This window comes from Micromonospora sp. NPDC051141 (genome assembly GCF_044455765.1).
Lineage (GTDB): Bacteria > Actinomycetota > Actinomycetes > Mycobacteriales > Micromonosporaceae > Micromonospora.
Genome location: NZ_JBITFD010000001.1, coordinates 1 through 169,249 on the forward strand (window position 1 = coordinate 1; position 169,249 = coordinate 169,249).

The window sequence follows — 169,249 nt, forward strand, 5'->3', positions numbered from 1 at the left end:
GAGAACTGGTGCGGATAGTTGCTGAACCGACCCTTGGCGTTGGGGATCTTCACCTGGTCGAGCATCTCGATCGCACGCTTCTTGGCATCCGAACGGCTCAGGCCACGCCGGATACGGAACTGCTCAGCGATCTGGAAACCAACGGTGAAAACCGGGTTGAGAGCCGAAAGCGAGTCCTGGAAGATCATGGCGATGCCCTCGCCACGGATCCGTCGCCGCTGCTCGGCGGACTGCTTGAGCATGTCCTTGCCGTGGAAGCGGACCTCGCCGCCGGTGACGAACCCGGGCGGGGTGTCCAGGATGCCCATGACCGTCTGCGCGGTGACGCTCTTCCCGGAGCCGGACTCGCCGAGCACGGCGAGGGTCTCCCCCGCGTCGACGTGGTACGTCACACCGTTGATGACCTTGGCGACGCCGTCCCGGGTGCGGAACTCGACCCGCAGGTCGTCGACCTCGAGCAGGCGGCCCGAGGGGCGGCCGGATCCGTCGGCGCCGGCCGCGGACTGCTCGGACACGAGAATGTCGGACAACTCAGTTCCCCTAACGGAGCTTCGGGTCGAGGGCCTCGCGGACCGCCTCACCGAGCATCACGAAGCTCAGCACGGCGGTGACGAGGAACGCGGAGGGGAAGAACAGCAGGAACGGCGAGACCCGGATGTAGTTCTGCGCCTCGCTGATCATGATGCCCCAGGAGACCACCGGGCTCTTCAGGCCGATACCCAGGAAGGAGAGCGTGGCCTCCGCGCCGATGAACGAACCCACCATGATCGTGCCGTAGACCAGCAGCGGCGCCAGACAGTTGGGCAGCAGGTGCTTCAGAATGATCCGACCGGTGCCGGCACCCAGCGCGCGGGCCGCGACGATGTAGTCCGCCTCCTTGGTGGCGAGCACCGAGGAGCGCATCAGCCGCATCACCACGGGCCAGCTCAGCACGCTCAGGGACAGGATGACCAGCCCCATGATCGTCCACTCGCCGTTGTCGGTGCCCGAGCCGTTGAACGTGGTCAGGATGACGATCGAGCCGAGCACGAACGGCAGGCCGAAGAAGATGTCCGCGACCCGGGACAGCACCGCGTCCACCCAGCCGCCGCGGTAGCCGGCGATGATGCCCATCGCGCCGCCGAACAGCAGCGTGAGGATGGTGGACACCAGGGCCACCACGATCGACGCGCGGGCGCCGTAGATGACCCGGGAGTAGACGTCGCGGCCCTGCACGTCGTAGCCGAACCAGGCCGACGACGACGGCTCGACCCGGCTGCGCTCCAGCGCGCCGTTGACCGCGTCGCCGGAGGTGAACAGCGACGGGAACGCGGCCATCACGATGAAGAGCAGGATGAACGCCGCGGAGATCCAGAACAGCGGCTTGCGACGGAGGTCGAGCCAGGCGTCGCCGAGCAGGCCACGCGGCTTCTGCTGCTTGGCGCTCTCCGGCAGGCCGGCGTTGGTGGGTGCGCCGGACCCGGCCTCGGTGGGCATGGTCGCGGGCGGCGTCGACACGATCGACGCGGTACTCGGGTCACTCATGCCCGCACCTCGCTGCGCTCGGCGCGGGCGTGGTTGCCCGCGCAGACTGCTGGGACGATTCGTTCGCTGCGGCGCTCGTCACTCATAGCGGATCCTCGGGTCGAGGGCGGCGTAGAGCAGGTCCACCAGCAGGTTCATCACGAGGTAGACGACCACCAGCACCACCACGATGCCGACAACGGTAGCGCTCTCCTTGGTGACGATCGAGCGGAGCACCTGCCGGCCGATGCCGTTGATGCCGAAGATGCCCTCGGTCACGATCGCGCCACCCATCAGCGCGCCGAGGTCGGTGCCGAGCAGCGTGACCACCGGGATGAGCGAGTTGCGGAGCAGGTGCACGCCGACCACCCGGCGCATCGGGAGGCCCTTGGCGATCGCGGTGCGGACGTAGTCGGCCCGCCGGTTCTCGGCGATGCTCGTACGCGCCACCCGGGCGATGTACGCCATCGAGGCGCTGCCGAGCACGAAACCGGGCACGATCAACTCGCTGAACCGCATCTCGTTGGAGACGGTCGGGTTGATGATGCCCCACTTGACGCCGAGCACCCACTGCAGCACGAAGCCGATGACGAAGACCGGCAGGGCGATCAGGAACAGGGTGGAGACCAGGACCAGGTTGTCCAGGAAGCCGTTGCGTCGCAGACCGGTCAGGATGCCCGCGCCAAGACCGATCACGGCCTCGATGGCGAGGGCGACCACCGCCAGCTTCAGGGTGTTCGGGTACGACGTGGCGATGATGTCGCTGATCTCGCGACCGCCGAACGTGACACCGAAGTCCCCCTGGAACAGGTTCTTCATGTAGCTGGCGTACTGCACCCAGATCGAGTCGTCGAGATGGTACTTCTCGGTCATCATGGCCCGGTAGTTCGGCGGGCAACCGCGGTCCCCGCACTTGCCGGCGAAGGGGTCACCGGGCACCGACCAGACGAGCCAGTAGATCAGGAACGTCGTGCCGATGAACACCGGCACGAGTTGCAGCAGCCGTCTCAAGAGATAACGGCCCATGGGGTGGTCCTCCAGACAGGGAGCGCCGGGCACCCGACGCGGTGACGACAACGTGCGAGGGGTTTGTTGTACACCCCCTCGCGGAACGGCCCCGGGCCGGGCTCACCGGTAGGCGAGCCCGACCCGGGGTCAGACCGTTCGGATCAGAGTTCGACCGAGGTGATGTCGAGCTCGCCGACGTTGGTCAGCTCCAGCTTCTTGATCTTCTCCGAGTGGCCGGACTGCTCGCCGCTGAAGTAGATCGGGATCGTCGGGACGTCCTGGTCGATCAGCTTGACGGCCTCGGCGAACTTCTTGTGGGCCTCCTCGATGCTGGGGGCCGCGGAGGCCTCCTTGGCGAGGGCGTCCACCTGCGGGTTGCTGTACTTGCCGTCGTTCGAGGAACCACCGGTCACGTAGAGCGGGTTGATCCAGTTCTCGACGTCCGGGTAGTCCTGCTGCCAGCCGGCGCGGTACATGCCGGTCATCTTGTAGTTGTTGATGTTGGCACGGAAGACCGCGAAGGTCGGCACGCCGACGGCGACCGCGTCGATGCCCAGGTTGGTCTTGATCTGCTGGGCGACGGCCTCCATCCACTCCTTGTGGCTGGCGTCCGCGTTGTACGACAGGGTCAGCTTGCCCTGGAAGCCACCGGCCTCCTGGAGGAGCTGCTTGGCCTGGGCCACGTCGAACTTGCAGGCGGTGCAGTTGCCCGGCTCGGCGCCCGGGGTCAGCGGGTTGGCCCAGCTGTCGGCCGGCTTGCGGTTACCGAAGAAGATCTTGTCGGTGATCGCCTGCCGGTCGATGGACAGCGAGATCGCCTTGCGCAGCTTCGGGTTGGTGAAGCGCTTGTCGTAGATCGGGAAGGCGATGATGCCGGTCGACGGAACCGTCGTCTGGATCGCCCGCTCGCCCAGGTCGGTCTTCCACTTGTCGCCGGCCAGCGACGAGACCGGAACCTGCTGCTGGAAGTCCAGGTTGTTGGCGAGCAGGTCGTTGTAGGCCGCCGTGTCGTCCTGGTAGATCTTGACGGTGACGTCCTTGATCTTCATCTTGTCGCGCAGGCTGTAGTCGTCGAAACGAGTCAGCTTGATCTCGACGTCGTCCTGCCAGGAGACGAGCTTGACCGGGCCGTTACCGATCGGCTTCTTGCCGAACTCCGCCGGGGTGGTGGCGAAGAACGCGTCCGGCAGCGGCATGAAGGCGCTGTAGCCGAGCTTCACCGGGAACACGGCGGTCGGCGCGGAGAGCGTGACCTCGAAGTTCCAGTCGTCGACGACCTTCAGGCCGGACATCTCCTTGGCCTTCGGCTCCGGAGCCTTCTTCGGGCCGTCCGGGCCGTCCGGGTCCTCGGTGTAGACGTCGCCGAAGCCCTGGATGTCGGAGAAGAAGGAGGCGTTCTGCGCGCCGTTCGGCCCGTACGCCGCCCAGTTCCAGGCCTTGACGAAGCTCTCGGCCTTGACGGTGGTGCCGTCGTGGAACTTGGTGTTCTGCTTGATCTTGATCTTGAAGACCTTCGAGTCGCTCGTGTCGATCGACTCGGCGAGCAGGTTCTGCGGCGCCCCACCGTTGTTGGGGTACTCGACCAGGCCGCTCCACACCCAGTCGATGATCTTGCCGCCACCGGTCTCGGTGGTGTTCGAGGGAACCAGCGGGTTCTCCGGCTGGGTGCCGTCGATGACGATGGCGCCGTCCTTGCTCGCGCCGGTGTCGCCACCGTCGTTGTTCCCGCTGGAGCAGCCGGACGCGACGAGCGCGAATGCCGCGCCCACCGCGAGCGCGCCGCTCGCCCGCTTCGAGACTCTCATTGCGAGGGGCCTCCTCTTTCTAACCTGGTTCCGTCGTGGGTTTCACGCACGTGTGGGGGGTGACACCGCCGACGACCCGAACCACAGGCCGCCGGTTTACCGCAGAGGAAATCGGGACACCCCTGGGGTACCGATCCGCCGGGCGCCACACCCTTCGACGAGGACATCACGCAGGAGCGACAACCACGGGGCGGCGCGGTGGCGGCGTTCCGTGGTCGGCAGGCCCGACGAGATGCCTCACACCGGGGGGTGAGGTGCTGCCACTGTGACACCCACCGGCCCTTTCCGTGAAGGTGCCGTTATCAAGCCGTTAGTTGCCCGCCACGTCGCCGATACTTGAGAAAAGATCACAAATGACGCGGATCACACGTCTCTGACCAGGCACGACATGCCCACCTCGATCGATACCACCCCGTACCGCCGGTGTGGGGGCCGTCTGCGGCCCGCCACGGAACGCCCGAACGAGCGCCGGGTACGCGCAGTTTTTACCCGTACGGCTGAGGTCCTCGTCGACTGTGCGGGCACCTCCGCCGACCGGGCGGACGAGGATGCCGGCGATCAGACCAGCCGGCGGTCGGCGGCCCAGCGGGACAGCTCGTACCGGTTCGACATCTGGAGCTTGCGCAACACGTTGGAGACGTGCGTCTCCACCGTCTTGATCGAGATGAACAGCTCCTTGGCGATCTCCTTGTACGCGTACCCCCGGGCGAGCAGCCGCAGCACCTCGCGCTCCCGGTTGGTGAGCTGATCCAGCTCGGGATCGGCGACCGGCGCGTCCGGCCGGGAGGCGAACGCGTCCAGCACGAACCCGGCCAGCCGCGGACTGAACACCGCGTCGCCGTCGGCCACCCGGCGGATCGCGTCGGTCAGCTCCTCGGGCGAGATGGTCTTCGTGACGTACCCCCGGGCGCCCGCCCGGATCAGCCCGATCACGTCCTCGGCCGCGTCGGACACGCTCAGCGCCAGGAACCTCACCTGCGGGTGGGTACGCCGCATCGCCTCCAGCACGGCGCGGCCACCCCCGTCCGGCATGTGCACGTCCAGCAGCACCACGTCCGGCTGGGTGACCGCGATCCGGGTCACCGCCTCCGCCACCGAACTGGCCTCGCCCACGACCTCGACCCGGGTGCCCAGCTCGGCGCGGACGCCGGCCCGGAACATGGCGTGGTCGTCGACGAGGAACACCCGCAGCGGCCCTCGCGGCGCCGCACCCTCGACCGGTTCCTGCTCGGACATGGTCATCTGTCCCTTTCCGCCGTGGAGCCGGCGCCGGAGCCGGAGCCGCTGATCGGCAGGATCAGCCGGACCTCCGTCCCCTCCCCCGGCTCGGACCGGATCTCCGCCCGGCCGCCGTGCCGCTGCATCCGGCCGATGATCGAACCCCGGACGCCGTGCCGGTGATTCTCCACCGTATCCGGGTCGAAGCCCTTGCCCCGGTCCCGCACGAACGCGCTGACCTGCTCCGGCTCCACCTCGGCGTAGAGCGACACGGTCTGCACCCCGGCGTGCCGGGCCGCGTTGACGAGCGCCTCCCGGGTGGCCGCGACGAGCGCGCCGACCCGCTCGTCGGTCTCCCGGTCGCCGACCACCACCGCCTCGACCGTGATCGCGAACGTGTCCTCCACCTCGGCGGCGGCCTGCTCCAGCGCCGCCGCGAAGCGTTCGGTCGGCGAGGCGGCCGGCTTGTAGAGCCAGTTGCGCAGCGAGCGCTCCTGCCCCCGGGCCAGCCGCTGCACGGTCTTGACGTCGGCGGCGTTGCGCTGGATCAGGGCGAGCGTGTGCAGCACCTGGTCGTGCACCATGGCGGCGAGTTCGGCGCGCTCCTGCTCGCGGATCCGCCCCTCCCGCTCCGACCGGAGCTGGTTCCAGGTGCGCCACAGCACCGGGCCGGTCACCACGCCCACGCCGGCCAGCCCGACCAGCGCGAAGATGACGCCGTTGAGCACCGCGTCGAAGTTCTGCGCCGGGGAGTAGACGGCGGCCACGCCGATGATGCCGACCGCGACGAGCACGCCGCCGCCGATGAAGCGGAGCACGAAGGCCCGCCGGTCGCTCTCCTCCACCACCGCGCCCAGCCACGGCACCGCCGAGTCGCCCCACTGCCGGCGGCGTTCCGGGCCGGACTGGTGCCAGATGACCCCGGCGCCGACCGCGATGATCGCTACCAGCCAGCCGGCGGTGCCGGCCGCCCCGACCGAGTCGAACGCGACCACCTGGAGCAGCAGCACGCCCAACCCGATCACCACGAACGGCAGCAACTGGGCGAGGTCGCGGCGGGGCGGCACGGCGGTGTCGCCGGGCCGGGGCGGGACCACCGCCCAGAACGCGGCGTAGAGCAGCAGCCCGAGCCCGCTGAGCCCGAGCAGCACCATGAACGCCACCCGGACCCGGAGCACCGGGATGCCCAGGTGCTCGGCGATGCCGGCGGCCACCCCGGCGGCCAACCGGTGCTCGGTGGCCCGGTAGAGGCGCGGGGGATGCGGCGTGACGGTGCTGCTGATCTTCGGACTCCCGGTTCGGCGCGAGGTGCCGGCGGCGGCCGACGACCCGATCGTCACACGATCGGAACGCCCCGGACCACGGGGACGCCCCGGACATTCCCCGCCGGGGGATCTCAGGGTGGGGTCAGGGTCGGTTCCGGAGGTCGTCCGGGCGGCCGGGGCAGCACTATCGGAGGCATGACCGAGGACGCTGCCCGTCCGCCCCGCCCCTGGGCGGCAGCACAGGACGATCCACCGCCGCCCCCGCCGGGGCCGGCCCCCACCGCCGACGACACGCCCCCACCGCCCGGCGGCGGCGCGCCGTTCGCCGATCCACCCCCCGGCGGGTACGCCCCACCGCCCGGCGCCGCCGGCTTCACCACCCGGTACGGGCTGGTCCGCCCTCGGGAGGGCCGCTACCTGGCCGGGGTGTGCGCCGCCATCGGCCGGGCCACCAACACCGACCCGGTGCTGTGGCGCGTCCTGCTGGCCGTGCTCGGCTTCTTCGGCGGCATCGGCATCCTGGTCTACGTCGCCGCGTGGCTGATCATCCCCGGGGAGGGCGACTCCGCCTCACCCGTGGAGTCGATGCTCGGCCGGGGCCGCTCCAGCATGTCCCCGGTCACCGTCATCGTGCTCGGCATCGTGGTCGCGGTCGGCTTCGCGTACGTCGTCACCGACGGCTTCCGGGCCATCCTGCTCGGCGCCGTGATCCTGATCGGCGGCGCGCTGATGCTCAACCGCGACCAGCGCGGGCCCGTGCCCCGGGCCGGCGCGTACCCCGGTCCGGTGCCGCCGCCCGGCGGGCCGTTCCCCACGCCACCGGCTGCCTCCTGGGCCGGGCCGCCCGCCGGATCCGGGCCGCCGCCACCGGTCCCGCCGTGGCCGGCCGGACCGGCCGGGTACCCGCCGCCGGCCGGAGCCGGCACCGCGTCCCGGACCGACGAACCGGTCGAGGTCACGCCGGGTTGGCCGGCCGGCCCGCCCGGAGCCGGCTCCCCACCGGCCCCCCGGCCAGCGGTGGGCGACCCGGTCACCGCCTCCACCCGGACCGAGCCGGGCCACCCCGCCGCACCGCACGCGGACGCCGAGCCCGGCTACCCGCCCGTCCCCGCCGAGCCCGGCTACCCGGCTGCCCCGTTCCCCGGCTACCCGGCCACGCCGCCCGGCCACGCCCGACCCGGCTACCCGCCCGCACCGGCCCCCGGCGCCGGGATCGGTTACCCGACCGCGCCGCTGCCCGCCCCGGGTTGGCCCGCCGCGGCCGGCACCCGACCGGTCCGGTCCGAGCCGGAGACCGCCGCGCTGCCCACGGTGACGCCGCCGGCCGGCGACACCGGTGCCGGGCCGGGCCCCGGCGCGGTCCCGAGCTGGCCCGCCGCGCCGACCACCGGCGCACCGCTCGGCGGGCCGGCCACCGTGCCCCCGCCCGCCCCGGTGGGCGCGCCGCTGCCGCCGGGCGGCTACCGTCCGCCGTTCGCCCCGCACGGCCCGTACGCCGGGTCGCCGCCCGCCCCGGCGCCGGCCCGCCCGCCCCGCCCGCCGAAGCGGCCGAAGGAACGCTCCCCGCTCGGCGCGATCACGTTCTCGCTGATCTTCCTGGCGCTGGGCCTGGTGGCGATGCTCGACCTGCTCGGCGTGTTCCCGGTCAGCGCGGCCGGCTACTTCGCCGCGGCGCTGGCCACCATCGGCCTGGGGCTGCTCGTGGGCACCTGGTTCGGCCGCGCCCGCTGGCTGATCGCTCTCGGTCTGGTGACGGCGGCGGCGCTCGGCGTCGCCACCGTCGCCGAGTCCTACGACCGGGTGCGCGGCATCGACGGCAACGTCACCTGGGCCCCGACCGACCGCCGCGACCTGGCCGACCGGTACGAGAACAACCTCGGTGACGCGGTGCTCGACCTGCGGGCCATCGACTTCGACAAGCAGGACATCCAGGTGACCGTGGACGTGAACCTCGGCAACGCGACGGTGGTCGTGCCGGCGAACGTGGACGTGACCACGGTGGCCGACGTGAACGCCGGTGACGCCACCGTCTTCGGCCGGCACACCGGCGGGCTCAGCGGTCGCCGCTGGGAGAGCACCGACGCCGGCGCGGACGGCCCCGGCGGGGGCAAGCTGCGTCTCTACGTCCACGTGAACGCCGGCAATCTGGAGGTGACCCGGTGAAGGCCCACCGTACGGACATCGTGTCGTTCGCCTTCGGACTTGTCTTCCTCGGGCTCGCCCTCTGGTGGCTGCTGGCCCGGATCCTCGGGCTGGACGTGCCCCCGGTGGGCTGGTTCCTGGCCGGCGGGCTGGTCGTGATCGGGTTGCTCGGCCTGGTCGGCGCGCTGCGCTCGGTCCGCGGCCCGGACCGGCCGGCGGCACCGGCTCAGCTCGACCAGCTCGACCAGCCCGACCGGCCCGACCGGCACGGGCAGCCGGGCGGGGCGGAGACGACGGTGGCCGCGCCGTACCGGGACGGCACCCCGGCCGGCGTCGGCCCGGCGACCGAGCGGGCCGACGAGTGGGCCACCGACGCGGTGACCGAGGCGCCGGCGTCGGCGCGGGAGGACCTGCCGGCCGAGCACGGGCCGGGCCGGTCAGCGGCCGGACCGGCGACCGGGGAACCGGCCACCGCCGAGCCGGAGGACCGGTCCGGGCCGGCCACCCGCGAGCTGCCCGCGGTCGACCCGGGAGCCGTCGCGCCACCGGCCGGACGGCGTACCCCCGGGGAGCCGCCGGCCTGACCGCGCCGGTGCGGCGGCCCGCGGGCGCGGCCTATGCTGGGTCGAGGGAGAACCCGCCGTCCGGGCCGGGCCGCCCCGACCACGCCCGGCGCTCCCGTTCCGCCCCGGCCGGTCGCGTCGCCGTAGCGGTCCCCGTCCGTCCCTACCGCGTCAGGAGCTCGTCCGACATGACCCAGTCCCCCGCCGTGCGCGTCACCGGTCCGTCCGGTGCGGTCCGCCTCGGCGAGCGCGCCGCCCGCACGCTGGTCAGCGAGTTCGCCCGGCGTAACGACCCGAAGACCGGGCTGCTGGTCGGCGCGACCCCGGAGTCCGCGGTGCTGGCCGCGGCGATCGAGGCGCTGCTCCCGGGCGACCGGCTGGTCGTGGTGCCGGCGGAGGGCGCCGCGGCGGCGGCGCTCCGCGAGCACGTGACGGCCCAGGGCCGCTGGGTCGCCGACCGGGTACGCGTGGTCGACACGCTCACCGAGGCGGAGGCCGCCGCGGTGGTGTTCGTCGCCGAGCCGTTCACCGGCACCGCCGAGGAGGCCCGTGCCGCGGTGGACGGCCTGTCCAAGTACCTGGCCGACGGCGCGGTGCTCAGCGTCGCCGCGCCGCTGTTCCGCACCGAGGGCGCCGGCCCCGAGCTGGAGCGGCAGGGCGTGCTGCACGGCGTCCGCACCGACGTGGTGCTGCGCAACTCCCCGCCGGTCCGCGTGCACCACCTGCGCCTCACCCCGGCGCCGGCCGCGCTGGCGGCCTCGCTGTCGCCGGCGTACCGGCCGTCGAGCGTGCCGGTGACCCGGCAGATGCACATCGACTCCAACGGGGTGGCCGCCGCCGGCATCACGCTCGGCCTGGCCGCCCTGGCCCGGGCCGCCCGGCCGAAGTCCAAGCTCTGGCTGGTGCCGGCGTTGGCGGCGGCGCCGGTGGCCGCGTTCTTCCGGGACCCGCAGCGGGACGTCCCGGAGGACCCGTCGGCCGTGGTCGCCTCCGCGGACGGCCAGGTCCTGTCCGTGCAGCGGCTCACCGACGAGCGCTTCGGCGACGGCGAGTGGCTGCGGGTCGCGGTCTTCCTGTCGGTGCTGGACGTGCACGTCAACCGGGCGCCGGTGGCCGGCAAGGTGGTCGACTACTTCGTCGCCGACGGTGGTTTCGTCAACGCCATGAAGCCGGACGCCGAGCACAACGTGGCGGCGTACACGGTGTTGGACACCGACCACGGCACGGTGGTCGTGGCGCAGCGCACCGGCCTGATCGCGCGCCGTATCGTGCAGCGGGCACCGGTCGGCTCGCTGCTGGCGAAGGGCGAGCGCTTCGGGCTGATCCGGTTCGGCTCGCGCACCGACGTCTACCTGCCGGTCGACGCCGCGGACCCGCTGGTCGGCCCCGGCGACAAGGTGATCGGCGGGTCGACGGTCATCGCCCGCTGGCGCTGACCCGCCCGCGACGTACGAAAAGGGGCGCGCTCTCGCGAGCGGCACCCCTTTTCGGCGTTACGTGACGCGTGTCAGGCGTCGCGGCGCTGGTGCAGCCAGAGCAGCGGGCCGCTGGCCAGGTAGCCCACCACCACGAGGGCGAAGGTGAGCCGGATGTCGACGAGCGCGCCGACCACCGGGGCCACCCAGAGCCACGGCGGCAGCTTCAGCAGCCGGGCGAGCTTGGCGTAGGGGAAGCTGGACACCATCGCGAAGGCGAGCAGCGCCACGCCGGCGACCATGACCAGCCCGGGGACCGGCACCCCGATCGCCACGGTCAGGGCGAGCACCATCGCCGCCATCGTGGTCGGCACGCCGCAGAAGAACCGGCCGTCCTTCGGCGAGACGTTGAACCGGGCGAGCCGGATGGCCGCGCACGCCGCGACCAGGGCACAGGCGACCGCGGCGGCGGCCGGCGGCACCGAGCCGGCCAGCGAGGCGTAGACCACCACCGGCGCGGCGAGGCCGAACGAGCACATGTCGGCAAGCGAGTCCATCTGCGCGCCGAACGGGCTGGCCACGCCGAGCTTGCGGGCCAGGGCGCCGTCGAGGCCGTCGAACGCGACGCACGCGATCAGGCAGACCGCGGCGAGCCGCACCTCGCCCTGCATGGCCAGGAAGATGGCCAGCATGCCGAGCATGAGACTGCTCAGGGTGCACGCGTTGACAAGCGCGAACTTGGCCCGCCGGGCGGCGGTGCGCTCGCCGGGCAGCAGCGGGATCGACATGGCCGGGGACTCGTCGACCGGCGCGACCGGGGCGAGCGCCGGGCTGATCGGGCGTACCGCTTCGACGTCGGCGTCGAACCGGCCGTAGCGCAGGCGCTGGCGGTCGGCGTAGCGGCGGTCGCGGGTGACCAGGTCGGTCCCGGGGCCGGTCAGGCCGTCCCGGCGGCCCACCCGGACCAACAGCACCTGGCGGGCGAACGTGCTGCTGCGGCGCAACCGGCCCGCCCAGCGACGCCCTGCGGGGCGCGGACTGTCAGTAGTACGACGCCGGCGCCATGGGGCTCTCGGCACGTTTCCTCCATCACCGGATCGGCTGGCCGCCCACGTCGGGGCGGGTGTCCGGCTGTCTCGTGCCGGACCTTTCGGGCCCGGCAGCCCATTTGCGGAGTACACCATTGCACAGGGGACGGGGGCTTGGCGATAGCTGCCGGCGGTACTTATATCTGCCTCAACCGCACTAACCGCTCAGTTATTCCCATCTCGGGCCGCAACGCCCATTTCTCTCCGTCATCCCTCTTCCTGACTGTACCGGAGGTGGCCGAGGGCGGCTCGGTGAGCGGTTCAGCTCACTCCGCGCCGGGTGGCCCGGACCGCCACCTCGGTCATCGACAGACCGGCCACCTGCGCTCGGGTGAACCAGGCGGCCCGGGCGGTGGAACCGCCGGCCAGTTCGGTCACCACCGCCTCGGTCGGCGCGTCCACCCGGACCCGGTAGATCACCCGGATGCCGTGCCAGTCCAGCGGGCGGCCCTCCGGACCGAGCGCGGCGGGCGTGTGCAGGTTGTCCACCGCCAGCAACTCGACCACGCGGCCCAGTTGACCGGCCTCCTCGACCAGCTCGCGGAGCAGCCCGGCGGCCGGCTGCTCGCCGTGGTCGGTGCCGCCACCGGGCAGGTGCCACTTGCCGGCGCCCGGATAGCCGGGGGCGATCATGGTGAGCAGCACCCGGTCGTCCGGGTCGGTGACCAGCCCGTACGCGGCGAACCGCTGCCGGCGGTCGGTGGCCGGCGCGGCCGGCAGCGCCCGGGGCAGGTCGGCCGGCAGCGGCGACACGGGCAGGCCGAGCAGTTCGGCGGTGAACGGCATCAGCAGCCGGTCGGCAGCTTCGTCCGGGGTGAACCAGCCCAGCTCGTCGCTGCCGCCGGCCGGCTCGGGCCGCGGCCGGCCGCCCCGGGCCTCGACCTCGAAGACCAGCCGGTCGGTGTGCACCGTCACCGCGTCGGCTCGGGAGAGGGCCACGTCGGCGACCGCGGCGCGGACCGGGCCGACCGCCACGGTCAGCCCGGTCTCCGCGGCGAACCCGCGCACCACGGCGTCGGCCGGGTGCTCGGCGTGCTCGACCGCGCCGCCGGGCAACCGCCACACCCCCGGGTACGGCCCCTCGGCCGCCCCCCGCACCAGCAGCACCTGCCCCGTCCCGTCCCGGAGAACCCCGTACGCCGCCACCCGCCGCCACCGCTCCACCGCGCACCCCTCCCCGACCCGTTCCAGCGTCGATCATGAGGTTAGCGACCCCGGGACGGACATTTCGTCCCGACAACCTCATGATCGCCGACGCGGCAGGGCGGTGTGGGTGGGGTGGGTCAGATGAGGTGGGCGGCCTGGACGGCTTCGGCGGTGACCTCGGTGAGGCGGTCGGTGGGAAGGGCGCCGAGTTCCTCGCGCCGGAACCAGCGGGCCTCGCACGTGGAACCGCCGACGTCCGCCACGGTGGGCGGGGCGGGCTGGTCCACGACGACCCGGTAGAACGCGCGGACGCCGTGCCAGTCGATCGGGTAGCCCTCCGGGCCGAGCGAGGCGGCGTCCCGGTGGCTGGCCACCCCGAGCAGCTCGACCAGGCGACCGGTCTGCCCGGTCTCCTCGACCAGCTCCCGGATCAGCGCCGCGGCGGGCTGCTCGCCGTAGTCGGTGCCGCCGCCGGGCAGGTGCCAGCAGCCGGCGCCCGGATAGCCGTCGGAGACGCGGGTCAGCAGCACCCGCTCCTCCGGGTCGGTCACCACCGCGTACGCGGCGAAGCGCTGCGCCCGGTGCAGCCCGTCCGGGCCGGGGACGGCGTAGAACGAGGGGAACTCGGGGACCTCCTCCGGCACCACGTCGTGCGAGGAGGTGGGCAGCCCCAGGGCACGCGCGGTGAACGACCGCAGCGGCAGCCCGCGAGCCTCGTCGAGGCTGAACCAGCGGGCCAGGTCGGTGGGGCGGTCGATCCGCTCGGTGAGCGTCCCGCCCCGCACCGACACGGTGTAGAGCAGGCGGTCGGTGTGGATCGTGATGTGCCGCTCGGGCAACGCCCGCATGTCGGCCAGCACGTCCTGGAGGCCGGCGACGGCGACGGAGAGCCCGGTCTCGGCCGCGGTCTCCCGGACGACTGTGTGCTTGGGGTCCTCACCGTGGTCGACCGCCCCTCCGGGGAGCGACCAGGTGCCGGGGGTGCCGGAGCGCTCCGATGCGCGGACCAGCAACACTCGGCCGTTCGAATCAGCACAAACTGCGTATGCCGCGATCCTGCGCAGCGGCTCCAGCGAGGTGGTCACGGGAGCAAATTCTCCCCGGCGGCCGTTACCTCCATCGAAAAGAGTCAGATTCCTGACTCTCCGCTGGCGCCTCAGGGACAGGTCAGGGTAGGTGTCCGGGCGGTCACCGAGGTCGCCCGCCGTCCGCCGCGCGACCGTGGACACATGACCTCCACGAACCCCTTCCAGCCCCCGTACAAGCAGCTCCGCCGGCCGGTGAGCGACCGCATGATCGCCGGTGTGGCCAGCGGCCTCGGTCGCTACTTCGCCGTCGACCCCACGCTGGTCCGGGTGGCCTTCGCGGTCACCACCGTGCTCACCGGCGGGTTGGCCGCGCTCGCGTACCCGATCATGTGGTTCCTGATGCCGGAGGAGCCGGCCGGCGCGCCCGCCTGGCCGCACCCGCCGGGCACCGCGCCCGGCTGGCCGCCGGTCCCGCCGGCCGGGCCGGGGCCGCAGGCCGGGCCGCCGCCCGCCACCTGACCCGGCGTCACTCCCACTCGATGGTGCCCGGCGGCTTGCTGGTCACGTCCAGCACCACGCGGTTGACCTCGGCGACCTCGTTGGTGATGCGGGTGGAGATCCGGGCCACCACCTCGTAGGGCAGCCGGGACCAGTCGGCGGTCATCGCGTCCTCGCTGGAGACCGGGCGCAGCACCACCGGATGCCCGTAGGTGCGCCCGTCGCCCTGCACGCCGACGCTGCGCACGTCGGCCAGCAGCACCACCGGGAACTGCCAGACGCCCCGGTCCAGGCCGGCGGCGGTCAGCTCCTGCCGGGCGATCAGGTCGGCCTTGCGGAGCACGGCGAGGCGCTCCTCGTCGACCGCGCCGATGATCCGGATGGCCAGGCCCGGGCCGGGGAACGGGTGCCGCCAGACCATCGCCTCGGGCAGGCCCAGCTCCAGGCCGATCGTGCGGACCTCGTCCTTGAACAGCGTGCGCAGCGGCTCGACCAGGGAGAACTTCAGGTCCTCGGGCAGGCCGCCGACGTTGTGGTGGCTCTTGATGTTGGCGGTGCCGGTGCCGCCGCCGGACTCCACCACGTCCGGGTAGAGCGTGCCCTGCACGAGGAACTCGACGTCGCCGTGGGCGGCGATCTCCCGGGCGGCGGCCTCGAAGACCCGGATGAACTCGCGGCCGATGATCTTCCGCTTCTGTTCCGGATCGGTCACCCCGGCGAGCGCGCCGAGGAACCGCTCCCGCGCGTCGACCACCTTGAGTCTGATCCCGGTCGCCGCCACGTAGTCCTTCTCCACCTGCTCGGCCTCGCCGGCCCGCAGCAGCCCGTGGTCGACGAAGACGCAGGTGAGCTGGTCGCCCACGGCCCGGTGCACGAGCGCCGCCGCGACCGCCGAGTCGACGCCGCCGGACAGGCCGCAGATGACCTCCTTGTCACCGACCTGCTCGCGGATCCGGGCGACCTGCTCGTCGATGATGTTCTCCGGCGTCCAGGTCGGGGCCACGCCGGCGATGTCGTACAGGAAGCGGGTCAGCATCTCCTGCCCGTGCGCGGTGTGCCCCACCTCGGGGTGGAACTGCACGCCGGCCCGGCGGCCGGCCAGATCCTCGAACGCGGCCACCGGGGCGCCCGCCGACTCGGCGGTCACCGTGAAGCCGGCCGGCGCCTCGGTCACGCAGTCGCCGTGGCTCATCCACACCGGCAGGTCGGCCGGCAGGTCGCGGAGCAGCACACCGGGCTCGGTCAGGCGCGGGCGCAGCGGGGTGCCGCCGTACTCCCGGTTGCCGGTGCGCGAGACCGTGCCCCCGAGCGCCTGGGCCATCGCCTGGAAGCCGTAGCAGATGCCGAAGACCGGCACGTCGGTGTCGAACATCCCGGCGTCGATCTGCGGGGCGCCCGGGGCGTAGACGCTGGACGGGCCGCCGGACAGGATGATCGCGGCCGGGTTCTTCGCCAGCATCTCGGACACCGGCATGGAATGCGGGACGATCTCCGAGTAGACCTTCGCCTCGCGGACGCGGCGCGCGATGAGCTGGGCGTACTGGGCTCCGAAGTCCACCACGAGGACGGGGCGAGGCGTGCTCATGTGCGCAAAGCCTACCGACAGTCACCGGAAGCGCGGACGCGCCCCGGCGGTGTGGCGGCTCGAACGTGTTGACAAGGGGCCCCGCCTCTACCGAAGGCGTCAAGCGGGGGCCCCTCCTTTCACCGCAACGCGGCGGGGGCGTGCGGGGGGACGGCGGGGGTGCGCGGAGGGACGGGGGGTATGCGGGTGTACGGGGAGCCGGGTGCGGGGCGCGGGTCCGGGTCGCCCTTGTTGGGCCAGAACGACATCGCCCGCTCCGCCTGCGCCGTGATCGTCAGCGACGGATTGACGCCCAGGTTCGCCGAGACCGCCGCGCCGTCCACCACGTGCAGCCCCGGGTGGCCGTACACCCGGTGCCAGGGGTCGACGACCCCGTCGGCCGGGGTGGCGCCGATCACCGCGCCGCCGAGGATGTGCGCGGTCATCGGGATGTTGAACGGCTCGGTCACCGCGCCGCCCGGGGTGCCGTCGATCTCCTCGGCGAGCAGCCGGACCGCCTCGTTGCCGGCCGGGATCCAGGTCGGGTTGGCCGCGCCGTGACCCGGCCCGCTGACCAGCCGGCGGCCCCGCCAGCGGGTGGTCAGCGAGTTGTCGACCGACTGCATGACCAGCGCGATCACGGTGCGCTCGGACCAGCCGCGGACGGACAGCATCCGGACCGCCAGCCCCGGCTGCCGGACGATGCTGCCCAGCCACCGCCGGACCCGGTGCGGCCCGCCGTCGACCAGCAACGACTGGAGCAGCCCCATCGCGTTGGAGCCCTTGCCGTAGCGGACCGGCTCGATGTGGGTCTGCGGATCGGGGTGGAACGAACTGGTGATCGCCACCCCCGCCGAGAAGTCCAGACCGCGCCGCCGGGCCGCCCCCGAACCCACCGAGGCGCCGAGGATCGCCTCCGAGTTGGTCCGGGTCAGCTCGCCGAGGCGGGGCGAGAGCGCCGGCAGCGCGCCGGTCGCCTTCATCTCGTGCAGCAGCCGCTGGGTGCCGAGCGCGCCGGCCGCGAAGACCACCTGGTCGGCGTGGATCACCGCGCGGCGCTTGCGCAGCCAGGCCCCGGTGCGCACGGTGTGCACCGCGTAACCGCCGGCCGGGTCGGGGCGAACCGCGGTCACCGTGGTCATCGGGTGGACCTGCACGCCGAGCCGCTCGGCCAGCCAGAGGTAGTTCTTGACGAGCGTGTTCTTCGCCCCGTGCCGGCAGCCGGTCATGCACGAGCCGCAGTGGCTGCACCCGGTGCGCTCCGGTCCCACCCCACCGAAGTACGGGTCGGGCACCCGCTGGCCCGGACGGCCGATGTGCACGCCGACCGGCGTCGGGTGGAACGTGTGCGCCACGCCCATCCGCTCGGCCACCGCCCGCATGGCCCGGTCCGCGCCGGTGTCGATCGGGTACGTGGTCACGCCGAGCATCCGCTTCGCCTGGTCGTAGTGGCGGGCCAACTCGTCACGCCAGTCGGTGATGTCCCGCCACTGCGGGTCGGCGTAGAACGCGTCCAGCGGCTCGTAGAGCGTGTTCGCGTAGACCAGCGAGCCGCCGCCCACCCCGGCGCCGGAGAGCACCAGCACGCCGCCGCCGGCCTTCCGGTCGGCGGAGCGGAGCAGCGTGATCCGTTGCAGCCCGAAGCAGCCGAGTCGCGGCGCCCACAGGAACCGGCGCGCCTGCCAGGACGTCTTCGGGAACTCCTCGTCGGCGAAGCGGCGGCCGGCCTCCAGGACGCCCACCGAGTAGCCCTTCTCGGCCAGCCGCAGCGCGGTGACGCTGCCGCCGAAACCCGAACCGATGACGACCACGTCGTAGCGCATGCACGCATCATTACCGACGGGTAGCTATGGCGCCAGCACGCGTTTTTCGCAGATCATGCAGAGCGCTTCCGGCCGCCGGTGCAACCGTCGGCGCTCCCGGACGCGTCGAACACACGGGGAGAGGAAACAACCGTGACGAGACGACGCCTGCTGGGCCTGTGCGCCCTGGTGGCGGCACTGCTGGTCGCCGGCGGGGCGGTGGCGGCCACCCGGCTGACCGGGCGCCACACGCCGACCCCGGCCGCCGCGCCGACCACCTCGCCGCCAGCACCGCCCACACCGGCGCCGACCACCGGCAGCCCGACCCCGCCGCCCGGCGCCGACCTGACCGGCCCGCTCAACCTGATGCTCGTCGGCGTGGACACCCGGGTCAGCATCCCCGGCTGGGAGCCGCACGCCGACGCCGTGCTGGTGCTGCACGTGCCCGCCGGGCTGGACCGGGCGTACCTGTTCTCGCTCCCCCGGGACCTGGTGGTCGACATCCCCGCCTACCCGAAGGCCCGCTACCCCGGCGGGAAGACCAAGCTCACCCACGCGATGAGCTACGGCAGCCGGGTGCCCGGCGACAAGGCCCACCCCAGCACCGCCCAGGGGTACGACCTGCTGCGCGCCACGGTCGCCCGCTACACCGGGCTGCGCATCGACGCCGGCGCGGTGATCACGTTCGGCGGCTTCGACAAGCTGGTGGACACGCTCGGTGGCGTCGACCTCTACGTCGACCAGAAGGTCGCCTCCCGGCACCGCCGACCGGACGGCACGATGCGCCCGCTGGGCGGCGGCGGATACACCGGGCCGCAGATGGTCTACCAGAAGGGCGACCGACACCTGGTCGGCTGGCAGGCGCTCGACTACGCGCGGCAGCGCTACACCGCGGGCGGCGACTACACCCGGCAGCGGCACCAGCAGCAACTGCTCCGCGCGCTCGCCGGCAAGCTCCTCGACCAAGGCACCGCCCGCGACCCGCAGCGGGTCGAGCAGGTCGTCGCCGCGCTCGGCAAGACCCTGGTGTACGTCGGCGGCGGCCGGAAACTGGTCGACTTCGCGTACGCGCTGGGCGGGATGCCGACGGACCGGATCACGCTGGTCGGGCTCCCCGGCACCGGGGTGGGCAGCGGCGGCGCGTACCGCGGCGAGCAGCTCCAGCCGCTGGGCCGCGACTTCCTCACCGCGTTGCGCGGTGGCCGGGCCGACGCGTTCCTGGCCGCCCACCCGTCGTTGCGCGTCCGGACCTGACGCGCCTCACCTGGATTTCGGCAGCGGCGGGCGCTCGGTGCCGAACAGCCACGCGTCGAAGAGCTTGTCGAGCTGCTTCCCGGCCACCCGCTCCGCCAGCGCCACGAAGTCCGCGGTGGTGGCGTTGCCGTTCTTCCGCTCGGCCGCCCAGGTCCGCAGGATGCTGAAGAACCTGGTGTCGCCCACCGCGAGCCGCAGCGCGTGCACGGTCATCGCACCGCGGTCGTAGACCGAGCCGCCGAACAGGTTCTCCACCCCCGGCCGGCCCGGCGGCGTGCGCCACACCTGGGCGGAGGCGCCCGCGTACTTCTGCTCGAACGTGCGCTGCACGGTCGAGGACCCGCTGTGCTCGGCCCAGAGCCACTCGGCGTACGTGGCCAGGCCCTCGTTGAGCCAGATGTCCTGCCAGCGCTGGATGGAGACGCTGTCGCCGTACCACTGGTGGGCCAGTTCGTGCGCCACGACCTCGGTGTTGTCGCCCTGCCGGAAGAAGCCGGCCGAGTAGACCGGCCGGCTCTGCGTCTCCAGCGCGTACCGGATCCGGGAGTCGGCGACCACCACACCCCCGTACGCGTCGAACGGGTACGGCCCGAACAGGCTCTCCAGGTAGTCGGCGACCTCGACGGTACGGGCGATCGAGCGGTCCGGCGCGCCCTCGGGCAACTGCGTGGTGACCGCGCTGAAGACCGGCCGGCCCTTGTGCTCGGCGGTGGTGACCCGGAACTTCCCGATCGCCACGGTGGTCAGGTAACTGGCCATCGGCGAGTTCTCCGACCAGCGCCAGGTGGTCCAGTCGCCGGCCGTCGACCTGCCCTTCGGCACGCCGTTGCCGACCGCCGTCAGCCCCTTCGGCACGGTGATCTCGACGTCGTAGGTGGCCTTGTCCGACGGGTGGTCGTTGACCGGGAACCAGGTGCTCGCCGACTCCGGCTGGCCGAGCGCGACCGCCCCGTCGGCGGTGTGCAGCCAACCACCCTCGCCGAGCGCCTCGGTACGCAGCGGCGTCGGCTTGCCGTCGTACCGGATCTCGGTGACGAAGCCGTTGCCGGTGGTGAGCCCGGTGGCGGGCGTGACGACCAGCTCGTCGTCGGTGCGGGCGTGCCGGGCGGCGGCGCCGTCCACGGTGACCGAGCGGACGGTCAGCCCGGCCAGGTCCAGGTTGAACGCGGACAGGTCGGCGGTCGCGGTGGCCCGCACCGTGGTGGTGCCGGTGAGCTTGTCCGTCTCCGGGTCGTAGCGCACCTTGATGGTGTAGTTCGCGACGTCGTAGCCGCCGTTGCCGTAACTCGGGAAGTAGCTGTCACCGACGCCGGCCGCGCCGGGGGCGAAGCTCCGGGCGGCCGTGGGACCGGGCGTGGTCGTCGCGGCGCCCCGGTCCGGTTCGGCCGGTCCGCAGCCGGCCAGCAGCAGCGTCCCGCAGGCCAGCAGCCCGAAACCTCGTCGTCCGCGGCGCCGCGTCATCGTTCCGATCCCTTTCGAATACCTGCTCAGCGGTCCAGGACCAGCCCGACCTTCTGGAACTCCTTGAGGTCGCGGTAGCCGCACTTCGCCATCGCGCGGCGCAGGCCGCCGAAGAGGTTGAGCTGCCCGTCCGGCTCGTCGGCCGGGCCGAACAGCAGCCGCTCCATCGAGCCGATCGGCTCGCCGGCCACCTCGAACGCGCCCCGGGGCAGCGACGGGTGACTGGCCGCGGAGTGCCACCAGGCGCCGCCGGCCGGGGCCTCCTCGCAGAGCGAGAGCGGCTCGCCGAGCATCACCGCGTCCGCGCCGCAGCCGAGCGCCTTGGCGATGTCGCCGGAGGTCTGCATGTCGCCGTCGGCGATCAGGTGGACGTACCGGCCGCCGGTCTCGTCCAGGTAGTCCCGGCGGGCCGCGGCGGCGTCGGCGATCGCGGTGGCCATCGGCACCCGGATGCCGAGCACCGACTCGGTGGTCGACCAGTCGTCGCCGCCGATGCCCACGATCACGCCGGCCGCGCCGGTACGCATCAGGTGCAGCGCGGTCTTGTAGTCGGTGCAGCCACCGACGATGACCGGCAGGTCGAGGTCGGCGATGAACTCCTTGAGGTTCAGCGGCTCGTCGGTGGTGGAGACGTGCTCGGCGGAGACCAGAGTGCCCTGGATGACCAGGATGTCCACGCCGGCGTCCAGGATCACCGGGGCCAGCGCCAGGGTGTGCTGCGGCGAAACCCGGACGGCCACCGTGCCGCCGCCCTCGCGCAGCTCGCGGACCCGCTCGGCGATCAGGTCGGGGCGGATCGGCTCGGCGTAGACCTCCTGGAGCCGCTTGGTGGCCCGGGCGTCCTCGCCGAGGCCGGCCAGCTCCTCCAGGATCTTGGCCGGGTTCTCGTAGCGGGTCCAGAGGCCCTCGACGTTGAGCACACCGAGACCGCCGAGCTGGCCGAGGCGCACCGCGGAGGCGGGGCTCATGGTCGCGTCCGAGGGGTGCGCGACGCAGGGGATGCCGAACGGGTAGGCGTCGAGCTGCCACGCGGTGGAGACGTCGTCGACGTCCCGGGTGCGGCGGCTCGGCACGATGGCGATGTCGTCCAGGTGGTAACCGCGCTGCGCGGTCTTGCCCAGCCCGATCTCGACCACGTCACGCATGGGGACTCCAGGTGTGTTCGGGGGTGGAGGGAGAGGTCAGCGGGAGTGGTAGTTGGGTGCCTCGACGGTCATCTGAATGTCGTGCGGGTGGCTCTCCTTCAGCCCCGCCGCGGTGATCCGGATGAGCTGGCCACGTCGGTGCAGCTCCGGGATGCTCTCGGCGCCCACGTAGCCCATCGCGGCGCGCAGGCCGCCGGTGAGCTGGTGGGCGACCTGGGCGAGCGGGCCCCGGTACGGCACCTGGCCCTCGACGCCCTCGGGGACCAGCTTGTCCTCGGCCATCACGTCCTGCTGGAAGTAGCGGTCCTTGGAGTACGACTTGCCCTGACCGCGCGACTGCATCGCGCCGAGCGAGCCCATCCCCCGGTACGCCTTGTACTGCTTGCCGTTGATGAAGATCAGCTCACCGGGGCTCTCCTCGCAGCCGGCCAGCAGGCTGCCGAGCATCACCGTGTCGGCGCCGGCCACCAGCGCCTTGGCGATGTCGCCGGAATACTGGATGCCGCCGTCGCCGATCACCGGCACGCCGGCCGGCCGGGCGGCCCGGGCCGCCTCCATGATCGCGGTGACCTGCGGCACGCCCACCCCGGCCACGATCCGGGTGGTGCAGATGGCGCCCGGCCCCACGCCCACCTTGACGCCGTCGGCGCCGGCCTCGACGAGCGCCTTCGCGCCCGCGTACGTGGCGATGTTGCCGCCCACGATGTCGATCGTCACGTCCCGCTTGAGCCGGGCGACCATCTCCAGCACGGCCCGCTGGTGACCGTGCGCGGTGTCCACGATGACCACGTCGACGCCGGCGTCGACGAGCGCGCGGGCCCGCTTATAGCCGTCCTCGCCCACGCCGACCGCGGCGGCGACCCGGAGCCGGCCCGCCTCGTCCTTGGTGGCGTTCGGGTACTGCTCGCTCTTGGTGAAGTCCTTGACTGTGATCAGGCCACGCAGCGCGCCGGTGCCGTCCACGATCGGCAGCTTCTCCACCTTGTGGCGGCGCAGCAGGTCGAGCGCGTCGTCCTTGCTCACGCCGACCGGCGCGGTGATCAGCGGGGTGCGGGTCATGATGTCGCGGACCGGCGTGGCCGGGTCGGAGACGAAGCGCATGTCGCGGTTGGTCACGATGCCGACGAGTTGGCCCTGCCCGTCGACCACCGGCACGCCGGAGATGCGGTAGCGGCCGCAGAGCGCGTCGACGTCGCGGAGCGTGTCGTCCGGGCTGGCGGTCACCGGGTTGGTGATCATGCCGGACTCGGAGCGCTTGACCAGGTCGACCTGGAGCGCCTGGTCCTCGACGGAGAGGTTGCGGTGCAGCACGCCGATGCCGCCCTGCCGGGCCATGGCGATCGCCATCCGGCCCTCGGTGACGGTGTCCATCGCGCTGGAGAGCAGCGGCACGGTCAGTTCGATGTTGCGGGTGAGCCGGGTGCGGGTGTTCACCCGGCTGGGCACCACGTCCGACTCGCCGGGCTGGAGGAGCACGTCGTCGAAGGTCAGCCCGAGCGGCACCACCCGGGCGGAACCGGCCGGCAACTCGGGCAGGTGACCGCCCAACTCGCCGCCGTCGGGGCCGGCCGGGTTCTCGGTGCTGGGCGAATTCTCCACGATTGCTCCCCTGAGCTGGTCGAACGGGCTGCAGCGAGGCGGCGCGCGCGGACGCCGGCGCGCACCGGTGTGACGGCGCGTCGCCTCATCGTACCCATTGGCCCGGTCCGCCCCGGGCAGCGGCGGGCCCGGGGTAGGCCGGGCCACAGCGGGGCGGGGGGCGGGCTTTCCGGCGGCGCGGGGTCTACGGTGAGGGGGTGCACGACGAGCCCATCGACCCGTTCAACGGCGACCCGGCCGATCCGGCTGCCGGCCTGCACGACTCCGGCGAGGAGGACGCGCTCGACCCGCTGACCGAGGTCGAGCGCCAGGACGTGCTGGAGGACCTGGCCGATCTGGAGATCTACCAGGCCCTGCTCCAGCCGATCGGGGTGCGCGGCCTGGTGATCGAGTGCGAGGACTGCCGCGAGCCGCACTACTTCGACTGGGACCTGCTCCGGGGCAACCTGCGCCACCTGCTGAACTCGGGGCGGCCCCGGGTGCACGAGCCGGCCTACGATCCCGACCCCGACCACTACGTGAGCTGGGACTACGCCCGGGGCTACGCGGACGGCGTGCACGACACGCTCACCGAGGGCACGGACGACGCCGCGTCGGAGTGAACCCGGCCGGGCTCAGGCGACCAGGCCGGCCCGGAAACCGGCGGCCACGGCGTGCGCCCGGTCCCGCGCGCCGAGCTTGCGGAACAGCCGCCGGGCGTGCGTCTTGACGGTGTCCTCGGAGACGAACAGTTCCCGCCCGATCTCCGCGTTGCTCTTGCCCTCCGCCATGCCGAGCAGCACCTGAAGCTCGCGCTCGGTGAGCCCGATCGCGCTGCGCGGGGTCCGCGCCGGGCGCTGGCCGGGGCCCGGCGGGAGCGTCTCCGCCCCCTCCGCCGCCGGGTCGTTGGCGTCCTCCCCACGCTGGACCGGCACCATTGTGGGCAGGCCCGCGGGGTCCGTCGCCGGCCAGCCCGGGCCCCCCGGGGTACGCCCCGGCGCCGCCGGCCGGGTCGGTCCGCCGACCGCCGCCGCGTCCCGGGCGGTGTCGGCCACCCGGTGCCGGTTCGCCCGTCCCGGGGCGGAGAGCAGCAGCAGCGCCTTCGCCACCGCGCTGGTCAGGTCGTGGTCGGCGTTCTGGATCAGGCCCCGCGCCCCGGCACTGATGGTGGCCGCCGCCGACTCCGACTCCTCGGCGCCGAGCAGCAGCACCGCGGCCTGGGGGGCGCGGGCGAGCACCCGCCGCACGAACCCGGCGCTGTCCGGCCGGGTCAGGGCGGTGTCGGCCAGCACGACGTCGACCGGACGCTCGGCGAGCCGCAACATCACCTCGGGATCGGAGACAGCCGTCCGGACGGCGCCGGCCAGCCCGAGCCGCGCTGCCGCGGAGGTCAGATGCTGGGCTGCCAGTGGGGTCCGAACGCAGATCAGAACGCTACGCACTGTGGTCTCCTCTCCGACTCAGAGCAGACCACGTGCGGGTCGGGTCGGGAGGGGGTTCCGAGCAATCATCCGAACTTTTCCGACAGATGGGGCATATGCCATCGACTGTCCGAGGTTTTCGATCACAGATGTGTGAGCCGGGGACAGCTCGGGTACCGACTGGTTCATCCGGAACCGGCATCCCGCGCGGACCGCCGCCCGGTAGCTGGCCACAACATTCTCCGCGGTGCCGCGCGGGAGGAGGGGTGCTGATGTCGAACGTACGTAGGCTGCCTGGACCCATCGTCGACCTCTGGGACTGGCAGCGGCTCGGCGCGTGCCGGGGCCGTGACAGCGCCCAGTTCTTCCACCCGGACGGCGAGCGCGGCTCGTCCCGCCTGCGCCGCGAGACCGGCGCGAAGACGGTTTGCCGCGCCTGCCCGGTGCGCGCCGAGTGCGCCGCGCACGCCCTCGCCGTCCGCGAGCCGTACGGCGTCTGGGGCGGCTTCAGCGAGTCCGAGCGGCTGCGGCTGCTCGCCCTCGGCTGGGAGGACCTGGCCGACCGCCGGCAGGCCCGGGTCGACATCGCCCGCCTCGAGGCCCGCCTCGGCCGCCCGCACAAGACCGCCGTTCCGGACCAGCGCAAGGTCGCCTGACCCCTCGCACTCCCGCCGCCGCGCCCCGCACCTCGGGGCGCGGCGGCGTTTCGTTCGCGCCGACGCGTGCCGGACCGTCACCGCTCCCCGGCACCGCCCGCCCGCCTCGCGGAACCGCCCGCCCCTCTCGCGGAACCGGTCGCCTCGCGGAACCGGTCGCCCCGCGGAACCCGTCGCCCCGCCTGCCCGTCGCCCCGCCGCCCCGTCGCCCGTCGCCTCGCCGCCCGTCGCCCCACTGCCCCGTCGCCTCGTCGCCCGTCGCCTCGCCGCCGGGCGCCCCGCCGCCGGGCGGTAGCCGCCGGTCGTGCCACGACGGCCGACAGCGCTGTCCGACGCCTGCAAACTTGAGCGCATCGACGACTCACGCGGGAACGGCCGCCGCCGCACTGGTAGCCGACGCGCTCGCCGGGCCCTCGTCGCGTTCGCCGGTGCGGCGGACGGTAAGGGTTGGCCGGTCAAGGCTGGGTAACGGTCCACCGCCGGCCGGCGGCTGTCGACCGCTGACCCGTTCGCGCCATCAAGTTGGTAGGCGGCCATGACGACGGTCTTCACCCCGGGTTGTTCCGGCCGCCCCGCCGGTCCACCCCACCGGTCCACCCCACCGGTCCGCCATGCCGGTCCGCCTGCCGGTCCGCCATGCCGTGGCACCAGGTGACCAGCAGCCGGCGCGTCAGCCGACGGTCACCGTGACGGTGTGCCAGCCGGTCGCACCGTCCGGGGCCACCGGGCTGCGCTGCTCCGGCTGCGTCTCGCCGGCCGCGTCGGTGGCGCGCACCTGGAGGCGGTGCTCGCCCGGGGTGGCGTCCCAGCGCCACGACCACTGGACCCAGGTGTCCGACGACACGGCCGGGGCCAGCGTCGCCTCCCGCCAGGGGCCGTCGTCGACGCGTACCTCGACGCGGCGGACGCCCAGGTGCTGCGCCCACGCCACCCCGGCGACCGTCACCGGGCCGGCGGCCGGACGGCTGCGGGCACGGGGCGTGTCGATCCGGGACTGCGTCTTGATCGGGCCCTGGGCGGACCAGCCGCGCGGTACCCAGTACGCGTCGAAGTCGGCGAAGCTGGTCAGCTCCAGCTCGGTCAGCCACTTGCACGCCGAGACGTACCCGTAGAGGCCGGGCACCACCATCCGGACCGGGAAGCCGTGCTCGATCGGCAGCGGCTCGCCGTTCATCCCGACCGCGAGCAGCGCGTCCCGACCGTCGCGCAACACCGACGTGGGGGTGCCGCAGGTCCAGCCGTCGACCGCGCGCCCGACCACCTGGTCCGCACCCTCCTCCGGGTCCGCCTCGTCCAGCAGTTCCTTGAGCGGCACGCCGAGCCAGCGGGCGTTGCCGATCAGATCGCCGCCCACCTCGTTGGAGACGCAGGCCAGCGTCACGTAGCGCTCCACCATCGGCCGGGCCAGCAGGTCGTCGAAGCTCAGCTCGATCGGGTTGCGGACCCGGCCGTGGATGCGCAGCTTCCAGGTGACCGGGTCCACCTGCGGGACCACGAGGGCGGTGTCGATCCGGTAGAACTCCCGGTTCGGCGTGACGTAGGGGGCGAGCCGGGGCAGGGACAGGTCCGCGCCGGCCGGCACCGGCGGGGCGGGCGCGGCCGGGGCGGGCAACGTCACCGCCTGCCGGGCCGCCGAGACGCCGCGCCGGCCGGCCAGCCAGTGGCCGCCCAGCCCGGCCACCGCCGCCGCACCGGTCAGCAGGCCGGCGCCGCGCAGGAACCGGCGCCGCGACTCCAGGTCCCCGCGCTCCAGCGGCTCCCAGCCGCCCGGGTCCTCCTCCTCGCGGGCGAACGCCGCAGCCGCCGGAGGTGGCGGAGGCGGCAGCGGTGTCCCGGTGCCGGGTGGCCGTTCCCCGTCGGCCAGACCGGCCCCGGCGCGATCCGGCCGCCCGCGCCGCACCCGGCCGGCCTCGGCGCGGTCCGGTCGCAGCGGGCCGGCCACGAAGGCCCAGAGCGTGAGCGCGCCGAGCACGCCGCCGACCAGGGCGGGCAGCGCGTCGAACGCGTCCGCGCCGGCCCGGGTCAGCGCGGCGACGACACCGAGCACGGCGAACGCGGCGATGCCGGCCAGGCCGACCACCAGCCGTCGGGCCGCCGCCAGGCCGAGCAACGCCGCGAAACCCGCCAGCAGCAGCGCCGTCCCGATCAGCAGGGCGATCTTGTCGTACGTGCCGAAGACGTCGATGGCGAACTGCTTGAGCGGCTCGGGCATCAGGTCGACCACGAGACCGCCGACAGCGATCAGCGGGGCGGACCGGGGACCGGTCAGGACGGCCACCGGCTCGGCGACGCCGAGCGCCACCACGGCGGCGACGACACCGGACACTGCCGCGTGGCGGCGGGAGATCGTGCTCACCCGGCCCAGTCTGGTCGACCGGTCGGGCCGGCCGCCAATTCCGTCAGCGTTCCGTAAGCGATACGGCCGCGCCGGCCACGGCCCGAACAGGCGTCAGGGCACACCGCCGAGCCGGCGGTGTGCCCTGACGTCGGGCGTACTCCTCGGGTCAGAAACCCGGGCCGTGCTGGTGGCCGTGGCCATGGCCGTGGCCGTGCCCACCGGCGGCGGCCGGCTCCGCCTCGGCCGGCTTCTCCACGACCAGACCCTCGGTCGTGAGCAGCAGGCCGGCGATCGACGCGGCGTTGGAGACCGCGTTCCGGGTCACCTTCACCGGGTCGAGGATGCCGGACTTGGCCAGGTCGACGTACTCGCCGGTGGCGGCGTCGAGGCCGTTGCCCCACTCCTGACCGACGACCTTCTGCACCACCACGTAACCGTCGTGGCCGGCGTTCTGGGCGATCCAGCGCAGCGGCTCGACGAGCGCCTTGCGCACGATCGAGACGCCGACCTTCTCGTCACCGGTGAAGCCCAGGTCGTCGTCGAGCACCGGCAGGATCTGGGCCAGCGCGGCGCCGCCGCCCGGGACCGTACCCTCCTCGACCGCGGCCTTGGTCGCGGCGATGGCGTCCTCGATGCGGTGCTTGCGCTCCTTCATCTCGACCTCGGTGGCCGCGCCGACCTTGATCACCGCGATGCCGCCGGAGAGCTTCGCCAGCCGCTCGGCCAGCTTCTCCCGGTCCCACTCGGAGTCCGAGGCCTCGATCTCCTTGCGGATCTGGGCGACCCGGTCGGCGACCTCGGCGGACTGGCCGCCGCCGTCGACGACGGTGGTGTTCTCCTTGTCGACCACGACACGCCGGGCGGTGCCGAGCACCTCCAGGCCGACCTGGTCGAGCTTGTAGCCCAGCTCCGGGGCGACCAGCTCGGCGCCGGTCAGGATCGCCATGTCCTGGAGCATCGCCTTGCGACGGTCACCGAAGCCGGGGGCCTTCACCGCGCAGACCTTGACGGTCTTGCGGATGGCGTTGACCACCAGCGTGGACAGCGCCTGACCCTCGACGTCCTCGGCGATGATGAGCAGCGGCTTGCTGTTCTGGAGGACCTTCTCCAGCAGCGGCAGCAGCTCCTCGATGGCCGAGATCTTCTGCGTGGTGATCAGGATGTACGGGTCCTCCAGGACCGCCTCCTGCCCCTCCACGTCGGTGACGAAGTTCGGCGAGATGAAGCCCTTGTCGAACTGGAGACCCTCGGTCACCTCCAGCTCGGTGGTGAGCGCGGAACCCTCCTCGACGGTGATCACACCGTCGCGGCCGACCCGCTCCATCGCCTCGGCGATCAGCTCGCCGATCGTGGCGTCCTGCGCGGAGATGGTCGCGACGTGGGCGATCGACTCCTTGCTGGCGACCTCGACGGCCTTGCCGAGCAGCGCCTCGGAGACCTTGGCGGCCGCCGCGTCGATGCCCCGCTTCAGGCCGGTCGGGTTGGTGCCGGCGGCCACGTTGCGCAGGCCCTCCCGGACCATGGCCTGGGCCAGCACGGTGGCGGTGGTGGTCCCGTCGCCGGCGACGTCGTTGGTCTTGGTCGCCACCTCCTTGACCAGCTGCGCACCGAGGTTCTCGTACGGGTTGGTGAGCTCGATCTCCTTGGCGATGGTCACGCCGTCGTTGGTGATCGTGGGCGCACCGAACTTCTTGTCCAGGACGACGTTGCGCCCGCGCGGGCCGAGGGTGACCTTGACCGCGTTCGCGAGGGCGTTGACACCGTGCTCGAGCAGGTGCCGGGCGTCATCCGAGAAGCTCAGGATCTTTGCCATCAGTATCCCTTCGAAGCGACGTTGCCCCGGCCCGGCGAGCCGGACCGGGGCAACGACACTGATCGGTTGCTTACTTCTCGATGACCGCGAGGACGTCGCGGGCGGAGAGCACCAGGTACTCCTCGCCGGCGTACTTGACCTCGGTGCCGCCGTACTTCGAGTAGAGGACGGTGTCGCCGACCTTCACGTCGACCGGCACGCGGTTGCCCTTGTCGTCGATCCGGCCCGGGCCGACAGCGAGGACGGTGCCCTCCTGCGGCTTCTCCTTGGCGGTGTCGGGGATCACGATGCCCGAGGCGGTGGTGGTCTCGGCCTCGTTCGCCTGCACCACGATGCGGTCCTCGAGCGGCTTGATCGCAACCTTGGTCGCGGTAGTCACGGGCATACCCTCCTGGGGTACTTGGTGTCGTTACCGGTCGGCGTGCCGACCAGCGTCAATCTGCCACATGCCACCGGGCGGGGCCGTCGTCGCGGGTGCCGGTCCGCCTGGCGTTCAACCACCGGACACCAGGGCCCGGAGGTTGGCACCCTCGGGGTGAGAGTGCTAATCGCAGGTTATTCCTCGGCTAGCACTCCGTCAAGGAGAGTGCCAGCGCGTCGCCCGTCGTGTCGCCTCCGGAGCGGGTCGGGAGAATGAGCGGATGGATCTCGACCAGCTCACCGCGCTGCGTACCCCCGAGGGGTCGGCCGCGCTCGCCGCGGCGGAGCGGGTGGCCGGCGGCGACCCGCTGGCGGCGGCCGCCGCGCTGCGCTCGGCCGGGATCCCGGGCGGGCTCGCGGCGGCGGCGCTGACCCAGGCGGAGCTGCGCCGCCGGGCGGTCGGCAAGTTCGGCGCGGCGGCGGCCCGGATGTTCCTCACCCGCCCCGGGCTGGAGCAGGCCACCCGCCGGGCGGTCGCCGACCGGCGGGCCGCCCGGCTGCGCGCCGCGGGCGTGACCACGCTCGCCGACCTCGGGTGCGGGCTGGGCGCCGACGCGCTCGCCGCGGCCCGCGCCGGCATCCGGGTGTACGCGGTGGAGGCCGACCCGGTCACCGCCGCCATGGCCGCCGCGAACGCCGAGGCCGCCGGGCTGGCCGGACTGGTCACGGTGGAGTGCGGCGACGCCACCGCGTTCGACGTGACCCGGGTCGACGGGGCGTTCTGCGACCCGGCGCGGCGGCAGGCCGGCACCGGGCGGCGCATCTTCGACCCGAACGCCTACTCGCCGCCGTGGGACTTCGTCACCGGGCTGGCCGCACGCGTGCCGCGCACCGTGGTCAAGGTGGCGCCCGGCCTGGACCACGCGCTGATCCCGGCCGGCGCCGAGGCGGAGTGGGTGAGCGTCGACGGCGACCTGGTGGAGGCCGCCCTCTGGTGCGGCCCGCTGGCCGGCGTCCCCCGCCGCGCCACCCTGCTCCGGGAGAAGGAAGGGCCCCCTCCTCACGCCTCCGGTAGAGACGGGGCCCCCTCTCACCACCTCACCGGCACCGGCGCGGACGAGGCGACCGTGGGCGCGGTGCGGCGGTTCCTGTACGACCCCGACCCGGCGGTGGTACGCGCGCACCTGGTCGCGGAACTGGCCGCCGACCTGGACGCCACGCTCGCCGACCCGTCGATCGCCTACCTGTACGCGGACACGGCACACCCCACCCCGTTCGCCCGCTGCCTGGAGATCACCGACGTGCTGCCGTTCTCGCTGAAGCGGCTGCGCGCCCTGCTGCGGGAGCGCCGGGTCGGCCGGGTGGAGATCCTGAAGCGGGGCTCGGCGCTGGAGCCGGAGAAGCTGCGCCGTGACCTGCGCCTGGCCGGCGAAGAGGCGGCCAGCCTGGTGCTGACCCGGGTGGCCGGCGCGCCCACCGTGCTGATCGGCCGCCCGCCCGCCGGCTGAGCGGCCCGTTCCGGCTCGCCGACCGGCGGCGGTCGGGTTAGCTTGACGGTCATGGCGGGACGGGGCACTCCGGCGATCGTGTTGCTGACCAGGCGGAAGATCGCGCACACCACCCACCCGTACGCCGTGTCGCCGGACGCGCCGAACTACGGCGCGCTGGTCGCCGACGCCCTCGGGGTGCCACCGGAGCGGGTGTTCAAGTCGCTGGTCACCGACGTCGACGGCCTGCTGGCCGTGGCGGTGGTGCCGGTGACCGGGGAACTGGACCTGAAGGCCCTCGCCGTGGCGGTCGGCGGCAAGCGGGCCGCGCTGGCCGACCGGGCGGTGGCCGAGCGGGCGACCGGTTACGTGCGGGGCGGGATCAGCCCGCTGGGGCAGCGCCGGGCGCTGCCGACCGTGGTCGACGCGTCCGCGCTGGCACACCCCACGGTGTACGTCTCGGCCGGTCGCCGCGGCCTCCAGGTGCAGCTCGCGCCGGGCGACCTGGTGGCGCTGACCGGCGCCGTGACCGCGCCGATCGCGGCCGACTGAACCGGACGGTGGGAGCGTTTCCGCAGCCGGTGTCCGTGGGGTGACAACCGCGTTGCTGAATTGTTACCGCCGCCAACAAACTTCTGACCTCGGCACTCTTGCGGAGCGCGGGAAGCGCGGAATACGTTGCCGGACACAACAAAACACCGTCAACAACTCCCCCACCCCCGAAAGGACCCGTGCACATGCGCAAGGGCTTCCTCACCTTCGCGGCCGTCGGTCTCCTCGCGGCCGGCAGCATGGCCGCCTGTGGAGACAGCGGCGATTCCTCCGACAAGGCCGGCGGTTCGAACGACAAGAAGCCGAAGATCGGCGTGATCCTGCCGGACAGCAAGTCCTCCGCCCGCTGGGAGGGCGCGGACCGCAAGTTCCTCAAGGCGGCGTTCGACGCGGCGGGCGTCGAGTCCGACATCCAGAACGCGCAGAACGACAAGACCGCGTTCCAGACCATCGCCGACCAGATGATCACCAACGGCGTGAACGTGCTGATGATCGTCAACCTGGACTCCGGCACCGGCAAGGCCGTGCTCGACAAGGCCAAGTCGCAGGGCGTCGCCACGATCGACTACGACCGGCTGACCCTGGGCGGCTCCGCCCAGTACTACGTCAGCTTCGACAACGAGGCCGTCGGCAAGCTCCAGGGCGAGGGCCTGAGCAAGTGCCTGACCGACAAGGGCGCCAAGAACCCGTCGATCGCGTACCTCAACGGCTCGCCGACCGACAACAACGCCACCCTGTTCAAGAACGGGTACGACTCGGTGCTCAAGCCGAAGTTCGACTCGAAGGAGTACACCAAGGTCGCCGACGACTCGGTGCCGGCCTGGGACAACGCGCAGGCCGCCACGATCTTCGAGCAGCAGCTGACCAAGGCCGGCGGCAAGATCGACGGCGTGCTCGCCGCCAACGACGGTCTCGGCAACGCGGCCATCTCGGTGCTGAAGAAGAACAAGCTCAACGGCAAGGTCCCGGTGACCGGTCAGGACGCCACCAAGGAGGGTCTGCAGAACATCCTCGCCGGTGACCAGTGCATGACCGTCTACAAGGCGGTCAAGAAGGAGGCGGACGCCGCCTCCGAGCTGGCCATCGCGCTCGCCAAGGGCGAGACGAAGGACACCGGCCAGACCGTCAAGGACCCGGAGGGCAACCGGGACGTGCCGGCCGTGCTGCTGGAGCCGAAGGCCATCTACAAGGACAGCGTCAAGGACGTCGTGGCCGACGGCTACATCACCAAGGACGAGCTCTGCACCGGTGCGTTCGCCAAGCTCTGCACCGACGCCGGCGTGAGCTGACCCACCCCGCCTCAGGCGGCGCCGCCCGGCACGGGACCACTCCCGCGCCGGGCGGCGTCCACGCCGGACGGGATCCGAGACCTCCCTCCGCCCAAAGGAGACCCCCGTGTCCGCAACCCCCCTGCTGGAGCTACGCGGGATCGACAAGAGCTTCGGTCCCGTCCAGGTGCTGCGTGACGTCGCCTTCGCCGCGCACCCCGGCGAGGTGACCGCGCTGGTCGGCGACAACGGCGCCGGCAAGTCGACCCTGGTCAAGTGCATCAGCGGCATCTACCCCACCGACGCCGGCGAGTTCCTCTTCGACGGCCGACCGGTGAGCATCAGCAGCCCCCGGGACGCCGCCGCGCTCGGGATCGAGGTCGTCTACCAGGACCTGGCGCTCTGCGACAACCTCGACATCGTGCAGAACATGTTCCTCGGCCGGGAGAAGCGCAGCGGCATCGTGCTCGACGAGCCGACCATGGAGCAGATGGCCGCCGAGACGCTCGCCGGCCTCAGCGTCCGCACCGTGAAGTCGCTGCGCCAGCACGTGTCCAGCCTCTCCGGCGGCCAGCGGCAGACGGTGGCCATCGCCAAGGCGGTGCTCTGGAACAGCAGGCTGGTCATCCTGGACGAGCCGACCGCCGCGCTCGGCGTCGCGCAGACCGCCCAGGTGCTGGAGCTGGTCCGCCGGCTGGCCGACAACGGCCTGGCCGTGGTGCTCATCTCGCACAACATGAACGACGTCTTCGCCGTCTCCGACCGGATCGCGGCGCTCTACCTCGGCCAGATGGTCGCCCAGGTGAAGACCACCGACATCACCCACTCGCAGGTGGTCGAGCTGATCACCGCCGGCCGCTCCGGCGGCCTCGGCCTCGCCGGCGAACCGGGCAGCAACGGCACCGGCGCCGCGCCCGCCGACACCACCCCAGGAGCCGTCCGATGACCGCCACCGTCGTGAAGAAGGAAGGCCCGGCCGGCGTCGCCCCGGCGCCGACCGTGGGCAGCCACGTGAACAACTACTGGCGCCGGGTACGCGGCGGCGACATCGGCGCGCTGCCCGCCGTGGTCATGCTGGTCGTGCTTGCGGTGGGCTTCTCGATCGCCCGCCCGTCGTTCTTCACGGCCGGCAACCTCGCCAACCTGTTCACCCAGGGCGCCGCGGTCACGCTGATCGCGATGGGTCTGGTCTTCGTGCTGCTGCTCGGCGAGATCGACCTCTCCGCCGGGTTCGCCAGCGGCGTCTGCGCGGCGATCCTGGCCAACACCGTCACCGTGCTCGGCTACCCCTGGTACGTGGCGGTGCTGGCTGCCGTCGTCACCGGCGTGGTGATCGGTGTCGTGCTCGGCCTGCTGGTCGCGAAGGTCGGCATCCCGTCCTTCGTGGTGACGCTCGCCGGCTTCCTGGCGTTCCAGGGCGTCGTGCTGACGCTGATGGACGAGGGCGCGAACATCGCGGTCCGCGACGACGTGCTGGTGGCGATCGCCAACCGCAACATCTCCCCGGTGCTGGGCTGGGCGCTGGCCGCGCTGGCCATCGCCGGGTACGCGGCCGTGCAGCTCCTGCGGCACCGCAACCGGTCCGCCCGGGGCCTGCTCACCGACCCGATCGCGGTGGTGGCCGCGCGGATCGGCGGGCTCGCCGTGGTGCTCGGCGTCGCGGTCTACGTGCTGAACCTGGAGCGCAGCCGCAACGTGCTGGTGGTCTCGCTCAAGGGCGTGCCGATCGTGGTGCCGATCATCGCGCTGCTGCTGGTCATCTGGACGTTCGTGCTCCAGCGCACCAGCTACGGCCGGCACATCTACGCGGTCGGCGGCAATGCCGAGGCGGCCCGCCGGGCCGGCATCAACGTGGACAAGATCCGCATCTCGGTCTTCGTCATCTGCTCCGGGATGGCCGCCATCGGCGGCATCGTGGCGGCCAGCCGGGCCAACTCGGTCGACCCCAACACCGGTGGCAGTAACGTGCTGCTGTACGCCGTCGGCGCGGCGGTGATCGGCGGCACCAGCCTCTTCGGCGGCAAGGGCCGGGTCCTCGACGCCGTGCTCGGCGGCGCGGTGGTCGCGGTGATCGACAACGGTATGGGACTGATGGGATACAGCTCGGGCGTCAAGTTCGTGGTCACCGGCGTGGTGCTGCTCGCCGCGGCGACCATCGACGCGCTGTCGAGGCGGCGGGCCGCCGCCACCGGCACGCGCTGACCCGGGTACGGACACACCATGGCAGTGGCAATGCGCGCGGGTCCCAGTCAGGACGAGATCCGACGGCAGAACCTGGGCGCATTGCTCCGCTACGTGCACGTGCACGGGGCCACCACGCGCGCGGAGCTGACCACCGCGCTCGGGCTCAACCGCAGCACCATCGGCGCGCTGACCGCCGACCTGGCCGGCGCCGGTCTGGTCAGCGAGGGGACGCCGAAGGAAACCGGCCGGGCCGGACGACCGTCACTCGTCGTCCGGCCCGAGTCGGGACGGGTCTACGCGTACGCGTACAGCGTCGAGGTGGACCGGCTGCGGGCCGCGCGGGTCGGCCTCGGCGGTGAGGTGCTCGACCGCCGGGAGCTGGACCGGCCGCGCAACCTGGTCGCCGGCGAGGCCGCCCCGCTGCTGGCCGGCGCCGTCAAGGAGATGCACCAGGCGGTGCCGGCCGGCTCGTTCTGCGTCGGCGCCGGCGTGGCGGTCTGCGGCATGGTGCGCCGCGACGACGGCCTGGTACGGCTCAGCCCCACCACCGGCTGGGTGGACGAGCCGATCGGCGCGGCGCTCGCCGCCGAGCTGGGCATCGACGTGCCCATCACGGTGGGCAACGTGGCCGACGTGGCCGCGTTCGCCGAGCACGCCCGCGGCGCGGCCACCGGCTGCGACAACGTCCTCTACCTGTACGGCGACGTCGGCGTGGGCGCCGGCATCATCGCCGGTGGCCGGCGGCTGACCGGGCACGGCGGCTACGGCGGCGAGGTCGGCCACATGGTGGTGGTCCGCGACGGGGCGCGCTGCGACTGCGGCCGGTACGGCTGCTGGGAGACCGAGATCGGCGAGCACGGGCTGCTGCGGGCCGCCGGCCGGGCCGAGGCGCGCGGCCGGGACGCGCTGCTGAGCGTGTTCGACGCGGCCGACCGCGGGGACGCCCGCGCGCAGAGCGCGGTACGGCAGGCCGGCGACTGGCTCGGCTTCGGCGTGGCCAACCTGGTCAACATCTTCAACCCGGAGATGGTCATCTTCGGCGGCACCATGCGTGACCTCTACCTGGCCGCCGCCGCCCAGGTGCGCAGCCGGCTCAACCGCAACGGGTTGCCCGCCTGCCTGGAGCACGTGCGGCTGCGTACCCCGGAACTCGGCGACGACGCGGCCCTGGTCGGCGCCGCCGAGCTGGCCTTCGAACGCCTCCTGGCCGACCCGCTGAACTGATCGGCCCGGTGATCCGTACCAACGTGCGGACGGGCGGCCGGTGGGCTCGGCCGTCCCGCGACCCCGCGTACCGGTCCGGACCGAGGAGGCACCGCAACCATGGCATCGCTGGAATCCGCACGTCGCCGGCTGGCGCACCGGGTGACCCTGCTGCTCGTCGCGATCGGCGCGGGGATCGGCGTTCTTCCCGGCGCGGCGCTGGCCGCCCCCAACCCCGGGGTGCAGATGAACGCCGCGGACATGACGCTGCTCAACGGCGTCCGACTGGCCGGGCTCTGGGAGATGCCGGCCGGCACGATGGCCGCCGAGAAGGGCCAGTCCCCCCGGGTACGGGAGGTCGGCGCGGAGATCGCCCGCCAGCACGGCGTCCTGGACCAACTGGTGGTCGAGGCGGCGAACAAGCTGGGGGCGGTGCTGCCGACGGACCCGACGACCCAGCAGAAGGGTTGGCTGACCGAGATGCAGAACGCCAGCGGCGCGCAGTTCGACCAGATCTTCGTCACCCGGCTCCGGGTCGCCCACGGCAACATCTTCCCGGTGATCGGCGCGGTGCGGGCGAGCACCAAGGACCCGGTCGTGCGCAAGCTCGCCGAGGACGCCAACACGTTCGTCAACGACCACATGACCATGCTGGAGAGCACCGGGCTGGTCCGCTGGCAGCAGTTGCCGCCGCCCGCGATGCCGGCCGCGCAGAGCGACTCGCTGGTCGCCGCCGCCCAGGCCAACGCGTCCAGCGGCGGCGGGCTCCAGGTGGGCACCGGGATCGTGTGGGCGGTCTTCCTGCTCGCGCTGGGCACCGGCGGATACACGACCTGGCGGCTGATGCGTCGGGCCTGACGGTCCGTTAGGCGGGGCCCCTTCCTATCCGCCAGGCGTCAGGAAGGGGCCCCGCCTTGCACCTCAGCCGTGCCAGGAGCGCCAGAGGGCGGCGTAGGAGCCGTTCGCGGCGACCAGTTCGTCGTGCGAGCCCAGCTCGGTGATCCGCCCGTCGGACACCACCGCCACCCGGTCCGCGTCGTGCGCGGAGAACAGCCGGTGCGCGATGGCGATCACGGTCCGTCCGTGCAGCACCGCGGCCAGCGACCGCTCCAGCGCGCGGGCGGCCCGCGGGTCGATCAGCGAGGTGGCCTCGTCCAGCACCAGCGTGTGCGGGTCGGCGAGCACCAGCCGGGCCAGCGCGAGCTGCTGCGACTGGGCCGGGGTGAGCGGATGCCCGCCGGCCCCCACTGTCGTCTCCAGCCCCGCCGGCAGCGCCTCCGCCCAGTCCAGCGCGTCGACCGCGGCCAGCGCGGCGCGCACCGCCGCCCGGTCGGCGGCCGGCCGGACCATCGCCACGTTGTCGGCGAGCGTGCCGATGAACACGTGGTGCTCCTGGCTGACCAGCGCGACATGGGTGCGCAGCTCGTCCAGGGGCAGTTCGGCGAGGGGTCGACCGTCGACGGTCACCGCACCGGCCGACGGGGTGTGCACGCCGGCCAGCAGCCGACCCAGCGTGGACTTGCCCGCCCCGGACGGGCCCACCATGGCCAGCCGCTCCCCCGGTCGGGGCACCAGCGTCACGCCGTGCAGCACGTCGTGGCCGGCGCGGTACGCGTACCGGACCTCGTGCGCGGCGAGCCGCCCCTCGGTGGTCGGCCGGCGCGGCGCGGCGGGCGTCGGGGAGCGCTCGTCCGGCTCGGTGGCCACGCCGAGCAGCCGGGCCAGCGAGGCGCCGCCCACCTGGAACTCGTCCAGCCAGCCGAGCAGCCGTTCGATCGGGTCGGTGAGCTGCTGGGCGTAGAGCGTGGCGGCGGTGACCTGGCCCAGGCTGGCCCAGCCCTTCAGGTGGAACCAGCCGCCGATCAGCAGCGTGGCCACCATCGGCACCAGGTAGCCGAACTCGGCCACCGGCCAGAACACGGTGCGTAGGTACAACGTGTACCGCTCGGCCGCGTACGAGCGGCGGATGTCGGCGTCGCCGCGGGCCCGGCGGCGGGCCGCCTGGCGCAACGCCTCGGTGGTCCGCGCCCCCTCGACCGTCTCGCTGATCCCGTCGGTGATGTCCGAGTAGGCGGCGTTCTCCCGCAGGTAGCCGGCCGGCGCGCGGCGCAGGTACCACCGGGTGCCGGCCCAGAGCACCGGCACCGCGAGCAGGCTGGGCAGCGCCAGCAGCGGCCCGGTCAGCACCAGCGCGCCGAGGATCAGCAGCACGGTCAGGGCCGCGATCAGCGTCTCCGGCCCGGCGAACCGGACCGTCCGCGACAGTGCCGACACGTCGCGGGAGGTGCGGGTGAGCAGGTCACCGGTGCCGGCCCGCTCCACAGTGGCCAGCGGCAGCGCCAGCACCCGGTCGACGAACTCCTCACGCAGCTCGGCGAGGACCCGCTCGCCGAGTCGGGCCGAGGCCAGGTGCGCGAACCGGACCAGCACCGACTGCACCACCACGAACGCGGCGATGGCGGCCACCACCCGGTCCACGGTGGTGGCGGCCACGCCCCGGGAGATGCCCTCGACCAGGTCGCCGAGCAGGCGCGGGGTGACCAGCCCGGCCGCCGCGGCGAGCGCGTGCAGGCCGAGCACGGTGGCCAGGCCACGCGGGTGCCGGCGGACCAGCTCCCGCACGTACCGGCGGACCCGCGCGGCGTCGGCGACGGGCAGCGCGTTGCTCATCGGTCCTCCTCCCGGCTCACCGTGGCCGCGTACCGGGGCTCGGCGGCGAGCAGTTCCTCGTGCCGGCCTTCGGCGACGACCTTGCCGTCCTCCACGAAGACCACGTGCTCGGCGCGGCCGAGCACCAGCGGGCTGGTGGTGCAGACCAGCGTGGTGCGGCCGGACCGGGCCGCGGCCAGCCGGTCGGCGACGCGCGCCTCGGTGTGCGCGTCCACCGCGCTGGTGGGCTCGACCAGGATCAGCGTCTCCGGGTCGGCGACCAGCGCGCGGGCCAGCCGCAGGCGCTGCCGCTGCCCGCCGGAGAACTCCCGGCCCCGCTCGGCGACCGCGCCGTCCAGGCCGCCGGGCAGCGCCTCGACGATGTCCGTCGCGCCGGCCGCGGCCAGCGCCGCCTCGACCGTGGCGCGGTCCGCCCGGTCGTGCGGGTCCAGCTCCGTGCGGAGCACGCCGCTGAACAGCTGCGCGTCGTTGTCGGCCACCAGGATCCGCTCCCGCACCGTCGCCAGTGCCACGTCCCGCAGCGGTACGCCGTGCAGCGTCACGTCTCCGTCGGCGTACCGGCCGAGACGGTCGGCGATCTCGGCCGCGTCCTGCGGTTCGGCGGCGGCCAGCGCGGTGAGCCGGCCCGGCCGCAGCACCAGCCCGGAGCGCGCGTCCACCAGCTCGCCCGGCCCGGATGGCACCGGCACCGGCTGGGCCGGGTCGGTGAACTCCGGCGCGAGCCGCAGCAGCCGGACCACCCGGCGGGCCGCGACGTGCCCCCGGGTGAGCTTGTCGGCCGCCTCGGTGAGGTTGCGCAGCGGGCTGACCAGGAACGCGGTGTAGCCGTAGAAGGACACCAACTCACCGGCGCTGATCTCGCCGCGCAACGCGAACCGGGCGCCGAGCCAGGTCACCAGCACCACGAACACCCCGGGCAGCAGGATCTGGGCGGCCTGGAGCAGCGACTCCACCCGGGCCACCCGCAGGCCGTCCGCGCGCAACGCCTGCGACCGGTCCCGGTAGCGGGCGGCCAGCACCGGCTCCCCGCCCACGCCGCGCAGCACCCGCAGGCCGGAGACGATGTCCGCGGCGCGGGCGGTGAGCCGGCCGGTCGACTCCCGGTACGCCGCCTGCTGCCGGTGCAGCGGCCGGATCAGCAGCGCGACGAGCGCCATCAGCAGCGGCACGCCGAGCACCACCACCAGCCCGAGCGGCAGCGACGCGGTGAGCAGGATGGTGGCGACGGTGACGATGCCGACCACCGACCCGACGCCCCGGGCGGTGATGTCGATCGCGCTGCCGATGTGCTCGATGTCGGACGTGCCGATGCTCACCACCTCGCCGGCGGCGACCCGGCGCGGCAGCGCGGCGCCGAGCCGGTTGGTGGCGTCCACGGTGACCTGCACCGTGCGGTACGCGGCGCCGAGCCAGTTGTGCACCGCGCAGCGGTGCCGCAGGATGCCGGCGCCGGCCTGGACCAGCCCCAGCCCGAGCAGGGCGAGGCTCCAGCGCACCAGCGCGTCCGGGTCGCGCTGGGCGAGCCCGGCCTCCACGGCCCGGCCGATCGCGGCCGGCACCAGCGCCTGGGCCAACATCCAGATCACGCCGAGCGTCAGGCCGCCGCCGAAGTACACGGGATGTCGCCCGGCGAGCCACACCAGGTAACGGGTGGCGGACCGCGCGTCGGGGGTGCCGGGGTCGCCGGCTGGTGAGAAGCGCATGACCCACCGACGCTAGGTGGCGGCCCGTCCCGGACGCCAACCAGTTTCCGGCCGCCGTGACGACCGTCGCCTAGCGGTCGACCTCGGTGAAGTCCCAGCTGTGCGGTGGCCGGGCGACCAGGCGCGTGGGCGGTTCGGGCAACTCCCGGGGGTTGCTGCGCCACTTCGAGATGACCACCAGCCGGTGGTCGGTGGAGGAGAAGACCTCGCTGCCGACGTGCATCGGGTCGTGCTCGAACTCGGGCAGCGCGGTCTCGCACACCCAGGTGATCAGCTCGGCGAAGCCGTACGACTCGGCCTTCGCCTCCCACATCCGGACGATCATGTCGGTTTCCTCCCCGGTCAGACGCTGACCACGGTCAGCGGCATGGCCGAGTCGGCCGGCAGGTCCAGCCGGCTCGGGGCGACGCCGGCGGCGACCAGGTGCGACCCGAGCGCCGCCACCATCGCGCCGTTGTCCGTGCAGAGCTTCGGCCGGGGCGTACGCACCCGGACGCCGTGCTTGGCGGCCCGCTGCTCGGCCATCGCCCGCAGCCGGGAGTTGGCCGCCACCCCGCCGCCGATCACCAGCGTGTCGATCCCGCTGCTGCGGCAGGCGTCCAGCGCCTTGCCGACCAGCACGTCGCAGACCGCCTCCTGGAAGGACGCCGCCACGTCGGCCACCGGCACCGGCTCGCCGGCCCGCTGTCGCGCCTCCACCCAGCGGGCCACCGCCGTCTTCAGGCCGGAGAAGGAGAAGTCGAACCGGTGTCCGACCAGGTCCTTCGCGGCGGTCAGCCCGCGCGGGAAGGCGATCGACGCCGGGTCGCCGGCCCGCGCCTCCCGGTCGATGTACGGGCCACCGGGGAACGGCAGCCCGAGCAGCCGGGCCACCTTGTCGAACGCCTCCCCGGCCGCGTCGTCGATGGTGGCGCCGAGCGGCACCACGCCCCGGGCCAGGTCGTCGACGCGCAGCAGCGAGGAGTGCCCGCCGGAAACCAGCAACGCGATCGCCGGCTCGGGCAGCGGGCCGTGCTCCAGCGTGTCCACGGCCACGTGCGCGGCCAGGTGGTTCACCCCGTACACCGGCTTCTCCGCGGCCACCGCGTACCCCTTGGCGGCGGCGACGCCGACGAGCAGCGCGCCGGCCAGACCCGGACCGGAGGTGACCGCGATGGCGTCGATGTCGGCGATGGTGACGCCGGCTTCGCGCAACGCCCGGTCCATGGTGGGCACGATCGCCTCCAGGTGGGCCCGGCTGGCCACCTCGGGCACCACCCCGCCGAACCGGGCGTGCTCCTCGACGCTGGAGGCCAGCGCGTCGGCGAGCAGCGTGTGCCCGCGCACGATGCCCACGCCGGTCTCGTCGCAGGACGTCTCGATGCCGAGGATCAGGGGTTCGTCAGCCATCCGCGTTCAGTCCTCGTGGCGCTGCATGACCAGCGCGTCGGTGTTGCTCGGTTGGTAGTAGCCGCGTCGCACGCCGATCGGCTCGAAGCCGTACGTGGCGTAGAGCCGCTGCGCGGGAGCGTTGTCGGCGGCGACCTCCAGCAGCGTGCTGCGGATGCCGCGCCGGGCCGCCTCGGCGAGCAGCGCCTCCAGCAGCAGCCGGCCCACGCCCCGGCGCTGGGCGTCCCGGCGGACCGCGATGTTCTGCACCCACGCCTCGTCGGGCGGGGCCACGGCCAACCCGGCGTAGCCGGCCACCGTGCCGTCGTCGTCAATGGCGACCAGGTAGAAGTGACCGTTGGCGAGTTCGTTCCAGAACATGCCCGGGGACCACTGCTCGGCGCCGAACAGGTCCGCCTCGATGGGCAGCACCTCGTCGACGTGCCACCAGCGGAACCGGCTCAGCCTCATCGCAGGACCGGCTTGTGGCCGGTGGCCGCCACCGCGTCCGGGCGACGCAGGTAGAGCGGGGTGAGCGCCTCGCCGGGGGCACCCGCGCGGATCCGCCCGGCGGCGAGCCGGGCCAGCGCCAGCGGGTCCGGGTAGCGCGGCTCGGCCCGCACCGGCAGGCCGAGCACGTCGGCGTACCGCTGGGCGCCGTCGCCGACCGCGACGGTGACCGCCAGGTCGCGGGCCCGCTCGGCGACGAGCGTCGGGGCGGCCACGTCCGGGCCGGCGACGCGCCGTCCGGCGCCGTCGTAGACGGCCCAGTAGACCTCGCGCCGCCGCGCGTCGCTCGCCGCCAGCACCAGCTCGCCCGCGGCGGGGTGACTCGCGGCGGGGTGGCCTGCGGCGGTCGGCTGGCCGAGGCCGTCCAGCGAGCAGACGCCGTACGTGGGGACGCCGAGCACCTGGCCCATGGTGGCGGCGGTGACCAGCCCCACCCGCAGCCCGGTGAACGGGCCGGGGCCGAGCCCGGCGACGATCGCGCCCAGGTCGGCCGGGCGCGCGCCCACGTCGGCGAGCGCCGCGTCGACCTGCGGCGCGAGCAACTCGCCGTGGGCCCGGGCGTCGACCGTGCACCGGGACGCGCGCAGCACGACGCCGTCCGCCGAGACCTCGGCCAGCGCCGCGGTCACCGCGGGCGTCGAGGAGTCCACCACGAGTACGAGCACGGTAAGCCAGCCTAGCCCGTCCCCCGACCTGGGCCGCCCGCCGCATGCCGTCACGGACGGTAGCGTCCGGAGGGGACACCATGCGATGCAGCGATATACCCAGGAGTCATAAATATGACCCAGCGGTATATCGCTCCGTCGGAACATGCGACCCTGTCGGGATGACGGAGAGTCACCTGGCCCATCAGATCGCCCGCACGCTGCGGCACGAACGCGACCGGGCCGGGCTCACCCAGCAGGCACTGGCCGCCCGAGCCGGGCTGAGCCAGGCCGCCATCGCCCGGATCGAACGAGGCGACCGGCTACCCGGCCTGACCACCGTGGAGCGTCTCCTCGCCGCACTCGACCGCCAGCTACGGATCGAGGCCGAGCCGCTCGACAGCCACCTGGACGCGGCGCTCGACGAGCTGGCCGGCACCGACCCGGCCGAGCGGCTCGATCGCCTCGGGCTGGACCGCCTGGTCGACGCGCTCGGCGACCTGCCCCACGTGCTGGCCGGCAGCACGGCAGCCGTGGTGCAGGGCGCGCCGATACCGGTGGAGGCGGTCGAGATCGCCGTGCGGTGGCGGGACTCCCCCTCGTTCACCGCGTTCCTGTCCCGGGCGCTCGCGCAGCGGTGGAACGCCCGCTGGGAGGAGTGGGGCGGCGTGCGCCACGAGCCCGAGGAGCCGGGCGAGCACCGCTGGCGGACCCGCCACGGCGAGCTGCGGGCCCGGATGGTGGAGGAACTGCCCGAGCCGATCGAGGTGCGGCTGGGTGGGCGCACCTACCCGGTCGAACCGCTGGTCCAGGTGGAGGTGGCCGACCGGCGCGCGGCCGAGCTGCTGCGCCGGCACCGGCAACGCCTGGCGGCCGGCGCAGCAGGAACGGCCGGCACAGCAGGAACGGCCGGCACAGCAGGAACGGCCGGCACAGCAGGAACGGCCGGCACAGCAGGAACGGCCGGCACAGCAGGCCGCGCCGGTGGGTCAGCCGGCTGAGCGCTCCCAGTCGACGGTGGGCAGACCGGCGTCGGCGAGCGCCTTGTTGGCCGCGCTGAACGGACGGCTGCCCAGGAAGCCGCGCGGGTTCATCGGGCTCGGGTGCCCGGCCTCCAGCACCACGTGCCGCGGATTCGTGACCAGCGCCGCCTTCTTGCGCGCGTAGCCGCCCCACAGCAGGAAGACCACCCGCTGGTCGAGCGCGTCGAGCGCCCGGATGGTGGCGTCGGTGAACTCCTCCCAGCCCCGGTTGGCGTGCGAGCCGGGGGTGGCCTGGCGGACCGTGAGCACCGAGTTGAGCAGCAGCACACCCTGGGCGGCCCAGCCGTCGAGGTTGCCGCTGCGCGGCTTCGGCACGCCCAGGTCCTCGCCCAGCTCCTTGAAGACGTTGCGCAGCGACGGCGGCACCGCCACGCCCTCCCGCACGCTGAAGCTCAGCCCGTGCGCCTGCCCCGCCTTGTGGTAGGGGTCCTGCCCGAGGATGAGCAACCGGGTCTCCGCCGGCCCGCACAACCGGTAGGCGGAGAACAGGTCCGCCAGCGGGGGAAAGACCGTGGCTGTCGCGTACTCCCGGGCGACGAAGGCGGCCAACGCCGCGGTGCGGGCCGGATCGAGGTGCGGGGTGAGCGCCTCCCGCCACGGCTCGGGCAGGAGCGCCAACAGGTCGAGGGCGGGAACGTCGTCGGGCATCGGCAACCTTTCGCAGTCGTCCCCGGGACTCTAGGCAGCGGGTACGACAGCGCTCAGTCGAGGGTCGCCAGCCGGGCCGCCCAGTCGCCGCCCACCGGTTCCAGCGTGACCACCCGGGTGTCGTCGTCCCGCCGGTCGATGCGGACCCGCAGGTGCGCGTCGACCAACTGCTCGACCATCCCCTCGCCCCACTCCACCACGGTCACCGCCTCGTCCACCGAGGCGTCCAGGTCGAGGTCGTCGATCTCGGCGCGCGGATCGGCGGACTCCCCCAACCGGTACGCGTCGGCGTGCACCAGCGTCACCCGGCCGCCCCGCGCCGGGTCCGGCCGGTGCACGCGGGCGATGACGAAGGTGGGCGACGTGATGTCGCCGCGTACGCCCAGGCCGGCGCCGACGCCCTGGGTCAGCGCGGTCTTGCCGGCCCCCAGCGGGCCGCTGAGCAACAGCAGGTCGCCGGCGCGCAGCACCCCGGCCAGCCGCCGCCCGAACCCGTGGGTGTCGTCGAGGGTCCGCAGCTCCACCACCACGGTCACCCGGTCACCGACGCCAGGAACCGCTCCAGCGCCGCGTTGACCTCGTCGGCGTGCTCCAGCATCACCACGTGCCCGCTGTCGTGGATCTTCACGAACTCGGCGTCCGGCAGCCGCCGGACGATCTCCTCCGAGTGCGTCACCGGCGTGATCATGTCCTTGTCCCCCACGATCACCAGCACCGGCGTGCCGGCCAGCGCGGCGAGCGCCGGGAACCGCGAGTGCGTGGCCAGCGTCCGCAGGTAACGGGTGACCGTGTCGGCCGAGGTGCGGGAGTTCATCATCTCCACGTACGACACCAGGGCGGGGCTGGGCTTCGGGGTGCCGAACCCGTACCTGCGGGTGAGCAGCCAGGCCACGTTCGAGGTCGACTTGCGGGCCCTGTCGATCACCGTGCCGCCGTACCGGGTGGCGTTGCTCATCATGTAGAGCACCGGCGCGCCCACGCGACCGAGCAGCGCCGGCGCCACCAGCTTCGTCTCCGCCGCCAGGCCCCCGGAGGTGGCCATCAGCACGGTGCCGACCACCCGGTCGCCGAACAGCTCCGGATACAGCTCGGCCAACGCCATGATCGTCATGCCGCCCATCGAGTGCCCGATCAGCACCAGCGGCCCCTCCGGGACCACCTCGTCGAGCACCCGGCGCAACGTGCGGCCCAGCGCGGTCAGGTCGTACTCACCGGTCTCCAGCCGCCCGGACCGGCCGTGCCCCGGCTGGTCGTACGCGACCACCCGGTAGTCGCCCCGCTCGGCGAGCAGCTTGCGCTGGAAGTGGAACGTGCCCATGTCCAGGCAGAAGCCGTGCACCAGCACCACTGTCGGGTGCCCGGCGACCGGCCGGGTCGGCTCGACCACCTCCACGTGGATGTCGGTGCCGTCCGGCATCTCCAGCCGGTACGCCTCGTCGTGGCGCTGCCGCCCGAAGACCTCGTGGGCGTACCGGTCGGTGGGGTCGTTCTTCAGTCGGCGGACCAGCACCCGCTCGCTGACCACGCCCGCCGCGAGCCCGGCGGCGGCCACCCCGACGGCGGCGCCGACCAGCCCGGCGACCTTCCCCGCGGCGCCGCGCGGACGCGGCACCCGCAGCCGCTGGCTCATGGCTTCTCGCCGTCGTAGACGCGGGGCACCCGCACCCCGCCGAACCGGGTGACGATCTCGTAGTTGATGGTGCCGACCGCGTCGGCCCAGTCGTCGGCGGTGGGCTCGCCGGCCGCGCCGCTGCCGAACAGCGTCACCACGTCGCCGGCAGCCACCTCGTCGTCACCGCAGTCCACCACGAACTGGTCCATGCACACCCGACCCGAGATGGTCCGCCGCTCGCCGCCGAGCAGCACCGGACCGGTGTTCGAGGCGTGCCGGGGCACCCCGTCGGCGTAGCCGAGCGGCACCACGGCCAGGTTGCTCTCCGCCTCGGTGAGGTAGGTGTGGCCGTAGGAGACGCCGGTGCCGGCCGGCACCCGCTTGGTCAGCATCACCCGGGCCCGGGCGGTCATCGCCGGGCGCAGGCCGAACTGCTCGCCCGCGATCGGCGACAGACCGTAGACCGCGATGCCGGGACGGACCAGGTCGAAGTGGGTGTCCGGCCGGGTGAGCGTGGCCGCCGAGTTGGCCAGGTGCCGGTACCGGGGTCGCAGGCCGGCCCGCGTGACCATCTCCAGCCCTTCCCGGAAGACGGCGAGCTGGCGATCAGTGGTGGGGTGGCCGGGCGAGTCCGCGTACACGAAGTGGCTCCACACGCCGACCACCTCGACCAGGCCGTCGGCCTGGGCCTTCGCGGCGGCCTCCAGCAACGCCGGCCAGTCGGCGACGGTGGCCCCACCCCGGGACAGCCCGGTGTCGATCTTCAGGTGCAGCCGGGCCGGGCGGTCCGCCCGCCGGCTCGCCTCGATCATCTCGTCGAGCTGACTCAGGCTGGCGCAGCCCAGGTCGACCCCGACGGTGATCCCGTCGTGCAGCGGCAGGCCCGGATCGAGCAGCCAGGCCAGCACCGGCGCGGTGATCCCCTCCTGGCGCAGCCGGAGCGCCTCGTCCAGGGTGCAGACGCCGAGCTGGTCCGCCCCGGCGTCGAGCGCCGCGCGGGCCGCCGGCACCATGCCGTGCCCGTACCCGTCGGCCTTGACCACCGCCATCAGCTCGGCGCTGGTGCCGGCCTTGAGCCGGGCCACGTTCTCCCGGATCGCGTCGAGATCGACGCGCACCTCCGACTGCCACATGCCCCCAGCCTACTTCCGCCGGTGATCATCGTGGTCGGGAGCCGCGCGGCCGGCGCCTCCGCCCGGTCGGCGCCGGCACCCGGATCAGGCCAGGCGGGCGAGGACCGGGCGCAGCGCGGCGGCCACGTCGGGCGCGGTCACCGGGCCGCCGCGGGCCGCCTCCCGGCCGGCCAGCCCGTGCAGGTACGCCGCGGCGGCAGCCGCCCGTTCCGGGGCCAGACCAGCCGCGAGCAGCGAGCCGAGCAGCCCGGCCAGCACGTCGCCGGTGCCGCCGGTGGCCAGCGCCGGGGTGCCGGTCGGGTTCACGTACGCCCGGCCGTCGGGCGTGCCGACGATCGTCCGGTCCCCCTTGAGCAGCACCACCGCGTTCATCCAGGCGGCCAGCCGCAGCGCCGCGGCGACCCGGTCCGCACCGGGCATCTCGCCACAGAGCCGGGCGTACTCCCGGTCGTGCGGGGTCACCACGATCGGGGCGTCCCGCCCGCGCAGCCGATCGGCGAGCTTGCCGTCGACAAGCAGCGTCAGCGCGTCGGCGTCCAGCACCACCGGCACCGACGTGGCCAGCACCGCGCGCAACTCGGCGGCGGACGCGTCACCGGTGCCGAGCCCGGAGCCGCAGACCCAGGCCTGCACCCGGCCGGCGTCGGCGACCCGGTCGGTGGCGATCACGGACGGGTGCTGGTGCACCACCTCGGCCCGGGCGCCACCGGCGTAGCGGACCAGGCCGGTGGGACCGGCCAGCGCGCCGCCGACCGAGAGCACCGCCGCACCCGGGTAGGTGGCGGAACCGGTCGCCACCCCGACCACCCCGCGGGAGTACTTCTCCGAGGCGGCGCCCAGCGCCGGCCACCAGGCGGCCACGTCGGACCACTCGGTCACCCCCAACGCCGGGGTGCCGCGCAGCCACGGGGTGAGCCCGATGTCGACCAGGTCGACCTGCCCGGCCAGCGCGGCGGCCGGGCCGACCACCAGAGCCGGCTTGAGCGCGCCGAACGCCACCGTCACGTCGGCGCGGACCGCGCGCGGCCGGCCGGCGTCGGTCAGCGGGACGTGGCCGGTGTCGACCGCGACGCCGCTCGGCACGTCCACCGCGACCACGGTGGCCCGCGTGCCGTCCCGCCCCCGGTGCCCGGTCAGGCTCGCGGCGAGCTGGTCGGCGGTCTCCCGCAGCCCACCGGCGCCACCGATGCCCACGATGCCGTCGAGCACCAGGTCGACCCCGGCGGGCGGCCGGTCGACCACCTGCCCACCGGCGGCACGCAGCGCGGCCAGGCCGTCGGCATGGGCGCGCTCCGGGGTGAGCAGCAGGGCGGCGACCGCCGCACCCCGGCGGGCCAGCCGCGCCCCCGCGAAGAGCGCGTCGCCGCCGTTGTCCCCGGAACCGACGAGCAGCAGCACCCGGGCGCCGTAGACGCCGCCCCGGTCGGCCAGCAGCAGCGCGCAACGGCGGGCCAGCCCGGCCGCCGCCCGCTGCATCAGCGCGCCGGAGGGGAGGGTCGCCATCAGCCCCGCCTCCGCCGCGCGCACATCCGCGACCCGCCACACCGGTCTCATGCTGTCCCGCCCCGTTCGTTCCCGTCGGCTGCGATCACGGCCTCACCCTACCGGCGGCGCGCGGGCCGGACGGGGCCCCGGGACGGGCCCTGTGGACAACCGGGGCCGTTGTCCACAGGGTCGACGCGGACGGCTCCCACCGGCCTAACGTCCCCGCTGTCCGGGTCCGGCCGATGGGCTCGGCGGGGGTGGGGAGGTCGTCGTGGTCGAGGAGCCGTTCAGCGTCGATCCGGGGTTGCTGCGCGCGGTGGCCCGGGAGCTGACCGACGACGCGCACCGGCTGGCGTACGGGCCGGGTGGGGCGTCGGGGCCGGTGGCGCCGCCACCTGACGGCTGGCAGGCCGACGCGGCGCTCGACGAGCTGGATGCCGCGCTGCGCCGCTGGTCCGGCGCGCTCGCGGCCCGGGTGGCCACCACCGCCGAGGCGCTGCGCGGCGGCGCGGACGGCTACGAGGCGGTGGACGACCGGGCGGCCCGCCGCCTCACGCGGAGCGCCGCCGGCCTCCCCTTCCGCCCGGTTCCGGCGGGCGCCGCTCCGGACGGCGCCCGGTGACCGGCGGCGAGACGCCGCGCCGCCCGCGCCCGACCGACGCCACCCGGGGTCCGGGGCCGGTCGGCCCCCGCCCGCGCCCGACCGACGCCACCCGGGGCCCTCGCCCGGCCGGCCCTCGCCCGCGCCCGGCGGGAGCCACCCCGGACCCGGGGCCGGCCGGCGCCCGCCCGCGCCCGGCGGGACCCATCCGCAGCCCGGGGGCGGTCGGTTACGCGCAGCTCTGGCGCGCCGATCCCGACGCGTGGCTCGCCACCGGGGCGGCCTGGCGTGGGCTCGCCGGCCCGGTGCGTCACCGGGCCGCCGGACTGGCCGCCCGAGCCGGCGCGCTCCGGCCCGGCTGGTCCGGCGCGGCCTCGACGGCCGCGCAACGGCGCCTCGGTGAGCTGCGCGCCTCGTTGACCGAGGTGCTGCCCGCGCTGGTCGAGGTCGACCAGACGCTCGCCGAGTTCGCCAGCCGGGTGGGCGCGGCGAAGGCCCGCCTCGACGCCGAGGTGGTCCGCGCCGAGAGCGGCAGCCTGCGGGTGGACCGCTCCGGCACGGTCCGGCCGGATCCCGCCCGGCCCGTCGTGCGGACCGGCCCCGCCGTGGTCCGGGCACAGGCCGGGATCCGGGACGCGCTCGCGCTGGCCGGCGCGGCGGACCGGGAGGCGGCCGACCGGCTGGCGGCGGTCGCCACCGCGGCGACGACCGGCTGGGTCAGCGTGCCGCCCGCCTGGCGCCCGGGGCCCGGCGCCGGCCCGGCCGAGGTAAGCCGCTGGTGGGCCGGCCTGAGCCCGGCCGAGCGGCGGTGGCTGGTCGGGCACGAGCCGGGCCGGGTCGGCCACCTCGACGGCGTGCCGGTGACCGCCCGCGACCAGGCCAACCGGCTGCTGCTGGCCGACCGGCGGGAGGAGTTGCTCGCACGCCGCCTCGCGCTGCGGCGACCGCTGCCGGCCGGCCCGGCGGAGGTGGCCCGGCGGGCCCGGCTGGCCGGGGTCGAGGCGGCGCTGCGCGGCTTGGACGGGCTGGCCGAGCGGCTGGCCACGTCGGGGGCGCCGCGGGCGTACCTGCTGGGGCTCGACCCCGCCGGGGACGGTCGGGCGGTGGTGGCGCTCGGCAACCCGGACCGGGCCGGCGCGGTGCTGACCTACGTCCCCGGGATGACCGCCGACCTCGCGGACGCCCCGGCCGAGTTGGGCCGGGCCGCCCGGGTGCTCGAGCGGTGCGCGGCGATCGGGCCGGGCGAGGAGGCCGCGGCGGTCCTCTGGCTGGACTACGACGCGCCGGACTTCCTCCCCGAGGCGTCCGGCACCCGGCCGGCGGAGGCCGCCGGCCCGGCGCTGCACCGGTTCCAGGAAGGGCTGCGGGCCACCCACGACGGGCCGCCGGCCCGGCAGACCGTGCTCGGGCACAGCTACGGCTCGCTTGTCGTCGGCACCGCCGCCCGCGACCACGGGCTGGGCGCCGACGCGCTGGTCTTCGTCGGCTCACCCGGCGTCGGCGTCGACCACGCGGCCGAGCTGCGGATGCCGGCCGGCCAGGTCTGGGCGTCGACCGCGCCCGACGACGTGATCCGCCTGGCCCACCCGCCGGACGAGCTGGCCCGTCGCGCCGTGCTGGCCGGTACGCCGCTCGGCCCGGTGCTGGCCGCACACGACCGGCACAGCGAGCGGCTCTGGTTCGGCGCCGATCCGAGCGCGCCGGGCTTCGGCGGCCGGCGCTTCCCGAGCGGGCGGCACGGCCACACCGGCTACTGGGACGCCGACAATCCGGCCCTGGACGGAATGGCCCGGATCGTGCTGGGCCGATGAGCGGACGCCGTGTCACGGGCGGGCCAATCGGGGCGGCGGGCGGCAGCCGGGCGGCAGACGGCAGGCGGCGGGTGCGGGTCCCGGGCGGAAGACGCCACGGCCCCTCCGGTGTGGGCGGAGGGGCCGTGGCGGGGGCGGGTCGGCTACTCGACCGTGACCGACTTGGCCAGGTTCCGCGGCTGGTCGACGTCGTGCCCGCGGGCGGCGGCGATCTCCGCGGCGAGCACCTGAAGCGGCACCGTGGTCACCAGCGGCGCCAGCAGCGTCGGCGTACGCGGCACGTAGATCAGGTGGTCGGCGTACCGGACCACCGCCTGGTCGCCCTCCTCCGCGATCACGATGGTGCGGGCGCCCCGGGCCCGCACCTCCTGGATGTTGGAGACGACCTTGTCGTGCAGCATGCCCCGGCCGACCGGCGACGGCACGATGCAGATCACCGGCGTGCCCTTGTCGATCAGCGCGATCGGGCCGTGCTTCAGCTCACCGGCGGCGAAGCCCTCGGCGTGCATGTACGCCAGCTCCTTGAGCTTCAGCGCGCCCTCCAGCGCCACCGGGTAGCCCACGTGCCGGCCGATGAACAGCACGGTCGGCTCGGACTTCAACTCACGGGCCAGCTCGCGTACCGGCTCGATCCGGTCGAGCAGCTCGCGCAGCTTGCCCGGCATCTCCTGGAGCTGGGCCACCACCGCGCCCACCTCGTCGGCGAACTTGATGCCCCGCACCTGCGCCAGGTGCAGGCCGATCAGGTAGCAGGCCACGACCTGGGTGAGGAACGCCTTGGTGGAGGCGACCGCGATCTCCGGGCCGCCGTGGGTGTAGAGCACCGCGTCCGACTCGCGCGGGATGGTCGAGCCGTTGGTGTTGCAGATGGCCAGCACCCGGGCCTTCTGCTCCTTGGCGTGACGCAGCGCCATCAGCGTGTCCATGGTCTCGCCGGACTGCGAGATCACCACGATCAGCGTGGACCGGTCCAGCACCGGGTCGCGGTAGCGGAACTCACTGGCCAGCTCCACCTCGCAGGGGATCCGGGTCCAGTGCTCGATGGCGTACTTGGCGACCAGACCGGCGTGGTACGCGGTGCCGCAGGCGACGATGAAGATCTTGTCGACGTCGCGCAGGTCCTGCTCGCTGAGGCGGACCTCGTCGAGGGCGATCTCGCCGCTTTCGGTGAGCCGGCCGAGCAGCGTGTCGGCGATGGCCTGCGGCTGCTCCTCGATCTCCTTGAGCATGAACCAGTCGTAGCCACCCTTCTCGGCGGCCGACGAGTCCCAGTCGATGTGGAAGTCCTTGCCGGCCGCTGGCTGGCCGGCGAAGTCGGTGATCTCGATGCTCTCCGGCGTGATCAGGACGATCTGGTCCTGGCCCAGCTCGACCGCGTCCCGGGTGTGCTCGATGAACGCGGCCACGTCGCTGGCCAGGTAGTTCTCGCCGTCGCCGCGACCCACCACCAGGGGCGAGTTGCGCCGGGCGCCGACCACCGCGCCGGGAATGGCGGCATCCACGGCGAGCAGCGTGAACGCGCCTTCGAGGCGCTCGCAGACCACCCGCATGGCGGCGGCGAGCAACTGCGGGGTGTCGGTCTCACCGGCCGCGCGCAGGTCGGCCAACGCGCGGGCGATCAGGTGCGCCGCGCACTCGGTGTCGGTGTCGCTGGCGAACTCGACGCCCTCGTCCTCCAGCTCGGTGCGCAGCTTCGCGAAGTTCTCGATGATCCCGTTGTGGATCACCGCGACCCGCCCGTCCGGGGAGACGTGCGGGTGGGCGTTGCGGTCGGTCGGCCCGCCGTGCGTGGCCCACCGGGTGTGGCCGATGCCGGTGGTGCCGTCGCCGATGCCGATCGGGCTGGCGGCGCAGTCCTCGGGGTTGTCGGCGGCCCGCTCGGAGAGCACCTTCTCCAGGTTGGCCAGCTTGCCGGCCTTCTTCTCGGTCAGCAGCTCGTCGTCGCAGACGACGGCGACGCCGGCCGAGTCGTAGCCGCGGTATTCCAGCCGCCGCAGTCCGTCGAGCACGATGCCGAGCGCCGGGCGCGCACCGGCGTAACCCACGATTCCACACATGGTCCGCAGCCTAGCCGAGTTTCACTCATCGCGCGTGCGCGGAAGGCGGCTCAACGATCACTGAACTTGAGCGAATCGGTCAGCGGAGGCCACCAACCGGACAAACCGCCACGGTACGTGAGTGATCCACTCCCCGACGTACCACGATCTCGCGTGCGGGTCGGGGCGGGCCGCGTGGATGGCCGCCGCGCCCTACATTGAGGGGCCCGGGCGGCAGCCCGGTCCACCCCTCCGCGGTCGTCCGCGCCGTACCCCTGTGAGCTGAGCCGATGTCCGAGACGACCCCCAGTCCCGAGCCGACCCCCGGCCCGGTCGACCCGACCGCGACGCCGGGCGCCGGGGAGCCCGCCTCCTGGACGCCACCGGACGCGCTCGCCGCTCCGCAGCCCTGGGCCCCTCCCTCGCCGTGGTCGCCGCCGGCGTGGGACCCGAACCCGTGGACGCCGCCCGCCGCCGCGCCGCCCCACCCCGGCAGCGGGCACGGCTCACCGCCCGACGGCCCGGCCGCCGCACCACCGGACGGTCCCGCTCCGGGCCACCCGGGCGGTCCCCACCACCCGGGCGACCCGAACGGTCCACACCATCCGGGCGGTCCACACCACCCGGGCGAGCCGTGGGCGCCGGACCAGCCGTCGACCGCGTACCCGCCGGGGCCCTACCCACCGGCCGCCTACCCGCCCGGGTCGTACCCGGCGGTGGGCTACCCGCCGGCCGCGTACCCGCCCGGGCCCTACCCGCCGCCGTACGCGTACCCCGGCGGGGCGCCGCGCCGGTCGAACGCGGGCTGGGCGATCGGGCTGGTGATCACCCTGGTCGTCGCGCTGGTGCTGGCCGTCTGCGGCTGCGTCGGCCTGGGCGTGCTCGGCGGTCTCACCGACGGGAGGAGCGACGCCGGCGAGCCCTACGAGCGGCCGTTCATCGACGGGCCGACGGAGCCCGGCGGGTTCACCGACGAGCCGACCCCGGCGCCGGCCGTCCCGGTCACCACGCCCTCCGGCGGGCCGGGCCGGTTCACCGTCGTCTACGAGGTGACCGGGACCGACCAGGTGTACGTGCAGTTCTACGACGCGGACGCCAACTTCCTCCAGCTCGACGACGTGGACGCGCCCTGGCGGCTGCGGTTCACCGCGAACGACCGCGAGCGGGTGCAGGTGATCGCGACCCCGGCCGAGTCCGGCGAGGTGAGCTGCCGGATCAGCATCAACGGCAAGGTCGTCTCGCGGAACTCGGGAGAATACGGCGCGACCTGCTTCGGGTGGTGAGGGTCCGGCGGCGGGCCGTAGGCTGGCCGCCGTGACGACGACCGATCCGCTGGTGGCCCGGATGCGGCCGTTCGGCACCACCATCTTCGCCGAGATGTCGGCGCTGGCCGTGCGCACCGGCGCGGTCAACCTGGGGCAGGGCTTCCCGGACACGGACGGCCCGCCGGAGATGCTCGCCGCCGCCGCCGAGGCGCTGCGCACCGGCCACAACCAGTATCCGCCGGGGCCGGGGATCCCCGCGTTGCGCGCGGCCGTCGCGGCGCACCAACGCCGGTTCTGGAACCTGGCGTACGACCCGGACGGCGAGATCGTGGTGACGGCCGGCGCGACCGAGGCGGTCGCGGCGAGCATCCTCGCGCTCTGCGAGGCCGGTGACGAGGTGGTCTGCTTCGAGCCGTACTACGACTCGTACGCCGCCTCGATCGCGCTGGCCGGGGCGGTCCGCCGCCCGGTGACGCTGCGACCCGGCGCGGACGGCCGGTACGCCTTCGACCCGGCCGAGCTGCGTGCCGCATTCGGGCCGCGGACCCGGTTGGTGCTGCTGAACTCGCCGCACAACCCGACCGGGAAGGTCTTCACCGCCGACGAGCTGGCCCTGGTCGCCGAGCTGTGCCGGGAGCACGGCACGTACGCGGTCACCGACGAGGTCTACGAGCATCTCGTCTTCACCGACGCCGCCGCGGCGCACCTGCCGCTGGCCACGCTGCCGGGCATGCGGGAGCGGACGCTGCGGGTCTCCTCGGCCGGCAAGACGTTCTCCTGCACCGGCTGGAAGGTGGGCTGGGTGAGCGGGCCGGCGTCGCTGGTCGCCGCCGTGCTGCGGGTGAAGCAGTTCCTCACGTTCGTCAACGCCGGCCCGTTGCAGCCCGCCGTGGCGGTGGCGCTCGGCCTGTCGGACGCGTACTTCACCGGCTTTCGGGACGACCTGCAACGCCGCCGGGACCAACTGGTCGCCGGGCTGACCGACGCCGGGTTCGGCGTGCTCGCGCCGGAGGGGACGTACTTCGTCACCGCCGATGTCACCGCGCTCGGCGGCCGGGACGGGGTGGAGTTCTGCCGGGCCCTGCCGGAGCGGTGCGGCGTGGTGGCGGTGCCGACGCAGGTGTTCTACGACGACACGGCGGCGGGTCGCCGGCTGGTCCGGTTCGCGTTCTGCAAGCGGCCGGAGGTGCTGGCCGAGGCGGTGACCCGCCTGCGTCGGCTCCGGGAGCACTGATGAGCGACGGGTACGCCGAGCGGCTGCGCCGGCTCGCCGCCCAGCGCGGCTGCGACACGATGCTCTCCGGCGTACGTCCGGAGTCGGTGCGGGAGCAGGTGGCCGCGCTCGCCGCGACGGCCGGTGACGACCTGCCCGACGTCTACGGCGAGGGCGGCCCGGTCGCGGAGCTGGAGCAGCGGGTAGCGGAGCGGCTCGGCGTGGCGGCGGTGGCGTTCTTCCCCACCGGCACGATGGCCCAGCAGGTGGTCATGCGCCACGGCGCGGAGCTGACCGGCCGGGCCGCTGTCGGCCTGCACCCGCTCAGCCATCCGCTGCGGCACGAGCGCGACGCGTACGCGCTGCTCGCCGGCGTGCGGGCGGTGCACACCACGTCCGCGCCGCGCAATCCCACGGCCGATGAGGTGGCCGCGCTCGACGAGCCGATCGGCACGCTCTTCCTGGAGCTGCCGCTGCGCGACGCCGGGTTCGTGCTGCCCACCTGGGACGAGCTGGTCGCGGTCGTGGCGGCGGCCCGGGCGCGGGGCGCGCGGGTGCACGTCGACGGCGCCCGGATCTGGGAGTCGACGGTGCACCTGGGCCACTCGGCGGCCGAGATCGCGGCGCTCGCCGACAGCACGTACGTGTCGTTCTACAAGTCCCTCGGCGGTCACTCCGGCGCGGCGCTGGCCGGTGACGCGGAGCTGGTCGGGTACGCGCGCGCCTGGCGGCACCGGTACGGCGGCACGCTGTTCCAGCAGTGGCCGGCGGCGCTCGCCGCGCTCGTCGGGCTCCAGCGGGAGCTGCCCCGGCTGGGCGGGTACGTGCGGCACGCGACGGTGGTGGCGGAGGCGCTGGCCGCGTTGCCGGGCGCCCGGGTGCATCCGACGCCGCCGCACACCCACCAGTTCCGGTTCTGGCTGCCGTATCCGGCGGCGGCGCTGGACGCGGCCAACCTGGCGCTGGCCGAGCAGGAGCGGGCGTGGTTCGTCGGTGGCTGGCGGGACACCGAGGTGCCCGGGATGGCGCTGGCCGAGGTGACGGTCGCCGGGCCGGCGCTGGAGCTGGACGCCGACGGCGTACGCGAGCTGGCCGCCCGCTTCCTGCGCCGCCTGCCCACCCGCTGACCCCGCCACCCCGGCCCGGAGCTAGCCGGCGGCCCGCGCCGGTCCGGCGCCCTCGCCGGGTTCGCCCAGTCCTCGGCCGGCGGACCCGGCGGCCGGGTGCGCGGCGGCGAGGCCGGTGAGCGTGGCGCCGCCGTCGGCGAGCAGCGCCGCCTCGGCGTCGTCGACGAAGGCCAGGTCCGCCTCGACGTGCCGACCGGCGGCCGAGAGCAGCAGCCGGACCACCGGGTCGTCGGCCTGCCGGCGCAGCCCGTCGAGGTTGCGCAGCTCCCGCATGAGATGGCCGCGCTGGTTGGCCAGCACCGACCCCGCGGTACCCGGGCCGGCCCGGTCAGGCGACTACGCGGACGCCCGGTCAGGCGACCGGGCTGGCGGTGCGGACGTGCTCGGCGATGCGCTCGGCGACCGCGCGCGCGGTGTCCTCGGTGGCCGCCTCGACCATCACCCGCACCAGCGGCTCGGTGCCGGACGGGCGCAGCAGCACCCGGCCGGTCTCACCCAGCTCGGCCTCGGCCCGCTCGACCTCGGCGCGGACGGCCGGCGCGGCGGCGCCCACGGTCCGGTCGCCCACCGGCACGTTGATCAGCACCTGGGGCAGCTTGGTGACCACGGCGGCCAGCTCGGCCAGGGAGGTGCCGGTGGCCGCCATCCGGGCCATCAGGTGCAGGCCGGTGAGCACGCCGTCGCCGGTGGTGGCGAACGCGGGCAGCACGATGTGGCCGCTCTGCTCGCCGCCCAGCGCCAGGCCGGAGGCGCGCAGCTCCTCCAGCACGTACCGGTCACCGACCTTGGTCTCGACCAGCCGGATGCCGTGCGCGGACATGGCCAGCCGCAGGCCGAGGTTGCTCATCACGGTGGCGACCAGGGTGTCCTGGGTCAGCTCGCCGGCGTCCCGCATGGCCAGCGCGAGGATCGCCATCACCTGGTCGCCGTCCACCTCCGCGCCGTCGGCGCTGACCGCGACGCACCGGTCGGCGTCGCCGTCGTGGGCGAGGCCGAGGTGCGCGCCGTGCTCGACCACCGCGGCGCGCAGCGCGTCGAGGTGGTTGGAGCCGCACCCGTCGTTGATGTTGAGGCCGTCCGGCTCGGCATGGATGGCGATGACCTCGGCGCCGGCCTCCTGGTAGGCCACCGGGGCCACGTCGGCCGCCGCGCCGTTGGCGCAGTCCACCACGACCTTGATCCCGTCGAGCCGGTGCGGCACGGTGCCGACCAGGTGCTGGACGTAGTGGTCGGCCCCGTCGAGCAGGTCGTTCACCCGGCCCACCCCGGCGCCGACCGGCCGGTCCCAGGCGGTGGTGGCGTTCGCCTCGACGGCCGCCTCGATCCGCATCTCGATCTCGTCGGGCAGCTTGTGCCCGCCGGCGGCGAAGAGCTTGATGCCGTTGTCCGGCATCGGGTTGTGCGAGGCGGAGAGCATCACGCCCAGGTCGGCCTTGATCTCGGCGGTGAGGAACGCCACCGCCGGGGTGGGCAGCACACCCACCCGCACCACGTTGGCGCCGGCGCTGGTCAGGCCGGCGACCACCGCCGCCTCCAGCATCTCGCCGCTGGCCCGGGTGTCCCGGCCCACCACCGCGAGCGGCGGATGACTCCGGTCGGTCTCGGCCAGTGTGTGCGCCGCGGCCACCGCGACCGCGAGCGCCAACTCCGGGGTGAGATCCGCGTTCGCCCGCCCGCGTACGCCGTCCGTGCCGAACAACCGGCCCATACCCGCCAACCTCCGTGGAACTGCCGTTGAGGAGAGAAACGCGGAACGGCCGGGCCGCCCCCGCAGAAGGGAGGCGGACCCGGCCGTCCGTCAGAAGTACAAGACGCTGGTGGTGATCAGCGCTTCGAGTACTGGGGAGCCTTACGGGCCTTCTTGAGGCCGTACTTCTTGCTCTCCTTGACCCGGGCGTCACGGGTCAGGAAGCCGGCCTTCTTCAGGGCCGGACGGTCGTCGGGCTCGCTGACGATCAGCGCCCGGGCGATGGCGAGCCGCAGCGCGCCGGCCTGGCCGGTGGTGCCGCCGCCCCGCAGGTTGGCGATCACGTCGAACGCCTCGGGCTTCTCGGCGGTGACCAGCGGGTCCTTGATGAGCTGCTGGTGCACCTTGCTCGGGAAGTAGGCCTCAAGGTCGCGGCCGTTGCAGGTGATCTTGCCGCTGCCCGGGACGATCCGGACCCGGACGATGGCTTCCTTGCGACGGCCCACGGTCTGGATCGGGCGGTCACCGCGGGGCGCGCGCGCGACGGGCGCCGGCGCCTCGGTGGCCTCGGGGGCGACCTCGGTCTCGGTGATGTCGGTCATGCTGCTTCCTTCGCCCGCGCTCACTGCGCGATCTGCTTGATCTCGAACGGCGTCGGCTGCTGCGCGCCGTGCGGGTGCTCGGCACCGGCGTAGACCTTCAGCTTCTTGAGAATCTGACGGCCCAGCTTGTTGTGCGGGAGCATGCCCTTCACGGCCAGCTCGACGGCCCGGTCGGGCCGCTTGGTGAGCAACTCGTCGTAGCCGACCCGCTTCAGGCCACCCGGGTAACCGGAGTGACGGTAAGCGACCTTGGTCTGGCGCTTGTTGCCGGTCAGCGCGACCTTGCCCGCGTTCACGATGACGACGAAGTCGCCCGTGTCGACGTGCGGCGCGAAAGTCGGCTTGTGCTTGCCACGCAGCAGCGTGGCGGCGTGGGTCGCCAGGCGGCCCAGCACGACATCAGAGGCGTCGATGACGTGCCACTGACGCTCGATCTCACCCGGCTTCGGGCTGTACGTACGCACAGGTCTACCTTGTCTCGTCGTCGGTCTGGGGTCGCGCGCCGAGGTAACCGGGGCTTCCCAGTCGAACCAGCGCGCACGAACGACCAAGCGTACCTGATGCGGCACGCCTAAGAATGTCGTACAACAGCAGGCAACGATACCCGGCCGTCCGGTGGCAGGTCAAAACGGGGTCGCCCCGCGCTCGACCTGCGCCTTCGCGTGGCGCCTGTCACACGCCGGCCAGCCTGCCCGGGCCCGGTCGCAGGTACACCGCCCAGGTCACCAGGAAGCACAACGCGTACCAGCCGACGAACGCCAGGTAGGCGGCGTCGGCGGTGCCGGAGGTCAGGAACGACTGCCGGAACGCCACGTTCACCAGCACCCCGCCGGACGCGCCCACCGCGCCGGCGATGCCGATCAGCGCGCCGGCCAGACGCCGCGCCCGTCGCTGCGCCGCCTCCCGGTCCCCGGTCAGCTCGGCCTCGGTCACGGCCCGGGCCCGGAAGATCGCCGGGATCATCTTGTACGTCGAGCCGTTGCCGATGCCGGAGAACACGAAGAGCGCCAGGAACCCGGCCAGGTAGAGCGGGAAGGACCGGTCCCGGGCGGCGTACAGCACCAGCCCGGCGCCGCCGGCCATCGCGACGAAGTTCCAGAACGTGACGCGCGCCCCACCGAGCCGGTCGGCGAGCTGGCCGCCGACCGGCCGGACCAGCGAGCCGACCAGCGGCCCGAGGAAGGTCAGCCAGGCGGCGTCGACCGGGGTCGGGAACCGGTCGGCGAACTGGAGCTGGAGCACCTGGCCGAAGGCGAAGCCGAAGCCGATGAACGAGCCGAACGTGCCGACGTAGAGCAGCGACATCACCCAGGTGTGCGGGTCGCGGGCCGCCGCGCGTAGCGCGCCCGGCTCGTTGCGCGCCCCCGGGACGTTGTCCAACCACCGTGCCGCGGCCAGCGCGGCGAGCACGATCAGCGGCAGGTAGACGGCCGGCACGAGCCAGGGGTACGCGGCCCCCGCGGTGGCCAGCACCGCCAGCCCGACGAGCTGCACCGCCGGTACGCCGAGGTTGCCGCCGCCGGCGTTGAGCCCGAGCGCCCGCCCCTTGAGCCGGTCCGGAAAGAACAGGTTGATGTTCGCCATCGAGGAGGCGAAGTTGCCGCCGCCCACGCCGGACAGGCAGGCCAGCACCATCAGCGTGGCGTACGACACGCCGGGCCGGATCAGCACCGCCATCGGCACCGCCGGCACCAGCAGCAGCAACACGCTGACGATGGTCCAGTTCCGGCCGCCGAACCGGGCCACCGCCAGCGTGTACGGCAGCCGCAGCACCGCGCCCAACGCGGCCGGCACGGCAGTGAGCAGGAACTTTCCGGCCGGGTCGATGCCGTAGCCGGGGCCGAGGAAGAGCACGGTCACCGACCAGAGGCTCCAGACCGAGAAGCCGACGTGCTCGGCGAAGATCGACACCCACAGGTTGCGTCGGGCGATCCGGGCGCCGCCCGCGGCCCAGAACGCCGGATCCTCCGGACGCCAGTCGGTGATCGGTCCCGGGCGGCCGGTGGCGGCCGGCGCCGGGGGCGCGGTCGGGGTCGGGGCTGAAGCGAGCGTGCTCACGGCGACTCCTCCTCGTCGGTGACGAGGAGGACGCTAGGAACGGGCGGTTTCCCCGGGGTACCCCGCACGCGTCGGGCCGGAAACGGAGACCGCACGTCCGCCGGACCACGGCGGTGAGGTCGTCACAGCTCCTGGAGGATCCGCAGCGCCCGGCCGACCCGCTGCATGGTCTCGGCGTCCGCCACGTCCACGCACTCGGTGAACCACTTCTTCATCGGCGAGGAGAGCCGGTCGGGCATCACCACGAAGCCGCCCGTGCGCACCGCGAGCGGCGAGTCGCGCAGCAGCGACTCCTCGACCACCTCGGCCACGATCACGATCGGCACGTCGGTGGCGTTGTAGACGTCGGAGCTGATGACCAGGCCGTACCGTTCCCGGGCGCCGGAGATGCGCCAGACCTCGCCCCTACGCAGCACGCGGACGCCCGCCGCCGAACAGGGCGTCGTCGACCATCGCGGCCTCCTGGGCGTCGGCCAGGGCGGCGGATTCCAGGTCCAGGCCGGCCCGGGTGACCGCGGCGGCGTGCGCGGTGAAGACCTCGCGCAGCGCCTTCTCCCGGGCGGCCCGGTCCATCCAGGCGGAGAGGGAGAGCCCTTCCCGCTTGGCGAACCGCCGCGCCTCCTCGATGGTCTCGTCGGAGAACGACAGTGTCACCTTGGCGGTCATGCCAAGCAGACTACCCAATGGTATGACCGTCAGTCATCCCATGGGCGTCGATCGATAAATCGGACGCCACCCAAGCGAAACAACCGAAACGGCTTGCAGATATTGCACTTAGCGACGACGATGGTCCGAACGGTTCGGACAACTACCCAGGGAGGCATCATGAGCCTCAGCGCCGCGACGACCGCCTCGGTCATGCCGACCGAGGGAGCGGACCGCCAGCAAGCAGCCGCCGTGGCGGCACTTCTCACGCGGCATCCGCACGCCGCCGGAGGGAATCCGACCCGTCTGCTCTTCCCTGACGGAGAGCAGGTCGAGGTGCCCACCCAGTTGGTCGACGTGCTTCGTCAGATCTCGGCGATCCTCGCCCGCGGCGACGGCCTGGTCATCAACGCCCTCTCCCGCGAGCTGACCACGACCGAAGCGGCAAAGCTGCTCGGCATGTCTCGCCCCACACTGATCCGCCTCCTGGATGACGGCGCCATCGCTTGCCATCGCGTCGGCAGCCATCGACGCCTCTTCCTCAGCGATGTTCTCGCCTTTCGTGGACGACAGATGGAGGAGCGACGGAAGTCGTACGAAGCCCTTATGTGGGAGTCCGACGCGCTGGGCTTCAACGACGACGAGTAGTTCCCGGCCTGAGCAGAGAGTGCTGGGTAATCTGTCCAATGTGATCCCAGCGCCACCCCTGGTGTTCCTGGACGCCAACATCCTCTTCTCCAGGACGCTTCGTGACTGGATCAGCCTGCTGGCGCTCGAAGGCGACTGCACCGTGTTCGATGTCCGATACAGCGAGGACATCCTGGCGGAATGGATGTACCGCCTGCGCCGGAAGCGACCCGAACACTCCGAGCAGGCGATCGGGGGGCAGCGACGCAGGTTCGTTGAGGCGTTTCCGTACGGTTTGGTCACGGGCTACGCGCCGAACGACGTACGTTGTCCCCCGGACCCCGACGACCGGCACGTGCTGGCCGCCGCGATCCATGGCGGCGTCGACATCCTGGTCACGGAGGATCGGCTCGCGTTTCCCCCGGAATGCGTACCTGGGCATCTGTCGGTCCTCACCGCTGACGAGTTTCTCAACTGGGTGGCCGACCGCTCGATGAGCCTGGTGCAGCGCGCTCTGAGCCGCCAGCTCGACTACTACCGACGCAGCCTGGTGGCCGAGGACCGGACCGTCGTCGAGCTGATCGCCTACCTGCGGAAAGCCGGCGCGCCCCGGTTCGCCGAACGACTCGAGGGCCGGTTTCCCGACTCGGCGGCCCCCTGACCCGCGGCCCCGTCACCGCGGGCGGTGGCCGCCGAAGACGGCGAAGCGCCACTCCTTGAAGAAACAGTCCACGTCCGCCAGCCCGGCCTCGTCGAGCCAGCGACACTGGTCGGCCACGGTGGCCGGCCGGTCGTAGCGCATCCGTTCCCGGGAGGCGGCGATCTCGTCGGCGTCGGAGCCCAACTCGGTGATCCGCGCCGTCCACACCTCGTCGTAGCGCCGGTCCAGCGCCGGGGTGGGGCCGGCCACCTGCTCGGCGTTGACGAACACGCCGCCGGGCGCGAGCGCGTCCGCCGCCCGGCGGTAGAGCGCGCGCTTGCCGTCGTCGTCGAGGTGGTGGATGGCCAGCGCGGAGACCACCGCGTCGTAGCGGCCGGCGGGCAGCGGGTCGGCCAGGTCGGCGTGGACCGTGCGGTGCGGCACCCCGCGGGCGGTCAGGTGGCCGGTGGCGACCGCGAGCATGGCGGGCGCGCCGTCCACAAGCGTCAGCCGGACGCCGGGGACCGCCGCGGACAGCAGCAGGGAGAGCAGGCCGGTGCCCGCGCCCAGGTCCAGCACCTCGGGGGTACGCCCGGCGGCCAGCGCGGCCCGCAGCGGCGGCGCGGCCACCTCGATCGCGGTGCCGTAGAACGCGTCGAAGCAGGGCACCAGCCGTCGTCGGGCCTCGTCGTAGCGGCCGGCCACGGCGTCGAAAGCCTCCGTCACACGCACATCTGCCTCCCATTTTGTGGGACAAGTTTCTCACATTCTAGACCAGTCGATCCGTGCCGTCAGCCCTGTGCGGTGTGAGGCGCTCTTGACAGGACCGAAACAGAAGGGACCCGGGCCGGAAACCGCCCGGCGGCACGCTTTTCCGACATGACAGACGGTGCACGCGTGGCGACGCGATCGGGGGTGCTCCCCCGGGAGGCGGCCACGCACTGCCCGTACTGCGCGTTGCAGTGCGGCATGGTGCTGCGCGGCGCCGGCGACGGCGTCGAGGTCGGCGCACGGGACTTCCCCACCAACCGGGGCGGGCTGTGCCAGAAGGGCTGGACCGCCGCCGAACTGCTCGACCACCCGGAGCGGCTCACCACGCCGCTGCTGCGCGACCGGCCCGGCGGCGAGCTGCGCCCGGCGGGCTGGGACGAGGCGCTCGACCGGGTCGCCGCCGGCCTGCACACGGTCCGCGACCGGTACGGCCCGGTCGCGGTCGCGGTCTTCGGCGGCGGCGGGCTGACCAACGAGAAGGCGTACGCGCTGGGCCGGTTCGCCCGGGTGACGCTGCGCACCCGGCACATCGACTACAACGGCCGCTGGTGCATGTCGTCGGCCGCCGCGGCCGGCAACCGCGCCTTCGGCGTCGACCGGGGTCTGCCGTTCCCGCTCGCCGATTTGGGCCGGGCGGACACGCTGCTGCTGGTCGGCGCGAACCCGGCCGAGACCATGCCGCCGCTGATGCGGCACGTCGCCGACCAGCGGGCGCGCGGCGGCCGGCTGATCGTGATCGACCCCCGGGCCACCGCCACCGCCCGCCAGGCCGACCTGCACCTGCAACCGCTGCCCGGCACCGACCTGGCGGTGGCCAACGCGCTGCTGCACATCGCGCTCACCGAGGGCCTCGTCGACCGGGCGTACGTCGCGTCGCGTACCACCGGGTTCGACGAGGTCCGGCGCACCGTCGCCGGCTGCTGGCCGGCGGAGGCGGAGCGCCTCTCCGGCGTGCCGGTGGCCGACCTGGAGGCCACCGCCCGCGCGCTGGCCGGCGCGGACCGCGCGATCATTCTCACCGCCCGGGGGGCCGAGCAGCACGCCAAGGGCGTCGACACGGTCACCGCCTTCATCAACCTGGCGCTCGCGCTCGGCCTGCCCGGCCGACCCGGCTCCGGCTACGGCTGCCTGACCGGGCAGGGCAACGGGCAGGGCGGACGCGAGCACGGGCAGAAGGCCGACCAGCTCCCCGGCTACCGGCGGATCGACGACCCGGCGGCCCGGGAGCACGTGGCCGGCGTGTGGGGCGTCGACCCGGCGACGCTGCCCGGCCCGGGGGTGCCCGCCTACCAACTGCTCGACTCGCTCGGCACCCCGTCCGGGCCGAGGGCGCTGCTGGTGTTCGGCTCCAACCCGGTCGTCTCCGCGCCGCGCGCCACCCGGATCGAGTCCCGGCTGCGCGACCTCGACCTGCTCGTGGTCGCCGACCTGCTCCGCTCGGAGACGGCCGAGCTGGCCGATGTGGTGCTGCCGGTGACCCAGTGGGCCGAGGAGGACGGCACGATGACCAACCTGGAGGGACGGGTGCTGCGCCGGCGCGCGTTCCGCCCGCCACCCGCCGGCGTCCGCACCGACCTGGAGATCCTCGCCGCGCTGGCCGCCCGCCTGACCGACGGCGCACCGCTGCCGACCGACCCGCGGACGGTGTTCGAGGAGCTGCGGCGCGCCTCGGCCGGCGGTCCGGCCGACTACGCCGGGATCACCTGGGAGCGGATCGACGCCGACGAGGGCGTGTTCTGGCCCTGCCCGGACGCGGACGGCCCGGACCGGCCCCGCCTCTTCGCCGACCGGTTCCCCACCCCGGACGGCCGGGCCCGGTTCCACCCGGTGACCCACCGCCCGGCCGCCGAGCCGGTCTGCGCCGACTATCCGCTGCACTTCACCACCGGGCGGGTGCTGGCGCAGTACCAGTCCGGCACGCAGACCCGTCGGGTCGCCGCGCTGCGCCGGGCCGCACCGGGCGGCTTCGTCGAGCTGCACCCCGACCTGGCCGCCCGACTCGACGTGAGCGACGGGACGCCGGTGCGGGTGGTCTCCCGCCGGGGCGAGCTGCGCGCGCCGGCCCGGCTCAGCCCGGCGATCCGGCCGGACACCGTCTTCGCCCCGTTCCACTGGCCCGGCGCGGCCCGCGCCAACTCGGTCACCAACGACGCGCTCGACCCGGTCTCCGGGATGCCCGAGTTCAAGATCTGCGCGGTCCGGGTGGAGCGGGCATGACCGGGCGCATCGTCGTCGTCGGGTACGGCATGGCCGGGGCCCGGCTCGCCGCCGAGCTGCACGCGCGGGGCGGGGACCGGCGGATCACCGTGCTCGGGGCGGAGCCGCACCGGGCGTACAACCGGATCATGCTCTCCACCCTGCTCGCCGGGAAGATCGGCGAGCCGGACGTGGAGCTGGTCGAGGCGCTCGGCCCACGGGTGGACGTACGGACCGGCTCGTCGGTCTCCGCCGTCGACCGGGCGGCCCGGGAGGTCCGCACCGCCGACGGCGGCCGGTACGGCTACGACCATCTGGTGCTGGCCACCGGCAGCCGGGCCGTGGTGCCGCCGCTGCCCGGGCTCGACCCGCTGCCGGCGCGGGTGGTCCCGTTCCGCACGCTCGCCGACTGCCGGCGGATCCTCGCCGTCGCCCGGGACGCGCGTCGCGCCCTGGTGCTCGGCGGCGGGCTGCTCGGGCTGGAGGCGGCCCGGGGCCTCGCCGCCCGGGGCCTCGACGTGACGGTGGTCCACCCGCACGGGCACCTGATGGAACGGCAGCTCGACCCGGCCGCCGGGGCGGTCCTCGCGGGCACCCTGACCGGGCTGGGCGTCCGGGCCCGGCTCGGCGTGTCGGCGACCCGGGTGACCGTCGACGCCGCCGGCGTCCGGCTCCACCTGGCCGACGGTGAGCCGCTCGCGGCCGACCTGCTGGTGCTCTGCTGCGGCGTACGCCCGGACACCGCGCTGGCCCGGGCGGCCGGGCTCGCCGTCGACCGGGGCGTGGTGGTGGACGACCGGATGCGGACCAGCGACCCGCGCATCTCGGCGGTGGGCGACTGCGCCCAGCACGACGGGACGCTGACCGGGCTGGTGGCGCCGGCCTGGACGCAGGCGCGGGTGGTGGCCGACGTGCTGACCGGGGACGACGCGGCGGCCCGCTACCGGCCCCGACCGACGGTGACCCGGCTGAAGGCGGCCGGGATCGACCTGGCCGCGATGGGCGACCCGGACGGGACCGGCGACCCGGACGGGAGCGGCCCGGTCGAGGAGCTGACGTTCGCCGACCCGGCCCGCGGCACGTACGCCCGGCTGCGGATCCGCGACGAGCGGCTGACCGGCGCGATCCTGCTCGGCGACAACCCGGCGGTCGGCACCGTGGTGCAGCTCTTCGACCGGGGCGCGCCGGTGCCGGCGGACCGGCGCGCGCTGCTGCTCGGCCGCGCGGTCGGCGCACCGGCCGAGCCGGCCGCGTCCCCGGCGCTGATGCCGGACGCGGCAGTCGTGTGCCGGTGCAACGACGTGACCAGGGGCGCGCTGGTGGCGGGCTGGCGGGCCGGCGCCCGGAGCGTCGCGGCGCTGTCCGCGGCGACCAGGGCCGCCACCGGTTGTGGCGGCTGCCGGGACGCGGTGACCGGCATCGCCGCCTGGCTCGCCGAGGCGGACCCGCCGACAACCGACGAGGTACGCGAGACGGATGCGGATCGGGAGGCGGTGCAGGTGTCATGAGCGAGCGAAGCGGGCGGATCAGCAGGCTGGTGGTGGTCGGCAACGGGATGGCCGGGCAGCGCTTCGTGGAGGCGCTGCGGGCCCGCGACCGGGACGGGCGGTGGCGGGTCACCGTGCTGGCCGAGGAGCGGCGTCCGGCGTACGACCGGGTGCGGCTCTCGGCCGTCTTCGACGGCGTGGACGCGGACGAGTTACGGCTGCACACCCCGGACGACGGCGTCGAGCTGCGGCTGGGCGAGCCGGCCACCGGCGTGGACCGGGCGCGACGGGTGGTGACCACGGCGACCGGCGAGCACCCGTACGACGCGTTGGTGCTGGCCACCGGCTCGTACGCGTTCGTCCCGCCGGTCGACGGCACCGATCTGCCGGGCGTCTTCGTCTACCGGACGCTCGACGACCTGGCCGCGATCCGGGCGCACGCCGAGGGCCGGCGGACCGGCGCGGTGATCGGCGGCGGCCTGCTCGGCCTGGAGGCGGCCAACGCGCTGCGCCTGCTGGGGCTCGCCACCAGCGTGGTCGAGTTCGCGCCCCGGCTGATGCCGGTGCAGGTGGACGACGCCGGCGGGGCGATGCTCCGGCGCTACGTGGAGGAGCTGGGCGTCACCCCGTACCTCGGGGTGGCCACCACGGCGTTGCGCCCCGGCCCGGACGGCACGGTGGCCGCGCTGGACCTCGCGGACGGCCGCACGGTCGACGCGGAACTGGTGGTGGTCGCGGCCGGCATCCGGCCCCGGGACGAGCTGGCCCGCTCCGCCGGGCTGCCGCTGGGCCCGCGCGGCGGGGTGCTGGTGGACGCGGCGTGCCGGACCGCCGACGAGCGGATCTGGGCGGTCGGCGAGTGCGCGGCGGTGGAGGGCGTCTGCCACGGCCTGGTCGCGCCCGGGTACGCGACCGCCGAGGTGGTCGCCGACCGGCTGCTCGGTGGCGCGGCCACGTTCCCCGGGGCGGACACCGCGACCAAGTTGAAGCTGCTCGGCGTGGACGTGGCCTCGTTCGGCGACGCGCACGGCGTCACCGCCGGCTGCCTCGACGTGACGTACACCGACCCGGCCACCCGCTCGTACGCGAAGCTGGTCCTCTCCGACGACGCGCGGACGCTGCTCGGCGGCGTGCTGGTCGGGGACGCGAGCGCCTACCCGACGCTGCGGGCGAGCGTCGGCGGGCCGCTGCCCGGTCCCCCGCTGGCGCTGCTCGCCCCGGCCGGCGGCCCGGGGGCCGGGGCCGGCGCGCTGCCGGCCGCCGCGCAGGTCTGCTCCTGCAACGCGGTGACCCGGGCCGACCTGGACGCGGCGATCGCCGGCGGGGCGACCGACGTACCGACGCTGAAGGCGTGCACCCGGGCCGGCACGAGCTGCGGCTCCTGCGTGCCGATGCTGAAGCAGTTGCTGGACGCCGCCGGGGTGCGGCAGTCCACCGCGCTCTGCGAGCACTTCGACCTGAGCCGGCAGGAGCTGTTCGACCTGGTCCGGGTCCGGGGCATCGGCACGTTCTCCCGGTTGGTCGCCGAGCACGGGCGCGGACGCGGCTGCGACATCTGCAAGCCGGTGGTGGCCTCGATCCTGGCCTCGCTCGGCACCGGGCACGTGCTCGACGGCGAGGCGGCGTCCCTCCAGGACACCAACGACCACTTCCTGGCCAACCTGCAACGCGACGGCAGCTACTCGGTGGTGCCCCGGATCCCCGGCGGCGAGATCACCCCGGAGAAGCTGATCGCGATCGGCGAGGTGGCGCGCGACTTCCAGCTCTACACCAAGATCACCGGCGGGCAGCGGATCGACCTGTTCGGCGCACGGGTCGACCAGCTCCCGCAGATCTGGCGCCGGCTGGTCGACGCCGGTTTCGAGTCCGGGCACGCGTACGGCAAGGCGCTGCGCACGGTGAAGTCCTGCGTCGGGGACACCTGGTGCCGGTACGGCGTGCAGGACTCGGTCGGGCTGGCCATCGCGTTGGAGCTGCGCTACCGGGGCCTGCGCGCCCCGCACAAGCTGAAGTCGGCGGTCTCCGGCTGCGCCCGGGAGTGCGCCGAGGCGCGCGGCAAGGACTTCGGCATCATCGCCACCGAGACCGGCTGGAACCTGTACGTCGGCGGCAACGGCGGCTTCCGGCCCCGGCACGCCGACCTGTTCGCCACCGACCTGAGCACCGCGGAGCTGGTCACGCTCATCGACCGGTTCCTCATGTACTACGTGCGCACCGCGGATCGCCTACAGCGGACGGCCGCCTGGATCGAGGCCATGGACGGCGGCCTGGACCACCTCCGGTCGGTGCTGGTGGACGACGCGCTGGGGCTCTGCGCCGACCTCGACGCGGCGATGGCCCGGCACGTCGACGGGTACTCCGACGAGTGGCGGGACGTGCTGGAGGACCCGGAACGGCTGCGCCGCTTCACCTCGTTCGTCAACGCGCCGGACGTGCCGGACCCGTCCATCACCTTCGCGGTGGAGCGGGGCCAGCCGGTGCCGGCACGCGGCGCGCCACCGGGCGGGGAGGGCCGGCGGCAGCCCGTCGTGCTGGGCCTGCCGGAGGTACGCCGATGAGCCCGACCGTGACGGTGCGCTGGACGCCGGTCTGCCCGCTGGACCGGCTCGACCTCGACCGGGGCGTCGCGGCGCTCGTGGACGGGGTGCAGGTCGCGCTCTTCCGTACCGCCGGCGGGCTGTTCGCGGTGGACAACCTGGACCCGGTCGGTGGCGCGTACGTGATGTCCCGGGGCCTGGTGGGCAGCCGGGGCGGGGTGCCGACGCTCGCCTCCCCCCTGCACAAGCAGGTGTACGACCTCACCACCGGGCACTGCCTGGACCTGCCCGGGGTGACGCTGCGGCGGCACCGGGTGCGCTGCCGGGACGGCCTGGTCGAGGTGCGGCTGCGGCAGGAGGAGTGAATGCGGGACGAACTGGCGGGCTTCACCATCGGGGTCACCGCGGACCGGCGGCGCGACGAGCTGGCCGCGTTGTTCCAGCGGCGCGGCGCCCGGGTGGTGCTCGCCCCGGCGCTGCGGATCGTGCCGCTGGCCGACGACACCGACCTGCGCGAGGCGACCCGGGCCTGCCTGGCACACCCGCCGGACGTGCTGATGGCCAACACCGGCATCGGGATGCGGGGCTGGCTGGAGGCGGCCGAGGGCTGGGGGCTGGCCGAGCCGCTGCGCGACACGCTCACCCGGGCGTACGTGGTGTCCCGCGGGCCCAAGGCGACCGGGGCGATCCGCGCGGCCGGGCTGCGTGAGCACTGGTCGCCCGCCTCGGAGTCCTGCGACGAGGTGGTCGAGCACCTGGTCCGACGCGGCGTGGCCGGCCAGGTGGTGGCGCTGCAACTGCACGGCGACCGGCAGCCGGAGTGCACCGAGGCGCTGGTCGCGGCCGGGGCCACGGTGATCGAGGTGCCGGTCTACCGGTGGGCGCCGCCGGCCGACCCGGCGCCGCTGCACCGGCTCATCGACCTGGTCGCCGGCCGGCTGGTCGACGCCGTCACGTTCACCTCCGCCCCGGCGGCCGAGGCGCTGCTGCGGGCCGCCGGGGACCGGACCGAGACGGTGCTGGCGGCGCTGCGCGGCGACGTGCTGGCCGGGTGCGTGGGCACCGTCACCGCCGAACCGCTGGTACGGCGCGGGGTGCCGGTCAGCGCGCCGAGCCGGGCCCGGCTCGGCGCGCTGGTCCGGACCATCGTCGAGGAACTGCCCCGCCGGACGGTCTCCGTGAAGGCGGCGGGGCACGTGCTCACGTTGCGCGGTCACGCCGCGGTGGTGGACGGGGAGCTGCGTCAGTTGGCGCCGGCTCCGATGGCCGTGCTGCGGGCGCTGGCCGCGTCGCCCGGCAAGGTGCTCTCCCGCACCGCGCTGCTGCGCACGCTGCCCCGGGGCGCCGACGAACATGCCGTCGAGATGGCGGTGGCCCGGCTGCGGGTGGGGCTGCGGGCGCCCCGGGTGGTGCAGACCGTGGTGAAGCGCGGCTACCGGCTCCGGGTGGACTGAGCCGGCTCAGCTCCGGCAGGCGTCGCGTGCGGCGAGGTGCCGACATGCGACGTGCCGGGTCAGCCCACCGAGGCCGGGTACCCGTGCTCGGCCTGGAGTCGGAGCATGGCGTGCTCGACCACGGTCACCAGCACCTGCTTGACCGAGTCCCGCCGCCGCGCGTCGCACAGGACCATCGGGACGTCCGGGGAGATGGCGAGCGCCTCCCGGATCTCCTCCATCTCGTAGTGCGGCGCGTCGTCGAACCGGTTGAGCGCCACCACGTACGGCAGCTTGCGGTTCTCGAAGTAGTCAAGCGGCGCGAACGCGTCGGTGATCCGGCGCGTGTCCACCAGCACCGCCGCGCCCACCGCGCCCCGGATGATCTCGTCCCACATGAACCAGAAGCGGGTCTGGCCCGGCGTGCCGAAGAGATAGAGGATCAGGTCCTCGGCCATGGTGATCCGGCCGAAGTCCATGGCGACCGTGGTGGTCTCCTTGCCCGGCACCTTCGACGGGTCGTCGATGCCCACGCCGGCCGCGGTCATCAACGCCTCGGTGGTCAGCGGCTGGATCTCGGAGATCGCCCCGACCAGGGTGGTCTTGCCCACCCCGAAGCCACCCGCGATCACGATCTTCGCGGAGATGATCTCCCGGCCGCGGCTCGCCCCGTCGGGGTCATAGTTCGCGAAGTCCACTTAGCACCCTTCCAAGCAGGTTCATCCGCGCCGCGAAGCCCGTCGCGGGAGCGGCGCTGTGTAGCGTCAGCAGGCCCTCGGCCACCATGTCGGCGACCAGCACCCGGGTGACGCCCAGCGGCATCCGGGTGTAAGCGGCGATTTCCGCCAGCGACTGTGCCCGGCCTTCACAGACCGAGGAGATGCGGTATTTGTCGTGCCCGGCGAACCGCGCCTCGGCGGACTGGGTGGCCGTGCTCGACAGGACCGCCTCGAGCGCGATGTTCTGCAACGGCTCGGTGCGGCCGCGGGTGACCGCGTACGGTCGCACCAACGCGCCACGCGGATCACGTCGCGGTTCCATCTCGCGATCACCTCCCCTCGTACGGAGCCGGACCGGCTCCGGATCACCAGGTCAACAGAGCGTCAGGAACGGACGGCGTCCCGCGGCAGCGGCACCAGCGCCTGGCCGACCCGCTCCACCAGCAACGCCATCTCGTAGCCGACCTGCCCGACGTCACAGCTACGGGCGGCCAGCACGGCCATCGACGAGCCGTCGCTGATGGACATCAGGAAGAGGTAGCCACTGTCCATCTCGATCACGGTCTGCAACACGCCGCCGGCGCTGAACATCCGCGCCGCGCCCTCGGTGAGGCTGACCACGCCGGAGGTGATCGCGGCGAGCTGGTCGGCGCGGTCCTGGGGCAGATCCCGGGAGGAGGCGAGGAGCAACCCGTCCGCGGACACCGCCACCACGTGCGCGATACCCGCCACACTGTCGGCGAAGTTGGTGAGCAACCAACCCATGTCCTGCATGGCCGCCGGCCTGTTCATCGGTTCGTCTCCTTGGTCGAGGTGCTGTTCAGGTCGGTGCCGGCCGTGCGGCCCCGCTGGACGCCACGGTGGTAGGCGGAGAGCAGACCCCGTACCTCGTCCGGCGTGCGTCGGCTGCGGTCCCGGCCGCTCTTCGGTTCGATCCCGCCCGGCACGAGCTGTGCCTGCGGCACCCGCTTGGGCAGGCCGGACCGGGTCGTGCCGCCGGTCGTGGGCTCCGCGGCCTGACTGGCCCGGGACCAGCCGTCGTCGGCCGCCGTCCGCCACGCCTCCGGGTCGATCGGCGGAGCCGGCGCGGGCTCCGGCGCGGGCGCGGGCGGGTTCACCGCCGCCGGCGCCGCCGCGGCGGGCGGTGTGGGCGGGGCCGCCGGCGGGCTGTACGCGGGCGGTGTGCTCAGCCCCGACGCCTGGGCTCCCGGGGTTCGGGTGGGCAGCGGCGGCCGGGTCGCCGCGGCGGGCTGCGCCGGGGCAGGCTGCGCCGCAGCGGGTGGCGGCTCGTCGAACCGGGGACGGGTGAAGATCGTGGTCTCGTCCTCTCCGTGCGAGCGGAACCAGACCGCCTCCATCTCCCGGAATATCGGCGCCTCGGCCGGCCGGTCCGGCCGGGCCACCACCGGCGCGGCCGGGGTGGCCTCCACCGCCGGCCCGGCGGCGAACGGCTGGAAGGCCGACGGCGCGGGATTGTTCGTCGTCGCCGTCTCGCCGTTCGGCGTTCGCTTGGGCAGCGGTTCGAGAGCCGGGTACGCGACCGTCGGGCCTCCCGCCGACCAGCCCGTCTCCGGGGCCGGCGCGGCTGCGGGCGCGGCGGCGACCGGGGCGGCGGGCACCGGAGGCAGCGTGCCGGGCATGCCGCCGAACTGCACGGCCGGCGCGGTGTCCCGCGCCTCGGCGGGCGCCTGCCAGCGCGCGGGCGGCGGGGTGACCGTGCTGCGCCACTGGTCGGCCAGGGTGGCGGTGCCGCCCCGGCCGGCGCCGGCCAGCGCGTCGGCGGCGCCGACCTGGCTGAGCGGCGACTGCTCGACGGCGAGCGGCTGGCGCGGCCGGGTCAACGGGGCCTGGCCCCGGTTGGCCGGCAGCACCACCGTCGCGTTCGGCAGCGTGACCTGGGCGACCGTGCCGCCCTCGACGTTGCGGCGCAGTTCGACCCGGATCCCGTGGCGGGAGGCGAGCCGGCTGACCACGGCCAGACCCATCAGCCGGAACGCGGCCACGTCGACGGTCGGCGGCGCGGCCAGTCGCCGGTTGAGCGAGTCGAGCTGGTCGTCGGTGAGGCCGAGGCCCCGGTCCTCCACCTGGATCAGCACGTAGTCACGGATCCGCCGGCCGTCGGCCACCACCACGGTGTTCGGCGGCGAGAACCGGGTGGCGTTGTCGAGCAGCTCCGCGACCAGACGGACCACGTCGTTGACGGCTTGCGCGGCCACCGAGATGTCGATGTCCACGGTGCCGAACTCGATCCGGTTGTAGAGCTCCACCTCGGACTGGGCGGCGCGCAGCACGTCGACCAGGAGCGCGTCGTCGCGGCGCGGCACGGCCGAGTCGGCGCCGGCCAGGACCAGCAGGTTCTCGTCGTTGCGGCGCATCCGGGTGGCCAGGTGGTCCAGCTCGAAGAGCTGGGCGAGCCGCTTCGGGTCCTCCTCGCCACGCTCGATCGCGTCCAGCTCGCCGATCATCCGGTCGACCAGGCTCTGCGAGCGGCGGGCCAGGTTGAGGAACATCGCCGAGACGCTGGTCCGCAGCGCGGCCTGCTCCGCCGCCACCCGGACCGCCTCCCGGTGGACCACGTTGAAGGCCACCGCCACCTGGCCGACCTCGTCGCGGTTGGTCAGCTTGATCGGGTCCCGCACCTGCTGGACGATCTCGTCGACGCCACCGTCACCGATGGCGTTGACGTTCTGGAGCCGGCTCACCGCGTCCGGCAGGTCGTGGTTGGCCACGGAGAGCGCGCCCTCACGGAGCCGGCGCAGCGAGTCGTTGAGCGAGCGGGCGAGCACCACGGCGAGCGTCACGGCGACGGCCAGCGTCAGCAGCACGAGCAGGCTCTCCACGAACGCCTGCCGGATCACGTCGGTGCGGACCGCGTCGGCGTCGGCGAGCAGGTCGTCGAGGAGCTGGATCTCCGCCCACCGCATCAGGTCGTCGACCGCGCCGATGGCGGCGGACGCCTCGTCGCGGGTGACCAGCGCGGGCTTGCCGATGGACCGGGACAGGTCGGCCGCGACCCGGTCGGCGAGCTGGACGGCGTCACCGGAGACGGTGCGGTCCACCAGGCCCCGCTGCGCCGGAGCGGCGGCCCGGGAGAACGAGAGCAGGGCCTCCTGCTGGCCGGTCAGCGTGGCCACGAACGAGGAGAACTGCTCCTCGTCGATCCGGTCGCCGACCGCGAGCGCGGTGAACACGACCGCCTGTTCCTCCGCGACCTCTGCCTTGGCGTGGGCGAACGCGGCCACCGCGCGCCGGGCGTCGGCGAGGCTCTCCGCGCCGGGCTGCTGGGCCAGCGTGTCGCCGTACGCGACGAGGTCGTCGAGGACGATGCCGTAGCGCAGGCTCGCCTCGGCCACCGGCATCTGGAGGCGGTCGAGCACCTCCTGGCGGGTGCCGTTCAGCGTCTCCAGGTGGTCGTCGATCACCTTCAGCCGGTCCCGGACCGCGGCCGGCACGTCGCCGAGCGTGCCGCGCTCCTCCCGGTAGGCCGCGATGCGCTCGTCGGTGCGCCGGACCCGCAGGTTGTAGTCGTCCGGCTTCTGGTTCGTGTCGGCCAGGAAGGCGGCTGCCGCCATCCGCTCCTTGTGCAGCTCCTGGGTGAGCGCCGAGACGTCGACCGAGACCGCGGTCAGCGCCCGGACCTGGTCCGCCTCGTACGCGCCCTGACCCACCGAAATAAGTCGGATAGTTGCCAGTGCGATGACAGCCGCCACCGGAACGACCAGGATGAGGGCGAGCTTGGAGCGGATCCGCGCGTCACGCAGCCGAGGTAGACGCCGCCGCCGATTCCGCTGTTCGGCGCTGGGGCTCCCGGGCAGGGTCGTAGGTCCGGTGCTCACGACATCGCCTCCGTCGTTTCTTCCACGCGTGACCCGCTGACCCGTGCCTGGTGCAGCGGCCAGCGCCACGCGCGGCACGGCCGAGATTTCATCAGACGAGATCCTTTTTGGGAAGCCGCGGTGAGGTAGGAAACGGTCGGTGTGGACTCAACCCGCGATCCGGTCACCTAATACCTTCTTTTCTCCAACCCCCTGAACAGGGGATGTCACTCCAGAGTGGCCAAGCGCATCTGCGCAGTAATTGTCAGTTAACGTTTCGTGTCCCCAACATGTGGGATGACCGTCCCGAAACGGCATCCGGCATCCCCGCTTGACCACAGGGCCCGGCATTGGCAAGGTTTTGCAAGCTTCGCGCACACCGTACGGCACACCAATCCCGTTCCTCCACTGAGGACGGACAAGCGGCGGTGATCGGGCGCCGGCCCGCGCCGCACCCTGGAGGACTGAGTTGAGCCCCATCCGCTCCGCGAGCATCGCGGTGCTCGCATCGGCCGTGCTGGCCACCACGCTCACCGGCTGCGGGATCGGCGGGGAACCGCAGGACACCAGCCCCATCGTGATCGCCGCCGACCTCGAACTCTCCGGCGCCTCCGCGCCGATCGGCAAGGTCTACCAACGGGCGCTGGAACTGAAGAGGGACCAGCTGAACGCCTCCGGCGTGCTGGGCGGCCGGAAGATCGAACTGCGAGTCAAGGACAACCGCTCCGACGCGGCCGAATCCTTGCGCAACATCAATGATTTCAGCGGCGACGCTCAGGTGAGCGCCGTCATCATGGGCGGCTGCAACGAATGCGCCGTCGGCGCGGCGCGCACGATCAACGACAAGCGCATTCCGACCATCGCGCTCGCTTCCGCCGGCGCGGTCACGGAACCGGTCGACCAGCGCCGGTACGTCTTCAAGCTCGCCCCGAACGCGGTGGACAGCGCGGCGGCCCTCACCACCGAACTGACCCGGCGCACCATCCGCAAGGTGGCGGTGCTGCACAGCGCCGACGGGTACGGCCAGGAAGGGGTCGCCGCGCTGCGCCGCGAGTTCGGCAAGACGTCGGTGAAGCTGGTCGCCGCCGAGGCGGTGCGGACCACCGACACCGAGGTGAGCGCGCAGATCGACGACCTGGTCGAGAAGAAGCCGCAGGCCCTGATCCTCTGGACGCCCCCGGAGCAGGCGACGCTGGCCGCCACCACCGCCCGGCAGCGCAACTTCCGCGGGTCGCTCTTCTTCGACGCCTCGGCCGCCGGCGAGCTGTTCCTCGGCCCGTCGGCCCGCTCCACCGAGCTGGCCACGCTGATCTTCACCCAGACGATGGTGATCGACGACGTCATCGCCACCACCCCGGCCAAGGCCGCCCGACGGCAGTGGTTCCAGGACTACACCGCCCGGTTCGGCGGCTACAACGGGTTCTCCTCGTTCGCCGCCGACGCGGTCCAGCTCATCGCGGACGCCGAGCAGCGCGCCGGCGGCGAACGGGGGAAGGTGGACCGGGACGCGCTGCGTGACGTGCTGGAGACCTCGCAGCTCGACGGCCTGTCCGGCCCGATCCGGATGACGCCGGACAACCACTCCGGGTTGATGCCGCAGGCGCTGACGACGCTGGTGGCGCGTGGGGGTCGGTGGCGGCTCGCCGGGTAGTGGTCAGCGTGGGGTGTGGCCCCACCGCAACCGGCTCCGGGCGGTCAGGCTTGATCCCTGCGCCGGTTGCGGTGGGGCCACACCTGTCGTGGTCGAGTGCCGACCGTGGGTTGCGGTCGATCTGTCGGAGTCCTCGGTCGACGTGACGTTCTCGGTCGACGGTCAGCGGGCGGAGGTGGTGGCGCGCACCCACGGGAGGGCGAACCGCTCGATCGCGCTCAGGGCCGCGTAGAGCACGATGCTCATCAGCGCCACCAGCATGATGGCCGCCCACGCGGTCGCCGTGTCGCCCACGCCGTTGTACTGGAGGATCTGGTAACCGAGGCCGGGACGGTCCGAGTAGAACTCCCCGATCACCGCGCCGATCGCGGCCAGCGGCATGGCCACCTTGAGGCCGACGAAGATCTGCGGCAACGCGGCCGGCAGGCGGACCTTGCGGAACGACTGCCACCAGGAGGCGTTCAGCGACCGGCCCAGCTCCGCCAGGTCGGCCGGGGTGGTGGTCAGGCCGGTGGCGGTGGAGAGCACGATCGGGAAGAAGCAGAGCAGGAACACCATGGTCAGGATGGGTTTCTGACCGAAGCCCACGGCCACCACGAGCAGCGGACCGAAGGCGATCTTCGGGACCGCGTTCACCGCCACCAGCAGCGGCGCGAACATCCGCTCCACCCGGCGGGACGCGGCCAGCGCCATCCCGATCAGCACGCCGACGACCGACGAGAGCAGGAAGCCCGAGAGCGTCATCCAGGTGGTGATCCCCAGGGCGGGCAGCAGCACGTCGGTGGTGGCGGCGAGCGAACGGGCCACCGCCTGCGGCGGCGGCAGCGCGACCGGGTGCACCAGGTGCAGCACGGAGGTGACCAGCCACCAGGCGGCCACCGCGATGACCAGCCCGAGCACCGGCAGGCCGACCGCCGCCGGGGGTACGCCCCGACCGCGCCGGGCGCGCGCCGGCTCCGCCGGCGCTCCCGGCCGGGCCTCGGTCAACTGCGTCAACGTGTCCTCCTTGTCCGGCCGGTCGGCACGACCGGCACGCGAAGGGGGTGCGCCCACCGGGTGTCCCGGCGGGTCGCACCCCCGTTGGTCCGAGCGACCGGTCAGGCCTTCGGCGCGAGGTCGAAGTTGATGATCTGGTCGGGGGTGAGGTTCTGCTTCAGCGCGCCCGCGCCCTGGAGCAGCGCGATGCTCTTGGCCACCCGGCCGCTGTCCAGCGTGCCGATCGCGGTGCCGGAGTTGCTCGACCGGACGTACGCGGCCATCAGCCGGAGCTCGGCGGCGGACGCGGCCGGGACGGCGGCCGGCACGTTCTTCTTCAGGATCTCGCCCGCCTCGTCCGGGTGCTCCAACGCGTACTCCAGGCCCTTGAGCAGCGCGGCGGTGAACTTCTTCACCATCTCCGGCTTCTCCTTGGCGATCTTGGTGGAGGTGATCAGCGCGTTGCCGTAGAGGTCCTGCATCACGTTGCTGTACGGCAGCACGACCGGCTTCTTCTTGGTCACCACCTCGACGGTGGGCTGACCGACGACGAACTGGCCGATGCCGTCCACCGAACCGGAGCCGAGCATGCCGATCAGGCCCTGCGCCTCACCGTTGACCCAGGTCACCTTGCTGTTGTCGATGCCGGCCAGCCGCGCGTACGTGGGGAAGAGGTTGCGCACGACGGAGGTCGGGGTGTCGGCGAGCTTCTTGCCCTCCAGGTCCTTCGGGGTGGCGATGTTCTTGCCCTCGACCGTGACGATGGCCGCCATGGTGCGCTGCTGGATCGCGGCCACCGCCACGAAGTCCTTCGCCTGGCCGTTGCCGAGCTGGAGGATGCCACCGGTCAGGTCGATCGGGCCGAAGTCGGCCTGACCGCCGGTGATGGTCTGGATGACCGAGCCGGTGCCCTGGCCCGGCTTGATGTCGACGTCGAAGCCGGCCTCCTTGAAGAAGCCCTTGTCCTTCGCCACCCAGGCGTAGGAGTCACGGCCGAAGTTGCCGAACGAGGTGAGGTAGGTCACCTTCTCCAGCGCCCCGCCGGTGCCGCCGCTGCTCTCGGACTTGTCCGAGTCGCTGCTGCAGCCGCCGACGAGGGCGAGGGCGGTCGCCAGCGCCGCCGCGGCGACTGTGCGGGTCAACCTTCTCATCAGTGCACCATGTCCTTTCCGACCTGGGCATCTTCGCCGGTCGGGTCGTGGGTCCGACGGGGTCGGCAGGGGGGATTGGCCGACTGGACCGTCGCGAGGGGACTCTTCGCGCGCAACAGCGTACGAGAAGCCAGATGACGCGCAGCAACCGTCCGGGTTGCGGAACGGAAACGAACGTGCATAAGAGGGGTGCGCGGACGTCCACCCCCGACAGAGCGACCGGACGAGTCCCGCTACGCTAGCCCGATTCGCGTTCGGACGACGTGGGAAGGGAGCCGGCAGATGATCCGACTGTCCGGGGTGTCCCGCACCTTCGACGGCCGCTCAGGGCGGGTGGAGGCGCTGCGCGGCATCGACCTCGACGTCGCCGAGGGTGAGTTCCTCGCCGTCCTCGGCCGGTCCGGCTGCGGAAAGTCCACTCTGCTGCGGATGATCGCCGGCCTGCTGCCGGCCACCGCCGGGGAGATCACCGTCGCCGGCACGCCGATCACGAAGCCGCGCCAGGACGTCGCCATGCTGTTCCAGCGGCCGGCGCTGCTGCCCTGGCGCACGGTGCTCGACAACGTGCTGCTGCCGGTGGAGATCTTCGGCTGGAGCCGGGCGAAGCACCGCGACCGGGCCCGGGCGCTGCTGGAGATGGCCGGGCTGGGCGGCTTCGAGAAGCGCCTCCCGCACGAGCTGTCCGGCGGCATGCAGCAGCGGGTCTCCCTCTGCCGGTCGCTGATCGGCTCACCCCGCGTGATGCTGATGGACGAGCCGTTCTCCGCGCTCGACGCGCTCACCCGGGAGGAACTCTCCGGCGAGCTGCAACGGGTCCACATGGACACGAAGGCGACGATCGTCTTCGTCACCCACTCGATCGACGAGGCGGTGCTGCTGGCCGACCGCGTGGTCGTGCTCAGCCCGCGTCCCGGCCGGATCCGCGAGGTGGTCGAGGTGGCCGTGCCCCGGCCCCGCACCCTGGGCCGGCACGCGCACCTGGCCGACGTCGCCCGGATCAGCGCCGAGCTGCACGAACTGCTGATGGAACGGGACGCACCCGGCGTACCCATGCCGGCCGGCCCGGTGGGACCGCCGGCCACGCCGGTCGAGACGCCGCCGCGGGCCGCGGCGGCGGGAGGACGGTGAACATGCGGGTCACGGTCTTCACCGAACCCCACCGCGGCGCGGACTACGACGACCAGCTCCGGTTCGCCCGGCTGGTCGAGGAGACGGGCTTCGAGGGCTTCTTCCGGGCCGACCACTACCGGTCGATGGGGAACGAGCCGGCGCCGCCCGGCCCCACCGACGCCTGGCTGACGCTCGCCGCGCTGGCCCGGGAGACGTCCCGGATCCGGCTCGGCACGCTCGTCACCTCCGCCACCTTCCGGCTCCCCGGGCCGCTGGCCGTGATGGTCGCCCAGGTCGACCGGATGAGTGGCGGCCGGGTCGAGCTGGGCATCGGCGCCGGCTGGTACGAGCGCGAACACACCGCGTACGGCGTCCCGTTCCCGCCGGTCAACGAGCGGTTCGATCGGCTGGCCGAGCAGTTGGAGATCGTCACCGGGCTGTGGCGCACCCCGTCCGACGAGACGTACAGCTTCACCGGCGAGCACTACCGGCTGGTCGACTCGCCCGCGCTGCCCAAGCCGGTGCAGCAGCCCGGCCCGCCGGTGATCGTCGGCGGCAAGGGCCCCAAGCGCACCCCGGAGCTGGCCGCCCGGTACGCCGACGAGTTCAACATGCCGTTCAAGAGCGTCGCCGAGACGGCCGCCGCCTACGAGCGGGTCCGGGAGGCGTGCGACCGCACCGGGCGCGACGCGTCCGGGCGTGCGCCGCTGACCCTCTCCGCCGGGATCGTGGTGGCGATCGGGCGCACCGACGCCGAGGCGCAGCGACGGGCCGCGCCACTGCACGTCGCCAGCGCGCTTCCGCCGGAGGACCCGGTGGTCGGCTCCCCCGCCCAGCTCGTCGACCGGCTCGGCGAGTTCGCCGCGGTCGGCACCACCCGGGTGCACCTGCGGCTGATCGACTTCGACGACCTCGACCACGTGGAGCTGATCGCCGCCGAGGTGCTCCCCCAACTGGACGGAGCACGATGACCCACGCGCACGCCGACCTCGAACTCGGCCCGGTGGGCCAGGAGATCGTCTACGAGAACGACCGGGTCCGGGTCTGGCACATCCGGCTGGAGCCGGGCGAGCGCCAGCCGCTGCACCGCCACGACCACCCGTACCTGGTGGTGGCGATCGAGGGTGCGAAGAACGTGGTGCAGACGATCGACGGCACCACGATCGACGCCGACGAGCCCACCGGCGGGGTGGTCTATCGCGACCCCGGGGCGGTGCACATGCTGACCAACGTCGGCGACACCACCTACCTCGCCCGGCTGGTCGAGCTGAAGTAGCCACGCCGGCGGCGGTTCGCCGCGCCGCGCGGTGGCAAGGTGGCGAACCACCCCACCGGGCCGTAACGTGCCCGACATGGCCTTTCGGACGTGGGGCAGGCTGCTGCTCACGGCGCTCGGGGTGAGTGTGCTGGCCGCTGCCGGCCAGCTCGGCGTCGCGTACGGCTTCGGTGTCGTCCGCCTCGACGGCGCGTTCGTCGACGTCTCGGTCAACCGCTGGCCCGCCCAGCTCGTCTGGGTCGCCTGGTTCGCCGCCGTCGCCACCGTCGCCGGAGCCGTCCTCACCGAGCGCCTCGCCCGCCGCGAGGATTTCCCCGGTGGCACCACCGAGCTGCTCTCGATCGCCGGCGTCAGCGCGCTCGGCGCGGTCGTGGTCGCCCCGCTCTGCATGCAACCGGCCCGCGCCGCCGAGCTGGGCGGCTCCGTCGACCCGGTCTGGGCGGCCGGCATCTGCGCCGTCCTCGGTGCGGTGGTGGGCGCCGGCGCGGCGATCGCCGTGCTGCTCAAGCCGCCGTTCGGCTGGGGCGTCGCGATCTCCACCGGAATCGTCTGGCTGCTGGCGCTGCTCTCCGTCGCCCCCACGATCGTCGCCAACCGGCCGCTGGCCACCGTACGCCTCGGGGTGCTCGAACCGTCCTGGCTGGGCGCCCCGGCGGCGCAACGCCTGGCCATGCTGTTGCTGCCCACGCTGGCCCTGCTCGCGGGCGGCGCGATCGGTGTGCTGGCCCGCCGGGCCGGGCATCCGCCACTGGTCGGCGGCGCGGCCGGCGCGGCCGGGCCGGTGCTGGTGGCGTTCGCCTACCTGACCGCCGGTCCCGGCACGGCGGCCGACCGCTACCAGCTCGCGCCCTACTACGGCGCGCTGATCGCGGTCGCCGCCGGGGCGCTCGGCGCGACCGCCACCTCGGTGCTGCCCCGGCCGGGCAACGCCGACGCCGTCGACCCGACCGACATCCTCGCGCCGCTGCCGCCCAGCGCGCCCGTTCCGACGACACCGGCCACCACCGCGCCGGCACCGGCCACGGCCGGCGCGCCGGCTCCCGCGCACTGGGACTGGCCGGAGGCCGGCGGGTCGGTCACGCCGCCGTCGTCGGCCCCCCGACACGCCGGTCCGGCGTCGTCCGTCGACGACGAGCGACCGGCCCGGTCGGTCACACCGGCCGACGCCCGGCACGACGAGGATCCGGCCCGCACGTCCCCGATGCCCGGCCTGCTGCCGCCGGGCCGGCGCACCTCGGCCATCGACGTCCTCGCCGCCGGCCGCCCCGACTCGCAGCCGTCGACCGGGCCGGCTCCGGCCGGCTCCGGCCCGCCCGGAACGACCACCGCCGGAACGGGCACCGTCGGAACGACCACCGCCGGAACGGGCACCACCGGGTCGGGCACCGATGGGGCGGGCACCGATGGGGCGGGGGCCCACGAGTCCGGGACCGACGGGCGGAGGGCTGACGAGCCGGGGACCGACGGGCGGGAGGCCATGCGGCCGGTTTCCGCACCGGAGGCGACCGGCACCGACCCGACGGCCGGTACGCCGTCCGGCGCGGTCACGCCGACCACCACCGGCCCGGCGCGCACGAGGGCCACGATCCCGACGACCGATGCGCCCACCGGCTCCGCGAAGCAGAAGTCCGACGGCACCGCGGAGCAGACGGCCGACGCCGCGGCGGAGCAGAGGTCTGAGGGCACCGCGCGGCAGAAGTCCGACGGCACCGCGGAGCAGAAGTCCGACGGCACGGCGAAAAAGAAGCCCGACGGCACTGCGGAGCAGACGGCCGACGCCACCGCGGCGCAGAAGTCCGACGGCACGGCGGAGCAGACGGCCGACGTCAGGGCAGGACGGGCGGAGGCCGCGCCACGCGCCACCCGGGCACGCCGGAGCCGGGCCGCCACCCGGCCCACAGCGCTCGCGGACGATGCGACAGGCGAACCGGCCGAAGCCCCCCGGACCGGGCGCTCCGGCCGCACCCGACCGACGCGTCCCACCGGTGCGGACACCGGCCCGTCCGCGGCCACGCCACCCGCAGCCACGCCGTCCCCAGCCACGCCCGTCGGTGCCACCGAGGCCGCCGACCTGGCCGGCCCTGGTCTGGCCGCCGGTGCGGTGAGCGCCAACCGGCCCGCCGGGGCCGCCGATACGGTCGGCGCCACCGACGGAGCCGGAGCCACCGACACGGCCAGCACGGCAGCAGGCCCGATCCGGGATCGCACCGACGCGCGTGGCACCGACATGCCGGGCGGAACGCGAACCGGGGAGCCGACGGCCCCGCCGCCACCGGCCCGGCGGCCACGCAGCTTCTTCTTCGACCCCGAGCCGGCCGAGCAACCCGCGCCCGCGTCACCCCGGCCACGGTTCCCGATCTTCGAGGACGCCACCGAGCGAGCGGGGGACGTACGCCCGGCCTGGCCGATCACTCCGCCGGCCGACCGGCCGGCCCGTCCGCCCGCCACCACCACGCCGCCGGCCCCCGGCCGGGACGGCGACGACCCGACCAACCGGGCTGAACCCGCGCCCCGTCCCCGCCCCCGGGGCCTGCCCGAGCCGGGTCGGAGCACCGGGTGGGACGCGCTCGCCACCAACGCCCGCACGGCCGGCCGGCCCGCCGCGGAGGAGGCCGTGCCGGCGCGGACCGACGGCGCGAGGACCGGCATGACCGTGCCGGAGCAGACCACCGGCTCGGGCTCGGGTACCGGCTCGGGCTCGGGTACCGGCTCGGGCTCGGGTACCGGCTCGGGCTCGGGTACCGGCTCGGGCTCGGGTAGAGGCTCGGGCTCGGACTTGGGTTCCGGCTCGGGCTCGGGCACCGGCTCGGGCGCCGGTTCCGGTGCCGGGAAAGACGACCGGGAGGCGTCCCGGGGACGGCACGCCGGGGCGGACGACGCCGAGGCGGCCGGCGGGAAGTCGAAGACCCGGCGCGGACTGTTCCGGCGTAACCGGGACAAGGGCGGACCGGAGCCCGCCGACGAGACCGCCGAGCCGGGCGCAACGACCGACGACGAGTACGTCGACTGGGTCGCCGGGCTCGCCTCGGACGACAACGCCGACGACGCACGTTCCCTGCGTACCGGCCGGCACCACCGCGACTGAGCCGACCCGGGGCCGGGCCGGACCGCGCCCGGCCCCCGGTCACGCTCAGGCCAGCGGCAGGTAGACCTGCGAGCCGGCGGCGACGAACTCCTCGGACTTGCCGCGCATGCCCCGCGCCGCGTAGTCCTTCAGCTCCTGAGTGATCTTCATGGAGCAGAACTTCGGTCCGCACATCGAGCAGAAGTGCGCGGTCTTGGCCGGCTCGGCCGGCAGCGTCGCGTCGTGGTACGCCCGGGCCGTCTCCGGGTCGAGCGCCAGGTTGAACTGGTCCTCCCAGCGGAACTCGAACCGCGCCTTGGAGAGCGCGTCGTCCCACGCCTGCGCACCGGCATGCCCCTTGGCCAGGTCGGCCGCGTGCGCCGCGATCTTGTACGCGATCACGCCGGCCTTCACGTCGTCCCGGTCCGGCAGCCCGAGGTGTTCCTTCGGCGTCACGTAGCAGAGCATCGCGGTGCCGAACATGCCGATCATGGCGGCGCCGATCGCGGACGTGATGTGGTCGTACGCGGGCGCGATGTCGGTGGTCAGCGGGCCCAGCGTGTAGAACGGCGCCTCGTGGCACCACTCCTGCTGGAGGTCCACATTCTCCTTGATCTTGTGCATGGGCACGTGCCCCGGGCCCTCGATCATCACCTGGACGTCGTGCTCCCAGGCCACCGTGGTCAGCTCGCCGAGCGTACGCAACTCGGCGAACTGCGCCTCGTCGTTGGCGTCCGCGATCGACCCGGGACGCAGCCCGTCGCCGAGCGAGAACGTCACGTCGTACTTCGCCAGCAGCGCGCACAGCTCCGGGAAGTTCGTGTAGAGGAAGTTCTCCTCGTGGTGCGCCAGGCACCAGGCCGCCATGATCGAACCGCCCCGGGAGACGATGCCGGTCACCCGGTCCACGGCCAGCGGCACGTACGGCAGCAGCACGCCGGCGTGCACGGTCATGTAGTCGACGCCCTGCTCCGCCTGCTCGATCACGGTCTCTCGGAACACCTCCCAGCTCAGCTTCACCGGGTCCCCGCCGACCTTCTCCAACGCCTGGTAGATCGGCACGGTGCCGATCGGCACCGGCGCGTTGCGCACGATCGCCTCGCGGGTCTGGTGGATCCGCCTGCCGGTGGAGAGGTCCATCACGGTGTCCGCGCCCCACCGGGTCGCCCAGGTGAGCTTCTCCACCTCCTCGGCCACCGACGAGGTGACCGCCGAGGTGCCGATGTTGGCGTTCACCTTCACCAGGAACGCCTTGCCGATGATCGCCGGCTCGCACTCCGGGTGGTTGACGTTGAGCGGCAGCACGGCCCGCCCGGCGGCGATCTCGTCCCGGACGAACTCCGGCGTGACGCCCTCCCGGATCGCCACGAACTCCATCTCCGGCGTGACGGTCCCGGCCCGGGCGTACGCGAGCTGGGTCGGCCGGGTTCCCGCCAGCGGGCTGCCGGCGCCCCGCACCGGCGCGACGTCGCCCCGCTCGGCGATCCACGGCCCGCGCAGCGCGGGCAGCCCCACCTCCGGATCCGATCCCGGGCCCGAGGTGTCGTAGAGCCGCACCGGCGGGTTGTCCCCGGTCAGCGTCACCTCCGCGAACGGCACCCGGATGTCCGGCCGCGACCCTTCCACGTACACCTTGCGACGTGCCTGCATGACAGCCTCCCTGTCGCTCAAGCGGACCAGCCGAAGTGGTCCAGCGGGCCGCGTCCCGCGCCCAGCTCCCAGCCCCGCGCGCCGGTCAGCGCGCGGGTCACGTACTCCTTGGCGGCGGCCACCGCGACCGGCACCGCGTCGCCGGCTCCCAGCCGGACCGCGACGGCGGCGGCGAACGAACAGCCGGTGCCGTGGTTGTGCGGGGTGTCCACCCGGGACGCGCGCAGCAGTCGCGTCGGACCATCGCCGGCCAGCACGTCCACCGACTCGCCGGCCGCGTCGACGTCGCCGCCGGTCACCACCACGAACGCCGGCCCGCGCGCCGCCAGCGCCTCGGCCGCGGCGACCATCTCCTCGACCGTGCCGACCGGGCGTCCGGTGAGGGTTGCGGCCTCCGCGCAGTTCGGCGTCGCCACCTCGGCGTACGGCAGCAGCCGCTCGACCGCCTCCGTCACGCCGAGCCGGTGCCCGCTGGTGGCGACCAGCACCGGATCGACGACGAGCCGGGGCAGTCGCCCGTCCCGCGCCGCCCCGGCCACCGCCTCGGCGACCGCAGGCGTGCCGAGCATGCCGGTCTTCACGGCCCGGACGGAGAAGTCGCCGAGCACGCTGTCGAGCTGGTCGCGGACGGTCTGCGGGGGCAGCGGCAGGACGGCGTCCACGCCGCGCGTGTTCTGCGCGGTGACGGCCGTGAGCACGCTCGTCCCGTACGCGCCGAGCGCGGCGAACGTCTTCAGGTCCGCCTGGATGCCGGCGCCGCCGCCGGAGTCGGAGCCGGCGATGGTGAGTAGTACCTGCGGCGTCACTGCGTTCCTTCTCTGGTTGCGGTGGGGGCTGCGGCCGACCGTGCCCACTCCGGGCGGTCAGGCTTGATCCCTGCGTGGTCACGGTCGGCCGCAGCCCTCTCGTGGGGATCTCCGCCGTCGGGTGGGGGGTGCGCGACAACCGGGGTGAACGCCTCCTGGAAGGCGCTGCCCAGCGCGGTGGCGGTTTCGGCGGGATCGGAGGCGCGCATGATCGCGCCGAGCACGGCGACGCCGATGGCACCCGCGTCAACACAGGCCGTGACCTGGGCCGGGGTCTCGATGCCGCCGAGTGCGAGCACCGGCACCGGGCTGACCGCGACCAGCTCGCGCAGCCCTTCCGGGCCCAGCGGTGGGCCGTAGCCGGGCTTCGTCCGGGTCGGGTAGACCGGGGACAGCGTCGCGTAGTCCTCCGTGGTCAGTCGCGCCAGTTCGGCGGCGTCGTGGCAGGAGCGGCCGACCAGCCCGAGGCGCGGCGGCGGGTACGGGCCGGCGGCCGGCAGGTGCACGGCGTCGCCGTCGAGCGGGTCCGGTCCGGCCACGACCAGCGTGCCGCCGACGTCGGCCACGACCGCGCGCAGCGCGACGGCGAGCGCCAGGCGCTCGGCGCGCGGCAGGTCCTTCTCCCGCAGCACCACCCAGCGCACTCCCCCGGCCACGGCACTCGCCACCACGTCGGCCAGCGGTCCCCGGGCGACGCGCCGATCGGTCAGCAGCACCACACCTCCCGGACCGCGCCCGATCCTGGTACTGATCCGCCCCCGGAAGAGCGTGCGCGTACCAAGATCGCCGACAGCGGGACGGGGGGTCACAGGTCGGGCCGGCCGTCGTCGGGGGTGGACGGAAGTGCGTGGGAGCGGCGGGGGATGCGGCCGGCGCCGTACGCGAGGCGACCGGCCTCGACCGCGTGGCGCATGGCGGTGGCCATGGCCACCGGGTCGGCGGCACGGGTGACGGCGCTGGCCAGCAGCACCCCGTCGCAACCCAGCTCCATGGCGAGCGCGGCGTCGGAGGCGGTGCCGATACCGGCGTCGAGGATCACCGGCACGTCGACGGCCTGCCGGATCAGCCGGAGGTGATGCGGGTTGCCGATGCCCAGACCGGAGCCGATCGGCGACCCGGCCGGCATCACGGCGGCGCAGCCGACGTCGGCCAGCCGCCGGGCCAGCACCGGATCGTCCGAGGTGTACGGCAGCACGGTGAACCCGTCGGCGACCAACTCCTCGGCGGCGCGCAGCAGCTCCACCCCGTCGGGCAGCAGCGTGCGCTCGTCGCCGATCACCTCCAGTTTCACCCAGTCGGTGTCGAACGCCTCCCGGGCCAGGTGCGCCGTCTTCACCGCCTCCACCGCGGTCCGGCAGCCGGCCGTGTTCGGCAGCAGCCGTACCTTGCACCGCTCCAGCAGGTCGAGCAGGCCGCCCGCGCCACCCGGCGTGGTGTCGACCCGGCGCAGCGCCAGCGTCACCACCTCCGTGCCGGACGCCCGGACCGCCGCCTCCAGCACGTCCAGGCTGGCCGCGCCGCCGGTGCCGAGCACCAGCCGGGAGCCGAGCGGCACGCCGCCGATCTCCAGGGACATCCCGGTCACCCGCCCTGCGCGGCGCTGAGCACCTCGACGCGGTCGCCGTCGCGCAGCACGCTCGCCGGCCAGCCGCCGCGCGGCACCACCTCGCCGTTGACCGCGACCGCGAGGCCGCGCTGCTGACCGGTGACCGCGCGCACCACCTCGGCGAGCGTGACGCCCTCGGGCAGCGTCCGCCCCGTGCCGTTGACGATCAGTTCCACAGGCGCTCCTTCGCGAACCGTGCCGGGCTGAAGGGGGCGAGCGCCGGGTCCGGCCCGCCGCTGACGATCAGTTCGGTGACCAGGTCGGCGGTGACCGGGGTGAGCACGATGCCGTGCCGGTGGTGCCCGGTGGCGGCGAGCACGTCGGGCCGGCCGGGCAGCGCCCCGATCACCGGCGCGTTGTCCGGCGTGCCCGGGCGCCGCCCGGCGACGGCCTCCACCAGCGCGTACTCGGTCAGCTCGGGGACCAGCTCGGCGGCGGCGCGGAGCAGCCGCAGCACACCGCCGGCGGTCACCTCGACGTCCGCGCGTTCCTCCACGGTGGCGCCGACCACCACCTCGCCGTCCGCCCGGGGCACCAGGTAGACCGGCTCGCCGTCGGCGTACCCCCGGATCACGTGCCGGAAGCCCGGCGGACCGTCGCCGGGCGCGCGGAGCCGCAGCACCTGGCCCTTCACCGGGCGGACCGGCAGCCCGGTCAGCGCCGCCGCGCCGCAGCCGGCCGCGACCACGGTGACCCGCGCGTCCACCTCGGACAGCGCGCCGACCCGCGTCGGCCGGAACGTCACGCCGGCCCGCTCCGCCGCGACCCGCAGCGCGGCGACCAGGCGGCGCGGGTCGACCTGGTGGTCGCCGGGCGCGACCGCGCCGCCGCGCACCCGGGTGGCCAGCGCCGGCTCGCGGTCGCGCAGCGCCGACGGGCGCAGCGGCGTGATCGGCAACCCCAACCCCTGCTGGTACGACCACAGCCGCCCCGCCTCGGCCAGGTCGTCGGCGGTGAGCCCGACCACAAGCGTGCCCTCGGTGCGGTGGCCCAGGTCGACGCCGCTCGCCTCGGCAAGCTCGGCGGCGAACGCCGGCCACCGGGCCGCGGACTCGACCAGCAACCCGGTCAGCTCCCGCTCCCCGAAGTACGCCTCGGCGACCGGGGCGAGCATGCCGGCGGCCACCCGCGACGCACCCGACCCGGGCCGGTCGTCGTACACGCTCACCCGCAGCCCGCGCTGCGCGCACCGCCACGCGATCGCCAGCCCCACCGGCCCCGCCCCCACCACCCCCACCTCGGAAAGGAAGGGCCCCCTGTCAACGCCTCCGGTAGCGGAAGGGGCCCCGCCTAACACGTCAGCGCCCGGAGCAGCTCGGCGGTGGCGCGCGCCGGGTCGGCCGCCGAGCTGAGCGCTCCGACCACCGCCACTCCGTACGCCCCGGCCGCCCGCAACGCCGGCACCGCCGCGGCGGTCACCCCGCCGATGGCGATCACCGGCACGGTCACCGCGTCGGTGACCGCGCGTACCCCGTCCGGGCCGATCGGCGCGGGCAGCCCCGGCTTGGTGGTGGTGGCGTGGCAGGGGCCCACGCCCAGGTAGCTCGCTCCGGCGGCGACCGCGGCCCGGGCGGCGTCCGGCTCCCGGGCGGTCGCGCCGAGCACCGCGTCGACGCCGAGCACCCGGCGGGCGGCGGCCACCGGCAGGTCGTCCGCCCCGACGTGGCCACCGGCCGCGCCCACCGCGAGCGCCACGTGCAACCGGTCGTTGATTAGGCAACACGTGCCGTACGGCCGGCACGCCTCGACCACCCGGCGGGCCAGCTCGTACGCCTCCCGGTCGGTGGCGTCGTCCGTCACGCGGACCTGCACGACGAGTTCGGCGCGGCCCACCGGCATGGCGGCACGCAGCACGCCGAGCGGATCCCGCCCCGGTCGGGTGTCGGTGATGAGATGCAGTCGTCCCAGGGACGGCACGGCAACGCTCCTCCCTGCGCCGGCATTACCCGGATCAGGTTCAACGGTCGGGGGCTGTCAGCCCCCCTCTCAGCCCGGTCCACACCGGGCTCCCGTGGGTCACTTGCGGCCTACCGTACGACGCCTCCCCGCCGTACGGAAGACCGGGTGAGTTTTTTCCCAGGACCGCACCACCCGGCGGGCCGGGACGGCGGCTGACCGTCACGTCACAGCACGCTGCCAGGATGTCCGTTCCCGCGCGTATCCCGCGCTGCCTTGCGCGCCTGCCGTTCCGGGGCAGCCGTGCCGTCTCCGAAGGGCTGCTCACCTGGACGATGCTCCGCGGGCCGACGTGGGTCCGCCTGCTGCCGGACGTGTACGTGCACCGGCACGGATACCGTGTCGACGACCATCGGATGTGGTGCGAGGCGGTGGCGTTGCGCCTGCCGCCGGGTGCCGTGCTGGCGGGACGGGAGCGCCGCCTGGTTGTTCGGTGCCGAGCTGCTCAGCCGTGACGCGCCGGTGACTGTGCTACTGCCGACAGACGTCCGGCTGCGCCCGCACCCGCAGTTGACGGTCGTGCGGTCGTCACTGCCCGACGAGGACCGTACCCGGTTCGCCGGGCTGCCGGTCACCACCGCGCTGCGCACCGCGTTCGACCTCGGTCGGCTGGGCCCCCGGGTGGAGGCGCTGGTCGCCGTGGACGCGCTACTGCGTCGCCGGGTGGTGAGGCTGTCCGCGCTGCGTGACTACGCCGAAACCCGGTCCGGCTGGCCGGGTGCGCCGCTGCTGCGCGAGGTCTTGACGCTGGCTGAACCGTTGAGCGAGTCCCCGATGGAGACTCGCCTGCGGTTACTCCTCCTCGACGCCGGCATCGGCCCACTCACCGCGCAGCACGAGATACGCGCGGCCGGACGCTTCGTGGCCCGGGTGGATCTGGCCTGTCCGGTGCTGCGCCTCGCGATCGAGTACGACGGCGACCACCACCGTGAGCGGGCACACTTCCGGCGTGATGTGGCACGTCTCAACGCGCTCCGTGCGGCTGGCTGGGTCGTGCTCCGGTTCACCGCCGACGACGTGCTGCGCCGTCCCGACGCCACCGTCGCACTGGTCCGCCAGGCCCTCGCTGAACGCCGCGCCCCGACACCACCCCACTGACCCCTTCCCCCGGACACCCATGGCGTTCCACCCGCGGCCGGTGCTGGCGGCGAGTGGAGCGTCATGGGTGTCAAAAAGGTCGTGAGACACCCATGACGTTCCACCCCTGGCGAAGGCTGGCTTTGGGTAGGGGGTGGGGGCGGGGTCAGAGGAGGGCGTTGAGGGCTTCCAGGTCCTCGTCGGTGGGCTGCCAGGTGCCCACCTCGGCGTTGGCGCGTACCTGCTCCGGAGTGGTCGCGCCGGCGATCACCGAGGTCACCGCCGGCTGGGCGGCCAGCCCGCCGATGGCCACCTGGAGCATGCTGATCCCCCGCTCGGCGGCGTACGCCTCGATGGCCTCGATGGTGTCCCAGCGCGCCGCCGCCAGCCGCTCGGCGTACCGGCCGCCGCCGGCCAGCCGGCTGCCCGTCGGGGGCGCCTCGCCCCGCTTGTACTTGCCGGTGAGCAGCCCGTTGGCGAGCGGGAAGAACGGCAGCATGCCGAGGCCGAACCGCTCGCAGGCCGGGATCACCTCGTCCTCCACCCCCCGCTCCAGCAGCGAGTAGTGGTTCTGCGCGGAGATGAACCGGGTACGCCCCGCCGACGACGCGGTCCAGTCGGCGTCGGCGATCTGCCAGCCGGCGAAGTTGGAGTTGCCGAGGTAACGGACCTTGCCGGCGGTCACCAGGTCGTCCAGCGCGGCGAGCGTCTCGTCGATCGGCGTGCCCGGGTCGGGCTCGTGCATCTGGTAGAGGTCGATGTGGTCGGTGCCGAGCCGGCGCAGCGACGCCTCGACCGCGCGGGCGATGTAGCGGCGGGCGCCCCGGGCGCCGTGGTCCGGGCCGTTCGCGCCGTGCATGTCCATGCCGAACTTGGTGGCGACCACCACGTCGTCGCGGCGCCCCTTGAGCGCCTGACCGAGCAGCTCCTCGGAGCCGCCCTGCGGTTCGCCGTAGATGTCGGCGGTGTCGAAGAAGGTGATCCCGGCGTCGAGCGCGGCGTCGACCACCGCCCGGGTGCCGTCGCTGTCGAGTTTGCGGCCGAAGTTGTTGCAGCCGATGCCGACCACGGACACCACGAGCCCGGAGTCGCCCAGCCGGCGATAGGTCATCTCACTCACGAGATCCACCCTATGCCCGCCGCCGCGCACCCACCCGCCAGCGCCGGCACCGGTCACCGCGGAGGTGACCCATCCACGCCATCAGGTTGGCAGCGCCCCGCCGAGCCCGCCGATCGCAGACCCACCGGCGAGCCGCGCCGGCCAGGCCGACGGGTGAGCGCGTCGACGGCGGTGGCCACCGCCGGCCGTCAACCGAGCGCGTCGCGCGCCAGCATCCGGGCGGCATCGACCGTCGCCGCCAGTTCCTCCGGGGTACGCCCCACGGCGCCGAGCAGCGCCTGCGTCCGGGCGGTGAAGTCCGGTGGCGCGCCCGGCAGCCGTCCGGCCGAGGCGAGCATGCCCTTCTCGTTGACCAGCCATCGCCCGGCCCGGCCGTGCAGCGCCTGCGCCAGCACGCCGACCACCCGGAACAGGCACCCGGCCACGTACCCGGCGTCGCCGCCGGCCGCGCCCTTGGCCGCGCCGTCGAGCAGCAAACCGGTCTCCCAGCCGCCGGCCACGAGTGCCGCGCCGAGCGCGGGCGGGTAGTGGACGGTCTCGGCCCGCAGCGCGGTCAGCTCGCCGGTCGGGTCGCCCAGCACCCGGCCGAGCGCGACCTCCCCGGCGTACGCGGACGAGTAGAACCCGAGCGGGTGCCCGGCCTGCACCTCGACCGTGTAGCGGCCGGCGCGGCAGTCCGCCCAGACCCGGTGCACCCGGTCCAGGTCCCGGTAGATCCAGTCCACCGCCACCCCGCCGACGCGCAGCCAGCCACCGCCGTCGACCCAGGGGCCCCAGCCGCCGGGCCCGGTGAGGTCCACCGGGCTGTCGGCGACCGAGTCGGCGACCGCGCGCAGCCCGGCCACGTCCGGCGTACCCCGGTAGTAGAGGCCGACGTCCCAGTCGGAGTCGGGCCGGTGCTCGCCGCGGGCCCGGCTGCCGCCGAGCGCCACGGCGACCACGCCGTCGACCGCGCAGAGCCGGTCGACCAATTCCTGGTCGATCATCCAACGTCCCAGACCGGCTCCGGCGTCTCCACCACGTCCCCGTCGCCGCGGAACAGCACGAACCGGTCGAAGGTCCGGGTGAACCACCTGTCGTGCGTCACCGCGACCACCGTGCCGTCGAACGCGGTCAGCCCGGCCTCCAGCGCCTCGGCGGAGGCCAGGTCGAGGTTGTCGGTCGGCTCGTCGAGCAGCAGCAGCGTGGCCCCGGACAGCTCCAGCAGCAGCACCAGGAAGCGGGCCTGCTGGCCGCCGGAGAGCGTGCCGAAGCGCTGGTCGCCCTGGCCGGCCAGCTCGTAGCGGGACAGCGCCGCCATGGCCGCGTGCCGGTCCATGCCGGCCCGGTGCTCGTCGCCCCGCCACAGCACCTCGACAAGCGTCTTCGCCATCAGCTCCGGGCGGTCGTGGGTCTGCGAGAAGTGCCCCGGCCGGACCCGGGCGCCGAGCCGCACCACGCCGCCGTGCGCGACCGGCGCGAGCGCGGCGGCGCCGTCGACAGGCGTGTTACCCGGCTCGGGGTCGGTGCCGCCGCGGGCCAGCAGGCGCAGGAAGTGCGACTTGCCGGTCCCGTTCGCGCCGAGCACCGCGACCCGGTCGCCGTACCAGAGTTCCAGGTCGAACGGGTAGGTCAGGCCGTCCAGCTCCAGTTGCTCGGCGATCACCGCGCGCTTGCCGGTCCGCCCGCCGGTCAGCCGCATCCGGATGTCCTGGTCCTTCGGAGGTACGGGCGGCGGCCCGGCCTCCTCGAACTTGCGCAGCCGGGTCTGCGCGGCCTGGTAGCGGGAGGCCAGCCCGTCGTTGTACGCGGCCTTCTGCTTGTACATCAGCATCAGTTCGCGCAGCTTCTGGTGTTCCTCGTCCCAGCGCCGGCGCAGCTCGTCGAGGCGGGCGTGCCGGGCCACCCGCGCGTCATGCCAGCTCGCGAAGCCGCCGGGGTGCACCCAGGCGCTGCCGCCCTCCACGGCGACCACCCGGTCGGCGGTCTGCGCCAGCAGCTCCCGGTCGTGCGAGACGTAGAGCACCGACTTGGCGGACTCCCGCAGCCGCGCCTCCAGCCACCGCTTGCCCGGCACGTCGAGGAAGTTGTCCGGCTCGTCGAGCAGCAGCACCTCGTCCGGGCCGCGCAGCAGCAGTTCCAGCGCGAAGCGTTTCTGCTGGCCGCCGGAGAGCGTCCGGACCGGTCGGTCCCGGGCGGTGTCCCACGGCAGGTCCAGCACGATGGTGGTGACGGTGTCGAAGAGCACCTCGGCGTCGTACCCGCCGGCTTCACCCCAGGCGGCCAGCGCGTCGGCGTACGCGAGCTGGGCCTTGCCGGCGGCGGAGCTGAACTTGCCGCGGACCTCGGCCGTCCGCATGGCCGCCTCGGTCTCGACCAGCCGGCGCCCGGCGTCACGCAGCGCCGGCGGCGCGAGTGACAGGGCCAGGTCGGCGAGCGTCGACTCGTCACCGATCATGCCGATGAACTGCCGCATCACGCCCAGCCCGCCGGCGCGGGCGATCGCACCGGTGGGCACCGGCAGGTCACCGGCGACCATCCGGAGCAGCGTCGTCTTGCCGGCGCCGTTGGGGCCGACGAGCGCCACCTTGGCGCCCTCACCGACCCGGAACGACACGTCGCGGAACAGCTCCCGCCCGTCCGGGAGGATGTGCCCGACCCCTGCCACGTCCACGTATCCCACGCGGGCATCCTGCCCGAGCCGGCGGCCCGACCGACACCGGATTACCGGGTGACGCGGAGCACCCGGTAGCCCTTCTGGCTGGCGTGCCGCTGCACCTGCCAGCCCTGCTCGACCAGCCAGCGGTGCAGCGAGTCGCCGCCGAGGTGCCGGGCGACGACCAGCCAGGCCACCCCGTCCGGGGTGAGCCGGGGCAGCCAACGCAGCAGCAGGTCGTGCAGTTCGGCCTTGCCGATGTGGATCGGCGGGTTCGACCAGATCTGCGCGAACGTGACGTCCGGCGGCAGGTCGTCCGGGGCGACGGCGTGGACCCGGTCGGCCGCGTCGACGCGGGCGGCGTTGGCCGTGGTGAGCGCGCGGGCCCGTTCGTTGACGTCCACCGCCCAGACCGTGGCGGTCGGCGCGACCGTGGCCAGGACGCAGGTGATCGGGCCGAACCCGCAGCCGATGTCGAGCAGCGGGCCGGCGGCGTCGGCGGCCGGCAGATCGGCCTTGCGCAGCAGCACGGCGGTGCCGGGGTCGAGCCGGTCGGCGGAGAAGACGCCGCCGGCCGAGGTGAGCGTGTAGTCGCGCCCGGCGACGGAGAACTCGACCTCGCGGGGGCGGGCCGGGGTCGTGGGCTCAGCGGTGAAGTAGTGGTCGCCGGTCACGCGGGCATTCTCGCATCGGCAGGTGGCGGCCCGGGCGACGGTACGGCGGGCAGGGAGCGACGCCACCCCGTCGGAATTTCCCGATATTCCCCCTGAAAGGGATAATCGGCCCTACTCTATCCCACATGGTGTACCGGTACGAGTCCGATGAGGACGCCTTCCTCGAATATCCGGAGCCCGGGCCGGCCCCGGTCGGGCCCGTGGTCGCGACGCCGCCACCGGCCGGCCCGTCGCCGTCCCGCTTCCCCACGCCGTCGCTGCCACCGGCCCGGACCACCCGCCCGGTCCTCGACGACGCCCGGGCGCCCGCCCCCGCGCCACCCGCGCCGGTGCCCACACCGCCCCGGGAGCCCGCCCCGGTGCCCCAGCCCGCACCACCGGCGCCGCAGCCGGTGCCCGCCGCGACCGCAGGCCCGACCGTGCCGGTCCCGGCCAGCCCGACGTTCCGCACCACGAGCCTGCCCGACCAGGCACGGAACCGGCGGGCCGGCCGCCACGCCGGTGGCCGGTTCTGGCAGGCGCTGGTCGGCGGCGCCGCCGTGCTGCTCCTGCTCTCCCTCACCGGCCTGGCCGTCGCGGCGCTGCTCGACGAGCGCGCCGACACGCCGCCGACGAGCGAGCAGACCCCCCTGCCGACGGTGTCCGAGTCGGGCGTGCCCGGCCGGTCCGACCTGGACTCCCGGGACACCGACCAGGCGACGCTCACCGCCAAGGAACTGTTCCCGGGCAAGCAACTCGTGGTCACCGACGGCAAACCGGCGTACCGGGTGCTCAAGACGCAGGCCAGCACCGACTGCGCGGTCTCGGCCACCGGCGAGATCGCCGACCTGCTGGTCCGGCTCGGGTGCAACCAGGTCGTCCGGGGCACGCTGCGCTCCCCCGACGGCGACCACCTGCTCACCGCCGGCCTGTTCAACCTGACCGACCTGGCCAGCGCCCAGCGGGTACGGGACCGGATCCGCCCGCTGCTGGACGACCGCCAGGGACGGTTCCGGGGCCTGCCGGCGGGTGCGGGCACCGAGGCGGTGGAGAAGGCCGCCGCCCGGGTCGGCTGGCAGGTACGCGGCCACTACCTCGCCTTCTGCCTGGTCACCCGCGCGGACGGGGAACGGATCCCGACCGACGACGCGGTCGCCCGCGAGATCATGTTCGACCTGATCGAGCTGCACCTGAACCGGAACGTGCTGGAGCACCGGGCCGCGGGCGGCACGGCCGGCCAGCCCACCGACGGGCCGACCGAGGACAGCGCCGGCCAGCGCGGCACCGGCGACTGAAGCGGCACTCCCCCGGCCCGCCATCCACCCCGGTGGCGGGCCGTTCGCCGTCTCCGGGCCGCTTCGCCGCGCCGGCGTCGTCCTCCGCCCGGCTCAGCCCTCGGCGACCGGGACCCGCAACCGGCGGGTGAGGTCGGCGCGGCGGGCGTACTCCGTCGGGTCGGCCGGGTAGCCGACCTCGACCAGCGCGAGGCCGTGCGCGGGCGCCACGGTGACCTCGCTGGACCGCTCCCGGCGGGTCAGCAGCCCGGCCGGCCACTCGACCGGCCGCCGGCCGTCACCGGCGACCAGCATGGCGCCGACGAGACTGCGCACCATGTTCTGGCAGAACGCGTCGGCCCGCACGGTGGCGACCAGGATCCCGTCCGGGTCGCGCCGCCAGTCCAGCCGGGTCACCTCGCGCAGCGTGGTGGCGTTCTCCTTGCGCCGGCAGTACGCGGCGAAGTCGTGCTCGCCCACCAGACCGGCCGCGGCCTCGTTCAACGCGGCCAGGTCCAGCGGCTTCGGCCAGGCCAGCGTGTCCCGCCGGCGCAGCGGCTCGGCGCCCCACGGCGCGTCGGTGACCCGGTACTCGTAGCGCCGGAAGATGGCCGAGAACCGGGCGTCGAAGTCGGCCGGCACCTCGGTCATCGCGCGTACCCGGGCGTCCGGCGGGAGCAGCCGGGCCAGCCGGCGCAGCAGCCGCCCCTCGTGCGCCCGCCACACCTCGGTCGGCAGGTCCAGGTGGCAGACCTGCCCGGTGGCGTGCACCCCGGCGTCGGTCCGCCCGGCCACGGTGAGCCCGGTGACCGTGCCGGCGCCGAGCACCAGGTCCAGCGTCGCCATGAGCACGCCGGCCACCGTGCGCCGGGTGGGCTGCGGGGCCCATCCGGAGAAGTCGGTGCCGTCGTACGAGACGTCCAGCCGCAGCCGGGTCCGCTCGCCCACCTCGTACCTCCCGTTGACGGCGACGGGCCCGGCACCCCCCGTGGGGATGCCGGGCCCGGTCGAGCCTGAACTCAGGCCTTGTCGTTCTCGGTGGCCTCGTCGCTGTCCTCGCGGGCGGCGGCGGTGTCACCGGAGGCGGAGACCGGAGCCTCGGCGTCCTGGTCGCCGGTGCTGGCCTTGGGGGCCTCCTCGGCCGGGGCCAGGGCCTCGACCTTGTCCTGCTGGGCGGCCTTGCGGGCGGCGGTCTTCTTGTTCGCCTTCGGCTCGGCGACCTGAAGCTCCTCGACCAGCTCGATGATCGCCATCGGAGCGGCGTCACCCTTGCGCGGACCGGTCTTCACGATCCGGGTGTAGCCACCGTTGCGGTTGGCGTACCGGGGCGCGATCTGGTCGAACAGGGAGTAGACCACGTCCTTGTCCTTGACGACGCCCAGCACCCGCCGACGCGAGGCGAGGTCGCCGCGCTTGGCCTTGGTGATGAGCTGCTCGGCCAGCGGACGGAGCCGCCGGGCCTTCGTCTCGGTGGTCTGGATCTTGCCGTGCTGGAACAGCGCGGTGGCCAGGTTGGCCAGCATCAGCCGCTCGTGCGCGGGGCTGCCGCCGAGGCGGGGGCCCTTGGTGGGCGTGGGCATGCTTGGTGCTCCTCAGGTGTGGCGGCAGCGCGGACTAGAGCTGCTCGGTCTCGCGGTAGTCGTCGGTGTCGTAGTCGGCCTCGCCGAAGGCGTCCACGACGTGCGCCGGGTCGAAGTTCGGAGCCGAGTCCTTCAGCCCCAGGCCCATCCCGGCGAGCTTCATCTTGACCTCGTCGATCGACTTCTGACCGAAGTTGCGGATGTCGAGAAGGTCGGCCTCGGTACGCCCGATCAGCTCACCAACGGAGTTGATGCCCTCGCGCTTGAGGCAGTTGTAGGAACGGACGGTGAGGTCCAGCTCCTCGATCGGCAGAGCCAGGTCCGCCGCCAGCTGGGCGTCCTGCGGGGACGGCCCGATGTCGATGCCCTCGGCGGTCTCGTCCAGCTCGCGGGCGAGCCCGAACAGCTCCACCAGCGTCGAGCCGGCCGAGGCCAGCGCGGTACGCGGGCCCATCGACGGCTTGGTCTCGACGTCGATGATCAGCCGGTCGAAGTCGGTCCGCTGCTCGACCCGGGTCGCCTCGACGCGGTACGTCACCTTCAGCACCGGCGAGTAGATCGAGTCGACCGGGATCCGGCCGATCTCGGCGCCCGCCTGCTTGTTCTGCGCGGCGGTGACGTAGCCCCGGCCCCGCTCGACGGTCAGCTCCATGTCGAGCCGGCCCTTGCCGTTGAGCGTGGCGAGCTTCAGGTCCGGGTTGTGCACGGAGACACCGGCCGGGGGCTGGATGTCGCCGGCGGTCACGTCGCCCGGGCCCTGCTTGCGCAGGTACATGCTGACCGGCTCGTCGTGCTCGGAGCTGACGCACAGCTCCTTGATGTTCATGACGAGCTCGACCACGTCCTCCTTGACACCGGGGATGGTGGTGAACTCGTGCAGGACACCGTCGATCTTGATCGAGGTGACCGCCGCGCCCGGGATGGACGACAGCAGCGTACGGCGCAGCGAGTTGCCGAGCGTGTAGCCGAAGCCGGGCTCCAGCGGCTCGATGGTGAACCGGGACCGGGTCTCGTTGATCGACTCTTCGGAGAGAGACGGTCGCTGGCTGATGAGCATCTTTTCTCTTCTCTTCCGGGGCGCCCGCTATTTGACGCCCACGACACAACTGTTCCGGTGGCCCGCCCCGCAGGACGGGCCACCGCAACGAGCCCCTACTTGGAGTAGAGCTCGACGATCAGCTGCTCCTGGACCTGGGTGTCGATCACCTGACGGGCCGGGAGCGAGTGCACGAGAACCTTCATCTGGCTGGGGATGGCCTCGAGCCACGCCGGAACGGTCTTGGAGCCGGCCTCGGCCTGCGCGACGATGAACGGGGTGAGCTCCTTGCTCTTGCCCCGGACCTCGATGATGTCGTGCTCCTTGACGCGGAACGACGGGATGTCGACCTTCTTGCCGTTCACCGTGAAGTGACCGTGCTTGACCAGCTGACGGGCCATGTCCCGGGACTTGGCGTAGCCGGCCCGGTAGACCACGTTGTCCAGCCGCGACTCGAGGATCTGGAGCAGAACCTCACCGGTCTTGGCCTTCTTGCCCACGGCCTCTTCGTAGTAGCCGCGGAACTGCTTCTCCAGCACGCCGTAGACACGACGGGCCTTCTGCTTCTCACGGAGCTGGAGCAGGTACTCCGTCTCCTTCGTGCGACCGCGGCCGTGCTGCCCGGGCGGGAACGGCCGGGACTCGAACGGGCACTTCGGGCCATCGCACTTGCTGCCCTTGAGGAACAGCTTCATCTTCTCCCGCCGGCAACGGCGGCAGTCAGCACCGGTGTAACGAGCCATCTCTCTCTAACCTCTCAGACCCGGCGACGCTTCGGCGGACGGCACCCGTTGTGCGGCTGCGGCGTGACGTCGGAAATCTGCCCGACCTCGAGACCGGCGGCCTGCAGCGAACGGATGGCGGTCTCCCGGCCGGAGCCGGGGCCCTTGACGAACACGTCGACCTTGCGCATGCCGTGCTCCATGGCCCGACGCGCCGCGGCCTCGGCGGCGAGCTGCGCGGCGAACGGGGTCGACTTGCGGGAGCCCTTGAAGCCCACCTGGCCGGAGGAGGCCCAGGAGATGACCGCACCGGTCGGGTCCGTGATGGACACGATGGTGTTGTTGAAGGTGCTCTTGATGTGCGCCTGCCCGTGGGCGACGTTCTTGCGTTCCTTGCGCCGGACCTTCTTGACGGCGGCTCCGGCACGAGCCTTCGGTGGCATAAGTCTGTGCGCTCCTAGTTACTTCTTGCCGGGCTTCTTCTTGCCGGCCACGGTCCGCTTCGGGCCCTTCCGGGTCCGCGCGTTGGTCTTGGTGCGCTGACCACGCACGGGCAGACCGCGGCGGTGCCGGATGCCGGCGTAGCAGCCGATCTCGACCTTGCGGCGGATGTCAGCGGCGACCTCGCGGCGCAGGTCGCCTTCAACCTTGTAGTTGCCCTCGATGTGGTTCCGGAGCTCGACGAGCTCCTCGTCCGTGAGGTCCCGAACGCGCTTGTCCGGCGAGATGCCGGTCGCGGCGAGCGTCTCCAGGGCGCGGGTACGGCCGACCCCGAAGATGTAGGTGAGCGCGATCTCCATCCGCTTCTCGCGGGGGAGATCCACGCCGACTAGACGTGCCATGTGCGGGCGTACTCCTCATGATTTGTGGCGGAGGTGTGGACCCGTCCCACCCCGCTGCCCGAGCGGGCCCCGGCCTCCGACCGGGGGTCAACCACGAGGGGTACGCGCGTGGCGCACCGTCCGCGGCTGGGACGAGCTGGTGATGTGTGGGGCGTCAGCCCTGGCGCTGCTTGTGACGCGGGTCGCTGCAGATGACCATGACCCGGCCGTGCCGACGGATCACCCGGCACTTGTTGCAGATCCTCTTGACGCTCGGCTTGACCTTCACGGTTGCCTTACTTCCCATCTGGCCCGGAGCGCGACGGATCGCGACCCGGACGTCGAAGACGGATACGGGGACGTCCCGGCCGTCGTCAGGCTTACTTGTAGCGGTAGACGATGCGCCCGCGGGTCAGGTCGTACGGCGACAGTTCGACGACGACCCGGTCCTCCGGCAGGATACGGATGTAGTGCTGCCGCATCTTGCCGCTGATGTGAGCCAGCACCTTGTGGCCGTTCGCGAGCTCCACCCGGAACATGGCGTTCGGCAGGGGCTCGATGACCCGACCCTCGATCTCGATGGCTCCGTCTTTTTTCGGCATGTACTCCGCTGTCCTGACGTCGGTTGCTCCGGACGGCCCACAACGTCTTACACGGGTGAACTGACCAAGATCAGTGAACCCGCGCCAGCCGCGGCTCCGACTCCCACCGAAGCGCAGGGTGGGCATGGCGGAGTGGACGCTGTGCGCCGATCTGAAAGTGTACGCCCGCCCGCGCGCCGTCGCCAAACCGGCCGGCCGGCAGATCCCTCGAACGGCGGATTTCCGGCGCGGTTGTGACAAGCGGCACAGCTACCGGCGGCGGTCGCGCCGCTTCCGGCCGTGATCCGCGCCGATCAGCCCGACCGACTGCATCAGCACCAGGCCGCCCCACGGCCCCAGCACCCAGAGCGGCCAGACGCCGGCGGCATGCCCGGACGACACGGCGCCGATCAGCCAGATCGGCACCAGGATCGCGGCCACCCGCAGCCAGGGCAGCCAGAGCCCGAGCAGCCGGGATCGGGCTTCCGGCACCTCCGGTCCACCGGCCACCGGCTCGGACGCCGGGACCGGCGAGGGTGCGGGCGGCGGCGGGGTCGGCGCGGCGGGCACCAGGGCGGACCGCTCGGCCGGCGCCGGGCCCGGCAGGTCGGCCACCACCTCGTCCAGCTCGCCGTAGGTTCGGGCGCCGTACGCGCGGGCCAGCCGCTCGTCGTACTCGTGCAGGCCGAGCCGGCCCTCCTCCAGCGCCAGCCGGAGCCGCTCCGCGACGGCCTCCCGGTCGCGGTCGGCCGCCCGCATCTCCCGCTGCCCGTCCATGTCGGCAAGGATGCCACCACCCCGCCACCGCACTCCGCCCCGCCACCGCACTCCGTCCCGCGCCCTGTTTCACGGAAGGAGTTGCTATCCGGGCCCGAATACCCCCTCTTTCCGTGGAACAGGGGGACTGGAGAGGGGGTGGGTGGGTCAGTGGGCCGGGGAGTTCGCGGGCTGGCGGGAGGTGACCAGGTCGCCCAGGCGGGCCCGGCCGCCATCGGAGGCGGTGAGCACCCACACCCCGTCCGCCAACAGCGCCATCGAGTGCTCCACGTGCACCGCCATCGAGCGGTCCCGCGTCACCACCGTCCAACCGTCGGCCAGTTCGACGGTACGCGGGGAGCCCGCCGTGATCATCGGCTCGATGGCGAGCGCCAGACCGGGCACCAGCCGCGGGCCCTTGCCGGGGCGACCGTGGTTGAGCACGTGCGGGTCCTGGTGCATCTCCGTGCCGATGCCGTGGCCGCCGTAGCCGTCGACGATGCCGTACCGGCCGCCCTTGCGGACCGTGGTCTCCACCGCGTGCGAGATGTCGGTCAGCCGGCCCTTGCCGGAGGCCGCGCCCCGGGCCGCGGCGGCGATCCCGGCCCACATGGCGTCCTCGGCCACCTCGGCCATCCGCAGCAGCGCCGGGTCGACCTCCCCCACCGCCACCGTGATCGCCGCGTCGCCGTGCCAGCCGTCGAGCACCGCCCCGCAGTCGATCGAGATCAGGTCGCCCTCGCGCAGCACCTGCTCGGGCGAGGGGATGGCGTGCACCACCTGCTCGTTGACCGAGGAACAGATCGAGGCCGGGAAGCCGTGGTAGCCCTTGAACGACGGGACCGCGCCGGCCTCCCGGATGGTCGCCTCGGCGATCGCGTCGAGGTCGGCGGTCGACACACCGGGCGCGACCGCCTCCCGCATCCGGGCCAGGGCGCGGGCGACCACCAGACCGGCGGCCCGCATCAGCTCGATCTGCTCGGGGGTCTTCAGCTGGATGTCCAGCTGGGGACGGCGCATGACGGCGTTCACCTTTCGTTACACGGAACAGCGGGGCACGTCGCGCGTACCCCGCTGTTCACAGTCTATCCGCCGGGCGGCGGCGGGAGGTCAGCCGCCGTACGACCGCAGCGCGTCGATGGCGCGGACCGTGACGTCCTCCACCGGCCCGGTCGCGTCGATGCCCACCAGCTTGCCCTGGGCGCCGTAGTAGTCGACAAGCGGCGCGGTCTTCTCGGAGTATTCCCGCAGCCGCGCGGCGATCGTCTCCGGCTTGTCGTCGTCGCGCTGGAACAGCTCCGCGCCGCACCGGTCGCAGACGCCGTCCCGGGTGGTCGCGTCGAACTCGACGTGCCAGATCTTGCCGCAGCCCCGGCAGGTGCGCCGGCCGGAGAGCCGCCGGATCACCTCGTCGTCGTCGACCACCAGCTCCAGCACCAGGTCCAGCATGGTGCCCAGGTCGGCGAGGAGCTTGTCCAGCTCGGCGGCCTGCGGCGTGGTGCGCGGGAAGCCGTCGAGCAGGAAACCCTCACCGGCGTCCGGCTCGGCGAGCCGGTCCCGGACCATGTTGATGGTGACGTCGTCCGGGACCAGCTTGCCGGCGTCCATGTACCGCTTCGCCTCGACGCCCAGCGGGGTGCCCTGGGTGACGTTGGCCCGGAAGATGTCACCGGTCGAGATCTTCGGCACCGAGAGGTGCGCGGCGATGAACTCCGCCTGTGTGCCCTTGCCCGCGCCCGGCGGGCCAACCAGAACGAGTCGCATCTACCGCAGGAACCCTTCGTAGTTCCGCTGCATGAGTTGGCTCTCGATCTGCTTCACGGTCTCCAGACCGACGCCGACCATGATGAGCACAGCGGTGCCGCCGAACGGGAAGTTCTGGAACTGCTGGTTGTCCAGCCAGATGAAGAAGAAGTTCGGCAGGATCGCGATGATGCCGAGGTAGAGCGCACCCGGCAGGGTGATCCGGCTGAGGATGAAGTCGAGGTACTCGGCGGTCGGCTTGCCGGGGCGGATGCCCGGCACGAAGCCGCCGTACTTCTTCATGTTGTCCGCGACCTCGGTCGGGTTGAACGTGATCGACACGTAGAAGTACGTGAAGAAGATGATCAGCAGGAAGTAGATCGCGATGTGCTCCGGCGCGCTCGCCTTCACGATGTGGTTCTGGATCCAGGCCTGGACCTTCCCCGGGTCGTTCTGGTCGAAGAACTGGAGCGCGAGCGTCGGCAGGTAGAGCAGCGACGAGGCGAAGATGACCGGGATGACGCCGGCCTGGTTCACCTTGAGCGGGATGTAGGTGGAGGTGCCGCCGTACATCCGCCGGCCGATCATGCGCTTCGCGTACTGCACCGGGATCCGGCGCTGCGCCTGCTCGATGAACGTGACCGCGGTGATGACCAGCAGCACCAGGGCGATGACGAGGAGGAACATCCCCCAGCCCTTGGTGGTCTTGATCTTCCAGCCCTCGCTGGGGAGCCGGGCCGCGATCGAGGTGAAGATCAGCACCGACATGCCGTTGCCGACGCCCCGATCGGTGATCAGCTCGCCGAGCCACATCACCACGCCGGTGCCGGCGGTCATCGTCATCACCAGGATGGTGAGCGTCAGCCAGTCCGGGATGCCGGTGCCCTTGGGCACGATCGGGAACTGGTCGCACTGGTTGTTGAACAGCTGCCCGGAGCGGGCCAGCGCCACGAACGCGGAGGACTGGAGGATGCCCAGCCCCAGCGTCAGGTAGCGGGTGTACTGGGTGATCTTCGCCTGGCCGGCCTGGCCCTCCTTGCGGAGCTGCTCCAGGCGCGGGATCACCACCGTCAGCAGCTGCAGGATGATCGACGCGGTGATGTAGGGCATGATGCCCAGCGCGAAGACCGAGAGCTGGAGCAGCGCGCCGCCGGAGAAGAGATCCAGCAGGTTGAGCACGCCGGTGCTGCCCTGGATGGTGTCGAGGCACTTCTGCACGTTGCCGTACGAGACGCCCGGGCTGGGCAGCGTGGCGCCCAGCCGGTAGACCGCGATGATGCCTACTGTGAACAGCAGCTTCTTGCGCAGGTCAGGCGTACGGAACGCACTGAGAAAGGCGGACAGCAACTTCTTCCTCCTGCGCGACGCGGGCCGCCGGTGACGATCCCTGGCGGGGCGGGGTGGGTGCCGGGCGGAGTGCCCGGTATCCATGGCTGGCAACGGACTCTAACAGCCCGATCCCGGTCCGGGCAGATGTGCCCGGCTACATAAAACGAATCCGATGTTACCCGGCGCACACGCGACCGGTAGACCATGACGCCCGCCCAGTCGCGAACAACTGAGCGGGCGCCACGAAAATGCCCCTAGAGCTCGGTGACCGAGCCGCCGGCCGCGGTGATCTTCTCCTTGGCCGACGCGCTGAACGCGTGCGCCGACACCTGGAGGGACACACCGCCGAGGTCGCCGGTGCCGAGCACCTTGACCGGGTGGCCCTTGCGGACCGCGCCGGCCTCGACCAGCTCGACCGGGCCGACCTGGCCGCCGTTCGGGAAGAGCTCCGCCAGCCGGTCCAGGTTGACCACCTGGAACACGACCTTGAACTTGTTCTTGAAGCCCTTCATCTTCGGCAGGCGCATGTGGATGGGCATCTGCCCACCCTCGAACGCCGGCGAGATGTTCTTCCGGGCCTTCGAGCCCTTGGTACCGCGTCCAGCGGTCTTGCCCTTCGAACCCTCACCGCGACCCACCCGGGTCTTGTCGGTCTTGGCTCCCGGGGCGGGACGCAGGTGGTGCACCTTGATCGTCATTACTCGACCTCCTCGACCTTCACGAGGTGGCTGACCGTGAAGATCATGCCGCGGATCTCCGGCCGGTCCTCCTTGACCACCACGTCGTTGATCCGCTTGAGCCCGAGCGAACGCAGCGAGTCACGCTGGTTCTGCTTGCGCCCGATCTCGGACCGGACCTGGGTGACCTTCAGACGTGCCATCAGGACGCCACCCCCGCACGCGACGCCAGCATGGCGGCCGGCGCGACGTCCTCCACCGGCAGGCCACGACGCGCCGCGACCTGCTCGGGAGACTCAAGCCCCTTCAGGGCCGCCACGGTGGCGTGCACGATGTTGATCGGGTTGGACGAGCCGAGGCTCTTGGAGAGCACGTCGTGGATGCCCGCGCACTCCAGCACGGCACGCACCGGACCACCGGCGATGACACCCGTACCGGCGGAGGCCGGCTTGAGCAGCACCACACCGGCGGCGTCCTCGCCCGTGACCGGGTGCGGGATCGACTGACCGATCCGCGGCACCTTGAAGAAGTGCTTCTTGGCCTCCTCGACGCCCTTGGCGATCGCCGCGGGCACCTCCTTGGCCTTTCCGTAGCCCACGCCGACGGTGCCGTCGCCGTCGCCCACGATCACCAGGGCGGTGAAGCTGAAGCGACGACCGCCCTTCACGACCTTGGCGACGCGGTTGATCGCGACGACCCGCTCGAGGTGCGGGGTCTTCTCGACGGGCGCGTTTCCGCGACCGCCCTCACGGCGGTTGTCGCGGCGACCACCCTCGTTGCCACCGGACCCGCCGCCACGGCGCTGTTGACCTGGCATCAGCAGCCTTCCTTCTCTCTCGTGACGGGGTTTCTAGAACTCGAGCCCGGCTTCGCGGGCGGCCTTGGCAAGCGCGGCGACCCGCCCCGCGTACCGGTTGCCACCGCGGTCGAAGACGACCTTCGAGACGCCGGCGGCCTTGGCCCGCTCGGCGAGCAGCGCGCCGACCTTGCCGGCCAGGGCGCTCTTGTCGCCCTCGGCGCCGCGCAGCGAGGCGTCCATGGTCGACGCGGACGCCAGGGTGTGACCCTTGGTGTCGTCGACGACCTGGGCAACCATGTGCCGCAGGGAACGGGTGACGACGAGGCGAGGACGCTCGGCGGTTCCGTTGACGTTCTTGCGGACCCGGAAGTGCCGACGCGCACGCCCGACGGCACGCTTGGCGGCAACGCCGCGGCGGCGCTTGAGCAGCGTGGCGCTCACTTCTTACCTGCCTTTCCAGCCTTACGGCGGATGACCTCGCCCTGGTACTTCACGCCCTTGCCCTTGTAGGGCTCCGGCGGGCGGATCTTCCGGATGTTGGCGGCGACCTCGCCGACCTGCTGCTTGTCGATGCCGGCCACGTGGAACAGCGTCGGCCGCTCGACCGTGAAGGTGATGCCGTCCGGTGCCGCCACCACGACCGGGTGCGAGAACCCGAGCGCGAACTCCAGGTCCTTGCCCTTGGCGGTCACGCGGTAACCGGTGCCGGCGATCTCCAGGCTCTTGCGGTAGCCCTCGGTCACCCCGACGATCATGTTGGCCACCAGCGTACGGCTCAGGCCGTGCAGCTCCTTGGCCTTGCGCTCGTCGTTGGGCCGGTTGACGAGCAGCTCGCCGTTCTCGCTGCGCTCCGCCGTGATCGGCTCGGCCAGCACGTGGCTCAGCTCGCCCTTGGGGCCCTTGACCTTGACGGTCTGGCCGTCGATCGTGATGTCGACGCCGGATGGCACCGGGATCGACTTACGTCCAATACGCGACATTTCTACCTGTCTCCCGTTACCAGACGAAGGCGAGGACTTCCCCGCCAACGCTCCGCTTGCGGGCCTGCCGGTCGGTGAGCAGCCCCTGGGACGTCGAAATGATCGCCACACCAAGCCCGCCGAGCACCCGCGGGAGCCCTTCCGACTTGGCGTACACCCGGAGACCGGGCTTGGACACGCGCTTGATGCCGGCCAGGCTCCGCTCGCGGTTCTGGCCGTACTTCAGCTCGACGACCAGTCGCTTGCCGACGGCTCCCTCCTCGGGGTCCTCGACCGACCAGGTGGCGATGTAACCCTCGGCCTTGAGGACCTCGGCGATGTTCGCCTTGATCTTCGAGTAGGGCATCGTCACCCGGTCGTGGTACGCCTGGTTGGCGTTACGCAGACGCGTGAGCATGTCTGCGATCGGGTCGGTCATCGTCATGAAAACTCGTCAACCTTTCTCGCCGGGGTTCCCCGGGCCGGGCCCGGGGCCTACGGCGAAGAGACAGTTCAGCTGACGCGCCGGAGCGCGCCGGGCTATTACCAGGAAGCCTTGGACACGCCGGGCAGCTCACCGCGGTGGGCCATCTCCCGGATACACACCCGGCAGAGACCGAACTTGCGGTAGACCGCCTTCGGACGCCCGCACCGCTGGCAGCGGGTGTACGCGCGAACCGAGAACTTCGGCTTCGCGGCCGCCTTGAGGATCAGCGCCTTCTTGGCCATCTCAGTTCTCCTTGAACGGGAAGCCCAGGAGCTTGAGCAGCGCCCGGCCCTCGTCGTCGGTCGTGGCGGTCGTGACCACCGTGATGTCCATGCCCCGCTGGCGATCGATCTTGTCCTGGTCGATCTCGTGGAACACCGACTGCTCGGTCAGACCGAACGTGTAGTTGCCGTGCCCGTCGAGCTTGCGCCCGTCCAGACCGCGGAAGTCACGGATACGCGGCAGCGCGATGGAGAGCAGCCGGTCCAGGAACTCCCACATCCGGTCGCCCCGGAGGGTGACCTTCGCGCCGATCGGCATGCCCTCGCGGAGCTTGAACTGCGCGATGGACTTGGTGGCCCGCCGGACCAGCGGCTTCTGGCCGGTGATGGTGGCCAGGTCGCGGACGGCGCCGTCGATCAGCTTGGCGTCGCGAGCGGCCTCGCCGACACCCATGTTGACGACGATCTTGACCATCCGCGGCACCTGCATCGGGTTGCCGTAGCTGTACTGCTTCTGCAGCTCGGCCACGATCTCGTTGCGGTACCGCTCCTTGAGGCGCGGCTGGGTCTTGGTTTCGGTAGCCGTGGTCATCACAGGTCCTTACCGGTGCTACGCGCGATGCGGACCTTCTGGCCGTTGTCGTCGATCCGGTAGCCGACGCGGGTCGGCTTGCCGTCGGAGTCCACGACCATCACGTTCGAGACGTGGATCGGGGCTTCCTGGGTGACGATGCCGCCGGTCTTGGCGCCACGCTGGGTGGTGCTGATGCGAGTGTGCTTCTTGACCCGGTTCACGCCCTCGACCAGGACCTTGTCCTGCCGCGGGTAGGCCGCGATGACCTTGCCCTTGGCGCCCTTGTCCTTGCCGGCGATGACGACGACCGTGTCGCCCTTCTTGACCTTCACGGTCACAACACCTCCGGCGCGAGAGAGATGATCTTCATGAACCGCTTGTCCCGCAGCTCACGACCCACCGGGCCGAAGATACGGGTACCGCGCGGGTCCCCACCGTCCTTGATGATGACGGCGGCGTTCTCGTCGAAGCGGATGTACGACCCGTCCGGCCGCCGCCTCTCCTTGGCGGTCCGAACGACGACGGCCTTGACGACGTCGCCCTTCTTCACACCGGCACCGGGGATCGCGTCCTTGACCGTGGCCACGATGACGTCGCCGATGCTCGCGTAGCGCCGACCGGAGCCACCGAGAACCCGGATGCACAGGATCTCCCGGGCACCCGTGTTGTCGGCGACGCGCAGTCGCGACTCCTGCTGAATCACGTCTATCTCCTATGTCTGCCGGTTCTCCGGCCGCCGGGGGCGGCCGGAGCCTGGCGGAACCTGCGCCCGACCGATCCCGGCCGAGCTCGAGCCTTCGCTACTTGGCCTTCTCGAGGATTTCCACGAGCCGCCACCGCTTGGTGGCGGAGAGCGGCCGGGTCTCCATGATCAGGACCCGGTCGCCGATACCGGCCGAGTTCTGCTCGTCGTGCACCTTCAGCTTGCTGGTACGACGCATGATCTTGCCGTACAGCGCGTGCTTGACCCGGTCCTCGACCTCGACCACGACGGTCTTGTCCATCTTGTCGCTGACCACGAGGCCCTCGCGCACCTTACGGCGGGACCGCGCGGCGGCGGTGGTAGTGGTGTTCTCACTCATGATGCAGTCACCTCAGTCGGCGCGGCCGAGAGACCCAGCTCACGCTCACGCATGATCGTGTAGATCCGGGCGATCTCCCGACGGATGACCTGCAGCCGCCGGTTGTTGTCCAGCTGCCCGGTCGCGCCCTGCACGCGGAGGTTGAACAGCTCCGCCTTAGCCTCGCGCAGCTTCGTGACCAGCTCCTCGTCGGAGAGCTCACGCAGCTCGGAGGGCTTGACGCCGGCTGCCATCAGGATTCACCCACTTCGCGCGTAACAATGCGGCACTTCATCGGGAGCTTGTGGATCGCGCGACGCATCGCCTCTCGCGCGATCTGCTCGTTGGGGAAGGACATCTCGAAGAGAACCCGCCCCGGCTTGACGTTGGCGACCCACCACTCGGGAGAACCCTTACCGGAACCCATCCGGGTCTCGGCCGGCTTCTTGGTGAGGGCCTGGTCCGGGAAGATCGTGATCCAGACCTTGCCGCCACGCTTGATGTGGCGGGTCATCGCGATACGTGCCGACTCGATCTGACGGTTGGTCACGTACGCCGGCTCGAGAGCCTGGATCCCGAACTCGCCGAACACCACCCGGTTACCACCCTTGGACGCGCCACTGCGGTCCGGGTGGTGCGGCTTGCGGAAGCCCTTCGGGGGCTTGCGCGGCATCAGCATCTGTCAGCCCTCCTGCTGCTGTTCTGCCGGCTGGTTCGGAGCCGAGGCGGCGGCGGCGACAGCGCTGCTGTCGACCGGCTCGCCGGCCGGCGTCTCCGCCTGCTGCGCGATGGTGGTCGCGGCAGCACGGCCGGCCTCGGTACCGCCGGCGGTCGTACCCGACGAGCCCGACCGGCCACGACGCGGCCGGTCCGGCCGGTCGCCACGGTCACGGCGCGGGCCGCGCGACGGGGCGGCCTCGGCCGGGGCCTCGCGGCCCGGCACGGCGTCGCCCTTGTAGATCCAGACCTTCACGCCGATCCGGCCGAAGGTGGTACGGGCCTCGAAGAAGCCGTACTCGATGTTGGCCCGCAGCGTGTGCAGCGGGACACGACCCTCGCGGTAGAACTCGGTCCGGCTCATCTCGGCGCCGCCGAGACGGCCCGAGACCTGGACCCGGATGCCCTTGCAGGCCGGGTTCTTCATCGCGGACTGCATGGCCTTGCGCATGGCCCGACGGAAGCTGACCCGGCTGGACAGCTGCTCGGCGACGCCCTGGGCGACCAGCTGCGCGTCCGACTCGGGGTTCTTCACCTCGATGATGTTCAGCTGGACCTGCTTGCCGGTGAGCTTCTCCAGCTCGCCGCGGATCCGGTCGGCCTCCGCACCCTTACGGCCGATGACGATGCCCGGCCGGGCGGTGTGGATGTCCACGCGGACCCGGTCCCGGGTGCGCTCGATGTCGACCTTGGAGATGCCGGCACGCTCAAGGCCCTTGGACATCATCCGGCGGATCTTGACATCCTCGCCGATGTAGTCCTTGTAGAGCTTGTCCGCGAACCAGCGGGACTTCCAGTCGGTCGAGATGCCGAGCCGGAACCCAGTGGGGTGAACCTTCTGACCCATTACTCGGCACCCTCCGTCGTGCTCTGCGCCTGCGCCGGCTCGGCCTGCTTGGCCGGAGCGGCCTTCTTCGCCGACTTCTTCGGCGCGGCCGGCGCCACGGCCTCGACCGCCACCGTGATGTGGCACGTCCGCTTGCGGATCCGGTACGCCCGGCCCTGCGCCCGCGGCCGGAACCGCTTCATCGTCGGGCCCTCGTCGACGAACGCCTCGCTGACGAGCAGCGCGTCGGGGTCCAGCCGCTCGTTGTTCTCCGCGTTGGCGATCGCGCTCGCGAGCACCTTGTACACCTGCTCGCTCGCAGCCTGCGGCGCGAACTGCAGCACCGTGAGCGCCTCCTTCGCGGGCAGGCCGCGGACGAGGTTGACCACCCGGCGCGCCTTCATCGGCGAGATGCGCACGTGCCGCGCAACCGCCCGCGCGCCCGGAAGCACCGGAGCGTCGCCCTTTCCTGGCATCGCTGTAACCCCTTGTTCCTCTATCCGTATGCCCGCGGCGTCAGCGCCGGCGGCTCTTCCGGTCGTCCTTCTCGTGACCCTTGAACGTGCGGGTCAGCGCGAACTCGCCGAGCTTGTGCCCGACCATGGCCTCGGTCACGAAGACCGGGACGTGCTTGCGTCCGTCGTGCACGGCGATCGTGTGTCCCAGCATCTCCGGGATGATCGTCGAGCGCCGCGACCAGGTCTTGATCACGTTCTTCGAGCCCTTGTCGTTCTGCGTCTCCACCTTCTTGAGCAGGTGGTCGTCGACGAACGGGCCCTTCTTCAGGCTGCGAGGCATGTCTTATCTCCCTCAGCCGCGCTTACGCGTGGCGTAGCGGCGGCGGACGATCAGCCGGTCGCTCGGCTGGCCCTTACGACGGGTACGGCCCTCGGGCTTACCCTGCGGGTTGACCGGGTGGCGACCACCGGAGGTCTTACCCTCACCACCACCGTGCGGGTGGTCGACCGGGTTCATGGCGACACCACGGACGGTCGGGCGCTTGCCCTTCCACCGCATCCGGCCGGCCTTGCCCCAGTTGATGTTCGACTGGTCGGCGTTGCCGATCTCGCCGACGCTGGCGCGGCAGCGCACGTCGACCCGCCGGATCTCACCGGACGGCATCCGCAGGGTCGCGTACGCGCCCTCGCGGCCGAGCAGCTGGATGCCGACGCCGGCCGAGCGGGCCAGCTTGGCGCCGCCGCCCGGACGCAGCTCCACGTTGTGGATGGTGGTACCGACCGGGATGTTGCGCAGCGGCAGGTTGTTGCCCGGCTTGATGTCGGCGCCCGGGCCGGACTCGACGCGGTCGCCCTGCTTCAGGTCCTTCGGCGCGAGGATGTAGCGCTTCTCGCCGTCGGCGTAGTGCAGCAGCGCGATGCGCGCGGTGCGGTTCGGGTCGTACTCGATGTGGGCGACCTTCGCCGGCACGCCGTCCTTGTCGACCCGCTTGAAGTCGATCAGACGGTACTGGCGCTTGTGGCCGCCACCGTGGTGCCGCGTGGTGATCCGGCCGTGGGCGTTACGCCCGCCCTTCTTCGGCAGCGGAGCCAGCAGCGACTTCTCCGGCGTGGACCGGGTGATCTCGGCGAAGTCGGCGACGCTGGAGCCTCGCCGGCCCGGCGTCGTCGGCTTGTACTTACGGATAGCCATTGTCTACACCCCTCAGCTGACCGGGCCGCCGAAGGCCTCGATACGGTCACCGTCAGCCAGCTTCACGATCGCCCGCTTGGTGTCCTTGCGCTTGCCGAACCCGGTCTTGGTCCGCTTGCGCTTACCCTGGCGGTTGAGCGTGTTGACCGTCAGGACGCGGACGTTGAAGATCTGCTGGATAGCGATCTTGATCTCGGTCTTGTTCGCGTCCGGGTGCACCAGGAAGGTGTACCAGTTCCGGTTCAGCTCGCTGTAGCTCTTCTCCGAGACGACCGGCGCGACGATGACGTCACGCGGATCGGCGATCGTGCTCACTTGCCATCCTCCTCGGTGGTCTCGGCGGGCACGCCCAGGAACTCGTCCAGGGCCTCCTTGGTGAAGACCACGTCGTCGGCCACCAGCACGTCGTACGTGTTGAGCTGGCCGGCCTCGATCAGGTGCACCCGGCTGTCCCGCGTGTTGCGCAGGTTCCGCAGCGACACCCAGTTCAGCTCGTCGGTGCTGCTCAGCACGACCAGGACCCGGCGCGCGGTGGTCAGCTTGGTCAGCGTGGCCAGGGCCGCCTTGGTCGACGGCTTCTCGCCCGAGACGAACGCCTCGACGACGTGCACCTGGCCGGCGCGGGCCCGGTCGGAGAGGGCGCCACGCAGGGCGGCGGCCTTCATCTTCTTCGGGGTGCGCTGGCTGTAGTCGCGCGGCGTCGGGCCGTGGACCACGCCACCGCCGGCGAACTGCGGCGCGCGGGTCGAACCCTGACGGGCCCGACCGGTGCCCTTCTGCTTGTAAGGCTTCCGGCCACCGCCGGAGACCTCACCGCGGGTCTTGGTCTTGTGCGTGCCCTGCCGGGCCGCGGCGAGCTGAGCCACCACGACCTGGTGCATCAGCGCGACGTTCGCCTGGACGTCGAAGATGTCGGCCGGCAGCTCGACGGAGCCGCTCTTGCCGCCTTCGACGTTGAGGACGTCAACGGTGGTCACTTGGCCACACCGCCCTTCTTCACCTTCGCCTTGGCCGCGGTGCGGACCAGGACGAGCGCGCCCTTCGGGCCCGGGATGGCGCCACGGACGAGCAGGAGGTTGTTCTCGGTGTCGACCGCCTGGACGGTCAGGTTCTGGACGGTGTAGCGCACGCCACCCATCCGGCCCGCCATCCGGGTGCCCTTGAAGACGCGACCCGGGGTGGCGCAGGCGCCGATCGAGCCGGGCGAGCGGTGCTTGCGCTCGACACCGTGGCTGGCGCGCAGACCGTGGAAGCCGTGCCGCTTCATCGGGCCGGCGTAGCCCTTGCCCTTGGTCTTGCCGGTCACGTCGATCACGGCGCCGACCGGGAACGCGTCGACCGTGACCTCCTGGCCCGGCGCGTAGTCCGCGGCGTCGGCGGTGCGCAGCTCGACGATGTGCCGACGCGGCGCGACGTCCGCCTTGGCGTAGTGCCCGGCGACCGGCTTCTTGACCTTGCGCGGGTCGATGGCCCCGTAGGCGAGCTGAACGGCGGCGTAGCCGTCCTTGTCGGCGCTACGAACCTGGCTCACGACGCACGGGCCGGCCTCGACCACGGTCACGGGGACGACCTTGTTGTTGTCCCAGACCTGGGTCATGCCGAGCTTGGCGCCCAGGATCCCCTTGACTTGCCTGTCCATTTGATCGATCCCTACAGCTTGATCTCGATGTCGACGCCAGCCGGCAGGTCGAGGCGCATGAGCGAGTCGACCGTCTTCGGGGTCGGGTCGATGATGTCGATCAGACGCTTGTGCGTGCGCATCTCGAAGTGCTCGCGCGAGTCCTTGTACTTGTGCGGCGAGCGGATGACGCAGAAACGGTTGATCTCCGTGGGCAGCGGCACCGGGCCAGCGACCTGCGCCCCGGTACGCGTCACCGTCTCGACGATCTTCCGAGCCGAGGAGTCGACGACCTCGTGGTCATAGGCCTTGAGCCGGATGCGGATCTTCTGTCCCGCCATGGTGGCTTCTGTTCCTTCTCTCGATGCCGCTGTGTTGCGGGCACCTGTACCGGCTGGTACAGGCCCACTTCCGCCGACCCCCGCGGTCGGGCGTGTCGCGCCCGTGGACCAGGCTCCGCCCCGAGGCTCCGGAGCGATTCTCTGACCGCGCGGTGGGTCATGGCGCCGATCGCGGTGACCGCGACCTGGACGCCGCGCGAGGGTGGTTGACCGCCGATGGCGATCAACCACCCCACGCGAAACGATCTGACTCCCGGAGGTCCAGCCTCAACCGGACGCAGGTGACCGACCGTCGTTACGCAACCTGACTAGTATGCCGCACGACCGGCGGCGACGCTAATCGGGGTTACCCAGCTCACTTGATGATCTTGGTGACGCGACCCGCGCCGACCGTACGACCACCCTCGCGGATCGCGAACTTCAGGTTGTCCTCCATGGCGATGGGCTGGATCAGCTTCACCGACATCGAGGTGTTGTCGCCCGGCATGACCATCTCGGTGCCCTCGGGCAGCGTGACGACGCCGGTGACGTCCGTGGTCCGGAAGTAGAACTGCGGGCGGTAGTTCTGGAAGAACGGGGTGTGGCGGCCACCCTCCTCCTTGGAGAGGATGTAGACCGTCGCCTCGAACTCCGTGTGCGGGGTCGTGGTGCCCGGCTTGATGACCACCATGCCGCGCTCGACGTCCTCGCGCTTGGTGCCACGCAGCAGCAGACCGACGTTCTCGCCTGCGCGGGCGTCGTCCAGGGTCTTCCGGAACATCTCGATCGCGGTGACCTTGGTCTTGAAGCCCTTCTCGCGGATGCCGACGACCTCGACGTCCTCGTTCGGGAGCAGCACGCCACGCTCGACACGACCGGTGACGACGGTGCCACGACCGGTGATCGTGAACACGTCCTCGACGGGCATGAGGAACGGCTTCTCGGTCTCGCGCTCCGGCTGCGGGATCGCGGTGTCGACCGCGCTCATCAGCTCGAGCAGCTTCTCGGTCCAGACCGGGTCGCCCTCGAGCGCCTTCAGCGCGGAAACCTGGACGACCGGCAGGTCGTCACCCGGGTACTCCTGCGAGGAGAGCAGCTCGCGGACCTCGAGCTCGACGAGCTCCAGGAGCTCCTCGTCGTCGACCATGTCGCTCTTGTTGAGCGCCACGACGATGTACGGCACGCCGACCTGACGGGCCAGCAGCACGTGCTCGCGGGTCTGCGGCATCGGGCCGTCGGTCGCCGCCACCACCAGGATCGCGCCGTCCATCTGCGCGGCACCGGTGATCATGTTCTTGATGTAGTCGGCGTGACCGGGGCAGTCGACGTGCGCGTAGTGACGCGCCTCGGTCTGGTACTCGACGTGCGCGATCGAGATCGTGATGCCGCGGGCCTTCTCCTCCGGCGCCTTGTCGATCTCGTCGAACGGCGTGTACGGGTTCAGGTCCGGGTACTGGTCGTGCAGGACCTTCGTGATGGCCGCCGTCAGCGTCGTCTTACCGTGGTCGATGTGACCAATGGTGCCGATGTTGACGTGCGGCTTAGTCCGCTCGAACTTCGCCTTCGCCACTGGTGTCCTCCTGGTGGACTTTCTTGGTTCGTTCGCCCCGGTGCGCCGGTCGGCGCGTAGGACTCTGTCGACAGCCTTTCCGGCCTGACGGCCGGATAGCCTTTGTGGGTTCTGCGGCGATGAAGCCTACAGGCCCGGATTCACACAACCCGACCGAGGTGGCCGCGGGCGGGAGAACCCTCCCGCGACCGACCCCGGATCACCGGGTCAGCTCGGGGTGAGCGTCACTCACCCGTCGCCTTGGCGATGATCTCCTTCGCCACGCTCTGCGGCACTTCGGCGTAGGAGTCGAACTGCATGCTGTAGCTAGCCCGGCCCTGGGTCTTCGACCGCAGGTCGCCGACGTAGCCGAACATCTCCGACAACGGCACCAGAGCCCGGACGACGCGAGCGCCGCTGCGCTCCTCCATCGCCTGGATGATGCCCCGCCGGGAGTTGAGGTCGCCGATGACGTCACCCATGTTCTCCTCCGGAGTGGTGACCTCAACGGCCATCATCGGCTCGAGCAGTGCGGGGTCGGCCTTGCGGGCCGCCTCCTTCATCACCATCGAACCGGCGATCTTGAACGCCATCTCGGACGAGTCGACCTCGTGGTACTGGCCGTCCAGCAGCGTCAGCTTGAGACCCACCAGCGGGAAGCCGGCGAGAATGCCGTACTGCATGGCGTCCTGGGCACCGGCGTCCACCGACGGGATGAACTCCCGCGGGATGCGGCCACCGGTGACGGCGTTCGCGAACTCGTAGGTCGGCGAGTCGTTGCCCATGGGCAGCGGCTCGAGGCTCACGATCACGCGGGCGTACTGGCCGGAACCACCGGTCTGCTTCTTGTGGGTGTACTCGACCTTGTCCACCTTGCGGCGGATGGTCTCGCGGTACGCCACCTGCGGCTTACCGATGTTCGCCTCGACGTTGAACTCGCGGCGCATCCGGTCGACCAGGATGTCCAGGTGCAGCTCGCCCATGCCGGAGATGACCGTCTGACCGGTCTGGTCGTCCAGCTTGACGCGGAAGGTCGGGTCCTCCTCGGCCAGCCGCTGGATGGCGGTGCTGAGCTTCTCCTGGTCGGCCTTGGTCTTCGGCTCGATGGCCACCTCGATGACCGGCTCCGGGAACGTCATCGACTCGAGGATGACCGGGTTCGCCGGGTCGCACAGGGTGTCACCGGTGGTGGTCTGCTTCAGGCCCTGGACCGCGATGATGTCGCCGGCCTTGGCGGAGCCGCGCTCCTCACGCTTGTTGGCGTGCATCTGGTAGATCTTGCCGATGCGCTCCTTGCGGTCCTTGGTGGAGTTGACCACCTGGGACCCGGACTCGACCACGCCGGAGTAGACCCGGACGTAGGTGAGCTTACCGAGGTGCTTGTCGGTCTGGATCTTGAACGCCAGGCCGGAGAACGGCTCGGAGGGGGACGGCTTCCGCAGCATCGGCGTCTCGCCGTCGGTGGCCGTACCCTCGATCGCCGGAACGTCCAGCGGCGACGGCAGGAAGTCGATGACGGCGTCGAGCATGGGCTGCACGCCCTTGTTCTTGAACGCCGAACCGCAGAGCACGGGGTTGGCCTTGCCGGCGATGGTGGCCCGGCGGATGGCGGCCTTGGTCTCCTCGGCGGAGATCTCCTCGCCCTCCAGGTACTTCTCCATCACCGAGTCGTCGACGTCGGCGAGGGTCTCCATCAGCTTCTCGCGCCACTCGGCCGCGGAGTCGGCCAGCTCGGCCGGGATCTCCTCGATCGCGTAGTCCTCACCCTTCTGGGTCTCCCCGCGCCAGGTGAGGGCGCGCATGCCGATCAGGTCGACGACGCCGATGTGGTCGCCCTCGAGGCCGATCGGGATCTGGAGGACCAGCGGGGTGGCGTTGAGCCGGTCGATCATCATCTGCACGCAGCGGAAGAAGTCGGCGCCGGTCCGGTCGAGCTTGTTGACGAAGCACATGCGGGGGACGTTGTACTTGTCCGCCTGCCGCCAGACGTTCTCCGTCTGCGGCTCCACACCTGCCACGCCGTCGTACACCGCGACCGCACCGTCCAGAACCCGCAGCGACCGCTCCACCTCGACCGTGAAGTCGACGTGGCCGGGCGTGTCGATGATCTGGATCGTGTGGCCCTTCCACTCGCACTTCGTGGCGGCGGAAGTGATGGTGATACCGCGCTCCTGCTCCTGCTCCATCCAGTCCATGACGGCGGCGCCCTCGTGGACCTCACCGATCTTGTACGTGATGCCGGTGTAGAACAGGATTCGCTCGGTGGTAGTGGTCTTACCGGCATCGATGTGCGCCATGATGCCGATATTGCGTACGTTGGCGAGCGCGTCTGCGGCGGCCACTTCAATCCCTACTTATCGTCGTCTCGACACAACTGGTGGTTGGTTCCGGCGCCCACCCGGGCGCCGGAACCACAGGTGTTACCAGCGGTAGTGCGCGAAGGCCTTGTTGGACTCGGCCATCTTGTGCGTGTCCTCACGCCGCTTGACGGCGGCGCCGAGGCCGTTGCTCGCGTCGAGCAGCTCGTTCATCAGCCGCTCGATCATGGTCTTCTCACGCCGGGCCCGGGAGTAGGTCACCAGCCAGCGCAGACCGAGCGTGGTCGCGCGGGCCGGCCGGACCTCGACCGGAACCTGGTAGGTGGCGCCACCGACGCGGCGGCTGCGCACCTCGAGGGTCGGCTTCACGTTGTCCATCGCCCGCTTGAGCGTGACGACGGGGTCGGTGCCGGACTTCTCGCGGCAGCCCTCCAGGGCGGCGTACACGATGCGCTCGGCGAGCTGACGCTTGCCGCGCAGCAGGATCTTGTTCACCAGCTGGGTGACCAGCGGCGAGTTGTACACCGGGTCAGCGACCAGCGGCTTCCGCGGAGCGGGTCCCTTACGCGGCATGTCAGCTCTTCTCCTTCTTTGCGCCGTAGCGGCTGCGAGCCTGCTTGCGGTTGCGGACACCCTGGGTGTCCAGCGAGCCGCGAACGATCTTGTACCGCACGCCGGGGAGGTCCTTCACACGGCCGCCACGCACGAGCACGATCGAGTGCTCCTGGAGGTTGTGGCCGACGCCCGGGATGTAGGCGGTCACTTCGATCTGGCTGCTGAGCTTGACACGAGCGACCTTGCGCAGCGCCGAGTTCGGCTTCTTCGGGGTGGTGGTGTACACGCGGGTGCACACACCGCGCCGCTGGGGAGACCCCTTGAGCGCGGGGGTCTTGGTCTTGGTCGTCTTGGCCTGTCGGCCCTTTCGGACCAGCTGCTGAATGGTGGGCACCGGGTTTCTCCGCTCCCTTCGGCCGCTGCGAGGCGACCGCGCCGTCTGCTCTAGCCGGCCTGATGGACGGCTCTCCTACATTCCAGCCGGGGTCACCTGAGGCGGCCCCAGCACCCGCGGTCGGGCGTGTCGCCCGAGTCACGGTCCCGGTGCCGGCCGCTGACGCGTCGTACCGGAATTTGGTCTTTGGTGGTGCGACCACACGATCACCGACTGAGCGGCTCCAGCGCACGCACGCATTGCCCGGGCGAGCCCGGGCGCAAGGGGAAAGAGTACCTACCACAGCCGCGCCGGTCAAAACGGATCGACTCGGGAGGACTGCGTCGCAGCCCCGAACGGTCGGTTCCGGATCACCGGTGCGCCCCCGACAGGCACCTACGACCACAAGTGTACCGGCTCGTCCGGCGCACGGCCGGGCGTCCCCGACACCGGACGGGCGCCGAAGACCCGGACATACATCCCTCAACCGGTCAGCGACGCGCCAGCGGTCACGTGATCTGCACCACCAGGGCGATCCCGAGCCCGACCACGCTCAGCAGCAGCCCCACCGCGCCGCAGCTCAGCCCCGCCACGGCCAGGCCGCCACCGGTGAACCGGACCGCCGGCGGTGGCGCCGGCCGCCGGATCTGCCGGCGGGCGAGCAGCCAGGCCACGATCGCCCCGATCCCGGCCAGCGCGCCGAGCACCGTGAACGCGCCGGCCGCCCACGCGCCGCCGTAGTCCGGCCCGGCGATGCCGAAGCAGAGGACCAGCAGCGACACCAGGATCGAGGCGACGCCGGTGATCAGCGAGCCGATCGCCAGCCCGGAGGTGACCGGCGGCACGTCGAGGTGCACCACCCCGAACGGGGTGCCCGGCACCGCGTCGACCCGCTTCGGCGGCCGGGGCGCCTCGCGCGGGGGCGGCGGGAGCGCCGGCGCCCCCCACCCGCCGCCGTGGCCGGGCTCGTTCCCCGGGTACGCCCCGAACGCCGCTCCCGGGGCGCCGTACCCGTGCTGTCCCGGCGGGTACGCCGACCCGGGCCCGGCCGGTCCGGGCGGGTACGCCGACCCGAACGGACCGGGCTGGTGTGCCGCCCCCGGCCCGGGCGGCCCCGGATGGTGGGCCGGCGCGGACGTCGGGCCGTGCCCGCCCGGCGGATACGGTCCGGCCGGCGGCCAGGGACCGGGCGGCGCGGAGTGCAGCGGGGCCGGTTCCGGCGTCCGGGCCGAGGAGAACGGCGGGGCGGACGGGTTCGACGGCGGCGCGGAGTGCGGCGGCGGGCCCGGGCGCGACGGTGGGTTCGACGGCGGGGGGTCGGACGGCGCGGCCCACGGGCTGACCGGGTCGGGGCCCGGCGACGCGGCGGGGTCCGGCTCGGATCCGGGGCGGATCGGGTCGCCTCCCGGCGCGGCCGGTTCCGTCACGGGGTCCTCCTGTCACCTGACTCACCCGCCACGCGGCGGACACCGGCCAGGCTACCGCCGCGGGTCACCGCCGGGTGGGCCGGCGCGGACCGCTCCCCCGCCCGGTCAGTCGAAGTTCGGGGCGAAGTCGTGCCCGAACGACGCGTCGGCGTGCCGGACCACCCCGATCACCACCGCGGCCACCACCGCCACGGCGGTCAGCAGCAGACCGATCCGGGCCAGCCGTTCACCGCGGCGCAGCCAGTCGGCGCCGGTCAGGTAACCGCCCGACGCGTACGCCTCGCGGCGGGCCTGCCGGGCCAGCGTGAGCGCGATTGTCGACGGCACGACCCCGCCGACGAAGAAGCCGGTCAGCGCGCCGATCAGGCCGAGGGCGAACACCGCGCGGGCCTTCGTGGAGCGGACCGGATCCGGGTCCTGCGGATGGCGGTGCGCCTGCGGCACGTGGGGCGCCTGCCCGGGCACGGTCGTCATGCCCTCCATCATGCCTCCGCTCCGGGCGCGACCGGGCCCCGGAACGCGACGAGGCCCCCGGCGGGTGCCGGGGGCCTCGTCGTCCGTGCGGGTTAGCGGTACGACCCGAAGTCGAAGTCGTCCAGCGGCACCGCCTGGCCGCTGGCCGGCCCGAAGCCGTAGTCGGTCTCCGGGTAGCCGGTCATCGAGTAGACCTTGGCCTTCGCCTCCTCGGTCGGCTCGACCCGGACGTTGCGGTACTTGCTGATGCCGGTACCGGCCGGGATGAGCTTACCGATGATCACGTTCTCCTTGAGGCCGATCAGCGAGTCGCTGCGGGCGTGGATCGCCGCGTCCGTCAGCACCCGGGTGGTCTCCTGGAAGGAGGCCGCCGACAGCCAGGAATCCGTGGCCAGCGAGGCCTTGGTGATACCCATCAGCACCGGGCGACCGGCGGCGGGCTCGCCACCCTCGCCGACGAGCCGGCGGTTCTCCGACTCGAACAGCGCCCGGTCGACAAGCACGCCCGGCAGGAACTCGGTCGAGCCGGAGTCGATGACCGTCACCCGCTTGAGCATCTGGCGGATGATGATCTCGATGTGCTTGTCGTGGATGAGCACACCCTGCGAGCGGTAGACCTCCTGGACCTCCTGGGTCAGGTGGACCTGGACCGCGCGCGGGCCGAGGATGCGCAGCAGCTCGTGCGGGTCGATGGTGCCCTCGGTGAGCTTCTCGCCGACCTCGACGTGGTCGCCGTCGTGCGCCCGGAGCCGGACCCGCTTCGAGATCTTGTCGTAGACGATCTCGTCGCTGCCGTCGTCCGGGATGACCACGATCTTGCGGGACCGCTCGCCGTCCTCGATCCGGATGCGGCCGGGGGTGTCGGCGATGGGCGCCTTACCCTTCGGCACCCGGGCCTCGAAGATCTCCTGGACACGGGGCAGACCCTGGGTGATGTCCTCACCCGCGACACCACCGGTGTGGAAGGTACGCATCGTCAGCTGCGTACCCGGCTCACCGATCGACTGGGCGGCGATGATGCCGACCGCCTCGCCGACGTCCACGGTCTTGCCGGTCGGCAGCGAGCGGCCGTAGCACGCACCGCAGACGCCCAGCTTCGACTCGCAGGTGAGCACGCTGCGCACCCGCACCGTCTCCACGCCGGCGGCGACGATCGCGTCGACGCCGATGGAGTTGATGTCCTGGCCGCGGTGGGCCACCACGGTGCCGTCCGGCCCCTTGATGTCGTCGGCCAGCGTCCGGGCGTGCACGCTGGTCTCGGCGTGCTCGTGCACGACCAGCTTGCCGTCGACCCGCTCGCCGATCTGCATCGGGATGGCCCGGTCGGTGCCGCAGTCCTCCTCGCGGATGATGACGTCCTGCGAGACGTCCACCAGACGCCGGGTCAGGTAACCCGAGTCGGCGGTACGCAGGGCGGTGTCCGCGAGACCCTTACGGGCGCCGTGCGTGGAGATGAAGTACTCCAGCACGGACAGACCCTCCCGGTACGAGGCCTTGATCGGCCGCGGGATGATCTCACCCTTCGGGTTGGCCACCAGACCACGGATCGCCGCGATCTGCCGGAGCTGGAGCAGGTTACCGCGGGCACCCGAGTTGATCATCTTCCACAGCGGGTTCTCCTGCGGCAGCGCGGTGTCCATCTCCTTGGCGACCTCGTTGGTCGCCTTGGTCCAGATCTCGATCAGCTCGCCGCGGCGCTCCTCGGCGGTCATCAGACCACGCTGGTACTGCTTGTCGATCCGGTCGGCTTCCTTCTCGTACCGCTCCAGGATCTCCCGCTTGCGCGGCGGAGCGATGACGTCCTCCATGCCGATGGTGACGCCGGACCAGGTGGCCCAGTGGAAACCGGCCTCCTTGAGCCCGTCCAGGGTGGCCGCCAGGGCCACCTTCGGGAAGCGCTCGGCGAGGTCGTTGACGATCGCGGAGAGCTGGCCCTTGCGGATCTCGTAGTTCACGAAGCGGTAGCCCGGGGGCAGCGTCTCGTTGAACAGGACCCGGCCCAGCGTGGTCTCCACCGTCACCGGCTCGCCCTCGACCCAGCCCTCGGGCGCGGTCCACGGCTCGGCGCCGGCGCCGTTGTCGACGCCGACCACGTCGTGCAGTCGGATCTTGACCGGGGTCTGCAGGTGCAGCTCGCCGTTGTCGTACGCCATCCGCGCCTCGGCGTCCGAGCTGAACGCCCGGCCCTCGCCCGTGCCACCCGGGGTGAGGTGGGTGAGGTGGTAGAGGCCGATCACCATGTCCTGGGTGGGCATGGTGACGGGCTTGCCGTCGGCCGGCTTGAGGATGTTGTTCGACGACAGCATCAGGATCCGCGCCTCGGCCTGGGCCTCGGCGGACAGCGGCACGTGGACCGCCATCTGGTCACCGTCGAAGTCGGCGTTGAACGCGGTGCAGACCAGCGGGTGGATCTGGATGGCCTTGCCCTCGACCAGCTGCGGCTCGAAGGCCTGGATGCCCAGGCGGTGCAGGGTCGGCGCGCGGTTCAGCAGCACCGGGTGCTCGCCGATGACCTCTTCCAGCACGTCCCACACGACCGGCCGCTGCCGCTCGACCATCCGCTTGGCGGACTTGATGTTCTGCGCGTGGTTGAGGTCGACCAGCCGCTTCATCACGAACGGCTTGAACAGCTCCAGCGCCATCTGCTTGGGCAGGCCGCACTGGTGCAGCTTGAGCTTCGGGCCGACCACGATGACCGAACGGCCGGAGTAGTCGACGCGCTTGCCCAGCAGGTTCTGACGGAACCGGCCCTGCTTGCCCTTGAGCATGTCGGAGAGCGACTTCAGCGGCCGGTTACCCGGGCCGGTGACCGGGCGACCACGACGACCGTTGTCGAACAGCGCGTCGACGGCCTCCTGGAGCATCCGCTTCTCGTTGTTGACGATGATCTCGGGCGCGCCGAGGTCGATCAGTCGCTTGAGGCGGTTGTTCCGGTTGATCACCCGGCGGTAGAGGTCGTTCAGGTCGGAGGTCGCGAAACGGCCACCGTCGAGCTGCACCATCGGGCGCAGGTCCGGCGGGATGACCGGGACGCAGTCCAGCACCATGCCGAGCGGGGAGTTGCGGGTGTTCTGGAACGCCGCGACGACCTTCAGCCGCTTGAGCGCCCGGATCTTCCGCTGACCCTTGCCGGAGCGGATGGTCTCGCGCAGGTTCTCCGCCTCGGCGGTGAGGTCCATGTTCTGGACCAGCGCCTTGATGGCCTCGGCGCCCATGCTGCCGGTGAAGTACTCACCGAAGCGGTCGCGCAGCTCGCGGTAGAGCAGCTCGTCGGTGACGAGCTGCTTCGGCTCCAGCTTGCGGAAGGTGTCGAGGACCTCGTCGAGGCGGTCGATCTCGCGCTGGGCCCGGTCGCGGATCTGGCGCATCTCGCGCTCTCCGCCCTCCTTGACCTTGCGCCGGACGTCCGCCTTCGCGCCCTCGGCCTCCAGCTCGGCCAGGTCGGCCTCCAGCTTGGCGGCCCGCTTCTCGATCTCCGAGTCGCGGCTGTTCTCCGACTGCCGCTTCTCGGCCAGGATCTCGTTCTCGATGGTCGAGAGGTCACGGTGACGCGACTCGGCGTCCACGCTCGTCACGACGTACGAGGCGAAGTAGATGATCTTTTCGAGGTCCTTCGGGGCGAGGTCCAGCAGGTAGCCCAGCCGGCTCGGCACGCCCTTGAAGTACCAGATGTGGGTCACCGGAGCGGCCAGCTCGATGTGACCCATCCGCTCCCGGCGAACCTTGGAGCGGGTCACCTCGACGCCGCAGCGCTCGCAGATGATGCCCTTGAAGCGGACCCGCTTGTACTTACCGCAGTAGCACTCCCAGTCCCGCTGCGGACCGAAGATCTTCTCGCAGAAGAGCCCGTCCTTCTCCGGCTTGAGGGTGCGGTAGTTGATGGTCTCGGGCTTCTTGACCTCGCCGTGGGACCACTGACGGATGTCGTCGGCGGTGGCGAGACCGATGCGCAGCTCGTCGAAGAAGTTGACGTCGAGCACTGTGTCCCCTATGTCGTCGTCTGTACTGCTAGCTAACGGGCGGGATCGGGGGCCGGCGAGCCGGCCCCCGAATCACCGCCTCAGACCTCTTCGACCGAGCTCGGCTCGCGCCGGGACAGGTCGATGCCCAGCTCCTCCGCGGCCCGGAACACCTCGTCGTCGGTCTCGCGCATCTCCAGGGCCACACCGTCGCTGGAGAGCACCTCGACGTTGAGGCACAGCGACTGCAGCTCCTTGAGCAGCACCTTGAACGACTCCGGGATGCCCGGCTCGGGGATGTTCTCGCCCTTGACGATCGCCTCGTAGACCTTGACCCGGCCGAGGACGTCGTCGGACTTGATGGTCAGCAGCTCCTGCAGGGCGTAGGCGGCGCCGTACGCCTGCATGGCCCAGCACTCCATCTCACCGAAGCGCTGGCCACCGAACTGCGCCTTACCACCCAGCGGCTGCTGCGTGATCATCGAGTACGGGCCGGTCGACCGGGCGTGGATCTTGTCGTCGACCAGGTGGTTGAGCTTCAGGATGTAGACGTAGCCGACCGCGATCGGGTCGGGCAGCGGCTCGCCGGAACGACCGTCGAACAGCTGCGCCTTGCCGGTGTGCCCGATGAGCTGCTTGCCGTCCCGGTTGGGCAGGGTCGACGCCAGCAGGCCGGAGATCTCCTCCTCGCGGGCACCGTCGAAGACCGGGGTGGCCACGTTGGTGTCCGGCTCGGACTCGTGCGCGTTGATCGACTTGAGCTGGCGCTTCCACTCCGCGTCGTCGCCGTCCACACTCCAGCCGGTCTTGGCCACCCACCCGAGGTGGGTCTCCAGGACCTGGCCGATGTTCATCCGGGACGGCACACCGAGCGGGTTCAGCACGATGTCGACCGGGGTGCCGTCCTCCAGGAACGGCATGTCCTCGACCGGCAGGATCTTGGAGATGACGCCCTTGTTGCCGTGGCGGCCCGCGAGCTTGTCACCGTCCTGGATCTTGCGCTTCTGGGCCACGTAGACCCGCACCAGCTCGTTCACGCCCGGGGGCAGCTCGTCGCCGTCCTCGCGGGAGAAGGTACGCACACCGATGACCGTGCCGGTCTCGCCGTGCGGCACCTTCAGCGAGGTGTCCCGGACCTCGCGCGCCTTCTCACCGAAGATCGCGCGGAGCAGCCGCTCCTCCGGGGTCAGCTCGGTCTCGCCCTTCGGCGTGACCTTGCCGACCAGGATGTCGCCGGGGACGACCTCGGCGCCGATCCGGATGATGCCGCGCTCGTCGAGGTCGGCGAGCATCTCCTCGCTGACGTTCGGGATGTCGCGGGTGATCTCCTCCGGGCCGAGCTTGGTGTCCCGGGCGTCGACCTCGTGCTCCTCGATGTGGATCGAGGTGAGCACGTCCTGCTGCACGAGGCGCTGCGACAGGATGATCGCGTCCTCGTAGTTGTGACCCTCCCAGCACATGAACGCCACGAGCAGGTTGCGCCCGAGCGCCATCTCGCCCTCGTCGGTGCACGGACCGTCGGCGATGACCTGACCGGCCTCGACGCGGTCGCCCTCGAAGACGACCGGCTTCTGGTTGACGCAGGAGCCGGCGTTGGAGCGGCGGAACTTGTGCAGCAGGTACGTCCGGCGGTGGCCGTCGTCCTGGTGCACGGTGATGTAGTCCGCGCACAGGTCCTCGACCACACCGCCGACCTCGGCGACGACCACGTCACCGGCGTCCACGGCCGCGCGGTACTCCATGCCGGTGCCGACCAGCGGGGCCTCGGCCTTGACCAGTGGCACCGCCTGACGCTGCATGTTCGCGCCCATGAGCGCGCGGTTGGCGTCGTCGTGCTCCAGGAACGGGATCATCGCGGTGGCGACCGAGGTCATCTGCCGCGGCGACACGTCCATGTAGTCGACGGCGCCGGGCGCGACGTCCTCGGTCTCGCCGCCCTTACGGCGGACCAGGACGCGGTCCTCGGCGAACGTGCCGTCCGCCCGCAGCGGGGCGTTGGCCTGCGCCTTGACGAACCGGTCCTCCTCGTCCGCGGTCAGGTAGTCGATCTGGTCGGTGACCCGACCGTCGATGACCTTCCGGTACGGCGTCTCGATGAAGCCGAACGGGTTGACCCGGGCGAACGTGGAGAGCGCGCCGATCAGGCCGATGTTCGGGCCTTCCGGCGTCTCGATCGGGCACATCCGGCCGTAGTGGGACGGGTGCACGTCCCGGACCTCGAAGCCGGCCCGCTCCCGGGACAGACCACCCGGGCCGAGCGCGCTCAGCCGGCGCCGGTGGGTCAGACCCGCCAGCGGGTTGGTCTGGTCCATGAACTGGGACAGCTGCGACGTGCCGAAGAACTCCTTGATCGCCGCCACCACCGGGCGGATGTTGATCAGGGTCTGCGGCGTGATCGCCTCGACGTCCTGGGTGGTCATCCGCTCGCGGACGACCCGCTCCATCCGGGAGAGACCCACCCGGACCTGGTTCTGGATCAGCTCGCCCACGGTACGCAGGCGACGGTTGCCGAAGTGGTCGATGTCGTCGGCCTCGTAGCCCTCCTCACCGGCGTGCAGCCGGCAGAGGTACTCCACGGTGGCGACGATGTCGTCCTCGGTCAGCGTGCCGGTGTTCATCGGCACGTCGACTTCGAGCTTCTTGTTGAACTTGTAGCGCCCGACCTTGGCGACGTCGTACCGCTTCGGGTTGAAGAAGAGGTTGTCGAGCAGGGTCTGGGCGTTCTCACGGGTCGGCGGCTCGCCAGGGCGGAGCTTCCGGTAGATGTCGAGCAGCGCCTCGTCCTGGCCGGCGATGTGGTCCTTCTCGAGCGTGGTCATCATCAGCTCGGACCAGCCGAACTTCTCGCGGATGCGCTCCGCGGACCACCCGATGGCCTTGAGCAGGACGGTGACGGCCTGCCGACGCTTACGGTCGATGCGGACGCCGACCGTGTCGCGCTTGTCGATGTCGAACTCCAGCCAGGCACCCCGGCTCGGGATGACCTTGACGCTGGAGAGGTCGCGGTCGGAGGTCTTGTCCGGCTGCTTGTCGAAGTAGACGCCCGGCGAGCGGACGAGCTGGCTGACCACGACGCGCTCGGTGCCGTTGATGATGAAGGTGCCCTTCGGCGTCATCATCGGGAAGTCACCCATGAACACCGTCTGGCTCTTGATCTCGCCGGTGGTGTTGTTGGTGAACTCCGCGGTCACGAACAGTGGCGCGCAGTAGGTCAGGTCCTTCTCCTTGCACTCCTCGATCGAGGCCTTGACCTCGTCGAAGCGCGGAGCGGAGAAGGAGAGCGACATGGTGCCGGAGAAGTCCTCAATGGGACTGATCTCGTCGAGGATCTCCGCGAGACCCGAGCGTGCGTGCGGGTCGTCCGCCGACCGGCCCTGCCAAGCCTCGTTGCCGACGAGCCAGTCGAAGGACTCGTTCTGAATGGCGAGGAGGTTGGGGACCTCGAGGTGTTCGGTGATCCGGCCGAATGAAACTCGGCGGGGTGCGAAAGCGCTCGACGTACGACTGGTCTTCGCAGGGCGGGAAGCTGCCAAGATGCGTCCTTCCGAGGACCGGTGCTGCAGAACGGCTGGTACGCGTGCACTCCAATGACCCCACCAGAAATATCCGCAATCGGACATTTCCGAGCAGGGGTCAAGTCGGAAGGCAGCGCAAACTAGCAGTGTAGCCGAGAGGCTAACCGCTGTCCAGCCCACCCCGCAGGTCGTCGCGGAACAAGCCCTGGGACCTCGAAAAACCGGGTCCACCCGGGCCGCTCGGAACGCGACGCTCCTGCCGGTCCGCTCGAGAGCCGCGGCGTTGGTGCTGCCGTTGCCCTTACCCGAGTGGCGGCCGTTGCAAGCGCGGAAGGTCTTGCTGATGCCAGCGTGCCTGCCGGCCGGTGCCGCGTCAAGGGCCGGTTACCGCTCAGAGTGTCTTTCCCACCGACGGGCTACCGGCTCCACATCGCTGAGAGGCCGGTACGAGGAACCTGTACGCCCTGCTCACGGCGCTTCCAGCGGGTGACACCACGACAGCGGGCGGTGACCCGGTATCCCGGATCACCGCCCGCTGCGACACGGTGTGCCCCGGCTCACGTGAGCCGGACGCGTGTCAGGTCAGACCAGTGTCACTTGAGGGTGACCTTGGCGCCCTCGCCCTCGAGCTTGGCCTTGGCCTTCTCGGCGGTCTCCTTGTTGGCCTTCTCCAGGACGGCCTTCGGAGCGGCCTCGACCAGGTCCTTGGCCTCCTTGAGGCCCAGGCCGGTCAGCTCACGCACGACCTTGATGACCTGGATCTTCTTGCCACCGTCGGCGTCGAGGATGACGTCGAACTCGTCCTTCTCCTCCTCGGCCGGGGCGGCGGCAGCGCCACCGGCGCCACCGGCAGCGGCAACCGCGACCGGAGCGGCGGCGGTGACCTCGAAGGTCTCCTCGAACTGCTTCACGAACTCGGAGAGCTCGATCAGCGTCATCTCCTTGAACGCGTCGAGCAGCTCGTCGGTGCTGAGCTTCGCCATGTCTGGCGTCCTTTCTACAAGTGAAAACTAAGAATGTGGTGCGCCGTGCGGCCTCAGGCCGCCTCGGCGCCCTCCTGCTCGCGCTTCTTGTCCGCCAGGGCGGCCGCCGCGCGGGCGGCCTTGGAGAGCGGCGCCTGGAACAGGGCCGCGGCCTTGCTCAGGTTGCCCTTCATGGCACCGGCCAGCTTGGCCAGCAGCACCTCGCGGGACTCCAGGTCGGCGAGCTTCGTGACCTCGGCCGCGGAAATGGCCTTGCCCTCGAAGACACCGCCCTTGATGACGAGCTTCGGGTTGGCCTTCGCGAAGTCGCGAAGCCCCTTCGCCGCCTCGACGACGTCGCCCGAAACGAAAGTCAGCGCGGTAGGACCGGTGAACAGCTCGTCGAGGCCGGAGATGCCCGCATCGGTCGCGGCACGCTTGGCCAGCGTGTTCTTCGCGACCGTGTAGCTGGTCTCCTTGCCGAGCGCGCGCCGCAGCTGGGTGAGCTGCGAGACCGTGAGCCCGCGGTACTCGGTGAGCACGGTGGCTCCCGAGGTGCGGAAGCTCTCGGTCAGCTCGGCGACGGCCGTGGCCTTGTCGGCCCGGATCGGCTTGTCCGCCATGTCCCTCCTCTCTCGTTACTCGGAGCTGGCACGCCGGCGACGGGACGTCGCGACGGCGGCGGAGGCACCACGACAACGAAAAAGCCCCGGCGCGGGGCGCACGGGGCGAGGGCCGGGATCATGGAACACAGTCGGCGGACCGTGCCTGACACCGAGTTTCGCTTGCCGCCCTGCGCGGGTCGCCCGTCGTCGCGGGACCTTCGACCGTGCCGGGGCACGGTGACCAGCGGTCTTTGGGTGGAACTACCGGTCCAGGTTACGCGACGTGCGGCAGAGCGCCAAATCGCCCCGGAGTGCTCCGGGTCACCCGGCGGTCAGGCCCGGGTGCGCCGCCCCCAGGCGTAGCCGGCCAGCGCCACCGCCACCCACAGCGCCGCCCAGCCGGTGAGCAGCACCCCCGCGCCGGGCGACACCGGCGCGGTGACCGCCCGCGCGGTCGCCATCACCGGCGGAACCAGCCACGGCACCACCGAGTCGGACAACCCGCACACCACCACCCCGACCACGCCGACCGCCAGCACGGCCGCCCCGTAACCGGCGCTGCGGGTGATCGGCCGGCTGGCCAGCGCGCCGAGCGCCACCGCCGCCGGCAGCGCGAGCAGGTGCGCCCAGACGCCGAGCGCCACCCCGACGAGCGCCGGTCGGCCCGCCGGCCCGCCGGCCAGCGACACCGCGCCGAGCGGCCACGGCATCGCCAGCGCGACCAGCACCACGGCGAGCCCGGCCACGAGCGCCGCGAGCAGCCCGGCCGCCCGTTCCCGGGCCGGCCCGACCACGACCCGGGCCAACCGGCGCTGCACGTCGGGTTCGACGTCCAGCAGGATCTTGGTCTGCCAGGCGAGCACCGGGAAGATCACCACCGCGGAGACCCCGTAGACCTCCGCCGGCCGGCCCGCGCCACCGCCGCCGTAGAGGATGCCCAGGGCGAGCAGGCCGGTCAGCACCGGCGCGAGCGCCCGTCCGGTACGCACGAAGCCGGCCAGCCGCAGCCGGACCAGGGCGATCACCGGGTCACCTCCGACGTCACGCCGGAACGGCCGGCACCGGCCTGCGGCGTCCCGGACCCGGCCCCGGGCTCGACGCCCGGCGGGCCGGGGACATCCGGTGACCCGCCAACGGCCTCGACCGCCGAGGCGGCGGGAGGGGCCGGTGACCCACCACCGACCTCGGGCGACGGTGCCGGTGACCCGGCGGCGGGCGGGACGGCGGGTTCGCGTACCCGAAGGATCTGGTGGCCGTCGGCGCGCAGGCGGGCGACGGCGGCGGCGAGCCCCGCAGCCGGCACCGCCAGCTCGACCACCGCGACGGCCGAGCCCCCGGACGCCGCCTCCTCGGTCAGCGTGCCGTCGGTGACCGACCAGCGGCGGGCGCCGGGCAGCCGGACCGTCTCGCCCCGGTGGTCGCTGACCAGCACCGCGCCGCCGCCGGCCAGCACCTCACCGATCATCTCGGGGACCAGCTCGCGGGCGGCGGCGTCGAGCCCCTCCCAGGGCTCGTCGAGCACCAGCAGGCCGGGCGGGCGCAGCAACGCCTGGGCCAGGCCGACCTTCTGCGCGGTGCCCTTGGAGAGCTGCGGCAGGCGCACGTCGGAGAAGCGGGTCAGGCCCAGCCGCTCCACCCAGCGGCGCACCGCCCGGTCGGCGGCGGGGCCGGGCAGGCCGGCGACGCGGCCCATGGCGGCCAGGTAGTCCCCGACGGTGAAGGGCTGGTCGGCGGGGAAGCGTTCCGGCACCCAGCCGACGGTCGGCGGCCGGTCGACCATCCGGCCGCGGCTCGGCCGCAGCACCCCGGCGGCGAGCTGGAGCAGCGTGGACTTGCCCGCGCCGTTGCGGCCGAGCACGACCGCGACCTCGCCCGGCCCGATCGTCGCGTCGACCTGTCGCAGCACCCAGGGGCCGTGTCGGTGGTACCGGAGCCAGACGCCGTCGAGCCGCATGCGCCGAGCCTGCCACAGCGGACAGACGGACGGGGCCCCGCCACGTGGTGGTGGCGGGGCCCCGTCCGGGAGGTGCGTGCTCAGGCCTCGGCCGAGCCCTCCTGAAGGTTCTTGATCAGCTTCGGGTCGACCGGGACGCCCGGGCCCATGGTGGTGGTCAGCGTGACCTTCTTGAGGTACGTGCCCTTGGCCGCGGACGGCTTGGCCCGGAGGACCTCGTCCAGCACCGCGGCGTAGTTGTCGATCAGCTGGTTCTCCGAGAAGGAGGCCTTGCCGATGATCAGGTGCAGGTTCGAGTGCTTGTCCACCCGGAAGGTGATCTTACCGCCCTTGATGTCCGCGACCGCCTTGGTGACGTCCATGGTCACGGTGCCGGTCTTCGGGTTCGGCATGAGACCGCGCGGGCCCAGGATCCGCGCGATCCGGCCGATCTTGGCCATCTGGTCCGGCGTGGCGATCGCCGCGTCGAAGTCCAGCCAACCGCCCTGGATGCGGGCGACCAGCTCGTCGGTGCCCACCTGGTCCGCACCCGCGGCGGCGGCCTCCTCGGCCTTCGCGCCGGCGGCGAAGACGATCACGCGGGCGGTCTTACCGGTGCCGTGCGGCAGGTTGACCGTGCCGCGGACCATCTGGTCCGCCTTGCGGGGGTCGACGCCGAGGCGCATCGCGACCTCGACCGTGGCGTCGAACTTGACGTTGGTGTTCTCCTTGGCCAGCTTCACGGCCTCGGCGGGGGCGTACAGCTTCGACCGGTCGATGACCTCGGCGGCCTTGCGGTAGCTCTTGCTGCGCTGCATTTCTGGTGACTCCTGTGGTCTCTGGCGGGCGCGCGGGACTCGCGGCCCTCCCACGAACGGATCGGGTGGAGCGGGTACGACGAGATCAGTCGGCGACGGTCAGGCCCATCGACCGGGCGGTGCCGGCGATGATCTTCTCGGCCTGCTCGATGTCGTTGGCGTTGAGGTCCGCCATCTTCTTCTCGGCGATCTCGCGCAGCTGGGCGCGGGTGACCGAGCCGACCTTCTCCTTGTGCGGGACGCCCGAGCCCTTCTGCACGCCGGCGGCCTTGATCAGCAGCCGGGCGGCGGGCGGGGTCTTCAGCACGAAGGTGAAGGTGCGGTCCTCGTAGACGCTGATCTCGGCGGGGACGACGTCGCCACGCTGGGACTCGGTCTGCGCGTTGTAGGACTTGCAGAACTCCATGATGTTCACGCCGTGCTGGCCGAGCGCGGGGCCGACCGGCGGCGCCGGGGTGGCCTGGCCCGCCGGCAGCTGAAGCGTGAACGTCTTGACGAGCTTCTTCTTCGGAGGCATGTCTCTTCCTGGGGCTTGAAACTGGGATTCTCCGCCGCCCGCGGGCGCGCACGGTCAGCGCGGTGCGGACGGCCGACGTTCAAGGGTAGCGCAACCCGCTACCGGGTTCGCCGCCGAGGTCGGCGAGCGGTGGAACAGCACACCGGCGGCCGGCCCGGGAAGGCCGACCGCCGGTGCGGACGTCCGTCAGATCTTGGCGACCTGGTTGAAGTTCAGCTCGACCGGGGTCTCCCGACCGAAGATCGACACCAGCACCTTGAGCTTCTGCTGGTCGGCGTTGATCTCGCTGATCGTCGCCGGCAGCGACGCGAACGCGCCGTCGGTGACGGTGACCGAGTCGCCGACCTCGAAGTCGAGGACCTTGATCTCGGGCTTGGCCTTCTTCTGCTCGGTCTCGACCGCCGGGGCGAGCCACTTGAGCACCTCGTCGAGGCTCAGCGGCGCCGGGCGGTCGGCCCGGTCGGTGGCGCCGACGAAGCCGGTGACCCCCGGGGTGTTCCGGACGCAGGAGTAGGACTCCGCGGTCAGCTCCATCCGAACCAGGATGTAGCCCGGGAAGACCTTCGCCTGGATCTGCGACCGCTTGCCGTTCTTGACCTCGACCTCTTCCCGGGTCGGCACCTCGACCTGGTAGATGTAGTCCTCCATGTCGAGGGACGTGATCCGGGTCTCGAGGTTGGTCTTGACCTTGTTCTCGTAGCCGGCGTACGAGTGCACCACGTACCAGTCACCGGGCGCGTAGCGCAGCTTCTGGCGCAGCTCGGCGACCGGGTCGAAATCCTCGTCCGGGGCCGGCTCGGTGGTCGGGAACTCCGGCTCGCTGGCGGCCTCGACCGACTCGTTGTTGGCCGCCGTCGCCACCGCGGACTGCTCGTCCGGGGTCTCGGCGGTCTCGTCGTACTCAGGCACGCTCGCTCACTTCCGTCAGTATTACTGTGCGCAGGTCAGCTGGGGTTGCCGAAGACCCACAGCACCGCCTTGGCGAAGCCGTAGTCCAGGCCGGCCACGATCGCCAGCATCACCGCCACGAAGGTGACCACCACGGCGGTGTAGGTCAGCAGCTCCTTGCGGGTCGGCCAGATGACCTTACGCAGCTCGGCCACGACCTCGCGGAAGAACCGCGCGATGCGGGCGAACAGCCCGATCCGCTCGGTGTCCTTGCGGGTCTTCCGGCCCTCGGCCGGCTCGGCCTGGGCCCGCTTGCGGGTGGCGGTGCCGCCCCGGGAGACCGGCTCGTCCGCGTCGGCGGCATCGTCGGCCACGTCGTCGTCGGCCACGCCGTCGACGGTCGCGTCGTCGTTCAGACGCTCGTCGCCGTCGTCCTCGCCGCGCCGCTTCTTCTCGGCCACTTCGCCCTCCGTGCGGGTATGGGGTCGCACGCCGGGCGGCGTGCGCGGCGTGTTGGTCACGCCGGCCGGACCAACCGTCCCGCGACGGGCCGCGGCCGGCGGACCGGACGGGAGGGCCCCGAACGCCTCGGAACCACCCCACCGGTGCCACCACCACGGGCCGGACGCCGCCGCGAACGGCGGCACGACCCACGGGAACGGTCAGGCCTGAGGCGCAGGGGTGACAGGACTTGAACCTGCAGCCTGCGGTTTTGGAGACCGCTGCTCTGCCAATTGAGCTACACCCCTGTGCGACAACTCACCTCCACCCGGACACGTTGTGCCGAGCGGGGGTCACTTGCCCCACGGCGGACCAGTGTACGGGTAGTCGTGCGACTTTCCCAACCGGTCTGCCCCTCGCGCGTCGGGTGGCCCCTCAGCGAGGAGTACGGATCAGTGCCCGGGCCTGCGACAGCACCTTCTCGCCCCGACAGGTGGCGGTGATGTCGAGCCTGGTCAGGCCCGCCTCGGTGACCTCCTTGACCACGGCGGCGACCTCGATCTCGGTGCCCTCGTCGGTGTCCGGCACGACCACCGGCCGGGTGAAGCGGACACCGAAATCGACCACCGCGTCCGGCGCGCCGGCCCAGCCGGCGACCGCGCGACCGACCAGGGCCATGGTGAACATGCCGTGGGCGATGACCCCGGGCAGGCCCACCCCGGTGGCGGTCCGGTCGCTCCAGTGGATCGGGTTGAAGTCCCCCGAGGCGCCGGCGTAGCGGACCAGGTCCGCCCGGGTCACCCGGAACGTCTGGACGGGCAGTTCCATGCTCACGCGTCCTCCCGACGTACGACGATCTTGGACCAGACCGCGACCACCGGCTCACCGGCCACGGTGCCCACGTCGGTGCGGATGGTCAGGAACCCGTGCCCGCCCCGGCTGCTGACGTCCTCGATGACGCTGACGCACACCAGCTCGTCACCGGCCACCACCGGCCGGGTGTACGCGAAGCGCTGGTCGCCGTGGACCACCCGGCTGTAGTCGACGCCCAGCGCCGGGTCATCGACGATCTGCTGGTTGGCCGCCATGGTGATGATCACCGGGAAGGTCGGCGGCGCGACCACGTCGGGGTGGCCGAGCGTCCGGGCCGCCTCCGGGTCGTGGTGCGCCGGGTCGGTCATGCCGATGGCGGTGGCGAACTCGCGGATCTTTTCTCGGCCCACCAGGTAGGGGGCGGTCGGCGGATAGGTCCGGCCGACGAAGGACGGGTCCAGGGACATGCCGCGAACCTACACGGAACACACGAACGCCGACCCGCGCGGTCGAGCGGCCTTCTCAGGCCGTCGACCGGTGCGAATCGGCGTACGGGATGCTGCTGCGGGGCCGGCGACGCCGGCCGGGCGTCAGCGGGTCTCGCGGTGGACGGTGTGCTTGCCGTCCCGGGGGCAGAACTTCTTCAGCTCGATGCGGTCCGGGTCGTTACGGCGGTTCTTGCGCGTGATGTAGTTGCGCTCCTTGCACTCCACACACGCCAAAGTGATCTTCGGCCGGACATCGGTCGCCTTCGCCACGGCGGAGTGCCTTCCTCGCTCACGGATATCAACTACGGCGTGTCAGCCTACGCGCTGACCACGCGGACATGCAAAGTGGGCGCCCTGTGGCGCCCATCCCACCGACCACCGGGCGGACCCGGGGGACGAGAGTAGCGGTGGCCGGACTTGAACCGGCGACACAGCGATTATGAGCCGCTTGCTCTGCCATCTGAGCTACACCGCCGTGGCGGGTCCAGCCGGACCCTTTGAGCCCCCTTACGGAATCGAACCGTAGACCTTCTCCTTACCATGGAGACGCTCTGCCGACTGAGCTAAGGGGGCCTGCTCGATCACCCTTCGGGTGTCGCGCAGAGGAAACAGTACACGACCGCGTCGCGGAGGTGAAATCGGATCCCCCCGACAGGTGCCACCCCTGCTCAGGGCACCACCCGCAGCCGCGGCAGCTCTCCCGCGGCGACCGTCTCGGGGTCGACCTGGGCGCCGAACCACGCCTCCAGTCGCTCGTACGGCAGCGGCCGGCTGAAGAGGAAGCCCTGGCCGATCTCGCAGCCGATGTCCTGGAGCAGCTCAAGGGTCAGCTCGCTCTCCACCCCCTCGGCCACCACCGTCAGGCCGAACTGCTGGGAGAGCGTCACCACCGCGTTGACGATGGCCAGATCGCCCGGATCGGTCGCCATGCCCTGCACGAACGACCGGTCCACCTTCACCTCGTGCACCGGCAGTCGGCGCAGTTGGGCCAGTGACGAGTTGCCGGTGCCGAAGTCGTCCACCGAGAGTCGGACCCCGATGTCGCGCAGACAGCGCAGGATCGGCACCGGCCGTTCGGTGCCGTCCAGCACGCCCGCCTCGGTGATCTCCAGCGTGAGCCGCTGCGGCGGTACGCCGTACTCCGTCAGCAGGTCCCGCACCAACCCCGGGAAGCGCGGGTCGTTCACCGTCCGGGCGGCCAGGTTGACCGAGACGCAGAGCGGCTGCTCGCCGTGGCTCCAGTCGCGGCTGCGCCGCAGGCTCTCCCGCAGCACGAACTCGGTGAGCCGGCCGAGCTGGCCGGTGTGCTCGGCCACCGCCACGAAGTCGTCCGGCGAGACCGTGCCGTGCGCCGGGTGCTCCCAACGCGCCAGGCACTCCACGCCCACCAGGCGGCGGTCCCGCAGCGTGACCTTGGGCTGGAAGTAGACCTCCAGCTCGCCATCCTCCAGCGCCCGCTTCAGGTCGCCGGCGAGACCGAGCCGGCGCAGCGACCGCGACTCCAGCGCCGGACTGTAGAGCTGCACGCTGCCCGGCACCGACTTCGCCGCGTTGGCCGCCAGGTCGACGCGTTGGAGCAAGGCCACCGCGTCCCCACCGTGGTCGGGGTGGACGGCCACGCCGACGGCGGTGTCCACGTCCAGGGTGAGCGCGTCGAAGACCATCTCGTCCCGGATCTGCTCCCGGAGCTGGGTCGCCAGGTCCAGCGCGGCCTCGACGCCCTCCAGCCGGAGCGTCACCAGGAACTCGTCCCCGCCGGCGCGACCCACCAGCGCCGAGGAGGGCGCGCAGGCCCGCAGCCGCTCGGCCACCTCGACCAGCACCTTGTCGCCGGCCGCGTGACCCAACGACTCGTTGACCTGGCGCAGCCGGTCGACGTCGAAGAGCAGCAGCGCCACCACCTCGCCGGGGGCGCGGATCTTGACCGCCTCCCCCACCGCCGCGATGAGCCGCCGCCGGTTCGGCAGCTTGGTCAACGTGTCGTGCTCGGCGTCGTGCCGCAGCCGGTCGACCAGGCGGGAGTTCTCCAACGCGACCGCGGCGTGCGCGGCGACGGTCTCCAGCAGCGGCACGTCGGTGCGGCTGAACGAGTTGCTGGCGCCGAGCCGGTTGGCCACCTCAAGGGTGCCGACGACCGCCTGCCCGGAGCGCAGCGGCACCACGATGACGTCCTTGACCCGCTGCTCGGTGAGCGCGGTCCGCAGTTTGCCGTCGGCGCTGGCGCCGCGGGTGAGCACCAGCGTCTGCCCGTCCCGGCGGACCTGCTCGCGCAGGGCGGCGGGCGTGGGCGCCACGTCCAGCAGCCCCGGGTCGGCGATCCGGGAGGTCAGCAGCACCTCCGGGTGGCGGCGCTGCGCGGGCAGCCAGAGCGTCGCGTACTCCGCCTGGAGCATCGCCCGGACGCGGCCCAGCAGGGCGTCGGCGAGCGTGCCGTCCTGGCCGCTGCCGCTGACCGCGCGGCTCAGCTCGTACATGTCGGAGAGCGTCCGGTGCTGCCGGAAGAACTGCGCGTACGCGCGGTAGACCAGCGCCAGCGCGGAGATCAGCGCGGACAGCAGGACCAACGACCACCAGTTGGAGGTGATCAGGATCAGGACGATCAGACCGGCGACGATGTTGATGCCGGCGGAGAACAGCGCGGAGGGCGACTTGCGGAACGCGTCGCGGCCGGTCTGCCAGCCCTGGACCAGCGTGTAGACGCCGGCCACCGACGTGATGCTGACCAGGTTGACCATGATGGCGGCGGTGAACAGCGTCAGCCAGGTGCGCGGGCCCACGCCCTCGACCGGGGGCAGCACCTGCAACACCAGCACGGCGAGCGAGGAGCCGGCCGCCGCGCGGGCGACGTTGAACCAGAGCTTCGTCGCGCCCATCCGGTGCCAGAGATGGGTGAGGATCGCGGCCCCGGTGCAGATCGCGACCACCGTCAGCGGACGGGTCAGATAGAACGCGAGCACCAGCGGGATCTCGGTGATCGTCACACCGAGCGACTGGCGTCGTACGGTGAAGTTGAGCACCGGAAGCCCGGCGGCGACCATCGCCACCAGCAGCACCACCGCCAGCGGCCAGCCGCCGAACGGATGGTCGCTGATCAGACCGGTCACCGTCGCACAGACGACAGCGAAAAGGACGAGCGGCCCGGTGATCAGCCAAGCGTGATCATTGGACCGCGAGCCCTTGACGGGCTGTGCGGACATGCCGCCCCTTCCGTCGATCGACGTTCGCCTGGCTCGGAGGGGACGGTGAACGTCAGCGAGTCGCAGGCATGTTCCAGATGACATCCGCGGTCTGCATATCGCCGAGCTCCGGCCCTGCGCCGACCAGGACGCCACTCATGACAGCGGCAAAAACCAGCATTGAGCCAAGCAGCCGGCCCAGTCTTCGACCAGACATGTTCGCTCTCCTGTCGGGGATGGGACACCGGGGATGGTGGAGGTTCCACGATCGTGCCACAGGGCCCGCACGCAGGAAAGCGGTGGGAACAGGCCCGATCCGACCGTCGAAAAGGTTTCGCCGATCGGCCCGGTGCCAGAGGGACGCGAAGCCAGATCAGCGGGCTCAGGGGCCCCGCGGCCGTCCGTCCATTGCGTATTCCGACCTTCAGCGCGAACTGATCTAGGCGGCCTCGGAGCGATCGGGCCGCTGCGCCCGGCCGCACTCCCCATCCCCGTGGCTCGGACGACCCTGGGCATAGACCACCATACCTATAACTCGCCGCAGCACCAGAGGGCGATACGGGTCAATCGCTGGCGAATCACCGACACATCCCCTCACCTGCCGGTTCCGCCTCAGTCGTCCACCGGCATCGGCCACACGTCCCGGGCGTCGTTGAACGCGGGCCCCGGCGGCGGCTCCTCCGTGAGCGCCCGCAGCCGGCCGGGCAACGCCCGGAGTCGGCCCGGCAACGCCGCCGCGCCGCGTCGCGTCGACCGCCACAACCACCGCGCGAGGCAGACGACGGCGACGACCGCAGCGAGGGCCAGCACGTCGATCAGCACCCAGCCGAGCAGGCCGACATAGAGCATGACCGCACGGTACGACCTTTTTCTTGTACGCGGCGCGGCGGCGCTCAGACCAAGCGCTGGATGCGGACGGTCGGACGCTCGTTCCTCAGGTGGCCCTGCTTGTGCTGGCGCACCTGCTCGTCCCAGACCTCCTGGTCGCAGTCCGGGTCCGGCGGGCCGTCACTGCAAGGGACTTCTCGTCAGATCACCCATGGCGTTCCAGTCGCGCTCCCAGACGCCCGCAAGTGGAACGCTGTGGGTGCATCAGGGCGCCGGAGACAGCCATAGCGTTCCACCCGATGGCGACCCGGCCGGCGGGTGGAACGCCGGGGGTCCGTAGAACCGTGAGCGGCGGCGCTCAGACCAAGCGCTGGATGCGGACGGTCGGACGCTCGTTCCGCAGGTGGCCCTGCTTGTGCTGGCGCACCTGCTCGTCCCAGACCTCCTGGTCGTAGTCAGGGTCCGGCGGGATCCACCGGTGCGAGCCATCGCTGTAGTGGAACTTCTCGTCGCCGGCCCGAAGGATGCTCACCGCGCCCAGCCCGGGAACCGGCGGCACAAACGATCGGCGGCCACGTCGGCCAACTCCGGCGTGCGGTCAGCGGTCATCGCGGGTCCTCCCGATCCGACCCATGGGAGTGGTCGACCGGATGGGGCGGTGACTCCGGACGCGACGCCCTGACCTCGGCGAGCAGCCGCTCCCGGTGCACGACAACCCGGGCCTCGTCGAGGTTCATCCGGGAGCGGGTGTCCCGCCAGCTACGCACCATCAGCCCGTCCTCCTTCCCGTTCGTTCCCGCGCCGTGCGGTGAGGGCGACTGGCCGGAACCGGCCTCATCGCCAGCGCACGTCGGGCAGTCGGACTGCCCTGCGGAGAGGAGATGGAGCCCGGTCTCAACCCGCACTGCTTGACGAAGATCGACCGCCGCGCCACGGCGTCGCCCTGCTCGTCGAGCTGGTAGCCGTCCAGCCACGTCCAGCCGTCGTAGGTGCTCCAGTCGAGGACGCGGATCAGCCGGAAGTGGAACGGCCTCGCGAACTGCACGCCGGCCGCCCCGCCGACGAGGAGCAGCACGCCGGGCTTCAGCTCCGTCACTGTTCACAGACCTTGCGCCAGGCGCGGATGCGGGCGCGGGCAACGACCACCCGGGGACACCATCCGTACGGCCGGCAACGCGGGCAGGTGTACGCCACGTGGTAGTCGATGACGGCCCAGGACACCGCCACGATGAGGGGCGTGTCCGGTCTCCGCTCCGGCCTCACGGCTCGCCACCGTGACGACGCTTCCCGCCATCTTCTGTTCGCGCCTGAGCGGCCCGGGTCGCTGGAGAGCGGACCAACGGCAGGACGTTGGCGCCGTCGTTCCGCTTCCCGGTTTCGCCAGGGCGCTCGCTGCTGGTCGGCCACTGCACCAGATCGACCGGCTCGTTGCTGCGGTGGAACCACTTCCAGCGGGGCATCGCGCACCTCCGGCGAATCGTCAACCGACCCCTTCGGCTGCCAACGTGGCGTAGCGGCACGGTCACTGCAACATCTCATCGCGGGTTTCAGACATCGAGATTGACGTCGTGCCATCCGGGCGGGCAGGGTGGCTGAAGTGAGACACATAGGCGGTTGAGGTGAGATTGGGGATCAGATGGCCGAGACGGGATCTTCCGTCCCGCGTCGACAACTCGGTCGGCTGCTTCGGCAGGCGCGCGAGGAAGCCGGCATCAACCTGGAGGCCGCCGCGAAGACGCTGGAGTGGTCACGGGCGAAGATGTACCGGCTGGAGGCCGGCCACACCTCGCTCCGCACCCACGACGTGAACCTCATGTGCCAGCTCTACGGCACCTCGACGGACCTGACCGAAGTCCTCGTCTCGCTCGCCCGCGAGAGCAAGAGCCGGGGCTGGTGGCACGCCTACGGCGATGCGATCCCCGCCTGGTTCGAGCTTTACGTCGGGTTGGAGGCCGCCGCTTGCCACATCCGGCAGTACGAGCCGAACCTGATCCCGGGGCTGCTTCAGACCCCGGATTACATGTCAGCGGTCTTCGAGACGAAACCCGGTCGCATGCCACAGGAGGTGGCCCAAAAGGTCGCCCTCCGGATGGAGCGGCAGAAGCTCCTCGCTAGAAGGAGTCCGGCAGCGCCTCTCTTCGAAACGATCGTCGACGAAGCGGTCCTACATCGGCCGATCGGTGACGTGGAAGCTTGGCGGGCGCAGTTGGCCTACCTGGTCAACGCGGCTCAGGCAACGAACATCCGGGTCCGCGTGCTGCCGAGGAACATCGGCCCACACCGAGCATCCGTCGCCGGTAACTTCGTGCTGCTCGACTTTCCCGCGAAGGGCACCCGGCCTGCCGAGCCGACCACGGTCTACAGCGAGTCGATGACCGGCAGCATCTACCTCGATCGGAGGAGTGAGGTAGAGACTTACACGTCGGCTTGGGAGACTCTTTGGAGCCTTGCCCTGGACGAACGCGCCTCCGAGGATCTGGTGGGCGCCGTGATCAAGGAGACCTACGATGACTGAGCTGACCACGGTCCACTGGCGCAAGAGCAGCTACAGCGGCAATGAGGGCAACTGTGTCGAGGTTGCCGACAATCTTCCGGACGTCGTGGGCGTGCGGGACGGCAAGGACGTCGCCGGTCCGTCGCTGACGTTCAACTCGGCCCAGTGGGCTTCCTTCGTCGAGTTCGTCAGGGGCGGAGCCCGCACCTGAGCTTCGACATCCGAGAAGGGCTTGCCAGTAAGGCAGGCTCTCTTTCGGCTCCCAGGCTCTTTTTCAACACCAGCCGCCCGGCGCGGTCACACGGATACCACGCAGGCCATGATGCTCAGTCAAGACGCACTCACTCGCCTCCAAGAGGTCGCCGTCCTCTGGAGCGTCGGATCGGGCACCCCGGCCGACGTGATCGAGGCTGCCTGCGACTGCCTTGTGGCAGGCGTAGACAGTCCGTCCCTTCGGATCCTGGCCGGCATCTCCTCTACCCAAGGCGGTGATAGTGACGAGCTGCGCCGCTGGCTCGGAGACGCTCTTGCGGAACTCTCCCTGACCTACTACCGGCAGGGAAGCCGAGAGGGCGAGGACGAAGCCGTCCGGATCATGGCCCGCCGGCTGCTCGCCCGAATCATCACGCCCCGCGACCTCACGGTATGGGCATACAGGTGTATCACCAGAGATGGCACGCCCCTGGCCGATGAACTCATCAACCTCGACAACACATACGAGTATGTCGAGGCCGTCATCTACGACGGGCAGGAGTATCCAGCGGCAGCGGCTGCGAAGGTCGACGCGGGCGTGATCGCCGAGGCTGGACGCCTGGTCGCCGGCACCACAGCCGAGCACGAGTGAGGCATGCACGCTTGTCCGAGGGCATCGCCGATCTTGTCATTCATGGTGTCGCCTCCCCCGATGATGCAGTTGGCGTAGACCCTAAGCAGGACGGCGACGCCGTGGCCGACCAACCACAACGTTCGCAGCCCGAGAAGAGCCTCAGTGGGCAAGATCGACCCGCCCACCACCAGTCGTAGACGGCTGGACCCAGCCGGACTCCCCAGACAAACGACAACGACCCCCGATCAGCATTCCTGCTGTTCAGGGGCCGTTGGTGCACCTGGTGGCGGGTAGAGGATTCGAACCTCTGAAGCTTTCGCGACGGATTTACAGTCCGCTCCCATTGGCCGCTCGGGCAACCCGCCAGGGCACCCACCGCGTCGTGACGCGGCAGCGGAAGCAAGGATAGCGGTTGTCCCCGGCCCCTGCGCAACGGGGTACCGTCAGGGGGTCCCACGCTGGTCAGCGCGGGACGGATCAGGACACACCGCCGGACAGCAGGAGCATGATCATGGCAGCGAACCCGTCGTTCGACATCGTGAGCAAGGTTGACCGCCAGGAGGTCGACAACGCCCTCCGCCAGGCGGAGAAGGAGCTCGCGACGCGGTTCGACTTCCGCGGGACCGGGGCCGAGATCGCCTGGTCGGGCGAGGAGGCGATCAGCCTCCAGGCGGAGACCGAGGAGCGGGTGCGCGCCGCGCTGGACGTCTTCAAGGAGAAGCTGATCAAGCGGAACATCTCGATGAAGTCGCTGGACGCGGGCGACCCCCGGTCGTCCGGCAAGATCTTCAAGATCGACGCCAAGGTGATCCAGGGCATCGACACGGAGAAGGCCAAGGCGATCAGCAAGAAGATCCGCGACGAGGGCCCGAAGGGCGTGCAGGCGCAGATCCAGGGTGACCAGCTCCGCGTCACCGGCAAGAAGAAGGACGACCTTCAGGCCGTCATCTCGCTGCTCAAGGGCGAGGACTTCGGGGTGGCGCTCCAGTTCACCAACTACCGCTAGGGGAGCCGGCGTCAGTCGTTGCCGACGTGCTCGGCCAGGATCGCCAGGAGGCGGCTCAGCTCCCGGTGGTCCCGTTCGCCGAGCCGCCGCCGGGTGGAGTCGTCGAGCGCGTCGACCAACCGGGCCGCCTCGCGCAGCAGCGCCGCTCCGGTCTCGGTCACCCGGATCGGCGCGGCTCGGCCCCGACCACGGCCGGCGGTCCGCTCGACCAACCCTCGGGCCTCCATCTGGTCCAGCAGTGGGCCCATGCTCTGCGGTGTGGTCAGCACGGCTCGCGCGAGGTCGGCAGAGGTCACGCCGGGCGATTCGGTGAGGACCGCCAGCACGCTGAACTGGCGGGGTGAGAGCCCGGTCGGGGCGAGCGCCGAGGCGAAGCGGCGTTCCAGCCGGCCGGCCAACCGGACCAGGCGGTACTCCAGGAACTCGTCGGGCGGTAGCCCGGGCGTACGGCTCGTCACGGCTTCACCGTACCGAGCGCGGCTGACGTGGCAGCGAGAATCAGTTGCCTGATACCGTGAGTATCAGGCAACTGATTCTTGGGAGGTTCCATGTCCACGACTACCTCGGGCGCGACCGGAGTCGCGCTGCTCCGGTCCACCCGGACGCTCACCCTGGCGGCGGCGCTCTGCCTCGCCGTGCAGCTCTTCGGCAATCTCTACGAGGAGCTGGTCAGCAACGTCGCCGTCCTCGCCCGGCCGCAGCCCGGCGAGGCGGTGGGTGCCCTCGACGCCGGCAGCCCGATGTACTACTACCTGCCCTGGGCGCCACTCGGGGTGGTCCTCGTCGCGGTGCTCGCGCACCGGCTCGCCACCCGTGGCGCACCGGGCTGGGTGGTCCGTCGGCTGCGGCTCGCCCTGGCCGCGCTGGCCGTCGCGGTGGCGGCGAAGGCGGTGCTGATCTCCTCGGTGAACCCGCGCTTCCGCGACCCGGCCGAGGACGCCGCGACGCTGCGGGAGCTGGCGACACTCTGGGCCGGTATCAACGGGCTGGCGATCGTCGCGGTGGCCGTCGCGTTGACGCTGCTGCTGTCCTGGCGTGCCCGGGTCGCAGACCAGGGCCCGGTCACCCCCACCGGGCCGGTCGCCCGCGTCGCGGTCGGCTGACCACGGAACCGGACGCTCTCCCCCGGGACCGACTCGCCGTCCCGACCGCGGTCGCCGTGGTCCCGCGCGTGGTCGCACCGCGCGGGACGACCGACGGATCACCGACCCAGCGCCTCGATGATCACCTTGGCGGTCTCGGAGCCGCTGAAGTTCTGCTGACCGGTGACGAGGTTGCCGTCCCGGATCGCGAAGCCCTTCCACAGCCCGGCCTGGATGAAGTTCGCCCCGAGCCGGCGCAGCTCGTCCTCGATCCGCCACGGCATGACGTGCGTGCCCCGCGGCAATCCGCCGGCGTCCCACACCGCCTGGTCCGCGAAGTCCTCCTCGACGTTGGCGAACCCGGTCACCGTCCGGCCCTTCACCAGCGGCTCCCCGTTGGACAACCGGGCGTACCGCAGGATCGCCGTGCCGTGGCACAGCGCGGCCGTCACCTTGCCGGCCTCGAAGAACTCGGCGAACGTGCGGTGCAGGCCCTCGGCCGTGTCGAACGTGAACATCGGCCCCTGGCCGCCGGCGACGACGAGCGCGTCGTAGTCGTCCACCGAGATGTCGCCGACCGGCCGGGTGTTCTCGACGAGCTTGACGAACTCCGGGTCGTGCCGGTAGCCGCGGCTGATCACGTCCTCGGCCTGCCACCGGCTGGCGTCCTCGGGGTCGCTCATCGCGTCGGCCACGCACGGGCCACCGTCCGGGCTGAAGATGTCCACCCGGTAACCCAGTTCGGTCATGTGGAAGTAGGGGTGGGTGAGTTCGCTCCACCAGAAGCCGACCGGCCAACCGGTCGTGGTGGACACGGCCGGGTTCGAGATGACGATCGCGACGCGCTTCGGCCGCTCGGCGCTGACCGGGTTCAAATCCTTGTGGCTCATGCTGTTCCTTTCCGTCTTTCTCACGAGGGGCGTCCGGGATCGGCCAACACCCGGATGCCGTGGTGTCGGCCGAGGCCCTGGCGGAAGGCCAGGGCGAACCAGAGGCGGGTGACGCCGTCGACCAGGTCGGCCGCGTCGAGCCCGCCCAGGTGGATCGGTCGGAGACCGACATCGGTGATCAGGTCCGTCACCCGGACCCGGTCCGGCCCGTCGGGGCCGCAGAACACCAGGTCGGCGCGGGCCCCGTCGATGACCGGTTCGGCCATGACCTCGACGCCGACCGTGCAGAAGGCACGGAAGACGCGGGCGCGTGGCACCCGGGCCAGCAGGAGCGGGAGCTGGTGCATCGTCGTCCCGCCGAGGACGTTCGTCGCGTCGACGAGCAGGTGGCCGTCGAGGCTGCCGGCGTGGGTGTCGAGCAGGTCCGCCAGGGCCGCGCCCGGCACGGCGACGAGCACGGCCGCCGCCCCGTCCACAGCCGCCTCGATCGGCGCCACACCGGGCAGGTCGCGGTGCCGGTCGAGTTCGCGTACCCCGAAGGTGACGTCGTGCCCGGCCGTCCGCCAGGCCGCGCCGACGGCTCGGCCTACTCCACCGGCGCCGACCACCGCGAGCCTCACGCCGCGCCTCCCCGACCGAGCCCGCGCGGTGCCAGCGTGAAGTAGGCCGCCACCAGCGCGCAGACCCCGAGGCCGGCGGCGGCGTGCACCGCGCCCACCACGATCGCGATCGCGTACGCCGTCGGGCCGGCGAGACTGCGCCGCAGCGCTCCCCGGACGCCGCCGCGGGCCGCCTCGCGCAGGAGGTGGGGTCGGGCCCGCAGGTAGCACCAGATGCCGGTGAACGCCGACGCGGTTCCGCACAGCACCGCCGCGTAGAAGACGGCGGCGGCCCGGTCGTGCACGCCTCCCTGCAGCGCCCGTCCCAGCGTCGCCGTCGGATAGCTGATGAAGCTGATGCCCAGCAGCACGAGACCGTTGAGAAACAGCAGCGGTCGGTCCACCTGCCGGATCAACCCGAACAGCGCGTGGTGGTTGACCCAGAAGATCAGGATGGTGAGGAAGCTGACGGCGTAGGTGAGGAACGCCGGCACCTCCTCGCGCAGTGCGTGCCCCACGTCGGCCCCGGCCGCGGGCACGGCCAACTCGATGACGAGCAGCGTGGCGGCGATGGCGATGATGGCGTCGCTGAACGCCTCGACCCGCGCGCCGCCCGGCCCCCCGGACACCTGATGGCCGGCACCGTCGGTGCCGACAACTCCGTCTCTCACGGTCGTTCCTCCCCGGCTGCGACGCTCCACACGCCGCCACTCGCCTCGGCCACTATGCATGAGCACATTGCTTGAATGCAAGCAATGCATCCGATCTACTTATCGCAATTGCTTGAGTTCGAGCGGTTTACTAGGCTGACCGGGTGCCCCGCAAGAGCCCGCCCACCGACCGGACGCCACCCCGCCCGGCCGTGCCGGACTCCGTCGACCGGATCCTCGCCGAGTGGGCCACCGAGCGCCCCGACCTTCCGGTCACACCGATCGGGGTCGTCACCCGGCTCAACCGGCTCCGGACCCGCTTCGACGAGGAACTGTCGACAGTGTTCGCCCGCTACGACCTGTCGGCCGCCGACTTCACCGTCATCGCCGCCCTGCGCCGCGCCGGCGTCCCGTACACGCTTCCGCAGAGCGTGCTCATGAACCGGCTCGGCCTGACCAGCGGCACGGTCAGCGTCCGGCTCACCCGCCTCGTCAAGAAGGGCATCGTCGACCGCCGGCCCAGTCCGGAGGACGCCCGGGGCACCGTCGTGACCCTCACCGAACGCGGCGTGGCGCTGTTCGACGACATCGCCCCGGTCCACCTCGCCAACGAGGAGGTGCTGCTCTCCGCGCTCACCGCGCCCGAGCAGCAGCAACTGGCCGACCTGTTGCGGAAGCTGCTCGTCGGCTTCGAGCACCAGAGTTCGACCAGCCCGCTCGGCATGACGCTCGCCCCGGCCCATCTCGCCCGGCGGATGCGTAGCGCCGTCGGATTGCCCGACACGCCCGGCCTGCTGATCACCGACGTCACCCCGCAGAGCCGCGCCGACACCGCCGGCCTACGCCCGGGTGACCTGCTCACCAGCGTCGACGGCACGGAACTGCGCTCCTGCGTCACCCTCGCCGAGGCGCTGGCCGGCACGTCCGGCGTCACCATCAGCTACCTGCGCGGCACCGACCAGCACCAGGCGCGGCTTGCGTCGGGCTGAGGCTGCGGACTCACCTCCATGCGGCATGTGTCGATCAGGCGGCCCGCACGCCCACCTCGCGGCCCATCGGTCACCCCGTACGACGCGGTTCTTCTGCCCTGAGGCAACTTCGTTGAGATGAGGGCCCCCCGTGCGGTCGGGTGGGAGCCATGCCGCTCCTCCCCTACCGCCCGGTCCTCGCCCACCCCGTGCTGCGCCGGCTGCTCCCCGGGCTCGCGGTCTCCGCGCTCGGCGACGGGCTGGCCCTGGTCGCGGTGACGTGGCTGGCGCTGGAACTCTCGCCGGTCGGGCAGCGCGGCACCTGGACGGCGTTCGCGGTGGCCGCGTACACGTTGCCGGGCGCGGCCGGCGCGGTGCTGTTGGGGCGCGTGCTGGGCGGGCGGAGCGGGGCGCAGCTCGCCGGCTGGGACGCGACGCTGCGGGCGCTTGCGTTGGGGGCGATCCCGGTCGCGCATGTCGCCGGGGTGCTGGACGTCGGGCTGTACGTGGCGCTGCTCGCCGCCTCGTCGCTGCTGCACCCGTGGGGGTCGGCCGGCCGGTTCACGCTGGTCGCCGAGCTGCTGCCGGAACGGGACCACCTGGCCGGCAACGCGCTGCTCGGCCTGTTCGGGCAGGCGGCCACCATCGTCGGGCCGCCGCTGGCCGGGCTGCTCATCGCCGGGACGGGCGCGGTGTGGGTGATCGCGATCGACGCGGCCAGTTTCGCGGTGCTGGCGGTCAGCTACCGGCTCGTGGTCCCGGCCGTACGCCGTCGCGCGGGTCGGGCGGCGGGCGCCGGCCCGTCGCGTACCTCCGGGTTCCGGGTCATCGGCCGGGACCGGTCGCTGCTCGGCCTGCTGGCGTTGAGCTGCGGGTTCTTCTTCCTGTTCGGGCCGTTCTACGTGGCCATGCCGGTGCACGTGACCGAGGACCTGCACGCGTCCGCCGCGACGCTGGGCGGCTACTACACCGCGTTCGGCGTCGGGTCGCTGGCCGGTGGGCTGCTCACCGGTCACCTGCGGGACCGGCCGCTGCGGCCCACGCTGCTCGGCATCGTGGTGGCGTTCGGGGCGGCGCTGCTGCCGTTGGGTCTGGGCGCGCCGGTCGTCGTGTCGTTGCCGGCGTTCGCGGTGGCCGGTCTGGTCTGGGCGCCCTACCTGCCGACCGCGACCGCGTTGTTCCAGCGCCGGGCCGCCGTGGCGGAGCTGCCCCGCGTGCTGGCCGCCAACGGCGCGGTGACGGTGCTGGCGGTGCCGCTGGGCACGATGCTGGGCGGCCCGGCGACGGCAGCGCTGGGCGCACGGCCGACGCTGCTGGTGTGCGCGGTCGGGACCGTCGCGCTGGGTCTGGTGGCGGCCGGGGTGGGCGCGCTGCGCAGGCCCGGTGCCGGTCCACCGGCCGAGCTGGAGCCGCCGCCCGGACCGCGGCTACCCGACCGGACGGCGACGGACGCGAACCCCTTGGTCGACTCGGGTGGGTCAGACCATGCCAGAGAGCATCCAACGCAGGCCCGTGGCGCACCCGCCGCGGCACCGGCGGCGTCCAGTGTGGGTGCACTTGTGGTCGCCTGAGCAACAACAAGTGCACCCACACCGCCGCGGGAGCCCGCTCGCGGCGCGAGGGCACGGCGCAAGGGAACGGCAGGAAGGGCTCAGGCGGCGAGGGACTGCTCGGCGCGGACCGCGGACGCCTCGGCGCGGGCGATCGGGCCGGTGGGCAGCGCGGCGACCACCGCCCCGACGGCGACGGCCGCACCGGCGAAGAGGAACGCCCACGGCACGCCGCCGGCGTGGTCGACGATCAGGCCGGCGACCGCGCCGCCGGCCGCGCTCGCCGCGACCGACATGGTCACCACCCAGGTGTACGCCTCGTTGAGCATGCCGGCCGGGGCGATCCGCCCGACGAGCGTGTTCTCCAGCGTGAGCGCGGGCGCGATGGCGGCGCCGCCGAGCACCAGCGCGACGCCGAGCGCGGCAGGACCGGGCATCACCGCGAAGACGGCGAAGCTGGCCGCCACCGCGCCGAGCAGCCAGGCGAACTGGCGGGTCATGTTGGCGGCCGGCTTGCGTACCCCGAAGGTGAAGCCACCGGCGGCGCTGCCGATGCCCCAGACGGCGAGCAGCACGCCGGCCAGGCTCTCCGGGTCGGCGGCGCCGCTGTTGCCGGCGAAGGCCGGGACGATCACGCCGGACGCGCCGAACGCGATGCCGAGGCTGGCCACGCAGAGCAGCAGCGCGGGGAAGCCACCGACCCGCAGCGGGCCGAGCCCCCGGGCGTGGTGTTCGCGCGGGTGCGGGCGCCAGGCGCGCATCACCCGGCCGAGCGCGACCGATCCGGTGCCGACCAGGGTGACCACGGCGGCGCCGAGCAGCGCGGTGGACGCGTCGGCGAACAGCACGAAGCCGGCCACCAGCAGCGGGCCGAGCACGAAGACGACCTCGAACAGGGAGGTCTCGGCCGCGAGCGCGGTGTTGCGCAGGTGCCCGCGCCCGCTGGCCGGCGTGGTCAGGTCGTTCCAGGCGCCCCGGATGGCAGCGGTCAGCGGCGGGTACGTGCCGCCGGCGACGCCCGCCGCGAGGTAGATCAGGGCGAGGTTGCCGGCGTCGGAGCGGCTGGCGCCGAGCAGCCCGAGCAGCGCCAGCGGGTGGGCCAGCGCGGTGGCCAGCAACACCGGGGTGGGGCCGACCCGGTCGGCGATCCGGCCGGCGATCGGGCTGAGCGCGGCGCCGGAGAGCGCGTAGATGCCACCGGCGACGGCGGCGAGCGAGTAGCGGCCGGTGACCTGCTCGACCACCAGCAGCAGCGCCAGCGGGGTCATGCCGATCCCGAGCCGCCCGATGATGCCGAGGATCAACAGCATCGGCGCGCCGGGGATCCGCCAGACGCCGAGGTACTGGCGCAGCGCGGCCACTGTCGACCTCCAGGGATGTAACGAGTCAGAAGCCCTTCGACCCTAACGCCGACCGAGGGCGGGTGGAACGGTCGACTGCCTCACAGTGGCCCGGCCCACCCGGATCGCGCCAGCGATTTCCGGCATTCCGTCCCGTCCGGCCACCCCGCGTCGGAGAGTCGGTGAGGGAGACCGGGCGAGGAGGAGCGGTGAGCAAGGCGAGGGGCAGGCTGCTCGGGCTCGTCGCGCTGGCCGCGGCCGTCCCGGTGCTCCAGAACGTGCTGTTCCTGGCGCTTGACTTCCGCAGCGCGGAGGGCCTCTCGCCGCAGGGCTCGGCGGTCTGGCCGTACGACTCGTACACCGACATGCGGTGGCTGCTGGTCTACCACGACTCCTGGCAGGAGTACGCGCTCGGCCTGGTGGTCGCCATCGGGCTGCGCGGGCTGCTCTCCGCCGGCCTGGTGAGCCTCGCCTGGCCGGCCGAGGCGCCCCGGCCGGACCGGCGGCGGATCCTGCGGCGCAACCTCGGAATCGCGGCGTTGACCGCGGTGATCGTCACCCCGTTCGCCGCGCTCGCCGTCGCCGCCGGCGTGGTGTCGCTCTCCTGGTTCGTGTTCGCCGCGGTGGGGCCGATGCTGCTGCTCGCGCCGTTCCTGCAACGGGCGGCGGTCAACACCCACGGGTGGCGTGGGCTGCCGTCGGCGGCGCTGGTCGGCTGGTCGCTGCTCGACTTCGTGCTGATCACCGTGGCCGGGGCGGTCGTCTGGCGGGTGCCCGGCTGGTGGACGCTGCTGGTGGCGGCGCTCGCCGGGGCCGCGAACGGGCTGCTGTGGAACCGGTCGGTACGCGCCGCGCTGCTGCCGTCCCGGGTCCACTGGCCCCGGGTCCCGGTGGCCCCGGTCGTGGTCGTGCTCGCGCTGGCCATCCCGCTGGCGGCCCAGGTGGTGACGTCGCGTCCGGCCCACCAGGTCAGGACGTTCCGGCCGCCGCTGCTCGACCGGCCGCTGCCCGCCTCGGTCCGGTACGCGGTGATCGTGATCGGAACGCACGACTCGCGGTACGACGGGCGGCCCGCCGTCGACCCGGCGGCGGAGACGTTCTCCTACGTCGGTGCGGACGCCGCCGGTCGGCCGCTGCCGTACACCCCGCAGGACACGCACCGCTCGCTGGATTCGAGCGCGGCCCTGCTCGCCCGGCAGGTGCACGCGTTGCACGCCCGGACCGGCCGGCCGGTGGCGCTGCTCGGCGAGAGCGAGGGCGCGATGGTGGGGCGGACCTACCTGCGCGACCACCCGGACTCGCCGGTGAAGGCGCTGCTGATGTTCAGCCCGCTGGTGCGCGCCGCCCGCGTCTACTATCCGCCGGAGGACGCGGCGGCGGGCTGGGGGATCGCCCCCGGCTGGCAGTTGCGCGGGATCTTCGCGCTGGTGGCCCGCGCCAGCGGGGGCGGGGACAGCCCGGACGAGCCGTTCATCCGCTCACTGCTGGCGAACGCCCCGTTCTACCGGTTCCAGACCATGTGCCCGGTCCCCGGCGTCCGGATGGTCGCCTTCCTGCCGACGGTCAGCGCGACCGAACTCCCGCCCGGTCAGTTCACCCAGATCCCGGTCTACGAGGTGCCCGCCCTGCACGGCGGGCTGCTGGGCCAGCCGGACGTCACCGACCGGGCGATCGACTTCCTGGAGGGCCGGGACGTCCAGCAGCGGCGGTCCGAGTACCCCACGCTGCAACTGCTCGGCGCGGCCTGGCAGATTCCGGCGCTGGCGGTCACCATCAACCCGGTCTGGCGGGGTCAGCTGACGCCGGGCCCGCCGTTCTCCACCGCGCGGCTCTGCGGGCAGTAGCGCTGACACCCGGGCCGGACCCGCCGCCGCACATTCCGCCGGGGACAGGGGCTGCCGTACCGATCGGTACGGGGTAGGTTCCTCATCGAATCGAGTCCATGCCAACGGCGGCAGGGTCGCCGCCGGCGTCTACGGAGGTCGGATGAGCGGCACGGCGGGTGCGCCGTCGCGGGTCGAGACAGCGGACCCGTCAGCCCGATGACCGACCCCGCGACGCCCGGCTACCGGGCGCTCTTCCGGCATCCGGTGGCGTCCCGGCTGCTGATCGCCCGGGGCATCTCCGAGCTGGGGGACTTCGTCGGGCTCGCCGCCCTGCTGCTGCTCGCCTACGACCAGACCGACTCGGTGCTCGGGCCGGCCGCCGTCTACGCCGCCCGGACGCTGCCCGCGTTGCTGGTCGCGACCGTGTTCAGCGGCTGGCTGGACGTGCCGGCCCGGCGCACCATGCTGGTCGGGCTGTCGCTGGCCGGCGCGGCGCTCATCGCCGTACCGGTGGTGGTGCCCGAGCCGTTGCCGGCGATCGTGGCCGCCGGGCTGCTCGGCGCGGTCCGGGCCGGGTATTCGAGCGTGCACGTGGCGGTCACCGCCGAGGCGGTGGCCGCGCCGCTGCGGTTGCCGCTGTTCGGGCTCTCCGCGTTCGCGAACCAGAGCGGCCAGGTGGTCGGCCTGGTCGCCGGCGCGAGCATGACGGTGGCGCTCGGCCCCCGGACCGCCCTGGTGATCGACCTGGTGTCGTTCCTGCTCGCGGCCGGGGTGCTCGCCGGCCTGCCGGTCGGTCGGCAGGAGCACCGGGGTCCCCGGCCACCCGCCACCGCCGGCCTGCGGATCATCGCCGGCCATCCGGTCCTGCGCGGCGTCGCGCTGCTCACCGTGACCACCGCGCTGTCCGGGGCGCTGCCGGAGACGCTCGCCCCGGACCTGACCGGCGGGGGCTGGCGACCGGTGCTGCTGGCCGCCTCGTCGTTCGGTGGGGCCGTGTTCGTGCTGGTGGTCGGGCGTCGGAGCTGGCTGGCCCGGGTCGCCGGTCAGGTCCTGGCCACCCGCGCGCTGGGCACCGCGTTCCTGCTGGCCGGCCTACTTGTGGTGATCGGCGCCCCGCTCTGGGCGCTGGCCGTGGCGAACGCGTTGATCGGCGCCGGTGGCGGCTGGCTGATCGGCGCGCAGGCGACGTTCGCGCGGTTGGCGCCCCGGGAGCGGATGGGGCAGGTGGAGGCGACCATGGTGGCCGGCAACATCATGCTCTCCGGCGTCGGGATCTTCCTGCTCGGCGGCACCGCCGCGCTGTTCGGTCCGGCCGCGGCCTACCTGGTGGCGGGGCTGCTGCTGCTCGTCGTGGGACTGTTCACCCGGCTTGACCGGATTCCCGAACCGGCCTGAGGCCGGCTCCCGTCGGAAGGCTGCCGGAACGCGACTCCGCCCGCGTCCGGGCCGGACGCGGGCGGAGGATGACGGACGGACGGGTCAGCGCTGGAACTGCACCGGCCCGGAGTTGCGGGCCATCTGCTCCAGCCGGGCCACCCGCTGCTCCATCGGCGGGTGGGTGGCGAACATCGCGGCGATGCCGCCGCCCCGCTTGAACGGGTTGTCGATCATCAGGTGCGCGGTGCTGGTGAGCTGGCCCTGCGGCGCGAGCGGGCGGGCCTGCGTGCCCAGGTGGATCTTCTTGAGCGCACTGGCCAGGGCCAGCGGATCGCGGCTCAGCTCCGCGCCGGACTGGTCGGCCTGGTACTCCCGGCTGCGGCTGATCGCCAACTGGATCACCGTGGCCGCGATCGGGCCGAGAATCAGGGTGAGCAGCAGCACCGCCGGGTTCGGGCCGTCCTCGTCGTCCGAGGAGCCCAACGGGATGAACCAGGCGATGTTCGCCAGCATGGTGATGATGCCGGCCAGACCGGCCGCCACGCTGGAGATCAGGATGTCCCGGTTGTAGACGTGGGACAGCTCGTGCCCGATCACGCCGCGCAGCTCCCGGTAGTCCAGGATCTCCACGATGCCCTGCGTGACGCAGACCGCCGCGTGCTCCGGGTTACGCCCGGTGGCGAACGCGTTCGGCTGCGACGTCGGGCTCACGTAGAGCCGGGGCATCGGCTTGCCGGCCTGCGTGGACAACTCCCGCACCATGCGGTACAGCTCGGGGAACTGGGCCTCGCTGACCGGCTGCGCCTTCATCGAACGCAGGGCCAGCTTGTCGGAGTAGAAGTAGGTCACGCCGTTCATCACCAACGAGACGAGCACGGCGATGACGAGACCGCCGCTACCGCCGAACCAGTAGCCGACCGCGAGGATCAGCGAGGTCAACAGGCCGAGCAGCGCTGCGGTCTTGAGACGGTTGTGATGCACGATCGCTCCTTCGGTGCCGCGGGACCACACGGGAACCCGCTGACCGGTTCAACACACCGGTACCCGTCAACCATCCGGCTCATGGCTGAAAGTTGACTGGGGATTCCTGTGCGCCCGCTGAACCGACCGCCCACCCGGGCAGGAACCGGTCAGCGGGCCGCCACGTCCAGCACGAGCTGCGGTGCGACCCCGATCACCACGGCCGCCACGGTGGCCACCCCGAGCGCGACCGCCACCGCGCGGGCCGGTCGGGCCGCGGCGACGCCACTCGGCACCGCGTAGAGCGACGCCGTCACCCGCAGGTAGTACGCCAGGCCCAGCACCGCGTTCAACGCCACCACCAGGGCCAGCCAGCCGGCGTGCCCGGCCAGCAGCGACCGCACCACGGTCACCTTGGCGAACAGCCCGGCCAGGCCCGGCGGCAGCCCGGCCAGCCCGATCAGCGCCAACGCGAACGCGCCACCCACCCACGGGTGCCGCCGCGCCGCGCCGCGCAGGTCGGCGAGCGTGCCGCCGTCACCGTCCGCCGGCCGCAACGCCACCACCGCGGCGAACGCGGCCAACTCCAGCAGCACGAAGAACACGGCGTACGCGACCGCTGCCGCGTACGCCCCGGCGCGGGCGTCCGGGGTGCGCCCGGCGGCCAGCGCCAACGCGCCCAGCGGGGCCAGAATGTAGCCCGCCTGGGCCACCGACGACCAGGCCAACAACCGCACGGTACGCCGCTGACGCAGCGCCACCAGGTTGCCCACGGTCATAGTCAGCACCGCCAGCAACGCCAGCACCGGACCGGTCACGCCACCCGGCAGCGCCCGCTGCACCACCGCCAGCAACGCCACCACACCGCCCAGCTTCGACGCGGTCGACAGGTACGCGGCCACCGGCAGCGGCGCCCCGTCGTAGGTGGCCGGCGCCCAGGCATGGAACGGCACCGCGGCGACCTTGAACGCCAGCCCGGCCACCACCAGCGCCACCGCGACAGTGGTCAGCGGCAGGTCGGTCAGGTCGTCCCGGGCGGCCAGGGTGACGCCGAGCCGGTCCAGGTGCAGGCTGCCGGTGACCGCGTAGAGCAACGCCGCGCCGAGCAGCGTGATTGTGGTGGCGACCACGCTGACCACGAAGAACGTCACCGCCGCCTCGGCCCCGGCAAGGCTCGCCCGGCGCAGCCCGACCAGCACGTACAACGGCAGCGTCAACGTCTCCAACGCCACGATCAACGTGATCAGGTCACCGGCCGCGCCGAGCACCACGCCGCCGGTCATCGCGCAGGCGAGCAGGAAGCAGTATTCCCCGGCCGGCGTGCGCCCGGCGCGCAGCAGCGGACCGGAGATCGCCAGCACGCCGAGCGTGAGCAGCGCGATCACCACCGCCGCCAACGCGGCCCGACCGTTCCACACCCAGGAGCAGTCCGCGTCGACGCAGAACGTGCGCCGGGTGCCGGCCGCGCCGACCAGCGCCGCACCGACCGCGGTGCCGGCCGCGCCGAGCGCCGCCACCGTCACCGTCACCGCCCGACGGGCCACCAGCAGGTCCACCAGGAGCACCAGGATCGCGGTGCCGGCGGCCAGGTAGCCCGGCAGCAACGCCACGTTGTCGACGCTCTGCACCAGACTCATGGCACGACCCCCAGCAGCGCCTCCACCGGGCCGGAGGCGTAGGACAGGACCAACGCCGGGGCCAGGCCGACCGCCAGCGCCAGCAGCACCAGCGGCGCCCAGGCGGTCAACTCCGCGCCGGCCAGCCCCGGCCCGAGCGGGGCCACCGCCGGGGAGGGCCGGCCGTGGGTGACCCGGCGCAACAACCGCAACAGGTACGCGGCGGCCAGCGCGCCGCCCAGCGCGGCCAGCACCGCCAGCGTCAACCACAGCGGGCCGCCCCGCCGCACGGCCGCCACCACCGCGAACGCCTCCCCCCAGAAGCCGGCCAGGCCCGGCAGCCCCAGCGAGGCGACCGCCGCGAAGCCCAGCAGCCCGGCCAGCCGGGGCGCGGTCTCCCGCAACCCGGACAGCTCGGCCAACGAACCGGTGTGCGTCCGGTCCTTGACGGCTCCGGCCAGGAAGAACAGCAGCCCGGTGAGCACCCCGTGGGCGATGTTGCCGATCAGCGCCGCCTGGAGGCCGGTGGCGGTGAGCGTGGCCACCCCGAGCAGCACGAAACCCATGTGCCCCACGCTCGAATACGCGATCAGCCGCTTCAGCTCGTCCTGCGCCAGGCAGACCAGGCCACCGACCAGAATGGCCGCGACGGCGAGCGCGCCGAGCACCGGCGACGCCCAGCGGGCCCCCTCCGGGGCCACCCCCACCGCCACCCGGATCAGCCCGTACGTGCCCATCTTCAGCAGCACGCCGGCCAGGATCACGCTGCCCACGGTCGGCGCCTGGGTGTGCGCGTCGGGCAGCCACGAGTGCAGCGGCCAGAGCGGGCTCTTCACCGCGAACGCCAACGCCAACAGCGTGAACGCGGCGAGCTGGGTGCTCCGCGACAGGCCGGCGCCGCCGGTCAACGTGACCAGGTCGGCGGTGCCCGCGGCGGCCACCACGACGTAGACGCCGACAAGCAGCAGCACCGAACCGAACAGCGTGTAGAGCGCGAACTTGCGGGCCGCCCGCCGCCGGTCCTCGCCGCCCCAGCCGGCGATGATCGCGTACATCGGCAGCAGGACGACCTCGAAGAAGAGGAAGAACAGCACCAGGTCCAGCGCCAGGAACGTGCCGAGGATGCCCACCTCGACCACCAGCAGCAACGCCACCAGCGCCCGCCCGCTGCCGCCGCCGGCCGGCACCCGCCACACCGTGTAGCCGCAGCAGAGCAACGTGAGCAACGCGGTCAGCACCACCAGCGGCCAGGAGATGCCGTCCACGCCCAGGTGGAAGCGCAGGTCGAGGCCGGGCACCCAGGGCACGTCGAGCCGGTGCCACGGCTGCACCGCCGGGCGTGGGCCGTACCCGAACCAGCCGTGCCCGCCGCCGACCAGCGGCAGCGTCGCCAGCAGCGTCAACGCGGCGGCGGCGGTACCGACCAGCCGGCCGGCCCGGTCACCCGGCATGGCGGCGGTCGCCACCGCGCCCAGCGCCGGGACCGCGAGCACGGCCACCAGCAGAAGCTGCCCGAACGTCATGAGGTGACTCCGATCAGGGCGACCGCCAGGCCGATCAGCAACGCGCCGGCCAGCACGCCGGCCGCCGCGCGGGGCAGCGCCGCCCGGTGCAGCGCGGCCAGCCCGCCGCCCGCCTCCACCGCCGCCCGGCCGGCACCCTCGACCAGGCCGTCCACGCCCAGCTCGTCGCCGGCCCGCACGGCCCGCGCCAACGCGCCGGTCGGGCGTACGACCAGGGCGTGCTGGACGTCGTCGAGCCGGAACGCCCGGGCGAACACCGGCCGCAGCGGACCCAGGAAGCGGGCCGGGTCGGCGGCCGGGTCCCGACGCCAGCCGGCCCAGGCCCCGCCCGCGCCGACCACCAGCAGCAGGAACGGCAGGATCAGGTTCGGCGCCAGGTGCACCAGCTCGACCGCCTCGCCGGAGGCGTCACCCGGCACCCGCAGCCGGTCGGCGAACCAGGGCGCGAACGCGGCCAGCCCGAGCAGCGCCGCCGGCACCGCCAGCAACAGCACCGGCAGGCGCAGCGACGCCGGCGGATCGTGCGGCCGGAGCAGCGGCGTACGGGTCGCGCCGAAGAACACGCGCAGCAGCAGGCGGGTCGCGTACCAGGCGGTGACCGCCACCCCCAGCAGCCCGGCCAGCCAGACCAGCCAGCCCACCCACGGCGCGGTCGGGCCGGCGTCGTCGAGCGCGGCGGCCTCGGCGGCGGCCAGCACGCCGTCCTTGCTCCAGAAACCGGACAGCGGCGGCACCCCGGCCAGCGCGCCGAGCCCGACCAGCATGCACCAGAACGTGACCGGCATGGCGGCGCGCAGGCCACCCATCCGGGACATCAGCGTGGTGCCCACCGCGTGGATCACCGCACCGGCGGCGAGGAACAGCAGCGCCTTGAACGCGGCTTGGGTGAGCTGGTGGAACCGCGCGGCGGCCGGCGCGCCGACCGCCAGCGCGCCGGTCATGTACCCGATCTGGGAGACCGTCGACCAGGCCAGCACCCGCTTGAGGTCGTCCTGGGCGGTGGCCGCGAACGCGCCCAGCAGCATCGTGACCGCCGCCATCACGCCCAGCACGGCGAGCGCGGCCGGGGCCCGTTCGAACAGCGGGAACAGCCGGGCCACCGCGTAGACCCCGGCGGCCACCATGGTCGCGGCGTGGATCAGCGCGGAGACCGGCGTCGGGCCGGCCATCGCGTCCGGCAGCCAGGTGTGCAGCGGGAACTGGGCGCTCTTGCCGGCCACGCCGGCCAGCAGCAGCAGACAGGCCGCGGTCAGCGTGCCGGTGCCGTAGTCGTGCGCCAGCACGTCGGCGATCCGGAAACTGCCCGCGCCCACGCCGAGCAGCGCGATGCCGAGCAGGAAGCCCACATCACCCACGCGGGTGACCAGGAACGCCTTCACCGCCGCGCCGGGCGCCTCCGGCAGCCGCCGGTCGTGGGCGATGAGCAGGTACGAGCAGATGCCCATCACCTCCCAACCGACCAGCAGCATGATCAGGTCACCGGAGACCACCACGGTCAGCATGGCGGCGGTGAAGAGGCTGAGCTGCGCCGCGTACGGCGGGTAGCGGTGGTCCACGTCGGCGTCGTCGTGCGGCCCGCGACGCAGGTAACCGGTCGAGTAGACCTGCACGGCCAACGCCACCACGGTGACCGCGGTGGCGACCAGCACGGCCACGCCGTCCAGCCGCAGGCCCAGCGTGACCCGCAGCCCGCCCACCTCGACCCAGGTGGTGGCCGCCTCGACCGGCCCGTCCACGCGGACCAGCAACGCCAGCGCGGCCAGCAACGCCACCGCCGCGCCGGTCACCCCCAGCCCGACCGCCAGCTTCCGGGCCGGCGCCCGGTCCCCGTGCGACGCGGGCGGCAACAGCAGCCCGAGCAGGCCGGCGACCAGCGGCGCGGCCGGCAGCACCGCCGCCAGCCAGAGCGTCGGCGCGCTCATCGCGCCGCGCCTTCCGGGGACCGCTCGGCCAGCGGGACGTCGTCGACCGTGACGCTGGCCCGCAGCCGGTAGAGCTGGAGCACGATGGCCAGCCCGACGCCGATCTCGGCGGCGGCCAGCACGATCACGAACAGCGCGAACACCTGCCCGGAGTGCGGCAACGCGGCCCGGACCGTGGTGTCCGCGGTGACCAGCACCAGGTTGACCGCGTTCAGCATCAGCTCCACCGCCATCAGCACCAGCACCGCGTTGCGGCGACGCAGGACGCCGTACACGCCGAGGCCGAACAGCAGCGCGGCGGTGACGTACGGGATGACCGGCCTCACCGGCGTCCGCCCTCGTCGGCGGCTGCGGCGGCCGGTTCCAGGCCGGCAGCCGGACCGGCCCTGCCGGCCGGCTCGGAACTGCCGGCCGGACCGGTGCCCGCAGTCGGGCCGGTGCCCGCAGTCGGCCCGGTGCCCGCAGTCGGCCCGGTGGCCACAGTCGGGCCGGTGGCCACAGTCGGCCCGGTGCCCGCAGTCGGCCCGGTGCCCACGGTCCGGTCGGCGGCGTCGACGGGCCCGGGCGGGCGGCCGATGTCCGGGCGGGAGAGCACGATCGCGCCGACCAGCGCGGCCAGCAGCAGCACCGAGAGCACCTCGAACGGCAGCACCCAGGACCGGAACACCTGCTCGCCGAGGCGCTCGGCGGTCCCCGCCGCCGGCAGTTCCACCCGCGACCAGCGGAACGCGTCGACAAGCAGCACGGCCAGGCCGAGGCCGCTGCCGGCGCCGACCAGCGCGGCCGGCCAGCCGGGCCGGTCCAGGTCGTCCGAGGGGCCGATCGGGGCCCGGGTCAGCATCACCGCGAACAACAGCAGCACCACCACCGCGCCCACGTAGATCAGCACCTGCACCCAGGCCACCAGCTCGGCGGTGAGCACCAGGTAGTCGCCGGCCAGCGCGCCCAGGCACACCACCAGCCACAGCCCGGCCCGGACCAGGTGGCGGGTGCCCACCACCAGCGCGCCCGCGCCCACCGCCACCGCGCCGAGCGCGAGCAGCAGCACGTCCGCACCGGTCATGAGGCCGCGCCTCCGCCCGGGGAGTCGGCGTCGTCGGAGCGTACCCGGGTCGGGGCCGGACGGGCGGCGGGCGCGGCGGCCTTGCGGGCGGCGGTGGTCTCCTCCTTCGAGGGGTCGCCGAGCGGGTCGTGGGCCGGCGGCGGCGGTACGGTGCCCATCCACTCGCCCAGGTGGTCCTTGTCGTGCAACAGGTCCTTGATGTCGTACTCGGCGTACTCGAACTCGGGCGACCAGTAGAGCGCGTCGAACGGGCAGACCTCGATGCAGATGCCGCAGTACATGCAGAGCGAGAAGTCGATGTCGAACTTGTCGAGCACGTTGCGCTGCCGGGGGCGGGCGGCGCCGGGCACCGCCACCTCCTCCTTGTGCGAGTCGATGTAGATGCACCAGTCCGGACACTCCCGGGCGCACAGCATGCAGACCGTGCAGTTCTCCTCCAGCAGCGCGATCACGCCACGGGAGCGGGGCGGCAGCTCGGGCGCCACGTCCGGGTACTGCTGGGTGGTCGACCGGCGGGTCATCGTCTTCAACGTGACCGCCAGGCCCTTCACCAGCCCGCCGCCGGGCACTCCACCGTGCTCGCTCATGCCGCCCATCCTGCCCTGTGCCCCCGGCGCGCGCGACCACCACCCGACTCTTGGCGGCGCTATCGTGAGCGCGGGGAGAACGACACACCGGGAAGGGCCTACCGATGACCGCCGCGCTGGAGAGCGACCACCCGCCGGAGCGCGAGTGGACGACCGACGATCTGGACGCGCTGCCGGATGACGGTCGCCGCCGTGAACTGCTCGATGGAGTGCTGCTCATGTCCCCCTCCCCCACCCGGGTGCACCAGAGCATCGCGATGTTGCTCGGCGTCGCGCTCGACGAGGACTGCCCCGACGGGTACGACGTGACCCAGGCGGTCGGCGTGCGGATCAACCGCACCCGCTCCTTCATCCCGGACGTGCTGGTCACCACCGCAGCAGCCGCCGCCCGCGAGCCGTCCCGGTACGAGCCGCACGAGGTGGTGCTCGCCGTGGAGATCGTCTCGCCCAGCACGCGGTCCATCGACCGGGTGCTCAAGCCAGCGCTCTACGCGCAGGCCGGCATTCCGTTCTACTGGCGGATCGAGATCGAGGAGGAGGGCCTCGTCGTCCACACCTACAGGATCGATCCGGTGCACGAGGTCTACACGGAGACCGGTCGGTGGACCAAGTTCGTCGACACCGGCGAGCCGTTCCCGGTGAACCTGCCGATCAGCCGGATCACGCCCCGCCGGGTGTGAGCGGCGGCAACATCTCCACACCAAGCTGCTGGAGCACCTGGAACAGCTCGTTGACGCTCCACACGTCCACGATCCGCCCGGCGTCGTCGAAGCGCAGGAACGAGGCCCCGGAGTAGCTGACCACCCGCCCGGTCGGCGGCACCGGGCCGAACTGCCCGGCCTGGGTGCCGGCCGCCCGCCAGTGCACCGCGACCCGCCCGTCGCCGGCCACCAGCTCGACGATCTTGTAGCGCAGGTCCGGGAAGGACGCCCGCCGGTCCCGGTGCCCGGCCAGCACCGCCGCCGGCCCGGCGCCGCCCAGTCCGGGGCACTCCGGGGCCACCAGCTCGTACGCGCTCTCCTCGCGGCCGGCGTTCCACACGTCGGCGATGAAACGTCGGGCCGCCGCCTCCAGATCGGTCACGGCCGGCAGCCTATGCCGGCTCGGCGGCGCCCGGCCCGCCGGGACGGGCCGGCGCGACGGCCTCCGCCGCCCGACCGGTCGTGGCGACCGTCCCCGCCGCTCGACCGGTCGGGGCGACCGTCCCCACCGCCCGACCGGTCATGGCGACCGTCCCCGCCGGTCGAACGTTCGTGGCGACCGTCTCCGCCGCTCGAACTGCCGGGGCCGGTCCGAGCGACCATGATGGGAGGCGACGACAACCTGGGAGGTGGGCGTGGGCGGCAGCGACGACGAGATCCTCGACCGGACCGGCGGCAAGTACGTGGAACCGGGCGGCGAGTTCACCCGCGACCAGCGATACATCGCCACCCGGATCACCGCCGACGGGCGGGACGGCTGGCCGGTGGAACCGGGCCGCTACCGGCTGGCGGTCAGCCGGGCCTGCCCGTGGGCGAACCGACTGATCATCGTGCGCCGGCTGCTCGGGCTGGAGGACGCCATCTCGCAGGCCGTGGCCGGCCCCACGCACGACAAGCGGAGCTGGACGTTCGACCTCGACCCCGACGGCAAGGACCCGGTGCTCGGCATCGAGCGGCTCGCCGACGCCTACTTCGCCCGCTTCCCCGGCTACGAGCGGGGCATCACCGTGCCGGCGCTTGTCGACGTGCCCACCGGCCAGGTGGTGACCAACGACTACGCGCAGATGAGCCTGGACCTGTCCACCGAGTGGACCGCGTACCACCGGCCGGGCGCGCCGGAGCTGTACCCGGAGCCGCTGCGTGCCGAGATCGACGAGGTCAACAAGGTCGTCTTCGCCGACGTCAACAACGGTGTCTACCGGTGCGGCTTCGCCGGCAGCCAGGAGGCGTACGACAAGGCGTACCACCGACTCTTCGACCGGCTGGACTGGCTGAGCGAGCGGCTCACCGGCCAGCGTTACCTGGTCGGCGACACGATCACCGAGGCGGACGTGCGGCTGTTCACCACGCTGGCCCGCTTCGACCCGGTCTACCACGGGCACTTCAAGTGCAACCGGCAGAAGCTGAGCGAGATGCCGGTGCTCTGGGCGTACGCCCGGGACCTGTTCCAGACACCGGGCTTCGGCGACACGATCGATTTCGACCACATCAAGCGGCACTACTACGAGGTCCACCGGGACATCAACCCGACCGGCATCGTGCCGCTCGGCCCGGACCTGTCGAACTGGCTGACCCCACACGGCCGCGAGGACCTGGGCGGCCGTCCCTTCGGCGACGGCACCCCACCCCCACCTCCGCCCCCCGCCGAGCGCGTGGACCCCGCCCACACCCCCCTCCACTGACCCACCTCACCCACCTCACCCGCCTCGCCCCGCCCCGCCCCGCCCCGCCCCGCGATCTTGCACTTTCACGGAAAGAGTGGCTATTCGGGCCCCGTTAGCCACTCTTTCCGTGAAAGTGCGCGGCGGGCACGGGCGCGGGGCGCACGGGCGCGGGGCGAGGCGGGCACGGGGCGCACGGGCGCGGGGCGGCCCGAACGGGCGCTGGCGTGGGGCTACAGCGCCAGGCGGACGGCGACGGTGAGGACGAGCTGGGCCAGCGCGAGGGGGACCAGGACCAGCCAGCAGAGGCGTTGAAGCTGGTCCTCGCGGAGCCGGGGGTAGCTCACCCGCAGCCAGATGATCACGAACGCCACGGCGAACACCTTGAGCAGCGTCCACAGCCAGCCGAGCTGCGCGTCGGCGAACGGGCCCTGCCAGCCGCCGAGGAAGAGCACCGTGGTCAGCGCCGCGATCACCACGATGCCGACGTACTCGGCGAGCAGGAAGAACGCGAAGCGCAGGCCGGTGTACTCGGTCATGTAGCCGAAGACCAGCTCGGAGTCGGCCACCGGCATGTCGAACGGTGGGCGACGGATCTCGGCCAGCCCGGCCACGAAGAAGATCACCATGGCCGGCGCCTGCCAGAGCAGCCACCACGGCCGCCACGCCTCGACGATGCCGCTCAGACTCAGGGTGCCGGCCGCCATCGCCACCGAGGCGGCGGCCAACACCAGCGGCAGCTCGTAACCGAGCAACTGGGCCGCGCCGCGCAGCCCACCGAGCAGGCTGTACTTGTTGGCCGATGCCCAGGCCGACATGAGCACCGCCAGCACCCCGATGCCCACCACGGCGAGCACGAAGAACAGGCCGATGTCCAGCGGCTGGGCGACCAGGCCCGCGGGGCCGAGCGGGATGACCAGCAGCACCAGCAGGTACGGCACCAGCGCCACCGCCGGCGCCAGCCGGAACACCTGCCGGTCCGCCTCGCGCGGGGTGACATCCTCCTTCTGCACGAACTTGATGCCGTCCGCGACAAGCTGCGCCCAGCCGTGGAAGCCACCCGCGTACATCGGGCCGAGCCGGCCCTGCATGTGCGCCATCACCTTGTGTTCGGCCTGGCCGACGATCAGCGGCAGAGTGAGGAACGCGACCAGCACGCCGACCACCCGCAGGACCAGCTCCAACCAGTCCGGCATCAGTCCTCCCCCGCCTCGACGCCGGAGCCCGCGTCGGGCCGGGCCGGGCCGGCGGGCCGGTCGTCCGCCGGTTCCTGCCGTGCCGGGCCGGTCGGTCGCTCCCCCGGGAGCGGGCGCCCGAGCGGACCGGGCTCCGCAGGCGGCGGGGCGGGTTCCCGCCGGGCCGGGCCGGTCGGCCGGGACGCGCCCGGGACGGGACGGGCCTCGGGGCCCGACCGCGTCCCACGCCCAGCAGAGGCCGGAGGCGCGGGACGCTCGTCGGAGGCCGGAGGGACAGGTCGCCCGCCGGAGGCCGGAGGGACAGGTCGCCCGCCTGAGGCCGGAGGGACAGGGCGCTCGTCGGAGGCCGGAGGGACATGGCGCCCGTCGGGCCCCGGGCGCTCATCCGGGCCCGGACGCGACGGACGCTCACCAGAGGCCGGGGGCGCGGGACGCACGCCG

General features: G+C 72.6%; 170 protein-coding genes, 4 tRNA genes, 4 pseudogenes and 1 riboswitch. Of the genes and pseudogenes, 46 read left to right on the forward strand and 132 right to left on the reverse strand.

What is annotated here, in order from left to right; all coding sequences use genetic code 11:
* From ACIA6B_RS00005 to ACIA6B_RS00030, 6 genes are all read right to left on the reverse strand, one after another.
* Window positions 1-515, reverse strand: a 515-nt coding sequence (locus ACIA6B_RS00005; protein ID WP_396770193.1) for an ATP-binding cassette domain-containing protein, incomplete at its 3' end; no start/stop codon positions are given.
* A 25-nt stretch (window positions 516-540) separates the two neighbouring features.
* Complete coding sequence (locus ACIA6B_RS00010; protein WP_281937979.1) at window positions 541-1,524, reverse strand: ABC transporter permease; 984 nt, start codon at window positions 1,522-1,524, stop codon at window positions 541-543.
* 78 nt (window positions 1,525-1,602) lie between these two features.
* Window positions 1,603-2,529 (reverse strand): ABC transporter permease, encoded by a 927-nt coding sequence (locus ACIA6B_RS00015; RefSeq protein WP_396769395.1) that lies wholly within the window; start codon window positions 2,527-2,529, stop codon window positions 1,603-1,605.
* A gap of 143 nt (window positions 2,530-2,672) precedes the next feature.
* Window positions 2,673-4,316 carry an ABC transporter substrate-binding protein gene (locus ACIA6B_RS00020; protein WP_396769397.1) on the reverse strand — a complete coding sequence of 548 codons (1,644 nt, stop codon included), beginning with the start codon at window positions 4,314-4,316 and terminating at the stop codon, window positions 2,673-2,675.
* Between the two features lie 558 nt (window positions 4,317-4,874).
* Window positions 4,875-5,552 (reverse strand): response regulator, encoded by a 678-nt coding sequence (locus tag ACIA6B_RS00025; protein WP_396769399.1) that lies wholly within the window; start codon window positions 5,550-5,552, stop codon window positions 4,875-4,877.
* Between the two features lie 2 nt (window positions 5,553-5,554).
* Entirely contained in the window at window positions 5,555-6,817 is a 1,263-nt protein-coding gene (locus ACIA6B_RS00030) for a PspC domain-containing protein (RefSeq protein ID WP_396770195.1), read from the reverse strand.
* Window positions 6,818-6,994: 177 nt separating this feature from the next.
* On the opposite strand from ACIA6B_RS00030, the gene ACIA6B_RS00035 reads away from it, so the two are divergent.
* The 3 genes from ACIA6B_RS00035 (at window position 6,995) to ACIA6B_RS00045 (ending at window position 10,940) form a co-directional block, all read left to right on the forward strand.
* Window positions 6,995-8,962: a PspC domain-containing protein gene (locus ACIA6B_RS00035; protein WP_396769401.1), complete on the forward strand. Its 1,968-nt coding sequence runs from the start codon at window positions 6,995-6,997 to the stop codon at window positions 8,960-8,962.
* Window positions 8,959-9,525 carry a hypothetical protein gene (locus ACIA6B_RS00040; RefSeq protein WP_396769403.1) on the forward strand — a complete coding sequence of 189 codons (567 nt, stop codon included), beginning with the start codon at window positions 8,959-8,961 and terminating at the stop codon, window positions 9,523-9,525. The genes ACIA6B_RS00035 and ACIA6B_RS00040 overlap by 4 nt, the downstream gene beginning before the upstream one ends.
* 167 nt (window positions 9,526-9,692) lie before the next feature.
* Window positions 9,693-10,940, forward strand: coding sequence for a phosphatidylserine decarboxylase (locus ACIA6B_RS00045; protein ID WP_396769405.1), 1,248 nt, complete (start codon window positions 9,693-9,695; stop codon window positions 10,938-10,940).
* A 71-nt stretch (window positions 10,941-11,011) separates the two neighbouring features.
* On the opposite strand, the gene ACIA6B_RS00050 is transcribed toward ACIA6B_RS00045, so the two are convergent.
* From ACIA6B_RS00050 to ACIA6B_RS00060, 3 genes are all read right to left on the reverse strand, one after another.
* Window positions 11,012-11,923 carry a CDP-alcohol phosphatidyltransferase family protein gene (locus ACIA6B_RS00050; RefSeq protein WP_396769407.1) on the reverse strand — a complete coding sequence of 304 codons (912 nt, stop codon included), beginning with the start codon at window positions 11,921-11,923 and terminating at the stop codon, window positions 11,012-11,014.
* A 345-nt stretch (window positions 11,924-12,268) separates the two neighbouring features.
* The gene (locus ACIA6B_RS00055; RefSeq protein WP_396769409.1) at window positions 12,269-13,171 is read right to left on the reverse strand and encodes an NUDIX hydrolase; all 903 of its coding nucleotides are present in this window, start codon (window positions 13,169-13,171) and stop codon (window positions 12,269-12,271) included.
* Window positions 13,172-13,290: 119 nt separating this feature from the next.
* Window positions 13,291-14,238 (reverse strand): NUDIX hydrolase, encoded by a 948-nt coding sequence (locus ACIA6B_RS00060; protein ID WP_396769411.1) that lies wholly within the window; start codon window positions 14,236-14,238, stop codon window positions 13,291-13,293.
* A gap of 144 nt (window positions 14,239-14,382) precedes the next feature.
* Between ACIA6B_RS00060 and ACIA6B_RS00065 the strand changes: the two genes are divergently transcribed.
* Window positions 14,383-14,700, forward strand: coding sequence for a PspC domain-containing protein (locus tag ACIA6B_RS00065; RefSeq protein WP_396769413.1), 318 nt, complete (start codon window positions 14,383-14,385; stop codon window positions 14,698-14,700).
* 7 nt (window positions 14,701-14,707) lie between these two features.
* Here ACIA6B_RS00065 and guaA read toward each other — a convergent pair whose 3' ends face one another.
* Complete coding sequence (guaA, locus tag ACIA6B_RS00070) at window positions 14,708-16,264, reverse strand: glutamine-hydrolyzing GMP synthase (RefSeq protein WP_107158871.1); 1,557 nt, start codon at window positions 16,262-16,264, stop codon at window positions 14,708-14,710.
* Between the two features lie 119 nt (window positions 16,265-16,383).
* Window positions 16,384-18,066 (reverse strand): FAD-dependent oxidoreductase, encoded by a 1,683-nt coding sequence (locus ACIA6B_RS00075; RefSeq protein WP_396769416.1) that lies wholly within the window; start codon window positions 18,064-18,066, stop codon window positions 16,384-16,386.
* A 132-nt stretch (window positions 18,067-18,198) separates the two neighbouring features.
* Between ACIA6B_RS00075 and ACIA6B_RS00080 the strand changes: the two genes are divergently transcribed.
* Window positions 18,199-19,299, forward strand: coding sequence for an LCP family protein (locus ACIA6B_RS00080; RefSeq protein ID WP_396769418.1), 1,101 nt, complete (start codon window positions 18,199-18,201; stop codon window positions 19,297-19,299).
* Between the two features lie 6 nt (window positions 19,300-19,305).
* Here ACIA6B_RS00080 and ACIA6B_RS00085 read toward each other — a convergent pair whose 3' ends face one another.
* Genes ACIA6B_RS00085 through guaB form a run of 3 tightly spaced genes read right to left on the reverse strand, consistent with a single transcriptional unit; the run spans window position 19,306 to window position 23,504 of the window.
* Window positions 19,306-20,760, reverse strand: a complete 1,455-nt coding sequence (locus ACIA6B_RS00085) for a M1 family metallopeptidase (RefSeq protein WP_396769420.1) — start codon at window positions 20,758-20,760, stop codon at window positions 19,306-19,308.
* A 26-nt stretch (window positions 20,761-20,786) separates the two neighbouring features.
* The gene (locus tag ACIA6B_RS00090; protein ID WP_396769422.1) at window positions 20,787-21,905 is read right to left on the reverse strand and encodes a GuaB3 family IMP dehydrogenase-related protein; all 1,119 of its coding nucleotides are present in this window, start codon (window positions 21,903-21,905) and stop codon (window positions 20,787-20,789) included.
* Window positions 21,906-21,941: 36 nt separating this feature from the next.
* Window positions 21,942-23,504, reverse strand: a complete 1,563-nt coding sequence (gene guaB / locus ACIA6B_RS00095; protein ID WP_281938003.1) for an IMP dehydrogenase — start codon at window positions 23,502-23,504, stop codon at window positions 21,942-21,944.
* Window positions 23,505-23,701: 197 nt separating this feature from the next.
* Between guaB and ACIA6B_RS00100 the strand changes: the two genes are divergently transcribed.
* Complete coding sequence (locus ACIA6B_RS00100; protein WP_281938005.1) at window positions 23,702-24,106, forward strand: DUF5319 domain-containing protein; 405 nt, start codon at window positions 23,702-23,704, stop codon at window positions 24,104-24,106.
* Between the two features lie 12 nt (window positions 24,107-24,118).
* Here ACIA6B_RS00100 and ACIA6B_RS00105 read toward each other — a convergent pair whose 3' ends face one another.
* Window positions 24,119-24,925, reverse strand: a complete 807-nt coding sequence (locus ACIA6B_RS00105; RefSeq protein WP_396769425.1) for a response regulator transcription factor — start codon at window positions 24,923-24,925, stop codon at window positions 24,119-24,121.
* A gap of 251 nt (window positions 24,926-25,176) precedes the next feature.
* On the opposite strand from ACIA6B_RS00105, the gene ACIA6B_RS00110 reads away from it, so the two are divergent.
* Window positions 25,177-25,560: a WhiB family transcriptional regulator gene (locus ACIA6B_RS00110; protein ID WP_396769427.1), complete on the forward strand. Its 384-nt coding sequence runs from the start codon at window positions 25,177-25,179 to the stop codon at window positions 25,558-25,560.
* A 670-nt stretch (window positions 25,561-26,230) separates the two neighbouring features.
* Here the strand turns inward: ACIA6B_RS00110 and ACIA6B_RS00115 are convergent.
* The 4 genes and pseudogenes from ACIA6B_RS00115 to groES all read right to left on the reverse strand — a co-directional run.
* Window positions 26,231-27,295: pseudogene (locus tag ACIA6B_RS00115) on the reverse strand (molybdopterin-dependent oxidoreductase); the annotation flags it as partial.
* A gap of 183 nt (window positions 27,296-27,478) precedes the next feature.
* Window positions 27,479-27,916: pseudogene (locus ACIA6B_RS00120) on the reverse strand (molybdopterin-binding oxidoreductase); the annotation flags it as partial.
* A 148-nt stretch (window positions 27,917-28,064) separates the two neighbouring features.
* Window positions 28,065-29,711 carry a chaperonin GroEL gene (groL, locus tag ACIA6B_RS00125; protein ID WP_396769429.1) on the reverse strand — a complete coding sequence of 549 codons (1,647 nt, stop codon included), beginning with the start codon at window positions 29,709-29,711 and terminating at the stop codon, window positions 28,065-28,067.
* 70 nt (window positions 29,712-29,781) lie between these two features.
* A complete protein-coding gene (groES, locus tag ACIA6B_RS00130) occupies window positions 29,782-30,096 on the reverse strand; it encodes a co-chaperone GroES (protein ID WP_088998427.1) in 315 nt (104 codons plus the stop codon).
* A gap of 256 nt (window positions 30,097-30,352) precedes the next feature.
* Here groES and ACIA6B_RS00135 point away from each other — a divergent pair, with 256 nt between their 5' ends.
* The 7 genes from ACIA6B_RS00135 to ACIA6B_RS00165 all read left to right on the forward strand — a co-directional run bounded on the left by ACIA6B_RS00135 (window position 30,353) and on the right by ACIA6B_RS00165 (window position 37,623).
* Window positions 30,353-31,579 carry a methyltransferase domain-containing protein gene (locus ACIA6B_RS00135; protein ID WP_396769431.1) on the forward strand — a complete coding sequence of 409 codons (1,227 nt, stop codon included), beginning with the start codon at window positions 30,353-30,355 and terminating at the stop codon, window positions 31,577-31,579.
* Between the two features lie 51 nt (window positions 31,580-31,630).
* Window positions 31,631-32,110 carry a Cys-tRNA(Pro) deacylase gene (ybaK, locus tag ACIA6B_RS00140; protein ID WP_396769433.1) on the forward strand — a complete coding sequence of 160 codons (480 nt, stop codon included), beginning with the start codon at window positions 31,631-31,633 and terminating at the stop codon, window positions 32,108-32,110.
* 185 nt (window positions 32,111-32,295) lie between these two features.
* A complete protein-coding gene (locus ACIA6B_RS00145; protein WP_396769435.1) occupies window positions 32,296-33,399 on the forward strand; it encodes a sugar ABC transporter substrate-binding protein in 1,104 nt (367 codons plus the stop codon).
* Window positions 33,400-33,505: 106 nt separating this feature from the next.
* Window positions 33,506-34,324 carry an ATP-binding cassette domain-containing protein gene (locus ACIA6B_RS00150; protein WP_107158841.1) on the forward strand — a complete coding sequence of 273 codons (819 nt, stop codon included), beginning with the start codon at window positions 33,506-33,508 and terminating at the stop codon, window positions 34,322-34,324.
* Complete coding sequence (locus ACIA6B_RS00155; protein WP_396769437.1) at window positions 34,321-35,580, forward strand: sugar ABC transporter permease; 1,260 nt, start codon at window positions 34,321-34,323, stop codon at window positions 35,578-35,580. The genes ACIA6B_RS00150 and ACIA6B_RS00155 overlap by 4 nt, the downstream gene beginning before the upstream one ends.
* Before the next feature lie 30 nt (window positions 35,581-35,610).
* On the forward strand, window positions 35,611-36,786 hold the full coding sequence (locus tag ACIA6B_RS00160; protein WP_396769439.1) for an ROK family protein: 1,176 nt from the start codon (window positions 35,611-35,613) through the stop codon (window positions 36,784-36,786).
* 99 nt (window positions 36,787-36,885) lie between these two features.
* The gene (locus tag ACIA6B_RS00165) at window positions 36,886-37,623 is read left to right on the forward strand and encodes a DUF4142 domain-containing protein (RefSeq protein WP_396769441.1); all 738 of its coding nucleotides are present in this window, start codon (window positions 36,886-36,888) and stop codon (window positions 37,621-37,623) included.
* A 63-nt stretch (window positions 37,624-37,686) separates the two neighbouring features.
* Here the strand turns inward: ACIA6B_RS00165 and ACIA6B_RS00170 are convergent, their stop codons facing one another.
* The 6 genes and pseudogenes from ACIA6B_RS00170 to tsaB form a co-directional block, all read right to left on the reverse strand.
* Window positions 37,687-39,435 carry an ABC transporter ATP-binding protein gene (locus ACIA6B_RS00170; protein WP_396769443.1) on the reverse strand — a complete coding sequence of 583 codons (1,749 nt, stop codon included), beginning with the start codon at window positions 39,433-39,435 and terminating at the stop codon, window positions 37,687-37,689.
* Window positions 39,432-41,138 carry an ABC transporter ATP-binding protein gene (locus tag ACIA6B_RS00175; RefSeq protein WP_396769445.1) on the reverse strand — a complete coding sequence of 569 codons (1,707 nt, stop codon included), beginning with the start codon at window positions 41,136-41,138 and terminating at the stop codon, window positions 39,432-39,434. The genes ACIA6B_RS00170 and ACIA6B_RS00175 overlap by 4 nt, the downstream gene beginning before the upstream one ends.
* A gap of 70 nt (window positions 41,139-41,208) precedes the next feature.
* The gene (locus tag ACIA6B_RS00180; protein ID WP_396770197.1) at window positions 41,209-41,463 is read right to left on the reverse strand and encodes a hypothetical protein; all 255 of its coding nucleotides are present in this window, start codon (window positions 41,461-41,463) and stop codon (window positions 41,209-41,211) included.
* Window positions 41,464-42,527: pseudogene (gene tsaD / locus ACIA6B_RS00185) on the reverse strand (tRNA (adenosine(37)-N6)-threonylcarbamoyltransferase complex transferase subunit TsaD); the annotation flags it as partial. It lies immediately after the preceding gene.
* A 6-nt stretch (window positions 42,528-42,533) separates the two neighbouring features.
* On the reverse strand, window positions 42,534-42,977 hold the full coding sequence (gene rimI, locus ACIA6B_RS00190; protein WP_396769447.1) for a ribosomal protein S18-alanine N-acetyltransferase: 444 nt from the start codon (window positions 42,975-42,977) through the stop codon (window positions 42,534-42,536).
* Window positions 42,974-43,681, reverse strand: a complete 708-nt coding sequence (gene tsaB, locus ACIA6B_RS00195) for a tRNA (adenosine(37)-N6)-threonylcarbamoyltransferase complex dimerization subunit type 1 TsaB (protein ID WP_396769449.1) — start codon at window positions 43,679-43,681, stop codon at window positions 42,974-42,976. The genes rimI and tsaB overlap by 4 nt, the downstream gene beginning before the upstream one ends.
* Before the next feature lie 161 nt (window positions 43,682-43,842).
* Between tsaB and ACIA6B_RS00200 the strand changes: the two genes are divergently transcribed.
* A complete protein-coding gene (locus ACIA6B_RS00200) occupies window positions 43,843-44,661 on the forward strand; it encodes a helix-turn-helix domain-containing protein (RefSeq protein WP_396769451.1) in 819 nt (272 codons plus the stop codon).
* On the opposite strand, the gene ung is transcribed toward ACIA6B_RS00200, so the two are convergent.
* The 5 genes from ung to ACIA6B_RS00225 form a co-directional block, all read right to left on the reverse strand.
* Window positions 44,650-45,351, reverse strand: a complete 702-nt coding sequence (ung, locus tag ACIA6B_RS00205) for a uracil-DNA glycosylase (protein ID WP_396769453.1) — start codon at window positions 45,349-45,351, stop codon at window positions 44,650-44,652. The genes ACIA6B_RS00200 and ung overlap by 12 nt on opposite strands.
* A 53-nt stretch (window positions 45,352-45,404) precedes the next feature.
* The gene (gene tsaE, locus ACIA6B_RS00210; RefSeq protein WP_396769455.1) at window positions 45,405-45,887 is read right to left on the reverse strand and encodes a tRNA (adenosine(37)-N6)-threonylcarbamoyltransferase complex ATPase subunit type 1 TsaE; all 483 of its coding nucleotides are present in this window, start codon (window positions 45,885-45,887) and stop codon (window positions 45,405-45,407) included.
* Window positions 45,884-46,981, reverse strand: coding sequence for an alpha/beta fold hydrolase (locus ACIA6B_RS00215; RefSeq protein WP_396769457.1), 1,098 nt, complete (start codon window positions 46,979-46,981; stop codon window positions 45,884-45,886). The genes tsaE and ACIA6B_RS00215 overlap by 4 nt, the downstream gene beginning before the upstream one ends.
* Window positions 46,978-48,096, reverse strand: a complete 1,119-nt coding sequence (gene alr / locus ACIA6B_RS00220; protein ID WP_396769459.1) for an alanine racemase — start codon at window positions 48,094-48,096, stop codon at window positions 46,978-46,980. Before alr ends, ACIA6B_RS00215 begins: the two co-directional genes overlap by 4 nt.
* 84 nt (window positions 48,097-48,180) lie before the next feature.
* The gene (locus tag ACIA6B_RS00225) at window positions 48,181-49,650 is read right to left on the reverse strand and encodes an NAD(P)H-hydrate dehydratase (protein ID WP_396769461.1); all 1,470 of its coding nucleotides are present in this window, start codon (window positions 49,648-49,650) and stop codon (window positions 48,181-48,183) included.
* A gap of 202 nt (window positions 49,651-49,852) precedes the next feature.
* On the opposite strand from ACIA6B_RS00225, the gene ACIA6B_RS00230 reads away from it, so the two are divergent.
* Window positions 49,853-50,203 (forward strand): WXG100 family type VII secretion target, encoded by a 351-nt coding sequence (locus ACIA6B_RS00230; RefSeq protein ID WP_396769463.1) that lies wholly within the window; start codon window positions 49,853-49,855, stop codon window positions 50,201-50,203.
* Window positions 50,200-51,993, forward strand: a complete 1,794-nt coding sequence (locus ACIA6B_RS00235; protein ID WP_396769465.1) for an alpha/beta hydrolase — start codon at window positions 50,200-50,202, stop codon at window positions 51,991-51,993. Before ACIA6B_RS00230 ends, ACIA6B_RS00235 begins: the two co-directional genes overlap by 4 nt.
* A 143-nt stretch (window positions 51,994-52,136) precedes the next feature.
* On the opposite strand, the gene glmS is transcribed toward ACIA6B_RS00235, so the two are convergent.
* Entirely contained in the window at window positions 52,137-54,050 is a 1,914-nt protein-coding gene (gene glmS, locus ACIA6B_RS00240) for a glutamine--fructose-6-phosphate transaminase (isomerizing) (RefSeq protein WP_396769467.1), read from the reverse strand.
* 269 nt (window positions 54,051-54,319) lie between these two features.
* Here glmS and ACIA6B_RS00245 point away from each other — a divergent pair, with 269 nt between their 5' ends.
* The 3 genes from ACIA6B_RS00245 to ACIA6B_RS00255 are packed head-to-tail and all read left to right on the forward strand — an operon-like array spanning window position 54,320 to window position 57,634.
* Complete coding sequence (locus ACIA6B_RS00245) at window positions 54,320-55,312, forward strand: MmpS family transport accessory protein (protein ID WP_396769469.1); 993 nt, start codon at window positions 54,320-54,322, stop codon at window positions 55,310-55,312.
* A gap of 31 nt (window positions 55,313-55,343) precedes the next feature.
* Complete coding sequence (locus ACIA6B_RS00250; RefSeq protein WP_396769471.1) at window positions 55,344-56,528, forward strand: pyridoxal phosphate-dependent aminotransferase; 1,185 nt, start codon at window positions 55,344-55,346, stop codon at window positions 56,526-56,528.
* A complete protein-coding gene (locus ACIA6B_RS00255) occupies window positions 56,528-57,634 on the forward strand; it encodes a threonine aldolase family protein (protein ID WP_396769473.1) in 1,107 nt (368 codons plus the stop codon). Before ACIA6B_RS00250 ends, ACIA6B_RS00255 begins: the two co-directional genes overlap by 1 nt.
* Before the next feature lie 21 nt (window positions 57,635-57,655).
* On the opposite strand, the gene ACIA6B_RS00260 is transcribed toward ACIA6B_RS00255, so the two are convergent.
* From ACIA6B_RS00260 to ACIA6B_RS00290, 7 genes are all read right to left on the reverse strand, one after another.
* Window positions 57,656-57,934, reverse strand: coding sequence for a hypothetical protein (locus ACIA6B_RS00260; RefSeq protein ID WP_396769475.1), 279 nt, complete (start codon window positions 57,932-57,934; stop codon window positions 57,656-57,658).
* Window positions 57,935-57,986: 52 nt separating this feature from the next.
* Entirely contained in the window at window positions 57,987-59,342 is a 1,356-nt protein-coding gene (gene glmM / locus ACIA6B_RS00265) for a phosphoglucosamine mutase (protein WP_107157482.1), read from the reverse strand.
* Between the two features lie 116 nt (window positions 59,343-59,458).
* Window positions 59,459-59,923 carry a 30S ribosomal protein S9 gene (gene rpsI / locus ACIA6B_RS00270; protein WP_088647409.1) on the reverse strand — a complete coding sequence of 155 codons (465 nt, stop codon included), beginning with the start codon at window positions 59,921-59,923 and terminating at the stop codon, window positions 59,459-59,461.
* Window positions 59,924-59,943: 20 nt separating this feature from the next.
* The gene (rplM, locus tag ACIA6B_RS00275; RefSeq protein WP_396769478.1) at window positions 59,944-60,387 is read right to left on the reverse strand and encodes a 50S ribosomal protein L13; all 444 of its coding nucleotides are present in this window, start codon (window positions 60,385-60,387) and stop codon (window positions 59,944-59,946) included.
* 208 nt (window positions 60,388-60,595) lie between these two features.
* On the reverse strand, window positions 60,596-61,981 hold the full coding sequence (locus ACIA6B_RS00280; protein WP_396769480.1) for an MFS transporter: 1,386 nt from the start codon (window positions 61,979-61,981) through the stop codon (window positions 60,596-60,598).
* Window positions 61,982-62,103: 122 nt separating this feature from the next.
* Window positions 62,104-62,397, reverse strand: a complete 294-nt coding sequence (locus tag ACIA6B_RS00285) for a type II toxin-antitoxin system PemK/MazF family toxin (RefSeq protein WP_281938046.1) — start codon at window positions 62,395-62,397, stop codon at window positions 62,104-62,106.
* A complete protein-coding gene (locus ACIA6B_RS00290; RefSeq protein ID WP_107157478.1) occupies window positions 62,387-62,647 on the reverse strand; it encodes a DUF6364 family protein in 261 nt (86 codons plus the stop codon). The genes ACIA6B_RS00285 and ACIA6B_RS00290 overlap by 11 nt, the downstream gene beginning before the upstream one ends.
* 159 nt (window positions 62,648-62,806) lie before the next feature.
* Here ACIA6B_RS00290 and ACIA6B_RS00295 point away from each other — a divergent pair, with 159 nt between their 5' ends.
* Together ACIA6B_RS00295 and ACIA6B_RS00300 are read left to right on the forward strand one after the other, a co-directional pair.
* A complete protein-coding gene (locus tag ACIA6B_RS00295) occupies window positions 62,807-63,274 on the forward strand; it encodes a helix-turn-helix domain-containing protein (RefSeq protein WP_396769483.1) in 468 nt (155 codons plus the stop codon).
* Between the two features lie 61 nt (window positions 63,275-63,335).
* Entirely contained in the window at window positions 63,336-63,914 is a 579-nt protein-coding gene (locus ACIA6B_RS00300) for a putative toxin-antitoxin system toxin component, PIN family (RefSeq protein WP_396769485.1), read from the forward strand.
* 12 nt (window positions 63,915-63,926) lie between these two features.
* On the opposite strand, the gene ACIA6B_RS00305 is transcribed toward ACIA6B_RS00300, so the two are convergent.
* Complete coding sequence (locus ACIA6B_RS00305; RefSeq protein ID WP_396769487.1) at window positions 63,927-64,619, reverse strand: class I SAM-dependent methyltransferase; 693 nt, start codon at window positions 64,617-64,619, stop codon at window positions 63,927-63,929.
* Between the two features lie 153 nt (window positions 64,620-64,772).
* Here ACIA6B_RS00305 and ACIA6B_RS00310 point away from each other — a divergent pair, with 153 nt between their 5' ends.
* Genes ACIA6B_RS00310 through ACIA6B_RS00330 form a run of 5 tightly spaced genes read left to right on the forward strand, consistent with a single transcriptional unit; the run spans window position 64,773 to window position 72,338 of the window.
* Window positions 64,773-66,881: a molybdopterin oxidoreductase family protein gene (locus tag ACIA6B_RS00310; protein WP_396769489.1), complete on the forward strand. Its 2,109-nt coding sequence runs from the start codon at window positions 64,773-64,775 to the stop codon at window positions 66,879-66,881.
* Window positions 66,878-68,368 (forward strand): FAD-dependent oxidoreductase, encoded by a 1,491-nt coding sequence (locus ACIA6B_RS00315; protein ID WP_396769491.1) that lies wholly within the window; start codon window positions 66,878-66,880, stop codon window positions 68,366-68,368. Before ACIA6B_RS00310 ends, ACIA6B_RS00315 begins: the two co-directional genes overlap by 4 nt.
* Window positions 68,365-70,905, forward strand: coding sequence for a nitrite reductase large subunit NirB (gene nirB, locus ACIA6B_RS00320; protein ID WP_396769493.1), 2,541 nt, complete (start codon window positions 68,365-68,367; stop codon window positions 70,903-70,905). Before ACIA6B_RS00315 ends, nirB begins: the two co-directional genes overlap by 4 nt.
* A complete protein-coding gene (gene nirD / locus ACIA6B_RS00325) occupies window positions 70,902-71,249 on the forward strand; it encodes a nitrite reductase small subunit NirD (protein ID WP_396769495.1) in 348 nt (115 codons plus the stop codon). The genes nirB and nirD overlap by 4 nt, the downstream gene beginning before the upstream one ends.
* Window positions 71,250-72,338: a uroporphyrinogen-III synthase gene (locus tag ACIA6B_RS00330; RefSeq protein ID WP_107157472.1), complete on the forward strand. Its 1,089-nt coding sequence runs from the start codon at window positions 71,250-71,252 to the stop codon at window positions 72,336-72,338. It begins immediately after the preceding gene.
* Window positions 72,339-72,397: 59 nt separating this feature from the next.
* On the opposite strand, the gene ACIA6B_RS00335 is transcribed toward ACIA6B_RS00330, so the two are convergent.
* The 4 genes from ACIA6B_RS00335 to ACIA6B_RS00350 form a co-directional block, all read right to left on the reverse strand.
* Window positions 72,398-73,015 carry a GTP-binding protein gene (locus ACIA6B_RS00335; RefSeq protein WP_396769497.1) on the reverse strand — a complete coding sequence of 206 codons (618 nt, stop codon included), beginning with the start codon at window positions 73,013-73,015 and terminating at the stop codon, window positions 72,398-72,400.
* On the reverse strand, window positions 72,996-73,358 hold the full coding sequence (locus tag ACIA6B_RS00340) for a DUF742 domain-containing protein (protein WP_091065900.1): 363 nt from the start codon (window positions 73,356-73,358) through the stop codon (window positions 72,996-72,998). Before ACIA6B_RS00340 ends, ACIA6B_RS00335 begins: the two co-directional genes overlap by 20 nt.
* Window positions 73,359-73,420: 62 nt before the next feature.
* On the reverse strand, window positions 73,421-73,828 hold the full coding sequence (locus ACIA6B_RS00345; protein WP_089155226.1) for a roadblock/LC7 domain-containing protein: 408 nt from the start codon (window positions 73,826-73,828) through the stop codon (window positions 73,421-73,423).
* The gene (locus tag ACIA6B_RS00350) at window positions 73,825-76,872 is read right to left on the reverse strand and encodes a nitrate- and nitrite sensing domain-containing protein (protein ID WP_396769499.1); all 3,048 of its coding nucleotides are present in this window, start codon (window positions 76,870-76,872) and stop codon (window positions 73,825-73,827) included. The genes ACIA6B_RS00345 and ACIA6B_RS00350 overlap by 4 nt, the downstream gene beginning before the upstream one ends.
* A 448-nt stretch (window positions 76,873-77,320) precedes the next feature.
* Between ACIA6B_RS00350 and ACIA6B_RS00355 the strand changes: the two genes are divergently transcribed.
* Window positions 77,321-78,502 (forward strand): ABC transporter substrate-binding protein, encoded by a 1,182-nt coding sequence (locus tag ACIA6B_RS00355; protein ID WP_396769501.1) that lies wholly within the window; start codon window positions 77,321-77,323, stop codon window positions 78,500-78,502.
* A gap of 162 nt (window positions 78,503-78,664) precedes the next feature.
* Here the strand turns inward: ACIA6B_RS00355 and ACIA6B_RS00360 are convergent, their stop codons facing one another.
* Complete coding sequence (locus ACIA6B_RS00360) at window positions 78,665-79,498, reverse strand: ABC transporter permease (protein WP_396769503.1); 834 nt, start codon at window positions 79,496-79,498, stop codon at window positions 78,665-78,667.
* Between the two features lie 101 nt (window positions 79,499-79,599).
* Entirely contained in the window at window positions 79,600-80,628 is a 1,029-nt protein-coding gene (locus ACIA6B_RS00365; RefSeq protein WP_396769505.1) for an ABC transporter substrate-binding protein, read from the reverse strand.
* 282 nt (window positions 80,629-80,910) lie between these two features.
* Here ACIA6B_RS00365 and ACIA6B_RS00370 point away from each other — a divergent pair, with 282 nt between their 5' ends.
* The 4 genes from ACIA6B_RS00370 to ACIA6B_RS00385 all read left to right on the forward strand — a co-directional run bounded on the left by ACIA6B_RS00370 (window position 80,911) and on the right by ACIA6B_RS00385 (window position 86,099).
* Complete coding sequence (locus ACIA6B_RS00370; protein WP_396769506.1) at window positions 80,911-81,756, forward strand: ABC transporter ATP-binding protein; 846 nt, start codon at window positions 80,911-80,913, stop codon at window positions 81,754-81,756.
* Between the two features lie 2 nt (window positions 81,757-81,758).
* Window positions 81,759-82,709, forward strand: coding sequence for an LLM class F420-dependent oxidoreductase (locus ACIA6B_RS00375; RefSeq protein WP_396769507.1), 951 nt, complete (start codon window positions 81,759-81,761; stop codon window positions 82,707-82,709).
* Complete coding sequence (locus ACIA6B_RS00380) at window positions 82,706-83,014, forward strand: cupin (RefSeq protein ID WP_281938063.1); 309 nt, start codon at window positions 82,706-82,708, stop codon at window positions 83,012-83,014. The genes ACIA6B_RS00375 and ACIA6B_RS00380 overlap by 4 nt, the downstream gene beginning before the upstream one ends.
* A 76-nt stretch (window positions 83,015-83,090) precedes the next feature.
* Window positions 83,091-86,099, forward strand: a complete 3,009-nt coding sequence (locus tag ACIA6B_RS00385) for a hypothetical protein (RefSeq protein ID WP_396769509.1) — start codon at window positions 83,091-83,093, stop codon at window positions 86,097-86,099.
* 45 nt (window positions 86,100-86,144) lie between these two features.
* On the opposite strand, the gene thiC is transcribed toward ACIA6B_RS00385, so the two are convergent.
* From thiC to thiE, 7 genes are all read right to left on the reverse strand, one after another.
* Window positions 86,145-87,728 carry a phosphomethylpyrimidine synthase ThiC gene (thiC, locus tag ACIA6B_RS00390; RefSeq protein WP_396769511.1) on the reverse strand — a complete coding sequence of 528 codons (1,584 nt, stop codon included), beginning with the start codon at window positions 87,726-87,728 and terminating at the stop codon, window positions 86,145-86,147.
* Between the two features lie 17 nt (window positions 87,729-87,745).
* Window positions 87,746-88,534 carry a bifunctional hydroxymethylpyrimidine kinase/phosphomethylpyrimidine kinase gene (thiD, locus tag ACIA6B_RS00395; RefSeq protein ID WP_396769513.1) on the reverse strand — a complete coding sequence of 263 codons (789 nt, stop codon included), beginning with the start codon at window positions 88,532-88,534 and terminating at the stop codon, window positions 87,746-87,748.
* The gene (locus tag ACIA6B_RS00400) at window positions 88,531-89,274 is read right to left on the reverse strand and encodes a thiamine phosphate synthase (protein WP_396770199.1); all 744 of its coding nucleotides are present in this window, start codon (window positions 89,272-89,274) and stop codon (window positions 88,531-88,533) included. Before ACIA6B_RS00400 ends, thiD begins: the two co-directional genes overlap by 4 nt.
* Before the next feature lie 65 nt (window positions 89,275-89,339).
* Entirely contained in the window at window positions 89,340-90,110 is a 771-nt protein-coding gene (locus ACIA6B_RS00405; protein WP_396769515.1) for a thiazole synthase, read from the reverse strand.
* Window positions 90,111-90,115: 5 nt separating this feature from the next.
* Complete coding sequence (gene thiS / locus ACIA6B_RS00410; RefSeq protein WP_396769517.1) at window positions 90,116-90,316, reverse strand: sulfur carrier protein ThiS; 201 nt, start codon at window positions 90,314-90,316, stop codon at window positions 90,116-90,118.
* Window positions 90,307-91,437, reverse strand: a complete 1,131-nt coding sequence (gene thiO, locus ACIA6B_RS00415) for a glycine oxidase ThiO (RefSeq protein WP_396769519.1) — start codon at window positions 91,435-91,437, stop codon at window positions 90,307-90,309. The genes thiS and thiO overlap by 10 nt, the downstream gene beginning before the upstream one ends.
* On the reverse strand, window positions 91,431-92,057 hold the full coding sequence (gene thiE, locus ACIA6B_RS00420; RefSeq protein WP_396769521.1) for a thiamine phosphate synthase: 627 nt from the start codon (window positions 92,055-92,057) through the stop codon (window positions 91,431-91,433). Before thiE ends, thiO begins: the two co-directional genes overlap by 7 nt.
* Window positions 92,052-92,163: riboswitch (TPP riboswitch) on the reverse strand. (Overlaps the previous gene by 6 nt.)
* A gap of 118 nt (window positions 92,164-92,281) precedes the next feature.
* On the opposite strand from thiE, the gene ACIA6B_RS00425 reads away from it, so the two are divergent.
* Together ACIA6B_RS00425 and ACIA6B_RS00430 are read left to right on the forward strand one after the other, a co-directional pair.
* On the forward strand, window positions 92,282-92,551 hold the full coding sequence (locus ACIA6B_RS00425; protein WP_396769523.1) for a hypothetical protein: 270 nt from the start codon (window positions 92,282-92,284) through the stop codon (window positions 92,549-92,551).
* A gap of 7 nt (window positions 92,552-92,558) precedes the next feature.
* Entirely contained in the window at window positions 92,559-93,194 is a 636-nt protein-coding gene (locus ACIA6B_RS00430) for an endonuclease domain-containing protein (RefSeq protein ID WP_396769525.1), read from the forward strand.
* Window positions 93,195-93,339: 145 nt separating this feature from the next.
* Here the strand turns inward: ACIA6B_RS00430 and ACIA6B_RS00435 are convergent, their stop codons facing one another.
* From ACIA6B_RS00435 to ACIA6B_RS00450, 4 genes are all read right to left on the reverse strand, one after another.
* Window positions 93,340-94,302 (reverse strand): aldo/keto reductase, encoded by a 963-nt coding sequence (locus ACIA6B_RS00435; protein WP_396769527.1) that lies wholly within the window; start codon window positions 94,300-94,302, stop codon window positions 93,340-93,342.
* Between the two features lie 179 nt (window positions 94,303-94,481).
* A complete protein-coding gene (locus ACIA6B_RS00440) occupies window positions 94,482-95,279 on the reverse strand; it encodes a nucleotidyltransferase family protein (protein WP_396769529.1) in 798 nt (265 codons plus the stop codon).
* Complete coding sequence (locus tag ACIA6B_RS00445; RefSeq protein WP_396769531.1) at window positions 95,276-96,955, reverse strand: ABC-F family ATP-binding cassette domain-containing protein; 1,680 nt, start codon at window positions 96,953-96,955, stop codon at window positions 95,276-95,278. Before ACIA6B_RS00445 ends, ACIA6B_RS00440 begins: the two co-directional genes overlap by 4 nt.
* Window positions 96,956-96,996: 41 nt before the next feature.
* Window positions 96,997-97,602: a class I SAM-dependent methyltransferase gene (locus ACIA6B_RS00450; protein ID WP_396769533.1), complete on the reverse strand. Its 606-nt coding sequence runs from the start codon at window positions 97,600-97,602 to the stop codon at window positions 96,997-96,999.
* A 125-nt stretch (window positions 97,603-97,727) separates the two neighbouring features.
* Here ACIA6B_RS00450 and ACIA6B_RS00455 point away from each other — a divergent pair, with 125 nt between their 5' ends.
* A complete protein-coding gene (locus tag ACIA6B_RS00455; RefSeq protein ID WP_396769535.1) occupies window positions 97,728-98,876 on the forward strand; it encodes a hypothetical protein in 1,149 nt (382 codons plus the stop codon).
* A gap of 93 nt (window positions 98,877-98,969) precedes the next feature.
* On the opposite strand, the gene truA is transcribed toward ACIA6B_RS00455, so the two are convergent.
* The 61 genes from truA to ACIA6B_RS00760 all read right to left on the reverse strand — a co-directional run bounded on the left by truA (window position 98,970) and on the right by ACIA6B_RS00760 (window position 144,198).
* Window positions 98,970-99,803 carry a tRNA pseudouridine(38-40) synthase TruA gene (gene truA / locus ACIA6B_RS00460; protein WP_396769537.1) on the reverse strand — a complete coding sequence of 278 codons (834 nt, stop codon included), beginning with the start codon at window positions 99,801-99,803 and terminating at the stop codon, window positions 98,970-98,972.
* 71 nt (window positions 99,804-99,874) lie between these two features.
* A complete protein-coding gene (gene rplQ, locus ACIA6B_RS00465) occupies window positions 99,875-100,435 on the reverse strand; it encodes a 50S ribosomal protein L17 (protein WP_396769539.1) in 561 nt (186 codons plus the stop codon).
* 34 nt (window positions 100,436-100,469) lie between these two features.
* Window positions 100,470-101,492: a DNA-directed RNA polymerase subunit alpha gene (locus ACIA6B_RS00470; protein ID WP_007073009.1), complete on the reverse strand. Its 1,023-nt coding sequence runs from the start codon at window positions 101,490-101,492 to the stop codon at window positions 100,470-100,472.
* A 95-nt stretch (window positions 101,493-101,587) separates the two neighbouring features.
* A complete protein-coding gene (gene rpsD, locus ACIA6B_RS00475) occupies window positions 101,588-102,214 on the reverse strand; it encodes a 30S ribosomal protein S4 (RefSeq protein ID WP_089155247.1) in 627 nt (208 codons plus the stop codon).
* A gap of 14 nt (window positions 102,215-102,228) precedes the next feature.
* Complete coding sequence (rpsK, locus tag ACIA6B_RS00480; RefSeq protein WP_014440747.1) at window positions 102,229-102,636, reverse strand: 30S ribosomal protein S11; 408 nt, start codon at window positions 102,634-102,636, stop codon at window positions 102,229-102,231.
* 18 nt (window positions 102,637-102,654) lie between these two features.
* Entirely contained in the window at window positions 102,655-103,035 is a 381-nt protein-coding gene (gene rpsM, locus ACIA6B_RS00485; protein WP_013288614.1) for a 30S ribosomal protein S13, read from the reverse strand.
* A 154-nt stretch (window positions 103,036-103,189) separates the two neighbouring features.
* Window positions 103,190-103,303, reverse strand: a complete 114-nt coding sequence (gene rpmJ, locus ACIA6B_RS00490; RefSeq protein ID WP_043965539.1) for a 50S ribosomal protein L36 — start codon at window positions 103,301-103,303, stop codon at window positions 103,190-103,192.
* A 91-nt stretch (window positions 103,304-103,394) separates the two neighbouring features.
* On the reverse strand, window positions 103,395-103,616 hold the full coding sequence (gene infA, locus ACIA6B_RS00495; RefSeq protein WP_007073013.1) for a translation initiation factor IF-1: 222 nt from the start codon (window positions 103,614-103,616) through the stop codon (window positions 103,395-103,397).
* A 249-nt stretch (window positions 103,617-103,865) separates the two neighbouring features.
* The gene (locus tag ACIA6B_RS00500; RefSeq protein WP_396769542.1) at window positions 103,866-104,372 is read right to left on the reverse strand and encodes a DUF1707 domain-containing protein; all 507 of its coding nucleotides are present in this window, start codon (window positions 104,370-104,372) and stop codon (window positions 103,866-103,868) included.
* A 147-nt stretch (window positions 104,373-104,519) separates the two neighbouring features.
* Complete coding sequence (map, locus tag ACIA6B_RS00505) at window positions 104,520-105,371, reverse strand: type I methionyl aminopeptidase (RefSeq protein WP_396769544.1); 852 nt, start codon at window positions 105,369-105,371, stop codon at window positions 104,520-104,522.
* 90 nt (window positions 105,372-105,461) lie between these two features.
* Entirely contained in the window at window positions 105,462-106,115 is a 654-nt protein-coding gene (locus ACIA6B_RS00510; protein WP_396769546.1) for an adenylate kinase, read from the reverse strand.
* On the reverse strand, window positions 106,116-107,441 hold the full coding sequence (gene secY / locus ACIA6B_RS00515) for a preprotein translocase subunit SecY (RefSeq protein WP_396769548.1): 1,326 nt from the start codon (window positions 107,439-107,441) through the stop codon (window positions 106,116-106,118).
* Window positions 107,442-107,677: 236 nt separating this feature from the next.
* Window positions 107,678-108,121, reverse strand: a complete 444-nt coding sequence (rplO, locus tag ACIA6B_RS00520) for a 50S ribosomal protein L15 (RefSeq protein ID WP_018784561.1) — start codon at window positions 108,119-108,121, stop codon at window positions 107,678-107,680.
* The gene (rpmD, locus tag ACIA6B_RS00525; protein ID WP_107157447.1) at window positions 108,121-108,303 is read right to left on the reverse strand and encodes a 50S ribosomal protein L30; all 183 of its coding nucleotides are present in this window, start codon (window positions 108,301-108,303) and stop codon (window positions 108,121-108,123) included. Before rpmD ends, rplO begins: the two co-directional genes overlap by 1 nt.
* Window positions 108,303-108,917 (reverse strand): 30S ribosomal protein S5, encoded by a 615-nt coding sequence (gene rpsE / locus ACIA6B_RS00530; RefSeq protein WP_013288621.1) that lies wholly within the window; start codon window positions 108,915-108,917, stop codon window positions 108,303-108,305. Before rpsE ends, rpmD begins: the two co-directional genes overlap by 1 nt.
* Window positions 108,918-108,950: 33 nt before the next feature.
* Complete coding sequence (gene rplR / locus ACIA6B_RS00535) at window positions 108,951-109,340, reverse strand: 50S ribosomal protein L18 (protein ID WP_396769550.1); 390 nt, start codon at window positions 109,338-109,340, stop codon at window positions 108,951-108,953.
* Window positions 109,337-109,879: a 50S ribosomal protein L6 gene (gene rplF / locus ACIA6B_RS00540; RefSeq protein WP_396769552.1), complete on the reverse strand. Its 543-nt coding sequence runs from the start codon at window positions 109,877-109,879 to the stop codon at window positions 109,337-109,339. The genes rplR and rplF overlap by 4 nt, the downstream gene beginning before the upstream one ends.
* Window positions 109,880-109,895: 16 nt before the next feature.
* Window positions 109,896-110,303, reverse strand: coding sequence for a 30S ribosomal protein S8 (gene rpsH, locus ACIA6B_RS00545; RefSeq protein ID WP_107157444.1), 408 nt, complete (start codon window positions 110,301-110,303; stop codon window positions 109,896-109,898).
* A gap of 98 nt (window positions 110,304-110,401) precedes the next feature.
* Complete coding sequence (locus ACIA6B_RS00550) at window positions 110,402-110,587, reverse strand: type Z 30S ribosomal protein S14 (protein WP_007073023.1); 186 nt, start codon at window positions 110,585-110,587, stop codon at window positions 110,402-110,404.
* A gap of 1 nt (window position 110,588) precedes the next feature.
* Window positions 110,589-111,158, reverse strand: a complete 570-nt coding sequence (rplE, locus tag ACIA6B_RS00555; protein WP_107157443.1) for a 50S ribosomal protein L5 — start codon at window positions 111,156-111,158, stop codon at window positions 110,589-110,591.
* Window positions 111,158-111,478, reverse strand: a complete 321-nt coding sequence (rplX, locus tag ACIA6B_RS00560) for a 50S ribosomal protein L24 (RefSeq protein WP_018217055.1) — start codon at window positions 111,476-111,478, stop codon at window positions 111,158-111,160. The genes rplE and rplX overlap by 1 nt, the downstream gene beginning before the upstream one ends.
* Window positions 111,475-111,843 carry a 50S ribosomal protein L14 gene (gene rplN / locus ACIA6B_RS00565; RefSeq protein ID WP_007465279.1) on the reverse strand — a complete coding sequence of 123 codons (369 nt, stop codon included), beginning with the start codon at window positions 111,841-111,843 and terminating at the stop codon, window positions 111,475-111,477. Before rplN ends, rplX begins: the two co-directional genes overlap by 4 nt.
* Window positions 111,844-111,940: 97 nt before the next feature.
* Entirely contained in the window at window positions 111,941-112,222 is a 282-nt protein-coding gene (gene rpsQ / locus ACIA6B_RS00570) for a 30S ribosomal protein S17 (protein ID WP_091570077.1), read from the reverse strand.
* Complete coding sequence (rpmC, locus tag ACIA6B_RS00575) at window positions 112,219-112,455, reverse strand: 50S ribosomal protein L29 (RefSeq protein ID WP_107157442.1); 237 nt, start codon at window positions 112,453-112,455, stop codon at window positions 112,219-112,221. The genes rpsQ and rpmC overlap by 4 nt, the downstream gene beginning before the upstream one ends.
* Window positions 112,455-112,880, reverse strand: coding sequence for a 50S ribosomal protein L16 (gene rplP / locus ACIA6B_RS00580; RefSeq protein ID WP_007465292.1), 426 nt, complete (start codon window positions 112,878-112,880; stop codon window positions 112,455-112,457). The genes rpmC and rplP overlap by 1 nt, the downstream gene beginning before the upstream one ends.
* Before the next feature lie 3 nt (window positions 112,881-112,883).
* Window positions 112,884-113,765, reverse strand: coding sequence for a 30S ribosomal protein S3 (gene rpsC, locus ACIA6B_RS00585; protein ID WP_107157441.1), 882 nt, complete (start codon window positions 113,763-113,765; stop codon window positions 112,884-112,886).
* Window positions 113,765-114,220 carry a 50S ribosomal protein L22 gene (gene rplV, locus ACIA6B_RS00590; RefSeq protein WP_107157440.1) on the reverse strand — a complete coding sequence of 152 codons (456 nt, stop codon included), beginning with the start codon at window positions 114,218-114,220 and terminating at the stop codon, window positions 113,765-113,767. Before rplV ends, rpsC begins: the two co-directional genes overlap by 1 nt.
* 40 nt (window positions 114,221-114,260) lie before the next feature.
* Window positions 114,261-114,542, reverse strand: coding sequence for a 30S ribosomal protein S19 (rpsS, locus tag ACIA6B_RS00595; RefSeq protein WP_007073032.1), 282 nt, complete (start codon window positions 114,540-114,542; stop codon window positions 114,261-114,263).
* A gap of 12 nt (window positions 114,543-114,554) precedes the next feature.
* Window positions 114,555-115,394, reverse strand: a complete 840-nt coding sequence (gene rplB / locus ACIA6B_RS00600; protein WP_091065788.1) for a 50S ribosomal protein L2 — start codon at window positions 115,392-115,394, stop codon at window positions 114,555-114,557.
* A 12-nt stretch (window positions 115,395-115,406) separates the two neighbouring features.
* Entirely contained in the window at window positions 115,407-115,709 is a 303-nt protein-coding gene (gene rplW / locus ACIA6B_RS00605) for a 50S ribosomal protein L23 (protein WP_107157439.1), read from the reverse strand.
* Window positions 115,706-116,371 (reverse strand): 50S ribosomal protein L4, encoded by a 666-nt coding sequence (gene rplD / locus ACIA6B_RS00610; RefSeq protein ID WP_396769557.1) that lies wholly within the window; start codon window positions 116,369-116,371, stop codon window positions 115,706-115,708. Before rplD ends, rplW begins: the two co-directional genes overlap by 4 nt.
* Window positions 116,368-117,033, reverse strand: a complete 666-nt coding sequence (gene rplC / locus ACIA6B_RS00615) for a 50S ribosomal protein L3 (RefSeq protein ID WP_281938111.1) — start codon at window positions 117,031-117,033, stop codon at window positions 116,368-116,370. Before rplC ends, rplD begins: the two co-directional genes overlap by 4 nt.
* Window positions 117,034-117,044: 11 nt before the next feature.
* Window positions 117,045-117,353 (reverse strand): 30S ribosomal protein S10, encoded by a 309-nt coding sequence (gene rpsJ, locus ACIA6B_RS00620; RefSeq protein ID WP_007073037.1) that lies wholly within the window; start codon window positions 117,351-117,353, stop codon window positions 117,045-117,047.
* A 355-nt stretch (window positions 117,354-117,708) separates the two neighbouring features.
* On the reverse strand, window positions 117,709-118,902 hold the full coding sequence (gene tuf, locus ACIA6B_RS00625; protein ID WP_091426406.1) for an elongation factor Tu: 1,194 nt from the start codon (window positions 118,900-118,902) through the stop codon (window positions 117,709-117,711).
* A gap of 224 nt (window positions 118,903-119,126) precedes the next feature.
* Complete coding sequence (fusA, locus tag ACIA6B_RS00630; RefSeq protein ID WP_107157436.1) at window positions 119,127-121,223, reverse strand: elongation factor G; 2,097 nt, start codon at window positions 121,221-121,223, stop codon at window positions 119,127-119,129.
* A gap of 78 nt (window positions 121,224-121,301) precedes the next feature.
* Window positions 121,302-121,772 (reverse strand): 30S ribosomal protein S7, encoded by a 471-nt coding sequence (gene rpsG / locus ACIA6B_RS00635; protein ID WP_077938296.1) that lies wholly within the window; start codon window positions 121,770-121,772, stop codon window positions 121,302-121,304.
* Between the two features lies 1 nt (window position 121,773).
* Complete coding sequence (gene rpsL, locus ACIA6B_RS00640; RefSeq protein WP_007465318.1) at window positions 121,774-122,148, reverse strand: 30S ribosomal protein S12; 375 nt, start codon at window positions 122,146-122,148, stop codon at window positions 121,774-121,776.
* 488 nt (window positions 122,149-122,636) lie between these two features.
* Window positions 122,637-123,008 (reverse strand): hypothetical protein, encoded by a 372-nt coding sequence (locus tag ACIA6B_RS00645; protein WP_396770201.1) that lies wholly within the window; start codon window positions 123,006-123,008, stop codon window positions 122,637-122,639.
* A gap of 651 nt (window positions 123,009-123,659) precedes the next feature.
* Window positions 123,660-124,028: a hypothetical protein gene (locus ACIA6B_RS00650; RefSeq protein ID WP_396769561.1), complete on the reverse strand. Its 369-nt coding sequence runs from the start codon at window positions 124,026-124,028 to the stop codon at window positions 123,660-123,662.
* 92 nt (window positions 124,029-124,120) lie between these two features.
* On the reverse strand, window positions 124,121-128,008 hold the full coding sequence (locus ACIA6B_RS00655; protein ID WP_281938119.1) for a DNA-directed RNA polymerase subunit beta': 3,888 nt from the start codon (window positions 128,006-128,008) through the stop codon (window positions 124,121-124,123).
* A gap of 80 nt (window positions 128,009-128,088) precedes the next feature.
* Window positions 128,089-131,520, reverse strand: coding sequence for a DNA-directed RNA polymerase subunit beta (locus tag ACIA6B_RS00660; protein ID WP_396769563.1), 3,432 nt, complete (start codon window positions 131,518-131,520; stop codon window positions 128,089-128,091).
* Window positions 131,521-132,095: 575 nt separating this feature from the next.
* Window positions 132,096-132,485, reverse strand: a complete 390-nt coding sequence (rplL, locus tag ACIA6B_RS00665; protein ID WP_089155263.1) for a 50S ribosomal protein L7/L12 — start codon at window positions 132,483-132,485, stop codon at window positions 132,096-132,098.
* A gap of 53 nt (window positions 132,486-132,538) precedes the next feature.
* A complete protein-coding gene (gene rplJ, locus ACIA6B_RS00670) occupies window positions 132,539-133,087 on the reverse strand; it encodes a 50S ribosomal protein L10 (protein ID WP_396769565.1) in 549 nt (182 codons plus the stop codon).
* A gap of 314 nt (window positions 133,088-133,401) precedes the next feature.
* A complete protein-coding gene (locus ACIA6B_RS00675; protein WP_396769567.1) occupies window positions 133,402-134,094 on the reverse strand; it encodes a hypothetical protein in 693 nt (230 codons plus the stop codon).
* Window positions 134,091-135,023: an ATP-binding cassette domain-containing protein gene (locus ACIA6B_RS00680; protein ID WP_396769569.1), complete on the reverse strand. Its 933-nt coding sequence runs from the start codon at window positions 135,021-135,023 to the stop codon at window positions 134,091-134,093. Before ACIA6B_RS00680 ends, ACIA6B_RS00675 begins: the two co-directional genes overlap by 4 nt.
* An 80-nt stretch (window positions 135,024-135,103) precedes the next feature.
* On the reverse strand, window positions 135,104-135,820 hold the full coding sequence (rplA, locus tag ACIA6B_RS00685) for a 50S ribosomal protein L1 (RefSeq protein ID WP_396769571.1): 717 nt from the start codon (window positions 135,818-135,820) through the stop codon (window positions 135,104-135,106).
* 85 nt (window positions 135,821-135,905) lie between these two features.
* Window positions 135,906-136,337: a 50S ribosomal protein L11 gene (gene rplK / locus ACIA6B_RS00690; RefSeq protein WP_107157429.1), complete on the reverse strand. Its 432-nt coding sequence runs from the start codon at window positions 136,335-136,337 to the stop codon at window positions 135,906-135,908.
* 186 nt (window positions 136,338-136,523) lie between these two features.
* Window positions 136,524-137,246, reverse strand: coding sequence for a transcription termination/antitermination protein NusG (nusG, locus tag ACIA6B_RS00695; RefSeq protein WP_089155269.1), 723 nt, complete (start codon window positions 137,244-137,246; stop codon window positions 136,524-136,526).
* A 35-nt stretch (window positions 137,247-137,281) separates the two neighbouring features.
* Window positions 137,282-137,686 carry a preprotein translocase subunit SecE gene (gene secE / locus ACIA6B_RS00700; RefSeq protein WP_107157494.1) on the reverse strand — a complete coding sequence of 135 codons (405 nt, stop codon included), beginning with the start codon at window positions 137,684-137,686 and terminating at the stop codon, window positions 137,282-137,284.
* Window positions 137,687-137,901: 215 nt separating this feature from the next.
* Window positions 137,902-137,974: transfer RNA gene (locus tag ACIA6B_RS00705), tRNA-Trp, on the reverse strand.
* 127 nt (window positions 137,975-138,101) lie between these two features.
* Entirely contained in the window at window positions 138,102-138,494 is a 393-nt protein-coding gene (locus ACIA6B_RS00710; RefSeq protein WP_107157428.1) for a MaoC family dehydratase, read from the reverse strand.
* Window positions 138,495-138,496: 2 nt separating this feature from the next.
* The gene (locus ACIA6B_RS00715; RefSeq protein WP_396769574.1) at window positions 138,497-138,946 is read right to left on the reverse strand and encodes a MaoC family dehydratase N-terminal domain-containing protein; all 450 of its coding nucleotides are present in this window, start codon (window positions 138,944-138,946) and stop codon (window positions 138,497-138,499) included.
* A 123-nt stretch (window positions 138,947-139,069) separates the two neighbouring features.
* Entirely contained in the window at window positions 139,070-139,237 is a 168-nt protein-coding gene (gene rpmG, locus ACIA6B_RS00720; protein WP_013288652.1) for a 50S ribosomal protein L33, read from the reverse strand.
* A 132-nt stretch (window positions 139,238-139,369) separates the two neighbouring features.
* A tRNA-Met gene (locus ACIA6B_RS00725) sits at window positions 139,370-139,442 on the reverse strand.
* 25 nt (window positions 139,443-139,467) lie between these two features.
* Window positions 139,468-139,540, reverse strand: a tRNA-Thr gene (locus ACIA6B_RS00730).
* Window positions 139,541-139,635: 95 nt separating this feature from the next.
* Entirely contained in the window at window positions 139,636-142,164 is a 2,529-nt protein-coding gene (locus ACIA6B_RS00735; RefSeq protein ID WP_396769576.1) for a putative bifunctional diguanylate cyclase/phosphodiesterase, read from the reverse strand.
* Window positions 142,165-142,755: 591 nt separating this feature from the next.
* Complete coding sequence (locus tag ACIA6B_RS00740; protein ID WP_396769578.1) at window positions 142,756-142,992, reverse strand: hypothetical protein; 237 nt, start codon at window positions 142,990-142,992, stop codon at window positions 142,756-142,758.
* 337 nt (window positions 142,993-143,329) lie between these two features.
* Window positions 143,330-143,503: a hypothetical protein gene (locus ACIA6B_RS00745; protein WP_199199764.1), complete on the reverse strand. Its 174-nt coding sequence runs from the start codon at window positions 143,501-143,503 to the stop codon at window positions 143,330-143,332.
* Window positions 143,504-143,576: 73 nt separating this feature from the next.
* Window positions 143,577-143,741, reverse strand: a complete 165-nt coding sequence (locus ACIA6B_RS00750) for a hypothetical protein (protein WP_396769580.1) — start codon at window positions 143,739-143,741, stop codon at window positions 143,577-143,579.
* Window positions 143,741-144,067 carry a hypothetical protein gene (locus ACIA6B_RS00755; protein WP_396769582.1) on the reverse strand — a complete coding sequence of 109 codons (327 nt, stop codon included), beginning with the start codon at window positions 144,065-144,067 and terminating at the stop codon, window positions 143,741-143,743. The genes ACIA6B_RS00750 and ACIA6B_RS00755 overlap by 1 nt, the downstream gene beginning before the upstream one ends.
* Window positions 144,064-144,198 (reverse strand): hypothetical protein, encoded by a 135-nt coding sequence (locus ACIA6B_RS00760; RefSeq protein ID WP_396769584.1) that lies wholly within the window; start codon window positions 144,196-144,198, stop codon window positions 144,064-144,066. The genes ACIA6B_RS00755 and ACIA6B_RS00760 overlap by 4 nt, the downstream gene beginning before the upstream one ends.
* A 409-nt stretch (window positions 144,199-144,607) precedes the next feature.
* Between ACIA6B_RS00760 and ACIA6B_RS00765 the strand changes: the two genes are divergently transcribed.
* The 3 genes from ACIA6B_RS00765 to ACIA6B_RS00775 all read left to right on the forward strand — a co-directional run bounded on the left by ACIA6B_RS00765 (window position 144,608) and on the right by ACIA6B_RS00775 (window position 146,309).
* On the forward strand, window positions 144,608-145,486 hold the full coding sequence (locus ACIA6B_RS00765; protein ID WP_396769586.1) for a helix-turn-helix domain-containing protein: 879 nt from the start codon (window positions 144,608-144,610) through the stop codon (window positions 145,484-145,486).
* Complete coding sequence (locus tag ACIA6B_RS00770; RefSeq protein WP_396769588.1) at window positions 145,479-145,676, forward strand: DUF397 domain-containing protein; 198 nt, start codon at window positions 145,479-145,481, stop codon at window positions 145,674-145,676. Before ACIA6B_RS00765 ends, ACIA6B_RS00770 begins: the two co-directional genes overlap by 8 nt.
* 108 nt (window positions 145,677-145,784) lie before the next feature.
* Window positions 145,785-146,309, forward strand: coding sequence for a hypothetical protein (locus tag ACIA6B_RS00775; RefSeq protein WP_396769590.1), 525 nt, complete (start codon window positions 145,785-145,787; stop codon window positions 146,307-146,309).
* 263 nt (window positions 146,310-146,572) lie between these two features.
* Here the strand turns inward: ACIA6B_RS00775 and ACIA6B_RS00780 are convergent.
* A tRNA-Tyr gene (locus ACIA6B_RS00780) sits at window positions 146,573-146,656 on the reverse strand.
* A gap of 146 nt (window positions 146,657-146,802) precedes the next feature.
* On the opposite strand from ACIA6B_RS00780, the gene ACIA6B_RS00785 reads away from it, so the two are divergent.
* Window positions 146,803-147,297 carry a YajQ family cyclic di-GMP-binding protein gene (locus ACIA6B_RS00785; RefSeq protein WP_396769592.1) on the forward strand — a complete coding sequence of 165 codons (495 nt, stop codon included), beginning with the start codon at window positions 146,803-146,805 and terminating at the stop codon, window positions 147,295-147,297.
* An 11-nt stretch (window positions 147,298-147,308) separates the two neighbouring features.
* On the opposite strand, the gene ACIA6B_RS00790 is transcribed toward ACIA6B_RS00785, so the two are convergent.
* Window positions 147,309-147,755: a MarR family winged helix-turn-helix transcriptional regulator gene (locus tag ACIA6B_RS00790; RefSeq protein WP_396769594.1), complete on the reverse strand. Its 447-nt coding sequence runs from the start codon at window positions 147,753-147,755 to the stop codon at window positions 147,309-147,311.
* A gap of 90 nt (window positions 147,756-147,845) precedes the next feature.
* Here ACIA6B_RS00790 and ACIA6B_RS00795 point away from each other — a divergent pair, with 90 nt between their 5' ends.
* Window positions 147,846-148,400 carry a hypothetical protein gene (locus tag ACIA6B_RS00795; RefSeq protein WP_396769596.1) on the forward strand — a complete coding sequence of 185 codons (555 nt, stop codon included), beginning with the start codon at window positions 147,846-147,848 and terminating at the stop codon, window positions 148,398-148,400.
* Window positions 148,401-148,498: 98 nt separating this feature from the next.
* Here the strand turns inward: ACIA6B_RS00795 and ACIA6B_RS00800 are convergent, their stop codons facing one another.
* The 3 genes from ACIA6B_RS00800 to ACIA6B_RS00810 are packed head-to-tail and all read right to left on the reverse strand — an operon-like array spanning window position 148,499 to window position 150,539.
* Entirely contained in the window at window positions 148,499-149,269 is a 771-nt protein-coding gene (locus ACIA6B_RS00800) for a type 1 glutamine amidotransferase domain-containing protein (RefSeq protein WP_396769598.1), read from the reverse strand.
* Window positions 149,270-149,289: 20 nt separating this feature from the next.
* A complete protein-coding gene (locus ACIA6B_RS00805; RefSeq protein ID WP_396769600.1) occupies window positions 149,290-149,889 on the reverse strand; it encodes an NADPH-dependent F420 reductase in 600 nt (199 codons plus the stop codon).
* Entirely contained in the window at window positions 149,886-150,539 is a 654-nt protein-coding gene (locus ACIA6B_RS00810; RefSeq protein ID WP_396769602.1) for a TMEM175 family protein, read from the reverse strand. Before ACIA6B_RS00810 ends, ACIA6B_RS00805 begins: the two co-directional genes overlap by 4 nt.
* Window positions 150,540-150,682: 143 nt before the next feature.
* Between ACIA6B_RS00810 and ACIA6B_RS00815 the strand changes: the two genes are divergently transcribed.
* Window positions 150,683-151,507, forward strand: a complete 825-nt coding sequence (locus ACIA6B_RS00815; RefSeq protein ID WP_396769604.1) for a MarR family transcriptional regulator — start codon at window positions 150,683-150,685, stop codon at window positions 151,505-151,507.
* Window positions 151,508-151,656: 149 nt separating this feature from the next.
* Window positions 151,657-153,057: an MFS transporter gene (locus ACIA6B_RS00820; protein WP_396769606.1), complete on the forward strand. Its 1,401-nt coding sequence runs from the start codon at window positions 151,657-151,659 to the stop codon at window positions 153,055-153,057.
* Window positions 153,058-153,137: 80 nt separating this feature from the next.
* Here ACIA6B_RS00820 and ACIA6B_RS00825 read toward each other — a convergent pair whose 3' ends face one another.
* Window positions 153,138-154,397, reverse strand: a complete 1,260-nt coding sequence (locus ACIA6B_RS00825; RefSeq protein WP_357298116.1) for an MFS transporter — start codon at window positions 154,395-154,397, stop codon at window positions 153,138-153,140.
* A 188-nt stretch (window positions 154,398-154,585) separates the two neighbouring features.
* On the opposite strand from ACIA6B_RS00825, the gene ACIA6B_RS00830 reads away from it, so the two are divergent.
* Window positions 154,586-156,220, forward strand: a complete 1,635-nt coding sequence (locus ACIA6B_RS00830) for a hypothetical protein (protein ID WP_396769608.1) — start codon at window positions 154,586-154,588, stop codon at window positions 156,218-156,220.
* A 198-nt stretch (window positions 156,221-156,418) separates the two neighbouring features.
* Complete coding sequence (locus ACIA6B_RS00835) at window positions 156,419-157,597, forward strand: hypothetical protein (RefSeq protein WP_396769610.1); 1,179 nt, start codon at window positions 156,419-156,421, stop codon at window positions 157,595-157,597.
* Window positions 157,598-157,681: 84 nt separating this feature from the next.
* Here the strand turns inward: ACIA6B_RS00835 and htpX are convergent, their stop codons facing one another.
* From htpX to ACIA6B_RS00870, 7 genes and pseudogenes are all read right to left on the reverse strand, one after another.
* Window positions 157,682-158,560, reverse strand: coding sequence for a zinc metalloprotease HtpX (htpX, locus tag ACIA6B_RS00840; RefSeq protein ID WP_396769612.1), 879 nt, complete (start codon window positions 158,558-158,560; stop codon window positions 157,682-157,684).
* Window positions 158,561-158,709: 149 nt separating this feature from the next.
* Window positions 158,710-160,176, reverse strand: coding sequence for an NADH-quinone oxidoreductase subunit N (locus ACIA6B_RS00845; protein WP_396769614.1), 1,467 nt, complete (start codon window positions 160,174-160,176; stop codon window positions 158,710-158,712).
* Window positions 160,173-161,678 carry a NuoM family protein gene (locus ACIA6B_RS00850; protein WP_396769616.1) on the reverse strand — a complete coding sequence of 502 codons (1,506 nt, stop codon included), beginning with the start codon at window positions 161,676-161,678 and terminating at the stop codon, window positions 160,173-160,175. Before ACIA6B_RS00850 ends, ACIA6B_RS00845 begins: the two co-directional genes overlap by 4 nt.
* On the reverse strand, window positions 161,675-163,600 hold the full coding sequence (locus ACIA6B_RS00855; RefSeq protein WP_396769618.1) for an NADH-quinone oxidoreductase subunit L: 1,926 nt from the start codon (window positions 163,598-163,600) through the stop codon (window positions 161,675-161,677). Before ACIA6B_RS00855 ends, ACIA6B_RS00850 begins: the two co-directional genes overlap by 4 nt.
* Window positions 163,597-163,926 (reverse strand): NADH-quinone oxidoreductase subunit NuoK, encoded by a 330-nt coding sequence (gene nuoK, locus ACIA6B_RS00860; RefSeq protein WP_396769620.1) that lies wholly within the window; start codon window positions 163,924-163,926, stop codon window positions 163,597-163,599. The genes ACIA6B_RS00855 and nuoK overlap by 4 nt, the downstream gene beginning before the upstream one ends.
* Window positions 163,927-164,117: 191 nt before the next feature.
* Window positions 164,118-164,663: pseudogene (locus ACIA6B_RS00865) on the reverse strand (NADH-quinone oxidoreductase subunit J); the annotation flags it as partial.
* Window positions 164,660-165,250: an NADH-quinone oxidoreductase subunit I gene (locus ACIA6B_RS00870; protein WP_107157406.1), complete on the reverse strand. Its 591-nt coding sequence runs from the start codon at window positions 165,248-165,250 to the stop codon at window positions 164,660-164,662. The pseudogene ACIA6B_RS00865 and the gene ACIA6B_RS00870, both read right to left, overlap by 4 nt.
* Window positions 165,251-165,354: 104 nt before the next feature.
* On the opposite strand from ACIA6B_RS00870, the gene ACIA6B_RS00875 reads away from it, so the two are divergent.
* Complete coding sequence (locus ACIA6B_RS00875) at window positions 165,355-165,930, forward strand: Uma2 family endonuclease (protein WP_396769622.1); 576 nt, start codon at window positions 165,355-165,357, stop codon at window positions 165,928-165,930.
* Here the strand turns inward: ACIA6B_RS00875 and ACIA6B_RS00880 are convergent.
* Complete coding sequence (locus ACIA6B_RS00880) at window positions 165,911-166,333, reverse strand: ester cyclase (protein WP_107157404.1); 423 nt, start codon at window positions 166,331-166,333, stop codon at window positions 165,911-165,913. The genes ACIA6B_RS00875 and ACIA6B_RS00880 overlap by 20 nt on opposite strands.
* A gap of 253 nt (window positions 166,334-166,586) precedes the next feature.
* On the opposite strand from ACIA6B_RS00880, the gene ACIA6B_RS00885 reads away from it, so the two are divergent.
* On the forward strand, window positions 166,587-167,633 hold the full coding sequence (locus tag ACIA6B_RS00885; RefSeq protein ID WP_396769624.1) for a glutathione S-transferase family protein: 1,047 nt from the start codon (window positions 166,587-166,589) through the stop codon (window positions 167,631-167,633).
* Window positions 167,634-167,845: 212 nt separating this feature from the next.
* On the opposite strand, the gene nuoH is transcribed toward ACIA6B_RS00885, so the two are convergent.
* A complete protein-coding gene (gene nuoH, locus ACIA6B_RS00890) occupies window positions 167,846-168,808 on the reverse strand; it encodes an NADH-quinone oxidoreductase subunit NuoH (RefSeq protein WP_396769626.1) in 963 nt (320 codons plus the stop codon).
* Window positions 168,809-169,249: the final 441 nt, after the last annotated feature.

Coding starts and splice junctions, on each gene's coding strand:
- glmS (WP_396769467.1), bottom strand. CDS start 54,050: ATGTGTGGAATCGTGGGTTACGCCGGTGCGCGCCCGGCGCTCGGCATC.
- rplO (WP_018784561.1), bottom strand. CDS start 108,121: ATGACGATCAAGGTGCACCACCTGCGTCCCGCCCCGGGAGCCAAGACC.
- ACIA6B_RS00380 (WP_281938063.1), top strand. CDS start 82,706: ATGACCCACGCGCACGCCGACCTCGAACTCGGCCCGGTGGGCCAGGAG.
- ACIA6B_RS00155 (WP_396769437.1), top strand. CDS start 34,321: ATGACCGCCACCGTCGTGAAGAAGGAAGGCCCGGCCGGCGTCGCCCCG.
- rplK (WP_107157429.1), bottom strand. CDS start 136,337: ATGCCTCCGAAGAAGAAGCTCGTCAAGACGTTCACGCTTCAGCTGCCG.
- rpsK (WP_014440747.1), bottom strand. CDS start 102,636: ATGCCACCGAAGGCTCGTGCCGGAGCCGCCGTCAAGAAGGTCCGGCGC.
- ACIA6B_RS00510 (WP_396769546.1), bottom strand. CDS start 106,115: ATGCGACTCGTTCTGGTTGGCCCGCCGGGCGCGGGCAAGGGCACACAG.
- ybaK (WP_396769433.1), top strand. CDS start 31,631: ATGGCGGGACGGGGCACTCCGGCGATCGTGTTGCTGACCAGGCGGAAG.
- ACIA6B_RS00310 (WP_396769489.1), top strand. CDS start 64,773: ATGACAGACGGTGCACGCGTGGCGACGCGATCGGGGGTGCTCCCCCGG.
- ACIA6B_RS00775 (WP_396769590.1), top strand. CDS start 145,785: ATGATGCTCAGTCAAGACGCACTCACTCGCCTCCAAGAGGTCGCCGTC.
- ACIA6B_RS00245 (WP_396769469.1), top strand. CDS start 54,320: ATGTCCGAGACGACCCCCAGTCCCGAGCCGACCCCCGGCCCGGTCGAC.
- alr (WP_396769459.1), bottom strand. CDS start 48,096: ATGTGGCAGTCGGAGGTGCGCGTCGATCTCGACGCGATCCGGGAGAAC.
- groES (WP_088998427.1), bottom strand. CDS start 30,096: ATGCCCGTGACTACCGCGACCAAGGTTGCGATCAAGCCGCTCGAGGAC.
- rpmC (WP_107157442.1), bottom strand. CDS start 112,455: ATGGCAGCCGGCGTCAAGCCCTCCGAGCTGCGTGAGCTCTCCGACGAG.
- ACIA6B_RS00855 (WP_396769618.1), bottom strand. CDS start 163,600: ATGAGCGCGCCGACGCTCTGGCTGGCGGCGGTGCTGCCGGCCGCGCCG.
- ACIA6B_RS00110 (WP_396769427.1), top strand. CDS start 25,177: ATGTCGAACGTACGTAGGCTGCCTGGACCCATCGTCGACCTCTGGGAC.
- rpsD (WP_089155247.1), bottom strand. CDS start 102,214: ATGGCTCGTTACACCGGTGCTGACTGCCGCCGTTGCCGGCGGGAGAAG.
- ACIA6B_RS00225 (WP_396769461.1), bottom strand. CDS start 49,650: ATGAGACCGGTGTGGCGGGTCGCGGATGTGCGCGCGGCGGAGGCGGGG.
- ACIA6B_RS00470 (WP_007073009.1), bottom strand. CDS start 101,492: ATGCTCATCAGCCAGCGACCGTCTCTCTCCGAAGAGTCGATCAACGAG.
- rplF (WP_396769552.1), bottom strand. CDS start 109,879: ATGTCGCGTATTGGACGTAAGTCGATCCCGGTGCCATCCGGCGTCGAC.
- ACIA6B_RS00340 (WP_091065900.1), bottom strand. CDS start 73,358: ATGGAACCGCGACGTGATCCGCGTGGCGCGTTGGTGCGACCGTACGCG.
- ACIA6B_RS00765 (WP_396769586.1), top strand. CDS start 144,608: ATGGCCGAGACGGGATCTTCCGTCCCGCGTCGACAACTCGGTCGGCTG.
- ACIA6B_RS00500 (WP_396769542.1), bottom strand. CDS start 104,372: ATGGACGGGCAGCGGGAGATGCGGGCGGCCGACCGCGACCGGGAGGCC.
- rpsC (WP_107157441.1), bottom strand. CDS start 113,765: ATGGGTCAGAAGGTTCACCCCACTGGGTTCCGGCTCGGCATCTCGACC.
- ACIA6B_RS00740 (WP_396769578.1), bottom strand. CDS start 142,992: ATGCTCTATGTCGGCCTGCTCGGCTGGGTGCTGATCGACGTGCTGGCC.
- ACIA6B_RS00085 (WP_396769420.1), bottom strand. CDS start 20,760: ATGACGCGGCGCCGCGGACGACGAGGTTTCGGGCTGCTGGCCTGCGGG.
- ACIA6B_RS00440 (WP_396769529.1), bottom strand. CDS start 95,279: ATGATCGACCAGGAATTGGTCGACCGGCTCTGCGCGGTCGACGGCGTG.
- rplB (WP_091065788.1), bottom strand. CDS start 115,394: ATGGCTATCCGTAAGTACAAGCCGACGACGCCGGGCCGGCGAGGCTCC.
- rpsJ (WP_007073037.1), bottom strand. CDS start 117,353: ATGGCGGGACAGAAGATCCGCATCCGGCTCAAGGCCTATGACCACGAG.
- glmM (WP_107157482.1), bottom strand. CDS start 59,342: ATGGGCCGGTTGTTCGGCACGGACGGCGTACGCGGGCGGGCGAACGCG.
- infA (WP_007073013.1), bottom strand. CDS start 103,616: ATGCCGAAAAAAGACGGAGCCATCGAGATCGAGGGTCGGGTCATCGAG.
- ACIA6B_RS00845 (WP_396769614.1), bottom strand. CDS start 160,176: ATGAGTCTGGTGCAGAGCGTCGACAACGTGGCGTTGCTGCCGGGCTAC.
- ACIA6B_RS00785 (WP_396769592.1), top strand. CDS start 146,803: ATGGCAGCGAACCCGTCGTTCGACATCGTGAGCAAGGTTGACCGCCAG.
- ACIA6B_RS00200 (WP_396769451.1), top strand. CDS start 43,843: ATGACGGAGAGTCACCTGGCCCATCAGATCGCCCGCACGCTGCGGCAC.
- ACIA6B_RS00165 (WP_396769441.1), top strand. CDS start 36,886: ATGGCATCGCTGGAATCCGCACGTCGCCGGCTGGCGCACCGGGTGACC.
- rpsS (WP_007073032.1), bottom strand. CDS start 114,542: ATGCCTCGCAGCCTGAAGAAGGGCCCGTTCGTCGACGACCACCTGCTC.
- ACIA6B_RS00750 (WP_396769580.1), bottom strand. CDS start 143,741: ATGGTGCGTAGCTGGCGGGACACCCGCTCCCGGATGAACCTCGACGAG.
- rpsG (WP_077938296.1), bottom strand. CDS start 121,772: ATGCCGCGTAAGGGACCCGCTCCGCGGAAGCCGCTGGTCGCTGACCCG.
- ACIA6B_RS00795 (WP_396769596.1), top strand. CDS start 147,846: ATGTCCACGACTACCTCGGGCGCGACCGGAGTCGCGCTGCTCCGGTCC.
- rpsH (WP_107157444.1), bottom strand. CDS start 110,303: ATGACGATGACCGACCCGATCGCAGACATGCTCACGCGTCTGCGTAAC.
- rimI (WP_396769447.1), bottom strand. CDS start 42,977: ATGAGGCTGAGCCGGTTCCGCTGGTGGCACGTCGACGAGGTGCTGCCC.
- ACIA6B_RS00065 (WP_396769413.1), top strand. CDS start 14,383: ATGACCTCCACGAACCCCTTCCAGCCCCCGTACAAGCAGCTCCGCCGG.
- thiC (WP_396769511.1), bottom strand. CDS start 87,728: ATGCAGGCACGTCGCAAGGTGTACGTGGAAGGGTCGCGGCCGGACATC.
- ACIA6B_RS00295 (WP_396769483.1), top strand. CDS start 62,807: ATGAGCCTCAGCGCCGCGACGACCGCCTCGGTCATGCCGACCGAGGGA.
- ACIA6B_RS00365 (WP_396769505.1), bottom strand. CDS start 80,628: ATGAGAAGGTTGACCCGCACAGTCGCCGCGGCGGCGCTGGCGACCGCC.
- groL (WP_396769429.1), bottom strand. CDS start 29,711: ATGGCAAAGATCCTGAGCTTCTCGGATGACGCCCGGCACCTGCTCGAG.
- ACIA6B_RS00175 (WP_396769445.1), bottom strand. CDS start 41,138: ATGCGCTTCTCACCAGCCGGCGACCCCGGCACCCCCGACGCGCGGTCC.
- rplJ (WP_396769565.1), bottom strand. CDS start 133,087: ATGGCGGACAAGCCGATCCGGGCCGACAAGGCCACGGCCGTCGCCGAG.
- ACIA6B_RS00770 (WP_396769588.1), top strand. CDS start 145,479: ATGACTGAGCTGACCACGGTCCACTGGCGCAAGAGCAGCTACAGCGGC.
- ACIA6B_RS00345 (WP_089155226.1), bottom strand. CDS start 73,828: ATGAACAGGCCGGCGGCCATGCAGGACATGGGTTGGTTGCTCACCAAC.
- ACIA6B_RS00820 (WP_396769606.1), top strand. CDS start 151,657: ATGCCGCTCCTCCCCTACCGCCCGGTCCTCGCCCACCCCGTGCTGCGC.
- ACIA6B_RS00025 (WP_396769399.1), bottom strand. CDS start 5,552: ATGTCCGAGCAGGAACCGGTCGAGGGTGCGGCGCCGCGAGGGCCGCTG.
- rplV (WP_107157440.1), bottom strand. CDS start 114,220: ATGCCAGGAAAGGGCGACGCTCCGGTGCTTCCGGGCGCGCGGGCGGTT.
- rplA (WP_396769571.1), bottom strand. CDS start 135,820: ATGCAGCGCAGCAAGAGCTACCGCAAGGCCGCCGAGGTCATCGACCGG.
- ACIA6B_RS00800 (WP_396769598.1), bottom strand. CDS start 149,269: ATGAGCCACAAGGATTTGAACCCGGTCAGCGCCGAGCGGCCGAAGCGC.
- ACIA6B_RS00405 (WP_396769515.1), bottom strand. CDS start 90,110: ATGTCCCTGGAGATCGGCGGCGTGCCGCTCGGCTCCCGGCTGGTGCTC.
- ACIA6B_RS00875 (WP_396769622.1), top strand. CDS start 165,355: ATGACCGCCGCGCTGGAGAGCGACCACCCGCCGGAGCGCGAGTGGACG.
- nirB (WP_396769493.1), top strand. CDS start 68,365: ATGAGCGAGCGAAGCGGGCGGATCAGCAGGCTGGTGGTGGTCGGCAAC.
- rplQ (WP_396769539.1), bottom strand. CDS start 100,435: ATGCCCACGCCCACCAAGGGCCCCCGCCTCGGCGGCAGCCCCGCGCAC.
- rpsE (WP_013288621.1), bottom strand. CDS start 108,917: ATGCCAGGTCAACAGCGCCGTGGCGGCGGGTCCGGTGGCAACGAGGGT.
- rpsM (WP_013288614.1), bottom strand. CDS start 103,035: ATGGCACGTCTAGTCGGCGTGGATCTCCCCCGCGAGAAGCGGATGGAG.
- ACIA6B_RS00850 (WP_396769616.1), bottom strand. CDS start 161,678: ATGACGTTCGGGCAGCTTCTGCTGGTGGCCGTGCTCGCGGTCCCGGCG.
- ACIA6B_RS00870 (WP_107157406.1), bottom strand. CDS start 165,250: ATGAGCGAGCACGGTGGAGTGCCCGGCGGCGGGCTGGTGAAGGGCCTG.
- ACIA6B_RS00650 (WP_396769561.1), bottom strand. CDS start 124,028: ATGACGACCGTGCCCGGGCAGGCGCCCCACGTGCCGCAGGCGCACCGC.
- rplC (WP_281938111.1), bottom strand. CDS start 117,033: ATGGACAGGCAAGTCAAGGGGATCCTGGGCGCCAAGCTCGGCATGACC.
- nuoH (WP_396769626.1), bottom strand. CDS start 168,808: ATGCCGGACTGGTTGGAGCTGGTCCTGCGGGTGGTCGGCGTGCTGGTC.
- ACIA6B_RS00160 (WP_396769439.1), top strand. CDS start 35,611: ATGCGCGCGGGTCCCAGTCAGGACGAGATCCGACGGCAGAACCTGGGC.
- ACIA6B_RS00075 (WP_396769416.1), bottom strand. CDS start 18,066: ATGCGCTACGACGTGGTCGTCATCGGTTCGGGTTTCGGCGGCAGCGTC.
- ACIA6B_RS00135 (WP_396769431.1), top strand. CDS start 30,353: ATGGATCTCGACCAGCTCACCGCGCTGCGTACCCCCGAGGGGTCGGCC.
- ACIA6B_RS00735 (WP_396769576.1), bottom strand. CDS start 142,164: ATGTCCGCACAGCCCGTCAAGGGCTCGCGGTCCAATGATCACGCTTGG.
- ACIA6B_RS00385 (WP_396769509.1), top strand. CDS start 83,091: ATGGCCTTTCGGACGTGGGGCAGGCTGCTGCTCACGGCGCTCGGGGTG.
- ACIA6B_RS00550 (WP_007073023.1), bottom strand. CDS start 110,587: ATGGCCAAGAAGGCGCTGATCCTCAAGGCGGCCGCGAAGCCGAAGTTC.
- ACIA6B_RS00255 (WP_396769473.1), top strand. CDS start 56,528: ATGAGCGACGGGTACGCCGAGCGGCTGCGCCGGCTCGCCGCCCAGCGC.
- rpsQ (WP_091570077.1), bottom strand. CDS start 112,222: ATGAGTGAGAACACCACTACCACCGCCGCCGCGCGGTCCCGCCGTAAG.
- ACIA6B_RS00375 (WP_396769507.1), top strand. CDS start 81,759: ATGCGGGTCACGGTCTTCACCGAACCCCACCGCGGCGCGGACTACGAC.
- ACIA6B_RS00035 (WP_396769401.1), top strand. CDS start 6,995: ATGACCGAGGACGCTGCCCGTCCGCCCCGCCCCTGGGCGGCAGCACAG.
- ACIA6B_RS00710 (WP_107157428.1), bottom strand. CDS start 138,494: ATGGAACTGCCCGTCCAGACGTTCCGGGTGACCCGGGCGGACCTGGTC.
- ACIA6B_RS00010 (WP_281937979.1), bottom strand. CDS start 1,524: ATGAGTGACCCGAGTACCGCGTCGATCGTGTCGACGCCGCCCGCGACC.
- ACIA6B_RS00315 (WP_396769491.1), top strand. CDS start 66,878: ATGACCGGGCGCATCGTCGTCGTCGGGTACGGCATGGCCGGGGCCCGG.
- map (WP_396769544.1), bottom strand. CDS start 105,371: ATGCGCCGTCCCCAGCTGGACATCCAGCTGAAGACCCCCGAGCAGATC.
- ACIA6B_RS00835 (WP_396769610.1), top strand. CDS start 156,419: ATGACCGACCCCGCGACGCCCGGCTACCGGGCGCTCTTCCGGCATCCG.
- ACIA6B_RS00215 (WP_396769457.1), bottom strand. CDS start 46,981: ATGAGCCAGCGGCTGCGGGTGCCGCGTCCGCGCGGCGCCGCGGGGAAG.
- rplP (WP_007465292.1), bottom strand. CDS start 112,880: ATGCTGATGCCGCGCAAGCCCCCGAAGGGCTTCCGCAAGCCGCACCAC.
- ACIA6B_RS00290 (WP_107157478.1), bottom strand. CDS start 62,647: ATGACCGCCAAGGTGACACTGTCGTTCTCCGACGAGACCATCGAGGAG.
- ACIA6B_RS00330 (WP_107157472.1), top strand. CDS start 71,250: ATGCGGGACGAACTGGCGGGCTTCACCATCGGGGTCACCGCGGACCGG.
- rpsI (WP_088647409.1), bottom strand. CDS start 59,923: ATGACCGACATCACCGAGACCGAGGTCGCCCCCGAGGCCACCGAGGCG.
- ACIA6B_RS00170 (WP_396769443.1), bottom strand. CDS start 39,435: ATGAGCAACGCGCTGCCCGTCGCCGACGCCGCGCGGGTCCGCCGGTAC.
- ACIA6B_RS00370 (WP_396769506.1), top strand. CDS start 80,911: ATGATCCGACTGTCCGGGGTGTCCCGCACCTTCGACGGCCGCTCAGGG.
- guaA (WP_107158871.1), bottom strand. CDS start 16,264: ATGAGCACGCCTCGCCCCGTCCTCGTGGTGGACTTCGGAGCCCAGTAC.
- rpmD (WP_107157447.1), bottom strand. CDS start 108,303: ATGGCACGTCTGAAGGTCACCCAGGTCCGGTCCGAGATCGGGCGCAAG.
- ACIA6B_RS00015 (WP_396769395.1), bottom strand. CDS start 2,529: ATGGGCCGTTATCTCTTGAGACGGCTGCTGCAACTCGTGCCGGTGTTC.
- rplE (WP_107157443.1), bottom strand. CDS start 111,158: ATGACCACGGCTACCGAAACCAAGACCCAGCCGCGCCTCAAGGAGCGG.
- ACIA6B_RS00090 (WP_396769422.1), bottom strand. CDS start 21,905: ATGCGTGACGTGGTCGAGATCGGGCTGGGCAAGACCGCGCAGCGCGGT.
- ACIA6B_RS00145 (WP_396769435.1), top strand. CDS start 32,296: ATGCGCAAGGGCTTCCTCACCTTCGCGGCCGTCGGTCTCCTCGCGGCC.
- ACIA6B_RS00715 (WP_396769574.1), bottom strand. CDS start 138,946: ATGTCCCTGGACCCGTCCTTCGTCGGCCGGACCTATCCGCCGACCGCC.
- ACIA6B_RS00680 (WP_396769569.1), bottom strand. CDS start 135,023: ATGCGGCTCGACGGCGTCTGGCTCCGGTACCACCGACACGGCCCCTGG.
- nirD (WP_396769495.1), top strand. CDS start 70,902: ATGAGCCCGACCGTGACGGTGCGCTGGACGCCGGTCTGCCCGCTGGAC.
- ung (WP_396769453.1), bottom strand. CDS start 45,351: ATGCCCGACGACGTTCCCGCCCTCGACCTGTTGGCGCTCCTGCCCGAG.
- ACIA6B_RS00020 (WP_396769397.1), bottom strand. CDS start 4,316: ATGAGAGTCTCGAAGCGGGCGAGCGGCGCGCTCGCGGTGGGCGCGGCA.
- ACIA6B_RS00425 (WP_396769523.1), top strand. CDS start 92,282: ATGTCCGTTCCCGCGCGTATCCCGCGCTGCCTTGCGCGCCTGCCGTTC.
- ACIA6B_RS00455 (WP_396769535.1), top strand. CDS start 97,728: ATGGTGTACCGGTACGAGTCCGATGAGGACGCCTTCCTCGAATATCCG.
- ACIA6B_RS00045 (WP_396769405.1), top strand. CDS start 9,693: ATGACCCAGTCCCCCGCCGTGCGCGTCACCGGTCCGTCCGGTGCGGTC.
- ACIA6B_RS00180 (WP_396770197.1), bottom strand. CDS start 41,463: ATGATCGTCCGGATGTGGGAGGCGAAGGCCGAGTCGTACGGCTTCGCC.
- rplL (WP_089155263.1), bottom strand. CDS start 132,485: ATGGCGAAGCTCAGCACCGACGAGCTGCTCGACGCGTTCAAGGAGATG.